Source organism: Marinovum sp. J2-8 (assembly GCF_055808435.1).
Genome location: NZ_JBVVRZ010000001.1, coordinates 1000771 through 1163006, shown reverse-complemented (window position 1 = coordinate 1163006; position 162236 = coordinate 1000771). Strand labels below are relative to the sequence as shown.

147 protein-coding genes, 1 other RNA gene and 22 pseudogenes (1 of these 170 running past the window's edge) are annotated in these 162236 nt (G+C 60.4%); 85 read left to right on the top strand and 85 right to left on the bottom strand.

What is annotated here, in order from left to right; translation table 11 throughout:
• The 6 genes and pseudogenes from AC0L4F_RS05865 to fnrL all read right to left on the bottom strand — a co-directional run.
• A pseudogene (locus AC0L4F_RS05865) lies at positions 1-285 on the bottom strand (cytochrome c oxidase accessory protein CcoG); the annotation flags it as partial.
• Between the two features lie 147 nt (positions 286-432).
• Positions 433-1297, bottom strand: a pseudogene (gene ccoP / locus AC0L4F_RS05860) (cytochrome-c oxidase, cbb3-type subunit III).
• Positions 1287-1529 (bottom strand): cbb3-type cytochrome c oxidase subunit 3, encoded by a 243-nt coding sequence (locus AC0L4F_RS05855; protein WP_336623637.1) that lies wholly within the window; start codon positions 1527-1529, stop codon positions 1287-1289. Before AC0L4F_RS05855 ends, ccoP begins: the two are co-directional and overlap by 11 nt.
• A gap of 9 nt (positions 1530-1538) precedes the next feature.
• The gene (ccoO, locus tag AC0L4F_RS05850) at positions 1539-2264 is read right to left on the bottom strand and encodes a cytochrome-c oxidase, cbb3-type subunit II (protein ID WP_244686269.1); all 726 of its coding nucleotides are present in this window, start codon (positions 2262-2264) and stop codon (positions 1539-1541) included.
• Positions 2265-2274: 10 nt separating this feature from the next.
• Positions 2275-3891, bottom strand: a complete 1617-nt coding sequence (gene ccoN, locus AC0L4F_RS05845; protein ID WP_244686266.1) for a cytochrome-c oxidase, cbb3-type subunit I — start codon at positions 3889-3891, stop codon at positions 2275-2277.
• A gap of 165 nt (positions 3892-4056) precedes the next feature.
• Positions 4057-4788, bottom strand: a complete 732-nt coding sequence (gene fnrL / locus AC0L4F_RS05840; RefSeq protein ID WP_244686373.1) for a transcriptional regulator FnrL — start codon at positions 4786-4788, stop codon at positions 4057-4059.
• 52 nt (positions 4789-4840) lie between these two features.
• Here fnrL and hemN point away from each other — a divergent pair.
• The 13 genes and pseudogenes from hemN to cobA all read left to right on the top strand — a co-directional run bounded on the left by hemN (position 4841) and on the right by cobA (position 21534).
• Positions 4841-6197 (top strand): annotated as a pseudogene (gene hemN / locus AC0L4F_RS05835) (oxygen-independent coproporphyrinogen III oxidase).
• A gap of 253 nt (positions 6198-6450) precedes the next feature.
• Positions 6451-7036 (top strand): annotated as a pseudogene (locus AC0L4F_RS05830) (ANTAR domain-containing response regulator).
• Positions 7033-8208: a CmpA/NrtA family ABC transporter substrate-binding protein gene (locus AC0L4F_RS05825; RefSeq protein WP_244686264.1), complete on the top strand. Its 1176-nt coding sequence runs from the start codon at positions 7033-7035 to the stop codon at positions 8206-8208. The pseudogene AC0L4F_RS05830 and the gene AC0L4F_RS05825 overlap by 4 nt, the downstream one beginning before the upstream one ends.
• A gap of 272 nt (positions 8209-8480) precedes the next feature.
• Positions 8481-9845 carry a CmpA/NrtA family ABC transporter substrate-binding protein gene (locus tag AC0L4F_RS05820; RefSeq protein ID WP_244686262.1) on the top strand — a complete coding sequence of 455 codons (1365 nt, stop codon included), beginning with the start codon at positions 8481-8483 and terminating at the stop codon, positions 9843-9845.
• A 111-nt stretch (positions 9846-9956) separates the two neighbouring features.
• Entirely contained in the window at positions 9957-11039 is a 1083-nt protein-coding gene (locus AC0L4F_RS05815) for an ABC transporter permease (RefSeq protein WP_244686260.1), read from the top strand.
• 5 nt (positions 11040-11044) lie between these two features.
• A complete protein-coding gene (locus tag AC0L4F_RS05810; RefSeq protein ID WP_244686258.1) occupies positions 11045-12754 on the top strand; it encodes an ABC transporter ATP-binding protein in 1710 nt (569 codons plus the stop codon).
• Entirely contained in the window at positions 12754-13683 is a 930-nt protein-coding gene (locus tag AC0L4F_RS05805) for a GAF domain-containing protein (RefSeq protein ID WP_244686256.1), read from the top strand. The genes AC0L4F_RS05810 and AC0L4F_RS05805 overlap by 1 nt, the downstream gene beginning before the upstream one ends.
• Positions 13684-13734: 51 nt before the next feature.
• The gene (gene nirB / locus AC0L4F_RS05800; RefSeq protein ID WP_244686254.1) at positions 13735-16167 is read left to right on the top strand and encodes a nitrite reductase large subunit NirB; all 2433 of its coding nucleotides are present in this window, start codon (positions 13735-13737) and stop codon (positions 16165-16167) included.
• Entirely contained in the window at positions 16164-16496 is a 333-nt protein-coding gene (gene nirD / locus AC0L4F_RS05795) for a nitrite reductase small subunit NirD (RefSeq protein WP_244686251.1), read from the top strand. Before nirB ends, nirD begins: the two co-directional genes overlap by 4 nt.
• On the top strand, positions 16496-19126 hold the full coding sequence (locus tag AC0L4F_RS05790; RefSeq protein ID WP_244686371.1) for a nitrate reductase: 2631 nt from the start codon (positions 16496-16498) through the stop codon (positions 19124-19126). The genes nirD and AC0L4F_RS05790 overlap by 1 nt, the downstream gene beginning before the upstream one ends.
• Entirely contained in the window at positions 19123-20079 is a 957-nt protein-coding gene (locus AC0L4F_RS05785) for a glycosyl transferase family protein (protein ID WP_244686249.1), read from the top strand. The genes AC0L4F_RS05790 and AC0L4F_RS05785 overlap by 4 nt, the downstream gene beginning before the upstream one ends.
• A gap of 20 nt (positions 20080-20099) precedes the next feature.
• Complete coding sequence (locus AC0L4F_RS05780; protein WP_244686247.1) at positions 20100-20834, top strand: precorrin-2 dehydrogenase/sirohydrochlorin ferrochelatase family protein; 735 nt, start codon at positions 20100-20102, stop codon at positions 20832-20834.
• Positions 20797-21534: a uroporphyrinogen-III C-methyltransferase gene (gene cobA, locus AC0L4F_RS05775; RefSeq protein WP_244686245.1), complete on the top strand. Its 738-nt coding sequence runs from the start codon at positions 20797-20799 to the stop codon at positions 21532-21534. Before AC0L4F_RS05780 ends, cobA begins: the two co-directional genes overlap by 38 nt.
• A gap of 157 nt (positions 21535-21691) precedes the next feature.
• Here cobA and choV read toward each other — a convergent pair whose 3' ends face one another.
• From choV to choX, 4 genes are read right to left on the bottom strand one after another with little or no spacing between them, the layout of a single operon-like run.
• Positions 21692-22714 (bottom strand): choline ABC transporter ATP-binding protein, encoded by a 1023-nt coding sequence (gene choV, locus AC0L4F_RS05770; RefSeq protein WP_244686243.1) that lies wholly within the window; start codon positions 22712-22714, stop codon positions 21692-21694.
• Positions 22711-23544, bottom strand: coding sequence for a choline ABC transporter permease subunit (gene choW, locus AC0L4F_RS05765; RefSeq protein WP_244686241.1), 834 nt, complete (start codon positions 23542-23544; stop codon positions 22711-22713). The genes choV and choW overlap by 4 nt, the downstream gene beginning before the upstream one ends.
• Complete coding sequence (locus AC0L4F_RS05760) at positions 23541-24200, bottom strand: DUF6946 family protein (protein ID WP_442920374.1); 660 nt, start codon at positions 24198-24200, stop codon at positions 23541-23543. The genes choW and AC0L4F_RS05760 overlap by 4 nt, the downstream gene beginning before the upstream one ends.
• Complete coding sequence (gene choX, locus AC0L4F_RS05755; protein WP_244686236.1) at positions 24197-25117, bottom strand: choline ABC transporter substrate-binding protein; 921 nt, start codon at positions 25115-25117, stop codon at positions 24197-24199. Before choX ends, AC0L4F_RS05760 begins: the two co-directional genes overlap by 4 nt.
• 100 nt (positions 25118-25217) lie before the next feature.
• Between choX and betI the strand changes: the two genes are divergently transcribed.
• The 3 genes and pseudogenes from betI to betA all read left to right on the top strand — a co-directional run bounded on the left by betI (position 25218) and on the right by betA (position 28924).
• The gene (betI, locus tag AC0L4F_RS05750) at positions 25218-25796 is read left to right on the top strand and encodes a choline-binding transcriptional repressor BetI (RefSeq protein WP_244686234.1); all 579 of its coding nucleotides are present in this window, start codon (positions 25218-25220) and stop codon (positions 25794-25796) included.
• Positions 25793-27264, top strand: a pseudogene (gene betB, locus AC0L4F_RS05745) (betaine-aldehyde dehydrogenase). Before betI ends, betB begins: the two are co-directional and overlap by 4 nt.
• A gap of 1 nt (position 27265) precedes the next feature.
• Entirely contained in the window at positions 27266-28924 is a 1659-nt protein-coding gene (betA, locus tag AC0L4F_RS05740; protein WP_244686232.1) for a choline dehydrogenase, read from the top strand.
• Between the two features lie 162 nt (positions 28925-29086).
• On the opposite strand, the gene AC0L4F_RS05735 is transcribed toward betA, so the two are convergent.
• Together AC0L4F_RS05735 and AC0L4F_RS05730 are read right to left on the bottom strand one after the other, a co-directional pair.
• On the bottom strand, positions 29087-29713 hold the full coding sequence (locus AC0L4F_RS05735) for an HAD family hydrolase (RefSeq protein ID WP_348524061.1): 627 nt from the start codon (positions 29711-29713) through the stop codon (positions 29087-29089).
• On the bottom strand, positions 29710-29994 hold the full coding sequence (locus AC0L4F_RS05730; protein WP_244686229.1) for a DUF3572 domain-containing protein: 285 nt from the start codon (positions 29992-29994) through the stop codon (positions 29710-29712). The genes AC0L4F_RS05735 and AC0L4F_RS05730 overlap by 4 nt, the downstream gene beginning before the upstream one ends.
• A 99-nt stretch (positions 29995-30093) precedes the next feature.
• On the opposite strand from AC0L4F_RS05730, the gene AC0L4F_RS05725 reads away from it, so the two are divergent.
• A complete protein-coding gene (locus AC0L4F_RS05725; protein WP_244686227.1) occupies positions 30094-30678 on the top strand; it encodes a response regulator in 585 nt (194 codons plus the stop codon).
• Positions 30587-31519: a diguanylate cyclase gene (locus tag AC0L4F_RS05720; protein ID WP_244686225.1), complete on the top strand. Its 933-nt coding sequence runs from the start codon at positions 30587-30589 to the stop codon at positions 31517-31519. Before AC0L4F_RS05725 ends, AC0L4F_RS05720 begins: the two co-directional genes overlap by 92 nt.
• A gap of 93 nt (positions 31520-31612) precedes the next feature.
• On the opposite strand, the gene AC0L4F_RS05715 is transcribed toward AC0L4F_RS05720, so the two are convergent.
• The 4 genes from AC0L4F_RS05715 to AC0L4F_RS05700 all read right to left on the bottom strand — a co-directional run bounded on the left by AC0L4F_RS05715 (position 31613) and on the right by AC0L4F_RS05700 (position 33980).
• The gene (locus AC0L4F_RS05715; RefSeq protein WP_244686223.1) at positions 31613-32143 is read right to left on the bottom strand and encodes a periplasmic heavy metal sensor; all 531 of its coding nucleotides are present in this window, start codon (positions 32141-32143) and stop codon (positions 31613-31615) included.
• 2 nt (positions 32144-32145) lie between these two features.
• Positions 32146-32538 (bottom strand): hypothetical protein, encoded by a 393-nt coding sequence (locus tag AC0L4F_RS05710; protein WP_244686221.1) that lies wholly within the window; start codon positions 32536-32538, stop codon positions 32146-32148.
• The gene (locus tag AC0L4F_RS05705) at positions 32525-33118 is read right to left on the bottom strand and encodes an RNA polymerase sigma factor (protein ID WP_244686219.1); all 594 of its coding nucleotides are present in this window, start codon (positions 33116-33118) and stop codon (positions 32525-32527) included. The genes AC0L4F_RS05710 and AC0L4F_RS05705 overlap by 14 nt, the downstream gene beginning before the upstream one ends.
• Positions 33119-33275: 157 nt before the next feature.
• Positions 33276-33980 carry an EF-hand domain-containing protein gene (locus tag AC0L4F_RS05700; protein ID WP_244686216.1) on the bottom strand — a complete coding sequence of 235 codons (705 nt, stop codon included), beginning with the start codon at positions 33978-33980 and terminating at the stop codon, positions 33276-33278.
• A 233-nt stretch (positions 33981-34213) separates the two neighbouring features.
• Here AC0L4F_RS05700 and AC0L4F_RS05695 point away from each other — a divergent pair.
• Positions 34214-34649: pseudogene (locus tag AC0L4F_RS05695) on the top strand (DUF983 domain-containing protein).
• A 12-nt stretch (positions 34650-34661) separates the two neighbouring features.
• Positions 34662-35365, top strand: a pseudogene (locus tag AC0L4F_RS05690) (NUDIX hydrolase).
• A 20-nt stretch (positions 35366-35385) separates the two neighbouring features.
• Here the strand turns inward: AC0L4F_RS05690 and AC0L4F_RS05685 are convergent.
• Together AC0L4F_RS05685 and AC0L4F_RS05680 are read right to left on the bottom strand one after the other, a co-directional pair.
• Positions 35386-36285 (bottom strand): DMT family transporter, encoded by a 900-nt coding sequence (locus AC0L4F_RS05685; protein WP_244686214.1) that lies wholly within the window; start codon positions 36283-36285, stop codon positions 35386-35388.
• 59 nt (positions 36286-36344) lie between these two features.
• Positions 36345-36548: a DUF2061 domain-containing protein gene (locus AC0L4F_RS05680; protein WP_244686211.1), complete on the bottom strand. Its 204-nt coding sequence runs from the start codon at positions 36546-36548 to the stop codon at positions 36345-36347.
• 107 nt (positions 36549-36655) lie between these two features.
• Here AC0L4F_RS05680 and AC0L4F_RS05675 point away from each other — a divergent pair, with 107 nt between their 5' ends.
• Complete coding sequence (locus tag AC0L4F_RS05675) at positions 36656-37519, top strand: helix-turn-helix domain-containing protein (RefSeq protein WP_244686209.1); 864 nt, start codon at positions 36656-36658, stop codon at positions 37517-37519.
• A 3-nt stretch (positions 37520-37522) separates the two neighbouring features.
• Here the strand turns inward: AC0L4F_RS05675 and AC0L4F_RS05670 are convergent, their stop codons facing one another.
• Entirely contained in the window at positions 37523-38425 is a 903-nt protein-coding gene (locus tag AC0L4F_RS05670) for a DMT family transporter (protein ID WP_244686207.1), read from the bottom strand.
• A gap of 42 nt (positions 38426-38467) precedes the next feature.
• Entirely contained in the window at positions 38468-39070 is a 603-nt protein-coding gene (locus AC0L4F_RS05665; RefSeq protein WP_244686369.1) for a LysE/ArgO family amino acid transporter, read from the bottom strand.
• A gap of 459 nt (positions 39071-39529) precedes the next feature.
• On the opposite strand from AC0L4F_RS05665, the gene AC0L4F_RS05660 reads away from it, so the two are divergent.
• Positions 39530-40540, top strand: coding sequence for an extracellular solute-binding protein (locus AC0L4F_RS05660; RefSeq protein ID WP_244686205.1), 1011 nt, complete (start codon positions 39530-39532; stop codon positions 40538-40540).
• Positions 40541-40764: 224 nt separating this feature from the next.
• Here AC0L4F_RS05660 and AC0L4F_RS05655 read toward each other — a convergent pair whose 3' ends face one another.
• The 7 genes from AC0L4F_RS05655 to AC0L4F_RS05625 all read right to left on the bottom strand — a co-directional run bounded on the left by AC0L4F_RS05655 (position 40765) and on the right by AC0L4F_RS05625 (position 48925).
• Positions 40765-42420, bottom strand: coding sequence for an ABC transporter permease (locus tag AC0L4F_RS05655; protein ID WP_244686203.1), 1656 nt, complete (start codon positions 42418-42420; stop codon positions 40765-40767).
• 113 nt (positions 42421-42533) lie between these two features.
• A complete protein-coding gene (locus AC0L4F_RS05650) occupies positions 42534-43568 on the bottom strand; it encodes a GGDEF domain-containing protein (RefSeq protein ID WP_244686200.1) in 1035 nt (344 codons plus the stop codon).
• Complete coding sequence (locus AC0L4F_RS05645; protein ID WP_244686198.1) at positions 43568-44164, bottom strand: heme NO-binding domain-containing protein; 597 nt, start codon at positions 44162-44164, stop codon at positions 43568-43570. Before AC0L4F_RS05645 ends, AC0L4F_RS05650 begins: the two co-directional genes overlap by 1 nt.
• Positions 44165-44228: 64 nt before the next feature.
• Positions 44229-46007 (bottom strand): DUF4153 domain-containing protein, encoded by a 1779-nt coding sequence (locus tag AC0L4F_RS05640; protein ID WP_244686195.1) that lies wholly within the window; start codon positions 46005-46007, stop codon positions 44229-44231.
• Between the two features lie 114 nt (positions 46008-46121).
• Positions 46122-47159 carry a 5-oxoprolinase subunit C family protein gene (locus AC0L4F_RS05635; protein ID WP_244686193.1) on the bottom strand — a complete coding sequence of 346 codons (1038 nt, stop codon included), beginning with the start codon at positions 47157-47159 and terminating at the stop codon, positions 46122-46124.
• The gene (locus tag AC0L4F_RS05630; protein WP_244686191.1) at positions 47156-47899 is read right to left on the bottom strand and encodes a 5-oxoprolinase subunit B family protein; all 744 of its coding nucleotides are present in this window, start codon (positions 47897-47899) and stop codon (positions 47156-47158) included. The genes AC0L4F_RS05635 and AC0L4F_RS05630 overlap by 4 nt, the downstream gene beginning before the upstream one ends.
• Before the next feature lie 285 nt (positions 47900-48184).
• The gene (locus tag AC0L4F_RS05625) at positions 48185-48925 is read right to left on the bottom strand and encodes a YebC/PmpR family DNA-binding transcriptional regulator (RefSeq protein ID WP_244686189.1); all 741 of its coding nucleotides are present in this window, start codon (positions 48923-48925) and stop codon (positions 48185-48187) included.
• Positions 48926-49042: 117 nt separating this feature from the next.
• On the opposite strand from AC0L4F_RS05625, the gene AC0L4F_RS05620 reads away from it, so the two are divergent.
• Both AC0L4F_RS05620 and AC0L4F_RS05615 read left to right on the top strand, forming a co-directional pair.
• The gene (locus AC0L4F_RS05620) at positions 49043-50815 is read left to right on the top strand and encodes an SLC13 family permease (RefSeq protein ID WP_244686187.1); all 1773 of its coding nucleotides are present in this window, start codon (positions 49043-49045) and stop codon (positions 50813-50815) included.
• A gap of 126 nt (positions 50816-50941) precedes the next feature.
• A complete protein-coding gene (locus tag AC0L4F_RS05615) occupies positions 50942-51676 on the top strand; it encodes a glutamine amidotransferase (RefSeq protein WP_244686184.1) in 735 nt (244 codons plus the stop codon).
• On the opposite strand, the gene AC0L4F_RS05610 is transcribed toward AC0L4F_RS05615, so the two are convergent.
• Together AC0L4F_RS05610 and AC0L4F_RS05605 are read right to left on the bottom strand one after the other, a co-directional pair.
• Complete coding sequence (locus tag AC0L4F_RS05610; RefSeq protein ID WP_244686182.1) at positions 51667-53454, bottom strand: SLC13 family permease; 1788 nt, start codon at positions 53452-53454, stop codon at positions 51667-51669. The two genes, AC0L4F_RS05615 and AC0L4F_RS05610, sit on opposite strands and share 10 nt — an antisense overlap.
• Positions 53455-53533: 79 nt before the next feature.
• Positions 53534-54352 carry a TIGR00282 family metallophosphoesterase gene (locus tag AC0L4F_RS05605; protein ID WP_244686180.1) on the bottom strand — a complete coding sequence of 273 codons (819 nt, stop codon included), beginning with the start codon at positions 54350-54352 and terminating at the stop codon, positions 53534-53536.
• Between the two features lie 165 nt (positions 54353-54517).
• On the opposite strand from AC0L4F_RS05605, the gene AC0L4F_RS05600 reads away from it, so the two are divergent.
• Positions 54518-54874 carry a hypothetical protein gene (locus AC0L4F_RS05600; protein WP_244686178.1) on the top strand — a complete coding sequence of 119 codons (357 nt, stop codon included), beginning with the start codon at positions 54518-54520 and terminating at the stop codon, positions 54872-54874.
• Here the strand turns inward: AC0L4F_RS05600 and AC0L4F_RS05595 are convergent.
• On the bottom strand, positions 54871-55434 hold the full coding sequence (locus AC0L4F_RS05595) for a 5-formyltetrahydrofolate cyclo-ligase (protein ID WP_244686175.1): 564 nt from the start codon (positions 55432-55434) through the stop codon (positions 54871-54873). The two genes, AC0L4F_RS05600 and AC0L4F_RS05595, sit on opposite strands and share 4 nt — an antisense overlap.
• Positions 55431-56828: a magnesium transporter gene (gene mgtE, locus AC0L4F_RS05590; protein WP_244686173.1), complete on the bottom strand. Its 1398-nt coding sequence runs from the start codon at positions 56826-56828 to the stop codon at positions 55431-55433. Before mgtE ends, AC0L4F_RS05595 begins: the two co-directional genes overlap by 4 nt.
• A 152-nt stretch (positions 56829-56980) precedes the next feature.
• Between mgtE and guaD the strand changes: the two genes are divergently transcribed.
• A complete protein-coding gene (gene guaD / locus AC0L4F_RS05585; RefSeq protein WP_244686171.1) occupies positions 56981-58261 on the top strand; it encodes a guanine deaminase in 1281 nt (426 codons plus the stop codon).
• A 21-nt stretch (positions 58262-58282) separates the two neighbouring features.
• On the opposite strand, the gene AC0L4F_RS05580 is transcribed toward guaD, so the two are convergent.
• The 4 genes from AC0L4F_RS05580 to AC0L4F_RS05565 form a co-directional block, all read right to left on the bottom strand.
• Entirely contained in the window at positions 58283-58711 is a 429-nt protein-coding gene (locus AC0L4F_RS05580) for a CAP domain-containing protein (protein ID WP_244686169.1), read from the bottom strand.
• On the bottom strand, positions 58708-60042 hold the full coding sequence (locus tag AC0L4F_RS05575; RefSeq protein ID WP_244686166.1) for an 8-oxoguanine deaminase: 1335 nt from the start codon (positions 60040-60042) through the stop codon (positions 58708-58710). The genes AC0L4F_RS05580 and AC0L4F_RS05575 overlap by 4 nt, the downstream gene beginning before the upstream one ends.
• A 119-nt stretch (positions 60043-60161) precedes the next feature.
• On the bottom strand, positions 60162-60956 hold the full coding sequence (gene hisN / locus AC0L4F_RS05570; protein WP_244686164.1) for a histidinol-phosphatase: 795 nt from the start codon (positions 60954-60956) through the stop codon (positions 60162-60164).
• Between the two features lie 49 nt (positions 60957-61005).
• A complete protein-coding gene (locus AC0L4F_RS05565) occupies positions 61006-61380 on the bottom strand; it encodes a helix-turn-helix domain-containing protein (RefSeq protein WP_244686162.1) in 375 nt (124 codons plus the stop codon).
• A 347-nt stretch (positions 61381-61727) separates the two neighbouring features.
• Between AC0L4F_RS05565 and AC0L4F_RS05560 the strand changes: the two are divergent.
• Positions 61728-62682 (top strand): annotated as a pseudogene (locus AC0L4F_RS05560) (NADPH:quinone oxidoreductase family protein).
• A 21-nt stretch (positions 62683-62703) separates the two neighbouring features.
• On the opposite strand, the gene AC0L4F_RS05555 reads toward AC0L4F_RS05560, so the two are convergent.
• Complete coding sequence (locus AC0L4F_RS05555) at positions 62704-63558, bottom strand: LysR family transcriptional regulator (protein WP_244686366.1); 855 nt, start codon at positions 63556-63558, stop codon at positions 62704-62706.
• A gap of 121 nt (positions 63559-63679) precedes the next feature.
• On the opposite strand from AC0L4F_RS05555, the gene AC0L4F_RS05550 reads away from it, so the two are divergent.
• The 3 genes and pseudogenes from AC0L4F_RS05550 (at position 63680) to AC0L4F_RS05540 (ending at position 65267) form a co-directional block, all read left to right on the top strand.
• On the top strand, positions 63680-63877 hold the full coding sequence (locus AC0L4F_RS05550; RefSeq protein ID WP_244686160.1) for a DUF1127 domain-containing protein: 198 nt from the start codon (positions 63680-63682) through the stop codon (positions 63875-63877).
• Between the two features lie 159 nt (positions 63878-64036).
• Positions 64037-64778 (top strand): annotated as a pseudogene (locus tag AC0L4F_RS05545) (Bax inhibitor-1/YccA family protein).
• A gap of 135 nt (positions 64779-64913) precedes the next feature.
• Positions 64914-65267: a hypothetical protein gene (locus AC0L4F_RS05540; RefSeq protein WP_244686155.1), complete on the top strand. Its 354-nt coding sequence runs from the start codon at positions 64914-64916 to the stop codon at positions 65265-65267.
• Positions 65268-65360: 93 nt separating this feature from the next.
• On the opposite strand, the gene rpmG is transcribed toward AC0L4F_RS05540, so the two are convergent.
• From rpmG to gatC, 6 genes are all read right to left on the bottom strand, one after another.
• A complete protein-coding gene (gene rpmG / locus AC0L4F_RS05535) occupies positions 65361-65528 on the bottom strand; it encodes a 50S ribosomal protein L33 (protein WP_244686152.1) in 168 nt (55 codons plus the stop codon).
• A gap of 129 nt (positions 65529-65657) precedes the next feature.
• Positions 65658-66052, bottom strand: an RNA gene (gene rnpB, locus AC0L4F_RS05530) — RNase P RNA component class A.
• Between the two features lie 12 nt (positions 66053-66064).
• Positions 66065-66712, bottom strand: coding sequence for an N-acetylmuramoyl-L-alanine amidase (locus tag AC0L4F_RS05525; RefSeq protein ID WP_244686364.1), 648 nt, complete (start codon positions 66710-66712; stop codon positions 66065-66067).
• A gap of 75 nt (positions 66713-66787) precedes the next feature.
• Positions 66788-67480, bottom strand: coding sequence for a hypothetical protein (locus AC0L4F_RS05520; RefSeq protein WP_244686150.1), 693 nt, complete (start codon positions 67478-67480; stop codon positions 66788-66790).
• 35 nt (positions 67481-67515) lie between these two features.
• Complete coding sequence (gatA, locus tag AC0L4F_RS05515) at positions 67516-69003, bottom strand: Asp-tRNA(Asn)/Glu-tRNA(Gln) amidotransferase subunit GatA (protein ID WP_244686148.1); 1488 nt, start codon at positions 69001-69003, stop codon at positions 67516-67518.
• Complete coding sequence (gene gatC / locus AC0L4F_RS05510) at positions 69003-69290, bottom strand: Asp-tRNA(Asn)/Glu-tRNA(Gln) amidotransferase subunit GatC (RefSeq protein ID WP_244686146.1); 288 nt, start codon at positions 69288-69290, stop codon at positions 69003-69005. Before gatC ends, gatA begins: the two co-directional genes overlap by 1 nt.
• Before the next feature lie 315 nt (positions 69291-69605).
• Here gatC and AC0L4F_RS05505 point away from each other — a divergent pair, with 315 nt between their 5' ends.
• Positions 69606-70298 carry a metal-dependent hydrolase gene (locus tag AC0L4F_RS05505; RefSeq protein ID WP_244686144.1) on the top strand — a complete coding sequence of 231 codons (693 nt, stop codon included), beginning with the start codon at positions 69606-69608 and terminating at the stop codon, positions 70296-70298.
• A gap of 98 nt (positions 70299-70396) precedes the next feature.
• On the opposite strand, the gene AC0L4F_RS05500 is transcribed toward AC0L4F_RS05505, so the two are convergent.
• The gene (locus AC0L4F_RS05500) at positions 70397-71443 is read right to left on the bottom strand and encodes a Leu/Phe/Val dehydrogenase (RefSeq protein ID WP_244686142.1); all 1047 of its coding nucleotides are present in this window, start codon (positions 71441-71443) and stop codon (positions 70397-70399) included.
• Positions 71444-71562: 119 nt separating this feature from the next.
• Between AC0L4F_RS05500 and AC0L4F_RS05495 the strand changes: the two genes are divergently transcribed.
• A complete protein-coding gene (locus AC0L4F_RS05495) occupies positions 71563-72021 on the top strand; it encodes an Lrp/AsnC family transcriptional regulator (protein WP_244686140.1) in 459 nt (152 codons plus the stop codon).
• 64 nt (positions 72022-72085) lie between these two features.
• On the opposite strand, the gene AC0L4F_RS05490 is transcribed toward AC0L4F_RS05495, so the two are convergent.
• Positions 72086-72367: an acylphosphatase gene (locus AC0L4F_RS05490; protein ID WP_244686138.1), complete on the bottom strand. Its 282-nt coding sequence runs from the start codon at positions 72365-72367 to the stop codon at positions 72086-72088.
• Positions 72368-72644: 277 nt separating this feature from the next.
• Here AC0L4F_RS05490 and lepA point away from each other — a divergent pair.
• Positions 72645-74445 (top strand): annotated as a pseudogene (gene lepA, locus AC0L4F_RS05485) (translation elongation factor 4).
• A gap of 221 nt (positions 74446-74666) precedes the next feature.
• Here the strand turns inward: lepA and AC0L4F_RS05480 are convergent.
• Together AC0L4F_RS05480 and AC0L4F_RS05475 are read right to left on the bottom strand one after the other, a co-directional pair.
• Complete coding sequence (locus tag AC0L4F_RS05480) at positions 74667-75767, bottom strand: DUF1353 domain-containing protein (protein WP_244686136.1); 1101 nt, start codon at positions 75765-75767, stop codon at positions 74667-74669.
• A gap of 126 nt (positions 75768-75893) precedes the next feature.
• The gene (locus tag AC0L4F_RS05475; RefSeq protein ID WP_244686134.1) at positions 75894-76340 is read right to left on the bottom strand and encodes a low molecular weight protein-tyrosine-phosphatase; all 447 of its coding nucleotides are present in this window, start codon (positions 76338-76340) and stop codon (positions 75894-75896) included.
• A gap of 49 nt (positions 76341-76389) precedes the next feature.
• Here AC0L4F_RS05475 and AC0L4F_RS05470 point away from each other — a divergent pair, with 49 nt between their 5' ends.
• Positions 76390-77106, top strand: coding sequence for an NAD-dependent deacylase (locus AC0L4F_RS05470; protein ID WP_244686132.1), 717 nt, complete (start codon positions 76390-76392; stop codon positions 77104-77106).
• On the opposite strand, the pseudogene AC0L4F_RS05465 reads toward AC0L4F_RS05470, so the two are convergent.
• Together AC0L4F_RS05465 and AC0L4F_RS05460 are read right to left on the bottom strand one after the other, a co-directional pair.
• Positions 77103-77575: pseudogene (locus AC0L4F_RS05465) on the bottom strand (copper chaperone PCu(A)C). The gene AC0L4F_RS05470 and the pseudogene AC0L4F_RS05465 overlap by 4 nt on opposite strands.
• A gap of 44 nt (positions 77576-77619) precedes the next feature.
• Positions 77620-77883: a hypothetical protein gene (locus tag AC0L4F_RS05460; RefSeq protein WP_244686130.1), complete on the bottom strand. Its 264-nt coding sequence runs from the start codon at positions 77881-77883 to the stop codon at positions 77620-77622.
• Positions 77884-78109: 226 nt separating this feature from the next.
• Here AC0L4F_RS05460 and AC0L4F_RS05455 point away from each other — a divergent pair, with 226 nt between their 5' ends.
• On the top strand, positions 78110-78559 hold the full coding sequence (locus AC0L4F_RS05455) for a YHS domain-containing (seleno)protein (protein ID WP_244686128.1): 450 nt from the start codon (positions 78110-78112) through the stop codon (positions 78557-78559).
• A 21-nt stretch (positions 78560-78580) separates the two neighbouring features.
• On the opposite strand, the gene AC0L4F_RS05450 is transcribed toward AC0L4F_RS05455, so the two are convergent.
• The 3 genes from AC0L4F_RS05450 to thyX all read right to left on the bottom strand — a co-directional run bounded on the left by AC0L4F_RS05450 (position 78581) and on the right by thyX (position 80707).
• Entirely contained in the window at positions 78581-78838 is a 258-nt protein-coding gene (locus tag AC0L4F_RS05450; protein ID WP_244686125.1) for a hypothetical protein, read from the bottom strand.
• Between the two features lie 320 nt (positions 78839-79158).
• The gene (locus AC0L4F_RS05445; RefSeq protein WP_244686123.1) at positions 79159-79344 is read right to left on the bottom strand and encodes a hypothetical protein; all 186 of its coding nucleotides are present in this window, start codon (positions 79342-79344) and stop codon (positions 79159-79161) included.
• A gap of 457 nt (positions 79345-79801) precedes the next feature.
• The gene (gene thyX / locus AC0L4F_RS05440; RefSeq protein ID WP_244686121.1) at positions 79802-80707 is read right to left on the bottom strand and encodes an FAD-dependent thymidylate synthase; all 906 of its coding nucleotides are present in this window, start codon (positions 80705-80707) and stop codon (positions 79802-79804) included.
• 196 nt (positions 80708-80903) lie between these two features.
• On the opposite strand from thyX, the gene AC0L4F_RS05435 reads away from it, so the two are divergent.
• The 4 genes from AC0L4F_RS05435 (at position 80904) to AC0L4F_RS05420 (ending at position 84608) form a co-directional block, all read left to right on the top strand.
• Positions 80904-81848, top strand: a complete 945-nt coding sequence (locus AC0L4F_RS05435; RefSeq protein ID WP_244686117.1) for a hypothetical protein — start codon at positions 80904-80906, stop codon at positions 81846-81848.
• A gap of 5 nt (positions 81849-81853) precedes the next feature.
• Positions 81854-83302, top strand: coding sequence for a surface lipoprotein assembly modifier (locus tag AC0L4F_RS05430; protein ID WP_244686115.1), 1449 nt, complete (start codon positions 81854-81856; stop codon positions 83300-83302).
• A gap of 68 nt (positions 83303-83370) precedes the next feature.
• Positions 83371-83799, top strand: a complete 429-nt coding sequence (locus tag AC0L4F_RS05425; protein WP_244686112.1) for a VOC family protein — start codon at positions 83371-83373, stop codon at positions 83797-83799.
• Positions 83800-83906: 107 nt separating this feature from the next.
• Positions 83907-84608 (top strand): DUF1194 domain-containing protein, encoded by a 702-nt coding sequence (locus tag AC0L4F_RS05420; RefSeq protein WP_244686110.1) that lies wholly within the window; start codon positions 83907-83909, stop codon positions 84606-84608.
• 22 nt (positions 84609-84630) lie between these two features.
• Here the strand turns inward: AC0L4F_RS05420 and AC0L4F_RS05415 are convergent, their stop codons facing one another.
• On the bottom strand, positions 84631-85278 hold the full coding sequence (locus tag AC0L4F_RS05415; protein WP_244686108.1) for a DUF2461 domain-containing protein: 648 nt from the start codon (positions 85276-85278) through the stop codon (positions 84631-84633).
• A gap of 93 nt (positions 85279-85371) precedes the next feature.
• Between AC0L4F_RS05415 and AC0L4F_RS05410 the strand changes: the two genes are divergently transcribed.
• On the top strand, positions 85372-86751 hold the full coding sequence (locus tag AC0L4F_RS05410; RefSeq protein WP_244686106.1) for an MATE family efflux transporter: 1380 nt from the start codon (positions 85372-85374) through the stop codon (positions 86749-86751).
• A 155-nt stretch (positions 86752-86906) separates the two neighbouring features.
• Here AC0L4F_RS05410 and AC0L4F_RS05405 read toward each other — a convergent pair whose 3' ends face one another.
• On the bottom strand, positions 86907-87308 hold the full coding sequence (locus AC0L4F_RS05405; protein WP_244686104.1) for a hypothetical protein: 402 nt from the start codon (positions 87306-87308) through the stop codon (positions 86907-86909).
• Between the two features lie 4 nt (positions 87309-87312).
• The gene (locus AC0L4F_RS05400) at positions 87313-88515 is read right to left on the bottom strand and encodes a pyridoxal phosphate-dependent aminotransferase (RefSeq protein ID WP_244686102.1); all 1203 of its coding nucleotides are present in this window, start codon (positions 88513-88515) and stop codon (positions 87313-87315) included.
• 91 nt (positions 88516-88606) lie between these two features.
• Between AC0L4F_RS05400 and AC0L4F_RS05395 the strand changes: the two genes are divergently transcribed.
• The 4 genes from AC0L4F_RS05395 to AC0L4F_RS05380 all read left to right on the top strand — a co-directional run bounded on the left by AC0L4F_RS05395 (position 88607) and on the right by AC0L4F_RS05380 (position 91187).
• Positions 88607-89008, top strand: coding sequence for a helix-turn-helix domain-containing protein (locus AC0L4F_RS05395; RefSeq protein ID WP_244686100.1), 402 nt, complete (start codon positions 88607-88609; stop codon positions 89006-89008).
• Complete coding sequence (locus AC0L4F_RS05390) at positions 89005-89295, top strand: FAD assembly factor SdhE (RefSeq protein ID WP_244686097.1); 291 nt, start codon at positions 89005-89007, stop codon at positions 89293-89295. The genes AC0L4F_RS05395 and AC0L4F_RS05390 overlap by 4 nt, the downstream gene beginning before the upstream one ends.
• Positions 89296-89418: 123 nt before the next feature.
• Positions 89419-89871 carry a MarR family winged helix-turn-helix transcriptional regulator gene (locus tag AC0L4F_RS05385; RefSeq protein WP_244686092.1) on the top strand — a complete coding sequence of 151 codons (453 nt, stop codon included), beginning with the start codon at positions 89419-89421 and terminating at the stop codon, positions 89869-89871.
• 290 nt (positions 89872-90161) lie between these two features.
• Complete coding sequence (locus AC0L4F_RS05380) at positions 90162-91187, top strand: hypothetical protein (RefSeq protein ID WP_244686091.1); 1026 nt, start codon at positions 90162-90164, stop codon at positions 91185-91187.
• Position 91188: 1 nt separating this feature from the next.
• On the opposite strand, the gene AC0L4F_RS05375 is transcribed toward AC0L4F_RS05380, so the two are convergent.
• The 6 genes from AC0L4F_RS05375 to AC0L4F_RS05350 form a co-directional block, all read right to left on the bottom strand.
• A complete protein-coding gene (locus AC0L4F_RS05375) occupies positions 91189-92475 on the bottom strand; it encodes an SPOR domain-containing protein (RefSeq protein WP_244686090.1) in 1287 nt (428 codons plus the stop codon).
• Between the two features lie 64 nt (positions 92476-92539).
• The gene (gene upp, locus AC0L4F_RS05370) at positions 92540-93172 is read right to left on the bottom strand and encodes a uracil phosphoribosyltransferase (RefSeq protein ID WP_244686089.1); all 633 of its coding nucleotides are present in this window, start codon (positions 93170-93172) and stop codon (positions 92540-92542) included.
• A complete protein-coding gene (locus AC0L4F_RS05365) occupies positions 93169-94155 on the bottom strand; it encodes an adenosine deaminase (RefSeq protein ID WP_244686088.1) in 987 nt (328 codons plus the stop codon). Before AC0L4F_RS05365 ends, upp begins: the two co-directional genes overlap by 4 nt.
• On the bottom strand, positions 94152-95372 hold the full coding sequence (locus AC0L4F_RS05360; RefSeq protein ID WP_244686087.1) for a phosphopentomutase: 1221 nt from the start codon (positions 95370-95372) through the stop codon (positions 94152-94154). The genes AC0L4F_RS05365 and AC0L4F_RS05360 overlap by 4 nt, the downstream gene beginning before the upstream one ends.
• Positions 95369-96703: a thymidine phosphorylase gene (locus AC0L4F_RS05355; RefSeq protein ID WP_244686086.1), complete on the bottom strand. Its 1335-nt coding sequence runs from the start codon at positions 96701-96703 to the stop codon at positions 95369-95371. Before AC0L4F_RS05355 ends, AC0L4F_RS05360 begins: the two co-directional genes overlap by 4 nt.
• A complete protein-coding gene (locus AC0L4F_RS05350; protein ID WP_244686085.1) occupies positions 96672-97073 on the bottom strand; it encodes a cytidine deaminase in 402 nt (133 codons plus the stop codon). Before AC0L4F_RS05350 ends, AC0L4F_RS05355 begins: the two co-directional genes overlap by 32 nt.
• 252 nt (positions 97074-97325) lie before the next feature.
• On the opposite strand from AC0L4F_RS05350, the gene AC0L4F_RS05345 reads away from it, so the two are divergent.
• From AC0L4F_RS05345 to AC0L4F_RS05330, 4 genes and pseudogenes are all read left to right on the top strand, one after another.
• Positions 97326-99620, top strand: coding sequence for an NADP-dependent malic enzyme (locus AC0L4F_RS05345; RefSeq protein WP_244686084.1), 2295 nt, complete (start codon positions 97326-97328; stop codon positions 99618-99620).
• A 72-nt stretch (positions 99621-99692) separates the two neighbouring features.
• Positions 99693-101246 (top strand): methyl-accepting chemotaxis protein, encoded by a 1554-nt coding sequence (locus tag AC0L4F_RS05340; RefSeq protein ID WP_244686083.1) that lies wholly within the window; start codon positions 99693-99695, stop codon positions 101244-101246.
• Between the two features lie 212 nt (positions 101247-101458).
• Positions 101459-103347: pseudogene (prpE, locus tag AC0L4F_RS05335) on the top strand (propionate-CoA ligase PrpE).
• Between the two features lie 564 nt (positions 103348-103911).
• On the top strand, positions 103912-104601 hold the full coding sequence (locus AC0L4F_RS05330; RefSeq protein WP_244686082.1) for a Crp/Fnr family transcriptional regulator: 690 nt from the start codon (positions 103912-103914) through the stop codon (positions 104599-104601).
• Between the two features lie 34 nt (positions 104602-104635).
• Here the strand turns inward: AC0L4F_RS05330 and AC0L4F_RS05325 are convergent, their stop codons facing one another.
• Entirely contained in the window at positions 104636-105397 is a 762-nt protein-coding gene (locus tag AC0L4F_RS05325) for an NAD kinase (protein WP_244686080.1), read from the bottom strand.
• A 166-nt stretch (positions 105398-105563) separates the two neighbouring features.
• Here AC0L4F_RS05325 and glyA point away from each other — a divergent pair, with 166 nt between their 5' ends.
• Positions 105564-106859: a serine hydroxymethyltransferase gene (glyA, locus tag AC0L4F_RS05320; protein ID WP_244686078.1), complete on the top strand. Its 1296-nt coding sequence runs from the start codon at positions 105564-105566 to the stop codon at positions 106857-106859.
• Positions 106860-107248: 389 nt separating this feature from the next.
• Here glyA and AC0L4F_RS05315 read toward each other — a convergent pair whose 3' ends face one another.
• A complete protein-coding gene (locus tag AC0L4F_RS05315; protein ID WP_244686076.1) occupies positions 107249-107623 on the bottom strand; it encodes a hypothetical protein in 375 nt (124 codons plus the stop codon).
• Positions 107624-107746: 123 nt separating this feature from the next.
• Here AC0L4F_RS05315 and AC0L4F_RS05310 point away from each other — a divergent pair, with 123 nt between their 5' ends.
• The gene (locus AC0L4F_RS05310; RefSeq protein ID WP_244686075.1) at positions 107747-108514 is read left to right on the top strand and encodes an alpha/beta fold hydrolase; all 768 of its coding nucleotides are present in this window, start codon (positions 107747-107749) and stop codon (positions 108512-108514) included.
• A 218-nt stretch (positions 108515-108732) separates the two neighbouring features.
• Here AC0L4F_RS05310 and AC0L4F_RS05305 read toward each other — a convergent pair whose 3' ends face one another.
• On the bottom strand, positions 108733-109689 hold the full coding sequence (locus AC0L4F_RS05305) for a LysR family transcriptional regulator (protein ID WP_244686072.1): 957 nt from the start codon (positions 109687-109689) through the stop codon (positions 108733-108735).
• A gap of 75 nt (positions 109690-109764) precedes the next feature.
• On the opposite strand from AC0L4F_RS05305, the pseudogene hisD reads away from it, so the two are divergent.
• Positions 109765-111059, top strand: a pseudogene (gene hisD, locus AC0L4F_RS05300) (histidinol dehydrogenase).
• 60 nt (positions 111060-111119) lie between these two features.
• On the opposite strand, the gene AC0L4F_RS05295 reads toward hisD, so the two are convergent.
• The 3 genes from AC0L4F_RS05295 to AC0L4F_RS05285 all read right to left on the bottom strand — a co-directional run bounded on the left by AC0L4F_RS05295 (position 111120) and on the right by AC0L4F_RS05285 (position 112859).
• Positions 111120-111437, bottom strand: a complete 318-nt coding sequence (locus AC0L4F_RS05295; RefSeq protein WP_280520457.1) for a hypothetical protein — start codon at positions 111435-111437, stop codon at positions 111120-111122.
• 122 nt (positions 111438-111559) lie between these two features.
• A complete protein-coding gene (locus AC0L4F_RS05290) occupies positions 111560-112315 on the bottom strand; it encodes an EcsC family protein (RefSeq protein ID WP_244686070.1) in 756 nt (251 codons plus the stop codon).
• 49 nt (positions 112316-112364) lie between these two features.
• Positions 112365-112859, bottom strand: a complete 495-nt coding sequence (locus AC0L4F_RS05285; RefSeq protein ID WP_244686067.1) for a GNAT family N-acetyltransferase — start codon at positions 112857-112859, stop codon at positions 112365-112367.
• 79 nt (positions 112860-112938) lie between these two features.
• Between AC0L4F_RS05285 and AC0L4F_RS05280 the strand changes: the two genes are divergently transcribed.
• Positions 112939-113544: a flavin reductase family protein gene (locus AC0L4F_RS05280; protein ID WP_244686065.1), complete on the top strand. Its 606-nt coding sequence runs from the start codon at positions 112939-112941 to the stop codon at positions 113542-113544.
• A gap of 138 nt (positions 113545-113682) precedes the next feature.
• Here the strand turns inward: AC0L4F_RS05280 and AC0L4F_RS05275 are convergent, their stop codons facing one another.
• A complete protein-coding gene (locus tag AC0L4F_RS05275) occupies positions 113683-114777 on the bottom strand; it encodes an anhydro-N-acetylmuramic acid kinase (RefSeq protein WP_244686063.1) in 1095 nt (364 codons plus the stop codon).
• A gap of 61 nt (positions 114778-114838) precedes the next feature.
• Here AC0L4F_RS05275 and tyrS point away from each other — a divergent pair.
• A pseudogene (gene tyrS / locus AC0L4F_RS05270) lies at positions 114839-116123 on the top strand (tyrosine--tRNA ligase).
• Positions 116124-116202: 79 nt separating this feature from the next.
• Here tyrS and AC0L4F_RS05265 read toward each other — a convergent pair.
• Entirely contained in the window at positions 116203-116337 is a 135-nt protein-coding gene (locus AC0L4F_RS05265; protein ID WP_280520456.1) for a hypothetical protein, read from the bottom strand.
• Positions 116338-116383: 46 nt separating this feature from the next.
• On the opposite strand from AC0L4F_RS05265, the pseudogene AC0L4F_RS05260 reads away from it, so the two are divergent.
• Positions 116384-117145 (top strand): annotated as a pseudogene (locus tag AC0L4F_RS05260) (GNAT family N-acetyltransferase); the annotation flags it as partial.
• 157 nt (positions 117146-117302) lie between these two features.
• On the opposite strand, the pseudogene AC0L4F_RS05255 reads toward AC0L4F_RS05260, so the two are convergent.
• A pseudogene (locus AC0L4F_RS05255) lies at positions 117303-118936 on the bottom strand (SulP family inorganic anion transporter).
• A 237-nt stretch (positions 118937-119173) separates the two neighbouring features.
• On the opposite strand from AC0L4F_RS05255, the gene AC0L4F_RS05250 reads away from it, so the two are divergent.
• From AC0L4F_RS05250 to AC0L4F_RS05240, 3 genes are all read left to right on the top strand, one after another.
• The gene (locus tag AC0L4F_RS05250) at positions 119174-120061 is read left to right on the top strand and encodes an S-methyl-5'-thioadenosine phosphorylase (protein ID WP_244686061.1); all 888 of its coding nucleotides are present in this window, start codon (positions 119174-119176) and stop codon (positions 120059-120061) included.
• Positions 120062-120691 carry a LysE family translocator gene (locus AC0L4F_RS05245; protein ID WP_244686059.1) on the top strand — a complete coding sequence of 210 codons (630 nt, stop codon included), beginning with the start codon at positions 120062-120064 and terminating at the stop codon, positions 120689-120691.
• A gap of 309 nt (positions 120692-121000) precedes the next feature.
• Positions 121001-121123, top strand: coding sequence for a hypothetical protein (locus AC0L4F_RS05240; RefSeq protein WP_280520455.1), 123 nt, complete (start codon positions 121001-121003; stop codon positions 121121-121123).
• Between the two features lie 40 nt (positions 121124-121163).
• On the opposite strand, the gene AC0L4F_RS05235 is transcribed toward AC0L4F_RS05240, so the two are convergent.
• Positions 121164-121808, bottom strand: coding sequence for a sulfotransferase family 2 domain-containing protein (locus AC0L4F_RS05235; RefSeq protein ID WP_244686056.1), 645 nt, complete (start codon positions 121806-121808; stop codon positions 121164-121166).
• A gap of 177 nt (positions 121809-121985) precedes the next feature.
• On the opposite strand from AC0L4F_RS05235, the gene AC0L4F_RS05230 reads away from it, so the two are divergent.
• The 8 genes and pseudogenes from AC0L4F_RS05230 (at position 121986) to AC0L4F_RS05195 (ending at position 132304) form a co-directional block, all read left to right on the top strand.
• The gene (locus AC0L4F_RS05230) at positions 121986-123617 is read left to right on the top strand and encodes an AMP-binding protein (RefSeq protein WP_244686054.1); all 1632 of its coding nucleotides are present in this window, start codon (positions 121986-121988) and stop codon (positions 123615-123617) included.
• Positions 123618-123629: 12 nt separating this feature from the next.
• On the top strand, positions 123630-124886 hold the full coding sequence (locus AC0L4F_RS05225; protein ID WP_244686360.1) for a 3-deoxy-D-manno-octulosonic acid transferase: 1257 nt from the start codon (positions 123630-123632) through the stop codon (positions 124884-124886).
• A gap of 109 nt (positions 124887-124995) precedes the next feature.
• The gene (locus tag AC0L4F_RS05220) at positions 124996-125472 is read left to right on the top strand and encodes an NUDIX hydrolase (RefSeq protein WP_244686051.1); all 477 of its coding nucleotides are present in this window, start codon (positions 124996-124998) and stop codon (positions 125470-125472) included.
• Between the two features lie 99 nt (positions 125473-125571).
• Positions 125572-126057, top strand: coding sequence for a DUF1178 family protein (locus tag AC0L4F_RS05215; RefSeq protein WP_244686049.1), 486 nt, complete (start codon positions 125572-125574; stop codon positions 126055-126057).
• 135 nt (positions 126058-126192) lie between these two features.
• Positions 126193-127431, top strand: coding sequence for an aspartate kinase (locus AC0L4F_RS05210; RefSeq protein WP_244686047.1), 1239 nt, complete (start codon positions 126193-126195; stop codon positions 127429-127431).
• Between the two features lie 151 nt (positions 127432-127582).
• Positions 127583-129828, top strand: a pseudogene (ptsP, locus tag AC0L4F_RS05205) (phosphoenolpyruvate--protein phosphotransferase).
• Between the two features lie 49 nt (positions 129829-129877).
• On the top strand, positions 129878-131050 hold the full coding sequence (locus tag AC0L4F_RS05200; RefSeq protein ID WP_244686045.1) for a MalY/PatB family protein: 1173 nt from the start codon (positions 129878-129880) through the stop codon (positions 131048-131050).
• Positions 131051-131309: 259 nt separating this feature from the next.
• Positions 131310-132304: pseudogene (locus AC0L4F_RS05195) on the top strand (glutathione S-transferase family protein).
• On the opposite strand, the gene AC0L4F_RS05190 reads toward AC0L4F_RS05195, so the two are convergent.
• The gene (locus AC0L4F_RS05190; RefSeq protein WP_244686043.1) at positions 132268-132648 is read right to left on the bottom strand and encodes a response regulator transcription factor; all 381 of its coding nucleotides are present in this window, start codon (positions 132646-132648) and stop codon (positions 132268-132270) included. The pseudogene AC0L4F_RS05195 and the gene AC0L4F_RS05190 sit on opposite strands and share 37 nt — an antisense overlap.
• A 339-nt stretch (positions 132649-132987) precedes the next feature.
• Here AC0L4F_RS05190 and AC0L4F_RS05185 point away from each other — a divergent pair.
• Positions 132988-134165 (top strand): annotated as a pseudogene (locus AC0L4F_RS05185) (lytic murein transglycosylase).
• Positions 134166-134353: 188 nt separating this feature from the next.
• On the opposite strand, the gene AC0L4F_RS05180 reads toward AC0L4F_RS05185, so the two are convergent.
• The 3 genes from AC0L4F_RS05180 to AC0L4F_RS05170 all read right to left on the bottom strand — a co-directional run bounded on the left by AC0L4F_RS05180 (position 134354) and on the right by AC0L4F_RS05170 (position 138842).
• Complete coding sequence (locus AC0L4F_RS05180; protein ID WP_244686041.1) at positions 134354-134719, bottom strand: hypothetical protein; 366 nt, start codon at positions 134717-134719, stop codon at positions 134354-134356.
• A gap of 59 nt (positions 134720-134778) precedes the next feature.
• Positions 134779-138234 carry a chromosome segregation protein SMC gene (smc, locus tag AC0L4F_RS05175; RefSeq protein ID WP_244686038.1) on the bottom strand — a complete coding sequence of 1152 codons (3456 nt, stop codon included), beginning with the start codon at positions 138232-138234 and terminating at the stop codon, positions 134779-134781.
• A 212-nt stretch (positions 138235-138446) separates the two neighbouring features.
• Positions 138447-138842, bottom strand: coding sequence for a hypothetical protein (locus AC0L4F_RS05170; protein ID WP_244686036.1), 396 nt, complete (start codon positions 138840-138842; stop codon positions 138447-138449).
• 130 nt (positions 138843-138972) lie between these two features.
• Here AC0L4F_RS05170 and AC0L4F_RS05165 point away from each other — a divergent pair, with 130 nt between their 5' ends.
• Positions 138973-139746 (top strand): FadR/GntR family transcriptional regulator, encoded by a 774-nt coding sequence (locus AC0L4F_RS05165; RefSeq protein WP_244686034.1) that lies wholly within the window; start codon positions 138973-138975, stop codon positions 139744-139746.
• Between the two features lie 117 nt (positions 139747-139863).
• Here AC0L4F_RS05165 and AC0L4F_RS05160 read toward each other — a convergent pair whose 3' ends face one another.
• From AC0L4F_RS05160 to AC0L4F_RS05135, 6 genes and pseudogenes are all read right to left on the bottom strand, one after another.
• Positions 139864-140433, bottom strand: coding sequence for a F0F1 ATP synthase subunit B (locus AC0L4F_RS05160; RefSeq protein WP_244686032.1), 570 nt, complete (start codon positions 140431-140433; stop codon positions 139864-139866).
• A gap of 3 nt (positions 140434-140436) precedes the next feature.
• On the bottom strand, positions 140437-141015 hold the full coding sequence (locus AC0L4F_RS05155) for a F0F1 ATP synthase subunit B' (RefSeq protein WP_280520453.1): 579 nt from the start codon (positions 141013-141015) through the stop codon (positions 140437-140439).
• A gap of 86 nt (positions 141016-141101) precedes the next feature.
• A pseudogene (locus AC0L4F_RS05150) lies at positions 141102-141325 on the bottom strand (F0F1 ATP synthase subunit C).
• A gap of 74 nt (positions 141326-141399) precedes the next feature.
• Positions 141400-142158, bottom strand: a complete 759-nt coding sequence (locus AC0L4F_RS05145; RefSeq protein WP_244686030.1) for a F0F1 ATP synthase subunit A — start codon at positions 142156-142158, stop codon at positions 141400-141402.
• Positions 142148-142486 (bottom strand): AtpZ/AtpI family protein, encoded by a 339-nt coding sequence (locus AC0L4F_RS05140; protein ID WP_244686027.1) that lies wholly within the window; start codon positions 142484-142486, stop codon positions 142148-142150. Before AC0L4F_RS05140 ends, AC0L4F_RS05145 begins: the two co-directional genes overlap by 11 nt.
• 296 nt (positions 142487-142782) lie before the next feature.
• Positions 142783-143295, bottom strand: a complete 513-nt coding sequence (locus tag AC0L4F_RS05135) for an OmpA family protein (protein WP_244686025.1) — start codon at positions 143293-143295, stop codon at positions 142783-142785.
• A gap of 217 nt (positions 143296-143512) precedes the next feature.
• On the opposite strand from AC0L4F_RS05135, the gene AC0L4F_RS05130 reads away from it, so the two are divergent.
• The gene (locus AC0L4F_RS05130) at positions 143513-143854 is read left to right on the top strand and encodes an ArsR/SmtB family transcription factor (protein WP_244686355.1); all 342 of its coding nucleotides are present in this window, start codon (positions 143513-143515) and stop codon (positions 143852-143854) included.
• On the opposite strand, the gene AC0L4F_RS05125 is transcribed toward AC0L4F_RS05130, so the two are convergent.
• On the bottom strand, positions 143851-144759 hold the full coding sequence (locus tag AC0L4F_RS05125; protein ID WP_244686023.1) for a DMT family transporter: 909 nt from the start codon (positions 144757-144759) through the stop codon (positions 143851-143853). The two genes, AC0L4F_RS05130 and AC0L4F_RS05125, sit on opposite strands and share 4 nt — an antisense overlap.
• A complete protein-coding gene (locus AC0L4F_RS05120) occupies positions 144752-145648 on the bottom strand; it encodes a LysR family transcriptional regulator (RefSeq protein ID WP_244686021.1) in 897 nt (298 codons plus the stop codon). The genes AC0L4F_RS05125 and AC0L4F_RS05120 overlap by 8 nt, the downstream gene beginning before the upstream one ends.
• Positions 145649-145777: 129 nt before the next feature.
• Between AC0L4F_RS05120 and AC0L4F_RS05115 the strand changes: the two genes are divergently transcribed.
• The 7 genes and pseudogenes from AC0L4F_RS05115 (at position 145778) to rimM (ending at position 150832) form a co-directional block, all read left to right on the top strand.
• Positions 145778-146332: an FMN-dependent NADH-azoreductase gene (locus AC0L4F_RS05115; RefSeq protein WP_280520452.1), complete on the top strand. Its 555-nt coding sequence runs from the start codon at positions 145778-145780 to the stop codon at positions 146330-146332.
• 316 nt (positions 146333-146648) lie between these two features.
• Positions 146649-148171 (top strand): annotated as a pseudogene (gene ffh, locus AC0L4F_RS05110) (signal recognition particle protein).
• A gap of 64 nt (positions 148172-148235) precedes the next feature.
• Positions 148236-148760: a GNAT family N-acetyltransferase gene (locus AC0L4F_RS05105; protein ID WP_244686019.1), complete on the top strand. Its 525-nt coding sequence runs from the start codon at positions 148236-148238 to the stop codon at positions 148758-148760.
• Positions 148761-149366, top strand: coding sequence for a GNAT family N-acetyltransferase (locus tag AC0L4F_RS05100; protein WP_244686017.1), 606 nt, complete (start codon positions 148761-148763; stop codon positions 149364-149366).
• Positions 149359-149655, top strand: coding sequence for a chorismate mutase (locus AC0L4F_RS05095; protein WP_244686015.1), 297 nt, complete (start codon positions 149359-149361; stop codon positions 149653-149655). The genes AC0L4F_RS05100 and AC0L4F_RS05095 overlap by 8 nt, the downstream gene beginning before the upstream one ends.
• 72 nt (positions 149656-149727) lie before the next feature.
• Positions 149728-150114, top strand: a complete 387-nt coding sequence (gene rpsP, locus AC0L4F_RS05090; RefSeq protein ID WP_244686013.1) for a 30S ribosomal protein S16 — start codon at positions 149728-149730, stop codon at positions 150112-150114.
• Between the two features lie 196 nt (positions 150115-150310).
• On the top strand, positions 150311-150832 hold the full coding sequence (gene rimM, locus AC0L4F_RS05085) for a ribosome maturation factor RimM (RefSeq protein ID WP_244686011.1): 522 nt from the start codon (positions 150311-150313) through the stop codon (positions 150830-150832).
• On the opposite strand, the gene AC0L4F_RS05080 is transcribed toward rimM, so the two are convergent.
• Complete coding sequence (locus AC0L4F_RS05080; RefSeq protein ID WP_244686008.1) at positions 150829-151716, bottom strand: phosphotransferase; 888 nt, start codon at positions 151714-151716, stop codon at positions 150829-150831. The genes rimM and AC0L4F_RS05080 overlap by 4 nt on opposite strands.
• 88 nt (positions 151717-151804) lie before the next feature.
• Here AC0L4F_RS05080 and trmD point away from each other — a divergent pair, with 88 nt between their 5' ends.
• The 7 genes from trmD to AC0L4F_RS05045 all read left to right on the top strand — a co-directional run bounded on the left by trmD (position 151805) and on the right by AC0L4F_RS05045 (position 157407).
• On the top strand, positions 151805-152623 hold the full coding sequence (trmD, locus tag AC0L4F_RS05075; RefSeq protein ID WP_244686006.1) for a tRNA (guanosine(37)-N1)-methyltransferase TrmD: 819 nt from the start codon (positions 151805-151807) through the stop codon (positions 152621-152623).
• Positions 152624-152692: 69 nt separating this feature from the next.
• Positions 152693-153004 carry an EthD family reductase gene (locus tag AC0L4F_RS05070; protein WP_244686004.1) on the top strand — a complete coding sequence of 104 codons (312 nt, stop codon included), beginning with the start codon at positions 152693-152695 and terminating at the stop codon, positions 153002-153004.
• Positions 153005-153282: 278 nt separating this feature from the next.
• Positions 153283-153675, top strand: a complete 393-nt coding sequence (rplS, locus tag AC0L4F_RS05065) for a 50S ribosomal protein L19 (RefSeq protein ID WP_244686001.1) — start codon at positions 153283-153285, stop codon at positions 153673-153675.
• 11 nt (positions 153676-153686) lie between these two features.
• Positions 153687-153908: a 50S ribosomal protein L31 gene (gene rpmE / locus AC0L4F_RS05060; protein WP_244685998.1), complete on the top strand. Its 222-nt coding sequence runs from the start codon at positions 153687-153689 to the stop codon at positions 153906-153908.
• Between the two features lie 116 nt (positions 153909-154024).
• Positions 154025-155242 carry a multidrug effflux MFS transporter gene (locus AC0L4F_RS05055; RefSeq protein WP_244685996.1) on the top strand — a complete coding sequence of 406 codons (1218 nt, stop codon included), beginning with the start codon at positions 154025-154027 and terminating at the stop codon, positions 155240-155242.
• A gap of 330 nt (positions 155243-155572) precedes the next feature.
• Positions 155573-156367 carry a division plane positioning ATPase MipZ gene (locus AC0L4F_RS05050; protein ID WP_244685994.1) on the top strand — a complete coding sequence of 265 codons (795 nt, stop codon included), beginning with the start codon at positions 155573-155575 and terminating at the stop codon, positions 156365-156367.
• 110 nt (positions 156368-156477) lie between these two features.
• The gene (locus AC0L4F_RS05045) at positions 156478-157407 is read left to right on the top strand and encodes a hypothetical protein (RefSeq protein WP_244685992.1); all 930 of its coding nucleotides are present in this window, start codon (positions 156478-156480) and stop codon (positions 157405-157407) included.
• A 690-nt stretch (positions 157408-158097) separates the two neighbouring features.
• On the opposite strand, the gene groL is transcribed toward AC0L4F_RS05045, so the two are convergent.
• Complete coding sequence (groL, locus tag AC0L4F_RS05040) at positions 158098-159747, bottom strand: chaperonin GroEL (RefSeq protein ID WP_244685990.1); 1650 nt, start codon at positions 159745-159747, stop codon at positions 158098-158100.
• A gap of 70 nt (positions 159748-159817) precedes the next feature.
• Positions 159818-160105: a co-chaperone GroES gene (locus tag AC0L4F_RS05035; protein WP_244685988.1), complete on the bottom strand. Its 288-nt coding sequence runs from the start codon at positions 160103-160105 to the stop codon at positions 159818-159820.
• Positions 160106-160492: 387 nt separating this feature from the next.
• Between AC0L4F_RS05035 and AC0L4F_RS05030 the strand changes: the two are divergent.
• The 3 genes and pseudogenes from AC0L4F_RS05030 to AC0L4F_RS05020 form a co-directional block, all read left to right on the top strand.
• A pseudogene (locus AC0L4F_RS05030) lies at positions 160493-160765 on the top strand (alkaline phosphatase); the annotation flags it as partial.
• Between the two features lie 73 nt (positions 160766-160838).
• The gene (locus tag AC0L4F_RS05025) at positions 160839-161972 is read left to right on the top strand and encodes an alkaline phosphatase (protein ID WP_348524060.1); all 1134 of its coding nucleotides are present in this window, start codon (positions 160839-160841) and stop codon (positions 161970-161972) included.
• 117 nt (positions 161973-162089) lie between these two features.
• A protein-coding gene (locus tag AC0L4F_RS05020; RefSeq protein ID WP_244685985.1) for a hypothetical protein crosses the window boundary here: on the top strand, positions 162090-162236 show its beginning. The gene runs 267 nt beyond the window's last position; 147 of the gene's 414 nt are visible here — the first part of the coding sequence; its start codon is at positions 162090-162092; the stop codon falls past the right edge of the window.

Genomic DNA, 162236 nt, shown 5'->3' with positions numbered 1-162236 from the left:
AGGTGAACAGGAAAGCCCCAAGCCCGCCATGATCAACAGACCGGCCACGAAATAAATTCATGCGGCCAGATCTTGATCCAGAAGAAATAGAAACGACGGTGCATCATATCGACCAACACCGCCTGATCCGGCAGGTTCGGCCCGCGATCCCATCGGATCCAGGGGGGTCAGATAATAGATCGCCAGGGTCACCCCCATGATCCACCATTTCAGGCGGCGGAACATGCCGGACACCCGACGCGGGAAAATCGGCTCTCTGGCGGCATAAAGGCTTTGATTTGTCATGATGTTATCCTGTTCGCAGGCCCCTGATACGCGGGCCGGTGGGCGCTTGCCTTGATCTGGATCAAGCAAGGGCCCCGAAGCGGCGTCGTTTTGCGAACAGGACCGCTTCGGGGGTGGCTGCCGCGCATATGGCGGCCGCCAGTCTGTCTACTCGCCTCCTCCCAAGGAATGCGTCATAGACAGAAACAGCGCGAATATCGGCCTGACCAAGGCGTTGGCCCCAGGCTGGCATCACACCGTAGCGCGCATTGCGTACGGTTTCTTCCACTGTTTCACGACTTCCGCCATAAAGCCAGATCGCATCTGCCAAATTTGGCGCGCCCAGCTCGCGGTCACCTTGGGCCGTATCGCCATGACAGGCGCTGCAATTGTCGGCAAAGACCGTTGCCCCCTGTTCGGCCAGGGCCTTGTCGAAGTCCGGCGATGACAACCCATAGACATATTCAACCACGGCATGGATGTCTTCGTCTTCCAGCATGTCGCCAAAGGCGGGCATTTCGGAATAGCGCGCATCGTCGTCGGTGTCGTTGCGCACGCCATGGGCCACGGTGGCGGAAATGCTTTCGATGTCCCCCCCCCAGAGCCAATCGTCATCCAGCAGGTTGGGATAACCGACCGCCCCCGCCGCACCGGCACCGTGGCACTGGCTGCATTGCGCACGAAACACCGATCCGCCGCGCGCCACCGCATAACGATGCAGATCGTCGCCAGCCGAAAGCGTGGTCAGATCTGCCGCCAACAGCGCCTCGACCAGGCCCTGGTTCTTTGCCTCATGCTCGGCAATATCGGTCGCCACCGCCGCACGGGTCGAATAGCCCAGAACCCCTGCCGTAGCACCGGAAATCATCGGCCAGGCCGGATAGGCAATGGTATAGCCAATGCCCCAGACAATCGTGGCGTAAAGTGTCCAGAGCCACCAGCGCGGCAAGGGCGTGTTCAGCTCTTCGATGCCATCCCAGCTGTGGCCGGTGGTTTCCGTGCCGGTTTCTTCATCCAGCTTCTTATCGGCCATCGGATTGTCCTTTCTGCACCATCGCCTGCGACCCTTCGGGGCCGGCATTCAGGTCGGAATTCAGGCTTGCCTGTGCGTCGTCGTCGCGAAACGGGATCATCTGGGCTTCGGTTCTGGCGGCGCTTTGGCTGGGCAGATAGGCCCAGATCATCACCCCGAGAAAGAACAGGAACATCGCCAGCAAAACCCAGCTGTCGGCAACTTCCCGCAAGAGCGTATAGGTATCCATCATCTGCCCCCTTTAACGGCTTGCGTCTGGTGTGAAGGTTGAAAAATCGACCATGGTGCCCATGACCTGAAGATAGGCAATCAGGGCATCCATCTCGGTCAGGGCCGATTGCCCGTCAAAGTTCGACACAGCCGCGCCGGGATAACGTTCGACAAGCCCGTCCCAATCGCCGTCCGGGTCCGCCTGGACATGAAAATCCGCACTGGCCTGGGCAATCTGCTCGTCGCTATAGGGCACGCCGACAAATCGGTGTGTGCGCAAAAGCGCCTCGATATGATCGCTGTCGATTTCGGCATCCGACAGGAACGCATATTTCGGCATCACACTTTCCGGCACCACAGATTGCGGATCTTTCAGGTGATCCACATGCCAGGCATCGGAATATCGCCCCCCCACCCGGGCCAGATCCGGCCCGGTGCGTTTTGAGCCCCATTGGAATGGGTGATCATACATGCTCTCTGCCGCGAGCGAATAATGGCCATAGCGTTCGACCTCATCCCGCATCGGGCGGATCATCTGGCTGTGGCAGGTATAGCACCCTTCGCGAATATAGATGTCGCGTCCGGTCAGTTCGAGCGGGCTGTAGGGACGCACGCCCTCAACCTCTTCGATGGTGTTTTCCAACCAGAACAGCGGTGCGATTTCCACCAGCCCGCCAACGGTGACCACCAGCAGGGAAAAGGTCAAAAGCAGGGTCGGGCTTTTTTCCAGGACGGCGTGTTTGTCAAGAATTGCCATGATCTGCTCCTTATTCTGCCGGGACGGCGCTGGCGGAGGGGGTCGGCATCCGGGCCTCTGCCGGGCTGCCGCGACGGATGGTCATCCACATGTTCCAGCACATGATCACCGCACCGCTGAGGAACATGACCCCGCCCAATCCGCGCACCACATACATCGGGAATTTTGCGCTGACCGTGTCGGCAAAGGAATTCACCAGGAACCCTTGATCGTCGACTTCGCGCCACATCAAACCTTCCATGATGCCGGTCACCCACATCGAGGCCGCGTAAAGCACGATCCCCAAGGTCGCGAGCCAGAAATGCCAGCTGATGGCAGACAGGGAATACATCTGTTTGCGCCCCCAAAGCTTGGGTGTCAGGTAATAGAGACAGGCAAAGGTGATCATGCCGTTCCAACCAAGCGCGCCGGAATGCACATGCCCGATGGTCCAGTCGGTGTAATGCGACAACGAGTTCACCGCGCGGATCGACATCATCGGCCCTTCGAATGTCGACATGCCATAGAACCCAAGGCTGAGCACGAACATCCGCAGGATCGGGTCGGTGCGCAGTTTGTCCCAGGCGCCTTGCAGCGTCATCAGACCGTTGATCATTCCGCCCCAGCTGGGCATCCAGAGGATGATCGAAAACACCATGCCCAGGGTCGATGCCCAATCCGGCAGCGCGGTGTAATGCAAATGGTGTGGACCTGCCCAGATATAAAGGAAGATCAGCGCCCAGAAGTGAATGATCGACAGTTTGTAGCTATAGACCGGGCGACCCGCCTGTTTCGGCACAAAGTAATACATCATCCCCAGGAACCCGGCAGTCAGGAAGAAGCCCACCGCGTTGTGGCCGTACCACCACTGGGTCATCGCATCTTGCACGCCCGAGAAGACCTGCACAGATTTGCTGCCCCAGATGCTGACCGGGATCGACAGGTTGTTGATCACATGCAGCATGGCAACCGTGATGATGAAGCTGAGGAAGAACCAGTTCGCCACATAGATATGCTTTTCACGGCGGTGAAAGATTGTGCCGAGATAGACCGCCAGATAGGTCAGCCAGACCAGAGTCAGCCAGAGATCGACATACCATTCCGGTTCGGCATATTCCTTGGACTGGGTTGCCCCCAGCAGATAGCCGGTCGCCGCCAGCACGATAAACAGCTGATAGCCCCAGAACACAAACCAAGCGGCCTTGCCGCCCCAAAGCCGCACGCCGCTGGTGCGCTGCACCACGTAAAACGATGTCGCGATCAGGGCATTGCCACCAAAGGCAAAGATCACCGCACTTGTATGCAGCGGGCGCAAGCGGCCAAAGTTGGTGAACGGCTGGCCCCAATCGAAATTCAACGCCGGAAAGGCCAGTTGAAAGGCAATGAAGGTGCCGACCAGAAAGCCGGCAATCCCCCAGAATGCGGTGGCAATCACACCGGCCCGGATCACACCGTCAAAGTAGATGCCCTCTACCGGCGGCGCGGGCGGCGCTTCGTCGATCCGGCGCAACACCCGGACAAACATCACAAAGGCGATCAACATGATCAGGACCGCATGAACCTGATATGCCAGATCATGCGCCCAATTCACGCCAATCGCGGCAAAGAACGTGACCAACGCCAATAGTATTAATTTTATATAGTCCATTCAGACACCCCTGATCTTAACAGAGCACCGAAAAGACGCTCCTGTTCGCAGGGTGGTTTTAGGGGTCGGCAAATCTATGCCTTGATCTGGATCAAGGTCGCAATTCCCGACCGGCCTGTGCCGCCGAACACATGGCCGCCGAACACATGCCTGTGCAAAAGGAACTTAACTGACCAAGCCACCATCGGCGTCGTCACCCGTCGCCAATTGCAATCCGGGCAGATCCAGAACCTCAATATGGTGACGATCGGAAAAGCCGATCATGCCTTCTTTTTTCAAAGCCGAAAAATGGCGACTGACCGTTTCCAATGTCAGACCAAGGTAATTCGCGATCTGATCCCGTGTCAGATACAGGATGAACTGGCCGCCCGCCTCCTGGTCCTGAACCGTGGCGCGCCGGGCCAGCATTTCGATAAAGGTCGCAATCTTTTCCCGCGCGGTCTTGCGGCCCAAAAGCAGCATCCATTCGCGCGCGGCGTCCAGCTCGTCCAAGGCCAGCTCCATCAGGCGCTGCGCCACATGCGGCGTGTCTTCGACCAGTTTTTCAAACGGTTTGCGATCAAAACAGCACAAGGTCACATCGGTGGTCGCCGTGACGTCGAATTCGATTTCCTGACGTCCGGGTCGGCCAATGAAATCCGATGGTAAAAGCAGACCCACCATCTGGGTGCGACCGTCCTCAAGGGTTTTTGACAGCGTCGCCGCCCCCGTCACCAGCGAGGCCACAAATTGCAACGGCTCACCACGCCACAGAATGACATCGCCAGCCTTGAAGCTGCGATAGGTCTTCATCCCGCTCAGCAGCTCCAGCTCCTCCTCGTCGCATTTCGCACAGACCGCACGATGGCGGATCGGGCATTCCTGACAGCGGACCGAGGTTAATTCGGGAATTGGCATCTTGTTGATCTGCATCAATGTGGACCTGATCGTTGCATGATCAATCTACAGTATGAACATTCCAGAGCAACTCCGAAAGCACGGGCTCTTTGACGCACGTGTGCCGCGCTATACCAGCTATCCGCCGGCCAATCACTTTCGCCCGGGCGAAGGTCATCGGCATCAATCCGACTGGCTGAATGCGGTGCCCGCAGGCAGCGAGATTTCGGTCTATATTCACATTCCGTTTTGCAAGCGGCTGTGTTTCTTCTGTGCCTGCCGGACCCAGGGCACAAAGACGCTGCGCCCGGTGGACGCCTATGTCGAGGTGCTACGCCGGGAAATTGCAAATGTCCGCAAATGCCTGCCTTCGGGCGTGAAAATGGCGCGGCTGCATCTGGGGGGCGGCACACCCACCATTTTGTCCCCCGCCACCATGGCCCTGCTGCTTGATAAGGTCTTTGCCGCGTTTGCCCCGACCACCGACATCGAATTTTCGGTCGAAATCGACCCGACCGAAGCCGCGCCGGAGCTATTGGCGACCCTGGTTGATTTCGGCCTGAATCGCGCCAGCATCGGGGTTCAGGATTTTGCCGCGGATGTGCAGGACGCCATTGGGCGGCACCAATCCTTTGAACAGACCGACCGCGTGATCCAGCAATTGCGCGGTCTGGGGGTCGACAATATCAATCTGGATCTGCTGTACGGGTTGCCACATCAAACCAGCGACAGCTTTGCCGCAACTCTGCAACAGGTGCTGTCGCTCTGCCCTGATCGTCTGGCGATTTATGGCTATGCGCATGTGCCGTGGATGTCGAAACGTCAGGTGATGATCGACGCGGCAAGCCTGCCCGATACCTATGCGCGTTTCGATCTGACCAAATTGGCCCAACAGGCCTTTGTCTCGGCGGGCTATGACGAGATCGGCATAGACCATTTTGCGCTGCCCTCTGACGGGTTGGCCATTGCCGCCCGGGCCGGTCGGTTGCGGCGCAATTTTCAGGGCTATACCGATGACACCACCCCGACGCTTGTCGGTCTTGGCGCATCGGCAATTTCCAGATTTCCGCAAGGCTATTCACAGAATGCCGCCGCCACCTCGGCCTATCTCGACCGGATCGCAAGCAGCGGATTGGCCGGGCACAACGGCTATGAAATGCAGCCGCAGGATATTCTGACCGCGCGTGTGATCGAGGATCTGATGTGTTGCTTCGGTTTTCGGGAAACCCGGCTGCTGGCGGATTTTCCCGAGGAGAGAGAGGCAATTCATGCCACGGGCATTGCCCTGATGCGGCAATTTCCGGATGCGTTTTTCATCGCCAAGGGCGGGTTGCAGATTCGCGAAGATTTCAAACCCCTCGTGCGGGTGATTGCCAGCCGGGTCGATGGGTTTCTGGCCCAGAACTCTGGCGCATGCCTCGGCGATCTAGCCGAGCGGCGGTGTAATAAATCAAAGGCCCTGCGGGCGCAAAAGGGGGCCAGCCCCCTCGGCCTTTGGCCTCACCCCCGGGATATTTTTGGTCAGATGAAATCAGCGGGACCGTACATTGCATGGCCGCAGGATGTGGCCGTAGGAGAGCCCGCCGCGGTCGATGCCTAAAAAAACAGCGTATCACCAGGAAACGCCCCAAAGTTCACCCGCCCAGCATTTACTTTCCCGCGCCAAGCCGCACATCTGAGGCTATGAACCAACCGATTTCGATCACCATTGTGGAACCGGACCGCGATCGCGCCTTGCTGATCGTGGACAGCCTGCGCACGGCTGGGGATTTTGACATTCAGGTCATCTCCGAGCCGACCAGCCTGGCCCGCCAGAATTCAGGCCCGCCAACCCGACATGGTGCTGATCGACATCGAGAACCCGTCGCGGGACATGTTGGAGGAGCTGGCACTGGCCTCTGGCCCGTTGGAGCGGCCGGTCGCCATGTTTGTGGACCGTTCGCCCGAGGGGCTGTCGACCGCTGCGATCGAGGCCGGTGTGTCGGCCTATGTGGTCGACGGGATGCAGCCACAGCGGGTCAAAGCCGTCCTGGACGCCGCAATCACCCGGTTTCGCATGTTTCAGCGGATGCGCACCGAGCTGGCGGAAACAAAGCGCGCGTTGGAAGAGCGCAAGGTCATCGACCGTGCAAAAGGTATGTTGATGAAGGCGCGCGGCATTGGCGAAGACGAAGCATATGCGCTGCTGCGGAAAACCGCGATGGATCAGGGCAAGCGGGTTGCCGATGTGGCTCAGGCGCTGGTCACTGCGGCGGGGTTGTTGTCATGAGTCTGACAACACTGTCTGTCGGGTTCATCCCGTTGGTGGATGCTGCGCCATTGGTTGTGGCCCAGGAAATGGGATTTGCCGCCGAGGAAGGCATTTCGCTGGATCTGCGGCGCGCGCCGTCGTGGTCTTCGCTGCGGGACATGCTGAGCTTTGGCCAGGTTGATGCGGCGCATATGTTGTCGCCGGTGCCGGTGGCGACGGCAATGGGGCTTGGTGGGGCTGGCGCGCCGCTGTCGGCGGTTTCGGTCCTGTCGGTCAATGGCAATGTGATTGGCGTCAGCCGTGATCTGGCCCGGCGCATTCACGATGGCGGCCACGATTTCGGGTTCCGCGACGCCCGCGCCGCTGGCATGGCCCTGATTGGGGCTGCGGGCGGGCGGTTGCGCATTGGCGTGCCGTTTCCGTTTTCGATGCATGCCGAGCTGGTCTATTACTGGCTTTCTGCGCTGGGCCTGCCTGCCCCGCAGAGCGTCGACATCCGCACCGTGCCGCCGCCGCTGATGGCGGATGCGATCCGCGCGGGTGAGATTGACGCATTTTGCGTGGGCGAGCCTTGGGGCAGTCAGGCGGTGGAAACCGGGATGGGGGAATTGTTGCTGCCCTGTTCCGCGATCTGGGCCTTTGCCCCGGAAAAGGTCCTGGCTGTGCGCAGCGATTGGGCGGCGGCGGAAAATGCGCTTTTGGGGCGGTTGATCCGGGCGGTCTGGCACGCCGGGCGCTGGCTGGCGGATCCTTCGTCCCATAGTTTGACGGCGGAAATCCTGTCGCGTCGCGAATACCTGAACATTGCGCCGGACATTCTGGATCGCGCCTTGTCGGGTCGGCTGGTGCTGTCACAAACCGGTCAGGAACGCGAAGTGCCGGGATTTGTCGAATTCCACGCCGCTGCCGCGACCTTCCCCTGGCGCAGTCAGGCAGAATGGATCGGCCAGCAATTGGCGGCGCGCACCGGGCTGGATCGCGTGACCGCGAAAACCGCCGCGCGGGCGGTCTATCGCAGTGATCTGTATCGGACCGCGCTGGCGGGGCTGAATGCGCCTTTGCCAACCGCTTCGGCCAAGATCGAGGGCGGCGTCAGCGTTGAAACCGCCGTTGCGACCGAGACCGGGCGGCTGATTCTGCGGCCTGACGGGTTCTTCGATGGCCGCGTTTTTGATCCCGACCTGATTTGATGCCCATTTTTTGCGCAGCCGCAGCATTGACTGCGCTGCGATGCAGAATAATCGCCGCAAAACGCCAACTTCTCTTTGCGCATTTTGCCAATCACCTGTCATAAATAAGTCATCGGCAGGCAACGATGCCCGCTGCTGGAATTTCCCTCAAAGATTTGAGGATCATGAGCAAAGCCGCTCGACCCACCGCCAGACAGGCAGTGTGAGTTAGCGGCTTTTTTATTTGCTCGGGTCCTTCCTCCCGCCCGGGCACAAATCAAAAGGAAAGACAGATGAAGAAACTCCTCCTTGGCCTTGCGGCATCCACCGCCCTTGTCAGCCCCGCATTTGCGGAGCTTGATCTGGAAAAAGACGAGCTGACATTTGGCTTTATCAAACTGACAGACATGGCACCGCTGGCTGTGGCCTATGAACAGGGGTATTTCCTGGACGAAGGTCTGTTTGTCACGCTGGAGGCCCAGGCGAACTGGAAGGTTCTGCTGGACGGCGTGATTGGCGGCCAGTTGGACGGCGCGCATATGCTGGCCGGTCAACCGCTGGCCGCGACCATCGGGTTCGGCACCGAGGCGCATATCATCACCCCGTTTTCGATGGATCTGAACGGCAACGGCATCACGGTTTCCAACGAGATCTGGGAGCAGATGAAGCCGAATATCCCCGCCGATGCCGAGGGCAAGCCAATTCACCCGATCAGTGCCGAGGCGCTGGCCCCGGTGGTCGAGAAATACAAGAACGACGGCAAACCGTTCAACATGGGAATGGTTTTCCCGGTCTCCACCCACAACTATGAACTGCGCTACTGGCTGGCGGCCGGTGGTCTGCATCCGGGGTTTTACAGCGGCGAAAACATTTCCGGCCAGATTGGTGCCGATGTGCTGTTGTCCGTGACCCCGCCGCCGCAAATGCCGGCCACACTCGAGGCGGGCACCATTTATGGCTATTGCGTGGGCGAGCCATGGAACCAGCAAGCGGTGTTCAAGGGCATCGGCGTGCCGGTGATCACCGATTATGAGCTGTGGAAAAACAACCCGGAAAAGGTTTTCGGCATCTCCGCGGAATTCCAGGAAGCCAATCCAAACACCACCCTTGCCGTGACCAAGGCGCTGATCCGTGCGGCACAATGGCTGGATGAAAACGACAACGCTAACCGGATGGAGGCGGTCGAAATCCTGTCGCAGCCGGAATATGTCGGTGCCGATGCCGAGGTGATCGCCGCTTCGATGACCGGGACGTTTGAATACGAAAAGGGCGACAAACGTGCGGTTCCCGACTTCAACGTGTTCTTCCGCTACAACGCGACCTATCCGTTCTATTCCGATGCGATCTGGTATCTGACACAGATGCGCCGTTGGGGCCAAATCACCGAGGCCAAGCCAGACAGCTGGTATGATGAAGTGGCCAAGTCGGTCTACAAGCCGGAAATCTATCTTCAGGCCGCCCGTATGCTGGTCGACGAAGGTCTGGCGAACGAGGCTGATTTCCCATGGGACAGCGATGGCTACAAAGCCCCGACCCCGGCGGGCGATATCATTGATGGCATCGCTTATGACGGCAAGACCCCCAATGCCTATCTCGACAGCCTGCCGATCGGCCTGAAGGGCGAGCAGATGGTTGTTGGCACCGAAGTCAAAGGCTGAGCCAAACCAAAGGCAGAGGCCCCGGATCCTGTCCGGGGCGCGATCACCGCGAGACGCGCGCGCCCCGGACATTGCTCCGGGGCCTCCACCAAACCCCAAGGGGACAAACACATGACCACCGTAGACCCGAATTTCACTGACGCCGAAGCGCGCGAAGCCCGCAAGGAACGGCTTTTCACCCGCATCAATGCGGCGGACAAATGGTTCCAGGTGCTGGGCCTGAGCTGGGCCACGCCGGTGCTGAAAGCCGCCGCCGGGGACAACCCGAAAGCACAGGTCAAGGAGATCTGGCGCCTTCTGGTCGTGCCGCTGATCGCCATTGCGATTTTCCTGTCGCTCTGGGCCACCCTGGCGCCACGGGTGCAGACATCTCTGGGCGCGGTGCCCGGCCCGGCCGAAGTCTGGGTCGAAGCGGTCAACCTGCATGAAGATGCCGGGGCCAAGGCCGAAAAACGTGAAAAATTCGAAGCTATGGTTGCCAAACGCAACGACAAGCTGATTGCGGATGGTCGCGCGGACGAGGTCAAAAACGTCGCCTATACCGGCGCGCCAAGCTATTACCAACAGATCTGGACCTCGATCAAAACCGTGTTCTTTGGCTTCCTTCTGGCCACGGTGGTCGCCGTTCCACTGGGCATCATGGCCGGTCTGTCCCCCACCGCAAACGCCGCGATCAACCCGCTGGTGCAGATCTTCAAACCGGTGTCGCCGCTGGCATGGCTGCCGATCGTGACGATGATCGTTTCCGCCGTCTATGCCACCAATGATGGCATGTTCTCGAAATCCTTTCTGATCTCGGCCATCACCGTGACGCTTTGTTCGCTTTGGCCGACGCTGATCAACACCGGTCTGGGTGTCGCCAGCATCGACAAGGATCTGGTCAATGTGTCCAAGGTTCTGAAAATGAACACCTGGACCAAGATCACCAAACTGGTTCTGCCCTCGGCCCTGCCGCTGATCTTCACCGGGTTGCGCCTGTCGCTGGGTGTGGGCTGGATGGTGCTGATCGCTGCCGAAATGCTGGCCCAGAACCCTGGCCTTGGCAAATTCGTCTGGGATGAGTTCCAGAACGGCTCGTCCTCCTCGCTTGCCAAAATCATGGTTGCGGTTCTGACGGTCGGCATCATCGGCTTCTTGCTGGATCGGGTGATGTTCGCATTGCAATCCCTCTTCACATTCTCGAACAACCGGTGATCCCCATGAGCATCCTTAAATTCGACAATGTCTCCAAGAGCTTCGGCGAAGGCACGCACCGCGAAGATGTGTTGAAAAACATCAATCTCGAAGTGCAGGAAGGTGAATTCCTTGTTCTCCTCGGCTTCTCCGGCACTGGCAAGACGACGTTGATCAATCTGATGGCGGGCCTCGAAAACCCGACCAAGGGCAGCGTCACCTTCAAGGGCAAGCCGATCACCGGACCGGGGCCGGAACGCGGCGTGATCTTTCAGAACTATTCGCTGATGCCGTGGCTTACGGTGCAGGGCAATGTGATGCTGGCGATCGACACGATCTTTCCCGGCATGCCCAAGGCGGAAAAGGCCGAAAAAGCCGCGCATTACATCAATATGGTCGGCCTGCCCCATGCCACCCATCGCCGTCCGGCGGAGCTGTCCGGCGGCATGCGTCAACGGGTCAACGTGGCGCGTGCATTGGCGATGAACCCCGAGGTTCTTCTGCTGGATGAACCGCTGTCGGCGCTGGATGCGCTGACCCGCGCCAACCTGGCCGATAAGATCGAGGCGATTTGGGATGCCGACAAAAAGACCTGTGTACTGATCACCAATGACGTGGACGAAGCCATCATGCTGGCCGACCGGATCATTCCGCTGAACCCCGACGGGACGCTGGGTGACGCGGTTACGGTCGACATCCCCCGCCCACGTGAGCGCAGCGAAATGAACCACCACGAAGGGTTCAAAAAACTACGCGCCCAGGTCACCAATTACCTGATGGATGTGGGCATCGAGGCCAAGGTCGAAGGCAGCCGCATATTGCCCAATGTCACCCCGGTGCATGGTGTGCCCGCCGCCGTCAAAGAAGCGCAGGAAGGCATGATCGAGGAAAGGTTCCTTGATTTCAGCCAGTTGCACAAAATCTACCCCACCCCCAAGGGCCCGCTGACCGTGGTCGAGGATTTCGACCTCAAGGTGAACCGGGGCGAGTTCATTTCGCTGATCGGCCATTCGGGCTGTGGTAAATCCACGGTGCTGACCATGGCCGCTGGCCTTAACAGCATTTCCAAGGGCGCGATCCGGCTGGATGGCTATCATGTTCAAGGCGCCGATCCAGAACGCGCCGTTGTGTTTCAATCGCCCAACCTGTTCCCCTGGCTGACCGCACGGGAAAACTGTGCCATCGGCGTCGACAAGGTCTATCCCAAGGCAAGCCAGGCCGAGCGTCAGGATGTGGTGGAATACTACCTTGAGCGTGTGGGTCTGGCCGATGCGATGGACCGCTCTGCCAATGACATGTCCAACGGCATGAAGCAGCGGGTCGGTATTGCCCGCGCCTTTGCGCTCTCGCCGAAACTCCTGCTGCTGGATGAACCTTTCGGCATGCTCGACAGCCTGACGCGCTGGGAGCTGCAAGAGGTGCTGATGGAGGTCTGGAGCCGGACCAAGGTCACCGCGATCTGTGTCACCCATGACGTGGATGAGGCGATCCTGCTGGCCGACCGCGTGGTGATGATGACCAACGGGCCACAGGCCACAATCGGCCGCGTCGTCAACGTCGACCTGCCCCGCCCCCGCACCCGCAAGGCACTGCTGGAGCACCCGGATTACTACGCCTACCGCGATCAGGTTCTGAGCTTTCTTGAGGAATACGAACACGGTGCCAAAGGCAAGTCGGAGATGGCCGCTGAAGAAGAGGCCAAGACCCCCAAGGACGATGAGAAGGAAGCTGCATAATGGAAGCGTTGATTGAAACGGACGTCCGCACCTTTATCGAAGTCACCGAATATTGGGTGCCAGAGGGCGACACGCTGGTGCTGGCCGGTGGCAATTATGGCGACCTGAAAGCATTCGAAGAAGCCTCGCGCCAGACCAGTTTTGCCAAGGGCGAAGGCCTGCCTGGCAAAGCCTGGGCCGAGGCACGCCCGGTTGTGCTGAAAGGGTTTGACGGGTCGTATTTCAAACGGACCGAAGCGGCACATGAAGCGGGCCTGACCAGCGCCGTGGCAATCCCGGTGTTTGACGGTGAAACGCTCAAATCGGTTTTGGTGGTGCTGTGCGGCGACGACGACGTGCGCACCGGCGCCATCGAAGTCTGGAAAGCCGACGACACCCTTTTGAGGCTGGATGACGGCTATTACGGCGCGGCCAAACATTTCGAGTTCGTCTCGAAACATACCCAATTTCCGCGCGGCCAGGGTCTTCCCGGTGGTGTCTGGGCGGCAAAAACCCCGATCCTGATGCGCGATCTGGGCTCTGGCTATGCCTTTATCCGCTCTGAAAGCGCGGGCAAGGCCGGGCTGACCACGGGTCTTGGCCTGCCGATCCCGGTGCCGGGTGGTGACACCTTTGTTCTGACGCTGCTGTCGGCACGCGGCACGCCGATCGCGCGCCGGTTCGAAATCTGGGACGCACGCGCGGCCAAGGTCGGCAAAGCCAACGATGCGGTGCTGATCGACGGGATCTGCGCCCGCGAGGGGCGGCTTTGGGATGACGAAAGCCCGCGCAAGGTTTCGGCCTGGCAGGGGTTGATCGGCCGGGTTCTGGGCACGGGCCTGCCGGTGGTGGAACAAACCGAAGGTCTGGCGGCGGGATATGATTCCGTGGTGGCCCTGCCGATCCATTCCAACGGTGAACTGGCCCATATCGTCGCCTGGTACGCCTGAGCCCTGGCTCTTGAATTGTATTCCTAACTGGATTTCCCAAAAGGAAAGCACATGAAAAAACTTGTCGTTATTGGCGCGGGCATGGCCTCGGGGCGGGTGTTGGAACACCTGTTCGACGCTGACCCGGACGCCTATGAAGTTACTCTTTTCAACGCCGAACCGCGCGGCAACTATAACCGCATCATGCTGTCGCCGGTGCTGTCGGGCGAAAAGACATATCAGGAAATCGTCACCCATGACGATGATTGGTATCGCGAAAACAAGGTCACCTGCCGCTTTGGCGAGGCCGTGACCGGCATCGACCGCGACCGCAAGGTGGTGAAGGGTGCCAATGGCGAAGTGGCTTATGACAAGCTGGTGATTGCCACCGGCTCTGCCCCGTTCATCATTCCGGTGCCGGGCAAGGATCTGCCGGGTGTGATCAGCTATCGTGATCTCGACGACACCAACGCAATGATCGAAGCCTGCGGCAAGCGCGGTAATGCGGTTGTCATCGGTGGTGGTCTGCTTGGGCTGGAGGCGGCTGCGGGTCTTGCATTGCGCGGCATGAATGTGACCGTGCTGCACCTGATGGGCCATCTGATGGACCGCCAGCTTGACCCAGCGGCGGGCTATCTTCTGCGCAAGGATCTGGAACGGCGCGGCATCACGGTGAAGACCCAGGCCTCGACCAAGGCGATCCTTGGCGAAGAGGCCGTCGAAGGTGTGTTGCTGGATGATGGCGAGGTGCTGCCAGCCGATCTGGTGGTGATGGCAGTTGGCATTCGCCCCGAAACCCGGCTGGCCAATGACGCCCATATCGAGGTCAATCGCGGCATTGACGTCAATGCGCAGATGGTCACCTCGGACCCGGATATTTTTGCCGTCGGCGAATGTCTGGAATTCAACGGCATGTTGTTTGGCCTTGTGGCCCCGCTTTATGATCAGGCCAAGGTCGTGGCCGCCGGTCTGTTGGATCAACCGGGCGAATTTGTACCGAAGGAGCTTTCGACCAAGCTGAAAGTGACAGGGTGCGATCTGTTTTCGGCCGGTGACTTCGCCGACGGCGAAAACCGCGAAGACATCGTGTTTCGCGATCCGGCGCGCGGCGTCTATAAACGGCTGGTGATCGAAGACAACAAACTGGTCGGCGCGGTGATGTATGGCGATACCGCTGACGGCAATTGGTTCTTTGGCCTGATCAAGGACGGCACCGACATCGACGAGATGCGCGAAACGCTGATCTTTGGACCGTCCATGCAGGGGGGTGCCTCTGTGGACCCTCTGTCAGCCGTTGCAGCATTGCCGCCTGAGGCAGAAATATGCGGCTGTAACGGCGTATGCAAATCCACCATCGTTTCGGCCATTCAGGGCGGCGCAACCGACCTGGGGGCGATCAAGGCGACCACCAAGGCCAGCGCATCCTGTGGCACCTGTACCGGCTTGGTCGAGCAGTTGATGGAAGTCACGCTTGGCGATTCCTATGCGGCGCCAGAGGCGACGTCCATCTGTGGCTGTACCGATCTCAGCCACGAAGACGTGCGTCTTCTGATCAAGTCCAAGGAACTGAAATCGCAAGCGGCGGTTTGGCAGGAATTGGGTTGGAAAACACCCAACGGCTGTCACGTCTGCCGCCCGGCGGTGAACTATTATCTGTTGGCCGATTGGCCGGTAGAATATCAGGATGATCCGCAAAGCCGTTTCATCAACGAACGCAAACACGCCAACATTCAAAAGGACGGCACGTTCAGCGTTGTGCCCCGGATGTTTGGCGGCATGACCACCCCGGACGAATTGCGCGCGATTGCCGATGCGGCGGACAAGTACAAGGTTCCAACGGTGCATGTCACCGGCGGCCAGCGCATCGACCTTCTGGGCGTCAAGGGCGAGGATCTGCCCGCGATCTGGGCCGATCTCAATGCCGCTGGCATGGTCTCGGGCCATGCCTATGCCAAGGGGCTGCGGACCGTCAAAACCTGTGTCGGCAAGGATCATTGCCGCTTTGGCACACAGGACAGCACCGGTCTTGGCATCAAGCTTGAGAAGAAGCTCTGGGGCTCCTGGTCGCCGCATAAGGTCAAGCTGGCGGTGTCGGGCTGTCCGCGCAATTGTGCCGAGGCGACCTGCAAGGATATCGGCGTTGTCTGTGTCGACAGCGGCTATCAGATCGGCGTGGCCGGTGCGGCGGGCATGGACGTGAAGGAAACCGAACGTCTGGCCGATGTCACCACCGAACAGGATGCCATCGACCTGGCGACGGCCTTCATGCAGCTCTATCGCGAAAACGCCAAATACCTCGATCGGCCTTACAAATGGGTCGCCAAGGTTGGCCTCGACTGGGTCAAGGAACGCATCGTTGACGATCTTGATGAACGCGCGGCGCTGATCGAACGTTTCGAACTTTCGCAGAGCATCTATCGCAAGGACCCCTGGGCGGAAGAGGCCAAATCCAAGGCTGATCAATACGCCCCCCTCGCCGATCTTACCCTGGAGGCCGCAGAATGAGCTGGATCGACATCGGACATATCGACGACATCCCCCTGCGCGGTGCGCGGGTCATCAAGACACCGGTCGGCTGTGTGGCCTTGTTCCGCACCAGCGAGACCGAGGTTTTTGCCGCATCCGACCGCTGCCCACACAAGGGCGGGCCGCTGAGCCATGGCATCGTGCATGGCCAATCGGTCACCTGCCCGCTGCACAACTGGGTGTTCGATCTGAACACCGGCGCGGCACAGGGGGCGGACGAGGGCCAGATCGAAACCTTCCCGCTGCGGCTGGAAGAGGGGCGCATCCATATTGATGGCACCTCGCTTGGCAACAGGAGCGCCGCGTGATGGATGGGGCGGGCATGACAGAAAAACGGTCGACCTGCCCCTATTGTGGCGTGGGATGTGGGGTCATTCTGCGCCCGGATGGCGCGGGTGGGCTGGACGTGCGCGGCGACCCGGATCACCCGGCCAATTTCGGGCGGCTCTGTTCCAAGGGGTCGGCGCTGGCCGAAACCATCGGGCAGGAAAGCCGTCTTTTGGCCCCGCGGATCAGCGGGCAGGACGCCGATTGGGACAGCGCATTGGATCTGGTTGCGCATAAATTCCGCAACACAATTGCCCGTCACGGGCCGGATTCAGTGGCCTTCTATGTCTCGGGGCAATTGCTGACCGAGGATTACTATGTCGCCAACAAGCTGATGAAAGGTTTCATTGGCTCGGCGAATATCGACACCAATTCACGGCTTTGCATGGCCTCGACCGTGGCGGGCCACAAACGCGCCTTTGGCAGTGACACCGTGCCCGGCACGTACGAGGATATCGACGAGGCCGATCTGGTGGTTCTGGTCGGCTCCAACCTCGCCTGGTGTCACCCGGTGCTTTATCAACGGCTGCTGGCCGCAAGGGCGGCACGCGGCACCCGGATCATCGTGATCGACCCGCGCCGTACCGCCAGCTGTGATGGCGCCGACATGCATCTGGCGCTGAAATCCGGCAGCGATGTCGCGTTGTTCAACCGCCTGTTGGTCGAGATCTACGAAGGCGGCGCGTTTGACAAAGACTATCTTGCCAAGGTGGACGGTTTTGATGCCGCGTTGCAATCTGCCTATGCGGATGATCCGGCGGTCACCGGCCTCAGCGAGGCAGAGATCCGTGCTTTCTGTCAGATGTGGATGCGCACCGAAAAGGTGGTGACGGTCTTCAGCCAGGGGGTCAATCAATCGACCTCGGGCGCGGACAAGGTCAACGCGATCCTGAACTGTCATCTCGCCACCGGGCGCATTGGCAAACCCGGTTCTGGCCCGCTGTCCGTCACCGGCCAGCCCAACGCCATGGGCGGGCGCGAGGTTGGCGGACTGGCCAATATGCTGGCCTGTCACCTCGACATCGAAAACCCCAGCCACCGCAGCGCGGTGCGCGATTTCTGGCAGGCCCCCGCCATGCCAGAGGCCGCAGGGCTGAAGGCCGTCGACATGTTCAAGGCCGTCGGCGATGGCCGGATCAAGGCGCTGTGGATCATCCACACCAACCCGGCGGTGTCGATGCCCGATGCCGATGCGGTTGCGGCCGCGATCAAGGGCTGCGAATTCACCGTGGTGTCCGACATCACCGCCGCGACCGATACCGCGCGGCTGGCCGATGTGCTGCTGCCCGCCGCCGCATGGGCGGAAAAGGACGGCACCGTCACCAATTCCGACCGGATCATCAGCCGCCAGCGCAGCGTTCTGACCGCGCCGGGCATGGCGCGCCCGGATTGGGAAATCCTCGCTGATGTGGGCCGCCGCATGGGATGGACCGCCGCTTTTGACTACCAGTCCCCGGCGGAAATCTTCCGCGAATATGCCGCGCTGTCACGGATCGCCGGGCACTTCGGACGGGATTTCGATATCTCCGGTCTGCGCGAGATCAATGACCGCGATTATGAAATCTTCGAACCCACCCGCTGGCCGATGTCCGACAGCAAACAGGGGGGCCGGTTCTTTGCCGATGGCACCTTCTTTCACGAGGATGCCCGTGGCAAGATGCTGCCGCTGCGCCACCGTGAGCCCGCCTCGCGCACCGCACCGCGCTATCCTTTCCGGCTCAACACCGGGCGCATTCGCGACCAATGGCACACGATGACCCGCACCGCGCTGTCACCGCGTCTGTCGGCCCATCTGGCCGAGCCGTTTCTGGACATTCACCCCGCCGATGCCGCCGAAAAGGGGCTGAAGCCCGCAGATCTGGTGCGCCTGACCAGCCCGCATGGCAGCGCGATCCTGCGCGCCCGGATCACCACCGACGTGCACCCCGGCGATGTCTTTGCCCCAATGCATTGGACCGGCGAAACCGCGCCATCGGCCCGGATCGACACGCTTGTCGCGCCAGAGGTCGACCCGGTGTCCGGCCAGCCGGAAAGCAAGGCCAGCGTTACAGCGGTCGCCAAATTTGACGCCGCCTGGTACGGCTTTGCCATTTCTGCCGATGCGATCAACCCGACCTGTGATTACTGGGCGCGGGCGCGCACCAACGCCGGTTTCCGCGCGGAACTGGCGGGACTTGATCCCGTCACCGATTGGGAGGCCGAGGCGCGCAAGTTGTTTGATCTTGGCACGGCAGAGGTCCAGTCGGTGATCGACCAGAAACGCGGTATTGCCCGTTTGGCATTTTATGCCGAAGATCGGCTTTTGGCGGCGCTGTTCATCTCGCCCCGACCGGTGGCGGTGATGCGCGATTATCTTGCCACCCTGCCCGGCTCCGAGGCGCTTGATGCGCTAAGCGGCATGACCCCGGCGGATCGCCCCGACCCCGGCCCGATCCTGTGTTCCTGTTTCTCGGTCGGGGTGAACACGATCCTGTCCGCCATTGAAACCGAGGGCCTGATGACCGTCGAGGCGATCGGCGCGGCATTGAGTGCCGGCACCAATTGCGGCTCCTGCCGCCCGGAGCTGGCGGAATTGCTGGCCCGCGTCGAAACCCGCGAGGCGGCGGAATGACACTTGCCCCTTATGTTCGCATTCTGGGGCGCGGTCCGGGGCGGTCCCGGTCGCTGACACAGGAAGAAGCGCAGGCGGCAATGACGCTGATGCTGTCAGGCGAGGCCGCACCAGAGGCGATTGGCGCGCTGCTGATGCTGTTGCGGATGAAGGGCGAAGTCCCGGCAGAGATCGCGGGGCTTGCGCTTGGCGCGACCCGCACCTTGCCCGCCCTGCCCCGCCCGGATCTCGACTGGCCATCCTATGCGGCGGGGCGCACGCGTGGTCTGCCATGGTTTTTGTTGTCGGCGCGGTTGGTGGCCGAGGCCGGGCATGATGTTTTGCTGCACGGGTTCAACGGCGCGGACAGGAAAGTGCGCGCGGGGCTGGCCCCGGCTGGCATCCCCGTTGCCGCCACGTCCGCCGACCTTCAGGGGCTGATGGACCGGGGGCGGATCGCCTATCTGCCGCTTGAGGTTCTGTCACCTGACCTCTTTTCCCTTCTCACCTTGCGCGATGTTCTGGGCCTGCGGTCCTGCATCAACACCGTCTGTCGGATGCTTAATCCCGCGGGCGCAACCGCCAGTGTACAGGGCGTTTTCCACCCGTCTTATCGCGGGCTTCAGACCGAGGCGGCGGTGCTTATGGGATTGCGCCAGCAAACCCTCATCAAGGGTGGCGGCGGCGAGTTTGAATGTCATGCGGCCAAGGACACCGCCTGTTTCGGTCTGCGCGATGGCCAGATCTGGAACGAGACGCTGCCGGCACGCATTGACGACACCCGTCGGCTGGACGACGGATCCGAAGACACCGCGCGGCTGGCCGCGCTCTGGCAGGGCAAGATCACCGATCCCTTTGCCGAGGCAGTTGTGATCGCCACCGCCGCGCTGGCGCTGGACACTCTTGGCCATGCCCATGCGACCGACATGGCACAGTCCCTCTGGTCGAACCGCCACACCCTCAAAGCCGCCTGATCCCAGCAAAGGAGACCGACATGAAAAGCTTTCCCATGTTCATCCGCACGACCAACCGCCGGGTGGTGATTGCCGGGGGTGGCGAACAGGCGGCGCAAAAGACCCGGCTGATCCTGAAAACCGATGCAAAAATCGTGCTGGCCGCGCCGGAGCTGGATGATGAATTGCAATCCATCGTCGACGCCGGGCGGGCCACACATCACGCCGGGGCCATTGGGGCCGATCTGTTCCGGGGCGCCGCGATGGGGTTCATTGCCACCGGTTGTCCGGGGGTGGACACAGCGGTGCATGCCATTGCCAAAGCGGCGGGATGTCCGGTCAATGTGGTCGACCGGCCCGACCTCTGCGACCTTACAACGCCGTCGCTGGTGGACCGCGATCCGGTGGTGGTCGCCATCGGCACCGAGGGCACGGCCCCGGTTCTGGGCCGTCAGATCAAGACCGAAGTTGAGCAAATGCTTACACCCAATCTTGGCGGGTTTGCCGCGCTGGCGGGGCGGATGCGCGGCGCGGTGGCGCGACGGGTGGCGCCAGAGCAACGGCGTGCCTTCTGGCGCTGGGCCTTTGCCGAAACACCGCGCCGGGCCTGGACCCGTGGGGCGGAACGTGAGGCTGCCGAAGCATTGAAAACCGCGATTGCCGCGGGCGCGGCCCCGGATGCCGAAACCGCAGGCAGCATTGCCCTGATCGGTGCCCGGCCCCGGCGCACGCGATCTGTTGACCCTGCGCGCGGTGCAACGGCTGCAAGAGGCTGATGTGATTTTCTATGACCGGCTGGTGGACACAGAGGTGCTGGAACTGGCGCGTCGCGATGCCGAGCGGGTCTATGTCGGCAAGGTCGTGGGCGCCCACGCCTGGCCACAGGAACGGATCAATGCGCTGATCGTGGCCGAAGCGCAAAAGGGCCGCCGGGTGGCGCGTTTGAAATCCGGCGATCCCGGTGTCTTTGGCCGCGCAACAGAGGAGCTGGAGGCCGCCCGCGCCGCCGGAATCGCCACCGAGATCGTGCCGGGTGTGACCGCCGCCTGTGCCGCCGCCGCACATGCCGGACAATCCCTGACCGAGCGCGGCGTATCGGACACGCTTGTTTTGACCACCGGCACCTGTCGCGACGGCGATCCCCTGCCCGATTGCGCCCGCCATGCCCAGCCCGGCAGCACGCTGGCGCTCTATATGTCGGTTCGACAATCGGCGCGGATTGTGGCGGCGCTGCTGGCACAGGGGATGCCGGGGGCTGCCGATGTGACCATCGCGGTCGAGGTGACAAAACCCGGAGAACGTTTTTTGCATTGTCGTCTGGAAGATCTGAGCACGACCTTGCAGACCGAGGGGATCAACGGTGTTGCCACGCTTTTGATTACCTGGCCCAAATCCATGGCCCAATATCCGACCAGAACTTTGGCCCCTTCCAAGGCCCCATCCCAGGCACCAGAGATTGTGACCCTGTCAGCCTGAGGACTATCCGGCCAGCCTCAACTGGCCTGCCTCCATTCGCCTGTCTCGGTTGACCTGGGCCACCAGATCCAAGGCCGGGCATGGGGGGCGACCACCCCGGAAAGGGCAAGAGTTTTCGGAAAACCCTTGCCCCCCCATGAACAGCTTTGCAGCCGTTCTAGTCCGGCATCGTATCTGCCAGCCGCTGCAACAGCGTGTCGCGGGTGACGACGCCAAGTGTCTTGCCATTTTCCGCAACGCGAATTGTGTCCACATCGTCCGAAAACATCGCCACCAAATCATTGATTGGCGTGTCCGGTTCCACATCCGGCCCATCGGATTCACCCGGCTCCATCATGTCGCAGGCGCAAAGCACCCCCAGCGGGTTCATATGGGCCACGAAATCCGCGACATATTCCGTTGCCGGGTTCGAGAAGATTTCCCGTGGCGTGCCGCATTGCACAATGCGCCCACCTTCCATGATTGCGATCCGGTCACCGATCTTGAATGCCTCGTCAAGATCGTGACTGACAAAGATGATCGTGCGTCCCAACCGCCCCTGAAGATCCAGCAATTCGTCCTGCAACCGGGTACGGATCAGCGGATCCAGCGCGCTGAACGGCTCGTCCATCAACAGCACCGGGGCCTTGGTCACAAAGGCACGGGCCAGACCAACCCGTTGCTGCATGCCGCCCGAAAGATCGCCGACCTTGTGGTCGGCCCAATCGGCCAGCCCCACAAGCGCCAATTCTTCTTCTGCGAGGGCCTGACGTTCCTTGCGTTCCATCCCGCCCAGTTCCAGCCCCAACACCACATTGTCGCGCACGCTGCGCCAGGGCAGCAGACCAAATTGCTGAAACACCATGGCGACATGGCTTAGCCGCACATTGCGCAGGGTTTTGGCATCGGCATTGGTCACATCAACCAGATCGTCATCACAGCGCACCCGCACCGCGCCACGCGCCACCGGGTTCAACCCGTTCACCGCCCGCAACAGGGTTGATTTGCCCGACCCGGACAGCCCCATCAGCACAAGGATTTCGCCTTCGCGCACCTCGATATTGCAATTGTGAACGCCCAGCACCTGTCCGGTTTCAGACTGAATTTCGGCCCGGTCCTGGCCATCGTCCATCAGCGGCAGCGCCTCTTGCGGCGCATCGCCAAACACAATGGACACATTGTCGAATTCTACAGCATTCATTTGCGATCCACCCGCAGCATTCGGTCCAACATGATCGCCACCACGACAATCACAAAACCACTTTCAAAGCCAAGTGATGTGTTCACCTGATTAAGGGCCCGCACCACCGGCACGCCAAGCCCATCCGCCCCCACCAGCGCCGCGATCACCACCATCGACAGCGACAACATGATCGTCTGGTTCAATCCTGCCATGATCTGAGGAAAGGCATAAGGCAATTCAACCTTCAGAAGCTTCTGCCGGGGCGTCGCGCCAAAGGCATCTGCGGCCTCCAACAAGGCCCCGGGGGTCGAGGTCACCCCAAGATGGGTCAACCGGATGGGCGCCGGCACTACAAAGATCACCGTCGCGATCAGGCCCGGCACCATGCCGATGCCAAAAAACACAATCGCCGGGATCAAATAGACAAAGGTCGGCAGCGTCTGCATCAGGTCAAGCACCGGCCGCATCCAGGCATAAAGCCGGGGCCGGTGCGCCACGGCAATGCCGATCGGAACGCCAAGCCCCATGCAGACCACACAGGCCGACAACACCAATGTCAGGCTCTCGGTTGTTTCCTCCCAGTAGCCCTGATTGAGGATGAACAGAAAGCCCAGAACGATAAAGGTCGTCACCTTCCAATTGCGCTGCAAAAGCCAGGTCAAACCGGCAAAAAACGCAATGATCACAATCGGATGCGGAGATTGCAGCAACCACAGGATCGCGTCGATCATTGTCTCTAGCGTATCCGACAAACCGTCGAAAAACCATGCGCCGTAGGTTTGCAGTTTGTCGAAAACCCAGGCGGCGGATTCGCCCACCGGGATCTTGTGATCGGTCAACCAGTTCATGCCTGCTCCGTCAAATATTTCTGATCACCCTTGGCCCATGCCAGCCGCAGTGGCATGCCGTCGGGCAAACGGGTTTCAATGCCTGCTTCAAACCTCTCGGCGGCAGAAAACATGTCGCAAAATGCCACAAAATCATTGTGCCACGTCGCCTTTGGGGAAAAACTCTGGACCACCATGGCCGCCACGGGACGGCGAAATCGACGGGCTTCGGCAATTGCCGCCGCAGTGCGGTGCAGCAATTGATAGCGCAGATCGCCAACATCCTCGGGGGTCAGCCCCAGCCAATCGCAAATACCGGCCAACCGCAGTGCCTTGCCCGCTGTTGGTTTGGCGTGCCAGTCCGATACGGTCTGGCCAAAGGGTTCTTCGACCTTGGCCTCAACCGCGACGGCCATGTCGCGGCCATCGGCATGTACCAATGCAAAGACATCACATTGCGACGGGAACCCGCCACCGGGCAAGGGCACCTTGTGTTCCACAATCGCCAACTGCAGCTCCGCATCAGCGCCCAGCGCCGCCGCAACTTCGGGCGGGAACCCCGCCTCCCAGCTTTGTGCGGTCGCCATCGCAGAATATCCTGCGCGCCACTGCCGGTCCGGGTCTGCCAAAAGGGCCCGCCAATCGGCGAGCCCCTGAGTTGTGCGCAGAGGTGTCACTCCAGCGCCGATTTCACAGCCATCATTGCGTCGCCGCCGTCCTTGGCGGTCACACCGTCCAACCAGCCGTCGAGCACGCCCATATTGGCCGCCAACCAGGTCTTGGCCGCATCCGCCGGATCATTGCCTTCGTCGAGGATCGAGGCCATGATCTCGTTTTCCATCGCGAGGGTAAATTCCAGGTTGGTCAGAAGCTTACCCACATTCGGGCAGGCATCGACATAGCCGGCCGAAGTGTTGGTATATACGGTCGCGCCGCCGAGGTTGGGACCAAAGTAATCATCGCCCCCCGTCAGATAGGACATTTCGAAATTGGCATTCATCGGGTGCGGTTCCCAGCCAAGGAACACAACCGGCTCTTCGCGGCGATCGGCGCGCGCGACCTGGGCCAACATGCCCTGCTCAGAGCTTTCGACCACTTCGAAATCTTTCAGACCAAAGGCGTTTTCCTCGATCATCGACAGGATCAGACGGTTGCCGTCGTTGCCCGCTTCGATGCCGTAAATCTTGCCTTCCAGCGCGTCCATCTGGCCCGCAATATCAGCAAAGCTGGCGATGCCCAGATCGGCGGCGACCTTGTTCACGGCCAGGGTGTATTTCGCCCCTTCCAGATTGGCGCGCACGGTATCGACCGTTCCGGCCTCGCGGTAGGATGCGATATCGCCTTCCATGGTCGGCATCCAGTTGCCGAGGAAGACATCAATGTCGCCTTTTGCCATCGACGTATAGGTCACGGGGACCGACAGCACCTTGATGTCGGTGTCATATCCCAGTGCCTGCAACACCGTTGTGGTGGCCGCCGTGGTGGCTGTGATGTCGGTCCAGCCCACATCAGAGAAATTGATCGTATCGCAATCGGCCAGAACCGGCCCAGCAATCCCAAGCGCCAGAACGGACGCCGTCAGTTTCAGTTTCATTGGTTAAGTTCTCCCTGATTTTTTATTGACTGACCCGTCAATCAATAACATATACTGCCAAGTCCGCAATGCTGCAAACGCCAACCCAAAAGAGACCGCCATGCCCAAGGTCGGAATGCAACCCATCCGAAGACAAGCTCTGATCGAGGCCACCATCGCCGAAGTCGGTGCGAAAGGCACGCTTGATATCACTGTCTCGGCGATTGCCAAACGTGCAGGCGTGTCGTCGGCGCTGGCGCACCATTATTTTGGTGGCAAGGACCAGATCTTCCTGGCGACAATGGTTCATATTCTTTCCGCCTATGGCCGCGATGTGCGCGATGCTCTGCGTCAGGCCGACACCCCGCGGCGCCGGCTTGCGGCCATCGTAGAGGCAGGATTTTCAGGTGGCAACTTCGACTATGCGGTGGTTGTGTCCTGGATGAACTTCTATGCGCTGGCGCTTTCGTCGCCCGAAGCCGCGCGTTTGCTTGCCATTTACCAGATCCGCCTTAGGTCGAACCTAAGACACGCTTTGCGCCCCATGATTGAATCTCCCGGCCCGGTCGCAGAAAGAATAGCTGCAATGATCGACGGTCTCTACCTGCGCGAAGCACAAAGCAAGGCGCCGGACGGCAAACACGCCATCGCAATCGTGATGCAACAAATTGACATGGAACTTAAAGGAACGGCGCAATGACCCGGCCCCTGCACCTCCCGGACCCTCAGCCCAAAGCCAGCCATTTTGTTGGCGGCGATTATGTCGAAGATGCCTCTGGGCCGGAAATTGCAGTGATCTATCCCTATAGCGGAGACCAGATTGCCCAGGTCCATGGCGCGACCGACGCGGTGCTGGATCAGGCGATTGCCGCGGCGGTTGTTGCGCAAAAGGAATGGGCGGCACGCAGTGGCACCGAACGTGGCCGGGTGCTGCGCCGGGCCGCCGACATCCTGCGCGCCCGCAATCACGAGCTTAGCCAACTCGAAACCTATGACACCGGCAAACCTTATCAGGAAACCTCGGTCGCGGATGCCACATCGGCGGCGGATGCATTGGAATATTTCGGCGGTCTGGCGGCATCGTTGACCGGTGAACATATCCCGCTGGGGGGCGATTGGGCCTATACAATCCGCGAGCCCTTGGGGGTCTGCGCCGGGATCGGCGCCTGGAATTACCCGACCCAAATCGCCTGTTGGAAGGCCGCCCCGGCGCTGGCCTGTGGCAATGCCATGGTGTTCAAACCGTCGGAAACCACACCGCTGTGCGCCTTGAAGGTGGCGGAAATCCTGGTCGAGGCCGCGCGCCTCCGGGGGTGTTCAACGTGGTGCAGGGGCTGGGGGATGTCGGAGCAAAGCTGATCGCGGACCCGCGTATCGCCAAGGTGTCTCTGACCGGATCGGTGCCCACCGGCCGCCGGGTCTATGCCGCCGCCGCAGAGGGCATCAAGAATGTGACCATGGAGCTGGGCGGAAAGTCCCCCCTGCTGATTTTTGATGACGCCGTGCTGGACGATGCGGTGTCCGGGGCCATTCTGGGCAATTTCTATTCCTCGGGCCAGGTCTGTTCCAATGGCACACGGGTGTTTGTCCAAGCCGGAATTTATGATGCTTTTGTCGCGCGTCTGGCCGAACGTCTGGCGGGTGTGAAACACGGCGACCCACAGAACCCCGAGGTGAATTTCGGACCGTTGGTCAGTGCCGCACAACGTGACAAGGTATTGGGATACATCGAAAAAGGTCGCGCAGAAGGCGCGCGGCTGGTGGCCGGCGGAACCGAAATGTCGGGCCCCGGTTTCTGGGTCGCGCCCACGGTTTTTGCCGATGTGACCGACGACATGACAATCGCAAAAGAAGAGATCTTTGGCCCGGTCCTGTCGGTGCTGAAGTTCGAGGACGAGGACGAGGCCGTGACCCGCGCCAATGCCAGCGAATTTGGCCTGTCCGCCGGGGTCTTTACCCGCGACATCACCCGCGCCCACCGTGTGATCGGGGCGCTGGATGCCGGTTCCTGTTTCATCAATTCCTACAACGACGCCCCTGTCGAAGTGCCGTTTGGCGGGTCGAAAATGTCCGGTGTCGGGCGTGAAAACGCCAAGGCCGCGATCGAGCATTATTCGCAATTGAAATCGGTCTTTGTGCGCATGACCCCAATCGAAGCCCCGTTTTAAGATGGAGGCCGATTATGTCATCGTTGGCGCCGGTTCAGCGGGATGTGCGCTGGCCTATCGGCTGACCGAGGCCGGGCATTCCGTGATCGTGATCGAATACGGCGGCAGCGATGCCGGGCCGTTCATCCAGATGCCCGGCGCGCTGTCCTTTCCGATGAACATGCGGCGTTATAACTGGGGATTTGAAAGCGCGCCGGAACCGGCCCTTGGCGGCCGCAGGCTGGCCTGTCCACGCGGCAAGGTGATTGGCGGGTCGTCGTCGATCAACGGCATGGTCTATGTGCGCGGTCATGCCAGCGATTACGACTATTGGCACAGCAGCGGCGCGCGCGGCTGGGCCTATGCCGATGTCGCCCCCTATTTCAATCGTATGGAAACATGGGATCCGGCCGGCCAGGGCGGAGAGCCGCATTTGCGCGGCGACAAGGGGCCGCTGCATGTCACCCGTGGCGGGCGGAAAAACCCATTGGTGCGCGCCTTTGTCGAGGCGGGCAAACAGGCGGGTTACGAAACAACCGAGGATTACAACGGCCAGAAACAAGAAGGTTTCGGCCCGATGGATTCGACCATCCACAAAGGCGAACGCTGGTCCGCCGCCCGGGCCTATCTGCGCCCGGCACAGGCAACGGGGCGTTGCACATTGCTGCGCGGGTTGGCCTGCAAGGTCGTGATCAAGGACAAGCGCGCCACCGGTGTCGAAGTCCTGCGCCGTGGCACGCGTGAGGTCATCCATGCCCGCAACGAAGTGATCCTTGCCGCCTCTGCAATCAATTCCCCCAAGCTGTTGATGTTGTCGGGCATTGGTCTTGGCGCGCATCTGTCGGCGCATGGCATTGATGTGGTGGCCAATCGTGTCGGCGTTGGCATGAACCTGCAGGATCATCTGGAACTCTACATCCAGATGGCCGCCACCCAACCCGTGTCCTTGTTCAAATACTGGAACCTTTTTGGCAAGGCCTGGGTCGGGTTGCAGTGGTTGTTGACGCGCAAGGGACCGGGGGCCTCCAACCAATTTGAAAGCGCGGCTTTCATTCGGTCCCGCGCCGGGGTGCCCTACCCCGATATTCAATATCACTTCCTGCCGATTGCCGTGCGGTATGACGGGCGCGCCGCCGCAGAAGGCCATGGTTTTCAGGCCCATGTCGGGCCCATGCGCTCGCCCTCACGCGGGTCGGTCATGTTGAATTCCGCCGATCCCGCCGACGATCCGCGCATTCTGTTCAACTATATGTCCCACGCCAAGGATTGGGAGGATTTCCGCACCTGTATCCGCCTCACGCGTGAGATCTTTGCCCAGAAGGCGTTTGCGCCTTATGCCGGGCATGAAATCCAGCCGGGCGCGGATGTTCAAAGCGATGCAGAGCTTGATGCCTTCATTCGCGAACATGTGGAAAGCGCCTATCATCCCTGTGGCACCTGCCGCATGGGATCGCTGGATGACCCGCAATCGGTGGTCGACCCGGAATGCCGGGTCATCGGGGTAGAGCGGCTTCGGGTGGCGGACAGTTCGATTTTCCCAAGAATTACCAACGGCAATCTGAATGCGCCGTCAATCATGGTCGGGGAAAAGGCGGCGGATCATATCCTGGGCCGCGCGCCGCTGCCGCGTGACACGACCCCGCCGTGGCAACATCCGCATTGGGACAGCCAACAACGCTAGGGCGCGCTTGGACCGCCCCCCCCCGTTTGCGCACACGGTGCGCCCTGCTCACGCTGATTTGCCCCGCTCACTCGGGCGCGGCAAGCCACCCCGGCAAGGCGCCAATATCGTCCAGCACCACATCCGCATAAGGCAAAAGCTCGGCCCGTTTGGCCGGGCCGGTCAACACCCCGACACAGACCATGCCGCGCGGCGCCCGGACAGAAGATCATGGGTGCTGTCGCCGACCATCACGACCCTGTCGGGCGGGACATCCACCGCAGTGGCAAAGGCCAAAAGCGGCTCTGGCTCCGGCTTGGCGCCATGGCCGCTGTCAAATCCGGCGATGAAGTCAAACCGCCCGGTGACGCCCACTGCGCCAAGATGCGCCAACGCCCCGGCCTTGGTGTCATTGGTCACGACACCAAGCCGAAATCCCTGCTCTCTCAGCCCCGCCAGATAGGGGTCCAACGGCACCGCCTCCTGCACCGGCGCATCAAGCGCGCTTTGCATCAAATAGAACTCGATATCATCGACATCCCGCTCCGGCAGGACGGCGGCAATGCATTCCGCTGCTTGCCGGTTGGTGCCTGCGATAATCGGGCTGTCGGGCAAAAAGGTCCGCCCCGCCAGATCATACCGCGCCGCTGCGGCCAGTGCGTCGCGACGCCCTTCGTCACGACGGCCCGAAGCATCGGTCGCCAGCGCATCAATCACCCCGCCAGCCCAATGATCCCAGGTGGCCGAGAAGTGGAACAGGGTGCCATCCTTGTCAAAACATATGGCGGCGATATTGCGTCTGCGCGTCACGTCCAATGTATCTGTTCCCCACCCGGAAGCGCGGCACGCGCCAGTCGCACGTGATCATAAGGCAGGTTTTGACCATCACAAAACCGAATGATCCAAGCATCATCCATCAAGATAAAGTCCAAAACTGATCCTAAAAACTCTGGATCGCCGGCGCTTTCGCGCAAATCTTTTTCGTCCATGCCGCTGGATCCCAGGAAGACGCCGACCAAATCGTCCTCTGTGACCAGCCAGGACAACGCCCGTAGCGCCAGTGTTTCGGCGGTTTCCCGCGAAAAAGCCATGTTAAGACTCCATTTATGAATTGCGGAAAGGATTTGTTAACACTTCCAAACAAAAAGATAAGGAAAGTTTTGTTCAAAGGTGAGGTTACACAATGGCGCGTGAAATTCTCATTGTCGATTTCGGTTGCGACCAACCGTATCGTGCTGAAGGTAAAACTTGCAGCCGCCTTTTACCAAGTATCTCAGGCCGTCACCGGAGCAGAGGCGCTGGAGCGGGTGCGCCGCAGCCCGCCGTCCTTGATTATCCTTGGCGGGTCAAACGATATGCCGGCCGCGCAGTTGTGTCGCGAATTCCGCAAATTGTCGGCCACCGAAAATTGCCCGATCATCGTTCAGACAATCGAGACCGGGGCCGAATTCCGGCTTGAGATTCTGGCAGCAGGGGCCAGCGCTATTCTGGAACAACCCTGTTGTGATGCGCTTTTGCTGGCGCGGTTGCGGTCGTTGTCACGTGCACAGGAAACCGCCACGGAACTGCGGATGCGCGAAAGCACCCATCGCGCCCTGGGGCTGGCGGAAATACAGTCCTCGTTTGATGCACCCGCCAAGATTGGTGTGATGGCCGTCAATCGCCGTGGCGTGGCCTGGCCGCATGGCAGCCCTGCGGGCGATCGTGCCGCATCGGGTGGATCTGTTGTCGCCGCGCGACGTCTTTCACAATGGACCGGACACAAACGGGCATAATATCGTCGCGCCAGATGCCTTGGTGGTGTCGCTTGGCGATGACGATCCCGAGGCCGATCTTCAGATCCTGCCCAATTTGCGCGCCCGCGCCAGCACCAGGTATTCCGGCATTCTTGTCCTGACCTCTGATCCCCATGGCCAGGTTGCGGCCGCCGCATTGGATCTGGGGGCGGATGATGTCGCGCCACAGCAAATTTCGGTCGATGAAATTGCCCTGCGCACGGATCGTTTGGTGGCACGCAAACGCATGTCGGACCGGTTGCGCAGCACCGTGCGCGAGGGACTGCGGGCGGCGGTCACAGACCCGCTGACAGGGCTGTACAACCGCCGGTATGCATTGCCGCATGTGGCCCGTATTGCCGAACGTGCCAAACGGCTGGGGCGGCCCTTTGCGCTTATGGTGGCGGATCTCGACCATTTCAAACAGGTCAACGATCAATTTGGCCACGCCGCCGGCGATGCGGTGCTGGCCGAAGTGGCGAACCGATTTCGCGCCCAACTGCGGGCCGTGGATCTGGTGGCACGGATCGGCGGTGAGGAATTCCTGATCGCCATGCCCGACACCTCCGGGACCACGGCGCAATCCGCCGCGCATCGGCTCCGCTCGGCAGTGGCGGACAAGCCTTTTTATCTGCCCAAACACGATCTGCCGATCCCGATTACGGTGTCCATCGGGGTGACCATGGCCATTCCCGACACCAGCCCGTTTGCCGACGGCGATGCATGCCACATGACTTCGGACATGCGGGCGGAAACCTTGCTGCACCGCGCGGATGGCGCCCTGTACGAGGCCAAGGCCCATGGCCGCAATCAGGTAGAATTGAGCCGCCCTGCGGCCTGAATTCATGGCCTGAAATCACAGCCTGACAGCACAGCCCAAAATCAACCGATGCGCGCGGTTCGCATATTTACAGCCACGCTATTTGCAGTCGCGTTATTTGCGGTCGCGTTTTCCACGTTCCAGCGCTTCGGCGACCCGCGCGGCATATGCCGCCCTTTCCGCCGCGCTCATCCCCGCCACATGCTCAATCAGAAACGCCTGCCCCTTGCGGTTGCGGTCTTCGGCGCGGGTGTTCTGGCGTTCCAGAACCGCGCCAAACCCGTTTCGGTCAAATGGTTCGGTGCGCAATAGATCCAACGCCTCGTTATATTCTGCCCGGATGCGCGCATGAAGCTCCTCGCGGCTTAGCCCCGCCCGCGCTTCGCGGAAAAACTTGCGGCCCAGCTCGCGGCGGTCTTCCTTGCTCAGCGCCTGGGTATAGGGGGCAACAACATCGCGGATATGTTTCGGCCCGTCCCGATCCGGGCCGCCGCGCAAGACAAAGCCCGCCACGATCCCGGCAATCGCCAGATTCAGCGCCAGCGACATAAAGAACACAACCCGCAGCCCCAACGACATCCGCCGGGGTTTGGTGTCGTTGCTGGCCTGACCGGTTTGCCCGGATTTCCCGGTGTCATTTGCCATGATCAACCTTCCTCCAGGTCAAAATCGAACCCCGACATCGGGTCGAACATCGCCAATTCGTCGGTGTAATAAAGTGCCGCCGTGTCACTCAGACCCGAAGGCGGGCTGATCCCCAGCCATAGGCCACATACCGAAGCGGTCACCAGCCCCGCCAGCGCCGGCCAGCCGCCAATCGCGGCACTGACCTGCGCCCAGAAACCGGGGCGCGGGGCGACGGGTTTGCGCTCTGGCAGGGGCGCATTGTCAAATCCGGCCTGTATCGTTTCCGCATCGCCCAACACCCGCGCCAACAAATCCGCCGAAACCTCCGGCATGTCGGCATTGCGTGCCGCGCGCTCTTCCTGAAAAAGCGCATCGAGAAAGATGTCGTCGCGGTTGGTTTCAGACCTCGTCATCGGTATACCCCAGTTCTGCCTTCCGGCCCTTCAGCGCACGGGCAAGCGCCCGTCTGCCGCGCGCGGTCAGGCTTTCTACAGCGTCCACGCTAATCTTCAGTATGGCGGCGATCTCGGGGTTACCCAACCCCTCGAAATGCCTCAGCTCTACCGCCTGGCGTTGCCGATCCGGCAATTCGGCCAGGGCCCCGGCCAATGCGGCGCGGCGCGACGCCGTTTGCATCTGTGCCTCTGCGCTGGCGGTTTCATCCGCCGGTTCCCCGGCATCTTCCAGCGGCGCGACACGGCGACGTTTGCGCAGGCGATCGGTCGCCAGATTGGCCACCACCCGCCACAGCCATGTTGTCACCTGGGCCTCGCCCTGACGCCAGTCCGGGGCGATTTTCCACAGGCGCATCAGCGCGTCCTGGGTCACATCCTCGGCCTCGGCCCTGTCGCCCAGCATGCGCAACGCCTGACCAAAAACCCGCGGCGTCAACCGAAGGGTCAGTTCCCGTGCTGCGGCGGCGTCACCATTGGCGTAAAGCACCAAAAGCGCTTCGTCCCCGACCCCGTTATGTGCATCCAGAGGCATGTGCATGTCCCGGTGGCTAAACTCTTTTATGTCTCTTGGGAATGGCAGAGTTCCTCTGGCATATCCCCTGCATCACCCATTGAACGTCTCTCCCCGCGATGCGGGAAGAGACGCGGACCAGGAAGACGGCCGGGATGCAATCAACCGCCTTCCTATCACGGGATCACTCGGCCGCGGGGGCCGGTTGACCTTGTTTTCCACCGCGTGCGGCTTCCAGCCGGGTCTTGGCAGAGTCGAATTCTTCTTTCGAAATCGTGCCATTGCCGTCGACATCTACCAGCGCAAACATCCGCTCAAAGCGTTGTTCGCCGCGGGCTTCACGACGGTCCTGACGGTCGCCGCCGCGCATTTCGCCGCCGCGCATTTCGCCACGGTGCTCGCCCCGGTATTCACCACGGTGCTCGCCGTCACGTTTGCCCATGCGGTGATCTTTGCCGCGTTCATCGTTTTTGCCGCGCGCATGTTCACGGCCCTGTTTGCCGCCCTTGCGCATCTTGTCCTGACCGGCCTGCATTTCTTCGGCGCTCAGCGTGCCGTTGCCGTCGCTGTCCATCCGGTCGATCATGCGGGTGAAGCGCGCGGCGCGTTTCGCCTCCGCTGCGGCTTCAAGCTCGGCGGCGCTCAACTGACCATCGCCATCGCTGTCCAACTTGTTGAAGCGGACCTGCGCGATGTTCTTCAGCTCTTCCTTGGTCAGGCTGCCGTCGCTATCAAGATCGAAATCCTCAAACGTCATTCCGGCCGCGCCATGAAAGCCGCCCATGCGGCCATGATCGCCGCCTTTGGCCAGCGCGCCAGTTGCCGGAACGCTGAGCGCAATCGCGGCGACGAGGACCGATCCGATCAGTGTGCTGCGTGTCTTGCTCATCTTGGTTTCCTTTCGTTTCCTGTATTGATCACATGGCCCGTTTGGCCCGCGATCTGACAGTCAAACGCGTGGTACTGCCGGTTCCGTCGCAGGGTTGGAAAATTTTTTGATCACGAGGGCGTGACCGCGACATGCCACCACACGTATGTTTTGCCGCATGTCCATTACGTCGAACCTGGCCTAGGGTTGCCGCATTGGAGAATGACACGATGACGACAGTTCACCTCGAAGACATGAACACGCCCGCCGCCAAACCCGCTGCGGAACGCGATCTTTGGCCGACGCTCTGGAAAGGGTGGCGGTGCAAATGCCCCAAGTGCGGCAACGGTCCGCTGCTGTCAGGCTATCTGAAAGTGCGTGACACCTGTGTGGTCTGCCGCGAGCCGCTGCATCACCATCGCGCCGACGATGGGCCGGCCTATCTGACGATCCTGATTGTCGGGCATTTGATGGCACCGCTGCTGCTGGTGGCCTTTACGGCCTATCGCCCGGATCCGATGATGTTGTTCACGATCTTTGCCGTTGGAAGCGTCGCGCTGTCGCTTTATCTTCTACCCAGAACTCAAAGGCGCGGTTGTCGCCTATCAATGGGTGAAGCGCATGCATGGCTTTGGCCGGCAGGACGATGACACGCCCGTGGACGGGCGTATTGGGGCCACCGGCCCCTAATAAGGGGACAGGATGGACAGCACCACCACCGACAAGACCCGCATTCGGGATGCCGCCACGGTTATCGTGCTGCGCGACCGCACGACTGCGCCCAAGGTGTTGATGGGCCAGCGTGGAGACAAGGCGGCCTTTATGCCGAATAAATTCGTCTTCCCCGGGGGGCGGTTGATGCGGCGGACGGCGATGTGCCGCTGGCGCGGCCGCTTGCCCTGCCCTGCGTGGACCGCCTGCGCGAGGATTGTGAAGACGACCGCACCCACGCCATCGGCGCGGCGGCGATCCGTGAATTATGGGAAGAAACCGGCCTGCTGCTGGGCTTGCCCGGAAAATGGCACGGCGATGCGCCCGACGAATGGCAGGCCTTTGCCAAGCAGGGCCTGCTGCCGGATGCAGCGCCGCTGCAATTCGTGTTTCGGGCCATCACACCCCCGGGCCGTCCGCGCCGCTTTGATGCGCGTTTCTTTTTGATTGATGCCGGTGACATCGCTTCGGATCTTGATGATTTCTCTGCCGCCTGTGACGAGCTTAGCCACCTGCATTGGGCCGCGCTGGACGAGGTGCGCGCCCTGGATCTGCCGTTCATCACCGAGGTCGTTCTGGCTGAGGTCGCCGCACGCCTTGATGATCCGGCGCCGCCGAAATCGGTGCCGTTTTTCCGCAATGACGATGAACAAAGCCTGTTTCTGCGCCTGCGGGGCCAGCCGATGCCATCGTGATGATGCGGCCCTGACGGCCCCTAGGCCACCATCACCAGCGCCAGAATCGACACCGCCAGAAACGAAATGCCCAGCATCTCGCGGCTGGAAATCTTTTCCCGAAACACGAACACGGTCGCAAGAATGGAAAACACCAATTCCACCTGCCCCAGGGCATTCACGTAAGCCGCGTTTTGCAGGGTGAAGGCCGTGAACCACCCAAGTGACCCCAACATCGACGTCACCCCAACCAGCCCCGCAATGCGCCACACGCGCAAAACGCGCGCCACTTCGCCCGGCTCGCGCCAGCCCAACCAGACCGCCATGGCGCAGGTTTGCATCGCAGTGACAATCGCCAGGGCCACACCAGCGCGCAACAGGGGATCATCGCTGGCGATTTCCAGAGTGGCCCCGCGATAGGTGACGCCGGAAATGGCAAAAAACAGCCCCGACGTCAGCCCCAGCGCCACGGCGCGATTGCCCAGATTGCGCCATGACACGGCGGTGTCCGGCGTGACCGACAACACCAAAACCCCGATCAGACCAACCAGGATTGCGCCAAATCCCAACGGCGACACCCCTTCGCCCAAGACCACCAGTCCAACCAATACGGTTTGGATGACCTCGGTTTTCTTGAAGGTGATGCCAACCGCGAAATTGCGCGATTTGAACAGCATGACGACACAGACCGTCGCAAGGATCTGCGACACCCCGCCAGCAATGGCATAAGGCCAGAACCGGGCAGAAATCGCTGGCAGCGCTGTGTCCCCGATCCAGAGATAGGCCGCGACCCCAAGCGCCACCAATGGCGCGGAATAGACAAACCGCGCAAATGTCGCCCCCGCCGCAGACAGGGCGGCGGCGCTGAGGTGTTTTTGCAGTATGAAACGCAGCGTTTGAAAAAAAGCCGCTGCAAGGGTCACGAATATCCAAAGGTCCATGCGCCTATCTGCGCAGAAACCGCGCGATAGGCCAGAGGCTTATCGCCGGAACGACGCGATCAGGCGCGGCGCCCCCAGCCAATTCCGGCCCAAAGCCGTTCGTAAAGCACATAGGTGACAAAGCCGATGCCGGAATTGACCAGCGCCATTGTGCCACCAACCGCCATTGACCCGGTGAATGCGATGCCCACAAGGCTCATCACCACCAAACCCATCAAGATCCAAAGAACCCCTTTTACCAATGTGCGTTGCTTGGTTTCCATTGCATCCTCCTGTTGTTGTGCTGTGCCTCCTTGCTACTGGGCGCAATGGTTGGGGAACATTCTGAATGTGATTAACAAAATTCAGCATCCGTGATAATTGTCACCACATGAACACAAAAATCGACAAACGTGACCGTGCCCACCTGTTCCGCAGCCGATTGGAAGAGGCGATGACCCGCGCCGGATCAAACCAAAGCGCCCTGTCACGCGACATCGGCGTCGACCGATCCACAGTGTCCCAGCTTTTGTCCGGGTCCGGGGCGCGCCTGCCCAACGCCCAGGTCGTGGCGGAATGCGCCCGCGCGCTGGGGGTGTCCGCCGATTGGCTTCTGGGGCTGTCTGATCGCCCGGAAAGCGCGGCCCATATCGTCGCCAATGCCTTTCACATCACCAAAGCGCCGCGCGCCCTGGTGGATGAGCAGATTTTCGATTGGCACCGCGAGGCCGACGGCTACAAGATCCGCCATGTGCCCACCGCCCTGCCCGACATGTTGAAAACCCGCGCGGTGCTGTCGTGGGAATTCACGCCGCACCTTGGACGCACAGCCGAACAGGCGATCACCGCCTCGAACGAGCGGCTGGACTGGATGCGCGACTCAGCCTCGGATTACGAAATGGCGGTGCCATTGTACGAGATCGACAGTTTTGCCCGGGCCACCGGATATTACGCCGGGCTGGCGCTGGATGTGCGGCTGGAACAATTGGAGCGCCTGCAGCGTTTGACCCGCCAGCTCTATCCCCGTTTGCGGATGTCGTTGTTTGACGCCCGCAGGCTCTATTCCGCGCCGCTGACCATATTTGGCCCGCTTCAGGCGGTGATCTATCTTGGCAGCAACTATCTGACGTTTCGCCATGTCGACCGGGTGCGGGCGATCACAACCCATTTTGACCATCTCGTGCGCGAGGCCAGTGTGCCCGCCCGTGACATTTCCGATCACATCGGCCAGCTCCTGACCGAGGTTCGGGGCTAAGCCTCAGGTCTTGGGCGCATTGACCCCGGGCGTGACCGCACGGCGCTTCAACTGCGCCTCGCGCAGCGTGATGAACACCACCGATGCAAGGATCAACGCGCCGCCCAAGACCACAACCGGGTCCACCGGTTCGCCAAAGACCACCGCCCCCAAAAGCACCGCCCAGACCAATTGCAGGAACGTCACCGGCTGGGTCACGGTCAAAGGTGCAGAGCGAAAGGCCAATGTCATGGCAAAATGCCCGCCCGTGGCAAAACAGGCGATCCCGAAACAGGTCAAAAGGGTCCAGAGATCCGGCGTGACCCACACGGCAAAGGCAAAGGGCGCCAAGCCGATGGTCACGGTCACCGACAGCATGCCCACCACCATCGACGGCGAAACCTCATCCGCGACGATTTTGGCAATCAGGTAAGACACCGCAAACAACATCGCCGTGCCCAGCATGGCAAGATGGCCGGGGTTCACCTCGCGAAATCCGGGGCGCAGGATGATCAGCGCCCCAAGCAGGGCGACGGCCACCGCAATGATCCGCCGCTTGGCCAGGGTTTCCCCCAGAAACAAGGCGGCCGCGATGGTGACATAAACCGGCGACAGGTAATTCATCGCCGTCACCTCGGCGATTGGAATGCGCGTCATCGCAAAGAACCACAGGATCACACCCAGGGTGTGCACCCCGCCGCGCGCCGCAAACAGCGACCATTGCCGCCTGCTCATCCTTGTGGCCAGCAGGGTCTTGGCCATTGGCACCAGAAACACAAGGCCCAGAAGATAGCGCAGGAATGCCGCTTCGGCTGCGGGCACAGCATTGTCGAGGTATTTCACAAGCGCCGTCACCGCGACAAAACAAAGCCCGGTGACCAGCATCCAAAGTGTCCCGGCAACCGGATTTGATTTCATGTCTGTCATGACGCGCATCAAGACCGGCACAGCCGGAACTTGCAAGAGAGATCAGCCAAAAATCAACTTTGCCGCGATCACCCACATCGTCAGACCCACCACCACATCCAACACTTGCCAGGCGCGGGGCGAGGTAAACAACGGGCGCAAGACCCGCGCACCATAGCCGAGCGAAAAGAAAAACACGAAACTGGCGGACATCGCCCCCAAGGCAAAGGCCAATCTGTCTTCGTATTGCGCCGAGATCGATCCAATCAGCACCACCGTATCCAGATAGACATGTGGATTAAGCCAGGTCAGCGCCAGACAGGTCAGCACCGCCGCGCGCAGCGATTGCGTGGTGTCGCCCTGATCCATAAGCGCACTGCCCCCCGCCAGCGCCGCCCGGAAATTGCGCGCGCCATACCAGATAAGAAAAGCCGCCCCGCCCCAACGCATCACGGTTTCAAACAGCGGCACCGCCTCGGCCAGGGCGCCAAATCCCGCAACCCCGGCCGCAATCAGCGCCGCGTCACTGACCGCACAGGCCAGCACCACGGCCAGCACATGCGCCCCGCGCAGGCCCTGACGCAACACAAATGCGTTCTGCGCGCCGATCGCCAAGATCAGCGAAAACCCCAAGGCAAATCCCGCCAGTGCCGCCTGTGCATCCATGTGTTCCGCTACCTTGCCGATGTTTTGGGACAGGCTGGGTGGGAAAGCCCCGTCCAGGTCCAGGTTCAAGTCCAATTGCTTGTCCATATGTGTGGCGAAGGCGTCAAGCAGAAAGCCCGGATCCCCCCAGGATGCCCCGCCCCAATGCCAAGGCACAGCCCCCCGCCACCAAGAAAGATGTGAATGGATTGTGTTCTGGGCACTGGTCCACACAGGTCCACACTGGCCCGCCTTGGAATCACCGCAGCGCAATCCCGAAGTATTTGGTTTAAAATCAGATAGATGCGCGTGACCACGCGCAGCCGACCACGGCGACAATAATTCCCCGGTAATGTTTTGCATCCACCAAAACCGCCGATGCCGCGATAAACCAATAAAATTAGTCAGATTACTGTTGCGACAGCGAAGCCAATTTAATACTGAGTATTTCAGTAAGAATTCATCAAACAGGAGAGCCCGATGACCCGGACGGCCCTAACGTCAATCCTTGCCCTCACCGTTGCCAGCGCAGCTCTGGCCGAAGGTTCGGTCAATATCTATTCGTCGCGTCACTACGACAATGACGAGTTGCTCTATGAGGCCTTCACCGAACAGACCGGGATCGAGGTCAACCGGATCGAAGCCAATGCCGACGAGCTGATCGCGCGGATGACCGCCGAAGGCGCAAATTCACCTGCCGACGTCTTTCTGACGGTTGATGCCGGACGCATCTGGCGCGCGGATGAGGCCGGTCTGTTGCAGGCTGTCGACTCTGACGTGCTGGACGCCCGTATCCCTGCGCATCTGCGTCACCCCGACGGGCATTGGTTCGGTTTTTCGCAACGCGCGCGGATCATTTTCTATGACAAAAATGACGTCGAAAACCCGCCGCTGACCTACGAAGATCTGACCGACGCCGCCTATGAAGGCCAGGTTTGCATCCGGTCGTCGAGCAATGTGTACAACCAGTCATTGATGGCGTCGATCATTGACGCCAATGGCGAAGAGGCTGCGCTGGACTGGGCCAAAGGCGTTGTAGCCAACATGGCACGTGACCCCCAGGGCGGTGACACCGACCAGCTGCGCGGCATTGTGTCGGGCGAATGCGAAATTGCGGTGACCAACACCTATTACTTCCTGCGCGGTCTTGCGGGTGGTGTTGACGGTCTGTCGGATGGCATTGAAAACATCGGCTGGGTGTTCCCCAACCAATCCGACCGTGGCGCACATGTGAACGTGGCAGCCGCTGGCGTTGCGGTAAATGCCCCCAACCGGGACAATGCAGTGGCGTTTCTGGAATACCTCGCCACCGATGACGCGCAGGCCTATTTCGCCAATCAGAACAACGAATATGCGGCGGTTCCCGGCATTGCACTGGCGGAAGTTCCGGCACGGCTTGGCCTGTTCCGCGCAGATGATCTGAACCTGTCGGTGCTCGGAGAGCAAAACCCGACAGCGCAGAAATTGTTCAACGAAGCCGGCTGGGAATAACCCGGACGTCGATTTGCGAACAAACGCCCCGCCTGGCAACAGGCGGGGCGTTTTTGTTTGGCAAAAGCGCCGCACAAAAGGCCGGTCCAAAGCCCAGCAGAATCACCGCGCAACGCCCGCTGGTTCAGACGGGGGGCCAGCCCCCCGTACCCCCCGGGATATTTTTGGTCAGATGAATAGAGCCGCGTGACTGCGGAATGGGTGCCTGGCGGCTTGGGACCGGCTTATTGTCGCCCAACCCGGCGGCACAGCAAGATCACCGGCAGAAGCCCGACCGCGACAATCACCAGACTGGGCACCGCCGCCCCCTCAAGCCGTTCATCCGCCGCCAGCCGATGGGCCTGTACCGCAAGGGTGTCGAAATTGAACGGCCGCAGGATCAGCGTCGCGGGCAATTCCTTCATCACGTCGACAAAGACGATCAGCAAAGCGGTCAGAAGCGAGGGCGTCAGGATTGGCAGATGCACCCGGCGCAGGGTGCCATAAGATGTCTGGCCAAGCACCCGGGCCGCGGCGTCGAGGTTGGGATTGATCGCACTTTGCCCACCTTCATAGGCGCCAATGGCCGCTGCGAGAAAACGGATCATATAGGCAAAGACCAACACCCAGATCGACCCGGTGAACAACAGCCCGGTCGAGAGGTTGAACCAGTCGCGCATCACCGCATCCAGCGCATTGTCGAAGGCGGCAAAGGGCACCATCAGCCCCACCGCGATGACGCCGCCCGGCACAGCATATCCCATTCGCCCGATGTGCAGCGCCCAGCGCGCGGCACCGGATTGTGCGGCCCGCTGGTAATAGCCCAACGCCACCGCCGCCATGACCGTTAAAACCGCCGCCGTGGTTGCGAAGGTCAGCGAATTCTGCAGGAAACCGATATAGCGGCGGCTGAACAGATCCTGACCAGAGCCCTGCCCCATGACAACAAGAGCGACAATCGGCACAAGGGCCCCAAGCACCACCGGTGTCGCACAGAGGACCCAGGCCGCGCCTTCGGCCATGCCGTGCAATTTCAGCCGGGTCAGCCGTTCCAGCCGCTGGCCACTGTGGTATTTCGCCGCCCCGCGCGACCGCCGTTCCAGCACCGCCAGCGTCAGAGCAAAGGCCAGCAGACCAAGCGAGAGCTGCGCTGCCGCGGCACGATCCGCCATGTTGAACCAGCTGGTGTAGATGCCGGTGGCAAAGGTTGGCACACCGAAATAGGACACCGTACCGTAGTCTGCGATGGTCTCCATCGTGGCCAGCAGGACGCCGGCCGCAATGGCCGGGCGCGCCATGGGCAATGTGACCAGAAGAAAGGCGTTCAGTGGCGGCTTGCCCAGCGCACGGGCCGCGTGAAACGTGCTGGCACTTTGGCCAAGGAACGCGGTGCGGGCCAAAAGGTAGACATAGGGGTAGAGCACCAGGATCAGCATGATCGCCGCGCCGCCCAGGCTTCGGATTTCGGGGAACCAATAATCGCGCGGACCCCAGGCCATCAGGTCACGCAAACCCGATTGGACAATGCCGGGATGGTCGAGCAAATGGGTATAGGCATAGGCCAGCACATAGGCCGGAAAGGCCAGCGGCACGACCAGCATGATTTCCAAGAAGCGGCGGCCGCGAAATTCGGTCATTGTCACGAAACAGGCCGCGCCGGTGCCAACCGCCAGGGTGCCCCCGGCCACCGCCGCAACCAGAACCAGCGTGTTTCCGATATACTGCGGTAAAACCGTTTCCAGCAGATGGGCGAGAGTGTCCAAACCGCCAGTGACCGCCGCAATTGTCACTGCAAGCAATGGCAACAGGCACAGCATCGCCACAACCATGGCCGCAGTTTTCAGGATCGAAAGCGACTCACCCTGACGCTGGGATGTGGATATGGCGGGTGCGGTTTGCATCCGAGGTTTTCTGTCAGGTTATCATCGCCCGCGCAAGGCCCAAGCGCCGATTGAGGCCCCGAAGCCGACCGCAGAACGCGCTGGAAAACATGTGGGCGGATCAGCGGGATACCTTAATTTGTCGTGTTGTCCCCACGGCTGCTGGGCGGCGCGGCCCCGGCAAAGGCCGCATTGCGCAGCGAAAGGTCGTAAAAGGTATGACAGGCCCGCCCCCGGTGTTTCGAGGCATAAAGCGCAAAATCAGCGTCATCCTGCATTTGCGCAATATCGGGTTCGGCGTAATCCTCGCTGAGGACAATGCCGATACTGGCAGAAATCTGGCAGGTGTCTTCGCCAAAGACAATTGGTTTTTCCAACCGCTCGACAAGGCGTTCGGATATGCGTGCCAGCCGCTTGCGGTTCATCCGCCCCGACATCAGCAGCACGAATTCATCGCCCCCCACACGCGCGACCGTGTCTTCGGTTCGGGTTTCTTCCACCAGAATGCGCGCCACTTCCTGCAATACGTGATCACCGGCGGCGTGGCCTTTGGTGTCATTCACCGCCTTGAAGAAATCGAGATCCAAATGCACCAGCGCAAACCGCCCGCCGCCAGAGGCCGCGCGCGACAGGACGTGATCCATCGCCCGGCGGTTTTTCAATCCGGTCAATGTATCGGTAAAAGCCTGTTCTTCGGCGGCGATCTTGGCCCCCTGCAGCCGCAGGTTCAGCTTGCGAGACGCCTCCATCGCGGCGGATTTCGCCTCGACCAGATAGAGCATTTCAATGGTCAGATCGGTTGCCGCAAAATCAGCACCGGTCAGGGCGTAATCCCCCACCGCATCAACCACCGAGATCCCGAAGGAAAGGTTGATCACCGCACCGCCACCAAAATCCGGCGGCGCGACCAGAACGCCGACCAATCCGGTCTGCTGGCCATCGCGAAACCGCAGATTCAGCTTGGTGCCGGCATGGGCCATAAGATCGGCCATCGCCTCGACACTGCGGGGTCGGCGCAGTTCGAATACTTCCAGAAATCGTTGCCCGACCAAGACCTGATCGGGGCGCAATTTTGCCAATGTGGGGCCGACATGGGCAATATGCCCAGCCCGGTCCAGCGTCAGATGCATCGGACAGAACATATCCAACATGTCGCAATTGGGTCCCATTACTGCCCCTCCGCCCGGGCAACACCCAGCTCAAAACTTCGCCCTTCCGCAAAAGCGGCTTCGATCAGGGTAATTTCAATAACCTCTGCACCGTGAAACACACCGGTGTGTTCCAGGAACACAAGGGCGCCATAATCATCGGCCATCGCACGCAAAACCCCGACCAAAACATGCCCGAAGCCCATCAGATCACCGGAACACAGCAGGCTGAACTGGTTTGCCCCGTGATCGCGCAATTCCAGAAGCGGCAGCTCCAGATCCTCGACCGCCAAACGCGCCCTGTCGGGCAGATCATCCAGCGAATGCAGAAAATCCAGGAATGTCACGCCACCAAAGCGCAGCAAGCGCCGTGGCGCTTCGACCTCGGGGTTGGAAATCAGATAGGTTCCGACATCTTCCAGTACGGCCTCACGCTCTTTGCCCAGGGCGGCGGCCATTTCATCGACCATGCGATGTGTCAGCGCGCTGTCATAATGCAGCATCGGCTCGAAATCCGAAAAATCGAGATCCAATTGCCGCACGACCTCACCCCAGGCCAACGCACCATAGGTGTCGCGATAAAAACATTGGATCGCGCGATTGATCAGTCCATGCATGACCTGCCTCCTTTGGGCACACCATGGCCGCCTATCGGTTAATGTTCTCCCAACATCTAAAATCCTAGGGAATTACACTGATCCCGCCGAAGGTAATCATTTGGGTCTGGCTGGGTTCGATCCGAATCTCGCCAGAGTTCATCGCAGCGATCAGCGCCGCACTTTGGGCAGACAGGGCCGCGCCACTGACATCGACAAACAGGCCACCGCCCGTTTCCAGCCCGCCATTGCGCCGGTACAGGGTTTGAACCTTGACCCCGTCATCCGCAGCGGTGCGTTGCAGCAACACCCCTTCCTGCCCCGGTTTATGCGGGTTCAAATCGTCAAGGATCATGACACATCCGGGCCCCTCCGCATCGGCCAGCGGACAGCTTTCGGTCAGTTGCTGGTGAATATGCGGCTGCAAACTGCGCAGTTCCTCTGCGGTGATCGACTGGCCTTCGGGAAAGACCACGATCTGGTTCAACAATTCGGTCATGTCATTTTCGGTGATCTTGCGTTGATTGCGGTCACGCTCAAACACGAACCTGCTGTCTGTTTCCGTCAGCCGCTGCAAGGCCAGGGACAGGTCGCCGGCCGCCGGGTGCGCGCCCGCGTCCGCAAGGGCCTGCAACTCTGCCAGCCCCGCCGCGCCTGCCCGGCCCCAATCATTTTTCATTTCCCAAAGCGCCACATCGTCAACCGTCACTTTGCCAGCCTTGAACCGGCTCACCTGGGATTGGGTCGAGATTGCCGTGTCATTCAAGATCGGCGTCAACCAAAGCGCAGACAGCGCCAGGACCGCCAATGCCATGAAAAGGTTGGTCTGGCGGATCCGCCCCGCCCAATCGGGCAACAGCACCGACCCCGCATAGGCCAGCGCATACACCAGCAACAAACCGGCGCTGAACGCCGCCGCCACCCGCGCCGGTGTCCATCCATAGGCATCCACCCGCAACCAAACCGCCCAGGCCGCCGCCGCACAGAGCAAAGGTAACACCAGGCACATGATCCGCGCCGCGCCGCGCATCAGCGGCGCGCGCACCATGTCCTCTGGGCTGCGATCAAGCGCCGATGTCACCAATGTGATCGCGGCAATCGCCACCGCCATCAACGTCGCCGCCACAGACAGGCTGCCGAAAAGCTGATCCATGCCGCGCAGGGGCAGCGCAATCAGAAACACCGCCACCACCAGGGTCAACACCGGCAGGATCACCCGAAACAGCCGCAACACCAGAAACGGCGACACATAGTCCCGCAGCTCGTGCATGATCGCCATTGCCAGCCCCAGAAACATCCCCGTCAGCGCAAAAGGCACCGGATCAAGTTCGAGCAGGTCATCAATGACCGTCACCCCGACGATTTCGAACAGCGCATCCGACAGATACACAATCCCCCAGACCACCGCCGTAAACAGCCAGGCCGCCAGATACCGCACCAAAATGGCCCAGGCCGTATCAAACAACAGGGCATAGTCACGCCAGCCCCCCGATCGTTGCAACGCGGCAGAGACAAAAGGCGTTCCAACGAACAGCAACAGCGCCATCGCAGAGAAGGGCAAACCGCTGTCAAAAAACGGCTCCAACGTGTCAAACCCGGTGGTGTCCCAGGTCATCAACCCGGCGATCAACACCGCCATCACCGCAGCCCCCAATGCCGCCGAAGCCCAACGCAATGGCCCGACAATCCCAAGGAACAGCCCAAAACCGCCCATGACCGCCGTCACGGTGAACAGAAACAGCCGCGGGCGATGGAACATCGTCTCGGCCAATTCGCCGAAAAACCAGGCCGCCAATCCGGCACATGCCCCGACAAGGGCCAGTGTCAGGCGATGCATCGCCACTTCTTTGTCTGATCCGCTCATGTTTCGCCTCCGGGGGTGTCGCCCTTACATGATCTTTGATGATTTGCGCGCAGTTTGGCGGTCTTTGGTCGCCTTGGCCAGACTACACTCTGGCGCCGGGGGCGGTGCAGCCCGTCATCCCGGCAATCCATCTTCCTGACCGTCTTGCGCCGTGGGCCAAACCCCGGAGATCAGGTTATGTGACAAGAGATCCGCCACCGAAGGATCGCGCACCAAGGGACGCAGCTGACGGGCAAGCGCCGCGCGGCTTGTCGCCTCTCGCTGCATCTCTGTCACGGCTTCTTCTACGGAAATACGACGAAACCGCAGCGCGGTACCGGGCGCGGCCTGGGCCACAATTGGCAGGTCCGGCGGGATCACCGTGCCGATCCGGGGATAGCCGCCGGTGGTCTGACACTCGGCCAACAGCACATAGGGCACGCCATCCCCGGTCATTTGAATATCACCGGGCAAGATCGGTTCGGACAAGATGGTCAGCCCGCTTTTGGCCGCAAACCGCGTCGCGCCCGCGATCAGCGCCACGCCCTGGCGATTGCCACGCGCATCGCGCAGAAACTGCGTGGTTTCAAACGTGGCCCGCACCTCTGGGTCGAACAAATGACTTTGAAAGCCATGCACAAACCGCAGCTCGCCGCCGCCGAACCGCGCCGGATCGGGCAGCACCTGCGCCACCGGCCCGCCGGGATCGTCGCCCAGCGCAAGCGTATCACCCGCCGCAATTGGCCCGCCCAGCCCGGCAATCAAATGCGTCGCACGTGCGCCCATCACGGTCGGCGTGGCAAGGCCACCGCCAACCGAAAGATAGCTGTAGACCCCAACGCCCAATGGCTGCAGTGTCAAACAGACCCCCGGCGCAAGCATATGACACGCGTTCCAGACCAGCCGCTGACCGTCGGCATTCGCCGCCATCGGCGCGCCGGTCAGGGCAATGCGGGCGGGACGATCAACAGAAAACACCCCGCCCCCCGCCGCCATCTCAAGTGCGGCTCCCGGCGCGCCCAAAAGCGCCTCTGCCTCTGCCAGTGCAAGCCGATCGGCCGCCCCGCCACGCGCCAACCCCTGCGCCAACCAGCCGGGGCGGCCCAAATCCTGGACCGTCAGCCCCGGCCCGGCCTGATGCACCAAAAGCTGTCCGGTGGATTGGCGGCTCATGGAATGGCCTCGACGCTGGCACCGGCCATGCCGCTGCTGTCAGCTGCAATATGTGCGGCCAGTTCCGCCTCGGACACCGGCAAAAAGCTCACTTGATCGCCGGCCCGCAACGCCATCGGCGGCGAGGCATCGGGCTGAAAGGTGCGAAATCCACATTGGCCGACATGGCGCCACCCGGTTGGCGCCGGATTGGTAAAGATGATCAGCTGACGCACCGCGACCACAATTGCCCCCTGCGGCACCTGAGGTGTCAGCGCGGTCTGGCGTGCAATGTCCCAATTGTCCGGCAACATCCCGAGATAGGGTTGCCCCGGTGCAAACCCGAGTGTCAGAACCTCTATCGGTGCAGAGCAAAAGGCGGCAATCGCCCCCGCCTCATCCGTCCCGGCCAGCGCCGCAGCTTCTGCCAGTTGCGGGCCGGCAGCCCCGCCAAACACCGCGGGAATTCGCCAATGGCGCCTGCCCGTGTTCGGCACCGCGCCCCAATCCCGCTCCGCCAGCAAGCGGTCTATCTGCAACCGGATCTCTGCATGGCTGATCCGCAGCGGATCAAAGGACACCATTGTCGAAGTCAACGAAACGGTTGTCTCTTCAACCCCATTCCAGCCCGCCGCATCCACCGCCGCCCGAAACGCGCGCGCCGCGCGGTTGGCGCCCCCCTGTGGCGTATCGCCAAAGGTGACCAGCATCGCCGTCACCCCCATCGTTGCCACTCTGGGATAGCCTTGCGCGTTTTCCATCTCTCAACCCTGCGTCAGCCGCCGTCGCCCTGCAACCGGAATACACCGCCATGGCCGCCACAGACCGCCGCCACGCCAGCCAATCAGACCACCCGGCATGTGTCTGGGTCCAGACATCCGAATGTCCCTTCCCCCGGGTCCGGGGGAAGGTCAGGTTGGGGGCCCGTTCGCCCTGTCCGCCAACAGGCGGGCAGTATTTAGTGGCGCGATTGCAGACGGAAAACCGGGAACCACTTTTCCTGCAATACGCTTGGGGCAACCCGATTGCGGGCGGAAAACCACCAATTACAGCTGTTCCATCACCTCGTCAGACGCATCAAAGTTGGCGGTGACACGCTGCACGTCGTCATCGTCTTCCAACGCATCAATCAGGCGCATCAACTTCTGCATCCCATCCAGATCCAGCTCGGTTGTGGTGGTGGGTTTCCAGATCAGCTTGGTCGAATCCAATTCGCCCAACTCGGCCTCAAGCGCGGTGGCCACGTCATTGAGGTCGGTATCGGCGCAATACACCACATGACCATCCTCGGAGCTTTCGACATCCTCGGCCCCGGCTTCGATCGCGGCCATCATGACCGTATCGTTGTCGCCGACCGACGCGGGATAGATCACCTCGCCCTTGCGCTCGAACATGAAACCGACAGAACCAGTCTCGCCCAGATTGCCGCCCGCCTTGGTAAAGGTCGACCGCACAGTCGACGCGGTGCGGTTGCGGTTGTCGGTCATTGCCTCGACAATCACGGCAACGCCGCCGGGGCCATAACCCTCATAGCGGATTTCTTCGTATTCATCGCCTTCTGCCGCTTGCGATTTCTTGATCGCGCGGTCGATCACATCCTTTGGCACGGATTGCGATTTGGCTTCCTTGACCGCCAACCGCAGGCGCGGGTTCTTGTCCGGGTCAGGATCGCCCATCTTGGCGGCGACGGTGATTTCTTTTGACAATTTCGAAAACAATTTCGAACGGGCCGCATCCTGGCGACCCTTGCGGTGTTGGATATTTGCCCATTTTGAATGGCCGGCCATGGCTGCCTCATATAATGTCTGCTGATCAGGCATGTCTATAATCCAGCACAGCCTCTGTTCGCAAGCCGGTTGCGGTTGGCGCGGGGAAAGGGTCAAGTGGCGACAGGAGGCCACGCCATGACCACGGACCAGATCATTCTCTTTTCGCTCTTCGGGGCTGTCTTCGGATTCTTGCTCTGGGGGCGGTTTCGTTATGACATCGTCGCCTTTTCCGCCCTGTTGCTGGGCGTGGTGTTTGGCGTGGTTGAAACCAAACATGCCTTTGACGGCTTTGGCCATCCCGCGACCTTGATCGTGGCGCTGGTGCTGGTGGTCTCGGCCGGGTTGGTGCGGTCGGGTGCGGTGTTGCTGATCACCCGCACGCTGGTCGACCAGAGCCGGGCGCTTGGCGCGCATATCGCCATCATGGGCGGGGTTGGTGCGGTTCTGTCGGGTTTCATGAACAATGTCGCGGCCCTGGCGCTGTTGATGCCGGTCGATATTCAGACCGCCCGCAAGGCCGGGCGCAGTCCGGCGCAATCGCTGATGCCTCTCAGCTTTGCCACCATCCTTGGCGGCATGGTCACCTTGATCGGCACCCCGCCAAACATCATCATCGCCTCGATCCGGGGCGAGACCCTGGGCACGCCTTTTGCAATGTTCGATTTTGCCCCGGTCGGTGGCGTGGCGGCGCTGGCGGGACTGTTGTTCGTGGCGTTGATCGGCTGGCGGTTGATTCCGGTGCGCGAAGACGCCCTGAGCAAGGCCGGCGAGCTGGAACCCTATATTGCGGAATTGACCGTGCCGGCGGACAACAAGATTGTCGGCCAGCGTGTACGCGAGCTGCGTGAAGTTGCCGACAAATCCGATGTGGCCATTGTCGGGCTGATTCGCGATGGCAAGCGGCGCTATGGCTCGGTTTTGAACACCCTGATCGAAGCCGGGGATGCGCTGGTGTTGGAGGCGACGCCAGATGCGCTGGACGAATTCCGCTCGACCCTTGATCTGGCCTTTTCCGACGAGAAGCGAGAGGAGCTGCTGAAGGCGGATTTCGAAGGGCTGACCCTGATTGAAGTGGTCGTCCCCGACACCTCTCGCCTTGTGGGCAAGACCGTGCAATCCGTTGGTCTGGTCTGGCGGCATCGGACCATTTTGATGGGGATTTCGCGCAAAGGTCGCCGGATTACCCAACAGATGCAGCGCACGGAAATCGAACCGGGGGATATTCTGTTGCTACTCGCCCCGCGTGAAAGCGGGCCTACGGTTGTGGAATGGCTGGGCGTCTTGCCGCTGGCGGACCGGGGTTTGGCGGTGACCGAAAATTCCAAGACCTGGATGGCAATCGGATTGTTTGCCGGCGCGGTGGCCGCGGCCAGTTTCGGCCTGATCTATCTGCCGGTGGCGCTGGGGCTGGTGGTTGTGGCCTATGTGTTGTTGAAAATCCTGCCCCTGGCCGAGCTTTATGATCATATCGAATGGCCCGTCGTGGTGCTTTTGGGGTCGATGATCCCGCTTGGCGCCGCGCTAGAGACATCCGGCGGCACCGAATTGATTGCCGGGGCTTTGGTTGGCTTTACCGAGGGCTGGCCGGTTTGGGCGGTGCTGACCGTCCTGATGGTGGTGACCATGACGCTGTCGGATGTGTTGAACAACACCGCAACCGCAATTGTCGCAGCCCCGGTCGGCATCCAGATGGCCCAGAGTTTGAATGTGTCGCCCGATCCGTTTTTGATGTGCGTGGCGGTGGCGGCCTCGGCGGCGTTCCTGACCCCGATCGGCCACAAGAACAACACGCTGATCCTTGGCCCCGGGGGCTATCGCTTTGGCGATTACTGGCGCATGGGATTGCCGCTGGAGATTTTGGTGATCGCGGTGTCGGTGCCGGCAATATTGCTGTTCTGGCCGCTGTGAGAACCGCGATGAAGAAGGGGGCCAGCCCCCGTCCCTGCGGGACTCCCCGGGATATTTGTGAACAGAAGAAGACGAAGACGACAACGCGGACTTTTGCTTTGTGGGGTCGCCGATTAAGAGGCAGGCATGGGACATTTTCTGATCTTGCAATTGCGGCCCGAGGCGGATGCTTCGGACGCGGAATATGCGGCGATCCGCGACAAGGCGGGTTTGGCAGAGGCGCAGTGCCATCGCATTCGGCTGGATTGTGAAGATCTGCCAAGCGATCTGGACCCGCGCGATTTTTCCGGGGTGATTGTCGGGGGTGGGCCCGGATGTGTGTCGGACGCACCGGACAAGAAGTCGCCGGTTGAGGCGCGGATCGAGGCTGCGGTCTTGTCTTTGATGCCTGCAATTTCGGATCATGATCATCCGTTTATGGGGTGTTGTTATGGCATCGGCATATTGGGCGCACATTTGGGCGGGGATGTTTCCAAGGCACGGTATGGCGAAGCGGTGGGGCCGACCCTGTGCCAACTGACCGAGGATGGGCGGCAAGATCCGTTATTGGACGGATTGCCGGAGACATTTGAGGCCTTTGTCGGCCACAAGGAGGCGCTGCAATCGCTGCCGCAGGGCTGTGTGCATCTGCTGGCCTCTGCCCCCTGCCCGTTCCAGATGGTGCGATATGGCCAGAACGTCTATGCCACACAGTTTCATCCCGAGGCCGATGGCCAGGTTTTTGAAGATCGCATTCGCGTCTACCGCAACCATGGCTATTTCCCGCCAGACACGGCAGAAGATCTGATTGCGATGTGCCATGCGGCGGATGTCACCCAGCCTGAGATCATCCTGCGCCGATTTGTTCAGCGTTATGGATGAAGCGGCCACAGGAACGGGATCATGAAGCTGGCCAGCAGGCCGATGGAGAGGTTGAGCGGGATGCCGACCTTTAGGAAGTCGGTGAAGCGATAGCCGCCGGGGCCATAGACCAGCATGTTGGTTTGATAGCCGATCGGGGTGGCAAAGCTGGCCGACGCCGCGACCATGACAGCCACCACCAGCGGCCGGGGATCGACGCCCAGCGCCCCTGCCAGACCGATGGCAATCGGCGTGACCACCACCGCCACCGCGTTATTGCTGACCATCTCGGTCAGGATCGAGGTCAGCAGATAGATGGCCCAGATAATCAGAGGGGCCTGCAACAGCCCGATATAGGGTGCGACGCCATCGACAATCAGCGCCACCGCGCCGGAATGTTCCAACGCCGCGCCAATCGCCAGCATCGCAAAGATCAGGGACAGCAGGCGGCCATCGACGAAGGAAAACGCCTCATCCGCGTCGATACAGCGCGTCAGCAACACCACGGCAACGGCTGCAAAACTCAGCAGGAAGATCGGGGCCATTCCAAAGGCCGCCAGACCGACGATGCCGAACAGCGCCACAAAGGCCACCGGGGCATGGCCACGCCGATAGGCCCGCGCCGAGGGTTGGGTGACATCCACCAAATCCATCTCGGTTGCCAGACGTTTGATGTCGTCCGCGGCGCCTTCCAGCAGCAGGGTATCCCCCACCCGCACCACCAATTCATCCAGCTGGCGCCCGATATTCTGATTTCGACGATGCACAGCCAGCGGATAAACCCCGAACCGCCGCCGCAGCCGCATCGACCCCATAGACCGGCCGACCATCTTGCAGCCCGGTGTGATCAGCACCTCGACCGTGGTGGTTTCCACGGCAGAGACCTGATCCACGCGTTTCAGGGATTTATCGCGCTGCAAGGACAGAAGTTCGGTCATCTGGGTGCGCAGAACCACCCGGTCACCGACTTGCAGCTGCACGTTCTTCAGGTCGCGCCGCAGCGACAGGTCGCCGCGCACCACGTCAATCAACCGCACGCCATCGCGTTTGAACAATTGCACCCCGGTCACTTCGCGACCGATCAGGTTGCTTTCCGGCGGGATCACGGCCTCGGTAAAGAATTTCATCCGGCTTTTGTCGCTCAGCAGATCGGCCATGCTGTCACGATCCGGCAAGAGATAGGGGCCAACAAACCGAAGGTAGATCATCCCCCAGGCGACCAGAACCACCGCCAGCGGCGTCACTTCGAATATGGTAAACGGGGCCTGGCCCAGCGACCGCGACACACCGTCGACCAACAGGTTGGTCGATGTGCCGATCAGCGTCAACGTGCCGCCAAGGATCGCGCCATAGCTGAGCGGGATCAAAAGCTTGGAGGCATTGACCCCCAGCGTGCGCGACAATTGCACAAAGACCGGGATCATCACCACCACAACCGGGGTGTTCGACACCACCGCCGAGGCCAGCACCACAAAGGCCATCATCATGGCAATCGCCAGTTTCGGGTTTGATTGGGCCTGACGGTCGGCCATTTTGGTAAAGCTGTCCAAGGCGCCGGTGCGCACCAGCGCGCCCATGACAATGAACATCGCCGCGATGGTCCAGGGCGCGGGGTTCGACAGAACCTCCAGCCCTTTGTCATAGGGCAAGACCCCCGTAACCATCAAAAAGGCCGCGCCGGACAGGGCGACAACCTCGGTCGGATACACCTCTCGGACGAACAGAACGAACATCACGAGAACAACGCCCAATGTCGCCATGGCTTCGGAGGTTGGTGACAATTCCAGAATGCTGAACATATCGGCCCTTTTCAACGCGCCCAGCGCATAGTCTTACCCTTGCATCCGCAGGAGCAAGGGCCGCGTTACTTGCCGAAAATCAAACGGTCGGGCCGGATTGTTGCAGACGCCCGCCCTGGCGCACCATATGAACCGCCGTCGCCGCGCCGTTGCGGTCATCGGTTTCGACCATCAGCCCGCTGAGCGTCGCCTCTTCGCTTGCGGGGGTGAACCGGCCTTTGGGCATACCGGTGATGAAACGGCGCATTGGCTCGGCTTTGTCCATGCCAATAACCGAATTATAGTCACCACACATGCCCGCATCCGATTGAAACGCAGTGCCGCCGGGCAGGATCTGGGCATCCCCGGTGGGCACATGGGTGTGGGTGCCGACAACCACGCTGGCGCGGCCATCACAGAAATGGCCCATGCCCATTTTTTCGCTGGTGGCTTCGCAATGCATGTCAATCAGGCTGGCCTGGACCTGGCCGCCGCGCGGGTGGCTGCGTAAAATTGCATCAACCGCTGAAAAAGGATCATCAAATGGGCGTTTCATGAACACCTGACCCAGGGCCTGAGCCACCAGAATACGACGCCCCCGACCGGCATCAAAGATTGCCGCACCGCGCCCCGGCGCATCCTTGGCAAAATTCATCGGGCGCAGAACGCGGGGCTCGCTTTCGATGAATTGCAGCATGTCGCGTTGATCAAACGCATGATCGCCCAGGGTGACGCAATCGGCGCCCGCATCAAGCAGAAGTTTGGCGTGATCGCCGGTCAACCCCATGCCGTTGCTGGCATTTTCGCCGTTCACCACCACAAAGTCGAGCTTCCAATCGGCCCGAAGCCCGGCAAGACGGTCACTGACCGCTTTGCGGCCCGCACGGCCCATCACATCACCAAGAAAGAGTATACGCATATCGTTTGGGTAGGGTCACAAACACAAAACGGCAAGAGAAGAATACGAAATTCTGGCCCGCAAATCCGCCAAATCCATACTTATAATTGAGTTGACGGTGCAATTCACAACCCTGATTGTGTCTGGCATTGTCCGTTCATTGCGACCGCAACCGAGAGATTTTGCATGTTGACCCCTTTTGACATCTGGGCGCCGATGATCCGCGCGCCATTTTCCGGCGATGTGACCCAGGAAATTACCCCGCAAATCCTGTCCCCTGACATCAAGGGCGTGCCGGAAATCGAACATAAGGTGCAGGTCGAAGTGGCCAGCTATGGCAAGCAGTTGGGCAAGATCCTGGAGGCGCTGCAAACCCTGTCCGAGGCCACAGGCACCCCCCTGCCAGAGATCGACGCAATGGTGCAGCAGATCGAAGCGGTCAAATCCGACAGCAAGGCCGCCTTGCGCGCCGACGCCGAAGCGGCGCTGGAACGGTTGCGCGCAGCAGATGAACCGGCCTGGCGGGAGCTGCGCAAAGGTTAGACGCCGGGTGTGATCACAGCCTTTTCGGTCACGATCACATCCAGCGGCTGATCGGTGGGCTCCAACGGCAGGTCCGGGTCTTCTTGTGCCGCATAGGCAAAGCCAATTGCCAGTGTCGGGCGCGCCGCGCGCAGCATTTCCAGCGTGCGGTCATAAAACCCGCCGCCATAGCCCAACCGGCCACCGCTGCGCGAAAAGGCCACCAGTGGCACAATCACGATTTCCGGTTCAATAAAGTCCAGCATCGCAGGCACAGACGCGCCGAACGGGCCATCAACCATGGCACAGCCCGGTTCCCACCGGGCAAATTTCAGCGGTGCGCCCTTGGTCTCGATCACCGGCACACAGACCGGGCCATGTGCCGCAGCCTCTTCCATCGCGGGCAGTGGATCAATCTCGGTGCGCATCGCCATGTAGCCCGAAAGCGGCACGCCGCGATACCCCGCCAGCAACGAGGACAAGACCCCGGCCCGGCCTGGCCCGGCGGCCTCGTGGGCCAGCTGACGCCGGGCGAAACCCGCCTGGCGTGCGGCGCGTTTGCGGGCGGCCAGATCGGTCACAACAACACCACAACCGCCAACCCAAGAAAGGCAAAGAAGCCGACAATATCGGTCACCGTGGTCACAAAGGCGCCCGAGGCCAGTGCCGGATCGACCCCGACCTTGTCCAGCACCACCGGAATCACCGTGCCCGCCAACCCGGCGATCACCATGTTGATCACCATCGCCGCGGCAATCACATAGCCCAGCGCCGGCGAGCCGAACCAGACCATGCCGACAATCGCCATCACGACGGCAAAAATCACCCCATTGACCAAACCAACAAGGACTTCGCGTCGGATCACCCGCCAAACGTTCGCGCCGGTCAGGTCTTTGGTGGCAATCGCGCGCACCGCCACGGTCAGCGACTGCGTGCCCGCATTGCCGCCCATCGAGGCCACAATCGGCATCAGAACCGCCAACGCCACCAATTCGGCAATGGCGCCTTCGAACAGCGCAATCACCAGCGACGCCATCACCGCCGTCAACAGGTTGACCGCCAGCCACGGCAGGCGCTGCTTGGTGGTTTCAACAACCTTGTCCGAAAGCGAGCCTTCGCCAACCCCCGCCAGACGCATGATGTCTTCTTCGTGTTCTTCGTCCAGAACCGCCATCGCGTCGTCAATGGTGATCACGCCGACCAAACGGCCCTCTTCATCCACCACGGGGGCAGAAATCAGGTGATATTGGTTAAAGGCATAGGCCACATCGCCCTCGACCTGGGTGGCGGGAATGACACGAAACACCTCTTCTGTCAGATCCACCAGCGGCACATTGCGGCGCGCACCCATCAGTTTGCCCAGCGTGATGTTGCCAATCGGGTGCATCCGCGGATCGACCAGCACAACATGATAGAATTGTTCCGGCAGATCGGTGCTGCTGCGCAGGAAATCTATGGCATCGCCCACGGTCCAATGTTCCGGCGCGCGCACCACTTCGCGCTGCATCAAACGGCCTGCGGAATATTCCGGGTAGGCCATGGATTGTTCGACCGCCGCCCGGTCCGGTTCTTCCAGCGCGCCCAGAATCGCCGCCTGTTGCGGTTCTTCCAGATCCTCGATCAGATCGACCACATCGTCGCTGTCCAGCTCGCGCACAGCATCGGCCAGAACCTCGGGGTTGAGGACCGAAATCACTTCTTCCCGAATGCTTTCGTCCAGCTCGGACAGGATTTCGCCGTCGAATTCCTTGTCATAGAGCCGGATCAGCCGCGCCCGATCAAACGGATTGACCTGTTCCAGAAGGTCGGCGATGTCGGCGGCGTGCAACGGTTCCATCGCCGCGACCAGCGCCTCGCGGTTTCCGGTTTCAACCGCATAGAGAATCGCCATGACCGCCTTGCGTTCCAGCACATAGGCATTTTCGGCGTCTTCCGCCTCGTCGTGGATGGGCAGGTCTTCACTCTGGTCTTGCATGATTTTTCTTTTGCCCCGCAGGCTCGATTTTAGAGAAACATACGATAGTGTCGGAAAAAGAAACAGTGGTCTCACAGGAATTGTCGTGCAGACATCGGCAAGATTTGCCAAGCCACAATTGACGACAACATTCAACAATGAGGGGTGGCAAAATGAAGCTTTTGACCGGCCAGACGCTCAGCTTTCGGGCAGATCCGTTTTCAGTGCCTTTTGCCGAGGCCTGCACCCTGCACCGCCACGGCGGCGTATTGGTCGATGACGGGCGGATTGTGGCGACAGGCACCGCCGACGCGCTGCGCGCAAGTCACCCCAAGGCCGAGGAAGTGGCTTATGGTGCGGATCTGATCTGTGCCGGTTTTGTCGATGCACATGTGCATTTCCCGCAAACCGCGATGATCGCCAGCTGGGGCCTGCGGCTGATTGACTGGTTGAACACCTATACCTTTCCCGAAGAGGCGCGCTTTGCCGATCCGGCCTATGCCAAGGACATCGCGACCCGCTATCTTGATCTGACCGCCGCACATGGCACCACCACGGTGGCCAGTTTCTGTACCATTCATCCCGCCAGTGTTGATGCGATTTTCACCGCGGCACAGACACGCGGGCAATGTGTGGTCGCGGGCAAGACCTGTATGGACCGCAATGCGCCGGATGATCTGCGCGACACGCCGCAAAGCGCCTATGACGACAGCAAGGCGTTGCTGGAGCGCTGGCACGGTCAGGACAGGCTGCGCTATGCCATCACGCCGCGATTTTCACCGACGTCAACGCCGGAACAACTGGCGGCGATGGGGGCGCTGTGGGGCGAACACCCGGAGTGTCTGATGCAAACACATCTGAGCGAGCAAACCGATGAAATCGCCTGGGTGAAATCGCTCTATCCCGAGGCGCGGGATTATCTTGATACCTACGAGGCGCACGGACTTTTGGGCGCACGTGGGCTCTATGGTCATGCGATCCATCTGGAAGAGCGGGAAATTGATCGCCTGGCCGAGGTCGGCGCGGCATTGGTCCATTGCCCGACCTCCAACACCTTTATCGGCTCTGGTCTGTTTCGCACCGCCGCGATGAAGGCGCGCGGATTGTCGGTTGGGTTGGCGACCGACACCGGCGGCGGGTCCAGCTTTTCCATGCTGCGCACCATGGCGGCGGCCTATGAGATCGGCCAATTGGTCGGCACGCCGCTACATGCCGCGCAACTCATGTGGCTTGCGACACAAGGATCGGCCAAGGCGCTGCATCTGGACGATGAAATCGGCAATCTCGCCCCCGGCATGACGGCGGACCTTGTGGTGCTGGACCTTGCGTCGACCCCGGCGATTGCCCAACGTTTCGCCACCGCCAATGATCCATGGGAGGCGCTGTTTCCCACCATCATGATGGGCGACGATCGGGCCGTACGTGCGACCTGGATCAATGGATGTCTGGTGTGACCCGGCCCCGAAACGCGATGTTCAGCAGCCCCGCGCCAGCACCATGACCCAGATGTTGCCCGCCCCGCGCGCAACGCCAAGATCGGTCATCTCGCGGTCCATCATGTTGCGCCGATGCCCCCGCGAGGTGCGCCAGCCTTTCAATGCCTTATCCAGCGTCGTCTGGCCCTTGGCGATGTTTTCCGCCACCCCGCACCAGCGATACCCCGCCGCAGTCACCCGGGCCCCGACGTCAGAACCATTCGCGCCCTGATGCGCGAAAAATCCGCCGCGTGCCATGTCATCGGCATGGGCCTGTGCGGCGAGGACCAGCGGCGATGACCACCGCAAGGCCCGCCGCCCACGCAATCGACGCAATTGATTGACCGAATTCAAAGCCGCGCGTTCATCGCCCAGTGTCGGCGCGGCGCACCAACACAAGCCCGCCGCCAGGACATCCCGGCGTCTCATGCCATGAGCCTGTGCGCCAGCGTGTTCTGACGGGCAATTGCGGCCGGCAAATCGAACGACACGACATTGCCATCGCGCACCACGGCGCGCCCTTCGACAAAGAGATCACGCACCTTGTTTGGCCCCGCCAGCAGCATCGCCCCCGCATCCCAACTGCCGGCGGCTTCGATCCCCGACATGTCCCAGATCGCCAGATCAGCGCGTTTGCCAAGGGCGATCTGACCGCAATCATCGCGGCCCAGAACCTCTGCCCCACCGCGAGTGGCAATGCGCAGCGCCTCGCGGGCGCTGATCGCGTCCGCGCCAAGGGCAACCCGCTGCAACAGCATCATTTGACGGGCCTCGCCCACCAGATTGCCAATGTCATTCGACGCCGACCCGTCCACGCCCAGCCCCACCTTGACGCCCGCATCCCGCATCGCACGCACCGGCGCAATGCCAGAGCCAAGGCGACAGTTGGAACAGGGGCAATGCGCCACGCCGGTGCGTGTTTTGGCAAAGAGATCAATCTCTTGCCCGTCCAGCTTCACACAATGCGCGTGCCAGACATCATCGCCGGTCCATCCCAGATCCTCGGCATATTGCCCCGGACGACAGCCGAACTTCTCCAGGGAAAAGGCGATATCCTCGTCATTTTCGGCCAGATGCGTGTGCAGCATCACGCCCTTGTCGCGCGCCAATATCGCCGCCTCGCGCATCAGATCCCGGCTGACCGAAAACGGCGAACAGGGCGCCAGCCCGACTCGGACCATCGCGCCCTCGGATCGGTCATGAAAGGCATCCACCACACGAATCGAATCGTCCAGAATCGCGCGTTCCTGTTCGACCAGAGCATCCGGCGGCAGCCCGCCGTCGCTTTCGCCAATCGACATCGCGCCGCGCGTGGGATGAAACCGCAGACCCACCTCGCGTGCGGCGGCAATCGAGTTATCCAGCCGCGCGCCGTTGGGATACATGTAAAGATGGTCCGAGGTCAGGCTACAGCCCGACAGGGCCAATTCCGCCAAACCCACCTGTGCCGAGATGAAAATCTCTTCCGGGCCAAACCGCGCCCAGATCGGGTAAAGCGTTTGCAGCCACCCAAACAGCAGGGCATCCTGCCCGCCCGGCACCGCGCGGGTCAGCGTTTGATACAAATGGTGATGCGTGTTGACCAGGCCCGGCGTCACAAGGCAACCGTCGGCCTGCACCACCTCGCCGTCACTGGCCAGATCCGTGCCAATTTCGGCAATGACGCCGTCCTGCAAACGGATGTCACTTTCAGCAATTTCACGGTCCGCGTCATCCATCGTCAGGACCAGCGCGGCGCGTTTTATCAGGATGTCTTTCATTTGTACCCTCAGAGACAGGCCCATTTCTGAGGTGAAATCAAACGCGCCGGTAATGGGCAAATTTCGCACGTCCCGATGCCAAATTACCCGACCCCCCCCCGGCGATCAAGCACGCTGGCCTAGGCCCCCTGCAAAATCGCCATCGCCTGGGCATGAAGGGTCGCATTTGCAGCAGCCAGCGCGCGGCCGCCCTGATGCACCGGCCCGCCCGACCAATCGGTCACAAGACCACCCGCCGCTTCGATCACCGCAATCGGGGCCTGAATATCATAGGCATTCAACCCCGATTCGATCACCAGATCGACCTGCCCCGCCGCCAGCAGCGCATAGGCATAACAATCCATACCGTATCGCGTCAGCTGCACCTGCGCCGCAACACGGTCAAACGCGACCTTGTCTTCGGGCGTGCCAACCTCGGGGAACGTGGTGAACAAAATTGCATCCGACAGCGCCTCGGTGGTTTTTGTCGCCAATTCCACCTGCCCATGCGGGCCATCCATGCGCGCCACGCCGGGGCCGCCACGAAACCGCTCGCCGATATAGGGTTGATCAATCACCCCCATGCGCGGCCCATTTGCATCCGACAAGGCGATCAACACGCCCCAGGTCGGCGTGCCGGAAATGAACCCGCGTGTGCCGTCAATCGGATCAAGCACCCATGTCAGACCGGATGTGCCATCCTGCGCGCCAAATTCCTCGCCCAGAATGGCGTCCTGTGGGCGATGCTGGGCCAGGACGTCGCGCATGGCCCGTTCTGCGGCGCGATCCGCAACCGTCACGGGATCAAATCCCGCCGCCAGTTTGGATTCCGTCCCCAGGGCCGTGCCCCGAAAAAACGGCAAAATGGCCGCACGCGCTGCGTCGGCCATTTCATCCGCCACCTTCCAGAGGTGGCTCATTTCGTCGTTCTGCATAACATCCCCCGCCGATTTGCGCCGCCTTGCGGCCGCGCTCTTGCGGGGTTTATGCGACGTCGCTCAACACGCGGGCAAGTTCAAACAGGCGCCGACGCTGATTTTCCGGGATCGCATAATAGGACCGCACCAGATCCAGCGCTTCCTTGTCGCCCAGAAGATCGGCAGGCACGCCGCTTTCCCCTGATGTCGGGGCCTCTGCCCCTTCGTCCAGACCTTCAAAGAAGAAGCTGACAGGAACCTCCAGCGCATCTGCAATGTCCCAAAGACGCGAGGCACTGACCCGGTTTGCACCGGTTTCATATTTCTGAATTTGCTGGAATTTGATTCCGACATGTTCGGCAAGCTGCTGCTGGGTCATTCCAACAAGCCACCGACGGTGGCGGACTCGTTTGCCTACATGCACATCCACGGGGTGTGGCATACCATTCATCCTTTACTTTGCGCCCCCGATGGAGAGATCCATCTGAGTTCGCATACTATAGTTGATGCGGAAATGAGTGACCCCCGCACAGTATTTACAACATTGCACCCCTGCAGCTTGGGAAAAGATACGGATGGCACACCAGAAAGCAAGGAAAAAGAACGCGTAAAAAGAATACGGTTAACGCCTGGCACACGCAGGACGGTAAGAAAACACCGCTCACCGCCCGCCTCTGTCGCCCCTCCCGATTGCCGCGACATATCACGCCATTTACAAAACGGCGGTGGCGCGAAACTGTTACCTCGCGGCCATTAACCATCCCCCACCTCAAAGGACAAGTTTGAAAAATGCGCGCATTCATGATCGCCACCGCCGGGGCAGCAGCCGCGGTGACCGACTGCCCGAAACCCGATCCGGCGGCTGGGGAGTTACGGTTGAAAATCGCGGCCTGCGGTTTGAATTTTGCCGATATTCTGATGGAAAAGGGCACCTATCAGGACACGCCGACCGCGCCATTCACCCTGGGAATGGAGGTCGCCGGCGTGGTGGATGCGCTGGGCCCGAATACGGACGGCCCTGCGCCCGGCACGCGGGTTGCGGTGTTTGGCGGCCATGGCGGGCTGGCAGAATACGGTTGTTTTGACGTGGCGCGCGCCGTCGTTCTGCCCGACAGCATGAGTTTTACCGACGCGGCGGCGTTGCAGATCGCCTATGGCACCTCGCATGTCGCATTGCAGCATCGCGCAAGATTGCAACCCGACGAAACCTTGTTGGTGCTCGGGGCGGCGGGGGTGGGCCTTACGGCGGTGGAAATCGGCAAGATCATGGGGGCCCGGGTGATTGCCTGTGCTCGCGGCGCGGACAAGCTGGCAGTGGCAAAAACCGCCGGGGCCGACCACCTGATCGACGCCACAACCGCCGACATCCGGGCCGAGGTCAAGGCCTTGGGCGGGGCGGATGTGGTCTATGATCCCATTGGCGGTGCACAATTCGAAGCCGCCTTTCGGGCCTGCAATCCAGAGGCGCGCATCCTGCCGATCGGCTTCGCCAGCGGCGATGTGCCGCAGGTCAAAACCAACCATCTGTTGGTCAAAAACCTGAGCGTTCTGGGGGTCTATTGGGGCGGCTACCTGAAATTCCGCCCCGATGTCGTCACCGATTTCGAAAACCCTGATCGACTGGCACAGAGCCGGTCGGATTTCCCCGCATGTCAGCCATGTTCTGCCGCTGGATCGCGCGGCAGAGGCGCTGGCGCTATTGCGTGACCGGAAATCCACCGGCAAGGTTGTGGTCACACCCTGACGGCCATCGGCGTTGACGCGGCTAAAGCGTTTCATAGGCCTGACGCACCAAATCAGACAGCAACCGCACCGGTTCATTGCCCGGCTGATCATTGCTGTAGAGATTGACCATATAGGTGCCCAAATCCGGCAGACCGCATCCCATCGGCAATTCGGTCAACTGCCCGGGCACCGTCCCCTCCAGCAACGCCGTAACCGCGAGATCGGCGCTGACCGTCGCCTCGACCGTGCGGTCGCTGTCGGTTTCCACCACCGAGGTCCAGTCCACATCGGCGCGGTTCAATCTTTCGATCACGCCGGGGCGAAAACCGCATTGCACCGCCTGGGCCAACCGCAGGGGACGGTGCCGCCAGACCTGCCCCCCCGGCGCACCAACCCAGCGCAGGGCAATCTCTGCCAATGTGGTGCCCCCGTCGCCCAATGACCGCTCGGTTGTCAGGATCAGATCGGTTTCCCCACGCGAAAAATCCTCGCGCAGTTTGGCGGTGTAGCTGGTGACCAGCCGCACCCGCATCCGCGGCATTTCCGCGGCAAACCGTTGCAGCACCAGCGGAATGACCGGGTAAACAATGTCATGCGGCACGCCCAGCCGAATTTCCCCGGCATATTCAGAAGCCGTCAGTTTCGAAAATGCCTCGTCGTTCAATTCGACCATGCGACGGGCATAGCCCAGCAACTGCTCACCTGCTGCGGTCAAGGCAATGCGCCGCGCCGTCCGGTCCAGCAGCTCCAGCCCCAGAAGCTCTTCCAACCGCTTGAGCTGCATCGACACCGCAGATTGCGTCAGGTTCAAAAACCCCGCCGCACGGGTGACGCCCCCGGTCTGGGCCACGGCCACAAAACTGCGCAGGACAGTGACATCAAGGTTTCGCATGATACATCAGCCTTTGTGATATTAAAAATCAAAATCATTCGTTTTCAATATGACGCGGGCCGGACTACACATCAAGGAACAAAATACTTCACGACGAAAACATCACAACCAAAGGAGATACCCAATGTCCCGCAGCCTTGAAATCGCCTGCCAACCAACCCGGCGCTCTGCCCTGCCCCGACTGACCGAAATTCTGGCAATCTACCGTCAGCGCCAGACCCTTGCCCGGCTGGATTCAGCGCAGCTTGCCGACCTTGGGTTGACCACACAGCAAGCCGCAGCAGAGGCGCGCCGCCCGATCTGGGATCTGCCGACGCATTGAAACGCGCGCGAATCCGCGATTTGATGTCAATTGACACCGATTTCCTCCGAAAACACCGCCTAGGCGACCGTTGATATCTTGAAAACTCAGGTGGTTCAGCCAATATCTGAGGGGACGGCCAGCATGTGCTTGGCCCCAGCTCTTTTTCGGAGGAACTCGATGGCTAACTATAACACAATCCGGTCGACAGCGGCTGCCGCCTGGCGCCGCCCAGATTGATGCGGGCCTGCGCGCCCACATGAACAAAGTCTACGGCACAATGTCGGTGGGCATGTTGATCACCTTTGCAGTCGCCTGGGCCGTTGGCTCTAACCCGGCGCTGTTGTCGGTGTTCCGTGACCCCGCGACATTGCAACCCAACATCCTGGGCTGGATCATCATGTTTGCGCCCCTCGGTATGGTGTTTGCCTTTGGCGCGGCGATCAACAAACTGTCCGCCGCCGGCGCGCAACTGTTCTTCTATGCCTTTGCGGCGGTGATGGGCCTGTCGCTCAGCTGGATCTTCGTGGCCTTCACCGGCTTCTCGATTGCTCAGGTCTTCCTGGTCACCTCGATCGCCTTTGCCGGTCTAAGCCTCTATGGCTACACCACCAAAAAAGACATTTCTGGTTGGGGCTCCTTCCTGATCATGGGTGTGATTGGTCTCTTGGTGGCGTCGATCATCAACATCTTCCTTGGCTCGCCCGCGATCATGTTCGCGATTTCGATCCTGGGTGTGCTGATCTTTGCCGGTCTGACCGCCTATGACACCCAGAAGATCAAGAACACCTACCTTGAGCACGCCCACCACGGCGACAGCGAATGGTTGGGCAAAGCCGCGATCATGGGGGCATTGAACCTCTATCTCGACTTTATCAACATGTTCATGTTCCTGCTGCAGCTGTTCGGCAATCGCGAATAAGCAGACCGCACAACAACAGACAGTATCACGCATTGGGCCGGTCATATGACCGGCCCATTTGCGTTCCAACGTACCACCCGCCATCGGAGCCACAGATGCGCACACAATACCATGCCCGCAAGGTCGGGCCGGACCATGCATATCTGGGACGTGCATCGCCTGGTGCGCGTGTCAGAGCCTCTGGAGGTGATCAGACTGCCGCTCACCGAAATCGCAGAGCTTGATGAAAACTGGTGGTACGACGACCCCGCCAACGTGCCAACGCCACGATCCTTTGTGCAGCATATGACGTTGGTCAGGGCGTGCGACCTCGCCCATCCAATTCTGCTCTGTGCTGAGGGGCGATTGATGGATGGCATGCATCGCGCGGTCAAAGCTCTGCTGGCGCGGAACGCATATATTCTGGCACGGCGGTTTCCACAGACACCTGCCCCGGATCACATCAACGTGCCGCTTGCGGAGCTGCCCTATCATGATCAGGACATCTGAGACCGCCCAGCACAGAAAAAGACCCATACACGAAAAAACGCCGCGCAGGCTTGGGGCCGCGCGGCGTTTTGCCGTCTAGAAGGAAAAGATCGCTTACTTGATCTTACCTTCTTTGTATTCAACATGTTTCCGCACAACCGGGTCATACTTACGCTGAACCATTTTCTCGGTCATGGTGCGCGCATTTTTCTTGGCCACGTAAAAGTGGCCAGTGCCCGCGGTCGAATTCAGGCGGATCTTGATTGTGGTCGGCTTCGCCATTTTTCATCTCCTGCGTGGCGCGGGCCAATGCCGTCGCGCACTCGTATATCTCTATGAAGGTCGGGTTCTACTCGTCTACGCCCCCGAGTCAAGCGGTTTTCATCAGGTTCTGGCCGGAGAAGGCCATTATTGCGCGGAAGGCCTGTAAGCCGGATTCTGTCTCGGCGCGAACGCCGTGGATGACCATTCCTCTTGACGCATGATTGCCCATGCGCCTCTAGCTGCCAACCCGGACCTCTCGGGCTGAAACATCCCTGCGTCGATATCCCCGAAAGGATCAGTCGCGCGCGAGGCCCCTATTTGGCATTGCTCCCGGTGGGGCTTGCCTTGCGGGCGCTGTTGCCAGCCCCCCGGTGGGCTCTTACCCCACCGTTTCACCTTGACCCCTGCAGGCAGGGGCAGTTTGTTTTCTGTGGCGCTCTCCGTCGGGTTACCCCGCCCGGGCGTTACCCGGCACCGTTGTCTCAGGGAGTCCGGACTTTCCTCGCGGGTCTTGCGACCCCCGCGGCCATCCAGCCTTCCGCGCAAGGGCGCACTTACGGGCTGTGCGCGGCCCGGTCAACGGGAAACCGCGTTGACAGCTCCGCGAGCAGCGCAATGTCGCACCTGTCCAGCGGGCCTGTGGCCGCCGGGCGAAACCGCGCCCGAAAGGCGTCAAGCAATGTGGCGTCATCCACCGCAGGCCCATAGCCAAACAACACCGCCAGCGCGCGGAACCGCGCGGCAGTGACCGTCGGCTCATCCCGTCGCGCCACGTCCGCCAGCCCGGTCTCTGGCCAAATCGACAGCCCCACCCGCGCCAACCGCCGCCAATCGAACCGTCGGCCGGGGTCGATCTTGCGCCCCGGTGCCATGTCGGAATGGCCGATCACCCGCTGTGGGGCAATATCCCACCGCGCCATGATCCGTGGCAACAACGCCTCCAGACAGGCCATCTGAGGCTCTGAATACGGCTGGGTGCCACTGTTGGTGATCTCGATCCCGATCGAGCGGGAATTGACGTCCGTGACGCCACCCCATGACCCGGCGCCGGCATGCCAGGCCCGCTGGTCCTCGCCAACCATTTGGATCAGCTCACCTGTGGTGGAAATCAGATAATGCGCCGAAACCTCGGCCACGGGATTACACAGCCAGTCACGGGCCGCCACCGTGGTGGTCATGGCGGTGTAATGCAGCACCACCATGTCTGGCCGCGCGCCCAGCCGCCGCGCGCCGCAATTGGGCGACGGATGCCATAACGCGCCCGCGTCCCGCAAGGATCAGCCGCCAGCAGCGCGACGGAAAGGTGTCGGATCCCAGGCACAGGCAAAACCATCCCCATCAGGATCAAGCGCCTTGCGATCCCGCTGTGGCCCGCCATTGGACAGGAAATCTTCCTGCGCCAGATCGGGGCTGGCAAAGCTTGCGCAATTGCGCTGATGCTTGGCCTGTGAATTCAACGACGACCGTTTGTAGACCGCCGTCCCGACCGGGTTGTTGGTCTGCAGGGCATAGCCGACGATATTGGGCTGGCCACCCTGTCGCGTCGGCAGGGCCGTCGGTTCGATCACCTGATATTGCGCCTGCGCCTGACGCAACCGGGCAGCATCGCCCTGAATATCACGTTCGCCAGAGACCGCCTGGAAATCCTGCTCGCGGCTGATTCCCGCGCCATTGGTCACCGCCTGCGGCGCGGGGTTTTCCGGGCTGGCGTCAAGCGGCGCAACGCCGGAATTTGCCGCCTGCGCCTGTGCGGCAGCGGCGCGTTCGATCGCGGCCCCATCGCCCTGTTGCGTGGATTGCAGCTCTGAGGTTTGCACCGGCGGCGCACCTTCAAGACGGGCATTGCGCTCAAGCCGCGCGGTGCGATCCGCATCAACACGGTCAAAGCCCACACCGGCGCCACTGTCCGGCACCTGCGGCGCACAGGCCGCCAAGGCCCCTAGGGCGACACTCGCCAGGAAAATTCGCATATGCTTTGGCCTCATACCTGCTCTTTAAGCGTGGTTTACCACCATTTCGCCGGCTTGGAAACAAATCCCGCCGCCTGTTCCAGCGCATAAGCGCAATTCAGCAAATCACCCTCTTCCCAAGGCCGCCCAATCAATTGCAAGCCCAGCGGCAAGCCTTGGGCGTTGGTGCCCACAGGCACCGATACACCGGGCAGACCGGCCAGATTGAGCGTGATGGTGAACACATCGTTCAGATACATCTGCACCGGATCGGTCGACGCCATCTCGCCCAAACCAAACGCCGCGCTTGGCGTTGTTGGCGCAAGGATCGCATCAACGCCCGTGGCAAAGACGTCCTCGAAATCCTTCTTGATCAGGGTGCGCACCTTGCGGGCACGGTTGTAATAGGCGTCATAGAAACCCGCCGACAGCACATAGGTGCCGACCATGATCCGGCGCTGCACCTCTGGCCCGAAACCTTCGGCGCGGGTCTTTTCATACATCTCGGTGATGCCATCGCCCTGGGCCAATGTGGCACGGCGGCCAAAGCGCACCCCGTCATAACGCGCCAGGTTCGAAGACGCCTCAGCCGGAGCAATCACATAATAGGCCGGCAAGGCGTATTTCGTGTGCGGCAAAGAGATATCGACAACCTCGGCCCCGGCATCTGCCAGCATCTTGCGGCCCTCGGCCCAAAGCGCCTCGATCTCGTCCGGCATGCCGTCCATATGGTATTCACGCGGGATACCGATCTTCTTGCCCCTGACATCGCCGGTCAGCATCGCCTCGAAATCCGGCACTGCCAGATCCGCGCTGGTCGAATCCATCGGGTCATGCCCGGACATGGCCCCCAGCATGATGGCGGCGTCGCGCACATCCTTGGTCATCGGCCCGGCCTGATCCAGCGAACTGGCATAGGCCACAATGCCCCAGCGCGAACAGCGGCCATAGGTCGGCTTGATACCGGTGATCCCGGTGAAAGCCGCGGGCTGGCGGATCGACCCACCAGTGTCGGTGCCGGTCGCCGCCAGACAAAGATCCGCAGCAACCGCGCTGGCCGATCCACCGGACGAACCACCCGGCGTCAGCGCCGTGTCATCATCCGCACGCCGCCACGGGTTGACCGCATTGCCATAGGCCGAGCTTTCGTTCGAAGAGCCCATGGCGAATTCGTCCATGTTCAACTTGCCCAACATCACCGCGCCGGATTCGAACAATTGCCGGGTCACGGTGCTTTCGTATTCCGGCTTGAACCCATCAAGGATGTTGGACGCCGCCTGGCTCGCCACACCCTTGGTGCAGAACAGATCCTTGATCCCCAACGGAATGCCACACATGTCGGGCGCATCCCCGGCCTTGATCCGCGCATCCGCCGCACGGGCCTGCTCCAACGCGATCTCCGGCGTCTTGTGCACAACCGCGTTCAGCGCATCAGCACCGTCAATCGCAGCCAGACAAGCTTCGGTCAATTCCACGCTGGTCACATCGCCCTTGCGCATCGCATCCCGCGCTGCGGCGATTTTCATCCCATTCAGATCAGCCATTATTCAACCACCTTCGGAACCGCAAAAAATCCTTCACGCGCATCCGGCGCATTTTTCAGGACCTTGTCCTGTTGCCCCCCATCGGTCACCACATCGACCCGGCGCTTCAACCGCATAGGCGTGACCGACACCATCGGCTCCACCCCCTCGACATCGACTTCGTTCAGCTGTTCAATAAAGCCAAGAATATCGTTGAATTCCTGCGCCAGCGCCGGAAGATCCTCCGCATCCACACGGATACGGGCCAGTTTTGCCACTTTGGCGGCGGTGCCTTGGTCGATTGACATCGGGCCACTCCCAATCATTTGAGGTCTGGCATCGGCTTTACCGTTCTGCCCCGCCCCCTGCAACCACATGCCGGTGCGAAACCGCAATCATCCAGCCCGCAACCACCGCATTCAGCAGATACAAACGAAAATACCTGCAAATTGACCAAACAGCACATGACCGCCAGGCCAAAGCGACATGCCCCAGCCCGGCCCTTCTTCTGTTCACAAATATCCCGGGGAGCGCGAGGGGCTGGCCCCTCGCTCCGATCTGCGCAATCTGGACCAGTCCCGCAATCATGCTAGGGTCACCACAGCACAATCAGGAGACATCACATGCACCTCATCTGGCTTGGACATAGCTCGTTTCGTCTGGAAACCGGCGACGCAATCATCCTGATCGACCCCTGGCTCACCGGCAATCCAATGCTGGCGGAACATCAACATGCCGACGCCACCAAGGGGGCGACGCATATCCTCTTGACCCATTGCCATTTTGATCATGTGGCCGACGTTCTGCCCCTGGCACGAGAGTTGAAGATCCCCACAGTCGGGCAATACGATGTGATGCAATATTGGGCAGAGCACGAAAACATCGACACCATCGGCTTCAACAAGGGCGGCACCGTGGATCTGGCCGGGGTCAAGGTCACAATGGTGCCCGCCTCGCATTCATCGACCTTCGGGTCTGATGCCGGCCCAAAGGCGGCAGGCAGCGAAGTGGGCTACATGATCACGGCAGAGGGGAAAACCATCTACCTGTCCGGCGACACCACCATCATGGCCGATATGGATTGGATGGGGGATTACCACAAACCCGACATCGGCATCCTGTCGGCTGGCGGGCATTTCACCATGGACATGGCCGGGGCCGCCTATGCTGCCAAACGATACTTCAACTTCAAGACCCTGATCCCCTGCCACTACCGGACCTTTCCCCTGCTAGAGCAATCGGCCCGGTCGCTGGTCGACGCTCTGCCGGGGGTGAATGTCATCGAACCCGAGGTCCTGCGCCCGATCGAGCTGTAAATCGCGCCGATCCCCGCCAACACGGCACAGCCACCGCGCCGCATTTACTGCGGCGCCTCCTGGGCTGTGCCTTTTGGGCTGTCGGTTGTGGGGGCGGATCAGCCCGCCTTGCGCATCATCACCTGATCCACAGTATCATCGGCCACACGGGCCGGGCTCACGCCCTTTTGCGCCGCCGCCAAAAGGATGCCGGACATGCTGCGCTCCAATTGCGCCAAACGCTCGGCCACAAAGGTCTCGCGGTCGGCGATTTTCAGGATTTCCGTCGCAACATTGATGATGCCACCGCCATTGGCGACATAATCCGGCAAATAGAGAATGCCGCGCGCCTCCAGCAGATCGCCAATCGCCATATCGGCCAATTGGTTGTTGGCCGCGCCGCAGATCATCGCAGCCTTGATCGCGGGCACGGTATCCGCATTCAATGTGCCACCAATTGCACAAGGGGCAAAGATATCCGCCGCGACCGCATGGATGGTCGCGGGGTCTGCCGCTTCGGCGCCGAATTGGGCCACGGCATCGGCGACCCGCGCCGCGACCGGGTCCGCGACACTCAACCGGGCCCCGGCTTTGTGCAGATATTCACACAGAGACCAACCGACATGGCCCAGCCCCTGCACCGCGACGCGTTTGCCGCCCAGATCGGCGCTGCCGAACTGACGCTCTGCGCCGATTTTCATCGCATTGAACACACCGCGTGCGGTGATCGGTGACGGATCGCCGCTGGCGAAGTCACCCTCCGCCAGACCCGCAACAAAATCGGCCTCCTGGGCCAGCACCTTGAGGTCATCCGGTGACATGCCCATATCCTCGGCGGTCCAGTAACGGCCATCAAGCTCGGCCACCGCGCGGCCCATCGCGCGCAGTTTGGCTTCGGTTTTCTCGGTCCGTGGATCGCCCAGGATCACGGCCTTGCCCCCACCCAGCGGCAAACCAGCGGCGGCGTTTTTATAGGTCATGCCGCGCGACAGGGCGAGGACATCGGCCAATGCCGCATCAAAGCCATCATATGTCCGCATCCGCAAACCACCGGCGGCAGGCCCGGACAGGGTCGAATGAATGGCAATCACGCCCTCCAGCCCGCTGTCGCGGTCGCTGACGCGATAAACCTCTTGGTGCGTGGTGCAATCGATCCGTGTGAGCATGAAAACCTCCTTGTGTTGGCCCCAAAATATTGCGGAACCCACGCGACATCTTGCCAATCTTCATTGCCTGACAGGTGAAACTTGGTAAAAAACTCCAAAACAACAGGGGTACTTGGAGAATGGACAGCATCGACGCCAAAATTGTGCAGGCGCTGCAACGTGACGGGCGCCAGCGGCTCGCTGATTTGTCGGAAAAAGTTGGCCTGTCGGCCACGCCGCTGGCGCGTCGGATTGCGCGGTTGGAAAGTGACGGGGTCATCACCGGCTATTCCGCGCGGGTGGATCAGGAAAAGCTGGGCCTGCCGTTAAACGCCTTCATTTTTGTCGAGCTGGAACACCAGAACCGCGACGCGGTAAAAGCGTTTGAAACCGCGCTCTGCCGATTTGACGAGGTGATGGAATGCTATCTGATGACCGGCACGCGCGATATCCTGATCCGGGTGGTGGCCCGGGATCTGACGGCGTTTGACCGGTTTCTGGAGGACGGGTTGATGCAGGTCAAAGGCATCCGAAACATGCGATCCAGTTTTGCCCTGCGCACCATGATCCGGCGCAACGATTTGCCGCTGTGCCATTGATCCATCCCGCTCGATCTTACCCGATCTTGCCCGAAATTCGCGCGGTAATGCGGCCCTTGGCCCCCTAGCCGTCGATGACAAACCCGGACAGATCCGGGATCACAGCAACCTCTTCGATGGTGACGTCACGCACCGCAGCGGCCCCCGGCCCGGCCCACATCAGATCCAGCATTGTGTCCACCGCCTCTGGCGTGCCAATCAAAAACGCTGAAACAGAGCCATCGGGGTTGTTATGCACCCACCCCCGCAGCCCCAGCGACTGCGCCTGATTTTGGGTCCAGGCGCGATAGGCCACGCCCTGCACCCGGCCCATCACTCTGGCGTGTCGGGCAACTTCCTGTGTCATCTGCGCGCCCTCCCGGTCGGTTTCCAAATAAAGTCTGCCATGGATTGCGGTTTCGGGGAACCGTCGACAAGACAGCGGCGAGATCTAACCACAATTTTCATCTGGCCGGGGGCAGTGCCCCCCTCCCCCATGTCGGGGCGAAATCAGCCGGCTTTTGCCGAAAATGGCCCCAAGTCCGACCCCGGGACAGCAACAGGGCTGCAAAAACCCCGGCCAGCCCGCCTGCGTCGCACAGAGTCAATTGACGGCCCCGCGATTTCACATCATATCCCAATCCATGACAGATCTCGCTCATATCCGTAATTTCTCGATCGTCGCCCATATCGACCACGGGAAATCCACCCTTGCCGACCGGCTGATCCAATCCACCAATACGGTGGCCGAACGGGACATGAAGGCCCAGTTGCTTGATTTCGATGGACATCGAGCGCGAGCGCGGCATCACGATCAAGGCGCAAACCGTGCGCATTGATTATGTCGCCCAGAATGGCGAAGCCTATGTGTTGAACCTGATCGACACGCCCGGTCACGTGGATTTCGCCTATGAGGTGTCGCGGTCGATGCGTGCGGTCGAAGGATCGCTGTTGGTTGTGGACAGCACCCAAGGGGTCGAGGCGCAGACGCTGGCCAATGTCTATCACGCGCTGGACGCCGATCATGAGATTGTGCCGGTGCTGAACAAGATCGACCTGCCCGCCGCCGATTGCGACCGGGTGGCGGAACAGATCGAAGACGTGATTGGCATTGATGCGTCAGAGGCGGTTCAGGTGTCGGCCAAGACCGGCATCGGCATTGCCGAGACGCTTGAGGCGATTGTGCACCGTTTGCCCGCGCCCACCGGCGACCGCGAGGCCCCGCTCAAGGCGATGCTGGTCGACAGCTGGTATGATGCCTACCTCGGTGTTGTGGTTCTGGTGCGGATCATGGATGGCGTCCTGAAAAAGGGCGACAATATCAAGATGATGCAGACCGGCGCGAAATACGGCGTTGACCGCATCGGCGTCTTCCGCCCGGCAATGACCGTGATTGACGAGCTTGGCCCCGGCGAAATCGGATTTATCACCGCCTCGATCAAACAGGTGCGCGATACCAAGGTCGGCGATACCATCACCCACGAGAAGAAGGGCACCGATACGCCCCTGCCCGGCTTTGCGCCGTCGCAGCCGGTGGTTTTCTGTGGCTTGTTCCCGGTGGATTCGGCCGAATTCGAAGACCTGCGCGACGCGATTGAAAAACTGGCGCTGAACGACGCCTCTTTCAGCTACGAGATGGAAACCTCTGCCGCGCTTGGCTTTGGCTTTCGCTGCGGATTCCTCGGGCTTTTGCACCTTGAGGTGATCCGCGACCGTATCGAGCGCGAATATGATATTGATCTGATCACCACCGCGCCGTCGGTGATCTATCAGATCTTTACCAAAGACGGCGAGATGGTCGAACTGCACAACCCCGCCGACATGCCCGATCCCTCGACAATTGATCACCTGAAGGAACCGCGCATCAAGGCGACGATCCTTGTGCCCGACGAATACCTGGGTGACGTGTTGAAGCTCTGTCAGGATCGCCGCGGCATTCAGATGGATCTGACCTATGCCGGGTCACGCGCGATGGTGGTTTATGACCTGCCGTTGAACGAAGTGGTGTTCGATTTCTACGACCGATTGAAATCGGTGACCAAGGGCTATGCCTCGTTCGACTATCAGATGACCGAATACCGCGAGGACAATCTGGTCAAGATGCAGGTGCTGGTGAATGACGAGCCGGTGGATGCGCTTTCGACCATGGTGCACCGTGACCGCGCCGAAATGCGGGGCCGGGCGATGTGCGAAAAGCTCAAGGATCTGATCCCGCGTCACATGTTCAAGATCCCGATTCAGGCGGCCATCGGCGGCAAGGTCATCGCACGCGAAACCCTGTCGGCGCTGCGCAAGGACGTGACAGCGAAATGTTACGGCGGCGACGCCACGCGCAAGAAGAAGTTGCTGGAAAAACAGAAGGCCGGCAAGAAGAAGATGCGCCAGTTCGGCAAGGTCGACATCCCGCAAGAGGCCTTTATCAGCGCCCTGAAAATGGACGGTTAACCCCGGCCATTTTACAGAAAACCGGATCTTGGCGGAAACGGGACAAACCCGTCAGGAGCCGACAGCAAACCGGGCGACATGACTGAACGATATATGAGCGGGGCGACAGCGATCAGCCCCGCCAGATGCCGTCATGTAACCGCTTACACAAGTATTTTCTATCTTCCGGTCAGAGACATATCTGGTCAGGGCCATTTTCCGCCCTGACCGATCATTAAAGCCTATTCACAAGCGCCCGCCGTACAGCCAATGTCCTGGCCGCCCGGAGTTGCGGGGATGTCGACAGACACATCTGTCGGGTCTTCGGTGGTCACTGGATAATCCGGGTATTCGGGGTCCACCGGCTCTAGCACGGGTTCATCGACCTCTTCCTCAGGCTCATAGGATTTTGACGGCTCTTCGCCCGCGTCATCATTGCCCTGCGGCCCGACCAGACGCGCCAGCATCCGGGCCTCGCGGCGTTCGATAAAGGCCTCGATCTGAACCAGCGTCGGGGTCGGTTTGGTGGTCTGGATATAGTCGGCCGCCGCGCGCAGCTGCGCCCGCATGAGCGACACCGGAACCCCGCTCAGATCGCGTTCATAGGCGTCAAAACTGGTGCCAAATGGCGATTGGGCAAAGGCAAATTCGGCGTCGGGCACAGACCCGCTGTGCGGTTGCAAATTGTCCCGCAGCGCGCGTTCCATGCGCGGGTCAACCAATGCGCCACCCTCTTGCGCAAATCCCAGCGTCGCGGCGTGTTTCACAACGCCCCCCGCGCTCAGATCGCGCCCCGTGTCGCCCCAACGTGGCCCGCCGAGGTACACGGCGGCGTACATCACCTTGGCCCGGATTTCCGCCGTGCCGCCGACCCGCAATCCGTCATAGAACATGCGGTGAGTCTCGCGCCAATCGCGGCTGTGATAGGTCGGCAGCGCATCGTTGCCAATGCCGCAATAGGCATCATGCATCGCCGCCGCCTGGGCAAATTGCCGACTGCGCGGATCGCCGATCATATTGACAAAAATCGGCGGGATCGACGCGCCATCCGTCAGCGTCCCCGGCTCAGCCCGCCAATTCGACGCGCCGCCATCGACAAAACCCAAGGGGCGCGCCAGTGGAAAGAATTCAACCTCGCGCGTCGGCAAACGGACCGAGGTGTCGGCCAGAAGAAACGGACCATCAAAGAAACGGCATTCCGGCGTGCCCGGCCCGCCACATTCCGGCCCGTCCATGGTCTGGTTCGCGGTCTGATGCGGGGTGGTCCCGGTGCGGGTTTGTGGCGTATCACAGCCCGACAAGATCAGCAGCGCACACGCCGCACCAGAAATGTATTTCAACACTTTAACAGTCCTCTGCAACAAAACGCCGACGCGGAAACAGCCAATTCTCCAATTTCGCGATCTTGCCATTGCCCCGCAACATTGCAACCCTGCTGACCGGATGCCCGCAAGGCTGAACCCTTCCGGTCACAGATCGCGCAACAGCCCGGTGGAACAGCTTTCGATCAGATCAAGCACAGCTTCGAAATCACCGGTGAAATAGGGATCTGGCACGTCCCTGACGGCCCCATCGTGAAATTCCGTGAACAATCGCACCGTCGCCGCCCCCGCTTTTGCTTCTGCCCGCAGCGCGCGAATATTGGCCAGATTGTCACGGTCCATGGCAAGGATCAGATCAAACTGATGAAAATCCTCAACGGTGAGCTGACGCGCCCGCAGCCCGCTCAGGTCATATCCCCGCGCGGCCGCCGCCCGGATCATCGGTGGATAGGGCGCCTCGCCCAGATGCCAGGCCCCGGTGCCCGCGCTGTCCAGAACCAGATCGCGATTGCCGCTTTTGGCCCGCACCACGGCCTCGGCGGCGGGCGACCGGCAAATATTTCCAAGACAGACAAACAGGATACGGCTGGTCATGACAGGGCCCCTTTGGCAATCTGACCAAGGTCTAGTTTCCAGAGGTCACATGCGCAATATCAGACAAAAGATTGTCATTCTCACCGGTGCCGGCATCTCGGCGGAAAGCGGGCTGGGCACCTTTCGCGACGCACAGGGGCTTTGGGCGCAACACGCAATAGAGGACGTCGCGACGCCAGAAGGGTTTGCGCGCGACCCCGGCCTTGTGCACAGCTTTTACAATGCCCGCCGCGCCCAGGCCGCCAAAGCATCGCCCAATGCGGCGCATCATGCATTGGCGCGATTAGAGGCGGAGTTTCCCGGTGAGGTGGTGCTGGTCACGCAAAACGTCGATGATCTGCATCACCGGGCGGGATCGCAGAATATCCTGCAAATGCATGGCAAATTGGCCGGGGCGCTATGCGGCGCTTGTGGGCTCCGCTGGCCTAGCCCGATCGTGATGACGCCCGACACCCCCTGCCCAGATTGCGGCCAACCGACGGCGCGCCCGGATGTAGTGTGGTTTGGCGAATTCCCGCATCATATGGCCGAAATCGGCGATCATCTGGCAGGGTGCGATCTCTTTGCCGCCATTGGCACATCCGGTCAGGTCTATCCGGCGGCATCCTTTGTCGAAGAGGCCCGCAATGTCGGCGCGGAAACCGTGGAACTCAGCCTTGAACCAACCGCCGTGTCGCATCTGTTCAATCACTGCCATTCCGGTCCCGCAACCGAGACCGTCCCGCGCTGGGTGGCCTCGGTTCTGGGATATGGTGATCTGGCTTAATGGCCGGCGTGCGCGTCCTTGGCCGGTTGACGCTCCAGATCCACCGGAATGTCCACCACCACATCGCCAGCCTGTTCAAAGGTCAGCGTGACCGACACTACAGCGCCCTGTTCAAACGGGGCGGTCAGCCCCATGAACATCACATGGTCGCCGCCTCGCGCCAGCCCATGCATGCCCCCGGCCGGAATGGCAAAGCCGTCTTCGACTTCCATCATTTTGAACACGCCATCCCCGATTTCCTTGTGGGTGTGCAGTTCCACCCGTGCTGCCGCATCAGAGCTGACAGACACAAGCCGGTCATCAACCGTGCCGTGATTGTGGATCATCATAAAGGCCGCGCCGCGCGGGTGTTTGACGCCCGGGCATAGGCGTCGTCGATCACGATGCCATCGGCCAGCGCCGCTGTGGTCAGGGTGACGGTACAGATTGCAGAAGCGGCCAGCGCCGCGAATTTACGGGTCAGGGTCATATCAACTCCAGTCATCAGGTTTGTTTTTCAGACGGATCGAAGGGTCAAACCCGCGCCGGGGGGCCCCGCGCCTGCGGCTGGGGGGCTGAATGGCCCGCCTTGTCGACAGCCCCCGATACAACCAGATTGATACGCACCCAATATCGCCGGGGCAGCGGCGCTGTGATGGCCGCACCGACCTGAAACACCGACAACGTGAACTCTGGACAGATATGCGCAGGCCCGGTCGGATTGCCGTTTTCGTCCACCGCCATCATCACCGGGCCATTGCCGGTGCAGAGAATTATTTCATCTACCGGCTGTGACATGCCCCGCGCCACTGCCATCGACTGGGCAGTGAACCCCAGGATCAGGGCAAGAAACAGGCCGGTAAAAGGGCGTAAAAACCGTTGCATAGGTGGCATTTACGCGATTCAGATTTCGGGGCCAAGGGGCCGTGTCAATGGGTCACGCGGCTTCACACCTTGGCGAGCGGGGTTTTGCCGAAACCGGATCGGGGGCATCTTGGGTGCAGATGATTTGGGGAGTACCGAAATGAGCATGAACAGACGCGCGGTATTGGCGTCCCTTGTGGCGCTGCCACTGGTGCCACGCCTTGCCCTCGCAGGGGAACCGATGGTGTTTCAGACCAACGGCGTTGCCATCAATGGCGCGGATCCCGTGGCCTATTTCAAGGCCGCCAAGGCCGACACCACCGGCAATAGCCATCGCGTCGTGTGGCATGGGGCGGAATGGCATTTTGACAGCAAGGCGACAATGACTGCCTTTGAGGGCGATCCAGAACGGTTTGCGCCAAAATTTGGTGGCTATTGTGCCTATGCGGCGTCGCTGGGTTACCTCGCGCCAACAATCCCAGAGGCCTGGACCGTTTACGAAGGGCGGTTGTACCTCAACGCGTCATTGCGCGCCCAGGAGCTTTGGCGTCAGGATATTCCCGGCAATATTGCCAAAGCCAATGCCAATTGGCCGAAAATTCTGGGCTGATCGCGGCCCAGGATCAGGGCCCTAGCCCGGGCTGACCATGTCAAGATCTTCGCCCATGGCAACAATACAAGAGTTGCCGGTAGCATAGGTCAGCACCAGGGTCCAATCACCGGTTTGCGGTGCCTCCCAGAGTTCCATGATCTGGTCAGGCCCGCGCATTCCGGTGCCGCGCCGCTGTGACATCAACCGCTGTTCCAACCGGCTGTGCATCTGTTTTGTGGGTTCGCAAATGACCTCGGCAATCGGGGACGACGCCACAAGCGGCAGGGGCGCAAACATGGGCGCGATCGCCAATGCCAGGCCCCATGCACAGGTCTGAGATTTCGGGCGCACAGCTGTCCTCCCTCTGTTTGATCAATGGGGCCGCGTTGCCCTCAATGTAACAGATTTACGACATCAGGCCAGAAAAATGTATAGACAAGTGATGCACAATGTATCCCAAGCCGCCACGGGGCGAACCAAAACGGAGGGCGACATTAACCTTAAAGCCCAGATCTGCGATCAAAGGCCCGGCTGTCGTTCAGGGAAATCAGGATAACAAACGGCCACAGGTCGGCGTTGCGCAATGCGCTGCCGCAGGAAAAGCACGTTTACCTTGTTTAAAAGGCGCCAAGATGCAGGATATCCCGCGCCACGATCCGGGCCGATACCGGGATAACCACCATGCAAGCCAATGAAACGGCAACATAAATCCAGAATGCCAGGGCAAAGGACATCCCCAGCCCCAAGGATACAAAAGCCGCCCCGACCCCGGCCAAAGCCCCGAATATTACAAATGCCAACATCATAATTCACCGTATCACGCTGAACACTACACTCTACTTATTGGCGAAGAATGCAAATGCAATTTTAAGCTGTGTGGATTGTCGCCGATCCCATACGGCGGAATGCGCGTAACCTTGCCGGCGGGAAATTGCCCCCGAACGCAGGCTTTGCGCTACGCACGCGCCAGCCGCCGGTGCACGCCCGAACTGGCCCGCCGATGCCCAAAATCCTGCCTTTTATGGCGGAAAACCGAACAAAAACCGGCTCGGCATTAACGGGTGCGCATTTCGGGGCATCTAATCTGGCCGCAATTCCAAATGCCTTCGCGGTGCAAAACTGCTCTGGCGTCTCCAACCAGAGCCGCAGAAAGTCGCGCCAACTTAAACCTATTTTTACGGAAATTTGCTGGCGGCAGGGCGGCGGCATTTGTCCTGTGTCAGGACATTGCCCCGCCCGGCCATCACATCGCGCAGCGTGTCAGCCCAACACGCCCTGAAACTCGCGCCATTCGCCTTTGGACATGCCGGATGTTTCCTGCGTGACCTCTTCGCCCTTGATCATCCGGCGCACACAGTCGAGCGCAGAGGACGACAGGGTTGCACCGCCCATGCGGTAATCTTCGAAGGCTTTGAACGCAAATGGCACCCAATCGGCCACCACTTTGCACATCGCATCGGCATAGACCCGGATTTCATATTGCGCATGGGCGTCGGCCCGCAGCCGCAGGAAATGCAGCAGGTTGTGCAGATCCACCTTCCAATACCATTGGGTATAGATATTCGCCGGCAGGTTCATCCGCGCCAATTCCCGCGCCAGTCCCTGTTGGCCTTCGTTGGAAATCATTTCCTCGTAATGGTCATAGGCCCGCATCGCATCATCCCGCAGATAGCGCAGCACGCGGTCGGCCTCTTCCCCGGTCAGCGCCTCGCCCCGGCCCTGATTGTTGACGACGGATTGCGCATTCAGCGCATCACGTTCGGGGATATAGAATTCCCGGTCCAGGATCGAATAACGGGCAGAGTATTCGTTGACGTTGGCGGTCCGGTGACGAATCCACTGGCGGGCGACAAACACCGGCAGTTTCACATGCAGTTTGATTTCGCACATCTCAAACGGTGTCGAATGCCAGTGCCGCATGAGATAGCGGATCAGACCCTCGTCATTGGTCACCGATTTGGTGCCCTTGCCATAGCTGACGCGCGCCGCCTGGCAGATCGCGGCATCGTCGCCCATATAATCAATGACGCGGACAAAACCGTGATCCAGCACCGGAATGGCCTTGTAGAGATGCGCCTCGATCCCCGGCGCAGTGGCGCGCAGGGTGCTATGGGTTTCAGCCCGAAGAGCGTTGATTTCGGCGGCCTGTTCGGGCGTGACGGACATGGGCGAATCCTTTCTACAAGATGAATCAGACCCTCACTATATCTGGTACGGCGGGCAAACTTAAAGCGTATATAAGGTATGCCTTTTGCGCCGCACTACATGAGGTTTCTCTGTCATGCCGCTTTTATCATTGACTTTTTCCAGTTCAAATCAGAGCTTGTGGACAAAATAATCGGGCAAGAACCGGGGCAGTTTCATGAAACGTTATTTTCTTCCGCTCATCGCAGCGGCATCCCTTGCGGCGTGCACAGGCACCACCGGCAAGGACAATCCCTATCAGGATGATCCAGAAGAGGGCGAGGCCGCAACACCGGCGACACGTGACAGCGAACTGGTGTCCGTAGTCGACGCCAGTTCCAACAACGTCACATCTGCAACCGCACCGGGCGGCGACACGATTTCGGTCCAAGTCTATGCGCTGGACGGGACGCCTCTTGCCAATGAATTCACCCGGAACGAGGATCTGGACGTGCCCGGGTTCATGGCCTATTCGGCACAGGAAGACGCGCTTGACCGGATGTTTGTCGCAATGTCAGCACAAAGTGCCGACCAATCGGCTTTTGCCACCGCGGTCAGCGACGGGGGCCAGTTCGGCCAATTTTCCACCGGCACATTTTATCAAGGCAACGGTGTCTTTTCCGCCCCTGCGATCGGGCCCGGTCCCGGCGAAGGTCAGGTGTCTTATGCCGGGGCTTATGGCGGCCTGTCCGGGCCTGGATTGTCCTCGACCGACGGCGCGGGCTTGATTGCACCGGATAACGGCACCGATCCGGCCCTGCTCCCCGGAGAGCCCTATCGCGTGTCCGGCACGGTGTTCATCAACGCCAACTTCTCTGACAACGCTGTGGGTGGGACGATTTATGATCGTGAACTGATCAATCCGGCCAATGGCAAAACCATCGACATGGAAGACATCGACCTGCACGTCAGCACCATCGGGGCGAATGGGGCCTTTGGCGGCGAAGCCGTTGAAGACACCAACACAGTTGGCAGCTATGAGGGCATTTTTGTCGGTGACGGCGCCCCCTATGTCGCTGGTGCTGTCACGCTTTATGATGGCCAGGAGGTGGGTGTTTTTGTCCTGACCCAATGTGGCATGGATGGCGATTCCGGGGTCTGTGACCAGGTTGCACCAAACTGACCGCCATGAAACGGCTGTGCATCACGTTGGTCGGCTGTCTGTTTGCCAGTGTTCCGGCCTGGCCGGAAACTGGCAAGCTGGCGACTGGTACATTGGCGGCCGGTTCGCGCGCCGCTGACGCACCTGCGTCGGGGCCTTCTGCGCCAACGATGCAATTGACCGAAACACAGCTCCAGTTTCGCACGGTTCACGCCATTGAACGGAACCAGCTGGATCAGGCGCTTCACCTTGCGCTTGCGATACTTGAGGCCGACCCGGAAGACAGCTTTGGTCACATGGCCATGGCCACCGTCCTGTTGCGCGGCGGAAATCCCGATCAGGCCCGATTGGCGGCGCGCAAGGCGTATCAAACCGCCGGCACCCCGCGACAGAAACACGAAGCGGCGCGCGTTGCGGCCCTTGCCAACGCCCGCCAGGACCGGTTTCTGCCCGCCCAGGTCTGGATGCGGCGTGCGCATCAAAGCGCCCCTGACGAAGTCACCCGCCAAAGATCGGCGCAGGAATTTCGCACGGTGCGCAACCGGGCGCGGCTGAACTTTCAACTGTCGGGGTCGCTTTCGCCCTCTTCCAATGTGAACAACGGCGCCGCCGATCGGTTCAACGTGGTGGACGGCCTACCGGTGGTTGGCATCCTGCCGCCGTCATCGCTGGCCCTGTCTGGTTTGGTGGGCACGTTTGGCGGCCAGCTGAGCTATCGTTTGCACGAAACGACAACCACGCAAACCCGGCTGACGGCGGGGGGCCAGATCAAACGTGTCTGGCTCAGCCGCGAGGCGCGCGACGACGCCCCCGATGCCGAAAACAGCGACTTTGGCTCGACCTACGGCGAGGTTGGCCTGCTGCATTTTCACAATCTTCCGCAGAAATCCGGCACGATCAGCCTTGGCGCAACCCTTGGTCAGGCCTGGAACGGCGGGGAACGGTCCTATAACGTCGGCGGCGCCAGGATCGGCTATCATGTCGGGCTGTCCGCCACCACCAGCCTGTCCGTGAACGGCTATTACCAACGCCGCTTCGAGGATGCCCAGGATCTGCCCGATGTCGAAACCTTTGGCGGCAAGCTGACGCTGGGCCATGCGCTTGGCAATGGCGATCATCTGGCGTTGTCCCTGTCGCAAACGACCGCACAATCCAAGAACCCGCAATCGCGATCTCTGGCGCGTGGTGTCGAAGTCTCTTATCGGCGCGCCAAACCAATTGGCCCGGTCTCTTTGTCGGTATCCGCCGGGATCAGTGAAACCCATTACCCCGATTACAGCATCCTGTCCTTCCCGGTGGAAGGCGGGCGCAATGACACCCGACAAACCGCCCGGATCAACCTGAAGGTCGATCAAATGACCTATATGGGGTTCACCCCGGTGGTCACATTGGCGTCGGAAAAAACCCAATCCAATGTCAGCCGGTTCGAGACCGACGAGCTGTCGTTGTCCATCGGCATTCGTTCCAGTTTCTAGGCGGATCACATCTGGACATCCCTGCCCCGCCCCCTAGTGTCCGCCTCATACACATAGAGGAGGCCAATATGGCACTGCGGTATTTGCACACAATGGTCCGGGTCAAGGATCTGGAAAAATCCATGGCGTTCTACGAATTGCTGGGCTTGCAGGAAACCCGTCGCATCGACAATGAAAACGCCCGGTTTTCGTTGATTTTCATGGCGGCACCGGGACAAGAGGAATGCCCCGTTGAACTGACATACAATTGGGATGGCGACGACGGCCTGCCCAGCGATGGCCGCCACTTCGGGCATCTCGCCTATCGTTGCGACAATATCTATGAGCTGTGCCAGACGCTTATGGATGCAGGTGTGACCATCAATCGCCCGCCGCGCGATGGCCATATGGCCTTTGTCCGTTCGCCCGACAATGTGTCGATCGAATTGCTGCAAGAAGGTGACAGCCTGCCACCGCAGGAACCCTGGGCCAGCATGGAAAACACCGGTCATTGGTAAGGAACAGACCACCGGCAACACACTGGCCACCGGCACGACACTGGTCATTGGCAATGTTGGTCCGGGCACTTCGGTGCCTGGCACCAAGGCGCGCCCCGGCGCTGTGGTTGCCCTGGCGGCTGCCCCGGTGGCTGCCACTATGGCTGGCCCTGGCCGGGACCGCCGCGGCATCGGAACAGGATTGTCGTCTTGCTCTGGTGCTTGCGGTGGATGTCTCTTCTTCGGTGGATGCAAGCGAACATAGCTTGCAACGCCGTGGGCTGGCCGCCGCCCTGACCGATCCGGATGTGGCCCATGCGATGCTGGACGGCGGAGGGCCGGTCGCCTTGACCATTTTCGAATGGAGCGGCCGTCACCAGCAAAACATCCTCCAGGACTGGACCCTGCTCACCAACCGGGCTGATCTGGCGGCGGTGGCCGACCGGATGCTGACCCTGCCCCGCTCTTTTACGGGTGAGCCTACGGCCATTGGCGATGCCTTGAACTTTACCGCCCGGCTTTTGCAACGCGCGCCGATCTGTGCGCGCCAGGTGGTCGATGTGTCGGGGGATGGCATCACCAATCAGGGTCCGCGCCCGCAAATGGTCTATCGTCAACCTGCCTTTGCCGGGGTGACCGTAAATGGCTTGACCGTCACCGGCGACGACCCCCGTGTTGTCCCCTATTACCAACAAGAGGTCCTGCATGGGCCGCTGGCCTTTCTCGAACGTGCCTCCGGTTACGAAGAGTTTCAGGCCGCGATGATCCGCAAGCTGTACCGCGAAACCCGTGCCCTGGTGATCGGATCACTGCCACAACGCCACCCTTGATTGGCCGCCCCGGGCCGGTCCGCTAGGTGTTCTGACGCAGCCACGCGGCGACGGGGTGCATCTCCCGGAACACCTGTTCCAGCGCGGTTGGCAGATCGCCGCGAAGCCGCCCCTCTATCCCGTCCCGCCACACCGTAAGCGATTTACGCCGCAGCAAATCAGCCCGCGCATGATCCTTGGCAAAGCCCGACGGCAACCGTTTCAATTCCGGCGCATCCAACCGAAATCCGCCTGTGGCCAAAATCCCGGCCAGCTCTGCCCCGGCGCGCCCCGCCACCGCATCGCGATAGGCCGTGATCTGATCCCCGGAAAACGCCATGATGCCGGCCCCGGCACTGACGTAATCCGGCGATATGCCAAAGAACCACCCCGCCGCCGGAGCGTGACCGGCCGGCGGCATCCACGCCAGATGCAGGTGAGTGTGATAGGGTGTTTTGTCCTTGGAAAACCGCAGGTCACGTTGCGGCCGGAACAGCTTGCCCTTGACGGTACCGCCCGACAGCGCGGTCAAGCGCCCCTCCAGCGCCGTCAGCAAATGCCCCGCAGGCACCTTCAATTCGCGGTCGTAACGCGGCTTTTGCCCGACAAACCAATCGCGCGTGTTGTGGCCCGCCAATTCGGTCAAAAACTGTTGGCTGTCCTTCACAAAACTCTCAAACCCATCGGCCATGACGCACCTCCAAAACCCAGTATAATCGCGCCACGCGGCGATTCCAGCATGGTTCGGACTTGCCGCGCGGCGCAAAACTGCTAGAGCGGAACCATGTCCGAAACACTCTCTCATTCCCAGCACATGCGTGCCATCGCCCGCATTGGCCTGCCCCTGATCGGCGGGCATTTGGCGCAGTTCCTGATCGGTCTGACCGATACGGTGATGATGGGCTGGTACGGGGTGGCCTCGCTGGCGGCTCTGGTGCTTGGCACAACGATGTTCTTTGTCATCTTCCTCATGGGGTCGGGATTTGCCTGGGCGGTGATGCCGCTTGTCGCCTCGGCTGTGGCCAGCGGGGATGACACCGGATTGCGCCGTGTGACGCGCATGGGGCTTTGGCTCTCGGTCATCTATGGCCTGGTCTCATTGCCGCTGTTCTGGTTTTCCGCCCCCCTGCTCGAGACATTGGGACAGGCCCCGGATCTGGCGGCCGAGGCCCAGACATATCTGCGGATTACCGGTGTCGCGATCCTGCCCGCGCTGTTGGTCATGGTGATCAAAAGCTACCTCGCCGCGCTGGAACGCACCGGCGTGGTGTTCTGGATCACGATCCTTGCGGCCTGTGTCAATGTCGTGGCCAATTACATGCTGATATTCGGCAATTGGGGCGCACCAGAGATGGGCGTCGCCGGGGCGGCATGGGCGTCGATGCTGGTGCAGGTCATTTCGCTGATCGGGGTGATCCTCTATGCCCGCATCGCTCTGCCCGAGCATGAATTGTTTCACCGCATCTGGCGCCCCGATTTCGCGGCCATGGGCCGTGTGCTGCGCCTTGGGGTGCCGATCGGTCTGACCAACCTGGCAGAGGTCGGCCTGTTCGCGGCCTCATCCATCATGATGGGATGGCTGGGCACGGTGCCGCTGGCGGCGCATGGCATTGCCCTGCAATTGGCGACGGCGGCCTTCATGATCCACCTCGGCCTGTCAAATGCCGCCACCGTGCGGGCCGGTGCTGCATTCGGTCGCCGCGACGCACGCGGGCTGAAACGCGGCGCGATCAGCGTCATTGTGCTCTCTGCGATTACGGCGGCCATCTCGATCACGGTCTTCCTGACATTGCCAGAGCCTTTGATCAGCCTGTTTCTGTCCGCTGATGACCCCGACCGGGACGCCATCCTGCATATCGGCACCAACCTGTTGATCATGGCGGCGCTGTTCCAATTGACCGACGGTGCCCAGGTGCTGGCGCTGGGGCTGTTGCGCGGGATTCAGGACACAACCGTACCGATGATCATGGCCGCCATAAGCTATTGGGGCCTCGGGCTCAGCGCCGCCTTTCTTCTTGGCTTCACCTTTGGCTTTGGCGGACCTGGGGTCTGGGCCGGTCTTGTCGCCGGGCTTGCCGCCGCCGGTGTCATGATGATGACCCGGTTCTGGCGCCGCGCTGACCGCATCGCCGCACCAACCGATGGCGTTGCGCATAATAGCTAAAGGGCGAAACGCAGTCTTCGGGCCTTCTTCTGTTCAAAAATATCCCAGGGGGGCAAGGGGGACAGCGTCCCCCAATCGTCCCGATCACCGGGCGACACCCTGCCGGGGGCCGCACAGGTGCCAGCAACAACAGACCCGAACAAGACGCACGCGCGCTAGTCCTTCAACAAACGATCCGCCTTCTTGCGCACCAATACCGTGCGCAGATCATGCATCGCCAGAAGCAAGGCATCCGTCACTTCGTCCAACTCTTCGGCTGTCGCCTTGGAATGCGCCCATTGGGTGGTCAGGTTCATGTGATCCACCGTGCGCAGAATGTCGTCGATATCGCGTGCCGCAAGGGTGGCGCGGCGTGCCTTCATCCAGCGGTCAATCTCGGATTTATCCGCATCGCTCAGGTCGCGCCCGCCATGCGGCTTGACCTCGCCATTGCGGATATTGATGACCGCGATTTGATCCATCTCGATCCGGCGCTGGCGATTGCCGGATTCGAGCCGGAACACCAACGCCCCATTTTCGCGCACCCGGAAATAATAGTCCGGCAAATCATCACTCATAAAGTTACCTCAGGTCACGACAGAAATCCTGAATGCGGCGACAGGCTTCGGTCAATTGTGCATCCGACGTCGCATAGCTGACGCGAAAATTCGGGCTCAACCCAAACGCCGCCCCAAAGACCACCGCAACCCCGGTATCCTCCAGCAGCGCCGTGGCAAAGGTTTCATCGTCGGTGATCTGCACGCCGGATTTCGTCGTCTTGCCAATAAGCCCGGCAATCGAAGGATAGACGTAAAACGCCCCTTCCGGCACCGGACAGGTAATGCCGTCGATCTCGCTCAGCATGCGCACCACCAAATCGCGACGGCGGGTGAACAATTTGACATTATCGGCCAGAAATTCCTGCGGTCCATTCAATGCCTCGACCGCCGCCCATTGCGAAATCGAACAGGGGTTCGAGGTCGATTGCGACTGAATCTTGCGCATGGCGGCAATCAACGGTTTTGGTCCCGCCGCATAGCCAATCCGCCAGCCGGTCATCGCATAGGCCTTGGACACGCCATTACAGGTCAATGTCCGTTCATAAAGCCCCGGCTCGACCTCTGCCGGGGTGCAGAATTCGAAATCATCATAGGCAAGATGTTCATACATGTCGTCGGTCATCACATAGACATGCGGATGGCGCATCAACACATCGGTCAGCGGCTTCAACTCGTCCCGCGAATAACCGGCCCCCGACGGGTTGGAGGGGGAATTGAAAATCAGCCATTTTGTCTTGGGCGTGATCGCGGCCTCAAGCTGATCAGCGGTCAGTTTGAAACCGTTTTCCAGCGTGGCCTCGACCGCAACCGGCGTGCCCCCCGCCAACAGCACCATATCCGGGTAGCTGACCCAATAGGGCGCAGGGATCACCACCTCGTCACCGGGGTTCAGCGTCGCCATCAACGCATTGTACAGGATCTGCTTGCCACCAGAGGCCACACTGACCTGATCCGGCGCATAGCTCAGGCCGTTTTCCCGCTGAAACTTGGCGCAGATCGCCTGTTTCAACTCCGGAATTCCATCCGGTGCGGTATACTTTGTCTTGCCCGCAGAGATCGCCGCGATCCCGGCCTGTTTGATATTCTCAGGCGTGTCAAAATCCGGCTCACCCGCACCGAGACCAATCACATCCTGCCCCGCGGCCTTCAGCTCAGCAGCTTTGGTGGTGACGGCGATGGTGGGCGACGGTTTGACACGGTTCAATGTGTCGGAAAGCAAGGACATGGGGTCGGGCCTGTGGTTTAAACTCTGCATGGTTTGTCTTAGATTGCGCCCGAGGGCCAATCAAGCAGGATCGGCCCAAAGGAGTAGAACAATGCACGACAAAGCGGTGGATTGGTACGGCCCCGAGGCCGCGACATTTGGCGATCGCCTGGCAGCCGCACGCGAGCAGGCCGGAATGAGCCAGGCAGATTTGGCCAAACGGCTGGGAATCAAGCTCAGCACCTTGAAAAAGTGGGAAGATGACCTGCTGGAACCGCGCGCCAACCGGTTGTCGATGATCGCCGGCATTTTGAACGTGACGTTCATGTGGCTGTTGAACGGCGAAGGCGAAGGCGTGGCGCATCCTTATGATGACGACGGCATGACCCCGGACGTCAACGATGTGCTGATCGAAATCCGCGAAATGAAGGCCACCATGATGGCCAATGCGGAAAAACTGGGCCGGCGGCTGGAAAAGAAGCTGCGCCAGAAACTGGCGGAGGCAGGCACATGACGGATGTTTCGGACAATGAAGCCCGGTTGAAACGGGCGCGCATGCGGTCGATGCGGCGCGGGATCAAGGAAATGGACCTGATCCTTGTGGCCTATTGCGAGGCACGTCTGACCACGATGGACCCGACGACATTGGCGCAATATGAATCTCTTTTGAACGAAAACGATCAAGACCTCTATCAATGGGTCTCGGGCCAGGCAGAAGCCCCTGAAACTCTTCAAACAATGGTGGCCGACATCCGATCTGTGGCGCTTTTGGCGACCGGTGGCGTGGGGCTACGGGGATAGGCCCGGAAAATCCAAACGGTTTTTAACGCTTTTTTCGGTTTTTTGCCGCAACTTCCGCCAATAGAGATAAAGGCGGTCCCGAATGAGCATCCATTCCCCCCGCCCGCTGGCAATGCGGGCTTTATGGCCAACTATCTGGAGGCGCTTGCTCTGGTGGAACGCCTGCACAGATTGCTGTTGGACGTGATCAAAGATGAATTCGAACGTGTCGGCGTGTTGGAAATCAATGCGGTACAGGCGCTGTTGCTGTTCAACATCGGCGAGAACGAGGTCACAGCAGGCGAATTGAAAAGCCGCGGATATTACCAGGGCAGCAACGTCAGCTATAACCTGAAAAAGCTGGTCGAAGCCGGGTATATGCACCATCAGCGCTGTGAAATCGACCGTCGATCCGTACGGGTCAAACTGACCCCCAAGGGACGTGAAATCCGCGATGTGGTGGCACAATTGTTCTCTCGCCATGCCGAGGGGCTGGAATCCCGTGGTGTGTTGGGGCCTGAGGGAATCGACGACATTACCGTGTCCCTGCGGCGGGTCGAACGGTACTGGACCGACCAGATCCGATATATCTATTGACAGATATCGGCGCTTGCCTTTGCGCCCCGCCATGTCACGCCCCGGTCCAGGTCGCGTAGCGCCATGTTACGCCGGACCACGCTACGCCGGGCCACGTTACGCCGGGCCATGTTAAGCGGGTCGATGTTACGACCGGGAAAATCGGCGCAAGCGGGATTTTCCGGCATTGATTTGCCTGATATGCTTGGCCCCGGCAACAGGCGTGCAGCCGACGCGGGGTCAGGCCCGATGGACGCGACCGCCCCCGTCATGTAAGATTGCTGCAAACAGAGGCGGAGCAGGCCCAATAGATGACAGCGTTGACGCAATTTCAGCGGTTGGAGGCAGGCGGTCTCTGGCGCGCAGCGCCAGGAGTACAGCGGCGCGATGTCGTCGTATCCTTGGGCAAAGCGACGCTCATCCTGTCCGATACCAACGACCAGGCCCTGACCCATTGGTCGCTGACCGCGATTGAACGCGCCAACCCCGGCCAGATCCCGGCCCGTTACCACCCCGACGGCGACCCCGGAGAAGAGCTGGAGCTGGACGAAGACGCGCGCGAAATGATCGACGCCATTGAACGCCTGCGCCGTGAAATCGACCGCCGTCGTCCGCGCGAAGGTCGTCTGCGCTGGGTTTTGGGGGCGACGGCGATCACCACCTTTCTTGCGGGCGCGCTGTTCTGGCTGCCCGAGGCGCTGCTGTCGCACACGATGCGGGTGGTCCCGGCGGTGAAACGCGATGCAATTGGTCTGACCTTGCTGGACACGCTCAGCCGGGTGACCGGCCCGCCCTGCCGGGCCGAGGCATCCGCACCGTCGCTGCGCATGTTGGGCCGCCGGATTCTGGGGCCCGAGCGGGCCAGCGATTTGATTGTCCTGCGCACCGCCAACCGCGACACCGCCCATTTACCGGGCGGCTTCATCCTGTTGAACAGATCGGTGCTGGAAGATCACGAAGACCCCGAGGCCGCCGCCGGTTATGTGCTGGCGGAAAATCTGCGCGCGGCGCAGGCCGATCCGTTGGAGGCCCTTTTGCGCCAGGCTGGCATGTTCGCCACCGCGCAGCTTCTGACCACGGGCCAATTGCCCGACGATGCGCTGGACACCTATGCAGAATCCTTGATGATCACCCAGCCCGCACCGGTGGCGACAGATGACCTGCTGGCGGGTTTTGCCGCGGCGCAACTGGGCTCGACGCCCTATGCCTATGCCCGCGATGCGACCGGCGAATCCACGTTGCGATTGATCGAAGCCGACCCAATGAACGGCAAACAGGCGGAGCCGGTCATGTCAGACAACGACTGGCTCCGCCTGCAAGTGATTTGCGAACAATAGGTTAGTTGCGCAAGGACGCGCTGCGATAGCCGATCCGGTTGCGCACCACATCCAAAGCCGCGCGCAAACGGTCCTGCCGCTGGAACGGCCCAACCAGAACCATCCGGTAGTGTGTGCCTGACCGGGTGAATTCATTGATCCGCACCGGCAGCCCGGAGGATTGCAAATTCCGGATCGCCGCCTGGGCCTTTTGCTGGCTGGAGAAGCTGCCAACCTCGATATAACGATGGCTGGCCGCCTGATGTGGGACCGGTGCCCGCGCAGGCGCAGGTGCGGCCTTGCGGACCTTTTGCGGGGCCGCCTTGGGAATTTCGCCGCGCGATGACACGATGCCCGCCGCCTGCTGTTGGCGCATCGAGGTATAAGGGTATTGCAGTTTCGGGAAATAGACGCTGACTTCGTCGCCGGTGTATTTGTCAATCAACCGGCGCGGCACCGTATTGGTCCAGATCAACAGCATCTTGCGACGCCCATCCAGGGTCTGATGCGCCCGCGTGGTGCTCAGACGCCCATCCTTGAAGGCCGGCTGATAGCCTTTTGGGATCGGCACCCGATGCGACGCGCCACGTTCAAAGGCCGCCTTCGGCGCGACCACCGATTTTCCGGTGACATATCCTGTGCCGCTGCTGCCGGCATAAACACGCACGCCGTCGCTTGTTGTTTGCACCACGCGGCGATCCTTGTTCACGACCACAACCGGGCCGGACACCTTGCCACAATTGGTTGTCCGCGTCGTGGAACAGGACACATCATACCGACGCACGGTATTGGGCGGCAGGACCCCGGCGCGGCGCACAACAACCGGTGCGGCAGGTGCCGGTGGGCGCACCACAACGCGCGTGGCGGGTACAACGGTTGGCGGCGCACGACGCACGGTCACTGGACGCGGTTTGGCCACGGGTGCGGGCGCAACCGCCGCTTCGCGGACAACCCGGCGCGGTGCAGGTGCAGCCACCGGTGTTGCCGCCGGTGCCTCGGGCACGATATTGACCGGTTCTGGCTGTTTCTTTGGTGCTTCGGCAACCCGGCTGCCGCCACCCGCGGCCTGCTGACCACAGATCACCTTGCGGTTGCGATCGACACGCGGCACCCACGTGACCGAACCGTCGATTCCGGCGCGGATATAAATACAGCCCCGGCTGTCGACATATTGTCGCCCGCTGTAAGAATCCGACGGCACCTCTGCCGGTGCCGCCAAATCATCCCGGATCTGTGCCGACACCGCCGACGTGACAAATGACATTCCCATTGCAGCCGCAAACGCCGCAAAACCATTCAGTTTTTTCATAACCAGTCCCCACAGGTTTAGGGCAGCATCGCAAATGGTTGTGCCTTAGTAAAGCCGTGTCAGGTTATTTGGTGCCGAACATGCGATCTCCGGCGTCTCCGAGCCCCGGAACGATATATCCCTTTTCATTCAGGTGGCTATCCAGCGAGGCCGTGACAATCGGAACATCGGGGTGGGTCTCTTTCATCCGCGCGACACCTTCGGGCGACGCAAGCAGACACAGGAACCGGATGTTGGTGGCCCCCGCCTCTTTCAAAAGATCAATGGCCGCAGCCGATGAATTGCCGGTGGCCAGCATCGGATCAACCGCAATCACCAGCCGATCATCCAGGCCATCCGGTACCTTGAAGTAATATTGCACCGGCTCCAGCGTTTCCTCGTCACGATACAGTCCGACAAAGCCGACCCGCGCCGATGGAATCAGCTCCAGCACACCATCCAACAGCCCGTTGCCAGCCCGCAGAATAGAGATCAACGCCAGCTTCTTGCCATCCAGAACCGGCGCATCCATCGGTTCCATCGGGGTTTCGATACGCTGGGTCGTCATCGGCAGGCTGCGGGTGATTTCATAGGCCAGAAGCTGGCTGATTTCGCGCAGCAGCCGCCGGAACCCCGCGGTCGAGGTCTCTTTGTCGCGCATCAGGCTCAGTTTGTGTTGCACCAGGGGGTGATCAACAACGGTCAAATGGTCTGTCATGTTCGGTCCAGCTTCTGTTTAATGGCGTCACGGGTGGTCTGATCGCAGAACGCGGCATCAATAGCCGTCTGGTTCAGGCTGTCAAAATCGTTTTCGTCCCATTTGAATGTTTTGGCGAGCGCCTCGTATTCACGGGTCATCGTGGTGTGGAAAAACGGCGGGTCGTCGGTAGAGACCGTAACCTTTACCCCTCTTTCGCGAAGTTTTTCAATCGGGTGCGCGGCGATGTTCGGGTAAACGCCCAGCGCCACGTTCGATCCGGGACAGACCTCCAGCACCACCGATTTTTCGGCCAGTTCTTCGACCAGCGAAAGATCCTCGATCACACGCACGCCATGGCCGATCCTTTCGACCTTCAGGTCCCGCACCGCATTGCGCACCTCCTCTGGCCCGCGCCATTCGCCCGCATGGGTGGTCAGCCGCAACCCCGCTTCGCGCGCCATGTCAAAAGCATAGGCATAATCCTTTTGCTGGCCGATATTTTCATCGCCGCCCATGCCAAACCCACAGAGCCATTCATCCGCAGTTTCCGCCGCACATCGCGCCGTGGCCTTGGCCTGTTCCGGGCCGAAATGCCGGACACAGGTGACAATCCCGCGAAGGGTGATGCCAAAATCGCGCTCGGCCTGATCTGCGGCATCGCGGATCGCATGCAAATATTCGCGCCACGCGCCCAGATCGCCCCCGCCGCAGAAGTCAGGTGAAAGGAAAGATTCACTGTACACAACACCGTTTGCGGCGCTTTCTTCCAGTACCGCAAGGGTCAGGCGGCGAAAGTCTTCCGGGCTTTGCAGCACCTGCGTTGCGGCCTCATAGACCGACAGGAAATGCACGAAATCGCGAAAGACATAATTGCCCCGTTCGTCAAAGACGCCGGATATATCCACAGACTTTTCCACAGCCAACCCGGCAATGAACTTTGGCGGCGCAGCGCCCTCCAGGTGCAAATGCAGTTCAACCTTTGGAAATGTTCGATATATCAAAGAAAACTCCGCAATTCTTGTGGGTAACCCACATTAAGATGTTCGCATATTGCAGCCGATATTGAGGTGAATTCGACCAGACCCAGCGCCGATTGCTGCTGAAACTGCCTCGGGCCAGCCGCCAAAACCGGCACCCTTTCGCGGGTGTGATCGGTGCCGACCCATGTCGAATCATTGCCGTGATCCGCCGTCAGGATCATCAGATCCCCCGGTCGCAATTGATCCAGAACAGCCCCGATTTCCCGGTCGAACCATTCAAGCGCGCGGGCATACCCCGACACATCCCGGCGATGGCCATAAAGACTGTCGAATTCGACGAAATTTGCAAAGACCAGCCCGCCGTCTGGCGCGGTCTCTACCTGATTTACCAAATCGGTCATCAATTCGGCGTCGCTGCCCTTGGTCACCGTGTCGATGCCCTGCATCGAGAAAATATCGCCGATCTTGCCAATGCCATGCACCGGGCGCCCCGCGTCCTGCACCCAATTTGTCAGGATTTTGCCGGGTGGCGTGACCGCGAAGTCCCGCCGGTTCCCGGTACGGTGAAAGTCCGCATTTTCCCCGACAAAGGGTCGGGCAATCACCCGCCCCACGCGCATGTCATGTAAATGTGGCGCCAAATCGGCGCAAAGCTTCAACAACCGCTCCAGGCCAAAATGCTGTTCATGCGCTGCGATTTGAAACACGCTGTCCGCCGACGTGTAACAAATTGGCTTTCCTGTTCGAATATGCTCCGCCCCAAGAGCCGCCAGAATGTCCGTGCCAGAGGCATGGCAATTGCCCAAGACACCATCTGTTCCGGCAAGTTTGGCCGCCAGATCAGTCAGATCCTTGGGAAAGGCCGGGTTGGTATCCGGGAAGACATGCCAATCCCACGGCACCGGCAAACCCGCCAGTTCCCAATGCCCCGATGGGGTGTCTTTGCCCCGCGATTGTTCCGTGGCCGCGCCCCACATGCCTGTCGGCGCCGCCCCCAAACCAGGTACATCCGCCCCCGACGCCAGCCGACACGCCGCGCCAAGCCCAAGACCATCAAGATTGGGCAGATGCAGCGCCCCGGTTCGGCCTTCCTCGGCAAGACCATTGGCACAAGCCTGGGCAATATGGGCCAGCGTATTGGCCCCGCTGTCCGGCACATCCCCGTTAAAGAATTGGTCGGCATCCGGTGCACCGCCAATGCCAACCGAATCCATCACCACCAAAAATGCCCGTGTCATCCGGTGATCCTTTCCAAAACAAGCGCGGGCAGCTCCGGCATTTCCTCGCCAATTGATATGGCGGCACGCACAGCATCAACCGCCTGATCTGCCTGGCTTTCCCGCGCGGCATGGACCCGTGCAAGGGGCTGGCCGCGCACCACGCGATCCCCCAGCTGCACCACATCCGACAAGCCGACACTGGGATCGATCAAATCACTCTCGACCAAGCGCCCGCCCCCCAGTTGCACCACCGCCAGGCCCAAAGCCTCGCCGTTAATCGCGGTGACAATCCCGGCCTCTTGCGCCGGGATCTCGCGAATCACGGGCGCTTCGGGCAAAAATCGTTGCCAGTTTTCGACAAAATGCACAGGCCCGCCCATCGCCTGCACCATTTGGGCAAAACACTCTGCTGCGCGTCCGGTGGTGATGGCCTCTGTGATTGCGACTTCGCCGCTTGCGACATCCTCGGCCAATCCGCCGGACGCAAGCAACGCCCCGCCAAGAGCGACGCTGGCGTCAAACAGACGGCCGCGCAGGCCGCCGCTCAACACCTGAAGCACATGATCCACCTCCAACGCATTGCCCAACGCCGGGGCCAGCGGTTGCGACATATCGGTGATCAACGCCTGGGTGGCACAGCCCGCGGCATTCGCCGTCGCCACCAACGCCCGGGCCAGCGCGCCCGCGTCATCGCGCGACTTCATGAAGGCGCCAGAGCCGCATTTGACATCCAGAACCAGACCATCCAGCCCCGCCGCCAGTTTCTTGGACAGGATGGATGCGGTGATCAAATCCAGGCTCTCGACCGTCGCCGTCACGTCGCGGACCGCATAGAGCCGCTTGTCCGCCGGGGCGATATCGGCGCTGGCCGACACGATGGCACAGCCCGCGCTGCGCACCACCGCCCGAAACGCGGTCTCGTCCAATGTGGTGGACAGGCCGGGAATGCTCTCCATCTTGTCCAGCGTGCCGCCGGTATGGCCCAATCCCCGCCCCGAAATCATCGGCACATAGGCCCCGCAAGCCGCCAGCGCGGGGGCAAGCACCAAGGACACGCAATCGCCCACACCACCGGTGGAATGTTTGTCCAGCACCGGCCCCGGCAGATCCCAGGACAACACAGCGCCGCTGTCGCGCATCGCGCGGGTCAGCGCCACCCGCCCAGGTTCATCCAACCCGCGCAGACAAATCCCCATGGCAAAGGCACCGGCCTGGGCATCACTGACCCGACCATCGGCCAGGCCTTCGGCGAACCAGCTCAGATCCGCCGCCGTGGGCGGATCCCCCCGCCGCAGGCAATGATTGCGCGGGCATTTGTCATGTCTCGGCGTTTGCCATTTGCGTGGCATCAAAGGCACCGGGCAACAGATCGGCAATCGTCATTCTGGTTTCGCGCCCTCCGGTGGTTGCCATGGTCACAACCACGTCCGGCGACGCCGCAAATTCCGCGAGCTTTTGGCGGCATCCACCACATGGGGTCACCGGCACCGGGCTGTCGGCAATGACATAAGCGGCCTCAAACCGGGTTTGACCGGCCGCAACCATCGCGGCAATTGCCCCCGCTTCGGCACAGGTGCCTTCGGGATATGCAATGTTTTCAACGTTGCAGCCGCCAAAGACCCGGCCATCCACCGCAGAAAGCGCTGCGCCGACCTTGAACCCGGAATAGGGCGCATAGGCATTTTCCCGCACCGCGCGGGCCGTTTCAGACAAATCCATCACCGTCCCTCGTTTCGGTTAGTTTGACCAATGATCGGGCCGCAGGCAAAAGGATGCAAGTGTGACGTGACACCGGACCCGCCGCGCGCCCATCACAATTCGATGCCGCGCAGGATAATTTTCTGCAATGCGCCCGTGTTACCGCTAAGCTGGATTTACATATCGCCGCTAAAACTGTTATCGGCGCGCGACCACTAATGCGCAGGCACAATTTAGTTTAGCATTAAACAAATCACCAGCCAGGGGGAAGAAATGACCGATAGAAATGCCAAGGACACGGCGCAAGAGTCTTTGCGCGAAGCAGCGCTGTCGTATCACGAATTCCCCAAACCCGGCAAACTGGAGGTGCGCGCAACCAAGCCGCTGGCCAATGGCCGCGATCTGGCACGCGCCTATTCACCCGGTGTGGCCGAAGCCTGTATCGAGATCAAGAACACCCCGGCAGATGCCGCGCGCTATACCGCACGCGGCAATCTGGTGGCGGTTGTGTCCAACGGCACGGCGGTTCTGGGGCTTGGCAACATCGGCGCGCTGGCGTCGAAACCGGTGATGGAGGGCAAGGCCGTCCTGTTCAAGAAATTCGCCAATATCGATTGCTTTGATATCGAGGTGGATGAAACCAACCCCGAAAAACTGGCGGATATTGTTTGTGCGCTGGAGCCGACGTTTGGCGCAATCAATCTGGAAGACATCAAAGCGCCGGATTGTTTCATTGTTGAAAAGATCTGCCGCGAGCGGATGAATATCCCGGTTTTTCATGACGACCAGCACGGCACCGCGATTGTGGTTGGTGCGGCGGCAACCAATGCGCTGCATGTGGCGGGCAAGACGTTCGAAGACATCAAGATTGTCAGCACCGGCGGCGGCGCGGCGGGGATTGCCTGTCTCAACATGTTGCTGAAACTGGGGGTGAAACGCGAAAACGTCTGGCTCTGTGACATCAAGGGTGTGGTCTATGAGGGCCGCACCGAGGAGATGACCGAGCAAAAGGCAGCCTTTGCGCAAAAGACCGACAAGCGGACCCTGGATGAGGTGATCGAAGGCGCTGATATGTTCCTTGGGCTTTCCGGCCCTGGTGTGCTGAAGCCCGAGATGGTCGCCAAGATGTGCGATGCGCCGATCATCTTTGCGCTGGCCAACCCGACGCCGGAAATCATGCCCGACCTCGCCCGCGAGGTGAAACCGGATGCGATCATCGCAACGGGGCGCAGCGATTTTCCCAATCAGGTCAACAACGTGCTGTGTTTCCCGTTCATTTTCCGGGGGGCATTGGATGTCGGCGCGACCGAGATCAATGACGAGATGCAGATCGCCTGTATCGAAGGCATCGCAGCCCTTGCCCGCGCCACCACCAGCGCCGAGGCCGCAGCCGCCTATAAGGGCGAGCAGCTGACATTCGGGGCGGATTACCTGATCCCGAAACCGTTTGATCCGCGCCTGTCCGCCGTTGTGTCATCCGCCGTGGCCAAGGCCGCGATGGAAACCGGCGTCGCCACCCGGCCGCTGGACGACATGGAGGCCTACAAGAACAAGTTGAACGCAAGCGTGTTCAAATCGGCCCTGCTGATGCGCCCGGTGTTCCATGCCGCCGCCACCGCCAGCCGCCGGATCGTCTTTGCCGAAGGCGAGGACGAGCGTGTTTTGCGCGCCTCGCAGGCCATTCTTGAGGAAACCACCGAAAAGCCGATCCTGATCGGGCGCCCCGAAGTGATCGAAACCCGCTGTGAACGCGCCGGGCTGAAAATCCGCCCGGGCACCGATTTCGACATCGTGAACCCGGAAAACGATCCGCGCTATCGTGATTATTGGGGCACCTACCATGAATTGATGGCGCGGCGCGGCGTGACGCCGGATGTGGCCCGCGCGGTGATGCGCACCAACAGCACCGCCATTGCCGCCGTGATGGTGCATCGCGGCGAAGCCGACAGCATGATCTGTGGCACCATTGGCGAATTCCGCTGGCATCTGAACTATGTGACCCAGGTTCTGGGCACCGAACAGCACCGCCCGCGCGGCGCCCTGTCGATGATGATTCTGGAAGATGGGCCGCTGTTCCTTGCGGATACCCACGTTTGGTCCCTGCCCTCGCCCGAGGAGCTGGCCAAAGTAGCCCTTGGCGCGGCGCGTCATGCCCGCCGTTTCGGGGTGGAACCGCGCATCGCCTTTTGTTCGCAATCGCAATTTGGCAACCAGATGGAGGGGTCCGGAAAACGTCTGCGCGAGGCGATCGCCCTGCTCGACAAAATGGACACCGATTTCCAATACGAAGGCGAAATGAACGTCGACACCGCATTGGACCCGGAATTGCGCGAGCGGCTTTTGCCCGGCGGACGATTGGAGGGCGCGGCCAATGTGATGATCTTTGGCCATGCAGATGCCGCATCCGGTGTGCGCAATATCCTCAAGCTCAAGGCCGGCGGGCTGGAGGTTGGGCCGATCCTCATGGGCATGGGCAACCGTGCGCATGTGGTCACACCGGGGATCACCGCCCGCGGGTTGCTGAACATGGCGGCCATTGCCGGCACGCCGGTGGCACATTACGGCTGAGATCGGCGAAACTTACCCGATCTTCACCATTTGGCGGCACAACTTCGGTTTGAAACCCCGGGGAACCGCCAAATGCTACAATTGGTCGCCAAGATTCTGCCTTGGCGCAAACATGACGAAGACGATCTGATCGACCTGGACATGGACCGCCGCGAAGGCGAAGGGGCCGACCCGGTCCCGGATATGGCATCGGTGGACCCGGCGGCAGTATTTGATGTCGAGACCGCACAAGTTGACGATCGCTTGACCGAGCTGGCCCGCGCCGCATCCCGGCTGGGGTTCGAGGTTGTTGATGTCGCGGCCTTTCTGACCTCGCTGCGGGACCGGTCGACCGCACAGCTTGAAATCCTGTCACAGACACAGCAGACGTCGCAGCAGTTGATCACTGCCAACAGCGCGGTGCGCGCGGGCATTGATGCGGTCTCAGCAAGCGCCGAAAACGCCGGGGAAATTGTCACTGTTTCTTCCGAAGCGGTGCGCAGAGCCACCGGAAAATCCCGCGATCTGGCGCAATGGGTCGCCTCTGTTTCTGATCAGGTGACTTCGGTCATGACCTCTCTGGGGGAGGTGCGGCAGAAAACCGAAATGATCGAAGACATTGCTTTTCAAGTGAATATCCTATCGCTGAACGCCGGTATCGAAGCGTCCCGCGCGGGCGAGGCCGGTCGCGGCTTCGCCGTCATTGCCCAGATGATCAACGATCTTTCCGACCGCACCACCCAAACCAACGAGGATATTCGCGGCGGGGTGCAATCGCTGGGCAAACTGGTCTCTGAATTGGCCGTCCAATCGCGGGCGATTCAGGGGGACGCGGAACTGGTGATCGACGAAAGCCGCAAGACGGATAAGAATCTGACGGCGATTGCCACCCAGATCCAAGAGGTTCAGACCACCGCCAGACGGATACAGGCGGATGCGGACGCGGTGCACCGCGCCAATGAACGTTTCATGCCCGCCTTTGCCCATGTCAGTGACAGCGTGCAAGAGACCGCCAAGCGGCTGAAGGGCGCAATGGTGCGGGTTGATACGCTTGTCGATCATACCGAAAACATCGTCCAGCGTGCGGCCTCTCTGGGGGGGGATGTCGAAGATTCCATTTTTATTCAACAGGTTATGCGGGACGCCGCCCGCCTGTCTGACGCACTGGAAGAGGCCGTGACCACCGGCAGGATCTCTTTGGCGGGGCTGTTTTCACAGGACTATCGCCCCATCGCGGGCTCCAACCCGGCCCAGGTCATGGCCCCCTTTACCCGTTTGACCGACGCGCTGTTCCCGGAGGTGCAAGAAGCCGCATTGGCCCTGTCGGACAAAGTCATCTTCTGCGCCGCCGTCAATCGGGATGGCTATCTTCCGACCCACAACAGCATGTTTTCCAAACCACAAAGACAGGATGTGGCGTGGAACACCGCCAATTGCCGCAACCGGCGGATCTTTGATGATCGGGTCGGGCTGAAGGCCGGGCGAAACACGGCGCCCTTCCTTTTGCAGGTCTATCGCCGCGACATGGGCGGCGGCATTTTCAAGTTGATGAAGGATGTCTCGGCACCGATCATGGTCCAAGGCCGCCATTGGGGGGGCTTCGTCTGGCCTATGATGTGTGATGGCGCGGTCGGAAACCCGCGATGATTCCCGCCCCGGCCATGGCGCGCGAAAACTTTGCAAACTCTGCCTGATTTCCCGAAAATCTGTTTAATCGGCGCAGGTTTGCAAAAATTTGCAAGGGCGCGCGCCCAAATATGCAAATTTTTTGCGATAATGTGACGCGGAAAGTGCCATGCCGCTTGCCCGAATGGCCGCAGGTTGCGTATCGAGATGGTATCTCGGAGGAGGAGGATATCATGGCATACAAGGATGTTTACGAAAACTGGAAGGCCGATCCTGAAACATTCTGGATGGAGGCCGCCAAATCCATCGACTGGGACAGGCCACCGACCCAGGCGTTGAGTGATCTTGGTGATCATCAGTATGAATGGTTCGCTGATGGCATGGTCAACGCCTGCTGGAACGCCGTCGACCGTCATGTAGTTGCCGGAAATGGCGATCGGGTGGCGATCATCCATGACAGTCCGATCACGGGAACGATTTACAAAATCACCTTTGCCGAATTGCAGGACCGGGTGGCCCGTCTTGCCGGCGCGCTGCGCGCCAAGGGCGTGGAAAAGGGCGACCGGGTCATCATCTATATGCCAATGGTGCCAGAGGCGATGGAGGCAATGCTGGCCTGCGCCCGTCTTGGCGCGATCCATTCCGTGGTCTTTGGCGGCTTTGCGGCCAATGAACTGGCCGTGCGCATCGACGACGCCAAGCCGCGCGCCATCATCGCGGCCTCCTGTGGTTTGGAACCCGGCCGGGTGGTGCATTACAAACCGCTGGTCGACGGCGCGATTGAACTCGCCTCGCACAAACCGGATTTCTGCGTGATCTTTCAACGCGAACAAGAGGTTGCAACGCTGGTTGCCGACCGTGACGTCGATTGGCACGGATTTCAGGCCGCGTGGAACCGGCGGAATGTCTGCCGGTCGAAGGCAACCACCCGGCCTATGTGCTCTACACCTCTGGCACCACCGGCGCGCCCAAAGGCGTCGTGCGCCACACCGGCGGCCATCTGGTGGCGCTGAACTGGACAATGAAAAACGTCTATAACGTCGATCCCGGCGACGTATTCTGGGCCGCGTCGGATGTCGGCTGGGTCGTCGGACACAGCTATATTTGTTATGGCCCCTTGATCCACGGCAACACCACCATCGTGTTTGAGGGCAAACCGGTTGGCACGCCAGACGCCGGCACCTTCTGGCGTGTGATTTCCGAACATAACGTCAAAAGCTTCTTCACCGCCCCGACCGCATTTCGCGCCGTCAAACGCGAAGACCCGCAGGGCACGTTGATCAAGAATTACGACCTGTCCTGTCTGAATGCGGTCTATCTGGCCGGGGAACGGGCCGACCCCGACACAATCGTTTGGGCGCAGGAACAACTGAACGTGCCGGTGATTGACCATTGGTGGCAAACCGAAACCGGGTTCCCGATTGCAGCCAACCCACTTGGGATCGAAGAACTGCCGGTCAAGATCGGCTCGCCCTCCGTGGCGATGCCGGGGTTTGACGTTCAGATCCTGGACGAAGGTGGCAACCCGGTGCCCGCCGGGGACATGGGCGCAATTGCCGTGAAACTGCCCCTGCCCCCCGGCACCCTGCCGACGCTTTGGAATGCCGGGGATCGCTATCGCAAGAGCTATCTCACAACGTTTCCGGGGTATTATGAAACCGGTGATGCCGGCATGATCGACGAAGACGGTTATCTGTACATCATGGCGCGCACCGATGACGTGATCAATGTCGCGGGTCACCGGCTTTCGACTGGCGGCATGGAAGAGGTGCTTGCCAGCCACCCGGATGTGGCCGAATGCGCGGTGATCGGCGTGACCGATGCGTTGAAAGGGCAACTGCCGGTCGGCTTCCTGTGTTTGAATGCCGGCGTGGATCGCAACCATGGCGAGGTGATCGCAGAGGTGGTCAAATTGGTGCGGGAAAAAATCGGCCCCGTCGCGGCATTCAAACTGGCGGTTGTCGTGGATCGCCTGCCCAAGACCCGATCCGGCAAGATCCTGCGCGCAACCATGGTGAAAATTGCCGACAGCCAGGACTTCAAAATGCCGGCAACGATCGACGATCCGGCCATTTTGGACGAAATCAGCGGCGCGCTGAAAACAATTGGCTACGCCCAATAAGCACACCGGCGCTTTGCGGTGATCCCCATCCGGGGGCCGCAAAGCGCCATTCGCCGCCACCGCGGGCCGAAACCGTGGAGAAGACAAAGTGGAGAGGACAAAAATAAACCGCCCAGAGCAAGACCCCGGGCGGTTGATCCTTCTTAAATCTTGTTGCGACCAGCAACAGGGAAACAGGAACAGCGAAAAACGCAATCCTCGTCACTGGCCAGGTCCGACAACAGTCAGGTGTCACTCACTCACCTAACCGTCGTCGGGTCCTGTCCGGTGCGGCCATAATAATCCGCCCCGGATCGGGGTGCGCACCCGCCATTCTCGGGAAGAGAAAGGGCTTGAAAGCAATCGTGAGACACCGATGCCGACGGACGCCCCCTTTCCTATTCTGCAACTGCACCTGAAATCTGTGACGGACATCACAGAAGCACACAGTATCCTGAATTTGCCCGGTTACTGTCCTTCGACAATCGTGTAACTTAACCTCGGCCAGATCATATTTGTCGGCCAAGTCATTATTTTTAGTTCGATACAGCGCGTCTATGGCGTGCAAGTTCTGGCAGGAACACCATGGTTTTGAAATTCCGAGATACCGCCCGGCGCGAAAGCCTTATCCTTGGCGCGCTGGACCCCAGTGAACGCGCCCTGTTATTGGCACTTTCAAAGTCCTGTCACTATCATGGTGGAAAGACGATTTTTTCCAAGGGCAGCCCCGGCGAAACGTTGATGTTGATTGAAACCGGGCGGGTCGAGATCAGCCTGACATCGGCCACGGGCAACCGGTCGATTGTGGCCCATCTTGGGCCCGGTGACTCTGTCGGGGAAATGGCCGTGCTTCTGGGCAGCGACCGCACAGCGGATGCAATTGCCACCAATGACGTGACCGGGCGTCTGTTGCACCGCACGCATCTGCTGCAATTCCTGACCGACCATCCACAAACCACCCTGGGTTTGATTGCGGACCTATGTCGCAAACTGCAATCCACGACCGAAGCGCTGGCAGATCTGTCCACCGCCGACGGCGGCACGCGTCTGGCAAAAGTGTTGATTGGATTGTTCGAACGTTGGGGGGTGGAAGAAGACGGCGGATTTCGCCTCACGCCTTCGGTGTCCCAATCCGATCTGGGCGATATGGCCGGGCTGACGCGCGAAACCGTCAATCGCCAGATCCGCGCCTGGGAGCTGGACAAGATGCTGCGCCGCGATGGGCGTGATCTGATCCTGGTCGATCCCGATCTGCTGGCCACGCGCGCCGGTTAAACGCGGCAAGCGGGGGGCGCGCGACATACAGTTGCTAGACAAATTGTTCCCGGATCAGCCGTTCCTCAAGCCCGTGGCCGGGATCAAACAGGATACGGTGTGCGATTGAGGGTTCGGAACGGATATCAACAATTTCCACGTCTTGCACCGCGCGGGCGTCGGCCTCGGCCATGACCGGGCGTTTGCCCGGGTCCAGCACCTCGAACCGCACTTCTGCGGTCTTGGGCAGCAGCGCACCCCGCCACCGGCGCGGCCGGAACGCCGCCATCGCCGTCAGGGCGAGCACATCCGAACCGATCGGCAGAATCGGCCCATGGGCGGAAAAGTTATAGGCCGTTGATCCGGCCAGCATCGCCAGCAAGGCACCGTCACAGACAAGTTCCGGCATCCGCACCCGCCCGTCGACCGAAATGCGCAGCCGCGCGGCCTGAGGTCCGGCACGCAGCAGCGACACCTCGTTTATGGCAAGGGCATCGTGTTTGGTGCCATCGGTACATATCGCATGCATCGAAAGTGGATTGATGACCTCTTCCTGTGCCTCTTTCAGGCGGTCCGCCAAACCATGTTCGTTATATTCATTCATCAAGAAACCGACCGTGCCGCGATTCATGCCGTAAACCGGCGCGGGGTTGTCCTGGGTCCGGTGCAGTGTCGCCAACATGAAGCCATCGCCGCCCAGGGCCACAATCACATCTGCCCCCTGTTCGGCGTGATCACCAAATCGGGTCGACAATGTGGCCTTGGCAGCCTGAGCAAGTGGCGCGTTCGAGGCACAAAACGCAATTCGTAGGCTCATGTCGTGTTTCCTTGCCGCACCTTCTGATTTCCGAAACAACCACAAGTTCCCCGGTATGACCAGCGATGGCGACATCAAATCGCCCTGTGGTCTTTTCCCGGCTTTTCGTCACGCTGTTGATGCAGTAGGAACCGCGCCATGCATTTGCTTGCCCAAGGAGCTTGCCATGACCACGTCGATCAAAAACCCCGGATTCTTTTCCCAGCCCCTCGCCGAACGTGACAGCGAAGTCTTTGCCGCCATCACCGGCGAATTGGGCCGCCAGCGCAGCGAGATCGAATTGATCGCGTCGGAAAACATCGTGTCGCGCGCGGTGATGGAAGCCCAGGGGTCGGTTCTGACCAACAAATACGCCGAAGGGTATCCGGGACGGCGCTATTATGGCGGTTGCGACTGGGTGGATGTGGCCGAAAATCTGGCGATTGCCCGCGCCAAGGAACTGTTTGGTTGTGAATTCGCCAATGTTCAGCCCAACTCGGGATCGCAGGCCAACCAGGGCGTCTATCAGGCGTTGATCCAACCGGGTGACACCATCCTTGGCATGTCGCTCGACGCGGGTGGCCACCTGACCCATGGTGCGCGCCCCAACCAATCGGGCAAATGGTTTAATGCGGTGCAATATGGCGTGCGCCAGCAGGACAACATGCTGGATTATGATCAGGTCGAGGAATTGGCGAAAGAACATCAGCCCAAGCTGATCATCGCAGGTGGTTCGGCCATTCCGCGCCAGATTGATTTCAAGCGGATGCGCGAAATTGCCGATATGGTTGGCGCCTATCTGCATGTGGACATGGCGCATTTCGCCGGTCTGGTGGCGGCGGGCGAGCACCCCTCGCCCTTCCCGCATGCGCATGTGGCCACCACCACCACGCACAAGACCCTGCGCGGCCCCCGTGGCGGCATGATCCTGACCAATGACGAGGCGATTGCCAAAAAGGTCAACTCGGCGATCTTCCCCGGCATTCAGGGCGGCCCGTTGATGCATGTGATTGCGGCCAAGGCTGTGGCCTTTGGCGAGGCGCTGCAACCGGAATTCAAAACCTATGCGCAACAGGTGATCAAAAACGCCCAGGCGCTTTCGGACCAACTGATCAAGGGCGGGCTCGACACCGTTACCCATGGCACCGACACCCATGTTGTGCTGGTCGACCTGCGCCCCAAAGGGGTGAAGGGCAACGCCACCGAGACCGCATTGGGCCGTGCGCATATCACCTGTAACAAAAACGGCGTGCCGTTTGACCCGGAAAAACCGACAGTGACCTCGGGCATTCGCCTTGGCTCTCCTGCTGGGACGACCCGCGGTTTTGGCGAGGCTGAGTTCCGCCAGATCGCGGATTGGATCATCGAGGTGGTCGACGGGCTGGCCGAAAACGGTGAAGAGGGCAACAAAGAGGTCGAAGCCAAGGTCAAAGCGGAAGTTGATGCGCTCTGCCAGAAGTTCCCGATCTACGCCGATCTCTGAACCTTGTGCGCTGACGCGCACCGGTAAGACTGCGTTCAGGCCACGCAGGCCTTGAAGGGGCTTTCTGCCCCTTCAAACTTCCCCGAGGATATTTTTGAACAGAAGAAGACCCGGAGCGTGCAATGCTCTGGGTCTTTTCATGTTTGGTCGGGCACAGAAAAACCAGTGGTTTTGCGATTTCACGCGACGGAAAAGGCGACCGTCTGCGTATCACCCTTGAAACCATCAAGAGGTGACCCCATGAAACGCCCCTATTACATTCCGCCAATTGTGACCGCTGGTTTTATTGCCCTTGGGTTTCTGGCCTTGGCGGCAGGCAGCACCGAGGCAGAATTTGCCCGGCAAGCCGCCATGCATCGTCACCACGGATATCGCAGGCTAGGCACAGGTCAAATGATGTTCTGCCAGCGCAGGACCATCAGGAACAATGCGGCGACGGCCAGCAGTTTCAGCACGATCCCACCCGCCAGATGCAGTCTTGCTGTGGTGCGGCGCTCTTTGGGATCCAGCGATTTGAGGTAACGGGTCAGGCGTGCTTCGGCCCGTGACAGCGCGTGCAGGTCGAGCTGCCGCGCCAGTTTCGGATGCGCCGCCAGCCGCGACGCTTCGACAATCTGCGCCGCGTCGCGCCGCGCCCATGCCGGAAGCCGCCGACCGGCACGGGTCAGCATGTGTTCAAACGTTGCGCCGCCAACGCCCAATTGATCCGCCATCAATTTGGCCAGGGCCGTTTTGCGCGCTTCGATAGTATGTGCCTCGATCACCGGTCTCACCTCTGTTGGCGGTCATAAGCGGACATCCGGGCAAGGACAAGATCAGCTGTCTTCTGTTTGGCCCAGGCGCATTTTCCGGTTTCCCAATCCATGGCGTCGCGATAGATCTGGGGCATGCTGAACCAGATCCACCACCAACCGGCAGGTGACTGCCAGAGCGGCACGCCGCTTGTCATCGTTCACGGGCTTTATGGCTCTGCCCGCAATTGGGGGGTGATTGCCAAACGGCTGTCGGACAGCCGCCCGGTGATCGCCGTCGATCAACGCAATCACGGCGACAGTGCCTGGGCTGACAGCCACAGTTATCTCGACATGGCGCAGGATCTGGCAGAGGTGATTGCGGACTTGGGCGGGCGCGCCGATGTGGTGGGCCATTCGATGGGTGGCAAGGCCGCGATGGTCCTGGCCCTGCAGCATCCCGACATGGTGAACCGATTGGTGGTCGGGGATATTGCCCCTGTGACCTATAGCCATGATCAGACACAATTTATCGACGCAATGAAGGCGGTGGATCTGCAACAGGTCAACAAGCGATCCGATGCCTTGGCGCAATTGGCGCGACATGTCGACGACCCGACGCTTCAGAGCTTTTTCACCCAATCGCTTGATGTGGCGGGCAAGCGATGGAAGCTCAATCTCGATGTTCTGGCGCGGGATATGGACAAGATTATCGGGTTTCCCGAAGTCTCTGGCGTATTTGACGGCCCGGCGTTGTTTTTGTCCGGTGCGGAGTCAGACTATGTCCTGCCTGAGCACAGGCCAGCGATCCGCGCGTTGTTTCCCAAGGCACGGTTCGCGAAACTGGTCGGGGCTGGTCACTGGCTGCATGCGGAAAAGCCGCGAGAGTTCGAGGCCTCTGTGCGGGCGTTCCTTGACGCCTGAGCCATGGTGACTGCGCCACTGGCGAACTGAAAGGGCTTGCGCCATTCAGCCCGCCCGGCACGGGCCCCGAGTTTCAGCTTTTGTGAATTTGCAGATCTCTCTTTTCAAAGAGAACGACCGCGACATTGTCGGAAGGCCTGATGACGCTCAGGTTGTTGGGCATGATCCGCAGTGATTCCGACATCCACCGGTCCAGACGACCACAGCCACCATCGCCCCTAGGTGTCGATGACGCGCAGTTGGTCTTGCAACCAGGGCAGCTGGATATGGGCCGGGGTGATCATCAGATCCTGCACCAATCGGCGCACGGTGCGGGCGACCTCGCGAGGGACATCATCGGACCAATCGGCGCTGGCGAACAGCGAAATATTGCGCGAAAACGGCGCGAAGGGCAGCGGATGCGCCGCAAGGGAATCATGGATTCGCGCCGACCGCATATAGCCCAGTGGGGTGGTCACCGCCCATCCCATGCCACGGGCGACCAATGCCATCAGCGACGGATGCGAGCCGATTTCGAACCGGCTGGGATAGGTCAGCTTGAGCCGCGCCATCTGGGCCTCGATTTGGCGACCAATCAATTGGTCCCGATCGTACCGCAAGAATGGCAGTTGGGCCATGACATCGGCGACGTTGTCACCGGCCTCGCGCGGGGCGACAAAGATGAATGGATCGCGCACAAGCGGGTATTCCGTCACGTTTTCAATGACTTCTCCGGTGGCGGCGGCCACGGCGATATGCAACCGGCTGTCGCGCATTGCGCTGCTGATTTCATGGCTGGGGGCCGAAATCAGCTTGAACCGGCAGCGCGTCAAACTCTCGGCCAGGAGGGTCGCCAAACGCGGCGTCAGGTCGTTGTCGAAATCGTCAATCATCCCAAGGTTCAGCGTCGACAGATGCGCCAGATCCATCACCGTCAACTCACTCTGCGCCAGACGCAATTGTCCCAGCACCACCTCGGTCCGGGTCAGGAAGGAACGCCCCGCCGGTGTGAGCTGCATCGGGCGTTTCGAGTGATCCACCAATGCAGTGCCAAGCGCGGTTTCAAGATTGCGCATTTGCTGGCTGACCGCCGGCTGGCTCAGCCCGGTTGCCCGCGCCGCACCGGCCACAGATCCACTTTCGGCGAGTGCTTCGAATACCTCCAGCCCTCGCAATGTCACGCCTTTGGCCAGCATCACCCATCCTTTTGCCAGTTTTATCATTTGTGAATGTATCACCCGGCCAATTCAAGCCACAGCATGAGGTCCACCATGACCATTAAGCCGCTCAAGACCGCAATGACCCATCACAACGGCACACCGCCCGAGGTCACCGCGACCGTCGCTGCGATGTTGGCGCGGATAAAAACCGGGGGCGAGGATGCTGTGCGCCACTATGCAGCAACGCTGGATCGCTGGCAGGGGGACATTGTGGTGCCGGAAGAGATGCTGCGCACGGCGGGCACGCGCGTCGCCCCGGAACTGCGGGCGGCGATTCATTTTGCGCATGAAAACATTCACCACTTTGCCACGGCGCAGCGCGGATCATTTCAGGAATTTGAAACAGAGATTCGGCCGGGGCTGTTTGCCGGGCAAAAGCTCATCCCGGTGTCGACCGCCGGATGTTACGTGCCGGGCGGGCGATATGCCCATATTGCCTCTGCCCTGATGACAATCACCACGGCCCGGGTCGCGGGGGTGCGCCATATCACTGTGGCCTCGCCCCCCAGAGGCGATGCGATACCCGATGCGATCCTGTTTGCCATGCATCTGGCCGGGGCCACCCGTGTTCTGAACCTGGGCGGGGTGCAGGCGATTGCGGCCATGGCGCAGGGGCTGTTTGAGACCCCCGGCGCCGATATTCTGGTGGGCCCCGGCAATGCCTTTGTCGCCGAGGCCAAGCGGCAAATGTTCGGCCCTGTCGGGATCGACATGTTTGCCGGTCCCACAGACAGTCTGGTGATTGCCGACGGCGACGCCGATCCGGAAACCGTGGCCTGGGATCTGGTGGGTCAGGCGGAACATGGCGCCAATTCGCCGATCTGGCTGGCGTCCCTATCGCCGGAGGTCGCCGAACAGGTGATTGCCATCGTGCCCCGGCTGATTGCCACCCTGCCAGAACCGAATCGCGCGGCGGCGGATCGGGCCTGGCGTGACCTTGGCGAGGTGGTGGTCTGCGACAGCCGGGAAGAGGCCGCGGATTATGCCGATTCCGCGCGCCGGAACATCTGCATGTTCAGGCGGGTGATCTGGATTATTGGCGCAACCGACTGCGCAGCTATGGCGCGCTGTTTCTTGGGGCGCAGACCACCGTTGCCTTTGGCGACAAGGCCACAGGACCAAACCACGTGCTGCCCACATCAGGCGCGGCGCGCTACACCGGCGGGTTGTCGGTGCACAAATTCCTGAAATGCGTTACCTGGCAGGAAATGCGCGGTGGCGCCTGCCCCGATCTGGCCGATGCCTGTGCCACGATCAGTCGCGCAGAAGGCATGGAGGGCCATGCACGCACCGCCGACATTCGCCAAGACAGTTGGAAACAAACAGGGAATCGCGCAGCAGGCTAAGACCGCAGCATGGCTTAATTGCTGCGGTGCCAGTTATAGATCCAGCCGTAAATTCAGCGCTTAGTAGCGCGCACAAAGCTGCTCTGCCTTCGTGCCGAACAGCTTGTAGCGTTTCCAAAAGGATTCATGATGGGCGCGATCCGATTGGCGGATTTCCTGCGCCATATGGGGGTCGCGAAAGAATCTGGCCGCCAAACGCTGGTCGGAGGAGGACAAAGCCGCGTCCGCCACGCTTTGAATACAGCCACAAAGCCGCGAATTGGCCGCCTGTCGACCGGATGTCACGCAGGCCCGGCTGATCGGGCCCGCCGACACCGCGCTTGCAAGGATTGGCGCCAGCATCGCTGCGACGATGGCGGAAAATAGCACCTGTTTCATGATCTGCCCTCATGTTCTGCGGTGCCGGTTTCGAAACGACCGGCGTTGCCGCGATTGCCCCAGTTTGCACCAATTTCGGGCATATTTCAATTCACGCCGCTGTCAGACCAGAAAATTGGCGATCACCGCGTCGTGATCGCCAACCGCAATCGCAGATCATTCACCAAGGCCTCACGCGGGATGCCCTCGGCCCGGGCGAGGCGCAAAAGGGCAAAATGCACATGGGCGATTTCCTGATAATAGCTGGTATAGGCGAAATTGGTCGCCGCCCCGGCCACCGCACCCACCACCGGCACCGCCTGCGCCGCAAGCTTTTGGCCAAGCACAGTGGCAAGCCGGGGCGCGATACGGGCGATCATGGCATTGACCGTCGCCCCGGTCAGGGTCACACGGGCCGACAGAAAGGCCATATTGGCGCCGTCATCATGCTCTAGCGGACCGGCCGCGGCAAAAACCGCCAGACATTCGGCCCGAATTTCGGCATCCTCCGGGTCAAAACCATGTTCCGCAGCGATACCTTGGATTGCGCGCAACAGCACGGTGGTGGTCACCGGCAATTCCGCCAGCGCCGACGGCAGCCCACCAAATCCCCCCGCCGCGCCCATCGCCGTGGTCACCGCCCGGTTCAACCACCCCGGCGCGTCACCGACGCGGCCCCGGCTTTGGCTGGCGGCATCCATCGCGATGGCAAGGGCACGTTCGGTCGCGGTCTCCAGCCGATTCTTGACCCCGTCCGGTAGATGTTCCAGCAAGTTTTCTGCCTGTGTGCCCATCAGATTGAGCACTTGAATGCCAACACCGCCAGCCCGTCGGTAACGCTGGACCAGAACATCCAGTTCCAAGGCCGTATTTGGTGAAATCAGCTCAGTTCCCGTCATCGTGCCACCCCATGTTACTGGTATTTACATTGGGTGTCCGGCGAAAATTTCAAGCTTGCTGGGCCCAGGGCGTCACTTCGCCGGTGATCCCGTCCCAAGCGCCTGTGACCAAAGCATAGCCAAGAACCCGGTCCGGGTTGGTTGGCGGCGGCATTTCGACCCCGTCCAGTTTTTCAAAGCCAAAGCGTGAATAATAGGGCGCATCCCCCACCAGCATCACCCGTGTCCAGCCGAATTCCGCGGCGCGAATCATCGAATCACGGATCAGGGCGGCGGCCACGCCTTCGCCCTGGCGGGTCGGGTGAACCGCAACCGGACCCAACAAAAGCGCCGCCTGCCCGCCGACCCGGACCGGCCAATAGCGAATGGCGCCGCCAATAATTCCCAGATCATCCACCGCCAATGTCGACAATTCCGCCACCGGCGGCACATCATCCCGCAGACGATAAGAGCTGAGCGCTGTCCGGCCGGGCGCAAAACTCAGATCGAAAAGCGCCTCGACGGCCCACCAATCCTCGGCTGTTTCTCTGCGCAGATGGATCACTGGGTCGGTCCTTTAACGGTATGGGTGGAAACGCGGGTAACATGCAGTTAGGTCTTGGGTAAAGCCAAAGGATTTCCGAATGTTCTATCGCCCCGCAGACGGCCACGGTCTGCCGCATAATCCGTTCAACGCCATTGTCACGCCACGGCCGATCGGCTGGATCGCCACCCGTGGCCAGGACGGTCAGGATAATCTGGCCCCCTATTCGTTCTTCAATGCGGTCGCCTATACCCCGCCGCAGGTGATGTTTTCGTCGACCTCGGCCAAGGACGATCGCGGGGACACCAAGGACAGCGTGGCCAATATTCGCGAAACCGGTGTGTTTTGCGTCAACATCGTTGCATTTGAACAACGCGATGTGATGAACCAAAGCTCCGGGCCCTGGCCGCGTGAGGTGGATGAATTTGACCACGCCGGGATTGCCCGTGCAGATTGCCAGGAGATCGCCTGTTCACGTGTGATCGACAGCCCGGCGTCGCTGGAATGTCGATTGACCCAGATCGTCACCTTGCAAGGTGCGGCAAATTTTCTGGTGCTTGGCGAAGTTGTGGGCGTGCATATCGGCGATGACTATCTGGTGGATGGCATGCTGGACGTCACGCGGTACGCGCCGCTGACGCGGCTGGGATATCGCGACTATTCCGCTGTGCGCGAAGTGTTTTCGCTGAAGCGCCCCGGCGAATAGGCCCGGGCGGGGTTTCCCGGGGCGCTGCCCCGCCTTCGATTGGGGGCTCTGCCCCGCTTTTGATTGTGGGGGCTCTGCCCCCGGCCTTTGGCCTCCCCCGGGATATTTTTGAACAGAAGAAGCCCCGGTGTCAGGACCTTAGGCGTTTGGCGTCGAGATTTCGCCACCGCCCACAAGCGCGCGCACGCCGGTTGTTGTCGGCGATGAGGTCGCAAGCCCCCGCGCCACGCGCACCGCGAGATAGGCAAAGGCCTGGGCCTCGAGCATGTCACCATCCAGGCCCACCGCTTCGACCGGCAGGACCGGGCAGTCCAGTGAAACCCCGAGCATTTGCATCATCACCGGGTTTTGCCGCCCGCCGCCAGTGACGTAAAGCGCGCTTGGCGGGCTGGGGCAATGTTCCATGCCCCGCATGACCGCACTGGCAGCCATGGCACACATTGTGGCGGCGGCATCGGCGTCTGCCAATTCACGGACCAGATCCAGCATGACAGAGAAGTCATTTCGGTCCAGCGACTTGGGCGGGATTTTCAGGAAATAGCCCTCTTCCAGAAACAATTCCAGCGCCCCGTCGACCACGTTGCCCTGACGCGAGAGCGCGCCATCCTTGTCATAGGCCAGACCGCGTCGTTCCATCATCAGATCATTCAACGGTGCATTGGCCGGGCCGGTGTCAAAGGCCAGCAAGGCGCCCGGGGTTTCAGGCGTCGGTTTGGTTGGATCGACCCAGGTGATATTGCCGACCCCGCCAAGGTTCAGAAACGCCACCGGCGCGGTTGCCCCGATCCATTTGGCGCAGGCGAAATGATAAAACGGTGCCAGCGGCGCGCCCTGGCCCCCCAACCGCACATCCGCCGAGCGGAAATCCCAGACCACCGGCAGGCCAAGCTCCTGGGACAGCGCGCCCCCATCGCCAAGTTGATGGGTGCCGCGCCCGGCGGGGTCATGCGCCAGCGTCTGGCCGTGAAACCCGACGATTTCGGCATCAAAGCCTGACAATGCTTCGATATGGCTGTTCTGGACCACCGCAAGCGCGGCGGTCACATCCTCATCCGGCCAGCGCCCAAGGGCCGCGCGCAGCACATCGCGTTCGTCGTCGCTATAGGCGCGATACCGGCTTTGACCGAAGCTTTCGATGGTTTGGCCATCGGTGCGGATCACCGCCGCATCCACCCCGTCCAGTGATGTGCCAGACATTGCGCCCAACGCCGTTACCATGCCTGTCTTCAACATGCCCTTTTCCTCGCGCCTTGTGGGCTTTATAGCCTTGTCGCGACCATACCGGAGAGACGACATGACCTACCATCCCAAATCGGATTTCATGGCCACCATGATCGAGCGTGGCTTTTTGGCCGACTGCACCGATTATCAGGGATTGGACGAGGCCGCCGCCAAGGGCGGGATGCCGGCCTATATCGGATTTGATGCCACGGCAAAATCGCTGCATGTCGGGTCGCTGATCCAGATCATGATGCTGCGCTGGTTGCAGAAGACGGGCAACAAACCGATCACCCTGATGGGCGGCGGCACCACCAAGGTGGGGGACCCATCGTTTCGCGCCGACGAGCGCCCGCTGCTGACACCGGATCAGATCGACGCCAATATTGCGGGCATCAAACAGGTTTTTGCCAAATACCTGAGCTATGACGAAGGGACATCTGTGCCCTCCGGCAGCGAAGCGGTCGGGCCGGACAATGCGGCCTTGATGCTGAACAACGCCGAATGGCTGGACGGGTTGAATTACCTCGATTTTCTGCGCGACATCGGGCGGCATTTTTCGGTCAACCGGATGCTGGCGTTTGAAAGCGTGAAATCGCGGCTGGACCGGGAACAATCGCTTTCGTTCCTGGAATTCAACTACATGATCCTGCAAGCCTATGATTTTCTTGAGCTGAACCGGCGGTACGGCTGTTTGGTCCAGATGGGCGGTTCCGACCAATGGGGCAATATCGTCAATGGGATCGACCTGACGCGCCGGGTGCTGGATCACGAGATTTACGGGCTGACCTCGCCGCTTTTGACCACCAGCGACGGCAAGAAAATGGGCAAGACCGCCGATGGGGCGATCTGGCTGAACGGCGACATGCGCAGCCCCTATGAGTTCTGGCAGTTTTGGCGCAATACCACGGATGCGGATGTCGGCCAATTCTGAAACTTTATACCGAATTCCGGTCGATGAATGCGACCGCATGGGCGCACTGGCCGGGTCCGAGATCAACGAAGCCAAGATTGTTCTGGCCAATGCGGTCACCGCGCTGTGCCACGGGGCCGAGGCGGCCACGACAGCCGAAGCCACGGCGCGCGACGTGTTTGAAAAAGGCGGTGTCGGGGATGATTTGCCAACGCTGACCTTGTCGGCAGAGGAGTTGGGCGACGGGATGTCGATCGTTCAGGTCATTGTCCGCTCTGGTCTGGCGAAATCCGGCAAAGAGGCCAAGCGGCTGATTTCCGAGAATGGCGCGCGACTGGATGATCAGCCCTTGACCGATGCCGGGTTGATGATTGACAGCGGTGCGCTGTCGTCGCCGATCAAATTGTCGGCCGGCAAGAAGCGTCACGCGTTGGTGCAACTGGGCTGAAGACGGGAGCGAGGGGCCAGCCCCTCGCGCACCCCGGGATATTTTTGAACAGAAGAAGATCGGTTTGCTTTTGGACCGGTCACCACCAGAGCCATTCTGCCAGCCACAGGACGCCGCCCACCGGCAGCGCCAGAGCGAATGCCAGTATGGTCAGCCCGATCAGGGTCAGGCGCGGTGTTGGCGCATGCACGCCCATCACATGGTATTTTTTCATATTGTCCTTAATCCGCATTTAATCTAAATCAGCGGTTAATGACGGCATGTCCTGTCACCCCTCTCATCTGGCCGCTTTGCAATTGGCGCCCCTGCAGCAGCACCCGGCGTTCGGGGCAGCGCTGACCCATTTGGGGCGCCCGCCGCTGCGGCTATCATCTTCTGGCACGGGACGGGAATTTCAGCTGATGCGGCGGCGGTTTGGCCCGGTCGAGGTCGGATTGATTTCACGGGCGGATGTCACCCGGCAGGATCTGGCACATATCCGGGAAAAATCTGGCTGTCGTCTGTTTCTGGTGAATGCTGAAACGGAGGCAAAGGGCCGTGCAGATGCCCGGTCGCGGGGGCATCCGGGCGTCATGCTGCGCCACCCGGCCTTTATCGCAGAACTCGCGCTCGGCACGAGCGCCGCCGAGATGAAGGGCCAAATGGCCCAAAAATGGCGCAACCGGTTGAATCGGGCCACCGCAAGCGGGATCGAAATCCGTCATTCCGCCATGCCGACTGACCCCGATCATTGGCTTCTGCGTGCGGATGTGGCGCAGCAGGTGAAAAACCGATATCGCGGATATCCTGCGGCGTTTTCCACCGCCTTTGCCCGCGCCAATGGCGGCTCGGCGCGGTTGTTCGAGGCACATCTGGGTGGAGCGGCATTGGCCGCCATGCTGTTTTTCATCCACGGGCAAGTGGCGACATATCACATTGGATGGAACGGCAAATCCGGGCGACAGCTGTCGGCGCATCATCTGGTGATGTGGCGGGCAATGATCGCCTTGGCGCGTCTGGGCGTGACGCGGCTGGATTTGGGGGCGGTAGATACGGAAACCGCGCCGGGATTGGCGCGGTTCAAACTGGGCAGCGGCGCGCGCTGCCGATCATTGGGGGGACCTGGGCGGTCCGGGTCTAGGGCCATCAACCGCCGTTCGGGAGGAGTTTTCCCCGAACCTGCCCGGCCTTTGGACCGGGTTAGTGCCCGCCCAGAATGCCGGTGCGCACGTTGTAGTCCACCGCCAATTCATAATCGGGGTCATCGTCGCTATCGACCATCAGATGCCCCGCCTTGGTCAGCAATTGGTGACAGTCACGGCTGAGGTGGCGCAGTTTGATCTGCTTGCCAGCCTCTTCATATTTGCCGGCAACAGCTTCGATCGCCTGAAGCGCGGATTGGTCGACCACACGGCTGGCAGCGAAATCCACGATCACCACATCCGGGTCGCCGGTGAAATCGAACAATTCGACAAACCCATCGGACGAACCAAAGAACAGCGGACCTTGGATTTCATAGACCTTGGCGCCAAGATCGGTCACCGATTCACGTGTCTTTGCGTGAATGCGCCGCGCATTGTTCCAGGAATAGGCCAGCGCCGACACGATCACCCCGACAACCACAGCCACGGCCAGGTCTTCGTAGACGGTGACCGCCGTGACCAGCAGAATGACAAAGGCATCCATCCGCGGCACCTTGCGCAGGATGGTGATCGAGTTCCAGGCAAAGGTGCCGATCACCACCATGAACATCACGCCGACAAGCGCAGCCAACGGGATCAGTTCGATGATTGGCGAGGCAAAGAGAATGAAGATCAGCAAAAACACTGCCGCTGCGATCCCGGCCACGCGGGTGCGGCCGCCGGATTTCACGTTGATCATCGACTGGCCGATCATCGCACAACCGCCCATGCCGCCAAAGAAACCGGTTACGGTGTTGGAGATGCCCTGGGCAATACATTCCTGGCTGGCACCGCCGCGTTTGTTGGTCATTTCGCCAACAAGGTTCAGCGTCAGCAGCGATTTAATCAGGCCAATCGCCGCCAGAATCACCGCGTAAGGCAGGATGATCTGCAAGGTTTCCAGATTCAGCGGCACCGATGGAATATGGAAGGTCGGCAGCCCGCCCTGGATCGACGCCATATCCCCCACACGTGGGACATCCAGACCAAATGCGATGACCAGCGCGGCTACGATCCCGATCCCGGCCAGCGGGGCCGGAATGAACTTGGTCACCTTGGGCGTGGCCCAGATGATCAGCATGGTCAGCCCGACAAGCCCGAGCATGACATAAAGCGGCAGACCGCTGAGCCATTCACCGCCGGACGCGCCGTGGCCCGAAAGCTCGACACTGCCGGGTACCTTGAACTGGGTCAGCTGGGCCAGGAAAATCACGATCGCCAGACCGTTGACGAACCCCAGCATCACCGGATGCGGCACCAATCGGATGAATTTCCCCCATTGCATCGCCCCGGCAAATATTTGCAGCAGGCCCATCAGAACCACGGTCGCAAAAAGGTATTCCACGCCATGTTGCGCCACCAGGGCCACCATGACCACCGCCAAGGCGCCGGTCGCGCCGGAAATCATCCCCGCAGGCCGCCGATCAGCGCCGTGATCAACCCGACCAGGAACGCGGCATAAAGCCCGACCAACGGGTGAACCCCGGCAACAAAGGCAAAGGCCACCGCTTCGGGCACCAGCGCCAGCGCCACGGTCAGGCCGGACAGCAGCTCGATGCGAAGCCGACCAGCGGTCAGCCCCTCATCTGGCATCCAACGGAGGTCGGGCATGGCAAAGCCCTTGGCAAACGATGCCAGCAAAGCGCGTTTCATCGGCGGTTATCCTGAATTTTCATGTGTTCGCGCTAGCGCTATAGATCGACCCAGGGAAAATGGCCAGCCCGTGCACCCGCGGACAGATCGGATGCGGGGCAATTTCGCAACCGCGCCACAGAGACCGGCCAGATCCCGAACAGATGCCGGACAGCGGTTGCGCCCGGACAAGTCTGGTTGCGCTTGTTTCTGCGTTGACTAAGGATGTCACCGAAAAGCGCAAAACCGGAGGTTCGAATGGCAGAGACAATGATCGGGGTGATCGGCGGGTCGGGGATCTATGACATTGATGGCCTGGATCAGGCACAATGGATCACGGTCGAAAGCCCGTTTGGCGCGCCGTCGGACCAGATCCTGACCGGGGTTCTGGGCGGGGTGAAAATGGCATTTCTGCCGCGCCACGGCCGGGGCCATGTGCATTCACCGACCACCGTGCCCTATCGCGCCAATATTGATGCGCTGAAACGGATTGGCGTGACCGATGTGATCAGCGTGTCGGCCTGTGGTTCCTTCCGCGAGGAAATGGCGCCGGGCGATTTCGTCATTGTCGACCAATTCATCGACCGGACCTTTGCCCGCGAGAAAAGCTTTTTCGGCACCGGCTGTGTAGCGCATGTCAGCGTGGCACATCCGACGTGCCCGCGCCTGTCGGCGGCTTGTTTGACTGCGGCGCGTGACGCCGGGATCAAGGTGCATGATGGCGGCACCTATCTGGCGATGGAGGGGCCGCAGTTTTCGACACTCGCGGAATCAAAGATGTACCGCGAAAGCTGGGGCGCGGATGTGATCGGCATGACCAATATGCCCGAAGCGAAACTCGCCCGCGAGGCCGAACTCTGTTATGCCAGCGTCGCGATGATCACCGATTATGACAGCTGGCATCCCGATCATGGCGAGGTCGATGTGACCCAGATCATTGCCACCCTGACCGGCAATGCCAGCAAAGGCCGCGATCTGGTCGGGCGTTTGCCTGCGCTTCTGGGGCCGGACCGCGCGCCCTGCCCGCATGGCTGTGACCGGGCGCTGGAATTTGCCATCATGACGGCGCCGGACAAACGCGACCCGGAGCTGGTCGCGCGGCTGGATGCGGTGGCGGGGCGGGTTTTGCACCCCAGTGAGGCATAAATGGATCTGCACATCTGGCTGACCTTCGTCGCGGCCTCGACGGCCCTGTTGCTGATCCCCGGCCCCACGGTGCTTTTGGTGCTGAGCTATGCGCTGTCCAAGGGGCGCAGTGTGGCTGTGGCCTCGGCGGCTGGGGTGGCGACCGGGGATTTCATTGCAATGTCGGCGTCTCTCGCCGGGTTGGGCGCATTGGTGCTGGCCTCGGCGACGCTGTTCACGGTGCTGAAATGGATTGGCGCGATCTATTTGATCTGGCTGGGGGTCAAATTGATCCGCTCGGCCCCAAGCAAGGGTCTCGCATCTGACCAAATGCACGCCGATGTGACCGCGCGCAGTGTGTTCAGCCACAATGCTGCGGTGACCGCGCTCAACCCGAAATCAATCGCGTTTTTCATCGCCTTTGTACCGCAATTCGTCGACAGCGCGGCGCCGCTGCTGCCGCAATTCGCGCTGTTGACCGCCACTTTTGTGACTTTGGCCACGGTAAACGCGCTGGCCTATGCGCTGCTGGCCGACCGGTTGCGTCGGATGATTTCCCGCCCGCAGGTGATCACGACAATCACCCGCTTTGGCGGCGCTGCTTTGATTGCAATGGGTGTGCTGACGGCCACGATGCGGCGCGCGACCTGAGCGGTGCGCGACCCAAGCCCCGGGATCAAACCGAGTTCGCGGTTTTTTTTCATGAACTTGCGAATGAAGTGACGGATCTCGCGGGCGGCGGTGGTGTCCATGTCTTTGCAAAGGGCCACAAATGCGTCGCGCTCGGTCTTGTCCAGACGCAAGATAAGTTGCGCATCTTTGTTGCCTACGCGCTTTTCATCCGTTTTTTTATTCACCGGCCGGGCCTTTGTCTTGATTTTTGTGATCTGATAGTGTATATACATCGCATAGACAATGCATGCACATGCTAAGTCACCACAAAGAAAAAGAAAAGGGCAAATGATGAACATCGCTTATGCACGATCAATGCTGCTGCGCGACCGGCTCGACTGGAACCGGCCACATGTAAACTGGCTCTCTGATGCGTATTATGCGCTGCGGTTTCCACGCAAACACGACTGATCCCCGACTGCGCCGCGGATGCTGGTCCGGTGATCAGACGTCAGAAACGGTAGCCAAATCTTTCGATGTCCCGGGCACATATCCGGGACACGATGGCGGCCTCTTCGTCGCTGTAATACCCCCGGTAATCCGCCGCGCGATCCGATTGATTGGCATGCGGTATGTCCAGCGCAAACCCCAGATGCGCCTGCAGCGGCGCCAGATCCTCTGCCAGATGTTCCAGCCGCAAAAACAGCGTTTTGCGTTCCTGCCCCTGGGCATCGGTGACATAGCGCGCCGCCGGAGCGGCGGACATGCTGGTCTGGACCGAGCCATCGCGCAAGAAGGCAGGAAAATCCAGACTTTGCGCCAGGCCCACCGCCGGATGGTCAAAGGATTGGGTCCGCAGCCAATGGTAATAACTCACCATGCGATCCCAGGGGTTGCGCACCAGTGTGAAAATCAGAAAATCGTCAAATTCCGCCGGGCTGACAATGCCGTCGATATCCGCAAGCGTGGCATGTTTCCACAACCGCCCCCGCGCCGTCAGCGATTTCACCCGCCCCCGCCGCTTGCGGGCTTTTGGCGTGTCACCAATCAGGATGTCATCGGCCATGGCCCGCGCCTCAAGCGCCAAGGCCATCGCGGTGCCGCCGGTTTTGGGAATATGAACAAAGATATAGCGCCGACCGCGGGAAATAATCATACCGCAAGGCTAGCCGGGCCAGCGGCCATGCGCAATTTCTAACCGTCAACGCCGCGCCCTGCCCCCATCTGATACGCCTGAGCCCCCTGACGGGTCAAACGGGCCGCGTCGATGCTGACTTGCGGGGGTTTTGTCTTGGCTTATAAAAATAACAACCTGCACAAATAGGAGGACGCGATGGGCTGGCTGAAGGATGAAACCGGGCTGGAGCGGAACGCCGCGAATTATGTGCCGCTGACGCCCTTGTCGATGCTGATCCGGGCCAATCGGATCTTTCCCGACCGATTGGCGGTGATCTATGGCCCCCACCGCAAGACCTATGGCGAATATTTTGCGCGCTGCACGCGGCTGGCGTCGGCCCTGACCAAATCGGGCATTGAACCGGGCGACGTGGTGGCCACGGTGATCCCCAACCTTCCGGCCCAGGCCGAGGCGCATTTTGGCGTGCCGGCCTGTGGTGCGATCCTCAACACCATCAACACCCGGCTGGATGCCGACACAATCGCCTATATTCTGGATCATGGCGAGGCGCGGATCGTTCTGGTCGATCCCCAGTTCCTGCCGGTGCTGGAGGATGCAATCGACCGGATGCAGGGCCCGCCCCCTGGCATCATCGAAGTGGCCGACCCCCACGCCGGTGTCTCGGCCAGTGGCCAGCATGTCGAATACGAATCCTTCCTGCAAACTGGCGATGCAGACTTTGACTGGGTGATGCCCAGCGACGAATGGGAAAGTATCGCGCTCAACTACACCTCCGGGACAACCGGGCGGCCCAAGGGCGTGGTGTCCCATCACCGGGGTGCCTACCTCAGCGCGATGGCCCAGCCGATTTCCTGGCGCATGGCGCTTTATCCGACCTATCTGACCATCGTGCCGCTGTTTCATTGCAACGGCTGGAGCCACACCTGGATGATGCCCCTGCTCGGGGGCACATTGGTCTGTTGTCGCGACATCACCGCCGCCGCAATTTTCGACGCCATAGCCGACGAAGGTGTGACCCATTTTGGCGGTGCGCCGATTGTGCTGAACCTGCTGATCAACGCAGTCGAATCAGACCGGCGCGAATTTGATCACACTGTAGAAGTTTTCACCGCTGGCGCCCCGCCGGCCCCGGCAATTCTGGCCAAGATCGAACCAATGGGTTTCAATATCACCCAAGTTTATGGCCTGACCGAAACCTATGGCCCCGCAACGGAATGCACCTGGCGGGACGAGGATTGGCAGGATCTGGCAGGGGACAACCGCGCCGCGATCAAGGCGCGTCAGGGTGTCGCCATGCCCATGATGGAGCAAATAACCGTGCTGGACCCCGATACGATGCAACAGGTGGACATGAACGCCCGCCACCAGGGCGAAATCATGTTTCGCGGCAATGCGGTGATGAAAGGCTACTATAAAAACCCGGCCGCCTCACAAGAAGCCTTTCGTGGTGGTTATTTCCACTCTGGCGATCTGGCAATCCAGCATTCAGATGGCTATATCCAAATCGCGGACAGGGCAAAAGACATCATCATTTCAGGTGGCGAAAACATCTCTTCGGTCGAAGTCGAAGCGACGTTGATGGCGCATGAGGCGGTCAGTCTTGCTGCTGTGGTGGCGAAACCGGACGACACATGGGGCGAAGTGCCCTGTGCGTTTGTGGAATTGAAGGACGGGCATGTGGCAACTGAAAGTGATCTGATCGCATTTGCCCGCAGTCGGCTGGCCAGCTTCAAAACCCCCAAAAAGGTGGTTTTCCAAGAGCTTCCCAAAACCTCGACCGGCAAAATCCAGAAATTCCAACTTCGCAATCTAGCCAGGGATCTCTGACCTTTGATACGTGTGTCGGCCATGCCGTTTTACCGGTTGTTCATTTGCCTGGCCTGGGGGCCAGTGGCGTTGCTGTTGCTGTTGCGGGTTCTTCGGGGGCAAGAGCGGCTGGGCGATTGGGCACAGCGGATCGGCATTGCGCCGGGCCGTGCGGCGGGCCGTCATGTCTGGTTGCATGCGGCCTCGAACGGTGAACTTCTGTCGGCCCTGCCGGTGCTAAAGGCCTATCGGGCCGAACGCCCCGATCTGAAACTTCTGGTGACCACCAATTCGCTGACCGGGCGTGATCTGGCCCGGAAATGGGACCTTCCGGGGCTGACCGTGCGTCTGGCGCCGCTGGACACCCGCTGGGCCGCGGTTTTGATGCGGCAGCTCTACCATGTGCAGGCACATGTATTGTTGGAAAGCGAATTCTGGCCCAACCGTATTCTGGCGATGTCGGCCAAGGGTCTGCCCGTCTTTGCCGTTGGCGCACGTCTGTCGCGTGACACCGCCCAGACCTGGCGGCGGGTGTCGACACTGGCGGCCCGGGTATTGGAGCGGCTGACCTATGTTTCGCCCCAGGACGAAGGCACGCGGCGGCGATTGATGCATCTCGGCCTGACATCGCGTCAGCTTGGCCCGGTCTTGGATCTCAAGGCCTTTTACCGCCCCCCGCCGGAACTGATGCCCGACGAAACCCTGAAAAAGGCTTTTGCCCGCGACCGCACATGGTTGGCGGCCTCGACCCATCCGGGCGAAGAGGAAATCGTGTTCCAGGCCCATTTGAACCTGCTGAAAATCGACCCGGAGGCACGATTGATCGTGGCCCCGCGCCACCCCAAACGCGGACCCCAGGTGTCGACACTGGCGCGGAAATCGGGGCTGGAATCTGCTCTGCGCTCTGCGGGCGATCCGCCGCGCGCCAAGGCGGTCTATATTGCCGATACGCTGGGTGAAATGCCGCTGTGGTATCAATTGGCCGGCACAACCTTTATCGCGGGCACATTGGTCGACAAGGGCGGGCATACGCCGTTTGAACCGGCGGTGTTTGACAGCACCTTGTTGCATGGCCCGGATATTGCCAATTTCACCACCATCTTCCGGCGGCTGGATGTGTCTGGCGCAGCAATTCAGGTGCATTCCGCCGAGGATCTGACCCGTGTGCTGATCCAGACCCGCGACCCCGACCGCCGGGATGCGATGCGCCGCATGGCCCATGACCAGTTGGATCACCCCTCTGGTCTGGACACCGTGATGGCAAAGTTGCTGGCAAATATGGCGGCCTGAACCGGGGGCACAGCGGCCTGAGCGGTTTTACGATCTTGTTACAATTTCACCAGTAGCCTGCGCCTCGGAAACTGCCTAATCTCGTTGTAACAGGGGGGGACGGCGGGCAATGTCCTATCATGAAAAATCTCAGTTGCCGCTGGCGATCCGGCCGCACCAAAAGGAAGAGATACGGGCGCAATTCGCCGCTCTTTGCTTTCGCATTGTCAACAACCGCACCCAGGTTCTGCTGATCACGTCACGCGGGCGCAAACGCTGGATCATTCCCAAAGGCTGGCCCAGTCACGGCGTCACCCCGGCCCAGGGCGCGGCCATCGAAGCCTGGGAAGAGGCCGGTGTGATGGGCCGGGCCTATAACCAATGTGTTGGTGTGTATTCCTACATGAAACTCAGCGCCCGATCCGGCGATCTGCCCTGTGTGGCGATGGTCTATCCGATCCGGGTCAAACGCATGCACGACAATTTCCCCGAGGCCGGCCAACGCCGGATGAAATGGATGCCCCCCGCCAGCGCCGCCGCATTGGTCAGTGAACCGGAATTGAAACATATCCTGCTGCATTTCGATCCCAGACGGCTCCGCTTGTAAGCCACCGCAACACCGGAGTTTATCGCGAAATCGGATCGGTTCAGTTGATCTTCACGTCACAATGTTTAAGTCTAGGTGACCGACCTTTGGACATCTGACATGATTCATTATGCCCTGAAATGCGCAGACAATCACCGGTTCGAAAGCTGGTTTCAGTCTGGTGCCGCCTTTGACAAACTGAAAGCCGCCGGCATGGTGGCCTGTTCTGTCTGTGGCAGCAGCGATGTCGACAGGGACATAATGGCGCCACGTGTGTCACATGGCAGCGCCGCGCCAGATGCCGAACACCAGACCAAGCAAGAGGCGGAACCATCATCCGGCGCGCGGCCCGCGCCGTCGGCTGGCCCCTTGTCGACGCCGTCATCACCGGCCGAACAGGCGCTGGCGCGGTTGAAGGACCATGTCGAGAAGAATTCGGATTATGTCGGCGGCGATTTCGCCCGCGAAGCCCGCGCCATGCATGTCGGCGAGGCCCCAGAACGGTCCATCTATGGCGAGGCAAAACCGGAAGAAGCCCGCAAATTGATCGAAGATGGGGTGAATATCGCCCCCCTGCCCTTTCCGCTGGGGCGCAAATCGAACTGAGGGGCGTTGGTGCGGGGTTCGTTCTGCGCCCCGGTGCCTGTGCAGGAAACGAACAGCCACGAACCACCCGCCCACTTGCTCTTTTCCTGCCTTGTCAGTAAACCGCGCCAGATGTTTTGAAGGCGGGAAAGACCCATGCCCCTATTGGTGATGAAATTCGGCGGCACTTCGGTCGCCACGCTTGATCGTATTCGCCGCGCGGCCAAACGCGTTGGTGTAGAGGTGGCCAAGGGATATGACGTGATTGTCATTGTCTCGGCCATGGCCGGTGAAACCAACAAACTGGTCGGGCTGGTCAATGAGACCTCGCCGCTGTTCGATGCCCGTGAATACGATTCCATCGTATCCTCGGGCGAGAATGTGACCGCTGGTTTGATGGCGCTGACGCTGCAGGAAATGGATGTCCCAGCCCGGTCGTGGCAGGGCTGGCAGGTTCCGCTGCGGACCACCGACACCCATGCGGCGGCGCGGATTACCGAAATCCCCACCGACAATATCAATGCAAAATTCGCCGAAGGCATGCAGGTCGCGGTTGTCGCCGGGTTCCAGGGGATCGGCCCCGATGGCCGGGTCACAACGCTGGGCCGGGGTGGATCGGACACCACCGCTGTGGCCTTTGCCGCCGCCTTTGGCGCGGAGCGCTGCGATATCTATACCGATGTGGACGGGGTTTACACCACAGACCCCCGGATTTGCGACAAGGCGCGCAAGCTGGACAAAATCGCATTTGAAGAAATGCTCGAACTGGCCTCGCTGGGTGCCAAGGTGCTGCAAACCCGTTCTGTCGAACTGGCGATGCGGTACAATGTCAAACTGCGCGTGCTCAGCTCTTTCGAAGAACAATCCGACGAGGCCGGAACGCTCGTCTGCGATGAGGAGGAAATCATGGAACTGAATGTTGTGTCCGGCGTGGCCTATAGCCGCGATGAAGCAAAGATGACCCTGATTTCGGTCGCCGACCGTCCGGGCATTGCCGCCGCAATCTTCGGCCCCCTGGCCGATGCCGGGGTGAATGTGGACATGATTGTCCAGAACATCGCCGAAGAGGGCCGCACCGATATGACCTTCTCTTGCCCCACCGATCAGGTGAAGCGGGCGGAAAAGGCGATGATGGATGCCAAATCCACCGGCGCGATCAACTTCAACGACATTGTGGCGGATGAAGGTGTGGCCAAGATTTCGGTGGTCGGCATCGGCATGCGCAGCCACGCCGGTGTGGCGGCCAAGATGTTCAAGGTCCTGTCGGACGAAGGCGTGAACATAAAGGTCATTACAACCTCAGAGATAAAGATTTCTGTGCTGATCGACCGAAAGTATATGGAACTTGCAGTTCAGGCGCTTCATGATGCCTTTGAGCTGGAAAAGTCGGCCTGACACTTTTGCACCCTGACGACCGGTAACCCGCGCGCGGTCACGCCGCCCGGAGCCGCGACAATACGACAAGAGGCGGATAGCGCATTCGCCTCTTTCCGAGCACGCAGCCAAGCGTGTAGGATCACCCGGCGACCAAGGGGACATCACATCCATGCCGGACGGTACAGAAAGCGAAAGCCGCAAATTGCTTCGGCGCTTGCGTGATCTCATGGCCGAAGAGGCTGCGGGTCAGGAACGGCTCGACAAGATTGTGCATCTGACGGCGGATTCCATGGGAACCGAAGTCTGTTCAATCTATCTGTTCCGGGATGTGGAAACGCTTGAGCTTTGCGCCACCGAGGGGCTGAAAGCCGAAGCGGTACACCAGACCCGGATGCGCATTGGCGAGGGGTTGGTCGGGCGTGTCGCCCGCGCCGCGTGATTATCAACACCGCTGACGCGCCCCAGGCGCCCGGATTTCGGTACATGCCGGAAACCGGCGAAGAAATTTATTCCAGTTTCCTTGGTGTCCCGATCCAACGGCTTGGCGAAATGCTGGGCGTGCTTGTGGTGCAATCAAAGGAAGCCCGCGAATTCACCGCCGACGAGGTTTATGCGCTGGAAGTTGTGGCCATGGTTTTGGCCGAGATGACCGAGCTGGGGGTTTTTGTCGGCGAAGGCGCCGCCATGTCGGCGCGCCACACCCAACCCTTCATGTTGCGCGGCATCACCGGCCAGGAAGGCGCGGCCGAGGGCCATGTCTGGCTGCACGAACCACGTGTGGTGGTGACAAATCCGATTTCCGACGATCCGCACCGCGAGCTCGAACGCCTGAAAGAGGCGGTCGACGAATTGCGGGTTGGGGTTGATCAATTGCTGGCCGGGGCCGCCGGGGGCGATGCGGAACAGCTTGAAGTGCTGCAAGCCTATCGCATGTTTGCCAATTCGCGCAGCTGGATGCGCCGGATGGAAGAGGACATTTCCCGTGGTCTGTCCGCCGAGGCCGCGGTCGAAAAAGAGCAAAGCACCGCCCGCTCTCGTCTGGCGCAGGTTCCGGATGCCTATTTGCGCGAACGGCTGCATGATCTTGACGATCTGTCGAACCGGTTGCTGCGCATTCTGACCGGTCAGGGCAGCGTCACCGGCGCGGAAATGCCGGATGATCCGATCCTCGTCGCCCGCAATATCGGCCCCGGCGAATTGCTGGAATATGGCCGCAAACTCAAAGGCATTGTGCTGGAACAAGGCTCGGTCGGCAGCCATGCGGCAATTGTTGCCCGTGCGCTGGCGATCCCGTTGGTGTTGCAGGCAAGCCGGATCACAACCGAGGCCCTGAACGGCAACCACATCATGGTGGACGGCGATCAGGGCGTGGCGCACCTGCGCCCCGATGACACCGTGGTGGCCGCATTCCGTGACAAGATTGCGATGCTGCACAAGGCCCAGGAGCGGTATTCCTCGATCCGGGACAAACCGGCGGAAACGCTCTGCGGCAAGGTGATCTCGCTGCAAATGAACGCCGGTCTGATGGCCGATTTGCCGTCGCTGAGCGGCTCTGGCGCCGAAGGTGTCGGCCTGTTCCGCACCGAATTGCAGTTCCTCATTCGCAACCAGATGCCGCGACGCACCGAATTGGCACGGCTTTATTCGGGGGTGCTGGACGCCGCCCAGGGCAAACGTGTGGTGTTCCGCACACTGGACATCGGTTCGGACAAGGTCCTGCCCTATATGAAGCCCACCGACGAGCCGAACCCGGCCCTTGGCTGGCGCGCCATTCGGGTGGCCTTGGACCGCCCCGGCGTGATGCGGATGCAATTGCAGGCGCTGTTGCGCGCCGCGAATGGGCGGCCGCTGTCGATCATGTTCCCGTTTATCGCGCAATACAGCGAATACCTCCAGGCGCGCGCCGAAATGGAAAAGACGTTGGAACGGGAACGCATCCTGGGTCACACCCTGCCCTCCAAGTTGGAAATCGGGGCGATGCTGGAAACGCCATCGCTGGCTTTTGCGCCGAATGCGTTTTTCGAAGAGGTGGAATTCCTGTCGATCGGCGGCAATGATCTGAAGCAATTCTTCTTTGCAGCTGACCGGGAAAACGAACGGGTGCGGCGGCGCTATGACACGCTGAACACCTCGTTCCTCAGCTTGATCGAGCTGATCATCGCCCGCTGTGACAGTTCCGGCACCCATGTCAGTTTCTGTGGCGAAGATGCCGGGCGTCCGATTGAAGCGGTGGTTCTGGCGGCGATGGGGCTACGGTCGCTGTCGATGCGCCCGGCCTCGATCGGGCCAATCAAGCATATTCTGCGCCGCACGAATCTGGATGAACTGCGCAAGGTCATTGATACCGAACGTCAGGCCGGTGCTGAAACCGTGCGTCCCGCCGTGATGGAATTTCTGCGTCGCAACGCGTCTTAATCCCGGGTAATTTCCGCTAGCGTGGCGCCAAGCGGAAAGGAACAACCCCATGAATTTCGACGAAATTATCGACCGGCGGAACACCCATTCCTCAAAATGGGACATGATGGAAAAAACCTATGGCGTGTCGCCGACCGATGGGCTGGCCATGTGGGTTGCGGATATGGATTTCCGCCCGCCGCAGGCGGTTCTGGACGCGATTCAGACGATGACCGACCATGGGGTCTTTGGCTATTTTGGCGATGAAGACGCCTATCGTGCGGCAATCTGCTGGTGGATGAAGGAACGGCACGGCTGGGATGTCCCCGCCGAGGCAATATTTACCACACATGGTTTGGTGAACGGCACATCCATGTGCATCGAAAGTTTTACCAAGCCGGGCGACGGCATTGTGCTCATGACCCCGGTCTATCACGCCTTTGCCCGCGTGATCCGTGCATCTGACCGCAAGGTCGTGGAATGCCCGTTGGCCCAGATCGAGGGCCGCTATGAAATGGATTTCGACGCATGGGACGCCCGGATGTCCGGGCAGGAAAAGATGATGATCCTGTGTTCACCGCATAATCCCGGTGGCCGTGTCTGGACGCGCAGCGAATTGCAGAATGTCGCCGATTTCTGCAAACGCCATGATCTTGTGTTGGTCTCGGATGAGATCCACCATGATCTGGTGTACCCCGGTCACAAACACCTTGCGATGCCGGTGATCGACCCCGACATTTCTGACCGGCTGATTGTGATGACTGCAACCTCGAAAACCTTCAACCTTGCGGGCGGGCATACCGGCAACGTGATCATTCAGGACCCCGGTCTGCGCGCGAAATTTAACAGCCGGATGAAGGCAATGGGCATGTCGCCCAATTCTTTTGGTCTGGTCATGGCCACCGCGGCCTATAGCCCGGAGGGTGCGGCCTGGGTTGATGAGCTGGTGACCTATCTTGATGGCAATCGCAAATTGCTCGACGAGGGATTGAATGCCCTGCCCGGTGTACGCTCCATGCCGCTAGAGGCGACCTATCTGTCCTGGGTCGATTTTTCCGGCACCGGAATGGATCAATCCGAACTGCTGCGCCGCGTCGAAAAGGACGCGCGCATCGCCGTCAGCCACGGCCCGACCTTTGGCAAGGGCGGCGAGACCTTTCTGCGGTTCAACTTTGGCACCCAACGGTCGCGTATCGTCGAAGCGGTCGAACGGCTTCAGAGCGCGTTTTCCGACCTGCAATAACAGCTTTCGCCGCGTCGACGGCACCACATACGCCGATTTGATCAAAACTCCCGGCGCGGCGAAGGCACATTCTGTGCGGCGGGAGCGTTATCATTAATATAATAAATTCAGAAGATTAACGCCGAAACACGGCAATTCCCCCGCCCTTTTCAGGCCTATTGTTCGAAAATGCGCAAGTCTTGCGCCCTGACACCAGTTTCTTCGATTTGTGAAGTCTCTAGGTCTTGGAACAACAGCAAACAGGCCAAGGAGGCATGACATGGGACTTTTGATTGACGGCGAATGGCATGACACGTGGTATGATACCAAGTCGACCGGCGGCAGCTTTGAACGCGCCGAGGCAAAATTTCGCAACTGGATTACCGCCGATGGTGCCCCCGGCCCCAGTGGCAAGGGCGGATTCCCGGCAGAATGTGGCCGCTACCATCTTTATGTGGGCTACGCCTGCCCCTGGGCGCATCGGACGCTGATTTTTCGCGCGCTCAAGGGGCTGACGGAATATATTTCGGTATCGGTGGTGCATCCCGAAATGTTGGCGGATGGCTGGACCTTTGGCGATGATTTCGAAGGTGCCACCGGCGATCGGCTGTATGACAATGACTTTTTGCGGGATGTCTATTTGCGTGCTGATCCCGGCATGACGGGCCGGGTGACGGTGCCGGTGCTGTGGGACAAGGTGCAAAAGACCATTGTCAGCAATGAAAGCGCGGAAATCATCCGCATGTTCAACTCTGCATTCAACGAAGTGACGGGCAATACAGATGACTATTGGCCGCACCGCTGCGCGACACCATCGCCCCGATCAATGACCGGATCTATGACACGTTGAACAATGGCGTCTACAAGGCGGGGTTTGCCACCACGCAATCGGCCTATGACGCGGCGATCCATCCGTTGTTTGACACGCTGGACTGGCTAGAGGACCACCTCGCGACCCACCGCTATCTGGCGGGCGATCGGGTGAGCGAAGCAGACTGGCGTTTGTTCACCACTTTGGTGCGCTTTGACATGGTGTATCACACCCATTTCAAATGCAATCTGCGCCAGATCGTCGACTACCCCAACCTTTGGGCCTATACGCGTGAATTGTATCAATGGCCCGGCGTCGCCGAGACCGTGCGGTTCGACCACATCACACGGCACTATTATTTCAGCCATGACAGCATCAATCCGCACCGGATTGTCCCTGTCGGGCCGTCACCCGATTTCAACGCCCCTCACGGGCGCGATGCGGGTGTGCCTGTGGCGGCATGATGTTCGACCAGCGCCGCCAGATCCTCTGGCGGCGTCGTGCTGGGCACCAGGGCGGCCGCATTTGCACAATACTGAAAGATCGACCCATCCGAGAAAAAGCTGGTGTTGGTGACAAAGATCACCCGCGCCTTTGGCTGGCGATAGCTGGCGAAATCCGCCAGGGCCATGGCAGAGCCGCCCTCGATCAATAGGTTCATCACGATGACCTCGAAATTGGTGTCGGTCAGCGCCTGCACCGCTTCTTCATGCGATTGGGTCAACACAACGCGCACGCCAAACCGTTCCAAATGCCGTGCCCAGACAAGGCCAAGTGCCGGATCATCCTCTACGATAAGTACGTGCATGTGGTGACCTCAAAACCCCGGTATCAGCATTCCAGACAGCCCCCGGACCACACGGACCCTCGCCGCGCCAGGGTCCATTATGTCCTGGTGGGTTTTTTGGTGTCCGGACTGGCCTTGGCGAAATTCCCGTTCGCCCTGCACCACCCGATGCCTTTCAAGTATGTTTACCATATTTTCCGGATATTCCTAACAACTACTTAACGCCCGCCAGCACAAGACCCCGCCGCATTCCCATGATGCCCGGTCGATTGGCACAACGCCGAATTCCCGGCGAACTCACTTGTCTGGCGGTAGCGGGATGCTAGGTTGCAAAAAACAATCAACTCTGAGGAACTCTTGATGGCAATTTTTCGCGGGTTGGCCGCCCTTGGCCTGTGTATGACCCTGGCCACCCCGGCATTTGCCCAATCCGGCTGTGGTGGGTCGTTTTCGCAGTTCATCAAGGGGTTGAAATCCGAAGCCGCCAGCCATGGCCACACCACCGCCAGTATCGACAGGTTCTTTAGCGGTGTGCGCCAGGACAGCGCCGTCTTGCGGGCTGACAAACGCCAGGGCGTGTTTCAGATCCCTTTCGTCGATTTTGCCCGCCGCCTGATCAGCCAGAACCGGATCAACAACGGCCAAACCAATGGCCGCCGCTTTGATGCGGTGTTTGACCGGATGGAACAGGAATTTGGCGTCTCGCGGGGGGTGTTGTTGGCCTTTTGGGCATTTGAGACCGATTACGGCCAGATTCAGGGGGATTTCAACACGTTGAACGCGCTTGTCACCTTGGCGCATGACTGTCGTCGCCCCGAATTGTTCCGGCCACAGATCTTTGCCGCGCTTGAATTGTTTGAACGTGGCGCGTTTGATCCCGCCACCACCACCGGTGCCTGGGCGGGCGAGATCGGCATGGTTCAGATGTTGCCCGAAGACATCCTGACCAATGGGGTCGACGGCGATGGCGATGGTCTGGTCACGCTCAAGACCTCTGCCCCGGATGCGCTTTTGTCGGGTGCCAATATGCTGCGCGATCTTGGCTGGCGGGCAAATGAACCCTGGTTGCAGGAAGTGACGGTGCCGGGCGATCTTGACTGGTCCCTCACCGGTCTGGACCAACCACGCAGCACCGCCGATTGGGCGGCGATGGGCGTGCAGGTGCGCGAAGGGCGCGCCGCGGATCTGCCAGCCGCGCTGGTCCTGCCACAGGGACGCAAGGGGCCGCGTTTTTCGCCTATCCCAATTTCAATGTCTATTTCGAGTGGAACAAAAGCTTTGTCTACGTCATGACCGCCGCCTATTTCGCCAACCGGCTGGAAGGGTCTGCGGTGTTCAATGCGGGCAACCCCGAACCGGGCCTGTCCGGCGACCAGATGAAGACGTTGCAACGCAAGCTTCAGGCCATGGGCTATGACGTTGGCGAGATTGACGGCATCCTTGGCTCTGGCACGCGCCACGCGGTGCAGGAAGTGCAGAAAAAGCTGGGAATGCCTGCCGATGCCTGGCCGACACCGGCATTGTTGAACCGGCTCTGAGAACCGCATTCCGGGGGGGCCGGTGTGGTGAAGGGGTCAGCCATTCGAACTGAATGAACCGCCACATCACCTGCCCACTCTCGGAGTGGGACAGGTGTGGTCGCACAAAGCACCGAAACGGCCTGTCGGGTCAGAACTGTCTGGTAAACCGGGCCTGTCTGGTCAACCGGGCGGGCAAATCCCGGCAGCTAGTTGCGCACCGGAAAGCGATCCCCCTTTTCGGTTATGACAACCAACCGATCCTGAGCATCGGTGATATAGGTGTCACAGCGATTGAAACCATTGACAAATTCGATGCAGATCGTGCTGTCGCCAGTCACCTCGTAATATCCATACCCGGTGCCACCCTCGCCAGAATAGGTATATTTGTACCTGCCATCCGCATAATATTCCGCCTGACCGCCATCATAGAATTCGATGATCTTACCACGCAGCCGCAAATCCAGCGCCGCAGCCGCCAGGCTTTGATCCCCTTCCCGCGGCTCCCAGGTCTGGGCAAGAAGCGGGGCAGCAAGCACAGAGAAAACCAGCGATAAGGTCACAATCGGGCGCATGTCGGAACTCCATCATTTGCCCCGATCCTAACGATTTGGTCACACAGGCCGAGACACGTTTACGCGACCAGTTTCTCTGCCTTTTGCAGATCGACAGACACCAATTGCGACACCCCCTGCTCCTGCATCGTCACGCCAAACAGCCGATCCATACGCGCCATCGTCACCGCATGGTGGGTGATGATCAAAAAGCGGGTGTCGGTGCGGCGGCACATCTCGTCCAGCAGATCACAGAACCGGGTCACGTTGGCATCGTCCAGCGGCGCGTCAACCTCATCGAGCACACAGATCGGCGCAGGATTGGCCAGGAACACCGCAAAGATCAGCGCCAGCGCGGTCAGCGTCTGCTCCCCGCCCGACAAGAGCGACAGGGTCGACAGTTTCTTGCCCGGTGGCTGGCACATGATTTCGAGCCCCGCCTCAAGCGGATCGTCGCTTTCCACCAGGACCAAATTCGCCTCGCCACCGCCAAAAAGATGGGTGAACAACAGCGAGAAATTGCTGTTCACCTGCTCAAAGGCGGTCAACAGACGTTCACGCCCCTCGCGGTTCAGACTGGAAATCCCATTACGCAGGGTGCGCACGGCCTCTTCCAGATCGGTCTTTTCGCGCGACAGCGTGTCAAATTCTTCCTGCACTTCACGGGCATCATCCTCGGCCCGCAAATTGACCGCGCCCAAGGCGTCGCGTTGCCGTTTCAGGCGGTTGACGTCGTCTTCGATCTTCTGCGCCGGCGGCATGTCGTCGGGGTTGGTGTCCAGCTTCTGCAACAGCTGGTCCGGCGTCACCTCTTGTTCGTCTTCGATCCGCGCGGCGGCGGCCTGGGCCGTTTCGATCGCAGCTTCGGCACGGGCCTTGGCACCGGCACGGGCCTCGCGCGCTTCGGATGCGGCGCGTTCGCTTTCGCGTTCGGCATGTTCCGCAGAACGCAGCAGGGTTTCGCAATCGGCCAATTGGTCTGCGGCGGTGCTGCGGCGATCCTCGGCGGTGATGATGCTGTCGGCCAATTCTTCGCGCTGGTTTGCAATCGCTTCGGGCACCAGCGCCGCTTCGGCCAATTCATCTTCGCTCGCCGCTTTGCGCGCACCCAATTCAGAGGTCCGTTTTTCGGCGGTTTCCAACCGGTGCCGCCACCCCGAGAGCTCTTTTGCCACTTCCTGGCTGCGCCGGGTCCGGGCCTCGCCCTCGCGGCGCAATTCATCCAGGGCTGAACGCCGCGACATCATTGTCATGCGCGCGGCCTCGACCGTCATTCTGACATCGTCCACCAGCGCACGCGCCTCGTCCAGACGTGGCAGATCAGCCACCGCGCGTTCCGCTTCGCGCAGTTGCAACGCCGCCGCGCCGGTTTCGTCATCATGCCGCTGAACCGCCAACCCAAGGCTTTCCAACCGGCCCTCTGCCAGATTTTTGTCAGCCTCTGCGCGGTGTTTGGCGCGGCTGGCCTCGTTCAGGGCCTGATCGGCCAGACGGCGGGCATCGCGCGCCTCTTTGTCGGCGCGGGTCAATTCGGCCAGACGTGTTGTCAGCGCCTCATGTGCCCCACGGGCCGCCTCCATTCGGATTGTAGTGTCGTTCAGCGCCTGATTGAGCTCTTCCAAACGGTTCAATTGTTCCAGCCGCAGGGCCGCCGCCGAGGGCGCATCTTCGGCCCAGGCCCGATAGCCATCCCACCGCCAAAGATCGCCTTCGACGCTGACCAAACGCTGACCCGGCTGAAGCAGCGGTTGCAGACGGGGACCGTCGGCCTTTGCCACAAGGCCGATCTGCCCCATACGCCGGTTCAGAACCTCGGGCACCGTGACATGATCGGACAAGGCGGCAACCCCGCTCGGCAGCGCCTGAGGATCATCGTAATCCACCAGCGCGGCCCAGCCAGAGGGGCCTTCCGCCGTCACCTCGGGGGCGCGAAGATCGTCGGCCAATGCGGCGCCAAGCGCCTTTTCAAACCCCGGCTGGACCTGCAATTGATCCAGAATTTGACCACCTGCGGCGGTATCCCGATCCAACAGCTTGGCCAGCGCACTGGTTTCAGCCGCCAGCGCCTTGGCCTCGCCCTCGGCTTCGGAGCGTTCGGCGCGGGCCTCAGCCTCGCGCGATTGCGCCTCGGTACGGGCATCATCGGCGGCGGCGAGCATGTCTTCGGCCCGTTCCGCCATCTCCTGGGCTGCGATTTCCGCGTCGTTGGCCTCGGCCTCGGCCTCGGCGGATTGTGCCAGTTTGGCGGCGGATTCGGCCATGGCGGCGCGGGCCTTTTCCGCCTCGGCCTGGCTACGGGTCTGGCGCTTGCGGCTGTCGTCCAGCATGCGTTGCGCCGATTGGTGACGTGCGGCCAAACGCGCTACATCCTCGGTCTGGAGCGCAAGATCTGCTTCACGCTCGGACAGAACCGAAGCGGCCTCTTGCGCCATGTCCGTGGCTTCCTGCATCTTTTCGCTGTGGCCGTCACCGGCCTTGGCCAATTCGCGGGCCTCCCACTCCAGCCGTTCAATGGTTTCCCCGGCATCACGGTTCAACCCGGCCTCGCGGTCTATGTCATGGCCAAGTTGCGAAATGCGGTTTTGCAAGGTTGCGATCTTGTCGCGGGCGCTGCTTTCCTGATCCGACAAGGCGTCGCGCTGGACCTGCAACCGTTGCAGGATCGCGGCGGCAATGGCCGCCTCTTCCCGCAGCGGCGGCAGGGCGGCATCCGCGTCCTGACGGGCCTTGGCGGCTTGCAGGGCCTCGGATTCGGCGCGGGCGGCGACGCTGATCATTTCGCGCAGCGCCTCTTCGGCCCGGAACCGGGCTTCATCGGCCTCTTTCCAACGACGATAGAGCAACAGACCCTCGGCCTGACGCAGATCGTTGCCAATGGCGCGATAGCGTGCGGCCTGACGCGCCTGACGTGCCAATTGCCCCAATTGCGCCGCCAATTGTTCGATCACATCATCAACGCGCAGGAGATTGGCCTCGGTCCCCTTCAGCTTCAACTCTGCCTCGTGGCGGCGTTGGTACAGGCCTGAAATACCGGCCGCTTCTTCCAGAATACGGCGGCGGTTTTTCGGTTTGGCGTTGATCAATTCCGAAATCTGCCCCTGACGGACCAGCGCCGGGGAATGCGCCCCGGTCGAGGCATCAGCGAACAGCATCTGCACATCGCGCGCGCGCACATCCTTGGCGTTGATCTTGTAGGCGCTGCCGACATCGCGGGTGATGCGGCGCACGATTTCCAGCCCGTCACTGTCGTTGAACCCGGCGGGCGCAAGCCGGTCGGAATTGTCCAGATGCAGCGCCACCTCGGCAAAATGACGCGCCGGACGGGACGCAGCGCCGGCAAAAATCACGTCTTCCATCCCGCCGCCGCGCATCGCCTTGGCCCGGTTTTCGCCCATGACCCAGCGCAGCGCTTCAAGCAGGTTGGATTTGCCACAGCCATTGGGGCCAACCACGCCGGTCAACCCGTCCTTGATCAGAAGATCCGTCGGATCGACAAAGCTTTTGAACCCTGTCAGACGCAGTTTGGAAAAACGCAATGCTCGGCCCCCGCTGTGGCGCTGGTAATGGTCGACCCGGTGATTCCGGATTCGAACCATTTTGACGGCGGGGCTTGTGGTCTGTCAACGCCAGAACACAGGATATGGCTGTCAGCCGGTAGTTATCCACAATATATCGCGGGTTCGGCAGGATACCGCGCAATCCGCCATGTTCCAACACACAGGAGCCGATCCGCGCCTTCGCCAACAGGTTATCGACAGGAAAAGATCACATCGCTTTCCCCCCGGCTATCCGGTGCAGAGACCGTTCCGGCACAGAATGTCCGGCGACGGGGTTGCCGGGGCACCGGGCGGCCATCGTTGCAATCAAGCCCCGCCAGCAGGACCGACGGGTCGCCCCGCACCCATGCCACATGGCAACCGGTGGCCTGCGCAATGGCCTGGCTGCCGTTTTTGGCGACCTCCGACATCCGCGGTCGCCACATGGAATTGGTGCGGATCGCCTCGGCCAGGTTATCGCGTACCCGAATGTCAAAGGACATGCCGCCAACCGAACGTTGTAACGGGGCCACGCCCATATGGCGCAACCCCGGCGTGTCACAACAGGAGAGGATCAGGACCAAGGGAAACATAGCAACCCATCTCATACCACCAGCCTAGCCACCGATATGTTAATTTTGTCTTTACGCCCCCCCCCCTGCCCCGCGGCGGCTTTGGGCCGGGGCTTGCCCTTGGCCCATGCGCGGTCATATAAACTGACCAATTCCCGGAGGAGCCATGCCGTTTCAACCTGTTCAGCCCGAAAAGCTCTCAACCGCAGTGACCCGCCAGATCGAAAAGCTGGTCCTGCGCGGCATCCTGCGCCCCGGCGACCGGCTGCCGGCGGAACGGGATATGGCGACCCGGCTTGGCGTCTCGCGCCCGTCGCTGCGGGATGCGATCGCCGAGCTTCAGACCAAAGGCCTGTTGACCAGCAAGGCAGGCGCCGGGATCTTTGTGGCCGATGTGCTTGGCTCTGCCTTTTCCCCGGCGTTGGTTGACCTTTTCGCCCGGCATGACGATGCGGTATTCGACTACCTCTCGTTTCGGCGCGACATGGAGGGGTTGGCGGCAGAGCGGGCCGCGACCCTGGGATCTGACACTGATCTGAAGGTGGTACAGACGATCTATGACAAGATGGTCACCGCCCATGCCAAACGCGATCCCACGGACGAGGCGCAACTGGATGCCGATTTTCATCTTTCGATTATCGAGGCCAGCCACAATGTGGTCATGCTGCACATGATGCGCTCCATGTACCAGCTTCTGCGCGAAGGGGTGTTTTACAACCGCCAGATCATGTTCAAACAGCGCCTCACACGCGACATGCTGCTGAACCAACATGCCGAGATCAACAGCGCGCTGCAATCGCGCGATGGGGTCGCGGCCCGCGCCGCCATCGAAAGCCATTTGGGCTTTGTCGAAACCGCCCTGCGCGACAATATCAAGGCGACGCAAAACGAAGAAATCGCGCAACAACGCTATGAACACGAACGCAGCCGCAAGGAATAAACCGCAACGCAGAGTCTGCCGCAGGTTTTTGCCAAAGCTGATCTAAAGATTGCCAAAGAAAAACGCCCGGACCAATAAGGACCGGGCGTTTTTTGTCGTAATGATTACGGGTGGCGCTTAGTGAAGCTTGTCACCCACAGTGGTAATCGCATCGTCAATCAGTTTGCCCGCGCTGTCGGCGGTCATCTGCTTGGCAATCACCTCTTCCGCAGCGGCAACAGCGATGGACGCGGCGGTATCCCGCACGTCTTTGACTGCGCGCCCCTGGGCCATGGCGATCTGATCTTCCGCAGCAGCAACACGGCGGGCAATCGAAGCCTGCAAGTCTTGCTTGGCGCTTTCAGAAGCGATCCGGGCCTCTTCGCGTGCATGTTCGATAATACGCGTGGCCTGCTCCTGCACTTCCTGTTGCTTGCGCTCGTAAGAGGCCAGCAGAGTCTGTGCTTCTTCGCGGATCGACCGGGCTTCGTCCAGCTCGTCGCGAATGTCGTCAGCGCGTTTGTCGAGCATCCCGCCAAGCATTGCCGGAACCTTGAAGTAAATCAGGATCGCAATGAACAGCAGGAATGCCAGCAGCACGATGAAGTTCGTGTTGGTCAGCGAAAAGAACGGGCCTGTCGCGGCCAGCGCCGGGCTGGCCATGATCAAACCGGGGGCGATCAGCGCCAGTGTCAGTAGCTTGCGCATGTCTTACCCCTTCGTCCGCTGTGCCACGGCCGCGTCAATCGCCGCAGCATCGGCATTACCGCCGAGCACTTTGACGATCTCTGCTGCGGTGTCACGCGCAACTTCGACCACGTGTTCCATCGCACTTGCGCGGATTTCGGCAATCGCCGCTTCCAATTCCGCAGATTTGGCAGCGATTTCCGCATCGGCCTTGTCTGTGGCCAGCTTCAGTTCGGCAGCAATCTCGGCTTTGGTTTCCGCGATGATATTCTGTGCCTCGGCACGGGCATCCGCCAGTGCTTTGTCATAGGCTTGTTCTGCTTCACCTGCCTTGCGCTTCAGCTCTTCAGCCTTGGCAAGATCGTTGGTGATGGTTCCCTGACGTTCCGCCAGAACCGCAGCGATGCGCGGAAGCGCGATGCGGGACAGGACGAAATAGATCACAACAAGTGTGATCAGGAGCCAGAAAATCTGGTTGCCCCAGTGATCGAAATTCAGCTGCGGCATACCGGCAAAATCCGCCGAATGGGTTGCGACGCCAGTGGCATCGGCAAGCCCGTCAGCGGCATGGCCGGCTTCGGTTCCGTGCGTTTCTGTTGCCATGTCGTCCTCCTTGGGAAGTCCGGTTACCGTCGTTCGGGCGAAACAAGCCGCCCGAACGAGGCGTAAGGATCAGTCTTCCGTAAGGATTAAACGGCGAACATCAACAGCAGAGCGATCAGGAACGAAAAGATGCCCAGAGCTTCTGCAAACGCGATGCCGATGAAGAGTGTCGCTGTTTGCGACGCGGCTGCCGATGGGTTGCGCAGAGCGCGGCAAGATAGTTGGCAGCAACGTTGCCAACACCCAGGGCTGCGATGCCTGTGCCGAGACCTGCAATGCCTGCGCCGATATGTGCGAGTTGACCTTCCATGGGTGTATCTCCTTACGATTGGAAGTTGAAATTCAGGGTTGTTCGAAGGATGCGCAATTGCTGCGCACCGCTGATTAGTGAGACGGGTGCAGCGCGTCCTTGAGGTACACGCACGTCAGGATCGTGAACACATAGGCCTGGATAAAGGACACCAGGATTTCCAGTCCGTACATTGCCGTGATGGCAAGAACCGACACCGGGCTGACAACGGCAAGTGCGGCAAAGCCTGCAAAAACCTTGATCACGGCGTGACCAGCCATCAGGTTACCGGCAAGACGAATTGAATGGCTGACCGGGCGCACGAAGTAGGAAATCACCTCGATCACCGCGAGAACCGGACGCAAGGCCAAGGGCGCAGAGCTGACCCAGAACAGGCCCAGAAACTTTGTGCCATGTTTGACAAAGCCGACAACCGTCACAGTGACAAATACCAGCAATGCCAGCACGATCGTGACCGCAAAATGCGATGTGGTGGTAAACGACAGCGGGATAAGCCCAAGGAAGTTGGACATCACAATGAACATGAACAGTGTCATGATGTAGGGAAAGAATGCCAAAGCATCTTTGCCCGCCACGTCTTCGACCATTTTATAGACAAGCCCATAGGCCATTTCGCCAATCGACTGGGACCGCGAAGGGATAATCGCGCGGCGCGACGTCCCCAGAACCATCAGCGCGATGACCGCCACAACAGCAATGAACATCCAGAGTGTTGCATTGGTGATCGTGAACATGCCGACATCGCTGCCGCCGAACAGCGGCTTGACGATAAACTGGTCCATCGGATGGAAAACCAGACCGCCCTCTTCTGCACCATGCGCTTCAGTCGCCATTTTTGTCCCTCTCGTCCTCGTCGGCTGTTTCAGCCGTTTTCGTCTTCTGGATCTCGTTTGCCGTGCGCATCATTGTTTGCACCCCGGCGGCAAAGCCCAGCAATGTGAACAGCACCAGGAAGATCGGCATTGTGCCAAACAGGCTGTCCAGCCCATACCCGATGCCAAAGCCGATCCCGAGACCGGCGACCAATTCAATCACCATTCGCCAGGCCATGTTTGCCTGAGAATAATGTTCCTCTTGATGGGGCTTGGCCTCTGTGCCCTTGAGCTTGGCAATTCGTGCGTCCAGCGCGTCTAGCCGCTTGCGATGCTCATGGTCTGGCAAGCTGATCCCCATCTTGTGTTCTGCCGATGTGCTAAGGCGCAACGCGCGCCGAGTCAACACGCGACGCGCGGTGGTGAAAATTCGATTAGACGGCTGTTTTCAAACAGTTTTTCACAAGAAAACATCCGGGCTGACAAAGCGCCGCAGGCCCAATGCAGTGCATTTGGGCCTGACAGCTATATTCAACTGAATGGTTGATCTTGTATTTGGCTCAATGCACCGTTGTCGCGCAGAGCATTTTGCGGGCCACGCAACGGGCCGCCCGCAAAGAAAGTCATATCGGCAAAGCCGGTCGTTTATGGTGTGCCGGTTGTCGAAGACGAGCTCGACGAGCTCGAGGAACCCGCGCCACCCAGAAGCAACAGGCCAAGGCCCGCCGCAGGTGCCAACCAGACACCCGGTCCGGAACCAACCGCCACTTCGGTCGCGCAATCATCACGCACCACGTCGGTCCGTTGGTTTGCGGCACCTGGGCCCAACTCACCAAAACCTTGTGCTGCGACCTGATGGCCTGCGGCCACAACAACGTTGCCAACGCTCTGGGCCCGCGCTTGCGACAGGGCCTGGTTGTAGCTTGGCGAACCAATCGAGCTGGAAAATCCGTTGATCGCGATTATGCCTGTTTGTGCACCTTGCGCAAATGCGGCAATGGCGGCGGCCTGCGATCCAGTAGGTGTGGATACGTTAATGGGGAAGAATACGCTCAGCGTACAACCTTCCTGCTGCACACTTTGTGCAGAGGCGGCCGAAGCAAAATGAAGGCTGGCGGCAATAAGTGCAGCGCGAAATACGCTGTTTTTCGAAATCATGTCTGATCCTCTCGTCTGCTAGCGATACTGCTCACAAAATATTCCAAACCTCAGAAATTTCCAAACTTCAGAACACTGATTCGAACGTGTCCCAACCGCCCGTGCGCATCGCGTGGAGATTATCTTGAATTATTACCCTCAGGTCAATGACAGTTGCACCAAGTCGGCGAAAGCCTGCTACTTGACCGCAACACTTTGGGCGTCTACGCCATCAGGCGTGACACCAACGCTTTCACTTGACGCGGTTTTTGCCGCCCTCGCCGATCCAACCCGGCGCGCCATCCTGTCCATGTTGCTGGAGGATGACATGGCCGTCACTGATGTGGCAGAGCCATTCGAGATGTCACTTGCCGCGATTTCCAAGCATTTAGCGATCCTGACTCGGTCTGGGTTGATCAGTCAAGAGAAACGTGGCCGGGTTAAATGGTGCAAGCTGGAACCAGACGCGCTGCGCGATGCATCGGTGTGGATGCAGGGCTTTGGCCAGTTCGAGCCGGTGAACCTTGAGGATTTCGAGAGATTTTTGGCCAAAGAGCTGCCGGAACAAGACGACGCCTAGATCGGCGTTCGACGCCCGTCCCGGCCGTTTTCGCGTCGCAACAAGACCAACAAAGCGGCAATCGTCAGCCCGACACCAACCAGAATCAGGGGCGGCGGCGTGCCGTGGCCCAAAGCGGCCTCCCACAGCAACACCCAGGATGGCGTCAGATAGGTGTAGGCCATGACCTTTGACGCCGGCAATCGCAGCGAGGCCACCTGAAGCAACATGAAACTGAAGGCCGTGGAAAAAACCACCAGATACCCCAACGTGAGCCAGACAAGACCCGGCAGTTCGCCCCAGCGCGTCGCACGGACGTCAGACCAGCCGTAGATCCCGATCATGATCGCCCCGGCAATCAGAATTCCGGTGGTGAACACCAATGGCGGCTCACCCCGGTTGAGCCTTGCCAACAACGGAATATAGACCGCATGACACAGACATCCGAGGAAATAAATTGCCTCGCCTTCGCCAATCTCGAACCGCAGCAAGGTGGCGATGTCGCCCTGAAAAATGACCCAAAGCGCGCCCATGGCGCCGATCCCAAGTCCAAGGGCAATCGGCCCTGTCAGGATCTGGCGCAACAAGAGATAGCCAAATCCCGCCGCCATCACCGGTGTCAGCGTGAAAACCGCGGCGGCGCTGACCGGCGTGGCGGTCTTCAGACCATGGAACATCAAGATGAAATAGGTTCCGAAAAACCCGGCCAACAGGAAATAGCGCCAGGGGGCCGTGACGTGGGATCGGCGGAATTGCCCGGTGGCCGCCGCCATCGCCCCCGTCACAACCGCCGCCAAAGCAAAGCGCGCGAATTGAAGCGCCGCCAGCGCGATGGCATTCGCCGCCATCACGCCAAGTGAAAACGACCCCGCCACCAGCGCCGAAAACACCAACATGGCCAAATGGCCCTTGGTCGCCTCAGTCACCCGCGGTACAGGTTTTTTCCCATTCCCGCGCACGCGCCTTGAGAAAATTCAAAAACGCCTGAACCTTGGCGGCGCGGTGCAAATCCACATGGGTCACCAGCCACAATTGCGTCGCCCATTCCTCGCGTTGGGGCATGACCTGAACCAGCTTCTCGTGCCGCTTGGCCTCGTACACCGGTACAAAGCCAATGCCCGCCCCGGCCAGAACCGCCTCGGTCAAGGCACGCATGTCGCTGCTGCGGAACACGATAGAGCTTTCGGGCACCTGTTCGTTGAGCCAGCGAAAGATCGGGGCGCGGCTGCGCATTTCATCATGACTGACCAGCCGGTGCCCCGCCAGATCCGCATCGCTTTGCGGCATGCCATGCGCCTCGACGTAATCGCGGCTGGCATAAAGCGCAAAGGGATGGCGAAAGAAGGGTTGCACCACATTGTCGGGCTGTTCCGGCGCCGATCCCGCCCGGATGGCCACATGAGCCTCGCCATATTCCAGCCGGAACAACCGGTCGCCGGTCAAATACCGCAGGATCACATCGGGGTATTCACGTTGAAAGTCCGCCATCACCGGCGCGAATTGCGTCGACATGCCAACAAGCGAGGTCACAACCAATTCGCCGGCCACCCCTTCACCGCGGCCTTTGATCCGCCCTTGCAGCTGATTGAACTGATCTTCGGTGGCCTGCGCCACCCGCAAAAGATCCTCTCCCGCTTCGGTCGGGGTGTAGCCGCGTGCATGGCGTTGAAACAGTTTTGCCCCCATCTGCGCCTCTAGCGCATCAATGTGGCGAATGACTGTGGCGTGGTGCACCCCCAGAACTTCGGCGGCCCCGCTGACGGTGCCCTTGATCGCCACTTGATAGGCGGTGCGCACCTCACTCCAATTGTCCATGATGTCCTCGCAAGAAAATTCACTGTGCGTCAAATCACATAACCTGTTAATTTGACGATATTGCGTTCGATGATGCAATAGCCAAATGTGGGGCATGACACTGGATATTTCCAACCCCGGAGAGAAAAAATGACGTCCCATACTGTTTTGCGCATCGACGCATCCGCCCGCAAGTCAGGCTCGGCCACCCGCGCCCTGACCGACAATCTTGTGCAATCCCTGGCCCCGACAAAGGTCATCACCCGCGATCTGGCCGATACGCCATTGCCGCAGATTGACGAAACCTGGGTTGGCGCGAATTTCACGCCCGCCGATGACCGCACCGATGCCCAGGTGACCCGCCTGGCACAATCCGATGCTCTGGTTGCCGAATTGCAGGCGGCAGATACAATTGTCATCGGCCTGCCTGTCTATAACTTTTCCATTCCCGCCGCGCTCAAGGCCTGGATCGACCTTGTGGCCCGCGCCGGCGTGACATTCCGCTACACCGCCGAAGGCCCCGAAGGTCTCTTGACCGGGAAAAAGGTTGTTGTGGGCTTTGCCTCTGGCGGTGTGCCGCTCGGCTCGGACTATGATTTTGCCTCGAAATACCTGACGCATGTTCTGGGATTCCTTGGGCTGACGGATGTGAAATTCGTGACCGAAAACGCCGAAACCCCTGACAGCGGTGATGTGGCGGCCTAACCGCCACGCCCGTCCGGTCCGGGGCAAAGCCTCACTCACATTCGACCCTCCCCCAATGACCTCCTCCAATGACCTCCGGGCCGCGCAGATTTTCCTGCGCGGCCCGATTTGCGTTTGCGCCGCGCCCGCTTGACTCTGCCATGTCAAACCCGTAGGTCTGCGGCCAATACCCGGAAGATTTATCCCTTCCGGTCCCTTGGGCTATGCCCGGGATCGCCTCCCACCAGCGCGTTGCGCCCGTGGGAGCGTTTGTGCTTTGAGCGGTCGCATCTTATGTGTGCGGTCAACGGAAACAGATCAGGAGGCATCGTGCCCCATGTTTGAAAATCTGTCTGAACGCCTGTCCGGCGTCTTTGACCGCCTGACCAAACAGGGCGCGCTTTCGGCTGATGATGTAAAAACCGCCCTGCGCGAGGTCCGCGTCGCCCTGTTGGAGGCTGACGTATCGCTGCCTGTCGCGCGCGATTTCATCAAAGCGGTCGAGGCCAAGGCCACCGGCGCCGCCGTCACCAAATCCGTCACACCGGGCCAGCAAGTCGTCAAGATCGTGCACGACGCGCTGATTGATACGCTCAAGGGCGAAGGCGAACCCGGCACGCTGAAGATCGACAACGCCCCTGCCCCGATCCTGATGGTCGGTTTGCAAGGTTCCGGTAAGACCACAACCACCGGCAAATTGGCCCGGCGGTTGCGCGAACGGGATGGCAAAAAGGTATTGATGGCTTCGCTCGACATCTATCGCCCGGCGGCGATGGAACAGCTCGCGGTGCTGGGCAAGCAGGTTGGCGTTGATACGCTGCCGATCGTCAAAGGCGAAAGCGCGGTCCAGATCGCCAAACGTGCCAAGCAACAGGCGACGCTGGGCGGCTATGACGTCTATATGCTCGACACCGCCGGGCGTTTGCAGATCGACCAGACCCTGATGCAAGAGGTCGAGGATGTGCGCGACGCGGTCGACCCGCGCGAAACGCTTCTGGTGGTCGATGGTCTGACCGGTCAGGTCGCGGTCGAAGTGGCCGAAGAATTCGACGGCAAGATCGGCATTTCCGGTGTCGTCCTGACGCGGATGGACGGCGATGGCCGTGGCGGTGCGGCGCTTTCAATGCGTGCGGTCACCGGCAAACCAATCAAATTCGTCGGTCTCGGCGAAAAGATGGACGCGCTCGAAACATTCGAGCCTGAGCGGATTGCCGGCCAATCCTTGGCATGGGCGACATCGTCGCGCTGGTGGAAAAGGCGCAGGAAACGCTTGAGGCCGAACAGGCCGAGCGGATGATGAAACGCTTTTCCAAAGGCCAGTTCAACTTCAACGATCTCAAGATGCAAATCGAACAGATGATGAAGATGGGCGGCATGGAAAGCATGATGTCGATGATGCCCGGCATGGGCAAAATGGCGAAACAGGTCGAAGAATCCGGTTTCGACGACAAGGTTCTGCGCCAGCAGGTCGCCCTCATCAACTCGATGACCAAAACAGAACGCGCCAACCCGCAATTGCTTCAGGCCAGCCGAAAAAAGCGGATCGCCAAGGGCGCGGGCATGGAAGTGTCCGAATTGAACAAGCTTCTGAAAATGCAGCGCCAAATGGGCGACATGATGAAGAAGATGGGCAAAATGGGCAAAGGCGGCATGCTGAAACAGGCCATGCGCGGCATGTTTGGTGGCAAGGGCGGTCTTCCGCCCGAAATGGCCCAGGGCATGGACCCCAAAGCGCTGGAGGCCGCAGCCAAACAGATGGGCGCCAAAGGCGGCCTTCCCGGCGGCCTCGGCGGTCTTGGTGGTCTGGGCGGCGGCGCGGCCCTGCCCCCCGGTCTTTCGGGATTTGGCAAAAAGAAATGACGACCTTCGCCCAATATCCTTGCGGTTGGCACAGGCATGACCTTGCCACGACCGGGGCAGATCAATGACCGTATTGTCCGTCGACATTCCCGTGATCGAGACCGAGCGGCTGATCCTGCGTGCACCGCAGGAAAGCGATTTCGAGGCGCATGCCACATTCATGGCCAGCGACCGATCGCATTTCATCGGCGGCCCGACAGATCGTTATCAGGCATGGCGCGGGTTTTCCTCGGCATTGGGGCATTGGATGCTGCGCGGCTATGGCGGATGGACCATGACGCTCAGATCTGACGGCACCCCGGTCGGGCGCAGCGGCTATATCTTTAGCGAAGGCTGGCAAGAGCCGGAAATCGGTTGGCACGTCTATGGCGCGTTTGAGGGCAAAGGCTATGTCTTTGAAGCCGCAGAGGCGATTTTGAAGCTCGGTCCGGCCAAATTCGGCTTGGACAAAGTGATCTCCTACATTGATCCGGCCAACACCCGGTCTGCGGCACTGGCCGAACGGTTGGGTGCGGTGCTGGAATGCAAAAGCGAATTGCTGGGCAAGCCCTGCAATATCTATCGTCACCGCTCTTATGCGGGGGAATAGATGCCGCTGTCGCAAATTCCCGTGCTGGAAACCCGACGTCTGGTGCTGCGTGGCCCAGAGGCCGAGGATTACCCTGACTTCAAAGCCACCTTCAGCTCGTATCGGTCGCGTTTCATGGGCGGTCCGCTGAATGCCTATGAGGCCTGGATGCTGTATGCCGCCGAGATCGGCCATTGGAAGATCCGCGGCTATGGCATGTGGATGGTCCATTTGAAGGACAACGACGAAACTGTCGGCATGGTCGGTCATTGGAAACCCGCGAAATGGCCCGAGGCGGAAATCGCTTGGATCATCTGGCCGGATCGTGCCGGGCGCGGTTTTGCGCTGGAGGCAACCCATGCGGTGCGCGCCCATGCCTATGACGTGCTCGGATGGAAGACGGCGGTCAGCTATCTTGATCCGAAAAACCTCGACAGTATTCGTCTGGCCGAACGGCTGGGGGCGCAAAAAGACCGCGACGCCCAGACCGTGGATGGCGGCGATGTGGTCTATCGCCATCCAACCCCGGACGCCCTGAACGGAACCCAGCTGGCCCATGGCATCGACATGGAGATCAGCCACTACGCCGATCCGCTTTTTACGCCGAAAGGATATGCACTTGACTGATCCTGTCACCCGCGCCGCGACGTTGCTCAAGGGCCACCGCGAAAGCATCGACCGACTTGACGCAATCCTGGTCTATACGCTGGGCGAGCGGTTCAAACACACCCAGGCCGTTGGCGTTCTGAAGGCCGAACACGACCTGCCCCCTTCCGACCCGGACCGCGAAGCCCAGCAAATCGCGCGACTGGAGGATTTGGCACTTCGGGCCGATCTCGACCCGGATTTCGCCAAGAAGTTCCTGAACTTCGTCATCGCTGAAGTCATTCAGCACCACAAACAGCACCAGAGCTGATCGACGCTGGTGCCCCTCTGATCTGACCGGCATGCCGCCGATCAAACACGCCATTCAAAGGAGAAACTCACAATGGCCATCAAAATTCGTCTCGCCCGCGGCGGCTCGAAAAAACGTCCCTTTTACCGCATCGTGGCCTCCGACAGCCGCATGCCGCGCGATGGTCGTTACATCGAACGTCTGGGCACCTATAACCCGCTGCTGCCGAAAGACAGCGAAGAGCGCGTGAAAATGGACCTGGAGCGCGTGCAATACTGGCTCGGCCAGGGCGGCCAGCCCACCGACCGCGTGGCCCGTTTCCTGGAAGCGGCCGGCGTTCTGGAGAAGAAAGAGCGCGCCAACCTGAAAAAAGGTGAGCCGGGCAAGAAAGCTCAGGAACGCGCTGAAGAAAAAGCCGCCAAGGCAGCTGAAGCGGCCGAAGCCGCTGCCGCACCGGCAGAAGACGCCGCCGCAGAATAAGCTGTGGTTCTGGGCCCGGACGATATGTCCGGGCCTTTTGCAAAGCGATATCTGACTTGCGCCTGATCCGATTGATCTTTTTTGTCGCGACTGCGTTTGTGGCCGGTATGCTGTTCGAACGTTCCGAACAGCACGGGGCATGTGAATCGTCAGGCGGGCAATGGGTGCGCGCTGGCTACTGCGGAGAGGGTACACAATGACCGAACTGGTCTGTGTTGGGGCAATTGCCGGCGCTTTTGGCGTCCACGGCGAGGTGCGGATCAAAAGCTTTACCGCAGAGCCGCTTGCCATTGCCGATTACGGCCCGTTGTTTACCGAAGATGGCGGGCGCAGTTTTGATCTTGCGCTGGATCGCGCGGTCAAGAACGGCTTTGCCGCGCGTTTGTCGGGCGTGCTGACCAAAGAGGCCGCTGATGATCTGCGCGGGGTTCAGCTTTTTGCCCCAAGAGACCGGTTGCCCGATTTGCCGGATGATGAATTCTACCATGCCGATCTGATCGGGATGACGGTGCAGGACACCGGCGGTGCCGTATTGGGCACGGTCAAAGCGGTGCACAACCATGGCGCCGATGATTTGCTGGAAATTCACGGACCGGGATTGAAGACCTCCGTGCTGTTGCCGTTCACCCGTGCCGCTGTGCCCACCGTGGATATGGCCACCGGGCGTATCGTGGCCGATCCGCCAATCGGATTGTTTCCCGACGCGGATCCGGCCTAACCTGTGGATTGCGGCGGCGCAAACGCCCCACGTGTTTGCAAGGCCAACAGGCGCGCCAGATGCTGCGCCCGCACCGGGCCACGATCCTGCATTTGCGCCGGTATGGCGGCCCAGGCCTTCAACAACCGATGACGGGTATAGAATTCGGCGACGTCCTGTTCCAACCCTTTACAATGCCGTGAAAAAGACCGCCGCCATGCACCGGGCATCAGGCCCGGTTCCCCCGGCAATTCCGGCAGATACAACACCAGATCTGCCCAAATCTCTCCGACATCGCGGCCCACTGGATGCTGCGCCAGATTTTCGAAATCAATCCCGGTGATCCTGTCGCCATCAAACAGCAGATTTGCCAGCGTCATGTCCCCGTGCAACACCGCGCGGCGCACAGTGCGCCCCTGCAGCGTCTCTGCCGCAGCGCGCAGTGCCTGATGCGCGGCGGCATATCCCGCAGCCTCGGCACATTCCGGTGCCATGGGCAGGCGCTCTAACGCACCCAGCGGATCGAACCGCCCCAGGCTGGTGTCGCGTGCATCATGAAAGCGATGCAGCCAAGCGCCGGCCTGCATCATGATCCTGTCCGGGCTTGTTCCCGTCTGCAACGCCCGACGCCCCGACTGGCCCGGCACAAAATCCAGCAGCAACGCGCGCTCATCCTCAGCAAAGCCCAGCAGGCGCTGCGCCTTCAGATCGCTTTGTTCGCGGAAAATGCGCCCGGCCTGACGATGCGCCCGCACAATGCGACGAAACCGCGCCAGATCCGTGCCGGGAAACAGCTTCACCACATCGCGCCGGACCCGCCAGACATTGGGGGCCAGCCCCTCGACATCATCGACGGGCAGATCCGGGCGCAACGCGGCCCAAGCCGCCATTGGAAGGGTGTTCAAGATCATTCAGTCCTTTTGACGTGAAATCCCGGCCCGCGCAATTTCTTCGGCCCTTCCCCCCGACCATCCGCCGCGCTAAGGAGCGATCATGACACAGGACCGCCCCACCCCACCGACGAAATCCCATGGCCGCAAGGCCGTGCGCCCCACGTTGAAACCCGAACCCCTGATGGGTGACACCGCCGACCTGCACGGGGTCTGGCGGGCCACGATCATCACCTTGTTCCCGGATCTGTTTCCCGGCGTGCTGGGCGGGTCGCTGACCGGACGCGCGTTGAAAGACGGGCTGTGGCAAATGGATACCGTCAACCTGCGCGACTTCGGCGAGGGCAAGCACCGCAATGTCGATGACACCCCGGCCGGTGGCGGCGCGGGGATGGTTCTGCGCCCCGACATCATGGGCCGGGCGATCGACCATGCAATGCGCAAAGGTCCGGGGCCGCTGATCTATCTGTCGCCGCGTGGCCGCCGTTTTGATCAGACCATGGCCAAAAGCCTGGCCACCACCCCCGGTGCGGTGTTCATCTGTGGCCGGTTCGAAGGTCTGGACCAGCGGGTGATCGACCACTATGGCATCACCGAGGTCAGCCTTGGTGATTTTGTCATGACCGGCGGCGAAATCGCGGCGCAGGCGATGATTGACGCCACTGTGCGGCTTTTGCCCGGCGTGCTGGGCAATGAGGCCAGCGCCGAGGAAGAAAGCTTCTCTGACGGGTTGCTGGAACATCCGCAATTCACCAAACCCGCCGAATGGCAGGGCCACAAGATCCCGGATGTGTTGCTGTCCGGCCATCACGGCGAAATTGCCAAATGGCGCCACGCCCAAGGCCAGGCCATAACCCGCGCCCGCCGTCCCGATCTTTGGCAGGCCTGGCAAAAGCGCCAGGAAAACGAGCCCCCTGAATAGAAGCTGCTTTATCGCCCTGTCCGTGCTATCCTGTGCCTGTTTTTGCACGCATTAAAAAAGGGGAACAGGATGGCACTTTCACTGCAAGTACTTTACCCGGCGACCGATGGCACCACTTTCGATATGGACTATTACCTTGGCACCCATATCCCGATGGTGGGCGAACACATGGGCGCATTCATCGAAAACGTGCTGGTGACCAAGGGTCTGGGCGGCGGTGCCCCCGATGCACCCGCGCAATACCATGCGGTTGCGACAATGACATTTGCCGACAAGGATGCATTGAATGCGGCATTGGCCGCGGCCCCGCCGGTGGTGGCCGATATCGCCAATTTCACCAATGTCGAACCGCAGATGATGGTTGGCGAAGTCATCGCCTGACGTCTTTGCCCCGATGGCCCGGATCGACGGTCTTTTTCCTTGTATACGCGGCCATTCTCTGGTTTACCGCGCCCATCCCGCGCCTTGCTGGTCCTATGCCAATTCCTGCCTTCTTCTGGCAGGGGATGCACAGACCACGAAGCCAGACGCGTGATACGAGACTAGCAAAGCCGACCTGATCTCTGGCGGGCGTGATGACACGGACCCGAAAGAAGACCGAGAGCTCTGAGGCCGACCAACTTCACGGACCAACCGTGAGCCAGATAGGAGCCGATCACATGAACCTGATCGCACAACTCGAGGCGGAACAAATCGCCTCGCTCGGGAAGGACATTCCCGATTTCAAGGCCGGCGATACCATTCGCGTCGGCTATAAAGTGACCGAAGGCACACGCACCCGTGTGCAGAACTACGAAGGCGTCTGCATCAGCCGTAAAAACGGCGACGGCATTGCCGGTTCCTTCACCGTTCGCAAGATTTCGTTTGGCGAAGGCGTGGAACGTGTGTTCCCGCTGTTTTCGACCAACATCGACAGCATCACCGTGGTCCGCCGCGGCCGTGTTCGTCGCGCGAAGCTGTACTACCTGCGCTCGCGTCGCGGCAAATCGGCCCGTATCGCCGAAGATGCAACATACAAGCCCAAGGCCGCCAAGGCCGGGGCCGAAGCGTAAGGAGCGGGCAGATGAAGCAAGAGATCCATCCCCAATACCACGTCATCGACGTCAAAATGACCGATGGCACCGTGGTTCAGATGCGCACCACCTGGGGCAAGGAAGGCGACACCATGACGCTGGATATTGACCCGACGGCTCACCCGGCGTGGAACGGCGGCTCGACCCGTCTTCTCGACCAGGGCGGTCGCGTTTCGAAGTTCAAAAAGAAATACGAGGGGCTTGGGTTCTAAGAACCCAAACCACGCCATGCAAATACGCAAGGCTGCCCCCGGATCATCCGCGGGGCAGCCTTTTTCTTTTGGCCCTCGTTTACGTTTACACCCTATTTTGTGAAAGCGAGGTTTTCATGCAAACCGTTTCAAGCGATATCTCCCCCCGCCCCTCACTAATGCGCGAAGCGCTGGTGCTGGCGGCGTTGATCATTCCCGGCCCCTTTGCCATTGACATGTTCCTCCCGGCGATGCCCGACATCACCCGTGATCTGGGCACGTCCATTGCCGCCACCCAGATGACATTGACCGCCTATTTCATGGCCTTCGGTCTGGCGCAGATGGCCTATGGCCCCTGGTCCGATGCCGCGGGCCGCAAAAAGCCGCTGTACCTTGGGCTGGTGATCTTTCTGATCGGCACATTGGCCTGCACCTTTGCCACCTCCATTGGCCTGCTGATCGCGGCGCGGGTGTTTCAGGCCCTGGGCGCGGCGGTCTTGATGGTGGTGCCCCGCGCCATCATCCGCGATCGCCACACCGGCGAAAGCGCGACCCGGCTGATGGCCCTGGTCATGTTGGTGATGTCCGTCTCTCCCATGCTGGCACCGCTTGCAGGCTCGCTGCTGATGGGCTTTGGCGGCTGGCGGGTTATCTTTGGCGTGCTGGCCCTGGCGGCGGCACTGGCGCTGTTTCTGACATTCCGGACCTTGCCGGAAACGCTCGCGACACAGGACCGCCGCCCGGTCAATGCCGCCAGCATGATGGCCGGCATCCGCCAATTGTCGCGCGACCGAAGCTTCATGGGCCTGACGTTGGTCGGCGGCTTCGGCATGGCCAGCTTCTTTGTCTATATCGCCATGGCCCCGTTTGTCTTTACCGGCGCTTACGGTCTCAGCCCACAGCAATTCAGCCTCGCCTTTGCCGTCAACGCGGTTGGCTTCTTCCTCGCGTCACAGGCCGCCGCTGGCCTGGGCGCCCGGTTTGGCGCCACCCGCGTGGTGGTGATCGCCACCTGTGGCTTCGCAACCTTTGCCACCTTGCTTGGCATCTGGGCCGCCCTGGCCCCCTTGCCAATGGTCGGCCTGATCCTCGGACTGGCCCTGGGCAATGCCTGCCTCGGATTGGTGATCCCCACCGCAATGGTGCTCGCGCTTGAGGATCACGGCCCCATGGCCGGGCTGGCCTCCTCTTACGGGGGCACGTTGCAAATGGTGATCGGCGGCGGAATGATTGGCGTCACCGGCATCTTCTTTGATGGCTCCCCCGCCCGCCTGATCCTGGCAATCCTGATCTGCGCCGCACTGGCGGTGATTTCTGTGATCGCCACCCGCCCAAAGGCCGCTCTGCCAGCCTAGGCGGCAGCGAACAAAAACTCCGGCCTGCCCCACCCCATTCAGGTTCATCCGGGGCAGGCCTTTCATCTGACAAGAAATATCCCGGGGGTTTGGGGGCTGGCCCCCAACCTGTCGACACGCCCCGGCGTGGCGAAAAACCACCGCAAAGCTGGCCCCGGCGGCGCCCCACAAGATTTCCCGCAGGAAACCACACCGCCCCTCTTGCTCCCCACCCGACTTGATGGGAAGAAGCAGGAAAATCTGAACAACCCACTGAACATAAGACTGGCCCAAGGTTCGGGAAAATTCCCGGGCTTCTCTGGCCAGACCTAAAGGCAAAGGGGCAGCGCCATGGCGCATCTCATCGTGGTCGGCAATGAAAAAGGCGGCGCAGGCAAATCGACCGTGTCCATGCATGTGGCCACGGCGCTTGCGCGGATGGGGCACCGTGTTGGCGTGCTTGACCTTGACCTGCGGCAGAAAACCTTTGGCCGCTACATGCACAACCGCAGCAGCCATATGGCCGAAATCGGCCTGAGCCTGCCGTCGCCGTACTACCTCGATCTGCCAGATCGGGCCAATGGCGCCACCGGTGACGACACCAGACTGCACGACGCCCTTGCCACCTTGCACCCGAACAATGACTTCATCCTGATCGATTGTCCGGGGTCGCACACCAAACTCAGCCAAACCGCGCATGCGATGGCCGACACCTTGGTCACACCACTGAACGACAGCTTCATCGACTTTGACCTGCTGGCACATATCGACACCTCGGGCGAAAACATCACCGGGCCCTCCGTCTATTCCGAAATGGTCTGGCGGGCGCGGCAGATGCGGGCACAGGCCGGACAAAAGCCGATTGACTGGATCGTGCTGCGCAACCGCGTCGGGTCTCAGCAGATGGTCAACAAGATGAAGATGGAAAACGCGGTCGCGCGGCTGGCCAAACGCATCGGCTTCCGCGTCGGGCCCGGGTTCTCCGAACGGGTTGTCTTTCGCGAATTGTTCCCCCGTGGGTTGACGCTGTTGGACCTGCGCGATGCGGGCGTGCGGCAACTCAACATGTCCAACATCGCCGCCCGCCAGGAATTGCGCGAATTGATCAAGGCGCTGAACCTGCCCGGTGTGACCGTCGATTTCTAGCGCCCCCCCCCCAATAGACCGCAGACAGATCCACCCGGCAAAAACGCCCGGCAACCCCACCCGGAAATCTTGGCTTGCCGAAATGGGATCTACCATCTAGCGTCTATCCCATGGGCGCGCGCATTCACCAATTGAAACAATACGCATGGTTGTTTTTGGCCATGCTATTGGTGCCAGTCACCTTTCATTACTACACAGAGTTCAGCAACACACGCATGCGCTGCCATGTGCCCAGCACCTGGCCACTGGAACATCTGGTCTTTGAACTGTTTCCCTATGTGATTATCTCCATCATTTTGTTGTTCTCCTGGCTGTTTTCTGTTCGAGCCATGAAATCAACTGAGTTGATTGGCCAAACCCTTTTGGTTGTGACAATCGCGTTTGAATACAGCGTATTCCTGTTTGCCATCATCTATTATCAATATGGCCTGATGGTGCAATATGATCACGAAGACCTCTTTGTGGCCAATACCTATGTCAACAGCCAGATCTTTTCCGGTCAGGGCGATCTTGCGCAGATCATGATCGACCAGGCGGCGCAGGACACCCCGGATACATCCGAACCGGGCCGAGTTGTCCTGGCACCGACATGGCGCTGGCAACAGGGGCTGGCCGATGAGGGCGCGTTGTTTTACGGCAATCAAATGCTGCAATTTACCGAAGATGCCGAAATTCATCACCCGATTGCGACCAACAAATGGGACTATCTACTGTTCTCGCTCAGCGTGGCCCTGCCCGGTGTGCCCCGGCCCAATCTGGCGATTTGCCCCCGTGCCAATCATTTTCAGATCGGCCAGGTCTTCTGGGGCTTGGTGCTGGGCCTGATTGCAATCTATCTGGCCGGTCGAATCGACAAGACCGGCCCAGCCAGGTCACATACCAATCATGTTGAGGAATCGCCCAATACCCCGATGCTCGTCCAACGGGTCGCTCGGGGTCATGAACCAGATGTCTTCCATGTAAATGGTCGCACCATCGGCGGTCTCGGCAAACGCCGACATAACCTCAGAGCCGTAAGGGCCAGGTTCAACCGACGGTGACACCGGCAGCCGTGTCACATTCACATCTGTCAGCTCGATCAATTCATCTGGCGTGAATTGCCCGTCGCCATCGTCTTTCCACAAAGCCAGCCCCGCCAGCTCTGCTCCGGCCAGGAACCGATCCGAATCCGTATCCAGCAGAGCAAGTTTCTCGAATCCATTTTCGAATACCAGGCTTTCGCCAGTTTCACTGCGCCCAACCGTGCCAAACAAATGCCGTCCGGTCAGATTGCCCTCGGGCACCCCTTCCGAAAGATCGACAAGAAATGCGTCCCGCCCCCCCTTGATCCAATCGACCGGCTCTGGGGTCCCCACATCAAAGATGTCGAAATCAACGTATTTCTCGATTGAAAACAAGGAATAAACTTTTTCCCGCGCCGTGGTGTGACCCATGATGTCGATATAGCCATTGCCATTCAGATCCAGGACAATCGGACAGCCCTCGGCCTCATTCGATTGCTTCACCGACCCAATAAACAAAGCGGCAGCCATAGCCGGGAATCCCAAAGCCAGAGCCGCACTGCACCCGTTCAGTGTGATTGACTTAACCATCATGGACCCTCCTTAGATTGAGTATACTAAGCACAACGGTCCGTTTTTTCAAAGAAGGCATGGCGGCCATGCCCGCAAAACACAAAAAAGGGGCCGCCCAAAGGCGACCCCTAAAGTCTTCCGGTTGGAAGGCGTGATTTACATCATGCCGCCCATGCCGCCCATGCCGCCCATGTCGGGCATGCCGCCACCGGCTGCGCCGGCTTTCTCGGGCTTGTCGGCAACCATGGCTTCGGTAGTGATCAGCAGACCAGCAATCGAAGCGGCGTCCTGCAGTGCTGTGCGCACAACTTTGGCCGGGTCGATGACGCCGAATTTGAACATGTCGCCATATTCTTCGGTCTGTGCGTTGAAGCCGAACTTGACGTCTTCGCTTTCGCGGATTTTGCCAGCCACAACCGAACCGTCAACACCGGCGTTTTCTGCGATCTGACGCAGCGGTGCTTCCAGCGCTTTGCGCACGATCGAGATACCAACGTTCTGGTCGTTGTTGTCGCCTGTCAGACCTTCGAGCGTTTTGCCCGCTTGGATCAGAGCAACACCACCGCCAACAACGATGCCTTCTTGTACAGCAGCGCGAGTTGCGTTCAGAGCATCGTCAACACGATCTTTGCGCTCTTTCACTTCAACTTCGGTCATGCCGCCAACGCGGATAACAGCAACACCGCCAGCCAGTTTGGCAACGCGCTCTTGCAGTTTCTCACGGTCGTAATCCGAAGTGGTTTCTTCGATCTGTGTACGGATCTGGGAAACGCGTGCTTCGATTTCGGCTTTCTCGCCTGCACCGTCAACGATGGTGGTCTCGTCTTTGGTGATCGCAACTTTCTTGGCTGTGCCCAGCATGTCCATGGTCACGGACTCCAGCTTCATGCCCAGATCTTCCGAGATCACTTGACCGCCGGTCAGGATCGCGATGTCCTGCAGCATGGATTTGCGGCGATCGCCGAAACCAGGTGCTTTGACAGCTGCGATTTTCAGGCCGCCGCGCAGTTTGTTGACAACCAGAGTTGCCAGCGCTTCGCCTTCGACGTCTTCTGCAATGATCAGCAGCGGTTTTTGCGACTGGATCACTTGCTCGAGCAGCGGAACCATCGGCTGAAGCGACGACAGTTTTTTCTCGTGCAGCAGGATCATGCAGTCTTCGAGGTCTGCAATCATCTTGTCGGAGTTGGTCACGAAGTAAGGCGACAGGTAGCCACGGTCGAACTGCATGCCTTCGACAACATCGGTCTCTGTTTCCAGGCCTTTGTTTTCTTCGACGGTGATGACACCCTCGTTGCCGACTTTTTGCATCGCGTCAGCAATCTGCTGGCCGATTTCTTTTTCGCCGTTGGCGGAGATGGTGCCAACCTGCGCAACTTCGGCGCTGTCGGACACGTCACGCGACGCGGCTTTGATCGCTTCCACGACTTTGGCTGTCGCCAGGTCGATACCGCGCTTCAGATCCATCGGGTTCATGCCGGCGGCAACCGATTTCAGACCTTCTTTGACGATGGCCTGGGCCAGAACGGTCGCGGTGGTGGTGCCGTCGCCCGCTTCGTCGTTGGTGCGGGAAGCAACTTCCTTCACCATTTGTGCGCCCATGTTCTCGAACTTGTCTTCCAGTTCGATTTCCTTGGCAACCGATACACCGTCTTTGGTGATGCGCGGCGCGCCAAAGGATTTGTCGAGCACAACGTTACGGCCTTTGGGGCCGAGTGTCACCTTCACCGCGTCAGCGAGGATGTTCACACCCTTCAGCATCTTGTTGCGGGCATCGGTGTCGAATTTGACGTCCTTGGCAGACATATATGTCTCTCCTTGACTAGAATTTCGGTGGAAATCGGGAAGCGGGCCGGTGCCCTGCCCCCCGCGACAATCAGGCGATAACGCCCATGATGTCGCTTTCTTTCATGATCAGCAGCTCTTCGCCGTCCAGCGTGATCTCGGTGCCCGACCATTTGCCGAACAGGATCTTGTCACCCGCTTTAACGTCGAGAGTCACACGCTCGCCTTTGTCGTCACGTGCACCTGCGCCCACGGAAACGACTTCGCCTTCCTGGGGCTTTTCTTTTGCACTGTCTGGAATGATCAGACCGCCAGCGGTTTTTTCGTCGCCTTCAACGCGACGCACAAGCACGCGATCATGAAGCGGTGTAAATGCCATCTTTGCAGCTCCTCGGCTCAAAGTTAGTTTCAGTCCCCCCTCTGTTCCCGTCCGGGCCAGAGGGCATTATCACTCACCCTGTTTGAGTGCTAACGTCGCATAGCTAGGGAGTCGGAAATCCACTGTCAACTGTCGGGTCGGGAAAAATCACGCCGTTTTCCGATGATTCCTGCGCTGCATTGCGGCAAAATTTTCAATAGCCGCGGGGAGAAATACTTGCGTCTGGCTTTATGTTATCTCATAACAAACCTGACCCCTCTCCGGTACGCTGTGTTTCAGCGTTCCGATACAAAAGCTTTGCGTGCCCGTTACATTCTGCGGGCAGTTAGGCCGCGATGTCCGCCGTTGCAAAACCGGCATCCGCAACTCTGACCACCGGGGATTTCCATGAAAACGTCATTCTTCGCAGTCGCGGCCGCGCTTGCCGCCTCCACTGCTTCCGCCCAAGACCTGCCGCAAGCCAACAGCGATTGGTTCACCGCAGGCCAGGCCCATATCGAAGCGATGCTGGCCCGTCAGCCCAACACCGGCAAAGCCAAAAACGTGATCCTGCTGGTGTCCGACGGCAACGGTGTTGGCACCAACTATGCGACACGCGTGTTTGCAGGCCAGCAGGAAGGCAAGCTCGGCGAAGAGCATGTTCTGCCGTATGAGACCACCGACTGGAACTCTGCGATTGTCAAAACCTACAACATCAACGCCCAGACCCCTGATTCCGCCCCCCGCCGGCGCGATGAATTCGGGCATCAAACAGCGTTTCAACCTGATCAACCTGAACGAAAACGGCATTCACGAAGATTGCTCGTCCGTGACCGGCAACGAAGTGACCGTGTTCTCGGAACTGCAAACCGAAGCGGGCAAATCCGTCGGCATCATTTCCACCGCGCGCCTGACACATGCCACACCGGCCGCTGTCTACGCCAAGACCGCCAACCGCAACTGGGAAGATTCGGTTCCAGAAGATTGCACCGCACAAAAAGACATCGCCTCGCAGCTGATTGACGCGATGGAAGCGGGCACAATCGATTTCGCAATGGGCGGCGGCGGTCGTCACTTCCTGCCTGCGGATTTCGAAATGGGCAACCTCAAGGGGCGTCGCAAGGATGGCGAAAACCTGATCGAAAAGGCCACCGGCCTTGGCGCGCAGTTCGCGTCGGACACAGAATCGTTCAACGCCCTGGATCTGGCCGCCGATTCGCCGATCCTGGCGCTGTATGAAAACAGCCACATGCAGTACAACGCCGACCGCACCGACGAACCTTCGCTGGCAGAGATGACCAAATCGGCCATCGAATACCTGTCGAAGAACGAAAACGGTTTCTATCTGGAAATCGAAGCGGGCCGCGTCGACCACGCCAGCCACGCCGGCAACGCCTATCGCACGCTGACCGATGGTCTGGCCTTTATCGACGCCGTGAAAATGGCGGATGAACTGACCAACGACGAAGACACGCTGATCATCGTCACCGCCGACCACGAGCACGCGATCGCGTTCAACGGCTACTGCGGCCGTGGCTCTGACATCACCGGCCTTTGCATGGGTGTTGCCAAAGAAGGCGATTCGCACTCGGGCGAGCCGCTGTTGGCAAAAGACGGCAAGCCATACACCGTTATCGGCTTCCTCAATGGCACCGGTTCGGTCCTGCGCGAAGATGTGAACTGGGTCGGCGCACGCCCCGATCTGACACAGGACGACGCGACCGACATGGATTACATCCAACAGGCGCTGATCCCGACGTCGTCGGAAACCCACTCAGGCGAAGACGTTGCCGTCTATGCCAAAGGCCCATGGGCACATTTGTTTGATGGCACCATCGAACAAAACGTGATTTTCCATGTTATGAACCATGCCGTGAACGCCGAATAATCGGCACCCTGATTTCAGGATTAAGGGGGCCGGTGACACGGCCCTCTTTTTCGTTTCTGGCCCAAGATTCCCATTGCGGGTCACGATATGTAATACTATTACACACAGGACATCAATATGGACCGTCGCAGTTTCATGTTTTCCGCCGCCGCCCTTGCCACCCCGTCGCTGCTGTCCGCAGCCGAGCCGATCAAACTGCGCGACCTCTATGGTGCAGGGCGCGAATTTTCCGATCTGGCACAAGAGCTTGAAGGCCAGCGCATC

Excerpts from the sequence above, each read along its gene's own strand:
- AC0L4F_RS05200 (WP_244686045.1), top strand. The coding sequence starts at position 129,878 with ATGAATTTCGACGAAATTATCGACCGGCGGAACACCCATTCCTCAAAA.
- AC0L4F_RS05100 (WP_244686017.1), top strand. The coding sequence starts at position 148,761 with ATGCCGCTGTCGCAAATTCCCGTGCTGGAAACCCGACGTCTGGTGCTG.
- AC0L4F_RS05540 (WP_244686155.1), top strand. The coding sequence starts at position 64,914 with ATGCATATCTGGGACGTGCATCGCCTGGTGCGCGTGTCAGAGCCTCTG.
- nirD (WP_244686251.1), top strand. The coding sequence starts at position 16,164 with ATGAGCTGGATCGACATCGGACATATCGACGACATCCCCCTGCGCGGT.
- rpmE (WP_244685998.1), top strand. The coding sequence starts at position 153,687 with ATGAAGCAAGAGATCCATCCCCAATACCACGTCATCGACGTCAAAATG.
- AC0L4F_RS05265 (WP_280520456.1), bottom strand. The coding sequence starts at position 116,337 with ATGAAAAAATACCATGTGATGGGCGTGCATGCGCCAACACCGCGCCTG.
- AC0L4F_RS05400 (WP_244686102.1), bottom strand. The coding sequence starts at position 88,515 with ATGTCCTTGCTTTCCGACACATTGAACCGTGTCAAACCGTCGCCCACC.
- AC0L4F_RS05785 (WP_244686249.1), top strand. The coding sequence starts at position 19,123 with ATGACACTTGCCCCTTATGTTCGCATTCTGGGGCGCGGTCCGGGGCGG.
- AC0L4F_RS05675 (WP_244686209.1), top strand. The coding sequence starts at position 36,656 with ATGAACACAAAAATCGACAAACGTGACCGTGCCCACCTGTTCCGCAGC.
- AC0L4F_RS05790 (WP_244686371.1), top strand. The coding sequence starts at position 16,496 with ATGGATGGGGCGGGCATGACAGAAAAACGGTCGACCTGCCCCTATTGT.
- AC0L4F_RS05500 (WP_244686142.1), bottom strand. The coding sequence starts at position 71,443 with ATGCTCACACGGATCGATTGCACCACGCACCAAGAGGTTTATCGCGTC.
- AC0L4F_RS05210 (WP_244686047.1), top strand. The coding sequence starts at position 126,193 with ATGCCCCTATTGGTGATGAAATTCGGCGGCACTTCGGTCGCCACGCTT.
- AC0L4F_RS05650 (WP_244686200.1), bottom strand. The coding sequence starts at position 43,568 with ATGGGACCCAATTGCGACATGTTGGATATGTTCTGTCCGATGCATCTG.
- AC0L4F_RS05380 (WP_244686091.1), top strand. The coding sequence starts at position 90,162 with ATGACAGCGTTGACGCAATTTCAGCGGTTGGAGGCAGGCGGTCTCTGG.
- AC0L4F_RS05310 (WP_244686075.1), top strand. The coding sequence starts at position 107,747 with ATGCTGAACCAGATCCACCACCAACCGGCAGGTGACTGCCAGAGCGGC.
- AC0L4F_RS05245 (WP_244686059.1), top strand. The coding sequence starts at position 120,062 with ATGGATCTGCACATCTGGCTGACCTTCGTCGCGGCCTCGACGGCCCTG.
- AC0L4F_RS05575 (WP_244686166.1), bottom strand. The coding sequence starts at position 60,042 with ATGAAAGACATCCTGATAAAACGCGCCGCGCTGGTCCTGACGATGGAT.
- AC0L4F_RS05810 (WP_244686258.1), top strand. The coding sequence starts at position 11,045 with ATGAGCATCCTTAAATTCGACAATGTCTCCAAGAGCTTCGGCGAAGGC.
- AC0L4F_RS05700 (WP_244686216.1), bottom strand. The coding sequence starts at position 33,980 with ATGAGCAAGACACGCAGCACACTGATCGGATCGGTCCTCGTCGCCGCG.
- AC0L4F_RS05805 (WP_244686256.1), top strand. The coding sequence starts at position 12,754 with ATGGAAGCGTTGATTGAAACGGACGTCCGCACCTTTATCGAAGTCACC.
- AC0L4F_RS05705 (WP_244686219.1), bottom strand. The coding sequence starts at position 33,118 with ATGCACATGCCTCTGGATGCACATAACGGGGTCGGGGACGAAGCGCTT.
- AC0L4F_RS05115 (WP_280520452.1), top strand. The coding sequence starts at position 145,778 with ATGACGTCCCATACTGTTTTGCGCATCGACGCATCCGCCCGCAAGTCA.
- AC0L4F_RS05475 (WP_244686134.1), bottom strand. The coding sequence starts at position 76,340 with ATGACCAGCCGTATCCTGTTTGTCTGTCTTGGAAATATTTGCCGGTCG.
- AC0L4F_RS05165 (WP_244686034.1), top strand. The coding sequence starts at position 138,973 with ATGCCGTTTCAACCTGTTCAGCCCGAAAAGCTCTCAACCGCAGTGACC.
- AC0L4F_RS05345 (WP_244686084.1), top strand. The coding sequence starts at position 97,326 with ATGACCGATAGAAATGCCAAGGACACGGCGCAAGAGTCTTTGCGCGAA.
- AC0L4F_RS05055 (WP_244685996.1), top strand. The coding sequence starts at position 154,025 with ATGCAAACCGTTTCAAGCGATATCTCCCCCCGCCCCTCACTAATGCGC.
- AC0L4F_RS05635 (WP_244686193.1), bottom strand. The coding sequence starts at position 47,159 with ATGAGCCGCCAATCCACCGGACAGCTTTTGGTGCATCAGGCCGGGCCG.
- AC0L4F_RS05160 (WP_244686032.1), bottom strand. The coding sequence starts at position 140,433 with ATGCGCAAGCTACTGACACTGGCGCTGATCGCCCCCGGTTTGATCATG.
- ccoO (WP_244686269.1), bottom strand. The coding sequence starts at position 2,264 with ATGGCAATTCTTGACAAACACGCCGTCCTGGAAAAAAGCCCGACCCTG.
- AC0L4F_RS05340 (WP_244686083.1), top strand. The coding sequence starts at position 99,693 with ATGCTACAATTGGTCGCCAAGATTCTGCCTTGGCGCAAACATGACGAA.
- AC0L4F_RS05435 (WP_244686117.1), top strand. The coding sequence starts at position 80,904 with ATGAAACGTTATTTTCTTCCGCTCATCGCAGCGGCATCCCTTGCGGCG.
- AC0L4F_RS05035 (WP_244685988.1), bottom strand. The coding sequence starts at position 160,105 with ATGGCATTTACACCGCTTCATGATCGCGTGCTTGTGCGTCGCGTTGAA.
- AC0L4F_RS05670 (WP_244686207.1), bottom strand. The coding sequence starts at position 38,425 with ATGACAGACATGAAATCAAATCCGGTTGCCGGGACACTTTGGATGCTG.
- AC0L4F_RS05025 (WP_348524060.1), top strand. The coding sequence starts at position 160,839 with ATGAATTCGGGCATCAAACAGCGTTTCAACCTGATCAACCTGAACGAA.
- AC0L4F_RS05565 (WP_244686162.1), bottom strand. The coding sequence starts at position 61,380 with ATGCCACACCCCGTGGATGTGCATGTAGGCAAACGAGTCCGCCACCGT.
- AC0L4F_RS05240 (WP_280520455.1), top strand. The coding sequence starts at position 121,001 with ATGATGAACATCGCTTATGCACGATCAATGCTGCTGCGCGACCGGCTC.
- AC0L4F_RS05120 (WP_244686021.1), bottom strand. The coding sequence starts at position 145,648 with ATGGACAATTGGAGTGAGGTGCGCACCGCCTATCAAGTGGCGATCAAG.
- AC0L4F_RS05710 (WP_244686221.1), bottom strand. The coding sequence starts at position 32,538 with ATGACGAGGTCTGAAACCAACCGCGACGACATCTTTCTCGATGCGCTT.
- AC0L4F_RS05450 (WP_244686125.1), bottom strand. The coding sequence starts at position 78,838 with ATGTTTGCGCCCCTGCCGCTTGTGGCGTCGTCCCCGATTGCCGAGGTC.
- groL (WP_244685990.1), bottom strand. The coding sequence starts at position 159,747 with ATGTCTGCCAAGGACGTCAAATTCGACACCGATGCCCGCAACAAGATG.
- rpmG (WP_244686152.1), bottom strand. The coding sequence starts at position 65,528 with ATGGCGAAGCCGACCACAATCAAGATCCGCCTGAATTCGACCGCGGGC.
- AC0L4F_RS05355 (WP_244686086.1), bottom strand. The coding sequence starts at position 96,703 with ATGCCACGCAAATGGCAAACGCCGAGACATGACAAATGCCCGCGCAAT.
- AC0L4F_RS05825 (WP_244686264.1), top strand. The coding sequence starts at position 7,033 with ATGAGTCTGACAACACTGTCTGTCGGGTTCATCCCGTTGGTGGATGCT.
- AC0L4F_RS05460 (WP_244686130.1), bottom strand. The coding sequence starts at position 77,883 with ATGTCACAGCCGGTAGATGAAATAATTCTCTGCACCGGCAATGGCCCG.
- AC0L4F_RS05045 (WP_244685992.1), top strand. The coding sequence starts at position 156,478 with ATGGGCGCGCGCATTCACCAATTGAAACAATACGCATGGTTGTTTTTG.
- choW (WP_244686241.1), bottom strand. The coding sequence starts at position 23,544 with ATGAACTGGTTGACCGATCACAAGATCCCGGTGGGCGAATCCGCCGCC.
- AC0L4F_RS05390 (WP_244686097.1), top strand. The coding sequence starts at position 89,005 with ATGACGGATGTTTCGGACAATGAAGCCCGGTTGAAACGGGCGCGCATG.
- AC0L4F_RS05680 (WP_244686211.1), bottom strand. The coding sequence starts at position 36,548 with ATGGAAACCAAGCAACGCACATTGGTAAAAGGGGTTCTTTGGATCTTG.
- glyA (WP_244686078.1), top strand. The coding sequence starts at position 105,564 with ATGACCACGTCGATCAAAAACCCCGGATTCTTTTCCCAGCCCCTCGCC.
- AC0L4F_RS05730 (WP_244686229.1), bottom strand. The coding sequence starts at position 29,994 with ATGGCTTTTTCGCGGGAAACCGCCGAAACACTGGCGCTACGGGCGTTG.
- AC0L4F_RS05855 (WP_336623637.1), bottom strand. The coding sequence starts at position 1,529 with ATGATGGATACCTATACGCTCTTGCGGGAAGTTGCCGACAGCTGGGTT.
- AC0L4F_RS05445 (WP_244686123.1), bottom strand. The coding sequence starts at position 79,344 with ATGTTGGCATTTGTAATATTCGGGGCTTTGGCCGGGGTCGGGGCGGCT.
- AC0L4F_RS05655 (WP_244686203.1), bottom strand. The coding sequence starts at position 42,420 with ATGCAAACCGCACCCGCCATATCCACATCCCAGCGTCAGGGTGAGTCG.
- gatA (WP_244686148.1), bottom strand. The coding sequence starts at position 69,003 with ATGGCTGATCTGAATGGGATGAAAATCGCCGCAGCGCGGGATGCGATG.
- AC0L4F_RS05180 (WP_244686041.1), bottom strand. The coding sequence starts at position 134,719 with ATGCGCCCGATTGTGACCTTATCGCTGGTTTTCTCTGTGCTTGCTGCC.
- AC0L4F_RS05520 (WP_244686150.1), bottom strand. The coding sequence starts at position 67,480 with ATGCGAATTTTCCTGGCGAGTGTCGCCCTAGGGGCCTTGGCGGCCTGT.
- AC0L4F_RS05685 (WP_244686214.1), bottom strand. The coding sequence starts at position 36,285 with ATGGACCTTTGGATATTCGTGACCCTTGCAGCGGCTTTTTTTCAAACG.
- rpsP (WP_244686013.1), top strand. The coding sequence starts at position 149,728 with ATGGCCATCAAAATTCGTCTCGCCCGCGGCGGCTCGAAAAAACGTCCC.
- AC0L4F_RS05215 (WP_244686049.1), top strand. The coding sequence starts at position 125,572 with ATGATTCATTATGCCCTGAAATGCGCAGACAATCACCGGTTCGAAAGC.
- AC0L4F_RS05105 (WP_244686019.1), top strand. The coding sequence starts at position 148,236 with ATGACCGTATTGTCCGTCGACATTCCCGTGATCGAGACCGAGCGGCTG.
- AC0L4F_RS05815 (WP_244686260.1), top strand. The coding sequence starts at position 9,957 with ATGACCACCGTAGACCCGAATTTCACTGACGCCGAAGCGCGCGAAGCC.
- AC0L4F_RS05610 (WP_244686182.1), bottom strand. The coding sequence starts at position 53,454 with ATGTTCAGCATTCTGGAATTGTCACCAACCTCCGAAGCCATGGCGACA.
- AC0L4F_RS05505 (WP_244686144.1), top strand. The coding sequence starts at position 69,606 with ATGCACCTCATCTGGCTTGGACATAGCTCGTTTCGTCTGGAAACCGGC.
- AC0L4F_RS05305 (WP_244686072.1), bottom strand. The coding sequence starts at position 109,689 with ATGCTGGCCAAAGGCGTGACATTGCGAGGGCTGGAGGTATTCGAAGCA.
- ccoN (WP_244686266.1), bottom strand. The coding sequence starts at position 3,891 with ATGGACTATATAAAATTAATACTATTGGCGTTGGTCACGTTCTTTGCC.
- trmD (WP_244686006.1), top strand. The coding sequence starts at position 151,805 with ATGACACAGGACCGCCCCACCCCACCGACGAAATCCCATGGCCGCAAG.
- choV (WP_244686243.1), bottom strand. The coding sequence starts at position 22,714 with ATGAATGCTGTAGAATTCGACAATGTGTCCATTGTGTTTGGCGATGCG.
- thyX (WP_244686121.1), bottom strand. The coding sequence starts at position 80,707 with ATGTCCGTCACGCCCGAACAGGCCGCCGAAATCAACGCTCTTCGGGCT.
- AC0L4F_RS05325 (WP_244686080.1), bottom strand. The coding sequence starts at position 105,397 with ATGAGCCTACGAATTGCGTTTTGTGCCTCGAACGCGCCACTTGCTCAG.
- AC0L4F_RS05155 (WP_280520453.1), bottom strand. The coding sequence starts at position 141,015 with ATGGCAACAGAAACGCACGGAACCGAAGCCGGCCATGCCGCTGACGGG.
- AC0L4F_RS05820 (WP_244686262.1), top strand. The coding sequence starts at position 8,481 with ATGAAGAAACTCCTCCTTGGCCTTGCGGCATCCACCGCCCTTGTCAGC.
- AC0L4F_RS05415 (WP_244686108.1), bottom strand. The coding sequence starts at position 85,278 with ATGGCCGATGGGTTTGAGAGTTTTGTGAAGGACAGCCAACAGTTTTTG.
- AC0L4F_RS05230 (WP_244686054.1), top strand. The coding sequence starts at position 121,986 with ATGGGCTGGCTGAAGGATGAAACCGGGCTGGAGCGGAACGCCGCGAAT.
- AC0L4F_RS05470 (WP_244686132.1), top strand. The coding sequence starts at position 76,390 with ATGCGCAATATCAGACAAAAGATTGTCATTCTCACCGGTGCCGGCATC.
- betA (WP_244686232.1), top strand. The coding sequence starts at position 27,266 with ATGGAGGCCGATTATGTCATCGTTGGCGCCGGTTCAGCGGGATGTGCG.
- nirB (WP_244686254.1), top strand. The coding sequence starts at position 13,735 with ATGAAAAAACTTGTCGTTATTGGCGCGGGCATGGCCTCGGGGCGGGTG.
- AC0L4F_RS05190 (WP_244686043.1), bottom strand. The coding sequence starts at position 132,648 with ATGCACGTACTTATCGTAGAGGATGATCCGGCACTTGGCCTTGTCTGG.
- AC0L4F_RS05375 (WP_244686090.1), bottom strand. The coding sequence starts at position 92,475 with ATGAAAAAACTGAATGGTTTTGCGGCGTTTGCGGCTGCAATGGGAATG.
- AC0L4F_RS05235 (WP_244686056.1), bottom strand. The coding sequence starts at position 121,808 with ATGATTATTTCCCGCGGTCGGCGCTATATCTTTGTTCATATTCCCAAA.
- AC0L4F_RS05280 (WP_244686065.1), top strand. The coding sequence starts at position 112,939 with ATGTTCTATCGCCCCGCAGACGGCCACGGTCTGCCGCATAATCCGTTC.
- AC0L4F_RS05720 (WP_244686225.1), top strand. The coding sequence starts at position 30,587 with ATGGCAGCCCTGCGGGCGATCGTGCCGCATCGGGTGGATCTGTTGTCG.
- AC0L4F_RS05620 (WP_244686187.1), top strand. The coding sequence starts at position 49,043 with ATGACCACGGACCAGATCATTCTCTTTTCGCTCTTCGGGGCTGTCTTC.
- AC0L4F_RS05250 (WP_244686061.1), top strand. The coding sequence starts at position 119,174 with ATGGCAGAGACAATGATCGGGGTGATCGGCGGGTCGGGGATCTATGAC.
- AC0L4F_RS05780 (WP_244686247.1), top strand. The coding sequence starts at position 20,100 with ATGAAAAGCTTTCCCATGTTCATCCGCACGACCAACCGCCGGGTGGTG.
- AC0L4F_RS05395 (WP_244686100.1), top strand. The coding sequence starts at position 88,607 with ATGCACGACAAAGCGGTGGATTGGTACGGCCCCGAGGCCGCGACATTT.
- upp (WP_244686089.1), bottom strand. The coding sequence starts at position 93,172 with ATGACAGACCATTTGACCGTTGTTGATCACCCCCTGGTGCAACACAAA.
- fnrL (WP_244686373.1), bottom strand. The coding sequence starts at position 4,788 with ATGCCAATTCCCGAATTAACCTCGGTCCGCTGTCAGGAATGCCCGATC.
- rplS (WP_244686001.1), top strand. The coding sequence starts at position 153,283 with ATGAACCTGATCGCACAACTCGAGGCGGAACAAATCGCCTCGCTCGGG.
- mgtE (WP_244686173.1), bottom strand. The coding sequence starts at position 56,828 with ATGCAAGACCAGAGTGAAGACCTGCCCATCCACGACGAGGCGGAAGAC.
- AC0L4F_RS05665 (WP_244686369.1), bottom strand. The coding sequence starts at position 39,070 with ATGGATGCACAGGCGGCACTGGCGGGATTTGCCTTGGGGTTTTCGCTG.
- rimM (WP_244686011.1), top strand. The coding sequence starts at position 150,311 with ATGACCGAACTGGTCTGTGTTGGGGCAATTGCCGGCGCTTTTGGCGTC.
- gatC (WP_244686146.1), bottom strand. The coding sequence starts at position 69,290 with ATGTCAATCGACCAAGGCACCGCCGCCAAAGTGGCAAAACTGGCCCGT.
- AC0L4F_RS05295 (WP_280520457.1), bottom strand. The coding sequence starts at position 111,437 with ATGAAACAGGTGCTATTTTCCGCCATCGTCGCAGCGATGCTGGCGCCA.
- AC0L4F_RS05220 (WP_244686051.1), top strand. The coding sequence starts at position 124,996 with ATGTCCTATCATGAAAAATCTCAGTTGCCGCTGGCGATCCGGCCGCAC.
- AC0L4F_RS05290 (WP_244686070.1), bottom strand. The coding sequence starts at position 112,315 with ATGACGGGAACTGAGCTGATTTCACCAAATACGGCCTTGGAACTGGAT.
- AC0L4F_RS05135 (WP_244686025.1), bottom strand. The coding sequence starts at position 143,295 with ATGATTTCGAAAAACAGCGTATTTCGCGCTGCACTTATTGCCGCCAGC.
- AC0L4F_RS05495 (WP_244686140.1), top strand. The coding sequence starts at position 71,563 with ATGGACAGCATCGACGCCAAAATTGTGCAGGCGCTGCAACGTGACGGG.
- guaD (WP_244686171.1), top strand. The coding sequence starts at position 56,981 with ATGAAGCTTTTGACCGGCCAGACGCTCAGCTTTCGGGCAGATCCGTTT.
- AC0L4F_RS05330 (WP_244686082.1), top strand. The coding sequence starts at position 103,912 with ATGGTTTTGAAATTCCGAGATACCGCCCGGCGCGAAAGCCTTATCCTT.
- AC0L4F_RS05600 (WP_244686178.1), top strand. The coding sequence starts at position 54,518 with ATGTTGACCCCTTTTGACATCTGGGCGCCGATGATCCGCGCGCCATTT.
- AC0L4F_RS05490 (WP_244686138.1), bottom strand. The coding sequence starts at position 72,367 with ATGACACAGGAAGTTGCCCGACACGCCAGAGTGATGGGCCGGGTGCAG.
- betI (WP_244686234.1), top strand. The coding sequence starts at position 25,218 with ATGCCCAAGGTCGGAATGCAACCCATCCGAAGACAAGCTCTGATCGAG.
- AC0L4F_RS05050 (WP_244685994.1), top strand. The coding sequence starts at position 155,573 with ATGGCGCATCTCATCGTGGTCGGCAATGAAAAAGGCGGCGCAGGCAAA.
- AC0L4F_RS05645 (WP_244686198.1), bottom strand. The coding sequence starts at position 44,164 with ATGCATGGACTGATCAATCGCGCGATCCAATGTTTTTATCGCGACACC.
- AC0L4F_RS05605 (WP_244686180.1), bottom strand. The coding sequence starts at position 54,352 with ATGCGTATACTCTTTCTTGGTGATGTGATGGGCCGTGCGGGCCGCAAA.
- AC0L4F_RS05640 (WP_244686195.1), bottom strand. The coding sequence starts at position 46,007 with ATGAGCGGATCAGACAAAGAAGTGGCGATGCATCGCCTGACACTGGCC.
- AC0L4F_RS05615 (WP_244686184.1), top strand. The coding sequence starts at position 50,942 with ATGGGACATTTTCTGATCTTGCAATTGCGGCCCGAGGCGGATGCTTCG.
- AC0L4F_RS05425 (WP_244686112.1), top strand. The coding sequence starts at position 83,371 with ATGGCACTGCGGTATTTGCACACAATGGTCCGGGTCAAGGATCTGGAA.
- AC0L4F_RS05625 (WP_244686189.1), bottom strand. The coding sequence starts at position 48,925 with ATGGCCGGCCATTCAAAATGGGCAAATATCCAACACCGCAAGGGTCGC.
- AC0L4F_RS05410 (WP_244686106.1), top strand. The coding sequence starts at position 85,372 with ATGTCCGAAACACTCTCTCATTCCCAGCACATGCGTGCCATCGCCCGC.
- hisN (WP_244686164.1), bottom strand. The coding sequence starts at position 60,956 with ATGCAGAACGACGAAATGAGCCACCTCTGGAAGGTGGCGGATGAAATG.
- AC0L4F_RS05275 (WP_244686063.1), bottom strand. The coding sequence starts at position 114,777 with ATGTTGAAGACAGGCATGGTAACGGCGTTGGGCGCAATGTCTGGCACA.
- AC0L4F_RS05430 (WP_244686115.1), top strand. The coding sequence starts at position 81,854 with ATGAAACGGCTGTGCATCACGTTGGTCGGCTGTCTGTTTGCCAGTGTT.
- AC0L4F_RS05525 (WP_244686364.1), bottom strand. The coding sequence starts at position 66,712 with ATGGTGGTGCTGCATTACACCGCCATGACCACCACGGTGGCGGCCCGT.
- AC0L4F_RS05070 (WP_244686004.1), top strand. The coding sequence starts at position 152,693 with ATGGCACTTTCACTGCAAGTACTTTACCCGGCGACCGATGGCACCACT.
- AC0L4F_RS05550 (WP_244686160.1), top strand. The coding sequence starts at position 63,680 with ATGTCCCGCAGCCTTGAAATCGCCTGCCAACCAACCCGGCGCTCTGCC.
- choX (WP_244686236.1), bottom strand. The coding sequence starts at position 25,117 with ATGAAACTGAAACTGACGGCGTCCGTTCTGGCGCTTGGGATTGCTGGG.
- AC0L4F_RS05360 (WP_244686087.1), bottom strand. The coding sequence starts at position 95,372 with ATGACACGGGCATTTTTGGTGGTGATGGATTCGGTTGGCATTGGCGGT.
- AC0L4F_RS05630 (WP_244686191.1), bottom strand. The coding sequence starts at position 47,899 with ATGGAAAACGCGCAAGGCTATCCCAGAGTGGCAACGATGGGGGTGACG.
- AC0L4F_RS05385 (WP_244686092.1), top strand. The coding sequence starts at position 89,419 with ATGGCCAACTATCTGGAGGCGCTTGCTCTGGTGGAACGCCTGCACAGA.
- AC0L4F_RS05715 (WP_244686223.1), bottom strand. The coding sequence starts at position 32,143 with ATGGCAAATGACACCGGGAAATCCGGGCAAACCGGTCAGGCCAGCAAC.
- AC0L4F_RS05405 (WP_244686104.1), bottom strand. The coding sequence starts at position 87,308 with ATGAGTGATGATTTGCCGGACTATTATTTCCGGGTGCGCGAAAATGGG.
- AC0L4F_RS05580 (WP_244686169.1), bottom strand. The coding sequence starts at position 58,711 with ATGAGACGCCGGGATGTCCTGGCGGCGGGCTTGTGTTGGTGCGCCGCG.
- AC0L4F_RS05350 (WP_244686085.1), bottom strand. The coding sequence starts at position 97,073 with ATGGATTTGTCTGAAACGGCCCGCGCGGTGCGGGAAAATGCCTATGCG.
- AC0L4F_RS05660 (WP_244686205.1), top strand. The coding sequence starts at position 39,530 with ATGACCCGGACGGCCCTAACGTCAATCCTTGCCCTCACCGTTGCCAGC.
- AC0L4F_RS05170 (WP_244686036.1), bottom strand. The coding sequence starts at position 138,842 with ATGAGATGGGTTGCTATGTTTCCCTTGGTCCTGATCCTCTCCTGTTGT.
- AC0L4F_RS05145 (WP_244686030.1), bottom strand. The coding sequence starts at position 142,158 with ATGGCGACTGAAGCGCATGGTGCAGAAGAGGGCGGTCTGGTTTTCCAT.
- AC0L4F_RS05455 (WP_244686128.1), top strand. The coding sequence starts at position 78,110 with ATGAGCATGAACAGACGCGCGGTATTGGCGTCCCTTGTGGCGCTGCCA.